Origin of the sequence: Dyadobacter alkalitolerans DSM 23607, assembly GCF_000428845.1 — a bacterium.
Lineage (GTDB): Bacteria > Bacteroidota > Bacteroidia > Cytophagales > Spirosomataceae > Dyadobacter > Dyadobacter alkalitolerans.
Genome location: NZ_AUAS01000004.1, coordinates 57,672 through 288,357, shown reverse-complemented (window position 1 = coordinate 288,357; position 230,686 = coordinate 57,672). Strand labels below are relative to the sequence as shown.

Sequence of the window (230,686 nt, the reverse complement as noted above, 5' to 3'; positions counted from 1 at the left end):
TCATTTCAGCCAGTTCAATCTCAAAATGGACGCAAAATTATTTCCTCCGAAGACATTGAACCTCATGGAAAATAAGTATCTGAAAAAACCTGCCAAAAACCCTGTTGCCACGCATTACACATACTTACTGAATGGTTCCGGCTATCCGACTAGCGGCAGTGTCACCGGAGCTGATCCTTATAACTGGACAAGCAACTGGCAGTAATGTTGCCATGGACCAGTCAGCGAACGAGCAATTTTTGCGTGTACAATCGATATCCTTGCTGGTTTTTGATTTGTAAAATATAAATATCTGCTGGAAGATCGAATGTGTCGAAATGCGTGGTTATCCCTGGATTCATATCGAATCGCTTCCTGGGAACCCCACGTTTGTTAACGATTTCACCTTTGAGCAGATCCGTATTTTCTGTCGACTCGGTTTGTATTTCATAAATGTTTTGCTGCTTTTGCAAAACATTTATTTTCATTCCATTGCACACATTCGGGGCATAAAGGATACGCGTAAGTTGATATCGTCCATCAACATCGACTTGTTTGAGCCTGTAATAGTTACGCGGATTAGGGAGGGAGTCTGTGAAACGATATTGCTGAGATATGCTGCTTGATCCCACTGCGCTTACCCGGCCGATATCCTCGAACGTTTTCGCATCGGCACTGCGCTGAATAACGAAATAATCCGCATTGACTTCCTCGCTGGTTGTCCAGTGCAGGTTTACATGACATTGTTCGGCCTGTGCTTCAAAGCTTGCAAATTTAACTGGCAGTTCGTCATTGATGGCGGTGCTGAAAAATGCAAACGGAGCGATTGTGACAGCGATTTCCTGGATCGTGAATTCCGACATTTCAACAGCCTCACGCGCGTCCGTATAGCGACGGAGCACAGGATAAGGGCCTTCTTTTTTGAAACCATAGGGATATCGGTTTGCCGTGTCCTGAATTGCAAAGCTGGACGGCCTGTTCATAACCAGCGAGGCAGCAGGGCCAAATACCGGGATGCCGGGAACTGGCTCCGTGAACTTGTTTTGAACCGTTGACCAATGCAGAGGAAATTTCGGGGCATTTTTGCCAACACCGGTGATCATGCTTTTAGACAATGGATTGTTGCCCAAAGGAATATCTAGCTGAATTTTTGCCAGATCCAGCAGTTCGGGCTTGGACAGCAGATAACTGAACATAATGTAGTCAAACGCATAGCTCTGGGCCATACCAAAAGTTCCGTAGCCGATGTAACCCTTAAAAGGATGATATGCACCGTGATACGCATGAATGTCCATTGTCCTCTGGTTGTAATTGACCAGCACTTCGGTAATCAGCTTGGACTTAAACTCCGCGACAGGAGCTTTACTGACTGGAAATTTGGTTGTAGAATAAGCCCACGCCGCTTTGAAAGTATGGTGTGCCCAGCTCATGGTAGCATGGAACTCGTGAGGGATCTTGGCATAATAATCCAGGAAAGCATTGTTATACATGACTTCGCCCGTCGTCTTATAGAGCTCGGCAGCCGCCCAGGCGCGGTTATCCAGGTCAATAGGATCCGGATAAGGTCCGGCCGAAATGCCGGGAACATTCACAGGAGCTGATGCTTGCGGATGCAGTTGCAAGAAACCCCAGGCTTTTTTTGCCATATCAAGACAATTCTGGGCGTAATTGGGGAAATAGGCTTTCAGATTTCGAGCCGCCATGGCCATCGTTGCTGCAAAAAGTGCTGTGGACTGCGTTGTTTTTTCAGAAACGAAAAGTGTACTGACCTCATCTTCCGGCAATCCGGTCGACCAGGTGGCAGGTGTAACCCGGAAATATACGCCACCATCTGGTGCCTGCATTTGTTTCAGCCAATCGGTTTCATATTTGATCTCATCCAGCAGGTCAGGAATGCGGTTGCCACTTTCGGGAATGTTGTAATAATTGTCCGGAAACTTTTGCGGATACAGCTCAAATGCTGTAAAAAGAATAAATAAAGCACTCGCCGCCGTGGGAACATACCGGCCGTAGTCACCGGCATCCAGCCAGCCTTGTGTCATCGGAATTTTACTGCCAACAGCCGGATCGGACGCACTATGCAGCAAGGACGACGCGTGAGAAGAATGAATTTCCGCCACCGACGCCGGCAAACCGCCGCGAAGCCAGTTTCCTGCCTGCGGCACATCCAGTTTTCCCGATCTCTGGTAATACAAAGCCCTGGCCGTGTGTTTATGTAATTCATCGTACACTTCATCAGCAATGGTGAATGTTTCAGAACGGCCGTAACCTTCTACATACAAATAATATGTGCCTGGAATGGTCACTTCCGAAAAATCCAGGTCGAAAACTAACTCGCCGCTGAATGATGAATCGGCTTTCAAAAACTTACTTATGCCGCTAAAAACAACTTGATTTGCCTCGTTTCGTACCTCAAAACCAGGTGTGTTGACCGAATCAATGGGCATAAACCACGCATCACCTAGATAGTTCCCCAGCTTGCCCAGCTTCGGACTGTCGGGCAAATACCCAACCTGGTTGGCCTTTAAATTTCCATAAATTGCAAAGTCACTGAAAGTGAACGTGGTATCTAGCGAAGCCGCATTACCAGATAAGTCTTTTATTTCGTTGACTGTCAAATGGTATAAGCCAGCATTCATCAGTGGTTTATCAAAAATTAAATACAACTCGTACTCGACAATCGGCGCCCCGGATGAAGGTAATAATCCTTTGACGTAATGGTGACGGCCGATATTAACAGGATGTTGTTGCTGCTGGTAAGCCGGATCCGTCTGGCTTGTCAGACTATAATTGGCCGTCTTATAACACCCGGTCGTATCAAACCGCTCATTAACACTGATCTTTAAAACTCGGCTGGAAACCGGCTGCAACGAGAGCTTGGGCGATTCTAAGTCGACAACCTGAATGTCATCGATAAAGTAGAAAAGCTGGTTTAAGTTGGTGGTTGCAAATTCAAGATATTCAATAGAACTGAGGTCATAACCTTGCTTTTTTAACAATTTCAGCGGAAACCTGACTTCTTTGTAATCACTTGTGATCCCGGCCCCACCCTGTATATACGGGCCAATATCAACCCAATTGCTTTGCGCGAAGTAAGTGGTAAGCCGTATGGAAGTGGTTTGCGAGTTTTGATTTGACTTAATAAAAAACCGAAGTTCATCGAACCCCGAAATATCCGCCCGCCAGGCATTGCTGCAATTAAACCCAATTTTCGGCATATGAAACTTATCCGGCTCCGCCCGGAAACAAGCATCGCCAGCATAAGCATCGGATCCCGCAACCACAGACCCGTAGGCCTTATTACAACTAGCCGAATTTGCTTCACCGTCCCAGAGTGTTTTTGTTTGAGAAAAGCATGGCACAGTAATGACGGCCATGAAAAGAAAGAAAATTTTGCACATAATAGCACTTGAATGATTGACATATGCAAGCGCTAAATCGGTGCCATACGGGCAGATTTTGGGTAGGGAGTTTCCGGGTGGTCGGTTTGGGTGATTGATCGGTAAATAACCCTTCGGAGCAGTTGGGGGAAGGTGGGGGAAGGAAAGAGTGGGAAATGTGAGAAACTCAATAATTCTTAGAAATCAAGTTATCACTCAAGGTTAAAAAGACTTCTTTGATTTGATCGTGAAGAACATGATCATCCCGAAGAATTAGGGACACGTGTCCATAGAATGTCTCAACGCCATGCAAATCTAGGTCATACTTCCTGATTGCAGTAAGCCTGAATCTGACAGATTGTTGATACCAATCGCTAAACAATTTTTGGCGGCATCGTTCTCTTGAATCTTTATTGTCGCAAATGAAAACAATGGCCTTAGACGGATAATTACTGAGGAATTGATTGATGATGGCAAAAATTGTGTTTCGAACCATCGAATCTACTCTGGCTACACGTTTCAAACTACAATTGTCATCCAAAATAAAAGCTTTGGTTCCCCTCTCGTTCAGAGAAAAGCCAAAGCTTACTATATGTTCATTTGTATTTAAGGAATTCTCAAAATAATTTGTCGCTGTAAAAAACGCTGAATACTGCTTTCCGGAACTAGTCGTAAAATTGTAAGACAGTCTGGCTTCGAAGAATCTATCATGGTTTGATAAATTTAATTCCTCTGGCATTCAGTTCCTCGATTGAAATATCCCCCTGAAAATAACCGTGAATTGCCCGCTTGTCATCCAGCATTCTAAGAATAGCAGGTTGCTTAGCATCCCTTTCGACTTCTGACACAACTTTTGCATCCGATGTTTTTGTTGTTTGTATCATTGTAAGTTGAGTTTCGTTTCTTAAAGATATTAAATGTTACGCGCCTGCCCTAGCAGCAATGCAGACCGTTACCCTTCGGTTGAAATGAGCAAGCGATCGGCTAAATATATTGTATACAAGGTTTCTCAACCCTAAAAATCCAAAATCCAAATCTCAATTACGCGCCTGCAAAACGCCAATACATTTATCAAATCGCTGCAACTGCATTAAAAAGCTTGATATTCTTAAACCTTCCGCGTTAGAAAAGCTGTTTTTCATCAGGTCATTCAGAAAACAAACCGGCTCGCAGGCATCACCTTCATCGAAGAAATTCCGGATACAGACAACGAGCTGTTCCATTTGCACATCAAGCATCTCTTCTCTTAACGAACCCATTTTACGGTTTGTTAATGTTGGATCGTAGTTTGTTTTTGATTCTTGGTTCGTTGTCATACATTTACAATGTTTAATTGTTTAAGGTTAAACTTCCCGGTTGTCAAAATTTCGAAGTGGCGATAACCGGGTTTTTTAATATTGTGTTGGTTTGGAAAACTCAAACTTTATTTGACATGAAAAATTATTCGGGAGTGAATGTTACCAAAGTTTTTACATCCACTTTTCCGAACTCGGAAAGGATTTGTTTCATGCGTTTCTCAGATATTCCTAAACTATAGGTATAGTCTCTCCAAGCATTTTTTAAATGTCCAGTCTTTCTATTTGCTGGCAATGTTGGATAAATTTCAGTAATCCACCATTTGAAAGCCTCCTCCATAGAGCTAAAATGTTTCATTGACCAAAGATGGAGAAAAGTTTGGATAACTCAAACTGGTAAAAGGTATTTTTTGTTTCTTGAAAAAGAAGGACAGTTCTTATTATGAGTTTTCATTTAGAATCATGTAATTCATTTTCATAATTGGTTAATTACATATCTATGATGAGAATTCTAGCTTTTCTAGTGCTCCTGACAATAAGCAAGTTGAGCGCACAAGATCCACCTAAAAACGCGAAAGTTATCATTGTCTCTACTGACACGACTCAGCTCACGGATGTCTATAGAGCGTTGGCACGACACCTCATAGATCAAGGATACGCCTTAGCTAAAACAGATAAAGAACTTGGGCTTATAAACACGGAGCGTAAGGCAGTAAAGGGATCAATCGAACTAAGAATATTGACTTCAATACGCAGAAAAGAAGTTCACTTCACAGGCAAGCATTTTTTATCGCGTTTCGACAAATCAGAATCCGATATAGTTAATTTTGGAATGAGAGGCTCACTGAACAAGATTACTTTCAATGAACTTGACAAGGTTGCAAAGTCGCTGCCTAACGTTTCAGTACGCTATGAGCAGTAAATTGACTCTTAAGTATTATAATCAGTCTAAGTGGCAAGCTGTTTGTCAATTTGTCTCAATCCAATCATAAAGATCCTCCAACGATTTCCCCATTGTGGCAAGATTGGTTTTCAAATGAAGTGTGGGAATATCTTTATACGCAGGTCTATGGGTGATGGTTCGAAGACATCTTGGGCATTTCCAATGTTAATGAGATGCTTTTATACGTAAATAATGGCATCCGTGCGCTTCGAGGAAACGTATCCAGTCTTTAAGCTTAACAGGCCGATTATTTCCCAACTATGCAGCTTGTAAGATGGAGGTTTTTACTTGCTCAGGAAAATCGAAATTTTGTAATATTTCTTTTTCGTCAAAGTGGAGCCAGGCAAGCGGCTGGTTCGACGATGGCTGTGGATTCCATCCCATCTTGGACAGTTCATCTTTCCGCTCGGACTCGCTGACACCGAACAGATCCTCAAAAAGCGTCTCTAAATTTTCCTTTAACGCGTTTACGGAATCCTCCTCATCAATGCCATAACCGGAAACATTCAGGGACGGTATGATACTTAATGTATGGTCGCCTTGCTGGCCCGTGTAGACAATAAGAATGCCTTCGATTTCGTCTTCGGCCAACATGAGAATCTCTGACTGAATTTTTTCAGCTTCATCCCAGTGGCTAACTTCTCGCAGTTCAAAGGTCGTCATGTCCGACAGTTTTGTTTTCATGAGTTTGCTGGGAGATGTTTGATGTTATTTCACAAAGAAATACCCAGGCCTCAACTAGACACAATTTACAAATTTTCCGGTCAGTATGAATTATTTGTCGGCGCATAAAAAAAGCACCTAACAAATGTTAAGTGCTTGCGTGATCCGGATGTGATTCGAACACATGACCTACTGCTTAGAAGGCAGTTGCTCTATCCAGCTGAGCTACCGGACCAAAATTCTAACTTACTTTTTCAAAGAAAAAGGCAGTAAACAGTATCTGCATACGGCTTACTGCCTTTTTTTCGATGTCGGGGAGACAGGATTCGAACGCCAGCGGGCGCCGCCTGCGACACTCTGGTCTCAAACCAGATGCGCTACCTATCATTCCTTATTTTATTATGTCGGGGAGACAGGATTCGAACCTGCGACCCTCTGGTCCCAAACCAGATGCGCTACCGGGCTGCGCCACTCCCCGAATTATTTTTACTTGCTAGGCCGATTCTTGATTTCGTCAAAGGTCAGCCCCTCTTTTTACTTTATTTTAGATCGGTGTAGAGGAAGCGGGATTCGAACCCGCGGTACCCTTGCGAGTACGGCAGTTTAGCAAACTACTGGTTTCAGCCACTCACCCATCCCTCCTTCTTTCCGTTCTGGGTTGCAAATATAGAAGGTTGCCGTTCAGAAAAACAAACATTTCCCTAAAAAAACTTTATCAGAAGCCACAATTCCCTATTTTTGAAAAATTTTAAATTACCCAAAGCGTTCATTATGAACTGGAATTACCCCTTTGACACCACTGAATTTTTTTTCATATTTTTTTTCATCCTAATCTACACAGCCTACATTATCCGCACCGTCCGCATCGCCCGGCAGCTGCAAACCACCGCAAGGACCCTTATCCTGAAACTCTTTTTAAGATCCATCACATTCGCATTATTGATTATCAGCTTGCTCGGACCGTCGTTTGGAGAGGCCGACCGGCAGATTCAGTCAAAGGGCAAGGACATTTTTCTGATCGTAGACCTTTCCAAATCCATGGACGCAGCGGATGTTACGCCGTCGCGGTTGGAAAAAGTGAAATTTGAGATGAACAGATTTGTGCAGAATGAGCGGGCGAATCGGATCGGGATCATTATTTTTTCCAATGAAGCATTTATTCACGTGCCGCTGACTTACGATGGCGCTGCTTTGGAATTGTTTATTCAATCTTTACAAACGGATCTACTGGCGACGGGCGGGACGAACATTTGCAGTGCAACCGAGCTGGCTTACAACAAATTAATGAATGCTGCCGATCCCGGCGGGCGTTCTAAAATGATGATCCTTTTTACAGATGGCGAGAATAATTCGTCTTGCAGCGGGGCGTTGTATAACAATTTACGTCGGTTTGGAATAGGCGTTTACACGGTGGCGGTGGGGACGAAAGTGGGCATCAGCATCCAGCAAGACGGCAAGCCGCTGATGGATAAAAACGACAAACTGGTGATCAGCAAACTGGATGAAAATTTCCTGAGAACGATGGCAACCGCGGCCAGAGGCACTTATTATGAGCTGAATAATTCAAAAAATGAAATGTTGAAACTCATTAATGATGTAAACCAGGCGGAGGGAACATTGGTCGATTCGCGGACGATTACGGTGGTGAGTAACAAATACTATTATTTCCTGGGTGCAGCGCTGATCCTGATCCTGCTGGACGTTTTAATTACCATCGGAACGTTCCGACTGTAAGGATTCATGCTTATTTTTGCGACACAAATCGACCGCCTATGACCGCCATTATTCTTTATATTCTGCTTTGGCTCTGGGATAATCGGACATTTGACTCCATTACCAAGGCCAATGAGCGGAAACTGGGCGCAGAGGAGGCATATAACAACAAACAATTCAAGCAGTCGGCCGATTTGTATTACCAAATTACGTACGGCTCCCTTTTTTCAGACCCAGCGGCGCGCCTGAATCTGGCCCACTCCTACTATCAGATGGGCAATTACAAATTGGCGCTGAAACATTACGAACTGCTGGATCACATTGATGATAACACCATTGCATCCATTGCGAACAGCCAAATCGCATTAATTCGAGTGAATGAAAAGGATACGGTAAGCGCGCTCGATCATTTGAAAACAGCACTACGGCTGGAACCAGGAAACAGCCTGGCAAGGAGCAATTACATTGTTTTGAAAAAAGCATTTTCAGGCGTCGACAAGCCTTCTGACCAGAATAATAAGAAACAAAAATCGGAGCGTGATGCCATTGCGGAGTGCAACCAGCCTGCGCCGCCGGAGCCGAAACCGGAAACGCGGGAAGTGGCCGAAGATGTGCAGAAAGAGGAGCTGCTGCGAAGTTTGCGGGAAATGAATATGTCTGAGGAACAGGCCCGTGCGATATTGGATGCCATGAAATCAAACGAATCGCAATATATTTACCAGCTCAGAAGGAAGCAATACAAGTCTAAAACAGCAAAACAAGACGAAATAGAGTGGTAATTTTTACTATAAAAAGATGAATAGCATTCCAGAAACCAATTTCCAATTTCCTGGCCAGACGGGTTTTTATAAAGGCAAAGTCCGCGACGTGTATTCCTTTGAAAAAAAGCTTGTGATGGTTGCCAGCGACCGCATTTCGGCTTTCGACGTGATTTTGCCCCGTGCCATTCCTTATAAGGGACAGGTTTTGAACCAGATCGCAGCGCATTTCCTGAATGCAACGTCGGGCATTGTGCCTAACTGGCTCCAAGAAGTGCCCGATCCGAATGTCAGCATTGGTTTGAAATGCCAGGCTTATCCTGTGGAAATGGTTGTGCGCGGCTATCTGGCCGGGCATGCGTGGCGCGAATACTCGCTTGGAAAACGTTCGGTTTGCGGTGTTGCTTTGCCCGATGGATTGAAGGAAAATGATAAACTTCCTCAGCCAATTATTACGCCAACCACAAAGGCGCACGAAGGACACGACGAGGACATTTCACGTGAAGAAATACTTGCGCAGGGTCTGGTAAGCGAAGATGATTACGAGCATTTGGAAAAATATACGCTTGCGCTTTTTGCCAAAGGAACCGAAATGGCTGCCGATCAGGGGCTGATCCTGGTGGATACAAAATATGAGTTTGGCCAACTGGATGGCGTAATTTACCTCATCGATGAAATCCACACGCCGGATTCATCACGCTATTTCTACGCCGACGTATATGCGGAAAACCAGCGGGCGGGACTTCCCCAGAAACAGCTTAGCAAGGAATTTGTAAGGGAATGGCTCATACAGAACGGGTTCCAGGGAAAAGACGGTCAAAATGTGCCGGAAATGGACGACGAACGCGTGCAGCTGATCTCGGATCGCTACATTGAATTATTTGAAAAAGTAACAGGTAACAAGTTTCAGAAAAACAACCTGGACAACCCTTTGAAACGCATTGAAAAAGCGATTCTGAGCGCACTATAATCCCATTCTGTTGATATTTTATTAAAAATCTTGTTTGAACAAAACAGAAAATTGAAATGAACTATAAACTGGAAAAGAAAGAACAATTTGTATATATAGAGCTGGAAGAGCCAGCATTTGCGGGTGACGTCCCGGCGGCATTTGAGGAAACGGCGCGCGAAATTTTCCGTGAAGGTTACCACAACCTGATCGTCAATATGCAGCCTGTGAAATCGGTTGATGCGGCGGGGACTGCGATTTTGAAAAAAATAAACTGGCTCTGCGCCAATGACCTTGGCCTGCTCGTGATCGTGACGCGCGACGATGATTTTATGGATTTGCTGGAAGACCTGAAAATTCCGGATATGGAAGTTTTGCCATCCAAAGAGGAAGCCATTGACGCCGTTTTCATGCATAGTCTGGAAAATGAATTCGGTGCCGGCGACGATGGTTACGATGATGAAGATTACGATAATGTAAGCGAATCCAAAGAGCCATAACCAGCACAAAAATTTCACAAACACAATTGCCCAGCCTTTCAAGGCTGGGCTTTTTTTGGTCATAACAGAAAGATTTATTATTTTAACAAGACATTATTTGGATTTAGTTAAGACGGTTTTATAGTGGTTTTTGATTATGAATTTAATAACTAATCACCAAAAGCACTAGTCCATTTATCAATATTTCTATATTAATTGTGATAAAAAAATCAAATTCCTATACAGATAGAAAATTTTGCCAATTCGGTATTCGGCCAAATATCTTTTATGGTTATCTTGCGTGGCTTTACCCAATTCATAACGGGATGGCCCTTTCTTAAAAATTTTTAATTGCTTATTTAAACAAATTCTATTTACGAATTTGTCAACTCTAGAATCTTCGATTAATGTCGCAAATGTCTGAACCAATGGTAGAAAATCAGGGACTGTACCGTCCGGAATTTGAGCATGATGCATGTGGTATAGGTTTCCGGGCTAACATCAAGGGCCGCAAGTCACACCAGATCGTGGCTGACGCCATTCACATGCTTGAACGCATGGAACACAGGGGTGCAACGGGCTTTGATCCGAACACTGGTGATGGCGCAGGCATTTTGATTCAGATTCCACACGAGTTCTTTGTTGAAGAATGTTCCAAGCTTGGTTTTCAGCTCCCGCCCGCCGGTGAATATGGCGTGGGGATGATTTTTTTCCCGGGCAATGAAATTATGCGCGAGGAGTGCCGCGACATTCTGAGCCGCAAGGCGAAGAAGCTGGGCCTTCATATACTAGGTTACAGGAAAGTGCCTACGCTGAACAACACATTGGGCGAAGGGTCGCTGTCTGTGGAGCCGCATGTGGAGCAAATGTTTATCAAGCGTCCGGACGATGTAACGGATGATCTTGGCTTTGAAAGAAAACTTTACATTCTGCGTCAGGTTTCTGCGCGCATTATCCGGGATACGGTTATCGGCGTGGGCAGAAGCTTCTATTACTCTTCGCTTTCCTGCCGCACAATCTCATACAAAGGTCAGCTTACGACTGCCCAACTTAAATATTACTTCCCGGATCTGGAAAACGAATCGGTGGTTTCGGCCCTTGCGGTTGTTCACTCGCGTTTTTCAACGAACACATTCCCTTCCTGGGAGCTTGCTCAGCCGTTCCGCTACATTGCGCATAACGGTGAGATCAACACGGTAAAAGGAAATGTGAACTGGATCCGCGCCGGAGAAAAATCATTTGCTTCTGAGTTTTTTACAAAAGAAGAAATGGACATGATCGTCCCGATTTGCGACAGAAACCAGTCTGACTCCGCAAACCTGGACAATGCCATTGAGTTGCTGCACCTTTCGGGCCGCTCATTGCCACACGTAATGATGATGCTTATTCCCGAAGCATGGGACGGAAACGAGCAAATGGATCCCGAACGCAAAGCATTTTATGAATACAATGCTGCAATGATGGAGCCTTGGGACGGTCCGGCTTCCATTTCGTTCACAGATGGTAAAATGGTGGGCGCAACGCTTGACCGAAATGGCCTTCGCCCTTCCCGTTATTGGGTTTTGGACGACGACACGATCATTATGGCGTCTGAGGCTGGTGTTTTGGAAGTGGATCAGTCAAGAGTTGTGACAAAAGGTCGCTTGCAGCCGGGACGGATGTTCGTTGTGGATATGGAACAAGGCCGCATTATTCCTGATGAAGAAATTAAAGCAGCCGTTTGTTCAGGCCAACCTTATCAGAAGTGGCTGGATGAGAACAAGTTGCACGTGGATCAATTGGATCACCCGATCAGAACTTACCGTGCTTATGACGACAATGCATTGCTAAAACGTCAGGTTGCATTTGGTTACACTTCGGAAGATTTGCGCATGATCCTGGCTCCTATGGGCCAGACTGGTCAGGAAGCAATTGGTTCGATGGGAACGGATGTGCCTTTGGCGGTGCTTTCGGAGCAAAGCCAGCATTTGTCTAATTATTTCAAACAGCTTTTTGCACAGGTTACCAACCCACCAATTGACTCGATCCGCGAACGTTCGATTATGTCGCTGATCTCTTTTGTGGGTGGAACTGAAAATATATTAACAGAGACGCCGAAACATTGCCGCCAGATCGCGCTTCCGCATCCGATCTTGTCGGTGCAGGAATTTGACAAACTGCGTTTTGTGGATAAAGACGGCTTCCAGGCAAAAACAATCAACACCTATTTCCGCGCTGACGAAGGCGGAAAGGCGCTGGAAAGAGCATTGGAGCGCATTTGCCGCTACGCAACGGACGCGATTGAAGATGGGTTTGAAATCTTGATCCTTTCCGACCGTGCCATTGACTCGGATCACGCGCCCATTCCTTCATTACTGGCCTGTGCAACCATTCACCACCACTTGATCCGCGAAGGATTGAGAGGAAAAGTGGGACTTTTGGTTGAAGCGGGTGATGTTTGGGAAACGCACCATGTGGCCGCATTGATCGGTTATGGTGCTGCGGGAATTTGCCCTTATATGGCATTTGAAACGCTTTCGTTCATGAATCGCAAGAAGATGATTGAAGGTGAGTTTACGGACGAAAAACTGCATTATAACTACATTAAGGCCGTTAATAAGGAGCTTTTGAAGATTTTCTCCAAAATGGGGATTTCAACATTGCAGTCTTACCAGGGCGCTCAGATCTTCGAATGCGTTGGTTTGAACAAAGATGTGGTCGACAAATATTTCACAGGAACCATTTCCCGCATCAGCGGAATGGGTATTTCCGAGATAGCGCGTGAAATCCTGGTGCGTCACAAAGTGGCTTACCACGAAACGCCGGATTCGAAACCGAAGCTGGAAGTGGGTGGATTTTACCAATGGAAACAACGCGGCGAGGCGCACATTTTCAACCCGGCATCGGTGCATTTGTTGCAGCAGTCTACCAAAACAAACAGCTACGAAACATTTAAGAAATACTCAAAACTGATTGACGATCAAAGCCATAAGGCGCTTACGCTTCGCGGATTGCTTCGTTTCAAAAAAGGAACAAGCATTCCAATTGAAGAAGTGGAGCCGGTGGAAGCGATCTTCAAACGTTTTGCTACGGGAGCCATGTCATTTGGTTCTATTTCGTGGGAAGCGCATACAACATTGGCCATTGCCATGAACCGGATCGGTGGAAAATCCAATTCCGGCGAAGGCGGCGAGGATGAATTACGATACAATCTTTTGCCAAATGGCGACAGCATGAATTCGCAGATCAAGCAGGTTGCTTCCGGACGTTTCGGGGTTACCAGCCATTATCTGAGCAATGCGGGCGAGTTGCAGATCAAAACAGCACAAGGCGCAAAACCGGGTGAAGGCGGACAGCTTCCGGGCTTCAAGGTGGATGACTGGATCGGCCGCACGCGTCACTCGACGCCGGGCGTAGGTTTGATCTCTCCCCCGCCCCACCACGATATTTATTCGATTGAGGATTTAGCTCAATTGATTTTTGACCTTAAAAATGCAAATCGTCAGGCTAGGATCAGTGTGAAACTGGTTTCGGAAGCTGGTGTTGGAACGGTTGCTTCGGGTGTGGCGAAAGCACACGCGGACCACATTCTGATCTCCGGTTATGATGGCGGAACGGGAGCCTCACCATTGAGCTCGATCCGTCACGCAGGTTTGCCCTGGGAACTTGGTCTTGCGGAAACGCACCAGACTTTGGTTAAAAACAAATTGCGCGGGCGTGTTACCGTTCAGGCTGACGGTCAGCTTCGTACAGGTCGTGACCTTGCGATTGCGGCCATGCTGGGAGCAGAAGAATGGGGCGTGGCGACGGCTGCATTGGTTGCGGCAGGTTGCATTATGATGCGCAAATGCCATTTAAACACTTGCCCTGTCGGCGTTGCAACGCAAAACAAAGAATTGCGTGCATTGTTCTCGGGTAAGCCCGAGCACGTGGTGAACATGTTCCATTTTATGGCCGAAGAGTTGCGCGAGATTATGGCACAACTTGGTTTCCGAACTGTAAATGAGATGGTTGGGCAGGCACAATATCTTGAACTGCGCAATGATATCAAGCATTGGAAATACAAAAACCTGAATTTCGACGCCATCCTATACAAAGAAGGCGACCTTTCTGTGGCGCAATTCAAGCAGGAAGAGCAGGATCACGGCATGGACAGCATTATCGACTGGGATCTGATCAAAGCGGCGCAGCCTACTTTGGACAGCCAGGACGAAATTTACGCTGAATTCCCATTGAACAACCTGAACCGTTCGGTTGGAACAATGCTTTCGAATGAAATTTCTAAAAAATACGGCGGTGCTGGCCTTGCAAAAGGCAACATTCATTTCAAATTCCGCGGAACAGCCGGACAAAGCTTTGGTGCATTTAACACGGCCGGGCTTCGTCTGGAACTGGAAGGCGACGCCAATGACTATTTCGGAAAAGGACTTTGCGGCGCTGAACTGATCGTTTACCCAGACCGCGACTCGAAATTCAAACCGGAAGAGAACATTATCATTGGTAATGTTGCTTTCTATGGCGCGACTTCGGGCGATGCTTACATCAGAGGAACAGCCGGAGAACGTTTCTGCGTGCGTAACTCAGGTGCAAAAGTGGTTGTAGAAGGTGTGGGTGACCACGGTTTGGAATACATGACAGGCGGTTTGGCAGTAATTTTGGGTGAAACCGGAAGGAACTTTGCAGCGGGAATGTCTGGCGGTGTGGCTTATGTTTTGGATAAAGACGGCACATTTAAAGAGAAAGTGAACATGGAAATGGTTTCGCTTGACCCGCTGAATGAGGAAGATAAAGGCATCTTGCGCGAATATCTGGACAAACATTTCCAGTATACGACCAGCAACATTGCATTCCAGCTGATCCAGAACTGGGAGCAATCGGTGAAGCAATTTGTGAAAGTGTTGCCTGCCGATTTCAAGAAAGCATTGGAAGGACGCGGCATTACATTGGCGCAGCAGATTGCCGATAAGAATGTGGTTTACAAAGACATCGTTGTGGATGTGGTTCACCAGTAAGCGGTTACCACATTTAGCAAAGCCATTTTTTCAAATAGAATAACGATTTAATAAGCATATAAGAATGGGAAAACCAACCGGATTTTTAGAGTTTGATAGGGAGTTGCCAAAGAAGAGAAGCGTCGACGAGCGCCTTGGAGATTATCGTGAGATTGAAACTGCCCCTACCGACTCTCATTCCAAACAGCAGGCAGCCCGTTGCATGGACTGCGGAATCCCTTTTTGCCACAATGGCTGCCCGCTAGGTAACATTATCCCCGAGTTCAACGACGCGGTGTATGATGAAAACTGGGCGCTGGCTTACGAAATTTTATCGTCGACCAACAATTTCCCTGAATTCACAGGCCGCATTTGCCCAGCTCCTTGCGAAGCATCCTGCGTGTTGGGCATCAATAAACCGCCCGTGGCGATTGAATACATTGAAAAAGCGATCATAGAAAAAGCATTTGAACTGAATCTTGTAAAACCACGAATCCCGAAAATCCGCACAGGCAGAAAAATAGCCGTTGTAGGATCGGGCCCTGCCGGAATGGCGGCTGCTTACCAGCTCAACCAGGCCGGACACTGGGTGGTTTTGATGGAACGAGCGGATAAAATCGGCGGACTGGTTCGTTACGGAATTCCTGATTTCAAGCTTGAAAAAAGCATTATAGACCGCCGTTTAGCGGTGATGGAAGCAGAAGGCGTTGAATTCCGCACCAACGTGAATGTGGGCGTGACGGTGAAAGCCAATGAACTTCTGGATGAATTTGACGCGGTATTACTGACGATGGGTTCAACCGTGCCAAGAGATGTAAAGATCGATGGGCGTAACCTGAAAGGCGTTCATTTCGCGATGGAATTCCTTAGCCAGCAAAACAAACGCGTGGCTGGCATTGAACCACAAGTGGATCACCGCGGCGCGCCTTATACAAACGGACAGATCATTGCAAAAGATAAGCATGTGGTTGTAATTGGTGGCGGCGACACGGGTTCTGACTGTGTGGGAACATCCGGCCGTCATGGTGCTGCTTCTATTACACAAATTGAACTAATGCCGATTCCGCCAAAAGACCGCGATTCCAGCACGCCTTGGCCGAACTGGCCAATGATGCTGCGGACTTCAACTTCGCATGAGGAAGGCTGCGACAGACATTGGTCTATCAATACAAAAGAATTTGTAGGCGACGAAAACGGCAATTTGAAAGAATTGAAAATCGTTGACCTTGATTGGCAAAAAGATCCTGAAACGGGCCGTATGCAAATGAAAGAGGTTCCGGGAAGCGAAAGAAACATTCCTTGCGACCTCGCATTTCTGGCAGCCGGATTCCTGCATCCGCAACAAGAAGGCCTTTTGAACGATCTAGAAGTGGAATTTGACGAACGCGGCAACATTAAAACGAATGGTTATCAATCCACTTCCAACGAAAAAGTGTTCGCAGCCGGTGACTGCCGCCGCGGACAATCATTGGTGGTGTGGGCGATTAGCGAAGGACGTGAAGCGGCTCGTGCGGTGGATGAATATCTGATGGGACAGTCGTTCCTGGAAGCCAAAGCGGTTTCGATGTTCAACCCGGCGTTTGCGCATGCCTGATTTGGGATTTTGTAAAAGCTACATTATATATAATGCAAGAAGCTGCTCCACAAGGGCGGCTTCTTACTTTATATCCCTTTATATTTGACCCCAAATATTGACCGACACCATTCCAAATAATGTTTTTACACCATTCGCCTTTCTGGCTGAAAGCATTTTTCCCAGGCTTTATCTGGCGCGTTCCGACGCAGGAAAAAAAGATTTTCCTGACCTTTGACGACGGCCCTATTCCCGACATTACCGAGTCTGTTCTGGAAACATTGGCACGTTACAAGGCGAAGGCGACCTTTTTTTGCATTGGAAATAATGTGGAGAAACATCCGGATATTTACAAACAACTACTTGATAATCAACACGCCATAGGCAATCACACATTTAATCACATGAATGGCTGGAAGACTGAGGATGCAGTGTATCTCGACAACATTAAGCAATGTGAGAAGCAGCTGAATTTACCGACGAATCTTTTCAGGCCACCTTATGGGCGGATCAAAAAAAGCCAGTCGCGTGTTGTTAAAAGGGAGCGTAACATTATCATGTGGGATGTTTTGAGCGGGGATTTTTCCAAAGAAATTACACAAGAAATTTGTCTGCGGAAATCGATTCAATATACACGGCCTGGCTCAATTGTTTTGTTCCACGACAGCGTCAAAGCCGCACCTAACATGCAATACGCGCTTCCAAGGTTTTTGGAGCATTTCAGTAACAAGGGATTTACATTCGAAGCAATGGCGATGAAGTGAGGCTATGACATTACTAATGAACACTTTATGATCGCAAAATTTATATTATTACATGCTTCAAACCGGCAATCGCATTAAAGTGAGCGTGCTCGTCGCGGCACGTAACGAAGAAAATAATATCGAAAGATGTCTCAAATCGCTGCATGAACTCGATTTTCCGAAAGAAAATATTGAAATCATTATCGGCGATGACGATTCCGAAGACCTTACCGAAGAGCTTATAGCCGGATTTATTTGGGACAAACACCAGTTTAAATGCCTTAAAATCACGAAGCAAGTTGTCGGCTTAAAGGGAAAAGCCAATGTACTGGCACAGCTTGCGCACGAAGCCAAAGGTGATTATCTGTTCTATTGTGACGCCGACATTACCGTTGCGCCGACATGGATAAAGGGAATGCTAAGGCATTTTAAAGAAAAAACCGGCGTCGTTGTCGGCCTTACGCGCATGAAAAAAAGCCATTTACGCGCAGATCTTTTGTCGACCGAATGGCTGTTTGCACTTAGTGTCGCACGCTTTTTTTCTTTGTTCAAAATTCCAATGACCGGCATGGGTAACAACATGGCCGTGGCCCGGGAAGCGTATTTCGCCGTTGGCGGCTATGAAAAGCTAGGGTTTTCCATTGTGGAGGATTACACGTTATTTATGGGCATCGCAAAAGGCGGTTATGATTTTAAAATGGCGTATCACAGGGACATTCTGAATGTTTCCGAACCCGTTACCAGCTTTGCGGAGTTGTTGAAACAGCGGAAACGTTGGATGCAGGGCGTTATGCAGTCGTTTTGGGTGACCAAATGGAGCCTGATCCTGTCATCTTTGATCGTTCCCATATTTCTGATTCTCTCGATATGGTTTCCCATCGAGCCGTGGATCGGTATAGGGCGTTATTATCTGCTGATCACGGTCATATCGCTGATTTCCATTGTATTGCTGCGGCAATTTGACCTTTGGAAAGCCGCGCTGCTGTTCTGGTTTCACATGACGCTGATCGGGTGGATTATGCTGGCCAATTACTTTTTACCTGGAAAAACGGTCTGGAAAGGACGTGAATATTAATACAAATGATTGAAACCCACGCACATATATACAGTGACGATTATGCTGAGGACCGCGATGCCATGCTTGACCGCGCCTGGAATGCAGGCATAGAGCAGATTTGGATGCCCAATTGCGACCACGCCACCATTCCCGGCATGATGGAACTGGCCAAACGCTTCCCCGGCAAATGCCTTCCAATGATCGGCTTGCATCCGACGTATGTAAAAGATGATTTTGAGACAGAGCTTACCATCATCGAAGAATGGCTTGAAAAAGCCAGCTTTATAGCCATCGGTGAAATCGGGATGGATTTATTTTGGGATAGAACATTCCAGGAACAGCAGGAAAAGGCATTTTTATATCAATGCAAACTGGCAAGAAAACACAATCTCTGGATCGACATTCACAGCAGAAGTGCTTTTTGGGAAACTGTGAAGCTGATCGAAGAATTTGGAGATCCGAATCTTAAAGGCATTTTTCACTGCTTTACCGGAACATTAGATGAAGCCAACAAAGCCATTGAACTGGGTTTCAAACTCGGCATAGGCGGCGTCGCGACATTTAAAAACGGAGGCTTGGACAAAGTCATTCCTTTTGTTGACATTGAACATTTAGTTTTGGAAACGGATGCGCCCTACCTAGCGCCCGTTCCCTATCGCGGCAAAAGAAATGAGGTTGCTTACATTGATCTCGTCGCCCAGCGCGTGGCCGATTTGAAACAAATCACCAAGCAGGAAGCCATTATTGCCACCAGTGAAAATGCTAGAAAAATGCTTTTAAAAGCATCCTAGCCCTCTCACTCGTATAAGCATCTCAGCATTTCCAAAAGCATAGTTGCATGTCATACAGCAAAATCCACATCAACCCGATTTCCCCCGAGCCAACCGTCGGCACCGTGCTTGTCATTTACACCGGAGGAACATTGGGAATGGTCTACGACACCAAAGGAAAGCAACTCGTCCCCTTCAATTTTGACCAGATTATCGACCGCGTTCCTGAGATCAGCAGGCTCAATTTCGCTATTACATTCCTGTCCCTGTCCGAGCCCATCGACTCATCGAACATGAACCCGGAAATCTGGATCGAGCTGGCAACGATCATCGAACAGGAATATGCGCGGTACGACAGCTTTGTCATCCTGCACGGCACAGACACAATGGCCTATACGGCCTCCGCGCTGAGTTTTTTACTCGATAATCTCAACAAACCCGTCATTCTCACCGGCGCGCAGTTGCCTATCGGCGTCGCTCGTTCGGACGCCCGGGAGAACGTGATCACCGCATTGGAACTTGCCGCAGCCAAGAACGAAAGCGGCCAGCCCATAATCTCGGAAGTCTGTATTTATTTCAATTCAATGTTACTCCGTGGCAATCGCAGCAAAAAGCGCGAAAGCTCCGATTTCAATGCATTCCACTCCGAAAACTATCCCGCACTAGCCAATGCTGGCGTTCGCATCGAATACAACTGGCCTTATATCAAACCATACGAGCAGGAACTTCAGCTACGCGTCCATACGAACATGGATAACCGCGTAGCGTTTCTTAAAATGTTTCCCGGAATAAGCCCGTTAGTCGTCAATTCGCTACTTAATATCAACGGATTAAGAGGCGTCGTGCTGGAAACTTACGGAGCAGGCAATGCCACCACAGCCCAATGGTTCCTGGACGCCATCAGCAATGCAATTGAAAGAAACATCATCATTTTCAACGTCTCCCAATGCGACGGCGGCCGCGTCGCGCAAGGCCACTACGAAACCAGTCGCTTCCTCAAACAAGCAGGCGTAGTAAGCGGCTCCGACATCACCGCCGAAGCGGCAATAACGAAAATGATGTATGTATTTGGAAAAGAGCAGAATGTCGAAAAATGCAAAGAAATGCTGGCAAGGCCGCTAAGCGGCGAGATGAGTATTTGAAAATGATTTTCGTTGCACCTTCATTTAACCCACATTTTGATTTGCATTTAATGTCATAAAACGTATCTTTGCACCCCTTACCACAACACAGAGAGGTGTCCGAGTGGTTGAAGGAGCTACCCTGGAAAGGTAGTATATGGGTAACTGTATCGAGAGTTCGAATCTCTTCCTCTCTGCAAGCAAGAATACCAAAAGCATTAAAGCCTGTAAATCATATATTTACAGGCTTTTTTGTTTTTCAGATTTTGTCAAAATATGCAAATATTCGCAATATTTAGGTGAGCATCGGGTGAGCAGTTCGAAATTATAAAAAAAGTGCCCACCTAAACTGCTGTAACGATCTGACTTACAACCTGTTCATAAGATAAACATCTTGATTTTTTGGAAGCATCGGTAGTAATTTTGTTTCACTAAAAATCGAATGTTATGTTATCAAGAAATTCGACTATGTTCTTTTATTTGAAAAAACGTAGCAACTACAAAACCGGTAGACTGCCAATTTACATCCGCATAACCGTAGAAGGAGAGCGAATGGAAATATCAACCAAGAGGGAGTGTGAACCAGAAAAGTGGAATTCTCAAACTGGGCGGAAAAACGGAATAAAGGATGATACGCGCACATTGATGCCTACCTGGATGCTCTTCAATTTAAAATTCATGAAATCCAAAGGCAAATTGTTGAATCAAATTTGGCTCTAACTTCAGAGTTAGTCAGAAACAGGATAAATGGAGTAGCAGACAAGTCAAAGGGGATTTTGGAAGTTTTTCTCGATCACAACAAAAAACTAGAACAACTTGTAGGAAGCGACTATGCGCTCGGTACGTTAACACGGTACAAGACCACTTACGACCACACAATGGCATTCATACTCTGGAAATACAAAACGTCTGATGTCGACATACTGAAACTAAACTACGACTTCATCTCAAGTTTTGAGTTCTGGATTCCAGTGGAGAAAATTTTGTCTTTGCTTTAAACAATTTTATAAAACTAAGGGGCTTGTGTTTAGTCAAGTGCCAGTACGTTGATAGCAATCAGTCAATCAACCGCAGCACCATTACAGAGCGGCTTTATACTTTGACAGCATCACCCGGAACGTGGTCAAAAGATTACGCTTTTGTTTATTCCTTAGCGCAATAATCTCGCGATCGTTCGTGGGCCCTTCCACCCCACAATTCCAGCTGTTGTTATTATTGGCCCCGTCATTATTGTCTTCACCATTGGATTCGTTATGTTTTTCATTATAGCTAACCAGGTCATTGAGCGTGAAGCCATCGTGAGCTGTGATCAGGTTAATGCTTGCCGTCGGCTGATGGTAACCCCCTTTGTAAAGATCAGCACTGCCAGTAAAGCGCTGTGAAAACTCAGCAAGCTTGCCAGCATAAGTGCCTCGGATTTCCTCAGGAACGTCTTTATGCAGCTTGGTAAGCCCTTTGACGTGCGCTTCATCAATAATGCTGTCATGGTAAGGGATCTTGGGTGGCTGGCTAGTCATCTTGGGTAAGTTGCAGTTCAAAATTGAGGTTTGTTAGCCGAGTATGAACTCTTCCAGCTCTTGGTTGAACTTTTCTGCCTCTTCAATGAATAATGCGTGGCCGCTATGTTCGAATGGCACCAGCTCGGAATCTTTTAGGCTTTCGTGCATCTGTTCCGCTAGTTGAAAATCGCAGATCTTATCGTAGCGGCCATGAAAAATAACGGTCGGGATGGCGATCTCTGCGAGCTGGGGACGCAAGTCGGTATCCTTCAAGGCAATGAGGCATTGCGTGGCAGCATAAGGCGAGGCCGCCCAGTTGATGGTGTCCAGCCAAGTCCCCATACCTGGCGATACAGAGTCTTCGCTAGCCATGAAGATCTTGCCAAAATCCTCATAAAGTTTAGGGCGGTCAATGCGGCTCAGGTCGATTAGTTGCTGGGCAGCTTCCTGTGTCACGTTAAATGGGGAGTCAGGGCGTCGTGTCCAGATAGGTGCTGCCGCGCCGAACAAGGCTAATTTGCTGATGTGCTCACCTCTATAACGGCTTGTAAAATAGATGGAGACGTAATTGTACTGGCCATAAGGTTTGCTCGACTTGCCGAAACCGCGTAGCGTGATCCCGATCACCCGGATTCCCCGGTCAACAAAATATTGATATTGGTATTCATACATAGCGTCGCTCAATGGCCAGCCGTGTATCAGCACAAGCGGTAGACCTTCGCCAATGTCGGTTATATGCAGGCGCACGTTGGGCGCCACTTTGATAAATTCTTTTCTGGCCCCAGGCTGTGCGTTTAAATTCTTTTTTTTGTCTTTCATTTTATTGAGATATACGGTTTGGTAATAGACCGATCAGGAAATTTAATTGAAGTCACAGCGGAATTGTGCGTTCCAATACGGGCAAGGCGAAATAATCTTCCGATTTTTTCCTTGGCGTTGCGTATCCGGCAGCCGACGTCATAGCGGGCACGATTTTGGAAAAACACCTGAACCAGGTCTGCGAATGCCGGAATTTGGGATGACCCTCGAGACGATAGCAAATCTTAACTAAACACTAACCGCAGCTTTGTCTTCTTAATCTACTTAATGATTCTTTGGTTATCCCCAAATATGACGCGATGAAATGTTGTGGGAACCGTTGTAGAAAATGCGGATTTTTCCTTTCGAATTCCTGGTACCGCATCTCTGCTGTGGTGCATATCATTGAATTTATTCTTTTGTTCAAAGCAATAACGTGCCTATCATCCATTACTCTTAGCATTTGTGCTATTGCAGGGATATTATCTTTAAGCTCATAGATATCTTTGAGTGAGATAATCAACATTTCAGTGTCTTCCCACGCTTGAATATTGTACTCCGATGGTTCAAGTGAAGTTAAGCTTGCGCGGTCGTCTGCCCAGTAATTTTCAATAAAAAGCTGAACGATTTTCTCGTTTCCTTTTTCATCAATGCAAAACTGGCGCATCGCTCCCTTTGTGATGAACGCAGAGTACTTTGATACATCACCTGCTCTTAATAAGTATTGCCTTTTGCGTAGGGTTTTTGCTTGAAATTTACTTTTAATCAATTCTAGTTCTGAGCAATTCACTTGTAAGCCTGAATATCCCTCAACGTATCTAATAAGTTTCTCAAACATCTAATCACTGTTAAAAATTACGGTCATATATATACGCTTTTAATCTGATCGCATTATTGCAGGCTAACTTCTAGCAAGTGTATCCAAACTTTATACACTGCCGCCTAATTTCAGAAATCGTTAATCAAAGAATGGTAAAGCCCAGTGTTGCCTGGAACAGGTTGCTCTTTTTACCAAATTGCGCGGCGGTTGTAGCATTACTGAACTGAAGTTTCATAATGTCAGTGAAATTGCCCTCATAACGCACATCCAGACTAAGTCTTCCAAGGTCGAGGCCAACGCCTGCCTGGTAACCGAATGCTAATCGGTTTTTAAATTCCGCTCCTGAATTCGTGCCTGTTACATCATCAAATGAATCACTGATTTTACCATTCTTATTTAATCTGAGCGATGCCATTGGACCAACATTTATACGAACTAATTTTGCGATACGCCCCCCAAAAAGCAAAGGAAGATCAAAGTTGGAAAAACGCACATCCACTTTCCCATCGTTCAGCACACCGTCCTTATATACATTGAACTTGCCGCCTTTTTGCGATAATAAAATCTCTGGCTGGATATAGAACGTTTTACCAAAACGAAAGAAAACACCACCTGCGAACCCAAGTGAACGGTTATCGTTGTCCCTGAAATTGAATGCATTACCGCCTGGTGAAAGGCTTAAATCGTTACTGCCATTGATATTGGATAAATTAGCGCCTGCTTTGATTCCGAATCTAAAAGCTGGGTCGTATTGTGCATTTGCCGTGTAGCTGATCGTGAGCATACACAGCGCAATCATCATGTTTTTCATGTGGATATTGATTTAATGTAAATTGTAATTGAAAAAAAAATAGCAATCGTGCGCCGGGATTAATTTTTTACAATATCTTTTAAGTTTGCATCAAATAGGCCCGCAAATTCGCGGCTGCTTATGATATGGTCTTTTGGGTCTGCTTTATTAGCCAGGTTATACCCCCACTCGGTCGCAGCCTTTCTCTGAACAGGAGTGCCATGGTGCAGCTCACTTTCAAAATCACAATCGCCAAGATACGAAAACACTTCCGCGACTCTTTGCATGCTTTTCCACTCCATAGCTGCTCCCCGAGAGTGCGAGAGGAAGTAAGCTGCGTATGCATCGGCCATTAATTCGGTGCGGCGATTACCTGCCGAGGTTAGTGGGATACCATAATCTTTTATTCCCAAATCATACTGGATATGATGCGCGTATTCATGGGCCAGAATAGCCTGCGGCGCAATATCTCCGTAGCCAAGCGCATCAAAAGGCTGCAAAAGCGCATCTCCAAAAACGATTTTATCCTTTACCTGACCAGCGACTGGATAATTTTTCTGCTGGTGGGCGTATGCATTAAAAGTGAAAAAAGGATGATTTCCGTTCAGATATTCCGGATAAGTCTTGAACAACGTAGCCAGCGAATCAGCATATTTATTAGCCTTCTCAACGCTATATCCATATTCAGCTTGATACACTTTGATAACTTTATCCCGGTCCTGCAACATGGAGCCATGGGCTGCGGCCATAATGATGTTGTCTGAATTAATGTCCCAGAAACCTTGCAGATCTTTAAATGTCCTTTTTAGCTGAGCAGTATACTCACCTTTCACACCATAATATTGATTTTCAGAATCTTCCTCAGTAAATATTGCAACAAAAATGGCCATCTTCGCCGCCTCTTCATTACTGAGTATGCTTATGGCCCCTTTACTCCAACCGCTGATTTGCTTTAAAAGCCACAGATTTGAAGGGCTAATGCCTTCACAAGGCGTAGGAATCACTTCTGGTAAATCCGGATTAACCGGATGATCCATGATCTCTTTGCAGCTAAAAAGCAGCACAAATGAGACGGTAAAAATTACCGCGAAAAGATTAATACGTTTCATAAAACTATTTGTTAATTAAATTATTCTATTGAATTATTGGGAGGCATAGAAAGCAACTTGGAATTGATCATATCAAAAAAATCCTTGCGATAGGCTTCGCCGATTGTAATAGGTTGCTCTTCATCGACGATCCTCACCATATTGCCCTCAACTGCGGTTAGGTGGCTCAGCGAAATGATAAAAGACTTGTGGATGCGCACAAAACCCATCGAGGATAGATGTTCGGCCAACTCCTTCAATTTTAAATAGGCGGTAATCTTGCGCTGATCATTCATGTGGATTGTCGCGTAATTACCTTGTCCTTCAATGTAAGTTATTCTGCGAGAATCAATTTTTAATAGCTTGCCCTTTTGTTCTGTTTTTACAAAAACATAATGATCCTGATCGTTAACCGGACGAACATTATTTTGAATGGTCCATAAACGGTTAACGGCTTTCAGGAACCTTAAAAACGGGATCGGTTTTAACAAATAATCTACCACGGCATGCTCAAATCCGTCCAGCGCATATTCCTTGTAAGCCGTAGTCAAAATTACATGGCAATCATTGCTGATCAGCTTCAATATTTCTATTCCGGTCAGATTAGGCATTTGAACATCCAGAAACACAAGCCCGGGTTTGAGATCACCGATCATGGCCAAACCTTTTATGGGATTCGTCTCTGAGCCAACCAATTTCAAGAAATGCACCTGACTTATATGTTCTTTCAATAAATCGATGGCATGCTGCTCATCGTCAATGATAATGCAATCAATCATGCTGGAAATGTTATTTTCAATGATACTTTAAAATGGGTTTCATCTTCATCTACAAGGAACGCTGACCGGTTGCCGTATGTTAAATTCAGCTGCTGCCTGATGTTATGAAGACCGATTCCATTTGAAAGTTCTTTCAATCCTTTTCCCTTTTTGTTACTGATATCAAATGTTAATTCATCCACGCATGTATTAATTCTGATCATTAACGGATGAGCAGGGTCATGCAGGTCACCGTGCTTGAAAGCATTCTCAACGAGTGTGATCAATACCAGTGGGACGATGCTGGTAGACTGATCATCAATCTGTTCGTCGTAGCGGATATTTAATTGATAATTATGGCGACGCTGGTTAATCTCAATCACATTTTTAAGATGCTCCAATTCATCCATAATATTGACGGTGCCGTCAATGCGGGTGTTTTTTCCCAAAGCATACCGCATAATGTTGGCCAGCATTAGTATGGAATCCGCAGTTTCTTTATCTTGTTTGATGACCTTTCCATAAATAAAGCTCAATGAGTTAAATAAGAAATGAGGGTTAATCTGGTGCTTTAAGGCTTTCAGTTCTGCTTCGGTCTTATCCTTTTCAAGCATGATGCGCTCTCTGCCTTTTTGGACCCGTTCAACCAAAAGTGCTACTGAAAAGCCTGTGACGAGGACAAATACATAAGAGATAATCAACACCCATCTCATACTATGTTCAGGCAGACCCGCTGGGGAAGAATCAGTCATGTCGCGTGCTTGCTGTGCTCTCTCCATCAAAAAGAAAATGTAGTCGTACGCAAACTTGACGATGAACAACAGTAACCCAATAATGACAGCGCTGCGAACACTGACTTCCTTACGCATCGCAGGAAGTATCACCACAAAAATTAGAATATAATAAGTGATTACTGACTCAATAATGAAAATCAGTGTATTAAAGAGCAACCCAGTCCGGCCAGCAAAGTTTTGTACGGTCTGTGCCGGGTTAACCACGTACGAAAGCAAAAAAAACGAACCGTAAACCAGCAAAGAGAACAAGGCTAATAATACCAACCGCTTATAGTTTACTCTAAAAAAGTTCAGGACCGCTTTTAACATCCTATTCGTACTTAATGAATGTGGCTACAATGCTTTTTTGCTTAATATCCGTTGTTGATGAGGAATTGGTAGCAACAACTTTCTCTTTTTTCGTTTTGGACGCTACTGCTGTGCCGTTCTGCTGGGTAGATACCACCTCTTCCGTAAGATTCAAAATTACGCCGTCTGCACCTTTGCTCTTACCCAACTCTATCACTTTTTGCTGCGCAGCGTCTATTGAACCGAATCCTTTTGCAAGTTTGGTGGAACCCATCGTAATGTAATTTCTTTTTACATCTGCCTTTTCGAGATAAATATCTACATTCTGAGTAGGTGAATAGGTCTTCCCAAAATATGATGGCTTAGAGCATGCTGCTAATAAAGTAATGAACAGGATGACCAGTAAGTGAATTAATACTTTCATTTTAAATGATTATTATTTTTAACAAAGGTACCTTGGCAAGCAAATGCGAAAAAAAAAATTATTCAAACAGGGGTTTTGTAAATGCCAACAGTGAAAATGTATACCTTTTCAATTACGAGGGGAAGGCGTCGATACCGGGGTAACCCAAACCAATTAGCTATTGTGCTGTAATGAGCGTGTGTAGCGAGCACACTTTGAGGGAGAAAAGGGCACAAAAGACCAGCACTGGAGATTCGTTTCTCTGCATGAGTGCTGGACTACGAAGTAATACATTTTTTTAAAATATGTCTATGGGATTTCGATGACGAATGCTCTCAGCTGGGCCATCTTGCCATCCTGAAAACGCCAGACATCGCAGTAGGAGTAGTTGATCTTTTTTCCGCTATCGTCCTTCAAGCTGATTTCTCCAATTGCTGAAACGAAATCACCTTCGGCGATTAAATGTTCAACATTAAACTCCGGCGGCTCCATATATGCCATTTTCATATATGCCCGAACGGCATCCTTCCCTTGGAGAGTCTTATCACCGACGAATTCAAACTGGATATCCTCGGTACAAAACGACAGAAATCCTTCATTATCTCCTTTGGCCACCGCATCATTTGCTTTTAATAATGTTGCCTTGTTATCTAAATTCATATTGAAATAAGGATTATATCAAGTTTGTTATGATGATTTTACATCGGGAGGCCTCCATAAATTCAAGTATCCACGCCAGTCTCTGCAGGGTTGATTTCAATTGCCATGCTTTCTCAGATCACAAACGAAGTTACTTGACTTATCATTCCAGCCTTAAAATTCCAAACGTCGCAATAGGAACTCCTTTTTGACTCGCCGTTTTTTTCGAACACTATCTGACCAAGCTCAACTACAAAATCATCTTCTTTGATGTGATTTTCTGTTGTAAATGTTATCCCATCATAGGCCGAACTTATGTACTTATAAAGTTCGGCCTTTCCATTGAAGGTTTTTCCGCCGACGTTTTCCCATTTAATATCTTCGGTGCAGTATGTTATGAATTCGACGTAGTTTCCTTCCGCCAAAGCCTTGTTCGCCTTTATAAAAATATCTTGATTGTTCATACCTGATATTTGTTTAAATGACTGTTTTAATTACCTATCTCTACACCGATCTTTCCATAGAAATCTTCATCACTGTCCCTAAATTCCAGCAGACTATGGGCCTTACCTATTTCTGACAAAGGGAAAACCTTGTTCAACACCGGCTTTAGCTTCCCGGCCTCTATCAGCTTTGTAAGTTCGTCCAATTTGTTTCTGCTCTGCCTGGTAAATACAAAATGATAAGTCGCATTTTTCCCCCAGGCGTGTATCAGGTTTTGCGGCTGTTCAATGTCAACTAATGTTACGACCTGTCCCATTTGACTTAAAATCTTACCGCTGTCCGAAAGCGTGTCACCGCCAATAGTATCGATCACAACGTCCACGCCTTTGTTATCTGTCAGATCTAGCACCGTATCTATATAACTTACCTTTTCATAGTCAATGGTATGATCCGCTCCAAGTCCCTTGAGAAAGTTATGGTGCACTGTTCTTGCTGTCGTGTAAACGGTCGCGCCCATAACCTTGGCTATTTGAACGGTGGGTATCCCGACGCCGCCTGCACCACCATGTATCAAGATCGTTTGATTGATCTTAAGTTGCGCCCTGGTATAAAGCATTTCCCAGGCAGTACCGGCTGCTAAGGGAAATGTTGCGGCTTCTAAATGGCTCACGTTTCTCGGTTTGATACCTATTATGGACTCCTTGGCAACATGATATTCTGTATAACTTCCATGTCCGTTAAAAATTTCGGGAGTATAATACACCTCATCACCGACCTTAAAATTTTTAACACCTGCTCCGATCTCAGTGATCACCCCGGACACATCATGCCCGGTAATGACCGGAAGCTGCAATTCATTTTTATAATCCCCCCGGCGGACCTGAAAATCCAGCGGATTCACTGATGTTGCCAGCACTTTTACAAGTACTTCATCAGATGCTGGTTTTGGGGTTGGGACATCTAATATTTCAAACTTATCAACCGAGCCGAACTCGTTTAGCACTGCTGCTTTCATAATGTAGTTACTTAAATTTGCGAGTTGAAATTAAAAATTTGAATTACTTTCCTGTTTTGCTGATATGGCTTGTACCAATATATCCGACCGTCCCCAAGTGAATGCTTTATTCATTTACAATGTAAAAATGCTACAGCAAGACGTTTCAAGGCGATGAGATATGGTAAAAAATGACGTCGACAATTGTCTATCCTGACAACTTTACCTTGTCGCGATAAAAAAGGCCACGATCGAGACGGCAAGGCCGCCAATGAATACCATATAAGCGTAGGAAAGAACGTTGTGGCCGGCTGGCCAGGATGCTCAGCAGGATGGTAACGAAGGCCACGCCAAGGATGCGCATCCCAGAACACTTTCTCTAATAGACTAACCGGTACCGCATTCTCACAATTTCGGGCGATGAGCCCGCGTACGATCTCCGTTTGTTCGTCCGGATAGTCAGCTTGCCCGGCGATATCATTTAGCAGTCTGGTCCCAATATCCTCTTGCACCAGAATGTTGGTCACACCGGCGCGGCCAGCCAACTGTACCGCACGCAGTTAGAACATTAAGTTTATTAGTTGAAAATTATCAGTCAAAGCGGACTTTCAGATACGCGCAGGTCGTTGATGTCCAGCATTTGTTCCGCCTTGCGTATCGCTTCGTCTGTATAGACTTTTTCGTTTTTCATTTTAGATAGTTCTTTCCGCTGATGATCGTGGATATCGGCCATTACCTGCTGAAATTCCTCCCTTTCAGCGTTCCTGTTGATACATGTTTCGGCAGACCTCAGGTACTCTTGTTGCCCTTCAATTTCGCGTTCAAGTTTCTTGGCATAACCCTTCAATAGGCTATTGCCGCTGGCCAAGGTGTGTCGCGCATTCAGCCGCTGCAGCGCCGCGGTATCCAGCCTGAGCTTGATGCCAGCATGTTGTTCATGGTCAGGAAGTATCGGGTCAAGTTCACCAATGCCGGTTAATTTGATAACTGCTGGAAGGGTTAATCCCTGGAAAACAAGGGTGATAAAGATCACCACGAAGGTGATGAAGATGATCAGATCGCGGTGGGCGAAGGCTTTTCCATCATTCATGTACAACGGTATGGATAAGGCCGTTGCCAGTGATACCACACCGCGCATGCCTGCCCAGCCAATGATGAGTGGATTTTTCCAGCCTGGCGATGGCTTTAATTTTTCCTTTTTGCTGAACCAGCGCAGAATATGCACGCTAGAGAATACCCATAAAAGCCTGATCCCAACTGCAATGAAACTGATAAAAATGCCGTATTTGATAGCCTCTGCCATGGATACATCGCCAAGGCCACGCACGATCTCCGGCAAATTCAGCCCAATCAAGATAAATACCAGGGTATTCAGTACAAAAATAAGCGTGTGCCATACCCCCGTCATATTCACCCTTGTCCTACCAGTCTTAAACATTTCATGCGCACGGAAAGACATGAACAAGCCTCCGCTCACGACGGCCATCACGCCCGAAAAATGAAAATGCTCTGCCGATAGAAACAGGATGTATGGCGTCATTACTGTTAACGTGGCATCAATGGCAGGCGACGTGGGCATAAAACGATGGATTACATACATTACATGCGCACCGGCCAGGCCCACAACGATCCCCATGCCCGCAACCAAAAAGAATTGCCCGGTTGCCTGTTGCATGGAGAAGGCTCCGGTAAGTATGGCCGCCAGTGCAAATCGGAAAACAATGAGGGAGGATGCGTCATTCACCAGACTTTCGCCTTCCAGTATTGTAATGGTTCGGCGCGGTACTTTAAGCCCCTTTAAGACAGTAGTAGCGGCTACCGCATCCGGCGGGGAAATGATGCCGCCGAGCAAAAACCCCAAGGCCAATGTAAATCCGGGAATAAAGGAATGGGCGGCATACGCGACGACGAACGAAGTGATGAATACCAACCCAAAAGCCAGCATGGCAATGCCGCCGCTCCACTTTTTAAATTCTTTCCAAGAGGTATACCACGCAGCTTCATACAGCAATGGGGGCAAAAAAACGAGAAAAATCAGTTCGGGCTCCAACTTTAACAACGGTATGCCGGGAATAAAGCCAATGCCTAATCCGGCCAACACCAAAAAGATCGGATAAGCTATACGTAACTTTTGTGCGAGCATGACGAGCAGCATAGCTGCAAAAAGAAGTCCCAGGATAAAAAGCAGGTTCTCATGCATTTCTGGTCAAAATTTATATGCTAAAAGTGAACTGATAAAAAACCCATCCCGGTGCTGCGGTATCACGTCGTTAATAAAGCCCCCGGTCCTAAAATATTGCACGCCGGCGTTATAGCTCAGGAACTTGTTGATCTGCCAAGATACCGTAGAAACGTAAGCTGTGGCAATGTAACGGCTGTCTGAATCTGACGAACCCAGGCTGAGAGAACCATCCGGACGGTAAATACCATCCCGCAGGGATTGCCGCCAGTAAAATACCGCCTCTGCGGAAATCAGCACTTTCCTGGCCGGGTTCCAGCTGACGTTGGGATGAATAGAAAGCAGGTTCGCGGGACCGGCCTGCGGGTTCATGCCGAAATAACCGCCGTTCGGAAATAAGGCGTTAAAAGTGCCCAGCTTGCCGTCGCCCGTCACATCGTCGCCTGAAATAAAATCACTTCTGAGCTTCACTGTCGGTGCTCCGCGCAGGTTAGCGAAGCGATAACCAATTTCCATGGAACCACCCCAGGCGCGAATATCTGACACTCCAAACTTGCCCAGCTGATAACCGATCTCAAAATTATAGCGCAGTTCCTTGCCATTCCCCCATAACCTGGAACCTACTGTATGTCGCAATTCAGCCGCAACACCATCATCGAACCGAGCCTCGGCGCGGTCGATTCCCAAATAATAAAGGTCGATATTGAGCATTTTAGCCGCAGCAAATGTGCTGTAAACACCCCAAAGGCTCGATCTTCGGTTAATGCGATTGTCAAATACACCGGTCCTTACACGGCCAGCCGCCATGACGAAAGCATCTAAGTTCCATTTTGATGAAGCATACGCTACCTTGGCTCCGTCGAAATACAAGCGAAGATTGGGGCCCTCGCGAACATCAAGCAGCCGGCCACTGCCGTATTGCAGTTCCTGGCGTCCCAACCGGATGGTCATTCTGCGATCCATTCCCTCGTAAGGGATCAGGTCTATGAAAAGGTTCTGAACATTTAGTTGATCTTCATCGATGGGACGTGGTCCTGTTTTTCGCCAGTTCTCCAGACCGCTTCGTAACTGCCCGAAGATCCTGACCCTGTCGCCTAAATGCAGGTCTGCATGCAGTTGATAACGCTGCAGCAAGAAAATATTTCTGCCAACGTTCATTGCGCCCCAGTCTTCGTTAACTGCCCGGTCCAGTTCGCCACGCAGCTCGCCACCGAAAGAAATATAGGTCTTTCCATTTTCCGAGAGCGGCATGTATTTCAGCCTATTGTAAAAGGTACATGCACTGTCCTTTAATGCCGAATAGTCCTCATCAAAACGCATCAGCCTGAAATTTTGGGCATGAGAAAATTTTGCCAGTATTAACAGACTTGCACATAGCACAATTTTCATTTTCATCAGCCGTGTGTTTATTACTTGATCTCCGGATCTGTATTTCATTGATGCCAGTCTTTACTCCACACGTCTTCATATTCTATGGGATGGCGATGAAACTGCGCATTCACATACGGGCAAAGCGGAATGATCTTCACTCCTTTTTCCCTGGCATAACCGACCAGCTCGGCCAGTAGCAGTTTCGCAAAACCTCGGCCCTCGAACCCCTTGTCAACCTCGGTATGAAACACCGTCAGCCTACCTCCCATCATGGCAAGATCCATTTTACCTATCTGAGCTTCATCCGAAAATAGCTGCACCTCGCCACGGACATGCCCTGTAAAAACAATTTTTGTACTTTCCATTTTCTTGCTAATAGATTATTTAAGATTCTCCTTTGATACTTAGCGCACCCGAAGGGCATTTAGCGATCTGCGCTAACAATTCATCGCCAGTAGCATTCTGCGGCCTTATCCAGGGACGCGCCTTCGGGTCATAAACATTCGGAAGTGTCCGAACGCAAATGCCCGAGTGGGTACATAGTTGGGGTTTCCAGAGGAGGGTTACTTCTCTGTTCGCATATTCGTGGGTTTCCATATTTTTGATCGTTTATACAGACTTACCAAACGAACAGGCAAGGCGTGACCGGCCAGATTCGCGTGTAACTCATACTAATAGTTGACACACAAATCTCATCACCTGGGATCAATCAAAAAGATGACAATTGTGAAAAAAAGAAGTAGATAAAAGTCTATTTTATCTGAAAGGCGAGCAGTGAAGCGGTGTTATTTGAGCTTATTATTGCGAATAACACGGCTTAACGTATCCTTACTAATACCAAGATAGGAAGCAATAATATGTTGCGGAAAACGGATGGCAAAGGCCGGGTAACGTTCTATAAGGTTGGCATAGCGCTTGCCAGCCGTGTCGGTTAAGGCCGAAGTGAGGCGCCGGTTATTGGCAGCTTCCGCGGCATCATCCAGCTTCATTTTCATTTCAGTATACGCAGGAATGTTATTTACCAGTTCAGCATCCCCTTCCCTTTTGATAACAAGCAACTCGCAGGGCTCCAAGGCATCGATATGATAGCGGCTCGGGGTACGGTTAAAAAAACTCTCCCGGTCACCCATCCACCAATCCTCAAGTCCCAGTCTGATGATATGTTCTAATCCTTTGTCATCTACCGAGTACATACGCATAGCTCCTTTGACAACAAAGCCATAATCCATACAAATATCGCCGGCTTGCAAAAAGTATTCTTTTCTTCTTAATCGTAACGGCGTAAAGTTTTGCCTGATCATTGCCTTATCCTCACCCGAAAGTGGTGTAGAGCTGTATTTCTTTAGGTAGTCAAAAAATGCATTATACATAGGTATTCCCCGATTTCATCGCGAATTAATATTATGGATGGTCTTGTAAATATAAATCAAAATGAATTTTTAAATCAATCTGAACTATTGAAATAGTTCTAAATATCTGGAAAATAGGATTTTATGAATTAAAGGTTCTTTAAAATCGAAGATGTATGAAAATTTAGTAGACGAATGTCTACGAGTTTATTAAACAAATATCATCGTCTCAATAAAACGAGTTTGTGACATTTGCTTTACATATATCGAGCAAGCCAGGATGGAGAAAAGGGCTAGGCATATTAACACGCAATGCCCTACACGTCAGTGAATTCCAGCTATACATCAATTCAAAACAGTTGGGAGTGATCTGCTATTGGTCAAGCTTCTAACAAAAAGCTGGTTGTCTCCAACTGCTGTAACGCATTTCAGATTATTAAGTATAAACTATCAAATTATGTCAAACATTCAGAAAAAAGGTCTTGATGCACTTTTGCGTCCAGAGGACAGTATCGTTGTGCTGATCGATCACCAGCCATTCCAATTCGCTAACCTGCACAGCCACGAGCCTACTATGATCATTAACGCTGTTGCAGGCCTTTCGAAAGCCGCAAAGGTCTTTAACGTGCCAACCATTCTGACCACAGTTGTCGAAGAACGCGGCGGGTTCCTGATCAAGCAGATCCAGGATGTTTTTCCGGAGCAAAAACCCATCAACCGTACCTGGATTAATACCTGGCAGGACCCAGCCGTAACGGACCTTGTGGCAAAAAGCGGCCGCAAGCAGCTCATCATTGCCGGTTTATGGACCGAAGTGTGCGTGGCTATGCCCGCCATCCAGGCTGCTGCCGAAGGCTATGATGTATTTGTGGTAACAGATGCCTGCGGATCGGTTACAGCGGAAGCGCACGATATGGCAGTCCGCCGTATGGTACAGCATGGCATTACACCCATTAACTGGATAGCGGTCACATCTGAATGGCAGCGGGATTGGGCGCGCCTGGATACAGCTGCCCAGCTGGCTGGTTTGATGATCGAACACACAGGAGCAACCGGCGTAGCTTATGCTTGGGAACAGCAATTACTAAATACCCCTGTACCGGCGCAATAATCCCAAATACCAGCAAGGCGACATCCCGATTTTCAGATGTCGCCAGCGGTAGGCCTTCATTAAGTGTAGGTTATATCAATCAAGAAAATATCTATGAAAAAAGCTATTTCATTACTCACATCAGTATTTATCAGTTTAGGATCACATGCACAAACTAGAAATCCATCAGCCGGTGCGGACCTGATCGTTTATCATGCGAAGATCACTACTCTGACGGCAGCACAGCCGCAGGCCACTGCGCTTGCCGTCAGTGCTGGCAGGATCTATGCCGTAGGCAACGATGACGAGATCCTTGCCCTTAAAGATGGCCACACCCGCCTGATCGACGCAGACGGCAGACGCCTGATACCCGGCCTGGAGGATTCCCATATGCATCCGCTGAACGAGAGGAACTTTAACCAAAAGGTAAGATGGGACGGTGTCCCTACACTAAAACGAGCACTGGAAATGCTGACCGAACAAGCGGCGAGAACACCGGAAGGTCAATGGGTAAAAGTGACCGGTGCATGGTCCCCTTATCAATTCAAGGAACTACGTCAGCCGACGATTGAAGAACTGAACAAAGCGGTGCCAAACAAGCTTCTTTGGGTTCAGTATGCTTACAACAGGATATGGCTTAACCAACTGGCTATGAAATTTTTTGGGATCGGGACGCCAAAATTCCAGATCTCACCTGGTATGGAACTTCAAAAAGACAGTAAAGGCAATTATACGGGGGTGATCGACGGAGATACTTTCGCATTTGTGGCAATGGATGCCATGATGCCGACACCGACGCCGGAGGAGCAGGTCAGCTCCCTTGAATATGTGATCAAAGACCTCAACCGTTTCGGTCTCACTACGGTCATCGAAAACTCCAGCGTCATTGGTTACCCTGAAGGTCACGCACCCATTGAAACCCTCATTAAAGAAAACAGGCTGAATATCCGTTTTCCTTTCGTCGACCTCGGGTTCAATTACGATCCTAATAAAAGTTGGGTAGATACCGAGATAGAAAGGATCACAAAAATATCACCTTTGAGCCCGGGACAAAATCTGCACCCGACTCTGGAGCATGGCCATGAATATGAGGGGACCGGCGAGGTGCTGAATCCTGAGGTCCATGACCATGAGAATTTTGATAAACCTGCTATCATCATTCCGAAAGAGAAGATGAGGCAGTATGCTGAAGAATATGTTCGGAAACTCATACAAAAGAGGATACCGTTCCGTATGCACATGACCTACAATGAAAATTTGACGCCTTTCCTGGATGCAATGGAAGAAGTGGTCAAGACTACACCTCTGGACGGTATGCGCTGGGCCATAGAACATGCAGAGACAATCAGTGATGAAAATATCACAAGGATCAAAAGGTTAGGCGGCGGTATCGCACTTGACAATAAAATGGCGCTGCACGGGGAAGCTTTTGCAAAAACCCATGGAAGAGAAAAAGCTTTGTATACACCAAGGTTCAGGGATCTGATGAAAAGCGGCATTCCATTATCATTGACCACAGACGCTTTCCGTGTATCTCCGGCTAACCCATGGATAGGGATCAGCTGGGCAGTCACGGGCAAAGCTGTTTCGGGTAACGTAATCTTGGCAGAGGACAACCGTTTGACCCGGGAAGAGGCTTTAAGACTCTATACCATTGGCGCGGCCTGGTTCGAAAACCATGAAAATGAAAAAGGACGCATCGCACCGGGTAACCTTGCAGACTTCGTGCTGCTAAGCGATGATTACTTTTCTGTGCCTGATAATCAAATCAGGGACCTGCAATCTGTACTGACCGTCGTAGGTGGCAGAGTGGTATACGGCGCCGATAAATTCAGTGGCCTTTCGCCCAAAATAGCCGATCCGTTGCCCTCATGGTCACCAGTGAAATATTTCGGCGGTTACCACTTTCAAAAGTAGATATGACCCGCCCACAGTTTAGGTTGACCATGTTGGCGATAAAGATCAATCAATACAAAGTCGGCTTGCATTAAAGGATAAATCGAATAAAAACACAAAAAACTAACGAACATGGAAGATCAAGCAAAAATGGAAAATCAAGACAAAGCAGCAGTCGAAAGAGCATTAAACAATTATTTCAATGCTTTAAATGAATCTGATGTAAAAACTGCTGTCGGTTCATATACAACAGACGGTGTATTTATAGCTGCGGGTGCACCAACCGCTATTGGCACAGCACAATTGATCACAGCATATGAATATCTTTTCAAGGCTATTCGGTTAACTGTCAAAGTAACCGTTGACGAGGTGATAATAAAAGATGACATTTCATTTGTCCGGACACATTCAAATGGAACTACACGCATCCATGCGACAGGAGAAAATATTCCTGCAGAAAACAGGGAGTTCTTTTTATTAAGGAAGGAACAAGGAGAGTGGAAAATTGCACGGTATCTGTTTAATCAACCTAAGTAGTTTGACAGATCTGCCAAAAACCACCATTGAAAGCAGATACATGAAAAAGTTCATACAAATAAATAGGTTTGTTAATTATCAAGGATGATAAGGTTCACGTATCATTTAGGCCACAGTAAAACAACTTAAAAGAGGATAGAAATATAATACCCATGATCGTACCTGGGTATTATGACGCTATGGATTTCGGTCAATATATTTTATTTTAAAGCAGTGAATGAAAAAATACCGTATTGAATTGATAGGCTTGTTTATATAGCAGGGTTTGTACCTGCACACGGAGAAATTGCATTGGACGCCGTCGACTAATAGCCTATCGTTGCTAAGACAATTTACAAAGAGAACGGTAGCTGCGGCTGACATTAAGACAACCTATTCCTTATATGTCGCTAATAGCCCCCTTCTAACCAAGCCAGATGCCGTTATCAATAATTTGTAGAGGTAATGGAGCAGTACAGTTGTAATCAAAATAGCATCTCGGATTCTGGGATGCTATTTTCCCACGCTTGAAAAGTGCCCACTAACCAAATTTTTTTCGAAGCCTGCTAAAATACAATGCTGCAAAGCTTCAAGAATTCAGATTACCCATAATTTCTCACTTCGAAAGGTAACGTATATGTATATTCGTTTTAACACTTCTTAGAATACAATTAGGTATTATGTTGTGACCATTCCAAAAACGCTAAGAAAAATGCTATGATAACACTACATGAAAGACTGCTTATTTTAAAGACCGGAAGGTCTGTGAAAGTAGTCGCCAGCCAGAATGAGAGCACGGATTTGACTAATGCTCAGATCAAGTGGGATGTATTGATTAGAGATCCAAAGGAAATTCATTTTCACCCATTGATCGAAAGCAGTCACCCGATCTACTGGAAACTCAAAAAGCTTGCTCCTCTGCAAAGAAAACTGCTGGAACTTCAATATTCGGGGACGACGCAAACGTTTTACGGCAAAAGCGCCCTCTGGCATAACACCGATCTGCGCATCAAATTTGGCACGAGCTACAACCGTACATTGCCTTTCACCTTTGGCGTGCTCGGGGCGTTTGACTATGGAAGGGTTTGGGAGGCAAATGAGAAGTCCAAGCAGTGGCATTACAACTACGGCGGCGGTTTTTATTTCGCTCCCATAGACATCCTGGTTTTCTCAGTAGCAGCCTACATTCCCAAAGAGAAAAATGAACAATCGCCCAGGGTGACGCTGCGGCTTGGGTTTGATTCTAAGGCTGCAAATATCTAGTCATGAAAAAAGCCATAATTTTCGATATGATGCTTAACAAATCCGTTATGAAAGACTTAAAAGAATGTCAGAAACCTTTGAATGAAAAAGCTGATGAGTTCCCAGCCGTCACAGAAAATAGTTGTCCCAAAGGGAATGCGGCAGAGAAATGTCAACATTCGGAAATAAAGAATTTGAGTTCAATAGATGTGCAGCAATCTATTAAGGACTATAATAACAGCTCATTTGGGAATTTAAAACAATAACTGCGCTTCTTAACCATTATTGAAAGCGAATACATGAAAAACTTCAGACACATTATTGTCCTACTGGCTGTATCTATCAAATTAGCGGCACAGCCGCAAACCGCTAACTATCAGTATAAAATAGATTTGTTAAATGTCAAGGATGATAAGGTTCTTGTAACATTTACGCCCCCTCAGAACAACTTAAAAGAGGGTAAATACATAATACCCAGGATGGTTCCCGGGTATTATGATGCCATGGATTTCGGTCAATATATATCAGATTTTAAAGCAGTTGATCATAAAGGAAAACCAATTGAGGTTAAAAAGCTGGATGTGAACACTTGGATGGTTGCAGACCTGAAAAACGCTGCTGAGATAAGTTACTTGGTATCCGATGGATGGGAACACCTTACGCAGCAAACCGGAGGCGCGAAATCTCCTGCCAGCATGTTTAAAAAGGACAGTTTGTTTATCATCAATTATAACTCGCTTGTCGGGTATTTTGATGAAGTTACAACTGCTGGCTATGATATCACAGTCAAGAAAAACACCGAATTCTACCCTTCATCCGCTCTGAAATATATTCCTAAAAATGACACAATCGATGTTACGTCGGCAAAAGATTATCGGCATCTTGTCGACTCCCCGGTCTTTTACTGTGTCCCGGATACCACCTGGTTAAAAGTCGGTAACACGAATGTCCTGGTTTCTTTTTATTCTGAGCAGAATAAGTCATTTTCAAAAAGCCTGGCCGTCAAGCTGGAAACGATTTTAAGTAAACAGCAGGCATATCTTGGTGGAAAGCTACCCGTAAATGAATATGCATTTCTAATTTATCATGAAGAAATGCCAAGAGGACTCATGGGTGACGCCCTCGAACACAGCAATTCAACAGTCTGTTTGTACGCTTCACAGACCTTGGATGGACTACCCGATGCATTGATGGGCGTAGCCTTACATGAATTTTTTCATATTTTAACCCCACTCAACATCCACTCCAGAGAAATACAGGAATTCGACTTCCTTAATCCCGTGCTATCCAAACATCTGTGGCTCTATGAAGGAATGACCGAATATGGTACCATCCATATGCCTGTCAAACAAAGGATGATCAACCTGACGGAATTTACTAAGGTGATTGAGGGGAAAATAAGGGGAATGCAGCAGTTCGACAATAGTCTTTCCATGACTCAGATGAGTACCAAAGCGATCGAACGGCAGGATCAATATATGAATTTTTACCAAAAGGGAGCCTTGGTCGGTTTATGCCTTGATATACGGCTAAGAGAACTTTCCGGGGGTAAGATAGGCACGCAAGATTTAATGCAAAAGCTTATGAAGAAATTCGGGTCAGAAAAGGCTTTTAAAGACGAAGAATTATTTGATGAAATTACGGCGATGACGTTTCCAGAGATCCGTCAGTTTTTTAAAGATTACGTGGAGCAAGGTGAGCCGATCCCTCTTAAAGAAAGTTTACAGAAGGCCGGACTTGCTTACGACCAGACATCAAAAGTGATTACTGCTATTGATAACCCTTCAAAAAGTCAACTTTCCTTGCGAAAAGCGTGGATTAATCAATAGAGTTTCATTTCAGATGATGTTCAGGCATCAACGACCGGTGCTTTGGTAAGCTTAGTCCGTTTACATGACCATTACAATAAACAGTTTCAATTCCATCGTCGCCATAAGGGTGTTTTATAGACAAATATCTACGAGTTTATAAAACATATATCATCTTTTCAGTCTAATAGTATCATTAAAATTGCACCATTTACATCAAGTGTGCAATTATGAATACTGGGCCTGATTCATAGACGAAATTCACTAAGCCGGTGGGATCATTTATATCATCTAATTCTACAGTCATTACTTATCAAGATCAAAATATGCTGGATATCGTAATTTCATCACGTCAGGCGGAAATCATCCCCGGTTTCGTCGTTAAGCGTCTCTTACCCTACCAGCTCAGGCGAATGGTCGGGCCTTTTATTTTTATGGACCATGGTGGACCAGTAAGTATACCAACCGCTATTCATAGTGATCTGGATGTGCTGCCGCATCCTCATATTGGTTTATCTACTGTCAGTTATTTGTTTAGCGGAGAGATCATGCACCGATTTAGTAACGGGGTCGATCCCGTGATCGTCGCTGCCGAGCATACCACATTGATGATGCTCGGCGGTGAGCATCTGGGAGAACGATACATCTGGTGGAACTTTGTATCGAGTCGCAGGGAAAGGATAGAACAGGCCAAAGAAGACTGGAAGCAGGGTCGCATTCTGTTACCGCCTGCCGATAAAGCCGAATTCATCCCCTTACCAGCAACAAACTCACGGCCAGCCGGCGGGCCACCACCGAATACCTTGTCTTGATAATGACTTTGTACCGGATACTGAGAACAATAATACAAACTGAAAAACAGAACAAGAAAAATGGAAATAGGGATAGATAGTTTCGCATCGGCCATGTACGGAAGTAATGAACTGAATAGCGTTGATGCAATGGAGCAACTGCTAGACAGGATCGTCGCGGCAGACGAGGCTGGGCTCGATGTTTTCGGGATTGGAGAACATCATAAAAAAGAATTTCTAGATTCAGTTCCGGCGGTGATACTTGCCGCTGCTGCTGCCCGCACAAAAAGGATCAGGCTTATGAGCGCGGTAACCGTGCTGAGCACTTCAGATCCCGTGCGGGTGTTTCAGCAATTCGCAACACTGGATATCATTTCCAAGGGACGTGCAGAGATCATTGCTGGCCGGGGTTCCGCCACAGAAGCGTTTCCGTTGTTTGGTTATAATCTTGATGATTATGACGCCCTGTTCAGTGAAAAACTAAAATTGTTGCTACAGCTCAGGGATGAGGAATTCGTTACCTGGTCGGGTAAGTTCAGACCCGCTCTGCATAATCAGCCGGTCTATCCTCGCCCTGTACAGCAGAAATTACCTGTGTGGGTGGGCGTAGGCGGTACAGCGCAATCGTTTGTGCGTGCCGGTAAGCTGGGGCTTCCGCTGATGGTGGCCGTCATCGGCGGACAAACAGAGAGCTTCAGGCCGCTGGTCGATCTTTACAGAAAGTCTGGTAAAGAAGCTGGTTTCAAGCCAGAGGAGCTTAAAGTCGGACTGCATTCCCCGGGATACGTGGGCGATACGGATCAGTCAGCGAGCGCGGATTATGCACCCGGGTACATAGAGTCATGGTCCAAAATAGGCCGGGAACGTGGCTGGGGGCCGGTTACCAAAGCGCAATTCGATGCTGGTGCCTCTGAAAAAGGTGTCCTCGTGGTCGGCGGACCGGAAACGGTCGCCGAAAAGCTGAAAAGGCATAGCGAAGCACTCGGCGGCATCGACCTGTTCACATTCCAAATGGACATTGCCGGCCTGACACACCAGCAGTTAATGCGGTCTATCGAGTTGATCGGCAGCCAGGTCATCCCTTTGGTTAAATAGAGCCATAGGGCTATCACCATCCCAACCTTTACCTACATTCTATTCGTTCACGGTAAGTTTTTTATGAAGAAGAAAAGCAGCTTTTCAACCCAGGGGCAAAGGGCAGATATTGGCTACCTGGAAATATCCCGAGTGCTACCTAACCGATATGCCGACGCGGTGGGGCCATTCGTATTTCTTGACCATATCGCGCCAAGGATCCAGAGTAAGATTAATAAAGAGGGTACCGGTGCACACCCGCACCGGGGCATTGCCACGTTGAGCTACATATTGAATGGCGAAGACGAACATTTTGACAGCGCGGGGAACTATGCCAAGGTTCATTCCGGAGGGGTCCAATGGATGAATGCCGGTAATGGGATCATTCATGATGAAACGTTGAATTATGATTCGCAAAGTGATTCCAAACTTGTACATGCTTTCCAGTTCTGGATCAATCTGCCCTCAGAAATCAAGGCTGAAAAACCAGCTTATTTATCCATTGAAGGAAGTGAAGTCCCACGCAAAGACCTGCCGGATGGCAAAAGTTGGGTCAAAGTTATCGTGGGGACATTTGAGGATATTAGTTCCGTGATACCCAATTATTCAGAACAATTCCTTTATCATATCCATTTAGAGGCAGGTGCCCTTTTTGCGATCGAATTTGCAGACGAAATAGAGGTCGCCGCCTACCTTCCCGAAGTGCCAGCCGTCATCAATGATGAAATATTCAATGTCGGCGATTTTGTCGAGTTTGACAGAAAACAAGGTAGTATCGAGCTGAAAAACGAATGCCAGAAAGCATGCGATTTCATATTATTCGGCGGAGAAGCGTATCAGGAGCCGATCTTCGCTGAGGGGCCGTTCGTGATGAACTCAAAGCTCGACATAGCCATTGCCTACCGGGATTTTTATAACGGTGAATACGGCAAGATCGATTATGAGAAACAAAGATCGAAAGGCCAGTAATAGCAGTTTAATTATCATTACGAACACTACCAAATCATATCTTATGGACAATTATATGATACCTGCTCAGACCCGCATAGGTCACGTACATTTAAAAGTAAGCGATTTGCAACGCTCACTTGATTTTTACTGCGATTTACTGGGCTTTCAACTGATGAATACCTATGGTGATCAGGCCGCATTCCTATCTGCAGGCGGGTATCACCATCATATAGGTTTGAACACATGGCACAGTAAAGATAGTGGTCCGGCCCCTGAACGTGCCCCCGGTCTATATCACACGGCCATTCTATATCCGGAAAGAAAAGATCTTGCTGCAGCTTTGCGAAGGCTGATACAGGCAAAATATCCAATAACAGGTGCATCAGACCACGGCGTATCGGAAGCGATATATCTTGATGACCCTGACAAAAACGGCGTTGAACTTTATTGGGACCGACCACAAGAGGAATGGATTGTTGAAAATGGAAGAATAACCATGTTCAACAAGCACTTGGATCTGCAAGGTTTACTTGCACTTTGAAATGGCTAACGAACATTATTTTCTTAACGCCCACATAAAAATGATCTTATGAGTCTGCCAATTATATTTTGTATAGATGACGATGCCCAGGTGCTACGAGCGATCACCCGTGACTTGAAAAGCCATTATCGCGACCGTTACCGGATTCTGAGCACAACAATTGTGCAGGAAGCGCTCGATAGCTTGCGGGAACTAAACAATAAGGGCGAGGCTGTTGCTTTATTTTTGTCAGACCAGCGAATGCCCGAGATGCAGGGTGTGGAGTTCCTGATCAAAGCAATGCAGTATTATCCGGAAGCAAAACGTGCGTTGCTGACCGCTTACTCCGATAAAGATTCGGCAATTAAGGCGATCAATGAAGCGAAACTGGACTACTATCTGGTAAAACCCTGGGACCCGCCGGAAGAAAAATTGTTCCCGGTGATAGATGACCTCCTACATGATTGGCAATGCGATTATCATCCGGTTTTCAAAGGCATCAAGGTGATCGGTTATCAATATTCTCAAAGTTCTCACGAGATCAAGGATTTCCTGGCCGGTAACCTAGTACCATACCAGTGGCTGGACATTCAGACGGATCGGGAAGGAAAAAAACTATTGGAAAATAATGGCCTGAACGAAGCCGATCTGCCGGTTGTATTCCTAGAAGAAGGCAGTTTGCTGACCAAGCCCGGCTTATCGGAAATTGCCAGAAATATTGGTTTGAACCCGCAGGCCAAACGTCAGGATGTATATGATGTAGTGATAATTGGCGCTGGCCCTGCGGGACTGGCGGCTGGTGTTTACGGTGCCTCGGAAGGATTAAAGACCCTGGTAATCGAGCGCCGTGCTCCGGGTGGACAAGCGGGTACCAGTTCACGCATAGAGAACTACCTGGGCTTTCCGACAGGTTTAAGCGGTGCTGAACTAACCCGCCGAGCGATGACGCAGGCAACTCGGCTAGGAACCGAATTCTTGTCGCCTCAGGCAGTGCAGTCTATTGAGCAAAAGGATGGGTATAAAAAGATCATTTTTGATAACGCCGAAGAAATCATTACCCGCAGCGTGGTCATAACCACAGGAGTCAATTACCGGAAACTTGACACAGCCGGTATTGCTGAATTTACCGGAGCTGGGATTTATTACGGGGCCGCCATGACCGAGGCTACGGCTTGTAAAGACAAAGAAGTTTATATTGTTGGTGGGGGGAACTCTGCCGGGCAAGCGGCTATGTACCTGTCCAAATTTGCTAAGAACGTTTATATCCTGATCCGCAAAGATGATCTGACCGCAACCATGTCAGCTTACCTGATCGATCAGATTGGGTCACAGGATAACATACGTATAATGCCAAGGGTGGAAATTGCCGCTGCCTGTGGTTCAGACAAATTGGAAGGCCTTGATATCCTGTCCCTTGATACGCAGAAAGTTAATACTTACCCGGCGAATGCGCTTTATATCTTCATTGGTGCCAAGCCATTTACCGATTGGCTCGAGCTGGGCATCATCAAAAATGACAAAGGATTTCTGGAAACCGGCCGCGACCTGACGTCCCGTACCGACTACCCTAAGATCTGGAAACAGAAACGCGATCCGTACCTGCTCGAGACAAGTTGCCCGGGCGTTTTTGCCGCAGGCGACGTCAGGGCCGGCGCCATGAATCGCGTAGCCTCAGCCGTAGGTGAAGGATCTATGGCGATAAGTTTTGTGCATAAGTATTTGGCGGAAGTGAAGTAGTAGTTATCAGCGCTTTCTCTACTAGGACATCGTTTAAAATCTATTCATATAATTTAAATAACTACAAATGGAAACAGCAAACAAGACTAAATGGGTAATCGATCCAACACACAGCGAAGTAGGCTTTAAGCTAAAACACCTTATGGTATCGACTGTACGAGGAGTCTTCAAAGAATATGATGCCAGTATCTATACGACAAATGAAGATTTTCTGACTGCTGAGGTTGATTTTTGGATCAATCCTGCCTCAATAGATACGGGCAATGCACAAAGGGATGACCACCTGAGGAATTCCGATTTCTTTGATATTGAGAATTTCAGAGAAATTAATTTTACTGGAAATACTTATGAGGTTGTTGACAATAGCGGCAACTATAATATTTACGGCGAGCTTACAATAAAAGGTGTTAGCAAGCAAGTGAAACTTGCGGTTGAGTTTGGAGGCATCGTTAAAGATCCGTGGGGTAATGAAAAAGCAATCTTCTCGGTAACGGGTACGATTAATCGTAAAGATTGGGGATTGAATTGGAATATGGCTTTGGAAACCGGAGGGCTACTAGTAAGCGATAATATATCTATCAATGTTGAATTGCAGTTGGTGAGGCAATCCTAGCATGTAATAGTTACTTCCAAGTTAAAGAAGTATGGTTTATTATTACAGCAAATCAGCCCGGGAATAAGTGATCCCCCGGGCTGATTTTAACAACAATGAAAGTTTAAGCTAAGAGGTCTTCCATCCCAAATGCTGTCAAAGCTTTTGAATATTCAACACGGACAGCTTCGTTGGCTTTTCTTATAAATTCTCCTGTCGTGGGATCAACCACTGTTCTTAATGGTCGTTCTCCTTTTGGCAAATTGATCAGATCCACTATTGCATCTGCCACATCTTGCGGCTTCGGTTTGAAAGTTTCAAATAGCTGACCAACAGCGGCGACCATTTTATTGGGGTAAACGGCTAATAATTCTTCGTAGCCATTGGTGGTTTCTACATCCGAAGCAAGTCTGGCTTTTTGGCTCATCTCGGTAGGAAATGCGCCCGGTTCTAAAATTGCTACATCAATTCCCAACGGCCTTACTTCATAATGCAAACCTTCGCTCAATCCCTCCAAGCCAAATTTTGAAGCACCATAAACTACTGAGAAAGGAAAACTAACTCTCCCAAAACCACTTGTGATATTGATGATCAGTCCTTCTGATTTTTTGCGCATGAATGGCAATGCCAGTTTTATTAATCTAAAAGGGGCAATTACGTTTACATCAAACATTTCCTGTACATCTGCCACCGAATAACTTTCTGCCACGCCCATCATTCCAATGCCAGCATTGTTTACCAATACATCAATAGTCCCTTCTTTGGTCATGATGGTGTCAATAGCAGTTTTTACGCTGGTTTCGTCTGTTAAAGTTACATCTAAAACGGTGACATTTTCCACCTGTGACAATGCTCTTGCTTTATCAGCATTCTTTCCGTTGGTATCTCTCATGGTGGCGTAAACTTTATGCCCCAAAGCGGCTACACTAGTGGCAGTAAGCCATCCAAAACCACTATTTGTCCCTGTTATTAATACGACTTTTTTGCTCATTGTTTTATACTTTAAATTAATGATACAAATGTCGGTATCTAAAAAAGTAAAGCATTTAACAAATGGTAAAAAGCACTTTCAACGAATGTTTTTTCGTATCCTGCTTAACGATTGCTGTGTAATTCCCAGGTATGAAGCGATATGAGAAAGCGGAATACGATTAACAAGACCAGGGAAATTTTCGATGAACGATAAATATCGGGTGGTTGCATCTTCTGCAACCAACGGACTCCTTCTTTCAATCGTCTTTAATAGACAATTTTTTAATATCAGACCTGTAATAGCATCCCAGCCAACAATGGTATTTCCAATCTCGTCCCAATCCTTCTTTGAAAAAACAAGCAGCTTACAATCGGTAACTGCCTGTATATACTCGGATGCTACCACTTGTGCCTCAAACCTTTGTTGGTCTGAAACAAAATTATTCTCGTCAATGAAGTATTGAGTGATCTCTTCGCCTTTGTTATTGTAATAGCAGAACCGAACGACACCTTCAAGAATAAAGCCAACCAGCCTGGGAATCTTTCCGGCTTCCGAAAAATAATCCTCCTTATGAAGTTCCAGCGTCTTTGCTTTGCTAACAATGAAATCTGTTTGCTGCTTATTCAAATTTCCAAACTGTAATATGTAATTAATGAACTCTTCCATAAATTTAAATTTCGAATTTGTTGCGGACAGTTCATTTACCATCCAAAAATTCAAGTATATCCACTCCGATCTCCGCCGCGTGTGTTTCAAGAGCAAAATGGCCTGTATCGTAAAATTTCAAAGTTGCATCAGGTAAGCCCTTCGTATATGCGATTCCTGAACATATGGGAAGACGTAGGGTACCCGTGCAGTAAAAGGACAGTTGGCGCATCATGCGTGCCTGCTTCCCTGTAAAATATGTTCAAACCGTTTACCTTAACTTTAATAAAACGAACAGATGTGTTTTCCATGAGTGATTTGGTTTTAGAATGCCCGAATTTTCTTACAATGCTCTAAAAACTGCATTCAATTAAATGATTGTCTAAACGCTAACGGCGACATGTCGGTTTTGTTTTTAAACAGTTTATTGAACGATTGCGGACGCTCGAAGCCCAAGTTATAGGCGATTTCGGAAACCGATAAATTACTTGAAGCGAGATACTCTTTTGCTTTTTCTATCAATTTTTCTTGGATGTGTTGCTGTGCGCCTTGTCCGGTGAGAGAACGTAGCGCGTCGCTCAGATAATTGGGAGATAGGTTGAGTTGGCCCGCTAAATATTCGACTTTAAGAACACCATTTTTTAAACCTAACTCAGCATTGAAATACGCATTAATGAGGCTTTCTGTTCTTATTAGCAAATCGTCGTTTACCGCTTTTCGGGTAATAAACTGTCTTTCGTAAAAGCGGTTGCTGTATTGAAGCAACAGGTCAATTTGCGCTATGATAACGCCCTGTGTATGATGGTCGATATGCTGATATTCTTCTTCAATTTTTTTGAAAATTGCAATATAGGTTGCCCGCGACATCCCACGTTCTGTTTTTGAAACTTACTTTCTGCATAATTTTCTATTTTAATATTGACAATACAAAAACCAGAAGATATAAAAAGAGGGATGTTCCCAGATTACGGTTAGTTGTGTCCAAATTGGCGGGAACGCTTATCAATATTGAATTCACTGTCGTAGGAAGTCAAACGCACATTCTCAAACAATTTCTTTGGGAGCGTAACCGAACTCCTTTTTAAATGCATAAGAGAAATGCGAAAGGTTTTCAAAACCTACTTCTCGATACACGTCGACCGGTTTTTGTTTACTTTTTGAAAGAAGGTAATGGGCTAGTTTAAGGCGTTCCTTTGTGAGCCAGCGCTGTGGAGTGGCTCCATAAATCTTATTAAAATCACGTTTGAATGTAGTCAGGCTTCTTCCTGTGAGATAGCTGAATTTGTCCAGAGGCATATTGAACATATAGTTTTGTTCCATAAAACCGGCCAAATCAATTTTGCCAGGGTCTGAAAAATCTGCTAAAAATGCGTCAACACTTTCGTCGATAGCCCTTAAAATAGTAAGCGCCTCTTCGATCTTGATCGTTAAAAGCCTTTCAGGTAATTCGTCCTGTAAATCAAAGTAAGGCAACAGCGATGCAAAGTAGCTTTCTAAAAGCGGATGCTTGTCGTAGGATTTTACCTCAGGTGAACGTCTTGTGGATTTGGAAGCAGGATTACAGGAATAGTAATCCTTTAAGCGGTCATTTTTGAACATAATCAAAACACACTTGTATGGCTGGTCGTCCTTGGGATATTGAATGACGGTCGACAACTGGCGCCGTGGAAAAAGAATTGTATCTCCTGGGCCGAATAACCTGATCGTGTTCGATTGTATGATTTTCACCTGTCCGGAAATTATTCTTACGAAGCAATGGTCATCAAGCATGACTTCGTTTCTTAAATATCATTCTGATAAGCAAGACAATACAACCTCGGCAGAAGTATTCCGCAATTCTTTTTCCATTCGCCGGTCAGATTTTTACCACCACTTTGCCCACGGTGTGGCCACTTTCAACCTGTGAGTGCGCCGCTGCCATTTGTTCGAACGGGAAAACGGCTGATACATGAGACCTGATGATCTCTTTTTTAAACAAGTCTGCGATCTGCTGCATATCTGCTCCATCTGACTGAACCAGTATAAAATAACCATTCACACCTTGCAATTTTGCCTTTTCAGTCACCGCTTCATTCAAGCCGGTCGGTATGCTTATCAGGGTACCACCAGGCTTGGTCATCAATAGTGAATGATCGATGGCGCTGCCTCCAACACCGTCCAATACAAAATCAAATTTTTCCGGGTGGTTTGCCCAGTCATAATTGGTGTAATCAATGTGTGCATCAGCGCCCAACTGCCTGATAAAGGCTTCGTTTTTCGCGGAAGATGTGCCGGTCACCTGCGCACCGAGGTGTTTAGCAATTTGAACGGCAAAATGACCTACACCACCTACGGCAGCCTGGATTAATACCTTTTGCCCTGGTTTTATTTGGGCATGCTTAACCAAAGCTTGCCAGGCTGTTAAGGCGGCCAGGCTAGCGGCAGCAGCTTCTTCATGTGAAATGTTACTAGGCTTTAAGGCCAGCTGCGATACCGGTGCGGCCACATATTCAGCATAAGCTTGTCCATGTCCTGGGAAATTTACCATGCCGAAGACCTCGTCGCCAATGCTGAAGGCTGTTGTTTTGGATTGCATGACCACACCCGAAATATCCCAACCAAGGATTAACGGGTTTTGGCCTTTGATACGACCATAAATACCTTTACCTAACCGGGTTTTTACGTCTACCGGGTTAATGCCAATGGCTTTTACTTGCACCAGTATCTCTGTCGGTTGGATTTCGGGTATGGCCGCATTGTAGATTTGCAACTGACTTACATCGCCTGGGCTATTTAAAAAATATGCTTTCATGAATTATTGTTTTTGTAGCAAATTATACCTTACAAGCTTGAATATCTTCGGATGCCCATTGTGGATCAAACGGAAATCAACTTTTCCTTACGAAAATCGCTAAGCATATAGTACAAAAATAGCTACGCAGAATCGCACAAGCGATGATATAAATCAATAAAACAAGTAGTTGTATATCTATTTGCGGCGGGTGACACAGCAGTCTAACAAATCTCTATTCATTAAAAACAGCTTTGTCTTCTCAATCTGCTTAACGATTCTTTGGTTATCCCCAAATAAGACGCAATGAAATGCTGTGGGAACCGTTGTAGAAAATGCGGATATTTCCTTTCGAATTCCTGGTACCGCGTCTCTGCTGTGGTGCCAATCATTGAATCTATTCTTTTGTGCAAAGCAATAGCGTGCCTATCATCCATTACTCTTAGCATTTGTGCTATTGCAGGAATTTTATCTTTGAGCTCATAGATATCTTTGGGTGAGATAATTAGCATTTCAGTGTCTTCCCACGCTTGAATATTGTACTCCGATGGTTCAAGTGAAGTTAAACTTGCACGGTCGTCCGCCCAGTAATTTTCAATATAAAGCTGTACGATTTTCTCGTTTCCTTTTTCATCAATGCAAAACTGGCGCATCGCTCCCTTTGTGATGAACGCAGAGTACTGTGACACATCACCTGCTCTTAAAAAGTATTGCCTTTTGCGTAGGCTTTTTGCTTGAAATTTACTTTGAATCAATTCCAGTTCCGAGCAATTTACTTGTAAGCCTGAATACGCTTCAACGTAACTAATTAGTTTCTCAAACATTTAATCACTGTTATGTCATATAAATATAATAAAAAAACATGTTGTCTAAAGAATCTCCTAGCTTACCGCACGTTCACTTTTCCATCGTTTAGCACACAGTGCTTCGATGCAAATACGCATTAGGAAAATTGCTTTTTGTATGATACTCTGATTTTTAATTTACATTGCAAAAGTCAGGGGAATATTGAAAGAGGATGTTTCTGGATTACGGTTTGTTGTTTCTGAATTGGCGGAATCGCGACCTCAAATCAGTGTTTCTACACTGTGTGTGTTGTTCAAAAATTTATACACTTGTGCATTTAAGATGTAGAGAAGACAACATGAGTATTGAGACCTTCACTTTTGACGAAGATCGAAAAAGGCAGCTTTACTAGAAATCAGTTTTGCCCGTGGTGATCTATCGCTGGAAGACTTCGAAAAGCAGTTAACAACATTGAATTCGATGTCGTCGTAGTGCAAAAGCACATTTTTAAACTATTTGTTTGGGAGCATAACCGAACTCCTTTTTAAAAGCATAAGAAAAATGCGAAAGATTCTTGAACACGAACTTGTAAGCCTGGTTATCCTTAGGACATTGAATCACGGTCGACAATTGATGCCAGAAAAAAATAACCAGGTTACTATCCCAATGTTAATTTTTGACTTTTGCTAAATGAGCCATTTGAAAAGCCTCGTATAGTTTTTCATTAGCCGTCGCCAGTTGCTGATTCAAGGGCGCAACCAGGTCTCCCATAAACATCCGATCAACTTCAGTACGCATCGGACGAGTTCCGTGCGGCATTTTGATAAGCGCCATGATGGCTTTGGAAACAAGCTCTGGCTTCTGATCGGGATTGGCTTCAAATACACTTTCTATTGACGCTAACAAGGCAGCCGGCAGTTCCTTTATTGCGCCATAATCCAGCGACCGCTCCTTTTCGCTTGGTTGGAGTAGAGAGCCAATAAAATGCGTCGGAAACGCTCCCGGTTCAACAATGCAACTTTCAATGCCGAGATTGGATACTTCCATCCGATAGCTTTCAGCTAATGCTTCCGCTGCCCATTTGGAAGGGCTATAAGGTCCTTGAAAAGGTACTGAAAGCCTTGCACTAAGGCTTGATATGAGCATGAGGAGCCCATGCTCCTGTTTTTTCATGAAAGGCAAAACCGCTCGGGTCATACGTTGCACGCCGAAAACATTGACCTCAAATACTTTCTTCCAGTCATCAGCAGTAAATCCTTCCTGTATTCCTCCAGCCCCTAATCCAGCATTATTGATTAGAATATCGATGCTACCCATTTGCGCGGCAGCTTCACTAACGCCGGTTATCACGCTTGAATCATTGGTGACATCTATTTCAATAACAAATACACCCTTCTTTTTTAAGTTTTCAGCCGCCTGCTTGTTTCTACCCGTTGCATCGCGCATTGCACCCGTCACAGTATAACCCTCCGTCAATAAATCTTCGATAATAACAGTTCCAAAACCACCCGCTGCTCCGGTAATTAATACATTTTTTAATTTGTACATCTTTTTATTGTTTAAAAGTATGTTACAAATTTACCCAGCATATGAATGCCAGACTTTGTTCAAAAGCCGTAAATTACTTTGTTCAAACGGCCATCTCGTTTGGCAAATCCAAGACTTGAGGCAATTAAGGTGATTACTAATCGTATACGGTTAAGGCGATGTTCCCTTAGGAAGAATGGCTGAACCCTCGGACACTGCCGAGCTGGTTAAATTTCCTTATCTCGTCACGGACTCCTATTTAACCAGAGCAAACTATGCATTCGATGATAGGAACTTTCATGTCGTCTAGATTCCCACGATTTGGATCGGATTCTTGAACATTATTCTGATGATATTGTAATAACTACACCGATGATTAAATTGGCAGCGGGTGGACAAGCCGATTCCCTTGAAGGCAAGGAGGCGGTCGGGGCCTATTCTTTATAGACAAGCACATTGCCCAAACACCATCGGTCTTGTTGATCGGGTACGATAGCTTCTATGCAGGACTTTTATGTTAAGCATGAGGTGAAATAGGTGCCCTCAGTTGTAAAGGTGGTACCCGGTAGCCTTACTTTGGTGGCGAAAGTAAGGCAAGCAATATTTAGCCGCCGTGCCTGCGAGCAAACAAATTGGCTGGATATGAATGCTTATAAATTACACTATATAAGAAATTCGCTATTGAGCATTTTTGATATAGTTAGGTGATTCACATTCTTGCCAGTACTCTACAATTTTTACTATCATTTTTTTCAATTTATCGTAATTACTTGGCTTGATAAAGAATCCTTGAATAAGCATTGATCACATGCTCTTGTTCTGCACTTGTAGAAAAGAAAAGATATGGGATGGATTTCAACCTCAAATCTTCGTTGTTATGAATTTTTTCATATAATTCCATCCCATTTAATTTTGGCATGTTTATGTCAGAAAGGACAAGAAAAGGTTCAATATCTATGTGTGTCAAGTACTCCAAAGCTTGTACTCCGTCCCCAAAGAAAACCAGTTCATTCTTATAATTCAGTTCTTTGAAGATCTCAGACAGGATATCCTGATCATCCATGTCATCTTCTATAATTACAATAGGTCCTTTTTTATTCATAACTGTTTCTTGCTCTGATCTTATATTAAGTACTGAAAAACGTGCATTAAGTGGGTGTATCCTGAGCAGTCCCCTTGTCATCGGCAAGCAGGATTGCTTTAATCCGATCAATGTGTACCTGGGACAGTTCTGCTCTTTCGAGCGCCGATCTTTTGATTGCCCCACTCTGTTCTTTGGCAAAAGTGGTTAAAAGATTTCTCCTTTCCTCAAACATGCGAAGGGCTGTCCACATCGTCTCTTCAATTTTCAAAGTTTGCTCGGCGATTAAGGCTTGCGCAGTATAAGCGTGGCCTGTGTGGCAGCGGTAACGCGTTAAGGGGCCTCTATCCACTTTCCATAAAACACCACCACACCCCGGACAATTGAAGGGCACCTGGTCTCCGAGGGAATTAACAGCCGGTAAATCGCTTAACACGCGTTTGGCAATCTTTGCTTCGATCATTATATCCTGGGGAACAGGCTTACTTTTTCCCGGTTTTGCCGCCAGGAGCTGATACAGTAAACCGCCCATTTCCATAAGGGGCAAGCAAAAATCAACATCAACCTGTTTGATGGCATTGGCAGGCATATCAGGATATTCTGCATCTGCCGGATCTTGAACTATGCACGTCCCGCCGCACCGCTTGATAGCGATCATCCCGGCTGTGCCATCATCCAGATAGCCTGTTAACAAGATCCCAATTACGTTGCTGCCAAAAACAACAGCAGCCGAGCGGAACAATGGATCAATCGCTGGACGCGAGCGGTTTTCCTGCGCGCCTTTGGTGACAAGGATCTCTTGGTCGTCACCGATCATCAAATGGTGATCAGAAGGTGCCAGGTACAAATGTCCGTTTTTAAGGATTTCCCCATTTACGGCATGCTCACAGTGGATATTAGTCTGCTTGTTAAGCACATCCAAAAGAACGCTCCCCGTCGCGTCAGCTGAAATATGCTGGACAACCAGTATCGGCGCTGGAAAATCTTCTTGCAGTTGATTGATTAGTGTTTTTAATGCACTAAGGCCGCCGGCAGACGTACCGATGACTACAACTTTTCCTAACAGGGCAAGTTTGTTTTTTGCCATAGTAATTTGGTGATAAAGCGTAAATGATCTTGGTAAACCGTAGCACTCATTAGCTGACTATCATTGCAGCCCCGCTACCGGGAAATAGATCACAAACTTGCTTCCCTTACCCGGAGTACTTTCCACCCGGATACTGCCACCGGCAGCATCGATTATCTTTTTAGCCAGGTAAAGCCCGATGCCCTGCCCTTCATGGTCAGTTTGGAGCCTGTGGTACTTATGGAAGATTTTATCAATGTCGCCTTCGGCCATCCCAGTCCCGTTATCCTGGACAGTCAGGGCAGTGAATTCACGTACACTCGAAGTTTGGATCGTGACCACAGGCGTTTCTTCTGATCGGTACTTGATCGCGTTGGAAACCAGGTTAAACAAGATGCTTCTCAGGTTCTTTTTAGAAAAAAGGATTTGGCCGACTTTTAAATCGCTTGTGATTACGGCGCCGGTCTGCTTGATCTTATCGCCCAGGCTCCACAGGATGCTTTCCAGAATTTCATTCATATCAACCATCTCAGTCAAAAGGGCCTGGTCTTCAATTTTAGCTACTGTACCAATGTCCTTAATCAGGGCTCCGAACTTATTTACTGAATTGCCAATGATGTTTAGAATCGGCCTCAGCTCTTCGTCGTCTGCACGCATTTCAGTCAATAGGCCGATACTTACACCTATATTACTCAGCGGCCCTAGCAGGTCATGAGATGCCGTATGTACAAAATTGTCCAGGTCGCCGTTGATGCGGGTCAGGATTTCATTCTTTTTGTCCAGCTGGTGTTGTATCTCTTTCAGACTAGTAATATCATTGAAGGTAATGATGGCACCAGTCCTTTTATTGCCAAGCTGCTGGATATAGGGCATGGTCATAACCTGGTACCATTTTCCATCATTAGACTGTACTTCCCGGGTAATAGGATAACCGTTGTCCAGGACGTGTGTTATGTCATCAGAAAGGGTTTCAAACCTGAAATTAGTCGAGATATTACTGATAGGACGTCCAATATCGCTTTCAAGCAAGTTAATATGCCGGACGGTCCCAGGTGAAAACCGCATCAGCCGAAGATCCGAGCTGACAAAGAGCTGACCATTGATATTGCTCTTAAAATAATTGTTCAGATCATCGTTAAGCTCTAATAGCTCCCGGTTCTTCAACTGGTAATCGGCATTGATCGTGTGCAGCTCTTCATTAATCGATTGCATTTCCTCATTGGTGCTCTGCATCTCCTCGTTAGCCGAAAGCAGCTCTTCATTAAAAGACTGCATGTTCTCGTTGAGTGCAAACAGCTTTTCGCTGGCAGCGGTCAGTTGCTCTTTCAGATCTTTGTTTTCTTGCTCCAAAAAATTGGTATAATCGTCCAGATAAAGCTTCTCGTCAAACTGCATTGCCCCTGCTGGGAGGCCGGAACCCTCGTCCTGGGTGAACTGTACAACTAAAAACCCGTTGGGCCGGCCTTTAAAGACCATCGGGCTAACCGACAGATTTACTTTGATCGTTTCCTGTCCTTGCTGGACATGCACCCCTGTGATCACTGCTTTTTTAAGGGTTTCGCTGACTTTTTTGCAGGCTGTTTTGAAGGCAATGTTTAAGGGGCCGGGCAGAAGCTCGGTCAGATCCGATGTTAAGATCTTCTGAACCAGGAACCTGCCGGTGGCGCCATAGGATTTAAGCACCCTGTTGTTTTCATCAACGCAAATAAGCAAGCGCTGCTCTTCGATAAGGATCGTTTCATGGATTGCCCCATCCAGCGTGCGGTCGGGGATCTTATTTGTTTCCGGCTGAGAAACCCCTAAGCTGGTCGGCTTATGGTAGGTATATTCAGGCAGGGTAAATGTCTCAAAGTTTACTGATGGGATAGCATCTAGTTTCTTATAGATCTTAGCATTTTTATCAATGACTTTCAGACTCTTTAATATCGGCGACGGGTTCTCACTGGACCCCAGAAACAGGTAACCGTCTGGTTTAAGTCCGAAAAGAAGCATGTGATAAATTTTCTGCTGCAGGGTCGGGGTCATATAGATCAGCAAATTGCGGCAGCTGATCAGGTGCATATTGCAGTAGGGAGGATTTTTCACCAAATCATGCCTGGAGAAAATGACCATTTTCCGTAGAGCAGCAGTTACCTTGTAATCTTCCCCTTCCTGCACAAAGTACTTTTCCAGGTAGGATTGCGGCATTTGGGCCACCACAGCAGCAGTGTAAATGCCTTTGCCAGCATGCGCCAGGGCAGCAGTGTCAATATCGGTAGCAAAGATTTTTACATCATGAGCTTGAATCTTTTCCCCCAAAAGCTCCCGCACCAGGATAGCCATCGAGTAAGCTTCTTCGCCGGTTGCGCAGCCAGTAACCCATATCCTCATTTCCTGACCAGTGGAAAGACCTTTAATGATAGAAGGAACCACCCGTTTTTCCAGCGCCTCAAATGCTTCGGTGTCCCTAAAAAAAGCAGTCACGCTAATCAGGAAATCTTTGGCAAGCGCATCTATTTCGTCAGGGGAACCTTTGGCGAATTCCAGGTAAGCTTCCAGGTGTTCAAAATTGTTATAGGCCGCCCTTCTTTTAATCCGGCGCAGTATAGTAGACTGCTTGTAATCTGAGAAATCCAGTGGAAGCTGCTGGCTGATAAGCTCGATCAAACCAGCCATGTTTTCTCCATCAGAGATGCTGGAAGCCAGTAATTCAATTTCCCGCTTAACATATTCTTCAATGGCGCCAGGCATCGCCGCGGGCTCCACAATAGAGTCCACCATTCCCGTGGCGATTGCATTGGAAGGCATGCTGTTGAATTCGGTGGTTTCCGGGTTTCGCGCAATCACCATCCCGCCTGCCTTCTTAATTGCTTTAACGCCATCGCTGCCATCAGAGCCCAGGCCCGACAGGATGACGCCAATCGCCTTGGAGCCGTAGTCAGCGGCAAGGGAAGATAAGAAGGTATTAATGGTCATGTGCGGGCCACGCACGTTGGTTTTATCACTTAAATGTAAGTGTCCCCTTTTAATGGTCATAAACTTATCTCCGGGGATCACGTAAACAAAGTTAGACACAATGCCCGTCCCTTCTACTGCCTGAACCATGGTCAGCTTGCTGTACCGGGACAAGACTTCTGCCAATCTGCTTTCGTAATCAGCGGATAAATGCTGGACTACAATGTAGGCAACACCATCAAGGGGTGTATTCTCAAAAAAAGAAATCAGCTCATCCAGTCCTCCGGCTGATGCGCCGATGGCAACGATGTGATTTGGTTCAATTGGATTCATTAAGAAGTTAAGGTAAGGTGCAGGATGCTGACTGCGAAGACCACATCATCAAATAAATATTGCTTTAAGGTACAGAAAGTTATTGGAGGTGGCACAATGTTTTTCTCAATCAAGCAACCAGGCGTTAACTAATTACCTACCTGTCTGAAGGTAATCTTATGTGTAATTGACTTAAAAAGACAAGCTGCGTAAGTAGGTATTTAATCTACACTAAACTTATTAACAAATGGATAAAAATGGCCCAATTGTCATTATAGAAGATGACCCTGACGACAAATTCGTATTGGAAGAAGTTTTCGGTGAATTAGGATACCCTAATCAACGAATGTATTTTACGGATGGCCAGTCGGCATTGGATTATCTTTATACCAGCAAAGACCTGCCTTTTATTATTATTTCAGATATCAACCTGCCACAGTTAAATGGATTGGAGCTTAGAAGAAAGGTCCAAACCGATGCAGAACTTAGCCTTAAGTGCATTCCCTACGTTTACTTTACCACAGCGATCAACCGGCAGGTCGTTATCGACGCATATAGTACATCTGCACAGGGATTTTTTGTCAAGCCAGGCGAATACGATGAAATTAAGGCAACGATTAAAGTGATGATTGACTATTGGAAAAGGTGCGCGGCCCCAAATAATTTTTAGTTGCAACGCCCAAAATCCGGGACCTCTCAAACAGGGATTTCCAGCCTGGATGATTTCTTTTCTATAACAAAAGCTTTCAATTCCGCAATTTTCCCACTTTCGAAGCGCCAGATGTCGCAATAATCATAATGGTTATAGGTCCCATTTGCAGCCTTCAAAGTGATTTCACCTGTCACAGTTAAATAGCCACCATCTTCAATGGTATTGTCGACGGTAAATACGGGCGGTTCTAAATAGAATTCTTTCATATAAGGGTTAATATTCCAGCCTGCCAATGTCCTGCATAAACAACAGGCGTAAAGATTGTTTCGTGAAGGCCAGTTTCTCTCTCTATATATTACTGTGATCATCCACAGCCAATATTATCAGGTCAATTCTTCCAACCATTCCATAACCGCGCGCAATTAGATTCGTTTCTTTCTGTGATTCCATACTAAGATTTTCAATTATATAATTTACATTTTGCAATGCAACGAAGCGCTGTTCGGGCGAAACTTCTATATCCCTATTCCAATGATTCGTCGATTTAAAGCAAAGTTACGGCCGTACATAAACTTTTGTATATTGCCAGCTAATTGTTAGGTACTATATATAATGTAAGTAATGAGCTAGATCAAGCAAACCATCACCACAAAGGCCGACCTGGAACGCATTACCAAGCAGTTATGACCGAAAAACCGTCCTACCTTCATTTCGATAAGCAAGCCTACGAGTGGAAGCCTGATATTGACTACAAAAAGCATCCTGAACTTTACCGCATTGGTAAAGGCGAACAGGGCGTGCTGATCTGCGAACCTTACAAATTTGAAATCGGGCAGTTCTGGCGCTTCAAAACGAAGGCGATTGCCGAAGAAAGCAGCAGCAAGATTTATGATCTTTTTCTGGCCTATCTGGATGATCAGGATTTTGTAGGAGCCGATATGGCCCGCAAATATTTACAGATGGGATTTACCAGGGCCCGGCGCTACGCCAATTACAAAGGCGGCAAAAAATACGACAAAGAAAAAGACTACGAACCCCTCGAAAAAGGCACCGGACAACAGGAAAAAGCAGAAGCCGCCGCCGTATTTTACGCTAAATGGAAGCAGGCAGAATGTAACGAGGAGTATGCACAGATGAAGAAGCAATGGAAAAAACGGCTTGGCTGATCCAAGAATGAAATATCCCGGCGGATTTAAATAGGGATCACTGGTCTTCATTCACACTTACCTAACCGACCCTACCCACGATTCCATCGCATCTAAAAACGCCTCCTGCTGATCAATAAACAATGTATGCGAGCAATTATCGAGATATCTAACATGATCAGCTCCGATCATAACGCTAAGTTCAGAAATCTGATCAGTTGAATAGAGTCCGTCTTGTTTTCCGTATAATGCAAATATTGGGAGTCCTTTTAGGTGTAAATATTTCAGTTGCGGCGTAACGTCGATGTTGTGCTTAGGTTCGTGCTCCCAGAATGTTGATACGGCGCGCTCGTTTTTTATGTATCCGGTGATCAGTGGGTTAGTTTTGTAAGTGTCGTAAATGGTCTTTGCACGTTCGTTTGGCTCTTTCAGGTTGAAGAATCCGTTCGCTGAGGCGTGTTTGAAAACCAATGTTCGATAGGCTAGCGAGTTTGTATCCATCTTAGCAATGGAGGCGAGCTCGTTTAAGTTTGAGAAGTCTTTTTTGTTCTCATAAATGGCTCCCGCAGCGCGAAGAATTGTATCATAGGATTTTTGCTGTGACACCAATGCGCTGCATAATGTCAGTGATTTCACCATGTCGGGATGCTTTTGAGCAAATTGCGCAGCAACTAAACCGCCAAAGCTGAAAGCAAGCAAAGAAGCCTTTTTCAAATTATAATGCTTGTAAATCCATTTCAGGTCATCAAAAGCTTCATTAAAATTCATTTTCGCATTTGCATCAGCAGACCGACCTTCTCCCCGGCGGTCATACACTATGACGTAAAATCCTCTGTCAGCAAGTAACTGAGCCGTAGTGGCTTCAAAAAAGACGCTGCTGCTGCCTGGGCCGCCATGCAGAAATAGGACAGGATGCGCTTTTCTGTCACCAAATGAACGGCTATACAAATCCTGTGACAGACTCACCGATGGAAATGCAAAAATGAAAATGATGAACAACCGGATGAAGGCCAACATACCTGATGGTGTCTTTTATAACATTATACTTTTGGTGTTTATAAGCCGTGCGGGCCCAATATACGCCATAGCGAACCATTCTTGGTGACCACCTCATCTAATTTTCCGGACTTGACCAATGTTTGGAGGAACTGCCCGGTCTGCTCCCGCGGCATTTCAGATAGTTCAGAAAACTCTCTTGCAGTCAGCGTGTTGTATTTGACGAAAAGCTTTTGCCAGTCCGAATCAATGGTCTTTTTGGATGCGGCGGGGAATTGTTTTAGCAACGCATCTTCGTATACAGCGTAAGGTTTGGTGCCATAGACTTTTTCCTGGTTACCCTCGCTGTCAACGAAGAACATGGTCGGGAAACCTCTGACGCCCAGTTGGACTGCTAATTGTAAATCCTCTTCAAACAAACCTTTGGCTTCACCATTGTAATCAATCTCAAACTGTTCAACATTGAGACCGGCCTTTTCTGCTGCCGCTGCCATATGTTCCCATTTTGCAATATTTTTCTTTTCCAAAAAAAGCATTTCTCTCGACAACCGGAGGAAGTGAATGGCCTTGTCGTGACCTTGCAATTGGGCTGCCTTAAATGCAATGGATGGCGGATAGGACGAATTGAGTGGGTCTTCCAGCCACACGTCCCCATCGATAGGCATGTCATAATGCCGGCTTACCTCATCCCAATGATGGGCCACGTCGGAAGGTTTACTGATCCCGCCGCTGTTGTAACTCCAATCTGGCAGCAGGCCGCCCATGCGGTAATCGATCTCAAAATAATCCCCATACTCCAATTTCAGCTTACGCAGCTGAGGCTCAATGCCCCAGCAGGAAGAGCAAATCGGGTCGGTAAAATAAATGACTTTAACTGGTTTATGAGTAGCAACTTCCGTTTGCACGGCTGTTTCTGAAGAAGAATCAGGCATTTCACAAACGCCTGATTCTATATCGCATAAAAGCGGATTACTATTTGTCGTTTCCATGATACTACGCTTGCACCTCCTCCACTTCTTTGAAACAGGTGAAAACTTCGCGATAAAAATCCGGGTGCGATTGCCAGGTTTGGCCCGTTACAATGTTGCCGTCGCGCACAGCTTCCAGCGTTGAGTAAGTGCCGCCACCCATTTCAATTTCAGTCCGCACGTGTTCATAAGCGGTGAGGGTCCGGTCCTTGGCTAATCCGGCCGTAACCAGGATTTGTATGCCGTGGCAGATGGCGAAGACCCATTTTCCCTGTCTGTCAAACTCGCGAACCACTTCCAGCAACGCCGCATGGTTGCGCAGGTATTCCGGGGCACGGCCTCCCAGCAGCAGAATGGCATCGTAGTCGTTCACTACAACATCCTCAATCGTCAGGTCCGAAGCCAGACAGTAACCAGGGCGCTCCACATATGTATCCCAACCGATCTCAAAATCGTGCATTACCAGATTGAGCCTTCGCTTGCTTGGGGCGGCGATCACGGCAATGTCACCTTCTTCCTGAAAGCGGTGAAGAGCATAGAGGGTTTCATAACTTTCGCCACCATCACCGGTAACGATCAATATTTTGCGATTCATAATAAAAGGATTTTAAGACAATTCAATGTGAGCTTTACCTACTTTCATCGCCATCCCAACCCTGGTGCGACGTGCGCCAGAATCGATGACAGCACATGCACATTATAATCCACTCCAAGTGTATTCGGAATGGTTAAAAGGATTGTGTCGGCTTCCTGAAGCGCTTCGTCCTGTGCCAGTTCTTTGATGAGCTTATCCGGCTCCGCGGCGTAACTTCTGCCGAAAATGGCGCGTTTGTCTTGCTCAATCATTCCAATCTTATCACGGTCGCGATTTTCCTGCCCGAAGTACATGCGGTCCTGATCGTTCATCAATGCAAAAATCGACCGGCTCACAGAAACCCTGGGTTCCCGTTTGTGACCCGCTTTTTTCCAGGCTTCTTTGTATAACCTGATCTGCTCCGCTTGCTGTACGTGAAACGGCTTGCCGCCTTCATCGTATTTCAATGTTGAACTTTGCAGATACATCCCGTTTTCCGCAGCCCATACGGCAGTCGCATTAGAAGCCGCACCCCACCAGATACGCTCGCGCAAACCTTCGGAGTAAGGTTCCAGACGCAGTAAGCCCGGCGGGTTCGGGAACATCGGGTAAGGATTAGGCTGTGCGAATCCCACACCATTCAGCCTTTCCAGAAATTCAAGTGCTTTGCGACGTCCCATTTCTGCGTCGGTTTCTCCGTCAGCGGGTTCATATCCGAAATAGCGCCAGCCGTCGATCACCTGCTCCGGCGATCCTCTGCTGATGCCCAGTTGCAATCGCCCTTCGGAAATGAGATCCGCAGCGCCTGCATCTTCAACCATATAGAGCGGGTTTTCATAACGCATGTCAATAACGCCTGTTCCGATTTCGATCTTGCTTGTTTTGGCACCAATGGCCGAAAGCAAGGGGAAAGGCGATGCTAACTGAGATGCAAAATGATGTACCCGAAAATAAGCACCGTCTAAACCGATCTCCTCGGCCGCAACAGCCAGATCAATGGATTGAAGCAATGTATCGCTCGCAGTTCGGGCGTTATATGCCGGATGGTTAGACCAATGCCCGAATGATAAAAATCCTATTTTTTTCATAAGTTTCTTTCAGAGTCATTTTCATCTTAGACAGATTATCCGGCTTTAAAAGTTCCTGCTGCCGTAAGACAAACGCGTTATCTTTGGGTTAACAACAATACCTTTGCTACGCTTTCAAACATAAGTTAAATAAAATGGAAATTGGAATTGATAGTTTCGCATCCGCCATGTACGGCAGCGATGCCCTCGAAGGCGTGGACGCAATGGAGCAGTTACTGGATAGGATCTCAATGGCAGATCAGTCCGGACTGGACGTCTTCGGCATTGGTGAACATCATAAAAAAGAATTTCTGGATTCGGCCCCTGCCGTAATCCTGGCCGCAGCTGCCGCCAGAACGAAAAATATTCGCCTTACCAGCGCTGTAACCGTTCTAAGCACGTCCGACCCTGTCCGGGTTTATCAGAGTTTCGCCACGCTGGACCTCATTTCAAAAGGGCGGGCAGAGCTCGTGGTAGGTCGTGGCTCAGCAATTGATGCCTATCCGCTTTTTGGATTCAACCTCAATGATTACGATGCACTGTTTAAAGAAAAACTGGATCTCTTGCTGAAAATTCGGGACAACGAATTCGTCACATGGTCAGGCAAGTTCAGGCCGGCTTTAAATAATCAACCTGTTTATCCAAGATCGCTTCAAGAAAAATTGCCTGTATGGCTGGGTGTAGGCGGCACGCCCGAATCATTCGCCAGAGCGGGGAGATTGGGTTTGCCGTTAATGGTTGCTATCATTGGCGGCGAAACGGAGCGCTTCCGTCCGTTGATCGATCTGTATCGTGAAGAAGGTCACAGGGCAGGTTTCAGGCCGGATCAATTGAGAGTTGGGTTACATTCACCGGGCTATGTGGCCGCTACGGACGAGCAAGCCATCGATGAATATTATCCGGGTTATGCCGAACTCTGGACCAAGCTAGGCCGAGAAAGAGGCTGGCCACCTGTTACCAGACGGCAATTCGACGCACTGATCGCGCCCCGGGGCGTTCTGGTTGTTGGCGGACCGGAAAAAGTGGCGGAAAAGTTGCTTAACCATAGCAAGGCACTGGGTGGTGTCGACCGGTTTACGTTTCAAATGGATAACGCAGGACTTACGCACCAGCAGCTAATGCGTTCCATTGAACTGATCGGCACCAAGGTTATCCCGCTGCTAAAAAGGAATGTTGACTGATCCATATTAACTGGCGCCGCAGGTGGGCATCGCGCTGTGTCAGCCTGCTTGCGGCGCGCTTGATGACTTGTCATTCTTTGAACAGCCGGGAATTTACCTTATCAGGTACACATTTACGGACTTTTTTACATCCTCCAACGTTTGTTTTGGCGGTTCAAAACCTGCGGGAACAGGTTGTTTGGTAAATGCTTGTAAATACAAAACCCACGCATCACGCCACCAGATCGCTTCCCTACGCTGCACCTTCAACCGTTCTGCAACATCCGTATAAATTTGTGGATCAAGGCTCGTTTTGGCCAGGTCCCATTGCTGCTGCATCCATACAACAGAATCCGCGCCGGTGTAGAAACGCATGCAAAGTTCCTCCCACAATGTCCTGCCCGTGCTCAATTTTTTATCCCAGCGAACGTGATGGAACCACAGCAGGTAAGGAAGTGGTGTTTGATCTGGATTGTTCCATTGTTTCTGAACTTCCGGCCGGTACTGCGCCAATGCGTTGCTTCCGGAAGCTGTCCGGTCGAAACCCAGCCCGATTGAGTCAGCACGATGATAGTAAACGGCGGTCCAGTCCGGGCGCGAGCCCTTGTTTTGCCAGGGTTCGGGGGCGAAATGGACGCCCATCCAGGGACGGGAAAGGCCGAGCGGTGTGTTGTAATCGACGTAAATTTCGCGGGAACGAAGCATTAAGGCGGAGATGTGCTCACTGGCTTTTTGATTTTGGGTCAAAGTCAATGCAATCCATTCCCTGGCGATCTGTTCAGAGGTTAATTGATGGTCCCAGCTTAGTCTTCCGAATGCATACCAGTTGGCCTGGGCCAGCGGATGACCCGTCCAGTTTCGACTGTTGCCCGTGTTGGCCACGCCAGCCATCAGTGTGCGCTCATACCCGTGCAGGCTGCCATCAACAACCTTTGCAACCGTCGATCCGGCCCCATTCACATAAGTGTCCGAATCCAGGCATTCTTTAAAAATGGGCGCTTCATAAACTGCGTGCGTTGCAAAGCCCAGATACTCCTGCGTGATCTGAAATTCAATTCCCAGCGGCGTTTTGGGCATATTGCCGAACAGCGGCGAGAATGGTTCGCGCGGCTGGAAATCAATGGGACCATTCTTGACCTGAACAATAACTTTCGGATCAAATTTTCCATCCAAAGGCACAAATTCTTCATAAGCCGCTTTGAAGCGATCCGCATTGGGATCGGCTTTGTAAACAAATGCCCGCCAGATCAAAATGCCGTCATAGGGCTTGAATGCTTCGGCCAGCATGTTGGCCCCGTCGGCGTGGGTGCGGCCGTAATCCTGCGGGCCCGGTTCTCCTTCTGAATTGGCTTTAACCAAAAACCCGCCGAAATCAGGGATTTCCTTGTAAATCTGGGCAACCTTTTCTTTCCACCACGCGCGCACCTGCGGGTCGAGCGGATCAGATGTTTTAAGTCCGCCTAATGTTTTGGGCGCAGCAAAATACACGGACAGATAAGTTTTGATCCCATATTTCCGCATCACATTCGCCACCGCCGCCACCTTCACAATGTATTCCTGTGACATGAACCTCGCGCTTGCATTCACATTGTTAAGTACAGTTCCATTAATGCCCAAAGAAGCATTGGCACGCGCATAATCCGCATAACGCGGGTCTGCGCGCTCGGGCAGTTCATACCATTTCCAGAGTGATTGGCCCGCATAGCCACGCTCAATAGTGCCATCCGGATTATCCCAATGATTCAGCATCCGGTAACGCACTTTCGGGCTGCTGGCAAGGTTTAATCCCTTGATCGGCAACTGCATTTGCATATGCCGCAGCAGGGCAAATGTTCCATACAAAATCCCCTGCTCTGATTTTGAACTAACGATCACGTTACCGCCCGACAATTGAATCCGGTAACCTTCGACCGGCTGTGCAGTATCAGCGCTCGTTTCTATTTTGAAAACTATTCCACCCGACTTTCCGGCAGATGAGTTTGTGATGTTTACAGATTTAGCCAAAAGTTTACCTAATCCCAATTGCAGCTCCTAAGATGCACTCTGCATGATTTCACCATTCGCGGGCCTACCAATGAATGCTGCATATTTCAGATATTCCGATTTCACCGAAGCATTCCTGACCGGCTCATAGTTAAGCCATAACCGATAACCGTCATCCCCGTCAAAAGCTAACGCTTCGGCGTCCGACGCTTCGGCGCCCGACGCTTCGACGCCCGACGGATCAGCTGCAAGCAATGTGAAGCCAATCAACAGGCAGCTAAAAAGCATTAAGAAAGGGCTCTTGGTCATGATTGGTGTTTTACAGAATTATTTTTTCAAACTTTGAATATGCTCTGCGACATTGCGCATCGTATCCACGTAAATTTCTTTTTCATTCTCTTTCAGATAATGCAGCAACTCACTGTGCGCCTGGTTTGACACATTCAAAGCATGCTCCCCGCCCACGCCGTGAAACAGGAAAACAAGCAACTTCCCGCTCTCCTGCGCCTGCTTTACCAGCTCGATCATATCCTTGCCCGATTGTTCCACCATCGAATAGCAGTCAATGTCCATCAGTTTTTGTTCCTCAAATGTGTGCATTTCATGTCTGACCGCTCTGGCGGCTATAAATTCGCTGGAAAGCGTTTGTATAAATTCGCCCTCTGCCACCTTTTTATGTCCGCAGGTGAAGGCGAATGTGCGTTTGTCAAGTCCGTCAATTGATTTCAAAAATGCATTGCACATCCAGACCTCATCCTGGATGCGGCCCATGCTATACTTGCTGAGATCATATTCCGGCTTCACCCAGCTCATGCCCGGTCCGGTTGCATCGCAGGGGTGATAAAGCGTATGGTTGCCAAGTTCGTGCCCGGAGGTTGCCGCGGCGCGCCAGTCTTTGATGCGGTTTCGGGCGGCGTCCGAGGAAGCGGTTAAATAAAATGATCCTTTTAAGCTCAGCGAATCAAGGGCCGGAATTACGTTATCCAGATGGACATTCAAGGCATCATCATAAGTCAATACGACTGCACATTTTTTCCCTTTCCACGGCTTGCTTTCATCCGGCTGTTCACCGTCCGTGCGGAATGGCGAAGCGGGAAGGTTGGCTGAGTTATAAAAATTGATTCCCTCAGGATTATCCTGCCAGGCATAGCGGATGTATTTGGGCGTTCTCACCATTTCACTGCTCAGCTCAATCTGATCTTTCCCCAAAATCTTTGCATTCGCCCAAACGAATTTCTTGTCGTCACCCGCAATGGCAAACCAGCGCAATGTTTCTCCGTCAATGGACTTTATTCCATCGGCAATATTGTCAAAAGTGAGAACAATTTTTTCGCCTGCTATGCTTTGCGATTTCAATGTCGGGCCGCTGTGAACGACTTTGTTGTCGCCATATGCCAGATTTCTGGCAGACAATGCTAACCTCTTTCCAATTTCTTTTTTGTTCAACGGGTGAATGTCATTCCACTCTCCCAGGTCCAGCGTTACCGTGACAGCCGTGTTTTTCAGTGTCAATGCGCGGTTTTGCGCTTCCCTTAGCAGCGCCATGTTGCTTTCGGCAGGCAAGAAGTCAATGTCCTGAAAATTAGGCAGCTGCACCACCAGAAAAGGCAAATTCTCATCATTCCAAAGCTTGCGTCGATCATGAATCAGTGCGGGCAAAAGCACATTGTAAGGCTCCGGATCATGCACATTGGTCTCGCCCTGATACCAGAGAAAACCTTTCAACTTCATCGGCAGCACGGGCGCAATCATCGCATTGTATAATGCAGCAGGTTGGTTTTGCGCAATAAAGGGAGCTGGCTCGTCATTTAACCTTTTTGCCGGCTCAAAAACCTGCCCGACCTTGTATTGCCACGTTCCTTTCAAGTCAACCTCCTGATCATTGGCGGTCATGAAGTAAGGCTTGTCCGGCACAAAACCGCCTTTTCCAGCCGTATTGATAACACGTATCACAAATGTATTTTTGCCTGCCTTCAACAAACCGGCAGGAATTTCATAGCGTCTTGGCGGATACTGGTAGGTTACGCGACCTATACTTCTTCCATTCACAAACATTTCATCAGCATCCACAATGCGGCCCATATACAGCTTCACCGGCTTGCCGATCCAGCTTTCGGGCACTTCAAATTCCCTGCGGAACCACACGACACCATTCAAATCTTTCAATCCCTGATCTTCCCAATAACCAGGAATGTTGAAGTTCCGCCACCCTTTGGGCTGATAAGAATCGCTTTCCCAATGTTCGGTTAGTCCGCTATCGGTTGGCTTAGGCGGTTTCGGCGCATTAGTCAGCGTGCTCTGCTTCCTTTCCAGGACGTAGGAAGTGTCTTTATTTTGATTGATAACCTTTCGAAGGTCAGCAAAATCCTTAAAGCCGCCTTCACTGATCCAGGCTTCAATGGGCGTGCCGCCTACCGAGCTGTTAATGATGCCGATGGGTACTTTGTATTGGTCGTAAAGATCTCTGGCAAAAAAGTAAGATACAGCACCAAAGCCTAACACGTCTTTGGGATTGGCTGTCTTCCATTCGGCATTTGGAAAATCCTCCTGCGGGCCTTTCAGATCGGTTAATGTGGGAATGAAAAAATTGCGGATGTCGGGATAAGTGGCGGTGGCAATATCGTTGGGATAGCGTTCTTTTACACGCTCCATGTTGATCACCATATTGCTCTGTCCGTTGCAAAGCCACACATCTCCGAAGGCGATATTCCTGATCGTGACCTGGTTTGTGCCTCTTATGACCATTTCAAAACCAGTTCCCGCAGGTTGTGCAGGCAGCTGGATTTTCCATTTGCCATCCGCACCGGTCAATGTGCTTTGCTTCTTGTTTTTGAACGTTACCGTCACCTTTTCCTTAGGCGTTGCCCAACCCCAAACCGTGATCGGCTGGTCGCGCTGTAACACCATGTTGTCCGAGATCAGCTTAGGCAGGCGGACCTTGGCAACCGAGCTTGTTGAAAGAAAGATCAGGAAAAGTAAAAACCGGGTAAAGCGCATTGGATATATTTATAAATAGCTTTTTAAAAATTCACAACGCCGTCAAATGCCTTCTTGGGTTTAAAATTCTGATCAAAAAGCAACGGATAATCCTTACGGCCCGGAACCGGAAAGTTATCCAGCCACGTCGTCTTGTCCGAAACATTCCAGAAAGTGACGCCCGTAATGGTGCCTTTGTGTTTACGGAATGTGTCGAAAATCATCTTGTAATGTACGGCTTGCTTCTGCTCCATTTCGGGTGTGAAGACACTGTTTTCATCACCCGCTCTCCTTTGCCTGCGTTCATGCTCTTTGGGATGAACCGAAACGTCCAGCTCCGTGATCTGGACAGCCAGTCCCAGGCTTGCAAACTGCGTGATCGACTTTTCCAGCTCGGCCTGCGTGGGCTCATAAATAGACCAATGTGCCTGCAAGCCAACGCCGTGGATCGGGACGTTCTTCTCTTTCAGTCTTTTGACCAGCTGATAGATTTTCTCTCTTTTTACAGCGTTTTCGGTATTATAGTCATTATAAAAAAGCTTGGCATCCGGGTCCACAGCATGCGCATATTCGAATGCTTTTTGTATATAATCTTCTCCTATGATCTGGTAAAATTTGGATTCCCTGTAAATGCCCTTGCCCGTGTCCGGAACGGCTTCGTTGACAACGTCCCAGGCGTAAATCTTGCCTTTATAATGCGTCATTACATCGGTAATGTGCTGTTTCAAACGCGACAATAATTCTTCCCGCGAAACCTGCGCACCAAGTGAATCCGTGAAGAACCATTTAGGCGTCTGGTTGTGCCAACAAAGCGTATGGCCGCGCACCTTAATGCCATTGGCTTCCCCGAATGCAACAATGGCATCAGCATCCTTCCAGTTGTAAACATTTTTTTCAGGATGGATCGGCCCCATTTTCATTGCATTTTCAGGCGTTATGCTGCTGAACTGCTGCTTGATCAATTCCGCCTCAGGGCCAGCCACGCTTCTTGGTGAAACCGCGACGCCGATGGGGAAATAATCCTTATATGCTTCTTTAAGCGACTTTTGCGCCAGGAGACTTTGGGAGGTTAGGAATGCTGTTGAGACGACTGCGTATTGAACCCAGCTTTTTAAGGGAGACGAGTTTGGCATGTTGATGAATTTTGAATGAGCCGTCGTGGAATGGGAATGGGTGACTATTTGAATAATAACTGTGAGAATCCATGCAGATCATGACGCCAGACTGGCCAGGTGTGTCCGCCGGGATATTCGCTGTACTGGTATTTGATGCCCAGCTCGTCATACTTACCCAGCATGATCTTGCAGTTTTTATAGGCAATATCCGCTTCGCCGCCCATGGAGATCCAGAAGTTTTTCAGGTTGCTGTTGATCGTCTTTGCATTGTCTTTGGCAAATGCATAATGCGGGCCGGATAATGCGTCGTTGTTGGCAAACCACCCGGAACTGAAAACGCCCAGGGACGAGAACATATCTGTGTTTTTGACGCCTGCATATAATGTCTGTATGCCACCCATGGACAAGCCTGCAAGTGCGCGGTGTGCGGCATCAGCCTGCACCCGGAATGTGCTTTCGACGAATGGAACGGCTCCTTGTTTCAGCTCATTTTCAAATAATTTGAGAAAGCCATCACCGGCGGTGGCCATGCTGCCCGGCCCCATCGGACTGCCAAGGTTTCCATCCATCATGACCACGATCATAGGTTTGGCTTTTCCTTCTGCAATGAGGTTATCAAGAATCAGATTGGTTTTCCCTTGCGTAGCCCAGCCGCGCTGGTCCTCACCGCCGCCGTGTAGCAGATAGAGTACAGGATATTTTTCGGTAGACTGGTCATAGCCGGGAGGCGTGTAAACATACATTTCGCGCCAGGTGTTGCTGGCTTTGGATAGATATTTTTTGACGCGAATATCGCCGTGCGGCACGTCGCGCATAGCATAGTAACCGCCATTCCGGAATGGAATTTCAATGCCGCTCGCCATGCGGCCCATTCCATAAAACGTCTCGCTGGCAGGGTCGGCTAATGCAACGCCGTCGATCATTAGCGAGTAATAATGAAAGCCTTCACCAATAGAATCCGTTGTTACCGACCAGACGCCGGCGGTGTCCTTGACCATATCATACTTTTTGCCCAAATCGACCTGCACTTTTTGCGCATTAGGTGCCTTGGTGCGGAACACAACCCGGTTGTCCGGCAGGATCTGCGGGTATTTTGCATTCCGGATGTTCGTTGCCGCGGGCGATCCCAGAATGGTGTATTTGGTCAAAGAAGGAACATCGACCGGTTTGAACAAAAACTGCGAAAACATGTATAAACCATTTTTCCAAACCTTGAAATCATGTACGCCCGGCTCAATGTAAAAAACGTGGGGAACATTGTTTTCAAAGAGATAATCATGCGTGCGCTTGCTGAATGTAATCAGCCGGTCCTCGTCGCCGCAAGAGAGGAAAAGCAGTTTCAGCTTCTTTTTGGCTTCCTCCGGATTGGGCATCAGCTCGGCAGGCGCCTTCGTATTGGGTGCCGAAGAAAACCCTCCTACCCATGCAAACTGATCCAGATTCCCCAACCCAAAGTTCAGCGACTGCCCGCCGCCCATCGAAAGTCCGGCTATCGCACGGTGTTCGCGATCTTTTAGAACGGGATATTTATTTTCAACAAAAGGGATCAGATCTTTGAGCAGATCCTGTTCGAATGTAGCAAATGCAGCAACCTTATCGGGCGCCATAATGTTGCCCGTTGCGCGGTCGCCCTTCATCGCACGGCCATTCGGCATAACGACGATCATGGGCTCAATTTTCTTTTCGGCATACAGATTGTCCAGGATCAGCTGCGGATTACCGCCTTTCAACCATTCCTTCTCATCGCCGCCAATGCCGTGCAACAGATATAAAACCGGATATTTCTTCTTTTTGCTAAAACCAGGCGGCGTGTAAACGAGCATCTTACGCTTGTTCCCTACCGTTTTGGACTCATACTGAACCGTATCAATCTTCCCGGCAGCAACGCCCGACCTGGCCATATCATAACCCTTCGGCATCTCTTTCAAAATCTCCTGCGCATGAACGAAACCGCCAATAAGCAGCGCAGTAATGGTCAAGAGATTCTTAAAAGTGGACATATTCATTCGTTATTTACTTGTTTTGAAAATGGGATCATTGCCGCTGTATTTCAGGTATTTGAATGAAGCGGAGTTGGTTGTGGGCTCGCCGGACGAGGTTGCGTACATGCCGAACAAACAGCCGATAAAGCCGCCGGCGACTTCGGTGCTCAGGAATTTGGCGTCAACCTTGTCTTTGAGCAATTCCCAGGAACTGCCTTTGGAAAAATAGAAGCTGTAAGTATCGCCTGCTGCGACAATGCACAGCTTAACCGGCTTGGAAGCGTCCGAAACGGGCATTTCGGACATTAATTCCATTTCTTTTCCCGTTGCAGCACTTTTGAAAAGCTGCACCATGGGCTTCCCGCCTTTTATTGATTTACTTAAAAAATAGAAATGTGCTTCATCCTGAAAAATGGTGAGGCCTGCTTTTTCTTTTTCTGATTTGGGAGAAAAATCGAGTTCTACTTCGGTTGTGCAGAATAAATGCTGCTGGCGTTTTCCGATGAACGAAGGGTTGCCCAGTTCCATGATGGTTTCGGGTTTCAGCTTCATCGTCAATCCTTTTTGCTTCGATAAAGCGAAGGAGCTGCTGTCGATGGTCCGCATGAAAAGCAGCGCAGGATCAAGCCTGTTTTCAAATGTTAATGTGTAAGCGAAGTTTCCAGCCTGGGGAAGCGCGTCTTTTTGTTTTACTTCTTTGTAATTGACTTTATATTCGTAATCCACATTTTTTGTCGGCGGGTTGATCACCGGCCAGTCGTTTTTCCATTCAACCGGGGCGATGAATGTTTCGCGGCCGGTGTTGTAATAATTGCCTTGATAAGGGCGTACAGCCAGGAAAATGGCGTAGGTTTTTCCATCCGGGCCGTCTACAAACTGCGCGTGACCGGCTGACGTGATCGGATCTTTGCGGTCTTCGGACAGGCCTTTTTGGGTTAAGATCGGGTTGTTTTCATAAGGCACAAATGGCCCCCAAGCCGACTTGCTGCGAAATACAACTTCGGTATGGTTTACCGACGTGCCGCCTTCGGCTGCGTACAGATAATACCAGCCATTCCGCTTCATAATATGCGGCGCTTCGATCCAAACGGGCTTTTTGCTCAGATCCACACCACCATTTACAAGCTGCTTTTCCTCGCCGACAACCTTCATTGTGGCAGGATCCAGCTCATAGATCCGGATAGTTCTGTGGCCGGAATACAAGGGTTTCCGGTCCGGCGCGTCGCTGTTGTAAATGATATAGGCTTTGTTATCGTCATCAAAAAACAACGAAGGATCGATGCCGCGGGCTTGCGGAACGCGGATCGGGTTGCTCCACGGGCCAGCCGGATTTTTTGCCGTAACTACAAAATTCCCGTCATGGTCAATGTCCGTGCAGGTCACGTAAAATGTGCCGTTGTGATAGCTGATCGCGGGTGCAAAAAGTCCTCTGGTTAGCTTCTCTCCCATGAAATCCATTTGTGAAGACCGGTCGATCACATTGCCGATCTGCTTCCAGTTTTTCAAATCCTTGCTATGAAAAACCGGGATGCCTGGGAAGTAGGAGAATGTAGAGTTTACCAAATAGTAATCCGCCCCAACCTGCACGACGCTCGGATCGGGATAAAAACCGGTCAGGATAGGGTTAACCAATGTCGTTTGGGCCGACACAAGCTGTCCCATGCAAAGCCACGCAACACAGGCGGCAGAAATAAATCGTTTGATCATTATAATTTGATCTTAATCATTGATACTAATAACTTATTGAGCGACAAAGACATAAGACTTGCCAGCCTGTGTCGGAATGTTGTAAAGGAATGTTTCCTTGATCGTCGGCGCGGATAGACTGGCCTTAGGAGACAACACGGCGCTGGCAGCCGGCTCAACCTGGTAAAAGGCATTGGCATTCTGTCCCGAGGCTTCACTTAGCGACTTGCCGCTGGCCATTTTCAATGTGTTTGGCGTCCGCAACCGGAGGTTTCCGCCGAGCTTCGATTTCACTTCCACCTTCGTGAGCTTACCTGCTTTCCATTCCATATTTACCACTTCAAAACCGCCCTGCGCGAGTAATCCGCCAATGTTTCCGGCTTGCCAGACGTCGGGTAATGCAGGAAGTAAATGCACCGAGCCATCTGCGCTTTGCATGAGCATTTCGGTGATTCCCGAGGTGCAGCCAAAGTTGCCGTCGATCTGGAATGGCGGGTGGGCGTCGAAGAGGTTGTTATAAGTGCCTCCCCCTTCTTTGGACGTGCCTAATGGTGAAAGCTGGCTTTTAATTAATGTAAATGCGTGGTTACCATCCTGCAAACGGGCCCACCAGTTTACTTTCCAGCCCATGCTCCAACCCGTCGAAACGTCGCCGCGGTGCAGCAATGTGGTGCGGGCAGCAGAGAACAATTCGGGTGTGCGGTAAGCTGAGATTTGGTCAGAAGGGAACAGGCCGTACAAATGGGAAACGTGGCGGTGGTGGTCGTTGGGATCATCCACGTCATCGAGCCATTCCTGCAATTGTCCGTGCTGGCCTACGTGCATGGGCGGCAGGCGTTTGCGCATCTGGCGCAGCGAATCGGTGAATGCGGCGTCTTTTTTCAGGATTTCCGCGGCGCGGATCGTGTTGCTGAAAACGTCAAATGCGATCTGGTTGTCCATCGTCGTTCCGGCATCCAGCGACGAGCCTTCGTGCGCGGCCGGGGCATTTTCCGGAGAGCTTCCCGGGTTTACGACGAGCCATTTGTATTTGGGATGTTCGATCAAAAAGTCGGCATAGAATATGGCTGCGCCTTTCAGGATCGGATAAATTTTGGCGAGATACGCTTTGTCGCCCTGATACAAATAATGTTGCCACAAATGCTGGCTCGTCCAGCCGCCGCCTGCGATCCACATGCCCCAGAAGGCGCCGTCGATCGCGCCGGCTGCACGCCAGATATCCGTGTTGTGATGCGCCATCCAGCCTCTGGCGCCGTACATGGTCCTGGCCGTTTCTTTTCCGGTTTGCGAAAGTTCTTCAACCATTTTCAAAAATGGCTCATGCAGCTCGCTCAGGTTGGTACGCTCCGCAGGCCAATAATTCATCTGCGCATTGATGTTAATGGTGTATTTGCTATCCCAAGGCGGCATCATTTTGTTGTTCCAAATCCCTTGCAAATTCGCAGGCTGACCACCGGGTTGCGAGCTGGAAATCAGGAGGTAACGACCATATTGATAGTAAAGCGTAACCAATTCGGGATCATTGACATTGCGGAAGTTTTTCAGTCTTTCATCCGTTGGTAAGTTATCCAGTTCTGTTGTGCCAAGATCGAATTTGACGCGTTTGAAATATTTCTGATATGCTGCAATGTGCGGGTTCAGCATGCTCGCGAACGATTTGGAAGCAGCTTTATCGAGGTAAGCGGCAGCCAGCGCGTTTTCGTCTCCGCTGATATCATTGTAGTTTTTGAAATTGGTCGCGATGGAAATGTAAATGGTCGCTGCATTGGCGCCTGCGACATTGAGTGCGGTGTCATTCGCGGTCACATTGCCGCCTTCGGTTTTGATCCTGGTAATCCCTTTGAAACGAACCTGACCTTTCACTCCCTCGTGATCCTGCGTCGTGCCGGCAATGGTAAGGTCTTTTGCGGTGTTTGTTTTAATGGATTTCGTTTTGTGTAAAGAGGCATAGGAAGCATTGAATGCCAGCTTACCCGGCTTGTCGGCGGTCAGGCGGATGACGATCACGCGGTCGGGGAATGAAGCCAGGACTTCACGGGTATAGTTAACACCATCGACCTGGTAAGTGGTTTTGGCTACCGCGCGTTCAATGTCGAGCTCTCTGTAATAATTGGTAAAATTATCGTGACCCGGAAATGTCAGCCGCAAGTCACCCAGCGGCTGAAACATTTGTCCGTGTGATTTTGTAGTAATGATGGCTTTGTTGGCCAGCTTCTCGGCTTCTTTTTGTTTATTTTCAAAAATCAGCTTCCGGATTTCCGGCAATGCAGCCAGCGCCTCGGGATTATCATTCCGGTTCGGTCCGCCCGACCATAATGTATGTTCATTGAGCTGAATCGTTTCATTCACCACATTGCCATACACCATAGCGCCCTGCCTGCCGTTTCCGACAGGCAATGCATTTTCCCATGTTTTGCCCGAAGGCTGTTTATACCAAAGCTTTTGCACGCGGGGCGTTTGTGGATAACCGGTCAACGTTACTGCCATTAACGAAAGGCAAAAGACTTCCTTCAAAAAATCCCGCATCAGATTTTCACCATTTTGCCGCTCGCAGCAGATTTATAGATCGCTTCTACCACACGAATGTCCCGCAGCCCCTCTTCGCCGGGTGCGATAAGGTCCGCGTTGGTCATCAGGGCAGTGCAGTCTTCATCCATTTGTTTGGCCTGCTGACTTTTTATAGGAAAATTGATGATTGTCCCATCCGACAAGCTGCCTTTATTGCCATTATAACCCGACTGCGGTTCCAGCTTGGCCCAGCCTTTTTCATAGTTCACTTGCAGGTAATTCATATTTATGCCAAAACTCGTCTGGCAGGACGCTTTGGCGCCGCTTGGGAAGTCGAGCATAAACATCATCGTTTCTTCCACTTCTTTATAAATGTCGGGACGGGTTGTGGAAGCCTGGGCGAAAACGCTGATCGGTTCCTCTCCTGTTGCGAGCCTGGCGCCTTGCAATGCATACACACCCATATCGCCCATTACGCCGCCGCCTAATGCCTTCTTTTGTTTCCAATGATCGGTCCGCGCATCAAAATAACCCGCCGCGCTGCTGACCATTTTCACTTTCCCGAATTTAGGGTCTTTGGCAATCTTCATGATGGCCTGAATGTTCGGATCGTGCTGGCAACGATAACCGATGGCAAGCTTTACTTTATTGGCTTTGCAAGCCTGGATCATTGCTTCACAGTCTGCAACCGATGGCGCCATTGGTTTTTCGCAAAATACATGCTTACCCGCTTTGGCAGCGCGCACCACAAATTCCCTGTGCATCGATGGCGGCAAAACCACATACACAATGTCGATATCCGGGTTGTTGGCGATATCGTCGAAGTTTTTATAGTTGTAAATGTTCTTGTCGGGAATGTTGTACTTGGCTTTCCAGGTCTCGGCTTTGGATGGGGTGCCTGTAACGATGCCGGCCAGGTAACATTTCTCCGTCATTTGCAGCGCAGGCGCAAGCAAGTCTGTGCTGTAATAGCCAAGGCCGACCAGCGCAATGCCCAGTTTATCCTTTTTGGGATTTGTGGATGCCAGGAGGGAATTTCCTGTGAATAATGTGGCCGCGCCGGCCAGTGTCAATGTTGATATGAAATCACGCCTCTCGATATGCATAGGATGTTTTTTTATTTAATAAGCCAAAGGGAATGTTCACCTACTTTGTTAAGGATTGATGGTTTGAATGTTCCCGCTGGCATCCCTGAGCAATTCCCTGACCTTCACATTGCGCAAATGCGTTTTGCCCGAAAGCGCCGCATCGTGATAGAAAATATACCATTTGCCTTCGACTTCAACAATCGAATGATGTGTCGTCCAGCCTTCTACGGGATTCATAATCACACCTTTGTATTTGAATGGCCCATAAGGAGAGTCGCCCTCTGCATAGCATAGCAGATGTGTATCGCCGGTAGAATAGGAGAAATAATATTTACCATTGAATTTATGCATCCAGGCGCCTTCAAAAAAGCGGCGTTTGGTGTCAGACGCTAAAATCGGCTTTCCGTTTTCATTCAGGATCTGAACGTCTTTCAAAGGCTCGGCGAAGGATAGCATATCATTGCTCATGGCGGCTACTTTGGCGCTTAGCGCGGGCTCATTTTCGTGGCCTTTACCCAGGTCCGTCATCAAGCTTTTGTTATAGGTGCCTGTATGCCAGCGCTGCAACTGACCACCCCAGATCCCTCCCAGATACATGTAACTTTTGCCGTCCGTGTCCGTATAAACGGCCGGATCAATGCTGTAACTTCCTTTGATCGGCTGAGGCTCAGCCTTGAACGGACCAGTCGGAGATTTACTGGTGGCTACACCCATGCGGAAGACGCCTTGCTTGTCTTTTACAGGAAAATAAAGGTAATAGGTGCCATTTTTGAATGCAGCGTCTGGCGCCCACATTTGCTTATCGGCCCAGGGGACATCTTTTACATCCAGCGCCACGCCGTGGTCGGTCACTTTGCCACCGATTTTATCCATCGAATAAACGTGGTAGTCGCGCATTTGAAAGTGCCCGCCCTCATCGTCCTGCGGCACATCGGCTTCAATGTCGTGGGATGGATAAATGTAGATCTTACCGTTGAAAACGTGGGCCGAGGGATCGGCGGTGTAGAGGTCGGTAACCAGCGGTTTAATGCTGGTTCCCTGACCGAAAGTGGTTTGAATTCCGAGGCCACCAAAGGCCAGCAACGACGCAGATATTACTGCTAATGCATTACGATTTATCATCATTTGAATTTTTTTTATCAATATCCGGAATTTTGCGGAAACTTCGGACCTTCTACGACCCGGTCAATCTGCGACTGCGGAATCGGGCGCAGCATATTGAAATCTTTCACATATTGTGCTGCTTCCTGGTTCCACTCCTGCACCCGGCGCACGAGCGAGCGGGTCCGCACAAGATCATGCCAGCGCTGCCACTCGCCGAAAAATTCACGGCTGCGTTCGTCAAGGATAAAGTCCAGCGTAACCTGTGCTGCAGTGATCGTCATGGCGGTTGCGGCGGCGGCATTTTCGGCCGTTGTATTTGCTTTGCGGAATGCGGCGCGCTGTCTTACCACATTGATCAATGCGGCTGCTTTGGCATTGTTGCCTGCCTTGAAATAGGCCTCAGCGCCGGTCATATACACATCTGAAAAGCGGTATAGAACAGCCGGACGTGTGGAAGGATCATTAAAATTGGCACCCCGGCTTGGATCCATGAATTTTTTCAAAGCAGGGAAAATACCATTGTTCCAAAGACTTGGCGGCACCACAATGCCCTTGAATGGCCTGGTTCCTACAAACTGCGGTGCTCCCGGCACTTCATAATCGGGCAGCCAAACGGCCGTGTCCACACCTGGAACCGTCGTATAGGAGATCCCGCGGAGGTTGTTGGCTGCATTTGCCTCATTTTTTACTGCCGTATTTGAAATATAGACCGTGTAAAAGGAATTGGCATAACGCGAATCCACCTTGCGGTTGGTAAATGCCTGGTCCAGAAAATAGTTCTTGCCAGCACGAGGCCCGTTGGCGATTTTATCCGAATTCGGACGCATCCGAACATACGGACGGCCATAATAAGAATCCCGGATCATGCCTGACGTGCCATTATTTACAAATGCGCCTGCTGCATTTTTAACCGAATTGATCCCGCTGTTATTTGGGTAATTCCAGTTGGTAAACCATGGGCTCAAATTTTGCGCTGCTCCGCCCCCAGCCTGTCCGCCGACCTGGTAATAGCCGTATTTCGGATCCAGCACGTGGTCACTGACAAACATCGTTTCTTTGCCATAATCATTGGCAGGCACGAATGCATCGCCGTAATCCTGCCAGAGATCCAGCCCATAATCTGCTTTTTTGGCAATAATGTCGTCGCAGATCGTTGCGGCTTGTGTAAAATCAGAAGCCGTGTTGTTCAGCCAGCCGCGGGTCAGATATGCTTTTGCGAGCAAGAGTTGCGCTACGGGTTTGGTGGCCGCTTTGCCCAGGAAAGGAGCTGTTGGCTGGTTAGGCAAATCGGCTGCTGCTTCTGTCAAGTCCTGGATGATGAGCGCATACACGTCCGCTGCGGGCTGGCGTGATGCGGCTTGCGAAGGCACGGTGATAAACTCGGTATGCAAGGGAACATCGCCCCAGGTCTGTACAAGATAGAAATACCAGAATGCCCGCAAAAACTTCGCCTGCGCCAGATATTGCTTGCGCGTGGCTTCCGGCAGATCAATGGTCGCGCCGTATTGCAATACGCCATTCAATGTATTAATATCCTGAAAAGCAACGCCCCAGGCAGATCCGAAGTTGCTGCTGTTGAGACCATTGTAAGTGTAAGCAGGACCGCCGCCCCCATTCACGCCCTGGATAAATTCGTCGGTCCCGGCCTGCATTTCAACCGTGAAACCTTCGGTTCCCCACTGACCGCGGATGTCATTGTAAACCCCGGCGATGCCGCCCAGCACACCCGCCGGGCTGTTGAAATAGGTGGGAACGATCTGGGATTGCGGATGTTCTTCGAGCACCTTTTCGCAACCCATGCTCAATGAGGCGATTAGGGCTGCTGTTATTAAGTTTTTTATTGATTTCATAGTCGGATTAGAATTTAAGGTTTACGCCCACAGTGAATTGTCTTACCGGCGGAGAATTCAGGTTGACCGAGATCTGGCGTTCCGGTGCGCCACGGTCGCTGGCGCCTTGCGGGTTCAGCGTAGACTGGCCCGTTGCATAGCTGTTTCCTTCGGGATCAATCGCCAGGTCGTCTTTCACCAATGGTGCGTAAATGATGAACGGGTTGGTGAGGTTGACGTAAATTCTCGCCGAAGTCGCGCCGATCTTTTTGATAACATTGCTCTCAAATGTGTAACCGAGGTTGATGCTGCGGCATTTGATGAATGAGCCGTCATAATAACCCAATGTCGAGCCGAAGTTGGCCACAGCGCCGCTGGCATCGGGAGCCGGGAATGCGTTGGTGGGGTTAGTTTCGGCCCAGTAATCGGTTTTTACCTGATTTACACGGCTTTGGTTAAAGAATGCGAAACCGCCTGAACCTGTGGAGTTACCCGTTAAGTAAGGCACAAGCACTTTCATGCCCATTCTTGCATAGGTTACCACCGACGCATCAAAGTTTTTGAAGCTGAAACGGCTGGTCAGCCCACCCCCCCATTTAGGCTGGAAATTACCCAGGATCTGGCGGTCATTTGCATCGATCTTGTTATCACCGTTTAAATCTTCCACCCTGATCTGTCCGGCGAACTGAACGGGCGAAGTTTGCTGCGCCAATGTGCCGTTTTCTGCATCCGCGGTCTGCCATATCCCTAATTTTTTGTAATCAAAAATCACGGAAAGCGGCTGTCCTACAAACCATCCCGCACCCAGATTGGACTTTTCGTCGGGCGTGGTCAGCTGCGTGATTTTTTCCCGGTTGAAGAAATAAGTTGCGTCAATGCTCCAATTGAACCCTTTTGGTTTTCTGACAATTTCAAAAGTGGCAGCCACTTCCAAGCCTTTGCCTTCTGTTTTACCCAAATTTTTCAATGTTGAGCCTGCACCATTGCTTGGCGGCAGCGGCACGGAGAGCAGAATGTCTTTGGTTTTCTGGTGATACCAGTCCACAGAACCCGTAATGCGGTTGTTGAACAAACCAAAATCAACACCAATGTCCAGCTGCGAGGTCGACTGCCAGCTCAGGTCGCTCGAAGGCAAACTTGTCACGGTGTAAGCAAGCTGCTGACCAGCCGTACCCAATCCAAAGTTGTAATAACCGGCAGATAATGCACCCAATGTCGAGTAAGCGCCCACATTCCGGTTGCCGGAAATCCCCCAGCCGCCGCGTAATTTAAGATTGGAAATGAACGGAGCCGATTTCATAAAACCTTCTTCCACCACATTCCAGCCTAAACCGATGGCGGGATAATTGAAATATTGATTTGCCGGGGATAATGTTGAAGAACCATCTCGGCGCAGCGTCAATGTCAGCAAATATTTGTCTGCATAGCTGTAATTAAGCCTTCCCATGTAAGACAGCAACCCAGTCTCGGAAAATGAGTTTCCGAAATCCGACGGCGCGACCGGCTGGCCCGCAGCGAGCGAGAAGTTGGACGTTTTGATATAATCGGCAGGCACACCGGTTACCGTGAAGCGGCTTCCCAGCGAGTGGTTTTTGGTGTATTCGTAAAGTGCAGTGAAACCCAGCTTATGCTTGTCTGCGAATGTTTTATCAAAATAAAGCAAATGCTGCAAGTTCACGTCCCAATATTCGGTGTTGCTGATCTCGGCGGTGGATCCGGCTTGCGTAGTTGCCGTGTTGAAATAGGTCAGCGGGCCGTTGTAATTATTCAGGTTTGACTGACTGAAATTCAGACCTGCATTGAAACGGTATTTCAATCCCGGTAAAATATTGACTTCCGCATAAAGGCTGTTGAATGTCCGCAATGATCGTGTGCGGCCCAAAGCCGATTCCTTTTTGGACATAATGGTCAGCGGACTCACGATAGCGGCATCAATGGAACCTTCGGCCGGAAAATTATTTACAGTTCCGTCTGCATTGTAGGGCGATGCCAATGGAGTCAGTCGCACCAGGCCGCCCGGCACGCCCCCGCCGCCCGGCGTGTTCGTGTAAGTGAGCGTATTCAATGTATTCAGACCGATTTTGACGTTTTTACCAATCTTCTGGTCAATGGTTGCGCGAATGTTGAAACGCTGGAAACTCTGGTTTGGGATGATACCGGTTTCATTGAAATAGCCCAATCCGAGTGAATACTGCGTGTTTTCGACGCCGCCCTGCACGCCCAACTGATGGTTGGTCATGAAGCCGGGTTTGTAAATTAAATCCTGCCAATCCGTAGAAACGCCATTGTCTAGTGCTTCCTGCTCTTTCTGCGTGAGCAAATAACCCGATGTGCCCGGTGCTGTGCGGTTGTATTTAGCTGCATCGGCTTTGAATTGTGCATATTCCTGTCCATTCATGACATTGAATTTGCCCATCACCTGCGTTTGTCCGTGGTAACCATCGTAGCTGAATACGGGCTTGCCGACTTTTCCTCTTTTAGTCGTTACCAGGATTACGCCACCCGCTCCGCGCGAGCCATAAATCGCTGTTGCTGACGCATCTTTCAAAACTTCCAGACTTAGAATATCATCCGGGTTAATGTCATTCAAGCCACCGAATGGGATCCCATCCACGACCACCAACGGACCATCCAGGCCATCGCTGGAACCTGAGCTGGTGGTTAATGTCCGGTTTCCGCGGATCCGGATCTGGCCCTGAGAGCCTGGTGTGCTTCCGTTGCTAATAATGGAGACTCCCGCCGCACGGCCCTTCAACTGGCTTACGAGGTTGGGCGCAGGCACTTCTTTCAATGTGCTTTCGCTCACTGAAACCACCGACCCCGTCACGTCCCGCTTGCGCTGAACGCCATAACCCACGACAACTACTTCTTCGAGCGTCTTATTGTCGACCGCCAAAGTCACGTTAATGATCTGCTGCGTTCCTACAACCACTTCCTTGGGCGCGTAACCCACGAGCGAAAAAACCAGGACCGCATTCGCATCCGGGACGCTGAGCCGGAAATTTCCGTCCTGATCGGCGCTGGTGCCTCTTGTTGTGGACTTGATGAGCACATTGGCGCCAGGCAGCGCTTTCCCGTCGGGGCCGGTTACTTTTCCGGTAACTTCAATGTCCGCTGCCGGAGCCGAACGGTGCCGGTTGCCGTAATCTGCCCATGCTGCATTACCAGCAACTGCATCCATGGAAATGCCGCCGAGCAGCAGAATAGGTAGGCCAGAAAAACCCAGTATCCTGGCGAGCATGTTATTGCTTAATAAACGTTCATGCATTTTGTGTATGATTTGATGTTTAAATTAGATTGAATCATGTGGTCGTCTTGGTGTTGTTATGGAAGTGTCAATTTGACAATATTTAATTTGGGTGTAACTTTGGCTTTGTCGCCATTTCCAGTGCATCACTTTTTCCAGATATTATTTGATTTATTGTCGACAAAAGTAGCGCAGCAAGGCAGCCTGCTGTGAGCACATTTGTTCATATTAAGGATACAATTGTTCAAAAGGGCCTAAAAAATGCCCGATTCTGGGACAAACTTGCATTTTTGGGATAACTTTCGACTCGGGCTCTGTTTTTAACCCTATCATATCAATGCGTTCAGAGATTCTTCTCACATTCCGTTTTATCTGCCTGATAATCGCATGCTGTGCAGCGACATTTGCAGCATGGGCGCAGCCTGCTGAGCCCAAGTTTACGTCGCTGACATCAACAGACGGGTTGTCATCAAACACTGTGACGGCCATTCTGAAAGATCAGTATGGACTGATGTGGTTCGGAACGGACGATGGTTTGAGCAGGTTCGACGGCACGGATGTGCTCGTTTACCGGCATGATAAAAAGGATTCCTCCTCACTAAGATCCAATGATATTTCCTGCCTGCACCAGGATCGCAAAGGCCGGATCTGGGTTGGCACTATCGAAGGCGGATTGCACCTTTATAACAGAAGAAAAGATTCATTTGAAATCATTCCGTCTCCGCATAGCGTAACGAGCATCACCAGCGATGCCACGGGAAAACTTTGGGTCGGCACCACGGCAGGGCTGATCAATGTGGACCCGGAAAGCCATCAGATCAGCACATTCGCATCCAGGCCCAACATGCCTGACCAGATTTCCAAAGGAATGATCCTCGGCATTGCGATAGACAGCAAAAAAAGGGTGTGGATCGGATCCAGGAATGGATTGTTCAAAATGGATCCGGCTGATAAAAGTGAGGAATATATCAATTATCTGCAATCGCTGCCCGACGAAGCCGGTGCGCGCACGGTGAAGTCTATTGTTGAAGACCGCGAGGGGAACATTTGGGCCGCCACATTCAGCGGTGTGTTCAAACTCAACGCTAACGGGCAGATTATCAAGCAGTTTAAATATGACCCCAATAACAGGAATTCCCTGAGCACCAATATGGTGTTTGCAGTTACCTGGGAAAACGCCTATCAACTATGGATATGCACGGATGCCGGCCTGAATATACTGGATACGCGAAGCGGCAACATTACGCGCTATGGCCCGGATGCAAGGACGCAGTTTAGTTTAAGCAACAAATCAATACGAAGCATACTCATTGATAATGAGGGCATTTGCTGGCTTGGCACATATAAGGGAGGTGTCAATAAATATGATAAAAACCTGGCGATCTTTGGCTTGAAGCGGTCGGATGTGAATGACCCGTACGGATTGAGCGCGCCATTTGTCACATCCTTTGCCGAGACCGGATCGGGTGAGCTCTTTGTAGGCACCGACGGCGGCGGGTTAAATCTTTATAACCGGCAAACCAATCTGTTCAGGAAATTTCCCATTAATCCAAAAAACAAGAATGCAGCGTCCGGGCTTGCTATTCTGACTCTGGAACTGGTTGCGGACGACGAGCTTTGGATCGGGACCTTTCAGGACGGGCTTTTTCAGTTTAACCCCAAAACGGGCGCTTATACCCAGTATATGAGGGGAAAAGATTCGTCCAGCCTGAGTAACAACGAGATTTTCTGCCTGGAAAAAGATAAGTCCGGCCAGTTGTGGGTGGGCACGAATGGTGGCGGTGTGCATTTGTTTGATCCTGCAACGAAACGGTTTACCAGATTTCACGATGCGGGGGTTCCCGTTTTGCAGCGCAGCATTCCGTTGAATGGCTATATCCGTGATCTCATGCTGGACAGTAAAGGCAAACTCTGGGTGGCATCGCACGGCACCGGCATTGCTGTGTATGATCCGGTGACGAAGAAAACGCTGTTGCTGGACAAGCAAAGCAGCGAACTTCCCAGCAACATTGTTTTTTCTCTTCTGGAAGACAGCAGAGGGAATATCTGGGCGGGCACATCGGGTGAAGGGCTGGCGTTATACAACCTGCGTACCAGGAAGTTTTCAACTTATGGGTCAAAGGAAGGGCTCGCCAGTAACATTGTCAACAAAGTGCTGGAAGATGCGCAGGGGCGGATCTGGGTCAGTACCAACCAGGGAATTAGCTATTTTGATTTGAAAAACAGAAAATTCATCAATTACACCTCTTATAACGGCATTCAGGACCGGACATTCGTGCTTGGATCGGGTATTCGCGCGGCTGATAACACGCTTTTTTTCGGCGGCATTGCAGGGTTCAACTACATCGACACACGGAGTTTGCCTGACAGCAAACGGATTCCGCCGATCATTTTAAAAGACCTGAAAATTGGTAATCGCAGCATTACACCCGCCGATTCGAACTTTATTGATGCTGATATTGCCGTTGCCAGGACCATCAGCCTGGATTACAAACAGAATTTTTCGATCGGTTTTGCCGCGCTCGATTATACTAATCCAAAACAAATGCATTACCGGCACCGGCTGGTGGGCATGCAGTCGGAATGGAACGAAACAGGGCTTACCAACTTTGCCAGTTATACGAATCTGAGTCCGGGCAAATACGTTTTTGAAGTGCAGGCCAGCGGTGACGGCATTAACTGGAGTCCGCAGACCAAGTCGGTGGCCGTGATTGTGAAACCACCTTTTTACCTGACCATTTACGCATACATTTTTTACATTCTCGCGCCATTCGCGATTGTATACTATATGCGGCGGCGCGGCATTCAAAAGCTGCAACGGCAATTTAAAGAGCAGCAACAGCGTGCGGAAGTGGAGCGTGCGCAGGAACTGGACCGGATGAAAATCAAGTTTCTGACCAATCTGAGCCACGAGTTCAGGACACCAATCTCGCTTATCCTTGCTCCTGTTGACAACCTGCTCGTCAAGACCAGATCCACCGAGCTGCATCCGCCGGTCAATGCCATTAAGCGCAATGCGAAAAGGCTGCTGAACCTCGTGGACCAGTTGCTGGATTTCAAAAATATGCAGGAACAGGAAGTGATGCTCGACCTGAAACGCCGGGACATTATTCTGTTTATCAAAGACACCTGCGACCAGTTCAGTGATCTTTCCATCCGTAAGGGGATTCAGTTTAAAATTGAAAGTGCGCCGGATCAGCTAGCGATGGATTTCGATGCAGATAAGCTCGAACGGGTTTTGTTTAACCTGCTTTCCAATGCATTTAAATTCACGCCAAAAGGCGGCGAAGTGGCTTTGAATGTTCAGCAGCAAACGGATGTTGAAGGAAAGCACTGGCTTCAAATCAACATTTCGGATAACGGAATAGGCATTGCGGAGGATCAGCACGAAAAGATCTTTGACCGGTTTTTCCAGAGCGATACGGACCTGACGGTTCTGAACCAGGGCAGCGGCATTGGCTTGTCCATTGTGCGCGAGTTTGTGCAGTTGCACCAGGGAAAAATAAATGTTGTAAGTCAGCCTGGCGCAGGCAGCACGTTTACAGTAGAGTTGCCGATTGCAGAACAACTTATTCCCCTGACCGAACAGCCTGCCTCAACGCCCAAAACGCTGAATGAAACGGAAAGTGGCTTTGCTAAATCAGAGAAGGCCAATCTGGAAGATCCGTCCAATGTGCTGATTATTGAGGACAATGACGAATTCAGACATTATCTGAAAGAAAGCCTGATGCCCTTCTATCATGTTATAGAAGCGAGCAATGGCAAAGAAGGCTGGCAAAAAACGCTGAGCCACCATCCCGAACTGATTGTAAGCGACGTGGCCATGCCCGAAATGGACGGCATTGCTTTGAGCCAGAAAATCAAGTCCGACAAGCGCACCAAACACATCCCTATCATTCTTCTGACGGCTTCCACAGGTGAGCAGCAGCAGCTGGAAGGCCTCAATTCCGGAGCGAATGATTATCTGACCAAACCCTTTAATTTTGAGATATTAAATGCCAAGATCAACAATCTGATCCTGCTTAACCGGCTTCTCAAAGGCGTTTACTCGCGGCACATCCAGGTGTCGGGTGAAGCGCCGCAAATGGAATCGAGCCAGGAAAAGCTGCTGAAAGATATGCTGTCTTACATTGAGGACAACCTGCACACTGCCCAGCTTAGCGTGGAAAATCTCAGCAAGCACGTCGGCATGAGCCGGGGAACATTATACAGCAAAGTCCTTGAAATGAGCGGACAAACGCCCATCGAGTTCATCCGCTCTATCAAGCTTGAAAAGGCAGCATTACTATTGGAAAACAGTGATTTGAGCATTTCACAGATCTCCTACATGACGGGATTTACCGCGCCGAATTATTTTGCCAAATCATTCAAAGCCAAGTTCAACATGCTGCCGACGGAATACAAGGCTAAAAAACGAAGGCATTATGAAGTAACAATGTCGGGACGGTAGGAAGAGGCAGGGGTATGTGTCACATGTAGCAACTGTGTAGGTGCAATACCGTATTTCTTTTTGAATGCAAAAGAAAAATGGGAGAGATCCTCAAAACCAACTTCGAGATACACTTCTGTGGGTTTTTTCTTTTTTTCTGCCAATTGATAATGTGCCAGTTCGAGCCTTTTATCCGTCAGCCACTTTTGCGGAGTTACCTGAAATAACTTCCTGAAATCCCGGTTGAATGTCGACAAGCTCCGGCCCGTCAGATAACCCCATTTTTCCATCGGCATATTGAACATAAAATTGCGCTGCATAAAATCAATCAGGTCGATTTTTCCGGGGTCATCGAAGTTTGCCAGCACAATGTCAACCGTTTTGTCAATTTCCCTCAGAATGGTAATGGCTTCAGTAATTTTTAAAGTGGCGATACTTTCAGGAAATTGGCCGGTCACATCAAAGTAAGGAATTAAAGAGGCCAGACAACTTTCCAGAAACGGGTGATTGGTAAAGCTGTAAATCTTCCGTTGCGGTCTGCTCGTTTTATTAATCTCAATTTTTTCGTAAAACCGTTTGAGCCGCTCTTTAGACAAATGCATAACCACTGTTTTGTGCGGTTGTCCGTTTTTGGGATAATTTACAATGGTCGCCAGCTCATTTCTGGGAATCAGAAAAATGTCCCCCGTTTTAAAATAATAGGTTGTGTCCGCCTGTATGATTTTGGTTTCACCTGAAATAAACCAAATCAGCATATGATCCTCGAACATAAGGTCCGATTTGAAAAGCTTGTCGTCATAACTGGAAAGCTTGATCTCCCTGGTCAGGTATTTTGAAATGTGATCCATATAAGCGAGCCTCCGATGCCTGGGCGGCATGTATGAGATTTTGAATGTAATAATAATCAACTAAAAACAATAGTTGCGGGTAGCTTCCGCTCCCCGCCCTGACAAGCTTTACGATTGCACAAGCGAAGCCTGCGCGCCGAATGTGATGCCGGTTACCTGTTCGCTCCACACCCACAATTTCCCGGCACTTTCCATATCCAACGAATAGGCCTTGACACCACTTTGCCCTGAATCTCTTTCCGGGCTGAGATTGGCTATATCGGCGTCTTCGCAATACACGCCGCCCATGTCTTCGAGCATTGGACTGGTAGCGCACCAAACGGTGGTTGCTGCACCTTGCGGGATCGTTTTCAATGTTGCTAAAACTTCCGGTAACAAATTACCTGCTGAATCCATAAAACCCATTTGCTGAAATAATTCCATAGAGGCTTCCCTGCCCAGTTCCGTGCCGTGTATAGAGCCGGGATGTAACGAGTACGCACGCACATTAAACTGCTCACCCAGGCTATTGAGCGCCAGCGTAAATAAGTTACTGGCAGTTTTCGATTGCCCGTAAGCCTGCAGGGTTTGATATTCGCGATGGAGGAAATTAGGATCTTCAAAATTGAACGGTGCCATCTGATGCCCAAGCGATGATACGTTAACGACCCGTGCGCCGTTGGCCCCTTTGAGCGCTGGCCACAACCGCCCGGTGAGTTGGTATTGACCTAAATAGTTGGTTGCCAGCTGTGATTCTATTCCCCGGATATCCCGGCGTAAAGGCACCCACATAATGCCCGCATTGTTGATCAATATATGGAGCGGCCGGTTTGTTGCCATAAAACTTTCGGCAAATGCATCAATCGAAGCCGGATCCATAAAATCGATTTTCCCCAACTCCACATTCGGAATGCCTTCGAGATTTTTCCGGGCCTTCTCTATGTCCCTGGCCGGAACGATCACCGTAGCACCTGCTGCGGCCAGAACCCGGGTGGTTTCCAGGCCTATACCCGTGTTGCCGCCAGTTACAATGGCGATTTTTCCTCTTAGGTCGATTCCTTTGATTACGTCGTTTGCAGTTGATGTTGCATGAAAGCCCGAGCCGATTGGCTGTTGCAAAGCTCCCTGATCATTGTTTTGTCCCATGTCATTTCTATTTAAAAGTGATAGGACAAAATTACCCGGTTCGGTGCGCGCTCATTTTGTTCAAAACTTCAAATTACTTTGCTTAGAATGTCATACTAAATAAAAAACAGCTATTCTTAAAACAATCCTTGAACAGGTACGGGTTTTGCTATAATAGTGGCTCAACTAACGACAATAACATATGGACGCTAGCACAGGCTCTGAGCCAAAATTTAAAACAAAAACTTCCGCAGGCGCTGAGCCGGCGTTGATGGAGCTGTTTCTGGACAGTCTTCGGGATATTTACTGGGCTGAAAATCATTTAGTTAAGACACTTCCAAAAATGATCAAGTCTGCCACCTCGCCAAAATTGGCTTCTACAATTGAGCAGCATCTTGAACAAACTGTTGAGCATGTAAGCCGGTTAGTCGTGATTTTCGACTTGCTGGGTGTGGATGCGATTGCCAAAAAATGTGATGCCATGGAAGGTCTTTCGAAAGAAGGGGAAGGAATTATTGAAAGCACCGATGAAGGAACCGCTACCCGCGACGTTGGGATTATCCTGGCTTCTCAGAAAGTGGAACATTATGAAATTGCTACTTATGGCGGCCTGGTGCAGCTGGCAAGCACTTTGAACCTGACAGATGTGGCAGAAATTCTTGCCAAAACACTGGAAGAGGAGAAACTGGCCGATCAACTTTTGACCGAGGTTGCTGAAAATGATGTCAATTACAAGGCCTCCGAGGAAGCTTAATTAAAACCTTCAACGAATATTTATGATAGATAATAAAGAATCTGAGGGCTCTAATGCCAACCAGGAAAACGATAAAAAGGCAAGCCTGGCGCCCCATACAACCGATAGTACCGGAGAGTTCATGACCACCAACACCGGGCTTCGGGTCAACGATGACCAGAATTCCCTTAAAGCGGGAGACCGGGGTGCAACGTTGCTGGAAGACTTTATCTTTCGCGAAAAGATGACGCATTTTGACCACGAACGTATACCTGAAAGGGTTGTTCACGCGCGTGGATCTGGTGCGCATGGTGTATTTAAAGTTTATGAGCCGATGTCCGCCGTGACCAAGGCTGGTTTCCTGAATGATACATCCATCGAGACACCGGTATTTGTCCGGTTTTCAACCGTTGCCGGTTCCAAAGGCTCTACGGACCTTGCCCGTGATGTTCGGGGATTTGCTGTAAAGTTTTATACACAGGAAGGTAATTTTGACCTCGTAGGCAATAATATACCTGTGTTTTTTATCCAGGATGCCATCAAATTCCCGGACCTTGTCCATGCTGTTAAGCCTGAGCCAGACAACGAAATACCGCAAGCTGCGTCAGCTCATGATACATTCTGGGATTTTATTTCTCTGATGCCCGAGTCTGCACACATGATTATGTGGCTGATGAGCGACCGTGCTATACCGCGCAGTTACCGGATGATGGAGGGTTTTGGCGTCCATACTTTCCGTTTTGTCAATGAGGAAGGCGTTTCACATTTTGTAAAATTCCACTGGAAGCCGCTATTGGGTGTGCATTCCGTTGCATGGGACGAAGCGCAAAAGATCTCAGGGAAAGATCCTGATTTCCACAGAAGGGATTTATGGGATGCGATTGAATCCGGCAATTTCCCCGAGTGGGAACTTGGCGTGCAGATTGTTCCGGAAGAAGATGAGTTTAAGTTTGATTTCGACTTGCTGGACCCAACCAAGATAATTCCCGAGGAACTCGTTCCGGTGCAACGCATTGGTAAAATGACCCTAAACCGCAATCCTGACAACTTCTTTGCCGAAACAGAGCAGGTTGCATACCATTTGGGACACATTGTACCGGGGATTGATTTCACCAACGACCCGCTTTTGCAAGGCAGGTTGTTCTCATATACAGATACGCAGCTGCTGCGTCTGGGCGGTCCTAATTTCCAGGAGATCCCCATTAACCGGCCGATCGTTCGTGTTGAAAATAATCAGCGTGACGGGTTTATGCGCCAGACGATCAACAGAGGTAAATCCAGCTACAATCCGAACACAATTGGCGGCGGTTTCCCTGCTCAGGCTAAGGCGTCGGAAGGTGGTTTTACTTCTTATCCCGAAAGGATTGATGCTAAAAAAATACGGGCAAGAAGCAAAAGCTTCTTCGACCATTTCAGCCAGGCTAAATTGTTTTTCGACAGCCAGTCTGATCCCGAAAAAAACCACATGGTGGACGCACTTAGCTTTGAATTGGGAAAAGTGAAGACTGTTGAGATCCGTCAGCGGATGGTAGGCATTCTTTCGCTGATCGACAAAGGTCTTGCAGCAGAAGTTGCATTTGCGCTTCGTGTGCATGTACCTCAGGATCCGGAACTTCCGATTAACCATAGCATACCCGCAGACGGTGATCCGGCCGACTACGATTCAGTAATGAAGGAATCGGTGGTTACGATTTCGGATGCATTGAGTATGGTTAATACGCCGAAAGACAGCATTCAAACGCGTAAAATAGCGTTTCTTGCTGCTGATGGTGTGGACGAGAAGTCGATAACGACCGTGAGAGATGCACTCGTGTCCGCCGGGGCAGTTGTGGAAATCATTTCAACACGTCACAATTATATTGTGACCGAAAGTGATACAAAACTTCCTGTCGACCATACATTCTTGACAGCAGCATCTGTACTTTACGATGCCGTATATGTGCCCGGCGGAACGAACAGCGTCGCCAGCATTGAGGCAGAAGCAGACGCAGTCCATTTCCTGAATGAGGCGTTTAAACATTGTAAGCCAATTGCTTCCGATCTTTCAGCGATCCAGGTTTTGGAAGCGACTTATTTCAGCAAAAAACTTCCGCCTGATTATGATGATGCAACTATCCTGAAAGAAGGGTTAGTTGTTTTGGATGACGTTGATCAGCTAGCGGATAAATTTATTCTGGCTATTTCCCAGCACAGGTTCTGGGAACGTGAAAAGCCAAGAAAAATCCCGGCTTAATCGTCGAACATTAAAAGAGCCGCCGGTTTTAAAACCGGCGGCTCACTTTTTTTGATACTAAACCAAAGTAGCATCCGTTAGCTTAATGCTAGGCTTTAACCGCCAGCGAAGCCAGAAAATCGCTGAAATGAATTTTGCCCAGATTTGCAGTCCCTTCCGGAACCAATGCAGATTTAGGAATCACCACTCCAAAATATTCATTTCGATCATTCACCGCAACGGTTTTCTCTTCTCCGGATTTATCCAAATATTTTGCAACAAAATCGCTCATGAAAGCGCGGTCGGGACCAGCGATTTCCACGATGGTATTGGCTGGCTCGGACAGGGCGAATTGCGTAACAAATGCTGCAACGTCCTCAGCAGCAATGGGCTGAAAATCGACGGTTGAAATATGGACCTCGTCACCGGAAGTAGAGCCGGCTGTAATGGTAGGCACAAATTCCTGAAACTGCGTGCTTCGAATGATGGTATAAGGAACACCTGACTTTTGAACCAGGTCCTCCTGGATTTTCTTCGCTCGCATATAACCCATACTGCCCATTACGTGCGTGCCTACAATAGAAAGTATCAAGTGATGTTTTACACCTGCACTGGTTTCTGCGGCAAGGATATTGCGACCCACGGTTTCAAAGAACTGTATCGCAGGGCCTTCTTCGAAAGAAGTTGAATTGGACAAGTCTATAACTATATCTGTATTTTCAAGCGCATCAGAAAGGCCCTCCCCCGTTAATGCATTGATGCCGGTTGAAGGAGATCCCGCTATAACTGTGTGGCCGAGCTGGCGAAGTTTTTTGGCAACATTTGAACCGATTAACCCTGTTCCGCCAATAATTACAATTTTCATAACTTGAAATTTTAGTGTTTAAAAGTCTTGCAAACACTATGTAAGTATCATATATAATGCCAAAAACTTAATCATCTGTATTTCAGCCTATTAAAGGAAATTAGTATTTTTTATTTTCACTAAATAAAGTGAAAACACGATGTAACTCACTAAATAAAGTGCAGCTGACTACGCCACAAATCAGGCAGCACTCATTCGCCGTAGTATTCGGCTTTGGAAATGCCCAGTTTCTTCATTTTGGAATGCAGCGTGTTTCCAGGGATCTTCAATATTTCTGCGGCGCCTCCTAGTCCTGAGATTTTCCCTTTGCAGCGTTTGAGGACCTGGATTATGTAAGCACGTTCCATCTCCTCCAACGAACGGACGGCAAGCGCTTCGGCCAACTCGCTGTTGTCATTGGAGCTTGGTGACAAAAACACCTCGCTGATCACATTACCGTTTGCAAGCAGCACACTGCGTTCGATAAGGTGTTCGAGTTCACGGACGTTTCCCGGCCATAGATAGCTTTGCAATTGCCGTAATGCATTCGCCGAAATACGCATGCTTTTTTTGCCTGCGTTTTTACTGTATTTGGATAGAAAAAAACCGGTCAGGTTTTCAATGTCTTCTACGCGGTCACGTAATGGCGGCAGGTTGATGGGAAAAACATTGAGGCGGTAATATAAGTCGGAACGGAAACGACCTGCCTTCACTTCTGCTTCCAGATCCCGATTGGTTGCGGCAATGACGCGAACATCGAGCTTGATGGTGCTTTTGCCCCCTACCCGCTCCATTTCCTTTTCCTGCAACACCCGCAGTAATTTCACCTGGGCTTCGAGCGGCATTTCACCAATTTCGTCCAGAAATAGCGTACTGTGATCGGCCAGCTCGAATTTCCCAATTCGCCGTTCCACAGCACCTGTAAAGGCGCCGCGTTCATGCCCGAACAGCTCGCTTTCGATCAGACTGGCAGGCATTGCGGCGCAGTTAACCTTGATCATCAACTTCTTACTTCGCGGCGACGCATTGTGTATTGCCCTGGCTATCAACTCCTTGCCTGTTCCTGTTTCACCAAGGAGCAATACGGTGGAGTTGGTGTTCGATACCAGCGAAATCAACCGGTACACTTCCTGCATGGCTTTGCCGCTGCCCACGATTTCCGCAAAACTACTGGTAAGCTGCTCTTTGAGATAATCATTCTCTTCCTCCAACTGCCGCTTGTAATGCAATATCTGTTCATTGGCTATGATATTGGAAATGGCTGTGGAAATCTGCGCGCATATCCCTTGCAGAATTGGGATATTTATCTCATCAATGCTTAGCCAAAGCAACCCTATGTTGCTGTTATGGTTGCGCAGCGCAATGCCGACCATCGTTTTGAAATTCATATTTTTCCAAAGCTTGAGATACGATAGCCTGTTTCCCCGGCGCAGCTCCCGCTCGACATTGAACAACAAAGGAATGCTGCTTTCCAAGATGCGGTTCTGCAGCCCATCCTCGATGGGGTGCTTTTCCGCCAGCACGCTTTCCATTAAAGCCGGATCAAATGTTGATGATCCGGGATCGTGTAAGTAAGCAGACATCGTTTTCCCGTCCGGATTCTTGCACCGGATCACGTAACCACCGTGCGGGTCCAGCTTTCGCAATGCTGTTTTGATCACCGCTGCAAGCTCTTCTTTCGTGCGGACGGCAGTCATATCATTGCTAAAATCCAGTAAAAACGACTTTTCTCTTTCGCTTTTCTGGATTTCCTGCAGCACTTTCCGCTCCCGTTCCAGGATCAGATGATCGTTATTTTCGAATGGTTTTTCAGAAGGGTGGTCCATAATCAGCAAGTCGTATTCTGATGCAAGAAATGCGTTTTTCGGGACATCGCATTTTATCTTTAGTAAAAAAAGGAAACATAGCTGTCCCGAATAATGTTCTTAAAGCAATACAATGCAAAAAGTCAATCCCTTTACAACATATGGAATTCATTAAGCCTATAAAAAAATGGCTTACTTCTGCCTTCTTTAACTCACTGCTCACCATAGCGGGAGCATTATCAGCTATGGTTTACTTTATTGTTTTCCATGTACTTAAATACAGGTATGACGTAATCCGGAAAAACCTGTCGAGCTCTTTCCCCGTGCGCGGAGAGCAGCAGATAAAAGTGTTTATTAAGCATTATTACCGGCATCTGAGCGACCTTGTCGTCGAACCGTTCCTGCATATGATTATAGGTGCAAAAAGGCGAAAAGAGCTCGCTAACTACACAAATCCGGAGCTGTTGGAAAATTTTTACAGCGATAACAGGAATGTTGTTTTGCTGGCTTCACATTACGGCAACTGGGAATATCTGATCAATCTGCCTAAGGTCGTAAAATTTAAAGTTTTTACTGCTTTCACGCCTGTATCCAATCACTGGCTCAATGCCAAACTGCTTAAAATGCGGTCATTCTTTGGTGTCAACCTGATTGCCAAACAATACTTTTACCGCGGTGCATTGTCGGCTCTGAAACAGCTCAAACGGCCATCGCTGGTCGTTGTGATCGCAGACCAGCGTCCGGCGCCTGCCAGCGGGAAGCACTTCGTTAGTTTCCTGGGCCAGAAAACTTCTGCCCAGATCGGCGCCGAGCGGCTGGCCGTCGTATCCGATGCCGTTGTAGTATATCTTGAATGCATTAAGAAGGCGCGTTTTCATTACGATTACACCTTCCACCTCGTTTCCGACCATTCTTCACAGAGCCAGCCCCTGAACATTACGGCCAGCTACTATAACTTACTGGAAAAGAACATCATCCGCGCACCTGCACATTGGCTCTGGTCGCATGACCGCTGGAAACATATTCCGGCCGACGAAAAATAGTCGCCCCTTGCACGTTGCAATGCATCCTGCTGGCATGATGGTATAATATTTTAAATTACATTAGCCTGTTATTAGCATCAAAAAGGTGATCTAACAAATCCTGACGGTGAAGACCGGTCTTGAATAAATCTTGTAATTTAAATATCAATATGGCGTCCGGTTTCTTTGCAATTTTAGATGATATCGCTTTTCTGATGGATGACGTTGCGCTGGCAACGAAAGTAGCAACAAGGAAAACAGCGGGGATCCTGGGGGACGACCTAGCGGTAAATGCAGAAAAAGCTACCGGTTTTTTGTCTGACAGGGAATTGCCGGTTTTATGGGCGATCACAAAAGGCTCGCTGATCAACAAGCTCATCATTGTCCCCATAGCATTGCTGCTCAATGTGTTTCTGCCAGCGGCGATCAGTTACGTCCTTATTTTGGGCGGGCTATACCTGGCTTACGAAGGTGTTGAAAAGATAATCGAATACTTTTTCCATCATCCCAAAAAAGAACATTCGGTTATCAAAGAAACGGAACAGGGAGAAACAATCGCGAGAACTGATGTAGAGAAGACGAAAGTTAAATCTGCAATCACTACTGACTTTATTTTATCAGTGGAGATCGTCATCATTGCCCTGGGCAGTGTTTTGGAGCAAAACCTGACGATCCAGATCTTGACGGTTGCCGCGGTGGCCCTGGTAGCAACAGTTGGCGTGTACGGAATTGTAGCGCTGATTGTCCGCATGGACGACGCCGGTCATAAACTCATTAAAAGATCAGGAGGTAAGGGCCTCTTTAATGCACTGGGCAATTTGCTTGTGCAGGCGCTTCCGGTGATTATCAAGATCTTAGGCGCTGTTGGAACGGTTGCATTGCTTTTGGTTTCCGGAGGAATTTTCGCGCACAATATTGAATATTTCCATCATATTTTCCCAGGAATTCCGGCTACTGTTAAAGAACTTGGAATTGGGCTGGTCATGGGGCTCGCTGCTTTCCTGGTCTTTACAGGATTTAAGAAAGTTGTTTCCCTGGTAAAATCGAAGTCCTGATGAGCAGCAAATGCCCGGCTTCTCATGGAAGTTGGGCAATAAGCGCCTTATATTTATCGACCTGGCTTTCAAATTTTCTGATGCCGGTTTCATAAATAAATTTCAGTGACTCCAAATCATCGATATCTTTTTCATAGGTCTCGTCAGCTTCCGACTCGCGGTCCAGTTCTGAGAGCAATTGAAGGAGCTTTTTAAGTGATCCTGAATTTTCTTCTGCCCGATACTGGTTCCATTCTAGCATTTTCTGGTAGCTGGCTTTTAGGTTTTTCTTTGCCATATGAGTGATAAAGGTTTGAGATTCACGGATTTGTTAGTACACAAAAAGAGCTGCTTCTTTCGAAGCAGCTCTTTTAATAATCAGCTAATTAAGCTTTTGCAATATCGCGCAAAGCTTTAATTTTATCGTGGGCAGCATTGATGCCCTGAGCCTGGATCCTGATAATTTCAGCAGATTGCAATGGAACACTTCCGTTCAATGCGTCCTGATAAGCTTTTTTGATTGCGTCCTCGCCACGCTCTGCTTCGGAAAGAATGCTAGCGCGGTCGCTGCCGCCGAACAATGCTTTCACATCGATCCATGCGCGGTGCAATGTTCCGCTTACGCTCATATCATCTTCCAGGTGTGGAGCTGAACCAGCGATAGCGGACAATTCCTGAACATTTTTGCGGCTCTGCTGAGCATACTCTTCAAAAAGGTGTTTCAGGTCGATATTTTCATCATTAATATCTGCGATTGCTTTTTCAAAACCAGCAACGCGGTCATTGTTAATTTCAATTAGATCACTAATTACGCCAGATGCATTTTCTGTAAGTGCCATATTTTTGTTTAGTTTGTTTGATTAGTTCCCTACGAATACCGTGCCATATAGCCTGCGAAGTGAAATTTTTCACCCAAATCCACAACTTCGCACGTCCGGAATCCCTCGCTTTGACATTATTTTATAATTTCGTTTATGCTAGATATCGTCATTGACTCACGAAGTGCTGAAATTGTCCCGGGTTTTGAAGTAAAGCGCATCCTGCCTTATCAGTTGCGGCGAATGGTGGGGCCGTTCATCTTTATGGACCACGGCGGGCCGGTTAACCTGCCCACACCCACTGCAACAAACCTGGATGTCCTGCCACATCCACACATTGGCCTTTCCACGGTGAGCTATCTGTTCAGCGGCAATGTTACGCACAGGGATAGCCTGGGTGTAGAACAGGTTATCAAACCTGGTGAAGTTAACTGGATGACTGCGGGCAAAGGCATTGCGCATAGTGAGCGCTTTGAGGATCCCGCCATGCTGGCTGGCGGCGAACTTGAAATGATCCAGACGTGGGTGGCGCTTCCCGAAAAAGACGAAGAGTCGGAACCTGCATTTAAAAATTACACGGCCGATCAGCTGCCGGTATTTACGGAAAAAGGGATCTGGATGCGCTTGATAGCAGGCGATGCCTATGGTTTAAAAAGCAATGTCAGTGCCAGTTCTCCATTGTTTTATCTCCATGTGGTTTTAGACCAGGGCGCAAGGTTTGGCTTGCCGGTCGGCCATAGCGAGCGGGGCATATACATTGTAAGGGGCAGTGTGGAAGTGAATGGTGTCGCTTACGCTGCCGGTAAGATGATTGTATTTACAAAAGGCGTGGACCCGTTGATCATTGCCAAGGAAAGCAGCACACTCATGATGCTGGGCGGCGAACATTTGGGTGATCGCTACATATGGTGGAATTTCGTTTCCAGCCGGAAAGAACGGATTGAACAGGCAAAAGAGGATTGGAAACAGGGCCGGATTATTCTACCCCCGGCCGACAATCACGAATTCGTACCGCTTCCCAAAGACAATTCCAGGCCCGCAGGAGGCCCGCCCCCAGGCGCTCTATCCTGAACTGGTAAGCGATTGGATCTCCGTAATAGTATTTATTTAAAGATCATCCGTAAAATGGCGGACGGACTTTTCATTAGTAAACTTGCGTGCATTGTAATCATTGGATTTATTCCGTGGAATTGAAAGAGCTTCCCACTTTTCACCGGCAGCCATTTTAGCAATGAATACAATTTGTCCGATATGATAGGGATAATGTGCGAGCTGGCGGTTGATGGCTTCCACAACGCTATGCCCGTCATTGCGGATATACACAATTTTTTCCAGGTCTGCTTCCGTGAGTTCGCCTAATGCATTCAGCAAGCAATCCCACCCTTTGTTCCAGTAAGTCAACAGCTCTTCGCGGTTCGCGAACATATCCTCAAATTCTGCGTCCCGGTTGCGCCAGGGTTTTTCGCCATCACTTGTCAGGAAATCGGTGAAGCGCGACAGCATATTTCCAACAATATGATTAACGATCAATGCAATGCTATTACTCTCCGCATTATATCGCCAGAAAAGCGCTTCGTCGGGCAGCTGCATCATCGCCTTCTCACCCAGCATTTTGTAGTATTCAAATTGCTTTACTACACTTGATAGGTATGTCGATTCCATAATCTGTTTTTTAAAACAATATTTAAAAAGGCCTATTCACTGCGCAGGCTTTTTACAGGATCCATTAGTGCCGCCTTAATGCTTTGGAAAGAGATTGTCAGCAGGGCGATAACCAATGCCAGCAGACCGGCGAAACCGAAGACCCACCAGGGCATTTCCATCCGATAAGCAAAATCTTTCAACCATTTATCCATAGCATACCAGGCAATTGGCGTAGCAATAATGATCCCCACGAAGACCAGCTTGACAAAATCCTTTGCCAAAAGCTGAACGATCCCGGCCAGACTTGATCCTAAAACTTTGCGGACCCCGATCTCCTTCCTGCGGACCTGTGCGGTGTAAGTGGCCAGTCCAAACAATCCCAGGCAGGAAATAAGAATCGCAATGGAAGCGAAAATGTTGAATAACAGGCCTGTCTGCTCTTCGGATTTGTAGAGACTGTTGAATGCTTCGTCCAGAAAAGCATATTGGAACGGGGAATCTGCATTGAATTTTACCCAAACCTGCTCTGCGGCTGCAATCGCCTTCTGGGCATCATTACCCGTCGTTTTTATATAAATACGACTCATATTACCCGGGTCATAAACAAAAACGGCCGGCTCAATCTTTTGCTTCATCGACGCAAAATGAAAGTCCTTAACCACACCGATAATAGTCCCTTCGTTGTCCCAAAGCTTGAAACGTTTGCCGATGGGGTCCTTGATCCGTGCCGTTTTTACGGCCGTTTCGTTCAGGATATAATGCTTGGTGTCGGATGGCTTGTCTGTAAAGTTGGCGCCCTCTTTCAACTGCATTTTAAAGAATGGAATAAACGATTTATCCGCACTCATAAACCGGATCATCATGGTTTCGCCGGGCTCTTTTCCATCCCAGTTGCTGCTTCCCGTTTGCCCGCCGATCTGGACCACATTGAAATTAGACCTGCTGACGTCCGTTATGCCCGGCTGGCTGAGTAATTCACTTTTAACCACGTCATAATGCCTTGGCAAGTCCCGCATATAGAACGAGAGAACGTGCGTTTTGTCGTAACCTAAGCTCTTGGAACGGATATATTTAAGCTGCTTGCTGATGATCAATGTGCCTGCAATAAGCACAACGGAAACTGTAAACTGTATCACCACCAGCGTTTTGCGGAACATTGATTCGCTGAGTCCGGTAGAGACCTTGCCTTTCAGCGATTTAAGCGGCTCGAAAGAAGATAACAGTAATGCTGGATAAATGCTGGAAGCGACCAGCGTGCCTGTGATGGTTACGCCTAAAACCTGCCAGATATGCGGTTTAACGAAATCGAGCACCAATTTTTTGCCAGAAATCTGGTTGAAAAATGGCATGAGGACATACATTAAAACGATGGCCACCAATGTCGATAGCGAAAACAGCAGAATTGTTTCTATCAGGAACTGCACAAAAAGCTGCGTACGCGCCGCGCCGATAATTTTCCGCATGCTCACCTCGCGGGAACGCAGCAGCGAGCGGGCTGTGGAAAGATTGACGTAATTGATGCATGCAATGATCAGAATAAGTGATGCCACGATCAGGAACATCCTGACCGTTTCAATGCCCTGCTCGCTGCCGTCGGACTTATATAAATGAACGTCGGGCAATGCCTGTAAAAGATAGGTAAGGTCTGTATCGTCGGGCTTGTTGCGCAAGTGAATGTTGCGGAGCGTGTTCGCTATATTTTGGACATCTTTTCCCGGCTGAATCAAAAAGTAGGTGGTGTAATCAAATTCATGAAAATCGTTGTCCTGCGTTTTGCCGTCTGTGACCGCCGGGTAACGGTCTTTGAACCTGAGCGAAATGGGAAAGATCATGTCTCCCTTAATGCTTGAATTCTCGGGAAAATCCGCCACAACGCCCGTCACTGTAAATTGGGTCGTATCGGAAGCTATTGATTTGCCAACAACATTTGTATTCCCAAAATAGCGCTTGGCAGTGGTTTCAGTCAGGATTACAGAATGGTTATCAAGAAAAGGCTTGCGTTGGTTCCCCTGAATAAGGCGGAAATCGAATATCGAGAATAAGGTCGGGTCAGCGAAGAAGGTGTTTTCTTCATTGAAGACCTTATCCTGGTATCTGAACAATGTATACGCACCATTATAAGTCATCCTTACTGCATCCTTGATGCCGGGAACTTCTCTTTTGGCAAATTCAGAAATAGGTGCAACCGTCCCGGTCCAAATTTGCTGGCTGGCGCCGGTGCCCACGCGGTTTTCAAGCTTATAAATGCTTTCCGACTGTTTGTTAAAACTGTCATAAGTAAGCTCATCCTGCACCCAAAGCAAAATCAAAATCCCGACCGCAAGTCCTACCGACAAACCAATGCAGTTAATAAGCGAATAAAAGCTGTTCTTCAACAGGTTCCGCCAGGCGATTTTTACGTAGGTTATAATCATGGTTTTTTGCTTAAAGGTTTTGATGCCGGGCAGAGAAAAACAGGGAAATATGTCTTCCTGAGACCAATGTTACCGGTAAAAAACACTGCCAGCCAGCGACACTCACAATAAGTAACTGTAAGTTAAATAGTTATACATAAAACTTTTGCAAACGATGTCCGATAGTGAACAGCATTTGTACGGTTATGCCAACCTAAGATCACTATTCAGCGAATCTTTGGTGGTATACAGGAAGGTTTAATTCGGAAGCGTTGAATGGAGATGTCAGTTGCTGGCGGCAAGCTTCAAGGTGACTTTCTGGAAGTAGGAAGCGGCCTGAGCACCGCTTTTCTTTTGGGATTTAAGCGTTGATTCGTTGATGAAAAGCTGTGTTTGTTTAAAAATGCTGTCATCATCACGCCAGTCTGCAACATTAACCAGCAACGGCTTCAATGGCCGGAAGAAATATTCAAACAGCACCCAATTCACATAAAAATCGTGGTTGTAGCGCATGTAATACATGGGTTCGAATTTCTCTAATTTTTCCAAAACGATCTGCATCGGCGTTTTCCCCGACTTAGGACTCTTCCTGAGCTGTGGCATGGCAGGGTGCAATACTTTCGCTTCCAGGAGAAGGTTAATGTAATCATTCAGATTGTACAGAACTGTTTCATTGTGAACAGTGTAACGGATCATTTGCATAGTGAGCGCAAGGGTGTTTTTGAATCGTTCAAAAATCAAAAATATCAGAACCAATTCATTTCAACCAGCGCTGACGCTAATTTAGAGCGGTTAAAAACACGGCGCAAAAAAAGGGAATGAGTCAAAACTCATTCCCTGTCAAATTCTTTTCAGAAGGTAAGATGTCTTATTTCACCAACGGAATAGCCCAGAAGATGCTGGCCTGGATTACGCTGTTCTTGAAGTCAGGATCAATGTTCTGGCCGGAGAAATTACCAACCTTGGAAAGTCCTGCAATATAACGAACGCCCACACCCAGTCCGATCGGTGAATGATAGCCAATGCCACCCGCTGCTGCCAGATCAAGGTTTTTAGCGAAGTTATTAATCGTCTGATCAGGAATGTTAGTAGATGTTCGGAAACCCGCTTGTGGGCCAAATTCCACATAAAACCCGCCGTTTGTTTTAAATTTAAACATTACAGGCACGGTAACATAGCTAATTTTGAAGTCTGATTTATTTCCCGCGTTGTCAACTTTCGCTCCTTGTGTAGAGAATAAAACCTCTGGCTGCAATGAAAATACTTTTCCGAAACCATAGTTAATAATCCCACCCAGGTGATATCCTACCAATGCATCCGATTCAATGTCACCGCCAGTATAGTTGCTGATGTTCAGACCGGCTTTTGGTCCAATGCTAAATTTTTGGGCAAATGCTGACTGTACTGAGATAAGCAGCGCGGCAGCCAATAATAATTTTTTCATAGTTAAAAATGTTTAATGATTTACAAATCCGTTGACGATTTGCCTTTGCAGTCCCGGCACCAACCGGGCCTCATTAAACATCAGTCCAAATCTCATGCCATTCGAATCAACCCACCACAAGCATTCATCTGCCCCCCATTTTCCCCACTTCCCTCAGGGATAGCACTTCCTGATCCGCGCGCATTTACGCTCGCAACATTCCGTTAGATGCAATATTTCCGGAACCAGTTGGATGTATCATTTATATTGGTGGGATACGAACTCTCAATCCAGTCAAAAGGCACATTATGGCCGTTCTTTCTCACCCGAGCGCAATACAGTTTAAAACCAAAAATCCCCGCCAACTTCCGGTTTGCGGGGATTTTACTATTCAGTAGGATTACTTGATGGTAACAGGCACTTCGGTGTTTTCCCAGCGGAGGAGGAAGCCGGTTGGGGTTACTTCGTAGGCTAATGTTTCAGCCATGGAAGCGCTTTTGGCTGGCTTGGCTTTTACGGTCAGGACGTCTTTGGAAGCGTCTTTAGATGTTTCGCCGCCGCGTTTGATGCCCCACTGGCCGGTTTGTGAGTTGAAAATAAAGGACCATTCATTGGCTCCGGGAAGCGCGTAAAGGCTGTATTTGCCAGCAGGGAGTTTCTGGCCTTCAATCATAATGTCTTTGTCGGTTTCAAATATCGTGGCCTCATTTGCGCCGGCACGCCATACTTTGTCGAACGGAACCAGTTCGCCGAACACTTTCCGGCCTTTCGCCGAAGGCGCAGAATAGCTGATGGTAATGTTGGCACCGCCTGCTTTTCCGGTTGCCGTCTTAGCCGGACTCGCTTTCGGTTTGTCCTGCGCATGGCTTGCAAAGGCAATCAGCATGCAGGTAAACATTACAAAACCCTTTAAGATGAATTTGTTTTTCATGTCAATGCATTTTTCAGTTTTCAGATCAATCAATTTTTATTAAATATCGACATTTTGTCCTATAAATTGACTTGCATTTTGCAGGCGCCCGGCATTCCTATGTGAAAGGGCACATCGCGCAAACTATTCCAACTTTCTTGGCAACTTTACTGTCATGGTAAAACCCAAACAATTCGTGACATACACCTTTTCATCCGGCAAGATTCGGCCATTTGCGGAGATCGGACCGACCCTTCGACTGCGTCAACCCCTCACCCTGAAAACTGATGGTTATGGCTGCGGCGTTTTCGGATGCTCTGGTAAGGAAACTGATCAGGATATGCAGTCAATAACGTTTGGTATAAAATTGGTAGCAGGTTTTGCTTCAACAAATAATTTAGCCATGTATCCCATATAAGGTGCGACTGGATATGTGGGTTCGGCGGTTTCAAATCCGGCTTTATGACTGATATGCCCTATTTCCCATTCTATGCAGGCACCAGCGGCTTAATGCTGCCGGTGCCTAACAAGCAGTTTTATCCGGAAGAATTCAAAGATAAGAGCCGCCTTACTTACTATGCCTCCATGTTTAACAGCATAGAGATCAATAGTTCATTCTATAAGGTTCCGCTGGCATCAACAGTCAGGAATTGGGCGTTACAAGTGCCAGATGACTTCAAATTTACCTTCAAACTCTGGCGTGAGATTTCGCACAACAAGGGGCTTGTTTTTAACCCGGATGATGTAAGAAGATTTGTTGAGGTGATCGACAACATTGGGGACAAAAAAGGTGCGCTGCTGGTGCAGTTCCCTCCCAGCCTGAAAGCGATCATGCTGCCGCAATTAGAAAGTCTGCTGGTTGCGATTGCTGCGGCCGATCCTGACAAGCATTGGAATCTTGCCTTGGAGTTTCGGCATGACTCATGGTATGAGGATGCGCTTTTTGAGCTGACAGAACAATTTGGTTGTGAAATCGTCATGCATGACAAACCCGGCTCAGCACCAGGCATTCCAGAATCGGACTCGACATTCAAATATCTGCGCTTTCACGGCCCGCAGGGCAACTACCGGGGCACCTATGAAGATGATTTTTTATACGAATCGGGCGAGCAGGTCCAGGATTGGATAGCGGAAGGAAAGACGGTTTATGCCTATTTCAACAACACAATGGGAGAAGCGATCAAGAATTTGAACTTGCTTAATGCTGCGGCTAACCCTGTGTAATGTTGCGCTGACGCTATATTATAAGCAATTTCAATGTCAGCGAGCGTCCAGCCCTGCTATTTCCATTTTATATTTTGCGGGCAGGATCAAATCTTTGACAAACTGGTGCAGGTGAAAACTGCGGGCAATTTTATAGGCTGGTAGGACCATTTTAAGGACAGACCAGCTTCCCAGGGAAAGCAGTTGGTTTATGTGCTGCGGTACAAGCCGGACCTGCACTTCTTTGAGCATGATATAACGCGGCAAGCCAAGATGCTTTTTGTATTGTTTATATAAATCAATGGAAAATGCGCTCTTGACAAAGTTTTCGGTCAGCTGCTGTTTTCTCATGATGAGCCATGCTTTATAATCGGTCGGCAAGCCGCCAATACCCATTCTTGAACCGACCTGGTAAAAGACTTCAAAAACCTCGGCCTTTTCTCCCTGTGTCAGCTTTCTTTCCAAAAGTTCGAATGAGCGTATTGAATAGTCGATCAGCATGAACAGCACATCACGGTAGGCCCAATCCGGGATTTGTGCGCCCCGCTCCTTTTCTACTTTTTGGTGAATGGCCGTGATTTGGTCAATCGCTTGCAATGCTGCGTGATATTCGGAAAACACGATCCGGCGGGAGTAAGTAACCGTCGAAAACAGCCGCGCCAGCGGATCGGCCGGGAGTTTTCCTGTGAAATACAGCCAGTCCACGGATTTGTTAACTGCGAACTCAGCCGAGGCTCCGGCGAAAATGAAAAGGATCGTATCTGCATTTCCCCAAATCTCACGTACAACAGAATCTTCTTTCACAAACCATTTCATCCCGGTAGTCATTTCGATTAAAAATAAAAAGTACTTTGCATAACAAAGTTAAATAGAAGAGCGAAGAGTTCCAAGGTGAAATCGAATAAGTTGCGCTAAGTATAAGTTTATTTTTTCCCCAGAAATCGGGTGAGGATGCTCTTTGCCACATCCAGCAAGGCTTTGAATGTGTTGGGCTTTACGATAAAATCATTTGCTCCTGCGGCGAGCGCTTTCTTTTTGAGCTCGGGATTGCTGGAAGTGGACATCATTACGGCGGGCAGCTCGCTCAATCCCGGCTCTGCCCTGATTTCCTGAATTGCCTCAATACCATTCATTTTGGGCATATTCATATCCAGAAGCACGACGGTTTCAGACAGGTCGCCGGACTCCTTAACATTCTCAATCAATTCCTTGCCGTTTTCTGCTTCGATAACCGTCAGATTGGGATTGGCTTCCTGTAAAGCGTCCTTAATCAGCATTCTGTCATCCTCGTCATCATCGGCGAGGTGAACTGTCTGTCCTTCTCCCATATTCTTTCAATACTTGAAGAACAAATATATTAATCATTACCGTCTAAGACAATACGTTACCTGCTATCTGGAATTCGTCCACAAAAGCATCGACCTGGTCTGGGGTAATAATGATATTTTTTCCTTTCACTGTCTTAATCAGAACAGCATTGTTTCTTCTGGTCGCATACCAGGTCATGTTTCCGATTTTATGATGATAATATTTGCCGAAATAGCCAAAAAGCCCACCTACGCCGAACGTACGAAGGCTCCACCGCAACCTGTCGCTATCCAGCGCTTCCACTTTCGCAATGTTGCTGCGCGCTATCACGACTTTATCGAATGATCTCCGGATGATTAGCTCGTTGGGTGTGACCTTGTAATCCACCGGCCGGAATGCAAAGGCCAGGCCGTAACTAAGGATAAGTATGACTCCGATCACGTAGGTTGAGCCCTGTGAAATCTCGTCTTCGCCCAGGAAGACTTGTAAAAAAATTCCGATATACAAGGCAGTCACAGCAGCGGTCACGATTTTGGCGAGCGTATCCCAGGAGGTTTTATGAGTCATAGCTAAAAGGCTTGGTTACCCTAATATATGCTTTCTTCCACAATTGTCCCAACCTCCCCCTGCGATTGTCCTTATTACGGACGATGCAGTTTCTGGCAACGCACTAATTTTGGTTTGTTAATACGAATTTCTATCAACCTTCAATTTTTTCGTCATGCCAAAACTAAACACCTATCTTAACTTCGACGGCAAAGCCGAAGAGGCCTTCAACTTTTACAAATCCGTTTTCGGAGGTGAATTTCTGATGGTTCAACGCATGTCGGACATGCCCGGAGCCGAGCAGCTTCCTGAGAATGAAAAAGGCCGTATGATGCATATTTCGCTTCCTATCGGCAAAGACGATGTGCTGATGGCCTCCGACATAGTCCCTTCCATGGGACATAAATTAGAGTTAGGCAACTATGCATATATTTCCGTTTTCACCGATGGCCGTGAGGAAGCAGACCGTCTTTTTGCGGGACTTTCTGAGGGCGGTGAAATTGAAATGGCTCTGGAAGATACTTTCTGGGGCGATTACTTCGGCAGTTTCCGGGACAAATTCGGGATCAACTGGATGATCAATTACCCGCAACAGGGTCATTGACATCAACGCAGCATATACGAAGGTCGCTGATTTCCTCAGCGACCTTGCCGCCATTAGGAAGCCTATTGTTTTTGTGCAAAAAGCCAGCTCATCAAGCCAGGTTCGGCCTGCACATACCGCCAGATATCATGCCCTGAATTTCCAAATTCCGTATATTTAGGTTTGCCCCCTGCTTTTTCAATCGCGTGAATCATATCCCGTGTGGCATCAACCGAAACAAGAGGATCTTTGGCACCGTGAAACGCCCAGATTGGCTTCTTCGTCAGGCGGTTTGCTAATTCCGGATTACCGGCCCCGCAAATGGGAATGGCCGCTGCGAACATATCCGGACGCGTGCTGACGAAATGCCACGAGCCATAACCGCCTCCGGAAATACCCATTACATAGCGCCGGGTTGTATCAATGGAGTATTCTTTTTCTAATGTTGTGATGGTCTCAAAAACAAGTGTATCAATGTCAGGGTATTCTGAAATGCCACCAAAACCAGCGCCTTCGGGACAATGTGGTATGAGAATAAAAGCCGGGTATTTCCATCTGATCGAGTCGCTTAGCAGAAATGGTGCAGGATCAGCGGAGAGCTGGCGTACATTGTCTTTGCCATGCGCTCCTCCGTGGTGCAGACACACAACAAGTGGATATTTTTTTGTTGAGTCATAGGCAACCGGCGGGACCAGTCGATAGCGCAATGTATCGCCCTTCTTGTCAACATAATGTCTCGGCCTGAATTCTGCCGTTTGTTTAAGCACTTGCATTGACGGGATATAAGCCCGGCCCGTCCCGGAACGATAACTTTCACCGACGAAACTCATTCCAAAGAACAAAATGCTAATGATCGCCGCCACTTTCAGAGCTTCCCTTAAAATCACCGGCTTTCTTTCACGCTCGTTGTTCAAGCTTTTGCTCTCCATTAATAAATCCAGCAAAAATGTAACCGGAACCAAGATGCCGAAAAAAGCGATAACCCTGTAAGTCTTATCCAGCAACAATCGCAACGCAATATCCTGGGAATTCATGGACCACAAAGCAATCACACACACAGGGATCCCCGTCAGAATAGCCAGCCAGCCGCCCCGTTTTAACCATAGTCTTTGTCCTGTATTGGAAAATACCAAACTTGTTCCGTAAAGCACATTCAGGACCAGTCCGACAACCGTCAAATTCATGTAAAACGATTGCAGATCGCGGTGCATCAGCAAAAAATAAACCATTGTCATCTGCGCGAATAAAACCAAAGCGCTTGCCAACGCTGTGGCAAAAACAACTTTGTAACCCTTAGACCAATAATATTTAAGCAGCGCAAAAGATGAGATAGCAAAAACAGACTGCAATACGGCAAGCCACGAGTGAAACGATTGAAAAGTTATAAACCTACTGCCCAGTAATAAGCTTATAACGGTCTGGATCAGGATGGCAACAAGGTAACTTGCTACGAAAAAGATAGCGAAGGAATAGAAATCCCGGGATAAAGGGCGGTTTTGCATAGGCTGGAAAGTGATTTAGCTGGTGCTGTTCCTTTTGTTTCTGCATTTATAAATAAAACAAACAATCTCTCAAACTACTTTCCCAGCTAACACACTTTACATAAGCGGTTTACAATCAGCACGAACGGTTCACCCTTACGAGCCGAACCCTAATCCCAAAAATCAGAATTCTATCTCTGCATTTGACTCTTTTCCTGATAGAATGTCCTGGATGGTGCGGGCAATAGCGGCCGGGATTGTCCATTGGGAGAAATCCGCGTTGGGCATTGCTTCGCGGTTTGTTACTGTGTCAATGGTTCCAGGAAGAAGTATGTGCGAAGTGATCCCGGCATTTGCTTCACTTTGATTAATGAGATCCGAGAAGTTATAGAGCAGCTGTTTAGACAATGAGTAGGCGAAATTGCTGCCTGCGTTTTTGAAATCCATGGCCGCTTTCGACCCGACAAAAATAAGCTTGCCGCCGCCGACTGTTTTGAAATGGGCAATGAGCTTATGGGCAACATTAAATGCGGTCGCGAAATTGAGGTTCACCATCTTCGTAATGTCATCCATGGAAGTTTCAGCAAGATTCCCGGGCTGAAACCCGCCTGCGAGGAAAACCCCTGCTTTTATTTTTGTGTTTTCAGCCAAAACCTTTTGCACGAATGCGTCAGCCTGCTCACTATCAGCTAAATCCGTTGGATAAAATGACACATTTCCAGCGCTATTCTCAACATCTTTTCTGACCGCAAGATGCAAGTGATAGCCACCTTCTGCTAATGTTTGTACAACCGTTTTACCTAAATTCCCTATGCCGCCAGTAATCAGAATGTTTTCCATACGCCAAATTTACAATTCGATTCTCCATCATCAAAAGCTATACTGCGCTTAACCTGCATGCCTGGCTCAGTTTTTTTATATCAGCTTAAAAAAACGATATAATCATGGCTGATATAAATAAAAACGAGTCTGAAGAAAATGACCAGATAAAAGGATCCAATACTGTAAAAGATCCTAACGAGTGGACAACCGGCGACGAACCGATGACGGGTGCGCAACAATCCTATCTCAAAACGCTTTCCGACGAAGCTGGTGAAGAATTTGATGAAACATTAAGCAAAGCAGAAGCATCCAAGAGAATCGACGAGTTACAGCACAAAACGGGCCGTGGCTTGAAATAATTGGCATTCAAAGCATTAATGAACGAAGGCCGCTTGCAAGTTTGCAAGCGGCCTTCGTAGTATTCTCTACTTCTATTTTTCACTCCCATTTTTCTATTTGGATAACGTAGCGAGCCGTTAACGCAGCTCGTCCAGTTCTACAATCTTAGGCGTTTTTGTTAACAAATGAATGATCAGCCACGCTATCAGATAAGTGCATCCGCAGATTGTAAAGATAATGTTATAGCCGCCTTCCAGGTTACCAGCAGCTTTGTAACTGTCCAGCAGACTGCCAATCAGGATAGGAAACAAAATCCCGCCGACAGCGCCGGCCATGCCGCCGATGCCCACCACTGAGCTTACTGCTTGCTTAGGAAAAAGATCGGACGGCAATGTGAACACATTTGTTGCCCAGGCCTGATGCAAGGCAACTGCAAAACTGATCAGCCCGACTGCGAGCCAAACATTTCCGGCAAACTGGATCATTATAACCGACAGTTCCAACACAGCAAAAGCAAGCAGCACGGTTTTTCGGGCTTCCAATGTAGGCCATCCCTTCTTAATAAGCCAGGAAGACAAATAACCGCCTCCTATGCTGCCGATGGTCGTTGCCGTGTAGATCAGCATCAGCTCCACACTGAATTTTTTAAGATCCAGATTGAATGTGGAGGCAAAATAGGATGGTAACCAAAATAGAAAAAACCAGTAAATGGGATCTATAAGGCCCTTTCCAGTAATGTAAGCCCAGGTTTGCGGAAAAGTAAAGAGCTTGATCCACTGAACAGGCTGCTTTTCCGCCTCGCTTTCATCCTGATCTTGCCCACTGGTAATGTAATGCAATTCAGCTGCGCTCAGGCGTTTCTGCTGTGCGGGAATGTCATAGTATATCAACCAGAAAACCAGCCATACAAAACCCAGTGCCCCAGTAATCCAAAACACTTCCTGCCAGCCAAAATGACTTAATATCCAGGGCACAAGCAGCAATGCTACAACCACACCCACGCTGGTTCCGGCATTGAAAAGGCCTGTTGCCAATGCACGTTCCTTCTTCGGAAACCATTCCGCAACTGTTTTCACTGCTGCCGGGTAATTTCCTGCTTCGCCCAAACCAAGACCCACGCGCGCCACACCAAACCCAAACGCACTCCGCGCCACCGCATGCAACATGCCCGCAATGCTCCAAAAGACAATGGTGATCGAGTAACCTATCTTTGTCCCGATCCTGTCGATAAGCCAGCCAAAAATCAGCAAACCTAATGCATAAGCGGCCGTGAACGCCATAACGATCCGGGCAAAATCAGTCTCGGTCCAGGCGAATTCTTTTTCGAGAATGGGTTTCAGCAGACCAATGATCTGCCGGTCGAGATAGTTGATGGTTGTGGCGGTAAAGAGGAGCACGACGATGAACCACCGGTAACTCCCGGTCTTGCTGTTCGCCATTACAAAGCGAGTTTGCTGTGGAATTGACGGAAATGTGCTCTCAGGCCTTCCCAGTCCTGTTCCTGAATCAGTTTTTTATCAAACAGCTGCCCTCCTACCCCCAGACCATTGGCACCGGCTTTCAGGAAAGCGCTCATATTTTCGAGACTTACGCCACCGGTCGGCAGCAGTTTCAGCTGGTTCATCGGCGCTTTGAGATCCTTGATATATTCGGGGCCAAGTGAAGTTGCAGGATAGATTTTCACCATCGTCGCGCCTAACGTCCATGCGTTGTAAATCTCTGTCGGCGTGAATGCACCAGGGAAAATAGGCACCTTCCTTTTTACGCACCATTTGATCACTTTTTTATTGATGATTGGCGTCACAATAAACTGAGCACCAGCTTCCAACGCCATTTCCAGATCATCTTTTGTGCATACGGTCCCTGCACCAATATTCAGCCCTTCGCCTTCGGTTTCCAGAGCCAACCTGATCATATCGGCAGCACCAGGTGTGTTCATGGTAATCTCAATGGTCGTCAGTCCGGCTTCCTTATAAAGAGGAAGGATCTTCTGGACATTATCGGGTGAAATATTGCGGATAATGCCCACTAAAGGCGCTTTGTTAAACAGTTCCCAGGAAAATGTACGATCATTCATAACTTGTGTTTTTACTAATTATTCAGCCATCCATGTGGATTTGGCCATAGAGGAATCTCTTGCAATCAGCTTGGCTTCCATCAAAGTCTGCCTCATTCCCTCTTCGGGATTCTTCATTTTTTTCAGGAGATATTCTACGGATGTTTTACCCAATAATTCCAATGGCTGACGCAGGTAAGTGATGGGGCAATAATAAAGATCAAAAACCTCGGCCTGGCCAAAACTAACGATTGCCAGATCCGAAGGCACTTTCAGGCGCAGCTCATTGATATACTTTAATCCGTTAATTGCCAGGCCATAAGTTGCAAAAATCAGCGCTTCGATTTTATAATCAGCCGCCAGATACGCGTCAATAGCGGTTTTTACTTCCTGCTCCATGTTTTCGAATGTAACCTCCTTTAACCAATTGCCGTCAAAAGCAATGTTGTTATCGCTCAGCGCATGTCTGTATCCCCTAATCCTCTCGACCATATGATACATTTGTGACTTATAAGCAATTAACCCAATGCGTTCGTAACCCGACTGAATCAAATGAATTCCCGCATCATAGGAAGCTTTGTAATTGTTGGTCGCAACAAAATCTGTCTCAATGCTAGGAAAGTGCCTGTCCAGCAGCACGAAAGGAAGATTGCGTTCTTTTAAATATCGAATTTGGTTTTCCGAACCTTCGCAGGAGACGATGATAAAACCATCAACCTGCCTGTTAATGAGGACATTGAGCAAGTCCCAGGACTTCTCTGCATTTTCATCACAGCTGCCAATGATTACCGTGTAACCGTTTCGTTTGGCTTCGTCTTCTACGACCCTGGCAATGTTGGCAAAAAATGGATTGGAAATATCGGCGATAATCAGCCCTATGGTGTGCGTTTTCCCACTTCTGAGGCTTTTGGCAAGATGATTGGGCTGGTAATTGAGCTCTTTGGCGATCTCTCTCACTTTTTTGGCAATCGCCTCGCCCACTCTGGTTTCCTTTTCTTTGCCGTTAAGGACATAGGAAACCAGGGCAGTAGAGACGCCCGCTTTTTGTGCTATGTCTTTAAGGGAAATTTTCTTCATTCGGGGAAATAATGCTGTCAAATGTATGTTTAAACGATTAAACAGCAAAATGTTGTCCCGAAATTTTTATATAAAATAATAAAAAAGGCACATCAACCTGGCAATGCCGGTTAATGTGCCTTTTGAAATACGCTATTACATCACCTTGATGTCATTGGCCTTAAAGCGGATCAAGATCTGCTCTAAAACATAGCTTTTGTAAGTGGTTTCTGAGTAAACGCTATTCAGCCAAACCAGGATTTTCAGTTCAATACTGTCACCTGTAATGGCATTGAACAACACTTGCCGGGGCGCTTTTTTAACGACACCCTCTGCCTTGTCAACAATGTCGTTGATTATTTTTTTAACCTGCTCCAAATCTGCGTCCGTGCTGATCTTGAAAGTAATCTCAGCTTTCAAACGCGCATTGCTGGTTGTATAATTGACAAGCCTGCCTGAAAGCAGATCGCCATTTGGAATAATCACTTTTGAACCCTGAGGCGTAAGCATCCTGCTCGACCGGATGCCGATATCAAGCACCTTCCCTTTTTTGTCGGCCAGTTCAATGTAGTCACCGATTGTAAAGGGTTTTTCAAAAATCAGGATAATCCCGGACACGAAGTTGTTGACAATGTTCTGCATACCGAGTCCGATACCCACACCCAATGCTCCCAGCAGCACAGTGATTTTGCTAAGCGGGACCCCGGAAACGGTGATGGCAACCAGGAAACCAACCACAATGATAACCAGCCGGACGAGCGCCAGTTTGGAGCCCTTGTGAACAGAATCTGCCGTAAAATTAACATCCGGACCCGAAAACAGCAGATCGATGTGTTTTTGTAACTTATTAGCAAGCCAGATGATTACCGAAAAGAACAGCACATTTTCCAGTGTAAATGTCACGGAACCAAACGTGCGCTCTTTTTCAAGGATATCCAGGAGAAAACCAAATATGGGTTCAATGATGCTGAGGTTGATGCAGAAAACCAGGATCCATAAAAGCACGGAAACGAACGACATCAGCTTAGTGAAAGTAGCGCGGCTTTTTTCGATGTTAATACGCGAAAAAAGCCTTTTTGAAGCCACACTCACCTTCATATGCAAGTCCAGGGCTTCCAAAACAATGTGCACAAAAATTCCAAGGCTTAAAACCTGAATGAGGCCGCTGATGGCTGTAATGTTGAACGTTTTTGCGAGTGATATGCGTCCCAGTGCATTGAGGACTACTGCGAGAATGTTTAAAACAATGTAAATGATCAAGACCGGCTTGATGAATTTTTCCTCCATTTTCACTTCCCGCAACTTCCTGAAAAACCAGACTCCGAATGCAATAGAGCCAACGTTAAGTGACATCAGGGCCAGACGGGATAAAAGAGATTCGCCTACAATGATGTTACTGATGATGGTTAGCACGTAGATAATCAGCACTGAAAACCACCATACCAACTGTTTACCGGAAAGCCTCTTCATAAAGAAGATGCTCATCGTTATCAGCAGCAAAAACTGGTTCAGCTCAATGTAAATCGATGGCGACCGCGGCTCAAACAGCGGCGTAATATTGAAAAGGATGATAAACGTGGCAAGAATTGGCTTCGGATTGATGTATTTAAAATCGAGCTGCCCGATTTCCCTGCTGATCGCAGCAGAGGCAGCCAGCCGGAAATTGACGAAAATCCAGACAAAAAATCCTATACAAAACAGAAATAGAAGCACGCGATTATCCCAGGTCGACTGCAAAAAATAGCGCAGGATCTTGTTCTGGCCTGTATATGAAACTTTAATAATGTCATTCGCGCTCCGGTTCATATTTCCCGGCGGCGCTTTCCAAATGTAACTCGACTCCTTCCCCAGCAGATTTCGTCCGGACTCTTTAATATAATCGTTGATAGTGGTTTCCAGGTCGTTTGCGCGAAAGAAAACCTCAGAGACCTCGGCCAGCAAGCTGCTTACTGTGTCCAGGTTTGCAGTGGTAGTTTTTCCTGCATCCTGCAATTTCACTTTCAAATCGGCGATTTGCCCGGAGTAAAGCTTCTTTTGTGTGCTGTCGCCCGCCTTGATATCCAGCAGTGAATCCCTGCTAAATTCAATAACCTGTTCGGAAAGTAGTTGCAGGTCGTTATTATGCTTGCTCAGCGTCTTGCGCCATTGACCTGTGCGCTGCTGCACATCGGTGAGCATCAGTTTGTAATTCTGTAAATCTTTACTGCTTGGTATGGCATTTTCGGCGCTTACTGCTGCCTGTATCTGGTCTACATTGCGCTTAACGCCGACTAGTTCTTCTCTAATCAAACCGCTGTCGTAGCCCTTCTTATTGGCGCCATTAATTTGAGTAATGACTGCTTGTGCTTTCTCAATTCTAAATAAAAGCGTATCAGGAATAGCAACTGTGCGTGTGGATTTTTTTGTGGTGTCTTGCGCTGCAATCCGGAGCGAAAGCAGCATTATGATAAAAATTGTTGAAAAGAAATTGCTTTTGGTCATATAAATTCTAGCTGTGCAGGAACATTAAATCCCTTCTTTCAAACTAAAAATCATACCAGCGATCCGCTTTTACAGCAACCGTGCCAAGTTATATGCAATGCAAGGACCTAACCCAATTGGCCTCAGTCCTTGTCAACCAGCACAATGCAGTCGGGACAATCGTCTTTTCCCGCCGGCACCGCGGAGGCTTGCAATTGTAATTTTTTGCCTGTTGCATCGGCTTCTTCCAAGAGTTCGAAAACGCGACGCTCCCCTACCATCAGAAGCGCCTGGAACAGCACGCCCGCGTAAGCGCTCTCCTCGCTTTGCGGACCTTTCGTCTTGGCCAAATCGTTATAATATCCAAAAAGATCTTTGCCTTTTCCCATTGCTATATGTTGGTTTTGGTTAAAAGTAAAGGTGCATGTCGACTTACTCAATAAGTGTGCCTGCAAACAGCATTGCGACTGGCATTAATTTTTGAGAAGGCCACGCGAGCTATTCATCAACCACTTATATCATGCCCGAGGGACCGTCCATTGTTATTTTAAGAGAAGCAATCGATGCGTTGCATCTGGAAAATCCGGTTATCAGACTTGCAGAAGGCAATTCCAAGATTGACAAGGACCGGCTAACCGACCAGAAAGTGCTTGCTTTCCGATCCTGGGGAAAGCATTTCCTGGTGTGCTTCGAGGACTTTACCTTACGGATCCATTTCATGCTGTTTGGTTCCTATCTTATCAACGAGCGTAAGAAAACACCACCGCGTCTCACGCTCGTTTTCGACGACGCAGAACTGAATTTCTACGCCTGCTCGGTGGCAATCCTGGACCAGCCTGCCGATGCGATTTATGATTGGAGCAGCGATATCATGTCGGATCAATGGAGCCCTGAAAAGGCAATCGACAAATTACAAGACAAATTAAAATTGCTCACTTGCGACGCACTGCTGGACCAGAACATTTTCTCCGGAAGCGGCAATATTATCAAAAACGAAGTGCTGTTCCGCATCCAGGTGCACCCGCTCAGCAGCATTGGGGCATTGCCAAAAGCAAAACTCGAAGAGTTGGTCCAGGAAACCAGCCATTACAGTTTCGATTTTTTGCACTGGAAAAAAGAATTTACCCTAAAAAAACACTGGCTTGCACACACCAAAAAAACATGTCCCCGCTGCCTTATTCCGTTTCACAAGGAATATCTGGGTAAAACAAAACGACGAAGTTACTTCTGCGAGCGTTGTCAGGTGCTATATGGGGAGTGATGTAGTGGTGCAGCGGATACTCATTTCTTCCGCTTAGCCCGAGCCAGCTGCACGCGTTTGAAAATAAAGCTGTTAATGTAAATAAAAAGCACCAAGCCGATCAGGATGAAAATGGCATTGAGCTTGTAGGAGAAACCTATGAATTTTTCTTCCCCCTTCATAGAGAGTTCGAAGCGTAGCCACAGGCGCTCTACTACGGTTGTTTCTTTGTCAAATGGGAGTGCTTCGTCGTAAATGGGCTCGATAATGTAGCGATCGTTGATGTCGATATAACCGTATTTATCATTGATGCGGACCATAGAAATGCCGCGGTTATAATAGGATGCGAAGTCGTATTTGAGCGGCGTCCGGATTTTTCCTTTTTTGTCAATATGACCAAATTTTCCGTTGATCGCTACGGCCGAGCGATCTTCGCTGGTGAAGCCGGTTGCTTCGTCGTATAGAAATGGAATGCGCGTTTTACCGGTTTTGTCTATACAGCCCCATTTGTTATTTTTCTTAACCCAAAATAGCCCGGAAGTCGGTTTGCGCGTATCAGTATATAAAAAATCCGTGATAAGCTCACCGGTGAAGACATTGATATAACCAAACTTATCCCCATACTTAACCCGCTCCATACCCTGTCCCGAAAACTTGTATTCCGGATCAATGTCGTCCAGCGAAACGGGCACGCGCAGGATCATTTTGTTGTCAATAATCCCGTATTTCCCTTCATAAAGAAAATGATAGATATACTTTGAGCTCTTCACCTCCTTCTCAATGAATGGACTGAAATTCCAATTCAGGATGAAATAGTTGCGGCCTTTCCACCAGAGAATGTCTTCCCGCGTGTCCTGGTTGCAAATCATATCCATCTTTGCCGCAGAGATTAAAAAGTCCTTTCTGAAATACTGGATGGGAACTTTGTAAATTTCCTTTCCGGTGGAATCGATATAGGAAAGACCGTACTGCTTTCCCGCGCGATAAATTACCCAAGTTTTTCCTTCGTAAAATTTATCCGTTGAAACATAAACAGGCTGGATAACCACCTCGCCTCTCCTATTGATAAAACCGTGACGGCCAAGCTTTTCCTCATCCAGTTTCATTGGCACAAACTCTGCCAGATCGCCTGAAAACTCACCGATATCCCGGTAAGCGGGCGTCAGCTTTTTGCCATTATTATCAATCAAGAAAGTCTCGTAAGCCCGGCAGGGAATGGTTATCTTCTTGACAACATATACACCTTTGTACTCCTTATAAACATTGTATTCTGAAAGCCACGGCTTCCCGGGAACCGAAACGGACTGGCCAAATGCTCCCTGAAAAAATGCGGCAAAACATATAAAAAATACCCAGCTAACAGCCTTCTGAAACATCCCAGCAAAAAATTTATCCAACATCCATTATGTCACCAGCGACTAATATACCCATTATGCACATTGATTGGATAGTTACCGGCATTTTTATGTTGTAAATCAGGGCTGAAAAAGATCCAGCTGTGCAAGTGGTTCAGGAGATCCCAATAAAGGAAGCACATCAACCACATCATACTGGCGACGTTTTTCATTAAATTTCCGAATAACAAACGAGTCGCACCAAAAACTTGCTTCATACGTCGGCAACATTGCATATGCTAACTCAACCCACTCCCGCGTAAGCCTGCGACCAACCGACATATGCGGATTTTTCGACTCATCGGCCCATTTCCGGGTGTATTGCTTTTTAAGCTTTTTATCAAATGCTTTCACCACAGCATCGCTACGCTGCCTGATCGCGTCGGAAGAATCAATTGTCGGCTTAATGTAAAACGCAGAATAATTAGCCCTGTCAAAATCATCAAATCCTGAAAAGTGGATTTCAAAAGGGTCCAACTCAGCGACGATACGGCGATATTCGGCCAGGATATACGGATAATCGTTTTCATCCGCCTCAAATCCATCCAAAGAAATATGTGCCTCCGCATTGGCACTGCCATAACTTTTGCCAAAAGCACTTCTCAACTGCTGCTTCATCTCTGCAACATCAAGCGAAATCGCCGCGCTGGGCATGATGGCTAGGGAATATTGCTCCACGTGTCTTGTATTAATTGTAAATTTTCATGTTAAAACAGCCGCATCTGCTGCCCCACCATATATTCGTGGCCTAACAAAGGAATGGTGTTGATAATTTCGTATCGGCGTTTCCCTTCGTTGAACTTGCGCATTACAAACGAGTTGCATGTGAACTGCTCGGTAAATGTCTCGGCGAAAAATTCGCGAGAGACTTTTATTTCTTCAAGGGTGAGTTCACGTGCAATGGTCATATGGGGCTTTTTCCGACCTACCGTATCCCAACGGTCTGTGCACCTTTGCCTCAAAAGTTTGTTAAAGTTTGTTCCAATGCTTTTGCAGTATCGGGCGATTTGCTGTGCGGATTCATCACCTAGCTTTATGTAGAAAGTGCATTCAGGTCTGTCCGAAAAATCACCGAAACCCGAGAGTTCCATTTCCAATGGTGCCAATCCGGCCAGCACCCTTTCAAATTCAGCAAGAATAATGTGATAGTCATCATCGCTGGCCATAAACACTATCAATGTTACATGCGCCAGGGAATTTACGCTCCCGTAACTGCGGCCGAGGTGCGTTGTCAGGCGTCTTTTAAGCGTCTTGACAAGCTCAATGGTGCGCGCATCAGGATTTATAGCGAGGTTGTAAACAGAGAATGTTTTACTTTTCATCAATTGATAGGCCACATCGTAAATATCGGCAGGAATAAAATACCAATCAATGTTGGAATGAAAACAAATGCATATGGCTCTCTGCACGAAATGTCTATAATTAAGGGAAATCAAATTGCCTTTGGGGCGCCTTTAAATCTCTTATCCAGTCCGCGCATCTTTCCGATAAAAAGTACAATTGGAAAAATTACTTTCTTTACAAATGCGGGAATGCCTAGCATGTCAAATTCAGTTTTATATTTCCAGAGCAAATAGGCTGCGTCGAATGTGGCAGGGATGCCCTTTTCGTTTTGACGGCTGGAACGGTAGATTTCAGAGAGAAAATACTCAATATTGTGAGGGGGCCAAATTTCGCCGGTGCAGTGTAATGTTGTTTCCCCTGCATTCCAAAACCGGTGAGCAATTCCGCTTTCAAATGTTGCCTGATCTCCCCTTCCGAGGAAATACGGTTCCTGGCCCAGAATCTGGACGCCCATTTTACCTTCCTTAATGTACAGGCTCTCGTACTGATGGTGATGCACATGCATAGGCGGACCGGCCCCTGGACTTACCTGATTCTCAACTTGTAAATACTCAACGCCATCCCGGATTTCACGCCCGAGAAATGTGAGCTGCTCACCATGACCGTTATCGATCGTAACGGGATAAACTGGGTGGATGGTAGAAATTACTTTTGCCATACGATTTAATATTATAATTTTGGACAACGACCTAAAATTAAGCGGTATTAGGACATTGACCAAATTAAAAATAAAAAAGTGAACGCAACGCAAGAGAAAATTATTAACCGGGCACTAGAGCTTTTCAACCAGAAGGGGATTGAGTATGTGGGCATGCGGGAGCTCGCCACTGACTTAGGGATGCGGATAGGAAACCTCACTTATTATTTTCCTACAAAAGATGACCTTGTTTACACCCTTAGTCAAACCTACACTGAATCGAATACGCAGATCCACAATCAGTTACCAATAAAAAGTTTATATGATTTCCTAAAAAAGAATATGCTATTATTTGAAAACAGCTTAAAGTACCAGTGTTTGATGCTTAGCATGGTACATTTGATGGAGCAAAATACACGTATTGCTACTAATTACCAGAACGTTATACTCGACCGTACCTCTGGGTTGGAGCGTGATGTTGCGCTTTTGGAAGAAACAAGATATCTCAGGTTCAGCTCAGCAAATGACAAGCTATTGATCGTTTCCAGTAACAGTCTTCAAAACAGATTTTGGCTTTCCGAAGCTGTTCTGGCACAGTCGCGGCAGCATATTGCCAGTCAGATGACACATTATTTACGGATGAAAGCACATTTATTTCGGTCTTATGCGACAACAAAAGGCCTCAGTGATATTAACCGTTTTCTGGAAGAACTGGTTTAACATTTCTTCAACAAATATCCATTTAATAAGCAAGCAACCGACCGCAGGCAATGGCAGCAATCCAAACTACAATAGAAACACAGGCAGTAATCTTGGCCTGAAACAAGAATTTAGCATTTGGATTCGCCCCCGGTTTGAAAATAAAACGGTGAAAAACGAAGACATTAATTGCCCCAATGACAATAAGGCTCATTTTTGTCCAGAACGTCGGATCAACACCCAGCGCATTGGCGTTCGTGATGAACAGCAATACGCCGGATGGGATTATCAACAGCAGCGATCTGCGCGACCACGGCAGTAAATGTTCAGCTAAACTGGCTAAGGGAATCTTTTTGGAGAGTCCCAATAACCTCAAATCAAACATAAAGGCTGGTCCAACCAGCATGACTATCCCCACTATATGGACGATTTCCAATATCGGATAAAGCCACAAAGATTGACGAATGCCTACTGCCCACGAAGTTTTTTCCAGCCAGTCAAGAAAGTCCAGCACTATCAGCGAAGTTCGAATTTCCTACCATCCACGAAGATCCTCTCAGCGCGCATTTCGCCTTTTTCGGTCTTATGCGGATAAGCGACAAGCCTTACAGATGTGCCCTTTTTGATCATATCACCTGTAAGTCCCCGATCGGTCATACGGCTGGTGGGCGCCAGAAATACCGTATACATTTCTTTGTTGTACTTAACCTTAGCGAGCACATGCGGATTTTCGTAAATCGATTCTTCAATTTTTGTTTCAAAATCCTGTGGCTTGGTTTGGTCATAGTCGGCCCAGCCGTGATGCAACATGGTGAAGGAGGCGCAAAGCAAAACCACCAGCGCCATTGTCAAGTTTTTTAAGCCTTTCATAAAATGTTGAGTTTAGTGTATTTAAAGTTAAAAAAATAATCCATTAACTTGAAAGCCAAATCCAACTCTTATTTCTGTAACCTTAATGAAATCAAAATTTTACACCCTTGCTTTTCTGACAATTTGCGCTGCCTGCGGCGAAAAAAAGAACGATCCTGACACAACTTCTCCCTCCATTATTGGCACATGGGCACTTTCATCCAGCAAAGTGATCACCAAAAACGACACGCTTGTCACGTTTCCGATCAAAAACCAGGAAATGATCAAAATGTTTACAGCATCGCATTTCACTTTCATGAAACACGATATCAATCAGGGCAAAGGCGATACGGCCGTTTTCGACGCTGGCGGCGGCACCTACACATTAAAGGGCGAAGAATATTCGGAACATCTGCAATACTGTAACTACCGCGACTGGGAAAATCGAGATTTCCACTTCAAACTCCGTTTGAAAGGCGATACCCTCATTCAAACCGGCATCGAGAAGATTGACCGCTTGGGGGTTGATCAGGAGATTTTGGAGGTTTATGTGAGGAAGTGATTGAGGCTGAACCGGAAAATTAGTAAGATTAGATCAACCCCTTAAAGACATATTGCTCATCGTAATCAACTCCGTATCTAATCAGCATTTCAATATACTCGTTCCGGAATGTCGCCTTGCTATGGTGTTGTTCTTGATTTTGAATGTATTTGATAACGTTGTCGATATGTGACTGACTGTATGAGAACGTCCCGAAACCTCGCTGCCACTCAAATCTTTCTACGAGCAATCGGTTGTCATTAATCCATTTTGAGGATTTTGCCTTGACATTCTTCATCACTTCTGAAACAGAAATGGAAGGCTTCAAGGCAAAGAAACAATGTACATGATCTTCAACGCCGTTAACTATTATTGTTTTGCAACCAGTTTCATTGATCAAATTGCCAATGACCGCCATTAACTCCGCCCTCCATTCCTTATCAAGAACTGCCCGGCGATATTTTACCGCAAATACAGCTTGAATGTACATCTGAGAGTAGGTGTTTGCCATGTGTGTCAAATTAGATATCTGGCAGGCAAACTAAGCATCAATTTCCACAGAGAACATTATCACTTTTCCTAAGGAGACTTTGGTATATCGAAAGGTTTAAGCAAAGCCTTGAGATTGCGCAAAGGCCAGGATAAATCCTGACCCGCAATATAAACCGTGCCTGACGGCACTAACATCCGACAAGGAAGTGCCGTCAGGCACAACCAATCCATAACCCGGGATTTTAATCCCGGCGAAAAAACAAAGGCCAGGATAAATCCTGACCCGAAATATGAACCGTGCCTGACGGCACTAACATCCGACAAGAAAGTGCCGTCAGGCACAATAAATCCATAACCCGGGATTTCAATCCCGATGAAAAAAACAAAGGCCAGGATAAATCCTGACCCGAAATATGAACCGTGCCTGACGGCACTAACATCCAACAAGAAAGTGCCGTCAGGCACAACCAATCCATAACCCGGGATTTCAATCCCGGCGAAAAAACAAAGGCCAGGATAAATCCTGACCCATAAATCTGAACCGTGCCTGACGGCACTAACATCCGACAAGAAAAAGTGCCGTCAGGCACAACCAATCCATAACCCGGGATTTCAATCCCGGCGAAAAAACAAAGGCCAGGATAAATCCTGACCCGAAATATGAACCGTGCCTGACGGCATTAACATCCAACAAGAAAGTGCCGTCAGGCACAACCAATCCATAACCCGGGATTTCAATCCCGGCGAAAAAACAAAGGCCAGGATAAATCCTGACCCAAATATATGACCCGTGCCTACCGGCACTAACATCCAACAAGAAAAGTGCCGTCAGGCACAACCAATCCCGAAACCCGGGATTTCAATCCCGAGTAACCCCCTCAACCCACTTCCGGGCGTTCACGAACGCCTCCAACCAAGGACTCACCTCGTCTTTCCTGCCTTCCGGATAGTTAGCCCAGTGCCATTGGAAAAGTGACCTTTCGATATGCGGCATCATCACCAAATGGCGGCCTGTTTCGTCGCATAGCATCGCAGTGTTGAAACCCGACCCGTTTGGACTGGCTGGATAAGTTTCATAAGCATATTTGGCAACAATCTTGTATTGATCTTCCAAATACGGGAAGTCGAACCGGCCCTCTCCGTGGGAAACCCAGACGCCCAATGTGCTGCCTTCCAGTGTGGAAAGCATGACGGATTTGTTGGACTGAATGGTCAGCGAGGTAAAAATGCTTTCGTGCTTACCACTCGCGTTGTGGAGCATTTTTGGCTTTTGCTCGTGGTTTTCATTGATTAGCCCAAGCTCAACAAAAAGTTGGCAGCCGTTGCAAACCCCGACGGACAATGTATCCTCACGTGCAAAGAATTTTTCCAGCGCAATCTTGGCTTTTTCATTATAAAGAAATGCTCCGGCCCAACCTTTCGCGGAACCCAGAACATCCGAATTCGAAAACCCTCCTACCGCACCTATAAATTGAATGTCTTCCAAAGTTTCCCGACCGGAAATAAGGTCGGTCATATGGACGTCTTTCACATCAAAGCCAGCCAGATACATTGCATTGGCCAATTCTCTTTCCGAATTACTCCCTTTTTCACGAAGCACCGCTGCTTTCGGTCTCGGCTTGGACTCATCGATAACTGGCTTTTTACCATCAAAATGAGCGGGGAATTTGTAGCGCAGCAAATGGTTTTTGTAATGATCAAAACGCTCCTTCGCAAGCTCCGGTTTGGTTTGCTTCTTATCCAATAAATAGGATGTTTTAAACCAAACATCACGCAAAGTTTCAATATCAAAATCCCACTTGCCAGCAGCATCTTTCACCGTCAGGGTGGAAGCCATATTAACGGCCCCGATCTTATGGAAATCAACGCCCTGCGCTTCCAGTAACGATTCCGCAGACTCGTCGGCCTGGAAAACGATGCCAATATTTTCAGCAAACAGCTTTTCAATAATATCCTGATCCCCAAGTGCTGAAAGATCAATGGAAGCGCCCAGATCACGGTCTGCAAAGCACATTTCAAGCAATGTTGTGATCAAGCCTCCGCTGCCAATGTCGTGACCAGCCTGGATCTTACCTTCTTTGATCAATTGCTGAATGGTATCAAATGCAGTTTTGAACTTGCCTGCATCCTGAATGTCAGGCGTTTGATCACCAATTTTATTCAATATCTGAGCAAATGACGAACCGCCCAGCTTGTATGTATCTCCCGAAAGATTGATATAGTAAATAGAACCACCCGTTTTCTTCAAAACAGGCTCAATCACCGCAGTAATGTCGTCACAATGTCCGGCCGCTGAGATAATGACCGTTCCCGGCGCGATCACTTCGTCATTTTTATATTTCTGCTTCATTGAAAGCGAATCCTTGCCCGTTGGAATGTTGATTCCCAGACTGATCGCAAATTCCGAGCAGGCCTTGACAGCCTTGTACAAACGCGCATCCTCGCCTTCGTTTTTGCAAGCCCACATCCAGTTTGCAGACAGCGAAACGCTCGTCAGATTATCTTTCAATGGTGCCCAAACAATGTTGGAAAGCGCTTCGGCAATGGCATTACGGCTTCCGGCAGCAGGATCAATCAGTGCCGAAAGCGGCGCGTGACCGATTGATGTTGCGATTCCATCTTTTCCCTGAAAATCCAGCGCCATAACGCCGACATTGTTCAACGGCAGCTGCAAAGGTCCCGCGCACTGCTGCTTGGCCACATGCCCACCTACGCAGCGGTCCACTTTGTTCGTCAGCCAGTCTTTGCTTGCGACCGCTTCCAGTTGCAGCATTTGCTCTAAATATTCATGCAACTTGCCAATTTCATAAGTGACAGGCTCGTAGTTTCTTTCAATAGTTTTATCAGCCATCACCGTTTTAGGCGAACTGCCAAACATATCTTCCATTTCCAGGTCCATCGGCTTCGCACCGGTTTTCTCAGACTCGAATGTAAAACGATGCGTGCCGGTCACTTCACCCACCTGATAAAGTGGTGCGCGTTCACGGTCGGCAATGCGTTTCAATGTTTCAAGATTTTCCTTGCTGATCACCAGCCCCATACGCTCCTGCGACTCATTACCAATGATCTCTTTGGCCGAAAGTGTCGGATCGCCCACAGGCAATTTATCCAGGTTAATGTGCCCGCCTGTTTCTTCAACAAGCTCGGAAAGGCAGTTCAAATGTCCGCCAGCGCCGTGATCGTGGATAGAAACGATTGAATTACTACCACTTTCCACCATCCCGCGAACTGCGTTGGCAACACGCTTCTGCATTTCCGGATTGGAACGCTGGATCGCATTAAGCTCGATGCCGGAACCAAATGCGCCCGTGTCAGCCGATGAAACAGCTGCACCGCCCATGCCGATCCGGTAGTTTTCGCCACCCATCACCACGATCTGATCGCCGGTTTCAGGTTTGGATTTTTTGGCCTGATCTGCGATGCCATAACCAACGCCACCTGCCTGCATGATCACTTTATCATAACCCAACTTCCGGCCCAGCTCCTCATGCTCAAATGTTAGCACGGAGCCCACGATCAGCGGTTGCCCGAATTTATTTCCAAAATCAGTTGCCCCATTAGAAGCCTTGATCAGGATATCCATAGGCGTCTGGTAAAGCCATTCGCGCTCCTCAACGCCTTTTTCCCAAGGCCGGTTTTCCTCCAATCGAGACAAAGCCGTCATATAAACCGCCGTGCCTGCCAGAGGCAAAGAACCTTGTCCGCCTGCAAGTCGATCACGGATTTCTCCACCAGAACCCGTTGCGGCACCGTTGAATGGCTCAACGGTTGTAGGGAAATTATGCGTTTCCGCTTTCAGTGAAAGAACGGATTCAAAATCTTTAATCTCGTAATATTCAGGAACATCTGGTCTTTTTGGCGCAAATTGCTGCACAACCGGCCCCTTCACAAACGCCACATTGTCCTTATATGCAGAAACGATCGAATTCGGGTTTGTTTCCGAAGTCTTACGGATCAGCTTGAACAATGAAACCGGCTGCTCCTCACCGTCAATCACAAACGTTCCGTTGAAGATCTTGTGACGGCAATGCTCGGAGTTGACCTGAGAAAAACCGAAAACCTCTGAATCCGTTAACTTGCGGTTCAGTTTTTCGGCCAGTTCATTCAAATAATCAACCTCCTCATCGCTCAGCGAAAGGCCTTCCTGCTTGTTATAAGCCGCAATATCAGCCACTTCCAGGATAGATTCCGGTTGAATGCTGATTGCATAAATGTCCTGGTTCAGCTCGCTGTATTTCTGCGAAAGCATCGGATCGAAATCCGTAAAATCGGCTGACACTTTTTTAAATTCCTCAATGCGTATGATGCCCTGAATGTCCATATTCTGGGTAATCTCAACGGCATTGGTGCTCCACGGCGTAATCATCGCTGCACGGGGACCAACAAAAAACTCCGTGATGACGGTTTCATCCCGGAGTTCCGTGCCGCCAAAAAGCCAGCTTAATTTGGAAGTATCTGATTCTGTTAGCGTTCGCTCTATCTGGACCGCAAAAACAGTGTTCTGTTCGTCTGCAAAAAAGTAGATCATGGTATCGAATTATGGCGCAAAGGTAAGCTAATTTTTACCTCACCGCAAACCCTTCCACTTCTTTTCAACCATCTCCGCAATGATCTTGTAGCCTTTGTCGGACGGGTGCAGGCCATCGTAGGTCATGTTTATGGATTCGGGAGGATAGGGATATTCGTCTTTTTCGGGATCAAAAGGGATGGTGGTGTAGTCTGGGTATGTAAAGTTCTTGTAGCTGCCCGTGGCTGGGTCTTTCAGTTTTTTAAAATTGACCATATTATCAACCGTCATGCCGCTGTCGTGATAAAGGTCCACAACCGGAATTTTTTCAAGTTTGCCAATGGTCGAAATGGCGTTGGCAAATTCTTCCAGGCTTTGGCCATTTTTAGGCTTATAGGAGCCGAATGCGTTGTTTTTCTGGTTGTTTATATATACGAAATCCCCTCTTTGCATGGGCGTTATCAGAATGATTTTCGCCTTTTTGTTCAACTGCTTTAATTTATCCGTAATCACGCGAAATGCGCCATACACGGTTTTTGTCCCCGTTCTCTGTTTGTAATCAGAAATAGTCCCAAGATCCTTGCCCTGCCACCATTCATTTGTCCCTAAAAAAACACTGTAAACTTCCGCCTCAGGCAATTCCAACGTCTCGATCTTATCTGCAATGTTGATCGACGTCCAGCCGTTATAACCCTTATTCACGTAGCTGACGCGCGGAAATTTTTCGCTAATTAACGTCATATATCCTTTGGTAATCCGGTTGCCGGTTTCGTCTTGATGATCATTCAGATAAGTGATCGAATCGCCGATGGCGACCCAGGAAATCCGTCGGGGAGCCGCGGCAAGGCATGTCAAAAATATAACCAGGAACAATAAATACTTTCTCATATGGGTTCAGGATAAGTGGCAGCCCGAATATATTAATTCCGGGGGAACCGGCAGCCGATCGCGCTGCCAAAACTTTTGTTATTACCTTTATCACCCAAAACATCCGCAATCATTTTGAAAAAATCACTTCTGATCCTGCTTCTTTTTATTGGCCAAAAAGGCTTTTCCCAATCCGGCTTACTCCCGCTCGACGTGCAGAAAAACGTGTTCTATTCCGATTCCGGACAGCCCAAGAAATCGAAATCGGAAATATTCAAAGAAGCCCAGAACTGGATCAGTAAGACCTTCGGCAACTACGAAAACGCAGTCACGTTTGAAGACCTGCAGCTGGGTAAGCTCATTTTAACCAGCTATGCGCCAGTGTCCAGCATCACTTATGAATATGTCCGTTTTGACCTCACCATTGAATGCAAAGACCAGCAGTACAATGTCCGGATTGACAAGCTGGACGGCATTTCTACCACGCACAGCCCCGTCAGGCTGGGGGTAAAGGACAATGATGCCGTGATGGAGAAGGAAGTGGCCGTCAAAACCGAGCAAAGCAAGAAAAAACGCACAGAAGCGGAAAACAACCTGAAAAATGCGAAAGCCGACCTTGACGGAATCAATAATGCCATGTTCAAACTCATGTCAGATCTCAAATTGTCGCTGACAGCATCAGCGGATTAATGGAATGATAAAAAACAGCTTCCGGAGCAGGTTTGCATCGCCATATATTCCAGGAAGTTAACTGGCAATTATTCTTTTTCGGAGAATAAAAATGCTTTTGTGTGCAACGTTTGATACGGTTCCTTACTCCTTGTGTCAGGCTATTGCCCTTAAAAAGCATTATTACTCAATGGACTTCGAACGTGAAATTACCTTGAAAACCGGGAGATGTGTCAAGGTCTTTGCCAATACTGTACAGAACCATTCACGGGTGGCCTTTGAGCTGATCGTACTCGTGAAGGATCCTGATAAAAACACTTTTTATCCGCCCATCGGCCCTAATCATTCCAAATACTGGCAATTAAAAAGGCTTAATGCACAGCTGGCTGGCATCTTACAGCTTCGCCATAGCGGCCTTCCCGACAGGGAGGTAAACCAGATACTAATGGAGCTGAACGAGATGGTGGCGGCTTAAATCATTAAGCGGTAACGAACACTCCTGCCGCCGCCTTCGGCTTGCAACACGTTCGTTTCGAGCAATGTTTGCAAATCGCGGGTAGCTGTGGCTTTTGAGGTTTTGGCAATGCTCATGTATTTTTTTGCTGACATTCCTCCATCAAAACCGACTGGACCTGCTTCGAGCATGCGTTGAACCACTTTCAGCTGACGTTCATTTAGCCGCTCTTTATGCTGGTCAAAAAACTGTGTTTTCTTTAATGCAAAATCAATCAGTTCACGGCTTTCGCGCTGCGCTTGTAATGTGATGTTTACAAAATAGTTGATCCATTCTGTAATGTGATTGCTCCGTTGCGCCTTTTTCAAAGCAGCATAATAACCCTTTCTGTCGGCTTCAATGGTCCGCGACAAGCTCATCATAATGGGCCGTTCCAGCGTTTGGGATAATGTTTTTTCGGCAATTGCACGGCCAATCCGACCATTCCCATCTTCAAAAGGGTGAATGGTTTCAAAATACAAATGCGCAATGGCAGCCCGAACCGGTGCGCTGCTAATGACACGGTTTCCGCCCGGTGCTGTTTCGTTAAACCAAACAAGAAAACGCTCCATTTCTGCCGGAACAATAGCTGATGGCGGCGCTTCAAAATGCACTTCTTCTTTTCCTATACTGCCCGAAATCACTTGCATAAGCTCAGCGCCCGCTCGCCAACACCCCACCTGAATGCGGGTTTCCGATGTAAAAAGGAGCTTATGCCAATGGAATAATGCTTTATCAGTAAGCGGTTCAGAGAATGTTTTACGCACATCCACCATGAGTGCGCCTATGCCACGTGCCTTCGGATCGCGGACTTGCTCGTGCTTTTCGTTAAGGCCAAGATTATTCCTTATCGACGACATTACGTCGAGCCGACTCAAAAACTCTCCTTCAATCTCCGATGTTTTGATGGCTTCGGAAAGCATGAGTTCTAAGAGTGATTCCTGCTGAATATCCGCTGGCAGGGATTTGAGAACACCAGTGATCTCGCCGGTCTCCATAGCAAAATCATAGAGTGTAGCCTCTACATCGTTGCTTGAAAATGTAAAGTCGGGCCAGTCTAAGAGTTCCCAATTATATGCCATGAGCCGATTAACTTTTCTATTCGGCTCAAATATAAGGAGATTTTGAGCCGAATAAATAATTTATTCGGCTCAAAGCTATAACTAAATAACTAGCAACCACCTGCTAAGCAGAGGCATTACGTAGGTTTGGTTACTCATTTCCATTTCCCAATTAATGATGGCAAAAAAATTCACAGCTTACAAGCTAGAAAATGACAAGCGAATTGCCAACTTAGTTACATTAAAACGAAAATAAGAAAATCCGCCTTCAACCTCTTGTAATGAATAGGAAAACGCTGTTCCTCTGCCTTTTTATACTTGTAAAATTTGCCCTCCATTATCTGATCATTGCGCCCGGTTATGATCTGCACCGGGACGAATATTTGCATCTGGATCAGGGTAAACATCTGGCCTGGGGATATTTGTCGGTGCCGCCGTTCACTTCCTGGATTTCCTATATCATCCTGCTGCTGGGAAACAATGAATTCTGCGTGAGATTTTTCCCGGCGCTTTTTGGTGTGTTAACATTGGTTGCGGTTTGGAAGGCCATTGAGGCGCTGGGCGGCAGTTTGTATGCATTGCTGTTAGGTGGTACAGCCATTACTTTTTCCGTGCTATTGCGGATGAACATGCTTTATCAGCCCAATTCCGTGGATATCCTCGGCTGGACGCTGCTCTATTTCACAATGCTTTATTATCTCAAAACCGAAAACAAAAAGTGGCTATATATGGCCGGCGTTGTGTTTGGTTTTAGTTTTTTAAATAAATACAATATTGTGTTCCTGGTCGCTGGCCTGGCTCCCGCGCTGTTGGTTACAGGAAACTTTAAAATATTCAAAAACAAGGCATTATACATTGCAGCACTCATTACGCTGATTATCATCTTGCCGAATTTACTTTGGCAGTATCAGAACAATTTTCCAGTTATCCATCACATGAAACTGCTCGCCGAATCGCAGCTGGTGAACGTGAACAGAATTGATTTTCTCAAAGAGCAACTCCTTTATTTTATAGGCTCAATCTTCGTTATCCTGGCTGCATTTGTTTCTTTTTTTGCCTATCCTGCATTCAGAAAATACCAGGCATTTTTCTGGTCGCTTGTGTTTACGCTGGCGCTGTTTACCTATCTGAGGGCCAAGGGATATTATGCCATCGGGCTCTATCCGATCTTCATTTCGTTCGGAGCGGTTTATCTTGAATATTTATTTCAAAATCGCCTGATATGGCTCCGGCCCGTGTCCATAGTGATCAGTTTGGCATTATTTATCCCCATTTTCCGAGTGGCGTTCCCAACAAAAAGTCCGTCCGAGATTGCCCGCAATTCGAAGCCGTATCAAAAACTCGGCTTGCTTCGCTGGGAAGATGGAAAAGATCATGAGCTGCCCCAGGATTTTGCGGATATGCTTGGCTGGAAGGAACTTGCACAAAAAGTGGATACCGAATACGCGAAGATCAGCGACAAAAAACATACAGTTGTGCTTTGCGATAATTACGGACAAGCAGGCGCCATTAATTATTATTCCAAATTCAAAAATATCCAGGCAGTGACCATGAATGCCGATTACATCAACTGGGTGCCTCTGGATGAAGAAATTAAACATTTGATCCTGGTTCAGAATGCAGACGATGACGATCCGGAACGAAACAAGGAAAAACCGCTTTTCAAGACAATCCGCCGCATTGGAAAGATTGAAAATCCCTACGCAAGGGAACATGGAACGAGCATTTATGTGCTGCTTGACGCAAAAGTTTCCATCAATAACATCCTGAAAAGCGATATTGAAGAAAACAAGTGGGACTAACTCTTGACAAACTCAAAAAACGCCCCTACCTTTGCTAACACCGTTAGGTATTTTTAAGAAAATGGGCATCGTTGAACGAAGAATAAGGCAGAAAGAAAACATGCGGACCAATATCTTGTCTGTGGCCTTGCAGCTGGTCAAAGACGAAGGTTGGCAGTCACTGTCGATACGGAAAATCGCCGATGCCATCGAGTACAGCGTTCCGGTCATTTACGATCACTTTGAAAATAAAGAAGCCATCCTTTTTGAACTTTCTATGGATGGTTTTCGGTTGCTGGAAAGAACGCTCGAAAAGAACAAGAAAAAGTACCAAGACCCAAAGCAACTACTCAAAGCACACGCCGAGGCCTATTGGAGCTTCGCATTCAAGAATCCTGAATATTACCAACTGATGTACGGACTGGGTATGCCCTGCTCGGGGATTGGAAAAGTGAAACCCCAGCTAAATTGTTTCCGTGATTACATCGGGCAAGCCATTGAGGGAATAGTAAAGGAAAAAAAATCAAGCGATGATGAAACCTGCTTTAAAATTTATGCGTTCTGGTCGGTACTTCATGGTTTGATTTCAATCGTAATGATGCGCTGCTCCGATATCGACGATTCTACAATGAACAAAAAAGTAATGGATGACACAGTGGAAGCATTCATAAAAAATTTATAATTTTTTTGAAAATAAGCTAACACCGTTAGTTATAATAACCACACTATCTCTGAAAAAAGTCTATTTCCACCACAAAAAACAACCTTCATAGCCGTGAAAAAGGACCAACTAACCAAAACAAGAAAGCTTGTCTCAATTCTATTCTTAACTACAATGGCCGGCGCATTTTACGGCTGCGGATCTTCCACAGCCAACGCACCGGCCGAAATGCCAGCCCAGTCGCTGCCCGTACTTACCGTAAGTGACCAGCAGGTTACAGCTTACAGGGAATTCACCGCATCCATAGAAGGAAGCCGCGATATCGAAATCCGTCCGCAAGTGGACGGTTACCTCGATAAAATCTCGGTCGACGAAGGTGCGTATGTACGAAAGGGTCAGACACTTTTCCACATTGATGCACGCCCGTATACCGAGCAGCTGAACACCGCCAACGCAAGCCTGCAGTCTGCAAAAGCTGCACTGGAAAGTGCAGCCATTAACGTGGATAAACTTACGCCGCTCGTGGCCAACAATGTGATTTCTGATGTGCAGTTAAAATCTGCAAAAGCCGCTTACGACGCAGCCAGGGGCAATGTTGCACAGGCGCAAGCTGCCGTGGATGCTGCCAAAATCAACATCGGGTACACGTCTATCAAAGCACCTGCCGATGGCTATATTGGAACAATTCCTTTCAAAACCGGAAGTCTGGTGGGCAAAGGGACTATGGAAGCACTTACGGTGCTGTCTGAAACGAAGGACATTCACGTTTACTTCTCGATGAGCGAGCTCGACTTCCTTGAATTCAAAAACCAGTTCCCGGGCAACACTGTGGAGCAGAAAATCAAGCAAATCCCTGCTGTTGAGCTGCTTCTGGCCGATAACAGCGTGTATCCGCAGAAAGGAAAAGTTGAAGTTGTAGAAGGCCAGTTTGACAAAACCATGGGCGCTATCAATTTCAGAGCAACGTTCCCGAATGTTAACGGGCTCTTGCGTTCAGGCAACACCGGACGCGTGCGGATTCCCAGGGAGCTTACCAGATCTGTCCTGATTCCGCAGGAAGCCACATTTGAACTGCAAGACAAGGTGTTTGTTTACACACTTCTGGATAGCAATAAAGTGGAAGGCCGACCGGTAACGGTTTCGGACAGAAGCGGTCGTTACTATCTGATTTCCAAAGGCTTGAAACCCGGCGAAAAGATCGTGTACAACGGCTTGGACAGGCTCAGGGACGGGATGGCCATTGCGCCTCAGAATATGTCAATGGACAGCCTGCTGCTAGCCAATCCTATATAAGCTGATTTAACAAAAAAGTGGTCCCACCCGACGAATAGCGCCATAGCGAGTCGATTGCTATGGACCGCTATCCGTGTGCAAAACAAAATTCACTCAACCATGCTCTGACACTCCGGAGCACAACAGCATACTTATGTTTCAGAAATTTATAGAAAGGCCTGTCCTTTCGACGGTTATCTCCATTCTTATATTACTATTGGGAGGTATCGCGCTGACGACATTGCCAATTACCAAGTTCCCCGACATTGCCCCGCCAACTGTACAAGTAACTGCGGTTTACCCCGGCGCCAACGCCGAAGTGGTTGCCCGTGCGGTGGCCACGCCGATTGAAGAAGCCGTGAATGGTGTTGAAAACATGACCTATATGACGTCGTCGTCCAATAATGATGGCACGATGGCACTCAATGTGTATTTCAAACAAGGCACAGATCCTGATATTGCTGCAGTTAACGTGCAGAACCGCGTATCCAAAGCGGTAAGCCAGATTCCCCAGGAAGTAGTGCAGGCCGGGATCTCAACGCAGAAGCAACAGAACAGCATCATTATGTTTGTGGCTTTGTCCAGTGAAGACAGCACGTATGATGAGACGTTTTTATTAAATTATATCAAGATAAATTTGGTGCCTCAGCTGCAACGTATACCCGGTGTCGGACAGGCCCAGCCTTTTGGAACGCGGGATTATTCGATGCGGATATGGCTGAAACCAGACCGCCTTGCAGCCTACAAATTATCCCCTCAGGAAGTGACGAATGCCATTCGGGAGCAAAGCCTGGAAGCGGCCCCGGGCCGTTTGGGTGAGAGTAGCAAGGAGGTTTTTGAATATGTATTGAAATACAAAGGAAAACTAACGCAGAATGCTGAATACGAGAACATTATCATCAAAGCCAATAGTGATGGCTCGGTGATCCGTTTGAAAGACCTGGCGCGGGTCGAATTTGGTTCCTACACCTATTCATCCAATGGCAAGCTGAACGGCGATCCCTCATCCGGCGTAGCCGTTTTCCAGACAGCGGGAACAAACGCGAATGAGATCCTGATCCAGGCCGAAGCATTGCTGGCAGATTTCGAAAAAACACTTCCTAAGGGGATGAAGACGACCATTATGTATAACTCCAAAGACTTTTTGGATGAGTCCATCGGTCAGGTACGCACGACACTAATTGAAGCCTTTATCCTGGTTTTCATCGTCGTGTATATATTCCTGCAAGATTTCCGTTCGACCTTGATCCCGGCCATTGCGGTGCCTGTGGCCATTGTAGGAACATTTTTCTTCATGCAGATTTTTGGTTTTACCATTAACTTCCTGACGCTGTTTGCATTGGTTCTTGCCATCGGAATTGTGGTCGATGATGCCATTGTCGTCGTCGAGGCAGTCCATTCCAAGATGGAGCTTACGCATCTTGCTGCCCGGCCTGCTACAAAAGAGTCGATGAATGAGATCTCGGGCGCAATCATTTCCATTACATTGGTGATGGCGGCGGTTTTCGTTCCCGTTGGTTTTATGCAAGGTCCGGCAGGGGTCTTCTACCGGCAATTTGCCTTTACGCTGGCCATAGCCATCTTGATATCAGCACTTAACGCCTTGACATTAAGCCCTGCATTATGCGCATTGTTCTTGAAAAACCCGCATGCGGATCAGTCACAAAATGGACATTTAGTTCAAAAAGGCTTTTCCGCGAGATTTTTCTCTGCTTTCAATACAGGTTTCCAGACAATGACGGACAAGTATATCCGCAGCCTTCAATTCCTGGTAAAACGCAAATGGATCACCATCGTAGGCCTGCTCGTCATCACGGGTTCAACACTTTGGTTGACACAAACAACACCCACAGGTTTTATCCCCACAGAGGATCAGGGCTTCCTGCTATATGCGCTTAACACCCCTCCGGGAAGCTCGCTGGACCGGACGCAACGCGCAATGGCCCAGGTGGATAGCATAGTAAAAGGCTCTCCGATTGCCGAGAACCGTTACATTGTGGAAGGGATGAACATTATCTCCAATTCTAATGCATCGCCATATGGTGTTGGTTTTATCAAGATGAAGCCTCAGGCGGAACGCGGTGACGTGAAGAATTTTGATCAGATCGTGGCTATGATGTCCCAAAAAGTAAGGGCTGTAAATGATGCCAACGCGTTTTTCTTTACATTTCCGACCGTGGATGGTTTCGGTAATGTGAGTGGTTTTGAATTTATGCTGCAAGACCGCGGTAATGGTTCGCTGGAAAAACTTAGTGTTACAACGAACAAGTTTCTGGCGGCTTTAATGCAGAAAAAAGAGATCGCTTATGCCTTCACAACATTTGCAACGGCAAACCCGCAGTACATGCTGGAAATTGATAATGCCAAAGCAAAGCAGCTAAATGTGCCCGTAAATGAGCTTTTGCAAACATTGCAGATCTATTATGGCAGCAGCTTTGTCTCGGATTTCAACCGATTTGGGAAATATTACAGGGTAATGGCGCAGGCAGATGCCTCTTATCGGGCCAATCCGGCTTCTTTAAACAATATCCATGTTAAAAATACAGAGGGTGAAATGGTGCCTGCCAACCAGCTCGTAACATTGAAACGTGTTTTCGGACCAGAAACGGTTACCCGGAACAACCTGTACAATGCAGTGGCAATCAACGGAACGCCGAAACCCGGGTATAGCACGGGTGATGCCATCCGCGCCGTGCAGGAAACTGCAGCGGAGGTTTTACCAAACAATTACCGCACGGAATGGACGGGTATGACAAGGGAAGAAATTAATGCCGGTTCACAGATCCTCCTGATCTTTGTTTTGAGCCTTGTGTTCGTTTACTTCTTGCTGGCAGCTCAGTATGAGAGCTATATCCTGCCTTTTGCAGTGATTTTTACAATTCCGCTGGGTGTTTTCGGAGTCATGCTTTTCATTAATTTATCGGGCATTGAAAACAACATTTATGTGCAAGTCGGCTTGATCATGCTCATCGGTTTGCTTGCCAAAAACGCGATTCTGATCATTGAATATGCCGTCCAGCGCCGTAAAGCGGGCATGACGATCGTTGAGTCGGCGATGGAAGCTTCGCGGTTGCGGTTAAGGCCTATTTTGATGACATCATTTGCCTTTATCGTCGGTTTGATTCCCTTGATGAGAGCAACCGGCGGTTCCGCCTTGGGTAACCGTTCTATCGGAACAGGCGCGGTTGGCGGGATGTTGACGGGCGTGATATTCGGGATTTTTGTGATCCCGGTTCTGTATGTCATTTTTCAATATTTACAGGAGAAATTCGTCGGTAAGCCCAAAGAACTGGGCAGTGAAAGTGCAGCACATTGATCTGCCTTTTTGAAATACAAAACCGACTACCACAACAAAGAACCACAATGATGAAACCGAAATTTAAACACTTGTATATCCCGCTTTCCCTGCTGGCAACGGTACTGATCGCTTCCTGCAAAGTGAGCAAAGACTATCAGCGGCCGGAAGTCGCCCTGCCCACGCAATATCGCAACGTCACTTTTGCCGACACGGCGACCATTGCGGATATGGAATGGAGAAAATTCTTCCCGGACACCACATTGCAAGGGCTTATCCAGCGCGGATTGTCGTATAACTACGATCTGCAACTGGCTTTGAAACGCATTGACATGGCTGAGCAGCAGGTTAAACAGGCGAAATTTTTACAGATCCCAACACTCGATTTACAGATTACAGGCACCTACAACCGTCCTTCCAGCAACAGTTTGAACGGGCTTAGTGCCAGCAATTTTTTGAAATCAAAGCACATTGAAAACTATCTTGGCGCGGTGAACCTGACCTGGGAAGCAGACATCTGGGGCAAGATCCGCAGACAGCAGCAGGCTACATTAGGACAGTATCTGCAAACCTATGAAGCAACAAAAGCGGTTCAAACCAAGCTTGTTGCGGACATTGCCAAGGGTTTCTTCAATCTTTTAATGCTGGACAAACAACTGGCAATTGCCAAAAGCAACCTGGAATTGAGCGATAATACTTTGCGCCTGACCCGTCTTTTGAAAGATGCAGGAGAGGTTACTTCGTTATCTATCCAACAATCAGAAGCCCAGCGCGAGTCCATCGCCTTGCTTCTTCCGCAGCTGGAACAGGACATTGCGATTCAGGAAAATGCCTTGCAAATATTGACCGGCCAAATGCCTGACAGCATTGCGCGCAACGTGCAGCTCTCCGATTTCAATGCGAGCGACAGCCTGGCAACCGGTGTGCCGGCAGGTGTTTTGAGCCGCCGTCCCGATGTCAGGGCTGCTGAAATGTCCGTTTTGGTGGCCAATGCCCAATTGGGTGTTGCGCAGGCAAGTATGTATCCGTCGCTGATCATTACGGCAGCTGGTGGGATCGAATCGTTCAAATCCAGCAACTGGTTCAACATTCCTGGGTCATTGTTTGGCCTGGCGGCTGGCACCATTGCGCGTCCTATTCTTGCAAGAAGGGAGTTGAAGACCAATCTGGAAGTTGCCAAAATACAGCGCGAACAGTCGGTGATCCAGTTCCGTCAGTCCGTGCTGAATGCGGTTGGCGAGGTTTCTAATTCTTTGGTTCAAACCCAGAAATTGAAAGAGCAGGAAACGATCGCCAACAACCAGGTGACCATTTTACAGGCAGCCATTACCAATGCGCAATTACTTTACAAAAGTGATATGGCCAATTACCTGGAAGTGATCACTGCGCAGGGCAATGCTTTGCAAGCTGAACTCAACCTCGCATTTATCCGCAGCCAGTCTCTCATTGCCCGGGTGGATCTTTACCGGAGCTTAGGCGGCGGTTGGAAATGAGTTTTTTATGATAATTTATTAGCCATGATTTAGTTGAATGCAGAAGCAAAAAGCCGGGGACCTTGATTGGTCTCCGGTTTTTTGCATTATATCGGTTTGATCTGCAACAAGCTGAATGTTGTCCGGACTATAACCCATCACCTGGTATACCATCTAGGCCAGCTGACTTTATTAAACAGCAAAAACAGAAGCCTGGAAAACAAAAATCACAACTTGCAACATTGTTGCATATAACATGAATTTTACTAACTTTGCTATATCGCCGCACTATTCAAAAATAACGTTGCGGAGCAAATTTTCTAAACATTTAGCAGCATGGAAAACAGTGATTTTGAAATAATTATAGTAGGTGGAAGTTACGCCGGGCTGTCGGCGGCAATGAGCCTGGGCAGGTCATTAAGAAGAACATTGGTTATCGACAGCGGCAAACCCTGTAATGCCCAAACGCCACATTCACACAACTTCCTCACACAAGACGGGCGGACGCCAAAAGACATCGCGCTATTGGGCAAAGAACAAGTTGAGAATTACCCGACCGTGCAATTTCACAAAGGTCTGGCCGCAAACGGCCGCAAAACAGAAAATGGATTTGAAATATCAACTGCAACCGGCGCCACATTCACTGCCAAAAAACTGATTTTTGCCACAGGATTAAAAGATCAGATGCCAGACATTGCAGGTTATGCCGCATGTTGGGGAATATCGGTCATACATTGCCCCTACTGCCATGGTTATGAGGTTAAAAACGAAAAAACCGGCATCCTGGCCAATGGCGATGCAGGTTTTGAATATGCCAAACTAATCTCGAACTGGACCAAAGACCTTACCATTTTCACAAATGGCCCATCCGAACTGACATCTGAGCAAACCGAAAAAATTTCCACCCGCAACATCCGCATCGTCGACAAACCCATTGCGTCACTAATCCATAAAAATGGGCTCCTCGAAAAGATCGTTTTCAAAGACCAATCCGAGGAACCGATCACAGCAATTTATTCACGCCCCGCATTCAAACAGCATTCCGCAATTCCCGAACAACTGGGCTGCGCATTAACAGAAACCGGGCTCATAAAGCTGGAAATGTTCCAGCAAACCACCGTCCCAGGCATCTACGCAGCAGGAGACAATTCACACATGGCCCGGTCCGTAGCCCTGGCAGTATCCTCCGGCTCTATGGCCGGCGCACTGATCAATCGGGAGCTGATTGAAGAGGCGTTTTAAAGCGTCATCAGACCAGCCTGTCATGCTGAGCGGAGTCGAAGCACGCTGCTCCTTGGTAACGTGCTTCGACTCCGCTCAGCATGACAGGGGTGGTACGCTCAGCATGACAGGGGTGGTACGCTCAGCATGGCAGGGCTGGGAGCTCAGCATGACAGAGCTGGCAACAACCTACTTCAACATCACCTTCTGCGGCATGCCGAACAGCATCTCGCCGACTCCGGACGTTTTCACTCCTACTCTTGCATACACATAATCCCTTCCGGCGAGCGCGGCTGGAAGCGTTGCGGTAAGTGTGATCGGTTTTGAGAGGTCTTTAATGTTGGCAGCGACTTCCTGGGCGTTCCCTGCGTTGTTGTTCGGATCTACGATGCTGGTGGTGCCGATATACAAATTCACCCTTTCCAATGTCCGTGAGGTGTTGATTTGTTTCAGGTTGAATGTTACAGAAACCTTTCCCTCGCCTTTTGCATAATTTTCATTTTGAAAAACAAAATAAGGCTGCACCGGAACATCCAGCTCGGCACTCCCATTCAGAGCAACCTCAATGGTATCCGTGTTATCCACCCACGGCCCATTGCCGCGTAGCCGGACGAGTTTGTAATTGCCATCAAACAGTGAGGCAGAGAACGTGCCGTCCTGCCTTACATGCACAGGGATTTTGGTAAATAATTGATATCCCCGTTGCCAAAGTTCCAGCTGTACACCATTGGAACGCAGCCCTATCGGTTGTCCTTCGTACACAACCCGGCCCGTAAGCACGGATTTTGGCTCCACGCGATTGTCTTTTTCGCAGGCACTAAGCAGCGCGCTGAGCGCCAGCATGGCCAGGGATTTAAAATGAATGTGATTCGCTTTCATATAATGGATCAATGAAATGGGTTCCTGACAATTTTAGGGTTATTATCGATCACGATCTGTTCAATGGACGAATAGTAATTGCCCATCTGGAAGAAGCGTGGCGCGCGGAAACGGGGCGCAACAAGTTTGTCGAACACATATTTTCCGTGCGTGGCATGCCCTGGGCGCACAATGCGGTAAGGATATAAGGCATACATCACAGCATCGGGATTGGAAGCGTTCCCGTTCCAAAGCTCATGTGCAATGCGCCATCTTTTCAAGTCCCACACGCGATGGTCTTCAAAAGCCAGCTCGACGCGCCTTTCATTTTGCAAACGGGTTATGGTAAGTGCTTTCAGGCTATTTGCTCCAAATCCCGCACGCTCACGAACCAGGTTTACATATTTCAATGCACTGGCTGTTTTGCCTGTTTCCAGAGCCGCCTCTGCCGCATTCAGGTAAATTTCACCCAGGCGATAGCGCACCCACCACATGTCACTGCGGATTCCGCGCGTGCTGGACATGGCCGTTTGATCCACATATTTTCTCAGATAAAAACCAGAGTTGGTCACCTCGGTCTGAGAGCGTTGCGGGCCCGATGAACCGGTTAGCAAGCCGCCATCTTCATAGGTCGATCCCAATGTGTTCGATTCTACATTTTGAAAGCTGTTGGTCGTAGCGCTCCAAACTTTTACCCCAGCCTGGATCTGCACCGGCGTGCCGCGGAAAGATGTTCCGGGATAAACCACTGTGCCGTACAAACGGGCATCTTTGTTGGCAAACACGTCTGCCACATTATTGTAATAAATGTAATCTGTATTCCCTGCGTTACGCGTTTTTAGCTCGCCGGAAGTGCCGTCCAGATATTCAAAGTCCTCAACCAGGTTCAGCGAAGGCGTTATAGATGAAGAAGACAGGTTGTCTTCGCGCACATTGCGGGCAATGTTATCATACGTGAAACCATGTCGTTTGTCTTTGCTTACCAAAAAATCCTGCGCAAGAATGACCTCCGGATTGGCGGATTTCTTGGTTACCGCATCGTAAAAGTTCTCCCCCAGGTTTGGGTTTGTTTTGTAAAGCGAATACACGCCGCTGTTGATGATCTCCTCCGAAGCAGCCAGTGATTTGGCATAATAATCGGCCGCACGTGACGCCGGGATCCCTACTTCCCCGCCCGGCGTGGAAATGGGTGAAGCCATCAGGTTATTGTATTTGGCAATCGAACCGGCGTAGAGCATGGCGCGGCTTTTCAATGCCATAGCCGTGTATTTATTAGCACGCGTGTTGCTGCCGCCATTGCCCAGCTGGTCTTTGATCGCATCGAGTTCGGAAGCAATGAAGTCGTACACTTCCTCTTCTTTGGCGCGGGGCTGTTGCAGGTAAGAAGGATCACCATTGTAGTCGTAAATCAACTGCTTGGTAACCAGCGGCACACCGCCCATTCTTTTTACCAGGTCAAAATAAACCTGTGCTCTCAGGAAACGAAGTTCGGCTGAAAACTGGATTTTCTGCTCTTCCGTGAGCGAAGTGCCGAATTTTTCAATGTTTTCAAGGGCGAGATTAATGTCCCTTACCAGCACATAGTCCCAAAGCCTCCATCGCTCGAATGCGTAAGTGACAATGTTGTTCCGTGCGTCATCATTGTTGGACCACATGGCCTCATCATATGCTGCAAAATCCTGCCAACCTTCCTTATTGGGAATAGTAGCATCCGTTGTGGAACCGTGGTTAAGGTCCGTGTGGTAAGGCAAACGGTCGTAATAGTTGGCCAGCAGGCCGGTTATCAGCTTAGGATCGTTCCATATCTGGTCTTCCAGGATAATGTTTTGCGGCTTTCTGTCCAGCCATTCCTCTGCACATCCCGACATAATCAGGACGAAGAAAGCGAGGATATATTTTGAAAATCGTTGCATAGCGGATTTGAATTAAAAATTGATACTAAAACCGGCATTAAACAATCGCTGCTGCGGATACACGAGCGCATTACCGGACGAAATCTCAGGATCGATCTCGTATTCCTTTACATTATCTATCGAGAACAGATTGCTGGCATTCACATAAATGCGAAGGCCGCTGCTTCCCAGTTTTTTGAAAACTTTTTGATCAAAACTATAACCCAACTCAATGTTCCTGAGTCGGATATAGCGCACATTGGTGATCCAGAAATCACTTTTGCGGAAATTCACATGGCTGGAATTGTCCTTTCTGATCGCAGGATAAGTTCCGGGGATCCATTTGCTGTTGGGATCGAAAGGATCTTCGCGGTGCCAGCGGTCTTCAAGCATAAAATGCGGCGAGGTTCCGTTGTTTTGATAAGGAATTTTCAATTCCCAAGCACGCTGAAAACTTTGTAACGAGGCTCCGGCAAAATCAGCAAACAAGGAGAAACCCTTGTAGGAAACGCTGCCATTGAGCGCAAAGCTCAGGTAAGGATTGGCGCCTTCTGCATAACCGATCGGGCGCTCGTCAAGCGTGTTAATGATCCCGTCACTATTCACGTCTTTGTAAATAAAATCGCCTGGAAGATGTGTGCGGTTGCCTTGTCCGTCATTGTCAATCAGGTGACTCTCAATTTGTTCCTGCGACTGAAACTGTCCTTCAACCTGGTAACCCCAGTTAATGTTGCCCCAGCGATCGACGTACGAGTCGCGGTATTCATTGTAGGAATTTCCGAAACGCGGTTTATAGAAATCCAGGTCGCGGCGGCGGGATAATGTTGCGTTGGCACTAACGGTGTAATCAATTTGGCCCACTGAGCTTTTGTATGTTAATACCCCTTCGATTCCCCGGTGCGTATCACTGTTCAGGTTTTCGTTGGGCAATGTATAACCTACTTCTGATGGCAGCAGCACGTCGTAACGGGCAGCAGGAAGTCCGTCTCTTTTTCTCTGGAAAATATCAACCTGACCATTCAATTTCCCGCCCAGCAAACCGAAGTCAATTCCGAGGTTGGTAGAAATGTTGGTAATCCAGGAAAGCGTCGTGATCGGCAATCCGCGTGGCCTGACGCCAATGTTGTATTGTCCATTAAAAATGGCGCTTCCCTGCAAGAAGTTATAGCCGGGCAAATAACTGAACGGCGATACAATGAACGGTTCATTAACAACAGTTGCATTCCTGTCACTTCCCGTGCGACCGTAAGATGCGCGGATTTTCAAGCTGCTGAACACATTTTCAAGCTTTCCCTTGAAGAAATTCTCCTCCGAGATCCGCCATCCCGCCGAAACGCCGGGAAAGAAACCGAACCTTTTGCCAGGCGCGTAAAGGAAAGAGCCATCGTAACGGCCCACCGCTTCAACCAGATATTTTTGCTTGAAATTGTAATTTACACGACCAATGTATCCTGCGCGGGCTTCGGTGCTCCATTCATCAATCAGCAAATCCTGATTCGCAAATGACATCAACGGAATGTAGTTGTTTGGCGGAACGGTGTGCACAACCAGGTAAGTGTTCACATTGTCCGATTGCTCGTAAGCCGCAACAGCGGAAAGCTCGTGATCGCCGAAGGTTTTGCCGTAATTCAGCTGCAACTGTGCGAAGCGGTCGACAATGTTGCGTTTGCGACGCTCACGCCATGGATTTTGGTTCCCTCCTCCCGCTACGACATTGTATTTGTCGGTTGCCTCATCATATTTGTAAGCATCATAAGTGTATTCAAAACCATCAAAATCAAAATTGTGGTATTGATATGAATACGTTCCCTTCACTTTCAGGCCGAATGCAAAATCGTATTCTGCATAAAAGTTGCCCTTCACCACGCGTGTGATCTCGTCAATATAACCCGTAATATCCCGCTTATAGGTAGCAGGGTTTACATTTACATTGTGAGTCTGGTTGATGTATTTCGGATTATCATTGGCATAAGGGCGTTCGGTTGGCCACATGGTAAATATGCTCAGGAAAGGGTTGAAATAATCATCCAATCCCGGCACACCCACCTGAAAACGGTCTTCGATACGGGCACTGATCTGCGCGCCGACTTTCAGCCTCTTGGTAATGCTCGACTCCACATTCGCCTGCACATTGGTACGCTTGAAACTGTAATCTTTGATAAGGGCATCCTGGCTCAAATGACCCACAGAAAGGAAGTAGCTGATCTTTTCCGTGCCGCCGGATACATTGGCGTTCAATGAATATTGCGGCACATTGGGACGCATCACCATTTTATAATAATCAAAACTCTGATAACCCTTTTCAGTCCCCGCTTTCCATTTGGCAAGCTCCTCAGGCGTAATAGAAGGCGTACGTCCCTGGTTCACGTCCGATTCCACAAGGCCCCGCATATGCTGGTAAGCACTCGCCGGCTTGGGATAACGCGTAAAATTCTGCAAACCATAGTAACCCGAAATGTTGATCCGGGCCGGACCATCCCCTGCTTTTCCTCTTTTTGTCGTAACCAAAACAACCCCGTTCGCTGCACGGAGTCCATATACTGCGGCAGAAGCATCTTTGAGGATCGAAACACTTTCAATATCGTTCTGACCGAGGTTATTGAAGTTGGTCGCATCGGAGGGAATTCCGTCAATGACAAAAAGCGGAGTTCCCAGGTTCCGGATCTGAATAGTGGTCGCAGCACCCGGACGGGCATCTGCTTTTCGGGCAGTAATCCCCTGAACCCGGCCTACTAATGCATCAGAAGTTCCAACGGACGGCGTACGGATGAGGTCTTTTGCCTGAATGTTGCTCACCGCACCCGTAACAGCTGCTGACGATTGCGTGCCATAGCCTACCACCACAACTTCTGTAAGCTCCTCGCTGCTAGGCAGTAATGTAACATTAAATGCAGATTGATTACCAATGGCTACATCTTGCGATGTGTATCCGATGAAAGAAAAAGTCAGCGTCTGAGCCGCATCTTCAACGACCAGTGTAAAGCTTCCGTCGGTGCCAGTGGTCGTTCCCCGGCTGGTTCCTTTGATAATGACGCTTACGCCAGGCAAAGGCGTATTTTTTTCATCAATAACCTTCCCGGTCAGGGTTTTATCAATGTGCCTGTGCGGACTGTTTGCTGCCACTCCCGATGCAGGTGCAGCCTGTAAAATGCCCGGCGAATGCATTATCCCTGCCACCGTCACGGCACAAAGAAGCCTGCAAAGTCCCGGGAGGGGATTTTGTCTAAATGGGTTCATAAAATTGAGTTTAACTTAAAGGTGAGTAATGAGAATCAGGATGAATGCTTCATAGGGGGATATCAGTTCGTGATGATGCTACAAGTATCAATCGATTTCTACAATACAATTTTAACATAATATAATACCAAATACATTTCCGGATTTGATTAGTATTGACTGTATTTTGATGTATTTTATAAACAATCCAGCATTTAATTGAAAAATAATGCCATATATAAGTTTTGATGGTTGGGTTGGGTAAAACGATGTATTTGACCTTACATGGTCGTTGCACCACACATTTACCGCTCTATGATCTGCCTCTCAGCCCGTAAGTAGAATTCATTTTACAAATTAAGTTTCATTTCGTACGATGTTGATTTTATTATGGTTACTTTTCTTGCCGGGTCGTGAGAGCGCTGCCGACAAATAGACAAAACCATAGATCGCAAATTTGAATGAAACTCTACATTAAGTATATGGTCAGCTTGCGGTGCAAAATGATGGTTGAAGAGGAACTGCGTAAGTTGGAGATAGGCTACTCGCTCATTGACCTGGGCATGGTGGAAATTGCTGGCGAAATGTATCCGCAGCAGCGTGAAATGCTAAAAAACAACCTGCTCAAATCCGGGCTGGAATTGATGGATGATAAAAAAAGTATTCTGATTGAGAAAATTAAAAATCTCATTATTCAGATGATCCACCATTCGGATGAATTGCCCAAAATCAATCATTCAGACTACATCAGCAAGCAATTGGGTTACGATTACACCTATCTGGCAAATGTATTTTCCGAGGTAAAGGGCATTACCATCCAGCAATTTATCATTATACATAAAATTGAAAGGGTAAAAGAACTGATCCTCTACGACGAGCTGAACCTGACACAGATATCCTACAAAATGAATTACAGCAGCGTTGCCTATTTATCGCACCAGTTTAAGCAGATCACGGGTCTTACGCCGTCCTTTTATAAACAATTAAAAGGTAAAAGAAGCGGGAATTTGGAAAACGTGTGAATATTGTAACTAATACTACATATGCTATAACATTACTTGAAGGAGTTTGAGTCATATTTGTGCGGTGAAAATATTTTCACAATTTATTCCAAGCATATGAAAACATCTTTCTTCTTCAACATTCTTACAGTTTCCCTTTCTGTACTTTGCCATTTCAGTATGGCCCAAACCGTGCCGACTTTCGGCGGGGCTGAGACATTTGCACTTTATACGTCGGCTGGGGAGTTTGCCAATACAGGATTAACATCAGTTACCGGCGACATCGGAAACGGTACAGGCGCTGTGACCGGCAATGCAGTTACGCTGGTCGGGCAGAGTCACTTTGGCGATACGCAGGGTGTTGCGGCTGCCGCAGATGTTGCTACGGCTTATAGCGTGCTGACCAGTGGAACACTTAATCCATGCGGATTTCCACTGGCGGCCACACTGGACGGTGTGACGCTGCTTGCCCCAGGCGTACATTGCAGCACAGAGGCCACTTCGTTATCAGGCAGCCTTGTTTTAAACGGAGGTGGTGATCCTGATGCTGTTTTTATCATCAAGATAGGAGGAGCACTTTCGGTGAACGCACCTGCAAATATCGTTTTGACCGGCGGGACATTGTCTAAGAACGTATACTGGGTTGTCAACGGTGCTTTCAACCTGGCAGCCGACATTGATTTTATCGGAACCGTTGTTAATGAAGGCGCCATCTCACTGGGCGCAGGTGCATCACTTACGGGAAGAGCGCTTTCGACCGCTGGAAAAATATCGCTGAACGGTAATGTTGTTTCGAATACAGAAGTTTCCCTTCCTGTGACGCTTTTGAGCTTCGACGTGAAAAAAGGCGAGCAATCCTCGGTTACGTTAGATTGGGCAACAACAGCGGAGACAAACAGTGATCGTTTTGAAATACAACGCAGCCAAAACGGAAAACAGTGGATTGCAGTAGGAAGCGTAATTTCAAACGGTGAAAGCACTAAGCTTCTCTCCTACTCTTTCTCTGATATTGCGCCAAAGACAGGCAACAACTTGTACAGACTGAAAATGATCGATAAGGACGGGACTTTTGCATTCAGCCGGATCAGAAGTATTAATTTCCAGTCTGCCAACAGAACAGCCCTTTATCCAAACCCAACCATTGACCGCCTTTCCGTTCTTTCGAAAGATCTGGATAAGATCGCACGCGTGCAATTCATGGATGTTTCCGGGAAATTGATACTGGACCAGAAAAACAATGATTCGTCGAATGCGATATCAGAATTCAATATCAACCATTTCCCGGCCGGGCTGTATATAGTTAAGGTAATATTCGCCGACGGATCCGTTGATCGCGCCAAAGTCTTGAAGAAATAATCATAGGCATTTTTAGATAGATGTAAGCAGCTATATGCACACTACTTTTACTATAAAACTTCATCTGTGACAACTATCATTTAATTTCTATTTTTTTCGATTACTTTCTTTTTACCTTTGTAATAGGAAATGAAATGTGCCGGATGTTCGGTGCCGACTGATCGGAAAAACGATGAAATTACCATTTTTAAGAAGGAAAAAGACTCGGATTTATATCCTATTGCTCATGGCCATTTGTTTGGTTATGGGCTTTTTTTCGGCCCATGCGCAGCAGAAACCCCGCATTTTCATCAGCACCGATATTGGCGGAACCGATCCGGATGATTTCCAATCGATGATTCATTTGCTGATGTATGCAGACCGTTTTCAAATTGAAGGATTGGTTTCCACTTCGTTCCAGACCGGTCGCAAAAAAGACATCCTGGATATGATTGATTTGTATGAAAAGGATCTTCCCAAACTAAAAAAGCATCAAAAGGGCTTTCCCGAGCCGGCTACATTGCGCAATGTGTGCAAACAGGGAGCAACAGCGTGGGCGCCTTATAAGGGTTTCGCGGGAAAAACGGAGGGTTCGGAATGGCTGATTTCTTGTGCTAAAAAGTCTTCCGACCAGCCGCTCTGGGTGCTGGTATGGGGTGGTATGGAAGATGTAGCACAGGCATTGCATGATGCGCCGGAGATCAAGAAAAATATACGGGTGTACTGGATCGGAGGCCCAAATAAAAAATGGGGCGTGAATGCCTATGGCTATATCGCCGCCAACCACCCCGATGTTTGGATGATCGAATGCAACGCCACTTACCGCGGCTGGTTTATGGATGCCGAATCGCCCGCAGACATGACGGCAGAAGCCTATTATCCGAATTACATTAAAGGCCGCGGAGCAATGGGAAAGGATTTTATAAAGTATTACAAAGGCAACATTAAAATGGGCGACACACCTTCGCTGGCCTACGTCATGCACGGCAATCCGGATCAGCCGACGGGCGCAAGCTGGGGCGGCTCTTTCACGCCGATCACAAGGAGTTCGAGAACCATTTTCGATCGCAACACCACTACTGCCGACACCGTAGCCACTTACGGCGTCATTGAATGGCGGTTTCAAGGACCAAACATGAATGTTCCTTTGGACTCGGCTGTGTTCACGCTCAGCATCAGCGGTCAGCAATGGCCTGGGTATTACATTGGCGACGGGAAATACGCCGTTCGCTACTCTCCCAAGCAAGTCGAAGTGGGTGAATATACCACCATCAGCAGCATTGGGGAGCTCAATGGTCATACCGGAAAATACGTCAGCACCGCACCCTGGCCCGGAAAGCCCGAACCGCACGACTACAAGCTGGGCAAAAACTGGTACGGCGACCTCCCCGACCCCAATCTTTTCATAGACCAGCAACAAGGCGCAAAAACCATCTCAAAACACCGAAAAACATTCCTGAAAGACTGGGCAAAAAGATGGGCCTGGCTGGAATGATACCGCGTGAGCCTTTCTAATTTATGTTGTATATTTGTGTACCAATTCCGTACATACATCTACTCAATCATGCTGGTAATTAGTTCAAGAGAATTCAGGGACAATCAAAAAAAATACATGGATCTTGCTGATAAAAACGAACAGATCATTATTCAGCGTGGTAAGGAGAAGGCTTATGCACTGACCCCGGTTGGCGAGAAGGACAAATATTTCATGGATCCGCAAACAATGGCTGATATTCAGGAAGGAATCGATCAGTACAGGAAAGGCAATACCACGAAAGTGGACAAAGCAGATTTCGACAAGTTGCTTGGTTTATGAGTTATTCCATTGAATTCACCCCAAAAGCGCTTGAAGGAATCGAAAAACTCAGGAAGTCTGGGAATAAGCAGCTGCTCAGAAAAGTCAGGAAACTCCTCGACGAACTGACTGAGCATCCATACATTGGAACAGGCCAGCCAGAACAATTAAAGCACAACCTGGCTGGATTTTGGTCGAGAAGAATAAATCAGGAGCACAGGATCATCTATGCTGTTGACGAGTCGAGGGTTACGGTTACAGTCGTTTCGGCCAAAGGACATTATACTCCTTCCTGATTCAACCGCTCATAACACTTTCAAAATACTTCTTTTCTAAAATGATAAATTGATCCTGGCTTCGGTTGGCTTTGGGGCTGGCGCTTTTGCACTTACAATTTATCTTATAGAAATGTCTTCGAAAACCTCCTCGGATAAGGACCATGTTGCCCGAATTAAAAAGGGATTCTTCAATTTTGGTCAGATCGAAAAGTATTTTGTTAACGACCAGCGGGATGGGGTTTTTCAGGTAATTTCCGACAGGACATTTCAGGATCTGGACCTGGAAGATGTTTTCAAGTTTATTGACAGGACTGTTTCCTGCGTCGGTCAGCAGCATTTGTATTACTTCATGCGGGTTATTCCCCTGGGTGATGCCCGCAAGGAGCGATTGGAAAACGTTATCTCCATTTTCCAGGCCGATCCTGCATTAAGGACCGCAACCACCACCGAGATTTCAAAACTCAATAAAACCGACGCTTACTATATCACGTCGCTTTTTCACGGCAAGTATACACCCCGGCCAAGCTGGTACTGGCTCATAAAAATACTTTCCGCGGCCAGCGTGCTTGGCGTTATAATGGCTTTCTTCTTGCCGCAGATTCTGATTTTCCTGATCGTCCTGCTGCCTGTGAATCTGGGCATCCACTATTGGAACAAGAACAATCTCTACCAATACGGAAGCTCCATTCCACAGCTTTTGATATTAACCCAAACAGCCCGCAGCATCTTGAAAAACCCTGAATTCGCAGCGCAAAACAACGCATTGCAAGCGCAGGTCAGTTTGCTGGATCAATTGGGGTTGCCTATGTCCATTTTCAAGATTGAGGCCAAGCTGCAAGGAGAGATCGGCATGTTTGTTGATTATGTTTTTGAATTGTTCAAAGCACTGTTTCTGATTGAGCCTGTTTTGCTCTTTACAATCTTAAAAATTCTGGATTCCAAAAGACAGCACATCGAGGATGTTTTCCGGTTCGTTGCGGAAACTGACATTGCCCTATCTACACTCGCACTCAGAGAAAGTGTCCCCTACGCTTGTCAGCCTGACATTCATTCACAACCAAAGCATCTGCAAATCAGGGATGTATACCACCCGCTGATATTTGACGGCGTGGCCAATGACTTAACATTACAAGTTAAATCTGCATTGCTGACAGGTTCCAACATGTCGGGAAAGACCACTTTCATCCGGACCGTGGGCATTAATGCGCTGCTTGGACAAACCATCAATACATGCTTTGCCCATGCATTTGCTATGACTGCCATGAAAATACATTCCTCTATCCGCATCTCGGATGATTTGCTGGGGGACAAAAGTTATTATTTTGAAGAGGTGCTTACCATTAAAAATCTGTTGGAAGAAAGCAGGTCAGGCCATTCCAACCTGTTTCTGCTCGACGAACTTTTCAAGGGCACCAATTCGGTTGAGCGCATTGCCATCGGCAAATCAGTGCTCAGTTACCTCACACAAGGCAACAATCTGGCACTCGCCTCAACGCACGACCGGGAGCTTTCCGACTTCCTGGCGGACACTTTTGACCTTTATCACTTTACGGAAGTCATTCACCAGGATGCCGTCATCTTCGATTACAAGCTGAAACCCGGCAAACTGGTGACAACCAATGCCATCCGGATTCTGGAACTGAACGATTATCCCAGCGAAGTTGTGCAAGAGGCGCTCATCTTAGCGGCGGGAAATCGCTGAGCGGTCCGGTTCAAACTTCCCTGCCCGCCGCCACCAAAGCAGGAAACCCGTCACGGCCAGCAACCCGGGCGTCAACCCGATGATCACATAAAATATCCTGACGGGCAGCCCGCCAAAGTTGCCAACATGCAAAGGATGAAACGTTGCTTCGATGCGTTCCCCGACAGATTTATCTGCTAATGTGCTGATTTTAAAAATCTTACCCGTGTATTGATCAATCCTCACCGAATTTAAAGCGCCCCAGAGTTTCCACTGTCCCCGCACATAGCCCTTGACTTCAAATTTACGTTCAGGCTGTGTAGGCAGATACACATAGGTTGGGTCCAGATCCGGCAGCGCCTTTTTGGCAGCGCGTAGCATTTCATCGGCGGAAACCGTCATTGCATTGTTCCGTTTGCCTGGCAGGAGTTCTTTCTCCCAGGTTTTGGGTTCAAAAGCGAAGAGGTTCATCCAAAAGCCGGTGAAGAAAATAACAGCATTGAACAACAATGACCATACCCCCACAATCCGGTGCAAATCGGAACTGATCGTACGCCAGTTTTTCCGGTTGATGGAAATTTGAAAAGACAGGACGCGCCAGATATTTTTCCTATAAACAATAGCGCCGGTCAGCACGGACAACAGCATTGTTATACCAAAAATAGCCGTGAGTGCCGCGCCTGGTATGCCCAGCTGGAAGCTGAAATGAAATTGGAACAACCATTCAATGAAACTCGGCACAAACTGGCTAGCAGGCCCTTCCCGGAGAATAGCGCCAGTGTAAGGATTGAACGAGATCAGCGCCAGGTCATAAGTGAGCAGGCTCGCATCATTGAAATAGATCCTGAAATCATAAGCATCACCCGGCGCGGCGTTGGGATTGAGCCAGGCGATGCCGTCCAGGTTTGGATAACGGGCGGTAATAGTTTCGTAGCATTGCATTAAAGCGTCTTCCGGCACGTGGGTCGACGCCGGAGATACACGGAGCAGGTTACGGTTGGTCAGATGGTCGATCTCAGTTTTGAAAACAAGAACGGAACCACTTAACCCCAACAAAACCAGGAATATGCCGGTTACCAGCCCAAGCCAGCTATGTAGCTTGAACAGGCCACGTGTGAATTTTGTCTTTTTCATAAACCCCTCAACTTACCAGAGCTGATAACTAACGCCGACCCGTACATTTAAGGGATCGCCCAGGCCTGCTAATGTTACGCCCGACCTGCTTCCTGTGAAGTAATGCTTGTTAGTCAGATTATAAGCATTAACCTGAACCTGATATCGGTTGCGCGAATACGAAATGGCGGCATCCAGCACCGTGTAGGACGGAAAAACGAAGTTCTGATTGCTTAGCAAACCCACCTGATCACTCACATAACGTACGCCCGCAGCAATTCCCAACCCTTTGAGCGCCTGGGATGGAAGCGCATATTTGGCCCAGAAGTTGATCTGATGCTTAGGCGCATTGGCAAAACGATCCCCTTTTTTACCATAACTCGTGGTGCTTACCAACTCGTGCTCATTGAAAGCATATCCGGCAATCAGGCTCAATCGGTTCAGGTTTCCGATAACTGAAAATTCTCCGCCCCTGCTGCGCGTGCCGTCAATGGCAGCTTGCCGATGCGAGTTTTCTTCCGTGGGGGCCGCCGTCAGGATATTGGCATAGTTGATCTGGTAAAGGGATAATGTGGCCGACAACCGGTTGCCTATCAGGTCCGCTTTGGAACATACTTCAAATTGGGTCGCCTGCCGGGTGGGGAATGGTCCGCCTGAGAGCACGTTGTTTGAGGTTTGCGGATTGAACGATTTGAGATAGGTTCCGTAAAGAGATACGTTCTTTACCGGCAGATATACCAGGGCCACCCGCGGGATCCAGCCTGAGGTTTTCAGCTCGTCGCCCTGCTTATTGTCACGATCCGACAAAGGCGTTTCCTTACCATTGTAGTTGTCATAACGAAGCGAAACCAACACTCTCAATTTGTCGCCCACAATGATTTGATCCTGAATGTAAGCTCCGATCAGGTTGGTAATGCGCTTATTATCATCCGATTCGTCGGCCGGGACGGAGGCATCGGGAATACTGCCCGCATAATCCGGGTGCAGGATAGAAATGCGGGTCGAAGGCTTGTAACGATAATCGTTTTGCGTCCAGCCGTAGCGATTGTAATCCGAGCCCGCGATTATTTGGTGCCCCAGCGGTCCTGTGTTAATGGTATAGGTTGCAAAAGCAGTGGTTTGCAGGCTGAACCTGTCCGTTTCCCAGTCCTGAAATCCCCGGCTGATGGAATCATTACGGATCCTTCCTACGGGAATATGGTCTGTATAATCCAGTACATTCCGCACTGCGCGTTCCACAACGGTGAGTTTCAGATTCTGGCTGATTTGATGGTTAAAACTCAGCGTAGCCGATGCATTGTGTGTTTTTCCATAATCGGTCGGGCTCTGGATTGTCAGGTTGTTGGGATAGTGGTTGAAATCAAATGTTCCATCAGGGCGGGAGTAAACATAACTGCCATTGTCATACTGCTGAACGGCTTTGGAGTAAGTATAATTGAGTTCAAGGTTGAGCGAGGTCCGGTCACTGGCAAGGTAAGTCAGCGACGGGGCTATGAGCAGGTTTTGTTTCTTTTGATAATCCCGGAAACTTTCGGAGCGATCATAACCGATTATAGCGCGGTACAACAGTTTTTTGTTACTTGAAACATGCCCGGTAAAGTCAGCAGAAGCCCTTCCGAATCCCCAGCTACCCAGCGAAAGATCCACACTTGCCCGCTTTTCCAATAAAGGTTTTTTTGTAATAAAATTAACAACACCACCGGGAGAACCCTCACTGAATAAAGCCCCGGAAGGCCCTCGCAGCAACTCCACGGATTCAATGTTGTATAACAGCGGCTGCTGGCTCCATAAATACAAGTTGCCCCGGACGCCGTTAAAAAGTAAAAAACTGGCATCATTCGGGGAGTAAGCCGTGAAGCCGCGTATTTGAAATGAACCATTGCCATTGTTGGCTTTCATGCCCGTGAATGTGCCCGCGATCTCATTGAGCGTAAATGCCTGTCGGTCACGCAGAACGGCAGAGGAAACGACCTGCACCGATTGAGGCGTTTCCAGCAAAGGCACGTCCAGGCGGGTGGAACTGTTGGAGGAGGAAACCTGGTAACTGTTTTTGGCAGCACTAACAATGACCTCTTTCAGCTCCTGGTTGCTTTCGGACAGTTGAAGATTAAGAAACGCGTTTCTCCCTTTCGAAATACGCATACTTTGGGTGTATGCAATATAACCAACATTGGAAACGGTCAGGATGTAAGAGCCTGGTATAATGCCGGTGAGGCTGAATTGGCCCTTTTCATCTGTAATTGTGCCTAATGTTGTGTTTTGAAATGCGATGGACGCGCCTGCAACAGGCTTGTCTCCGGCGTTGACGATACGCCCGTGAAGTGTTCCTTGCTCGCTTTGAGCGTAGGAACGGGTAACATTGCTGAACATGGCCAGCAATAGAAACACATATTGAAATTTCATTCGGATATACAAGGATAGATTCACCCACTTTCAAAAAGCAGGAATGATGCTGTTAGGTTAGCTGTTGAATTTGAATAAAAGCGCAGCGCAGACGCGCGCCAAGGATAAACTATGTTACCCTTTCATTTTGGCCCAAAATTGACAAAAACGGCAGCTAAGCGCAGGGCGGTGGGGAAACCACTGTAAGCGGAGCCAGATAAGCGGCTAAATGATACTGGAAAGCGGCTTGGGAATGGATTATAAATGGCGATGCCAGAAATTCGAAGGCGACCAGCGGGGATGAAAACAGATGCAACGTAGGCAAATTACGCACCTGCTCGCTGGTTTGCTGGTCTTTTTTCTCCTCCTGGGCTTTTAGTTTTTTGGCCAGATAGCATTGCCCGTCGCAGTGCAGCTGTGGCTTATCGCGGTTTTCGCAAAGGACGCGCGCTATGTAATCCTTGTTGATATGGTAATAAGCGATCGTTCCCCACTGACTGAAAGTCGGTAGGATCGTTACAAAGAGCCATATGTAAAGCAGCGCAACTCGCATCGTATGATGGGGCAAATATAACCACGGAGTTACTTTTCCAAAGGCATTACCATGAAATTTGATGATAACCAGCTACGCTTTACTCGTCTCTTCGCGCCTCATCGGAGCCTACACGATTGATTTTAAGCATATTATTCAATGAAGAATGCCAGTTGATCAGCACATCAATCACAAAATAATCCCGCAAGTTACTTTTCAGGCTTGTACGCATGATTCTCTTCACCACGCTCTTATGCACCTCCCCTGCCTCACGCACACGCGGCAGGAATTGCAACGCCACCACAGTCAGTGCGGCCCCGATCAGAAAGAGGAAATTCCATTCATGCAGCAACAGCAACCGAAAGGATTTTTGCAGCGATGGCCCGCTCCACTCGGCAATAACGCGGAGTTGTCTTAATGTATAATAATCAGCCAGATAACCGCCTATCAGCGGCGCCAGGGACGAAAAAACGGACGTGACAATATTTTTAACGGATAAATAAACAATCGCTTCACGGGATGGAGCGAGCTTAAGGCCTATGTTCGTCAGTGCAAGGTTGGTGCCGGCATTGCTCGATCCGCTGACGATATGGATTACCGCCAGCAAGGCAAGGTTGGATATCAAATTAGTATAAATCCCTACAAAACACCATGCAATCACACAAGCCACATACAGCGGCGCGCATATGGAGATGATCGTTTTGTTGCTGTACCGGTCTGCAAATTTGCCCCAGTATCCAATCGTGAAAATACTCGACAACTGGCTTAAAATGGTGAGTGGAATAATATACGCCAGGGTAAGCCCAAGCGTTTTCAGCATATAAACTGTAAAAAACGGTGTGGCAATGTTGACGGCAAAAAGCCAGAGAGAGTTAAAGACAAGCAATCGCTGGAAGTTATTGTCGCGCAGCGGCTTAATGAACATTTTCAGGATATTCTCATTGGGTAAATAAGATCTTGGCTCGGGCACCCTGGCCAGCAATGCTACTGCCGCCAGACCGGCCACGCCCGCTATCATAAACATGGTTGCATACACATACAGCTCGTATTGCGGTGCATGCCTGCGCAGATAATCGATCGAAATGGCCAGAATAATGCTGAGTACAACATTGAGCGTCTGCGCATAGCGGCTGCGCTTCGAGAAAAAAGCGCCTAGCATATCGCCCGGCACCAGATCTTTCATCCATGCGTTCCAGCTTGGACCGGCAATGGAACCAAACAAATAATAGAAGAACAGAAAAAACAGCAATAAGCTTACCGGCGCATCCGCTCCGAGAAAAAATGGCATTGCGCCCAACAAAACCATCGGGATACGGGCCAGAATGCAGCAAATCACCGAAACGGCCCTCCGGTTGTTATATCTGCGGATCAGAAAAACGGACGCCAGCTGGAAAATGTTAGTGAATGTAGGTAAAGAAGCAAGCAGCCCGATCTGAAAATTGCTGGCGCCAAGCAAAATGGCGAAGGCAACCATAAATGTCCCCCCGGCAAGCGTTACCATGGCTTCGGTGGTCATTCCTTCTTTGAGAACGGTGTTCAACCCGTTCTTCACTTCTTCCTCGGTGAGTGTTTCTTTTGGTGTAAAGATCACAATGCTTCAAATTTGATAACGCTGGTGCAGCCTAAAATCCATACCAGCCGTAAAAACAGCGTATCAGGCACCGGCACGGTTTTCTAAGACGCCACAACGCAGCCTAAGCTGTACTAGTATCGAAAAACACTTTATCAACAAACATTCATCATCAAAACTTTACCTAAAGCGACATGAAAATAGGGATCATTGCACACTTGAAATATCCAATTAGTAAACCCTTCATGGGAGGGTTGGAAGCCTTTACCTATGATATTTGTCAACGATTACTAGCGCGTGGCCATGACGTATTGCTATATGCCTGCGCCGGCTCGGATCCCATTTTAAATGTCAGGCCGATCCTTTGCGAGGAGGATTACCGTCCCATTACATCCTCGCAGTTTACCTCCCGCCAGCTCAGCACTGAATATATTTCTACACATCACGCCTATGTTGAAATGATGCAGGAGATAGACAAAGACGAGCTGGACGTAATTTTTAATAACAGCTTGAATTATGTTCCCATTATGATGTCGGTGCTGGTTAAAGCGCCGATGGTAACTGTGCTGCATACGCCTCCGATTTTTGAGCTGAAGAACGCGATCCGCCGCGAACAGAATTATGGCCGGGTCAAATATGTATCTGTTTCTGAGACCAATGCTGAGAATTGGAAAGCGTACGCACCTGAATGTGACATCATTCACAACGGCATCGATTTGGCCACCTGGGCGTTTTATCCTGAAAATGATCGCGGATATATCATGTGGTTTGGGCGGATACATCCTGATAAGGGCTTGCACCTGGCCATAGATGCAGCCAAGATTGCCGGCAGGAAAATGAAAGTTGCTGGGGCCATCAGCGATCAGCATTATTACGAAACTGAGATTATGCCACGTCTGGACGATTCGATAGAATTGCTCGGATCTTGCAATCATCAACAGCTTAATGACCTGATAGGAAACGCAACTGTATCACTGATCACGCCGTGCTGGGATGAACCGTTCGGACTGGTGGTTGCTGAGTCGCTTGCTTGCGGAACGCCGGTTGCAGGCATTGCCAAAGGTGCCTTACCAAAATTGCTTGACGAGCACACGGGCACATTATGCAGCGGAGATAATGTTCAGGAACTGGCGGATTGCATCCTGGCAGCAGAGCAATTGAACCGCTCGGCTTGCAGGCAGCGCGCCGAAGATCTCTTTGATGTGGAAAGAATGGTGGATGCCTACGAAACATTGTTCGAATTGATAGCGCTTGAAACTGCAAACACGAAGATGAAGACCAATGTCCGCTAATTTCGCCTTCTACATTCACCACCACGGCTCGGGACATTTGATGCGCGCATTGTCAATTGCATCACAGCTTAAAGATGCACAGGTGACGTTTCTTGGAAGTGATCTAACACGGTTTGCAGCCATTATTCCGCCCACAATTCAATGTATCGACCTGCCGCAGGATGTTGCAGGTCCCGAAGACCCTTTTGCTTCACGCATGCAATTGGGTTTTCTGCATTATGCGCCCGTTAATGTTGAAAAAGTTGCCAAACGCGCCGCAGTAATCTCGGCGGCGCAGCATGCATTATTTCCGGTGATAATGATTGTCGATGTGTCTGTGGAGGTTACATTACTGGCCACTTTATGCGGGACACCAACCGTAGTGATCCGTCAAAACGGGGACCGTGATGATCTGGCGCATTTACATGCATATGAATGTGCCCAGCTGCTGATCGCACCGTCGCCGGAAGAGTTGATGAATCCTTCACCCCAGGATTGGGTAAATCAAAAAACCTTCTTTTCAGGGGGATTTTCAAAATATTCAGGAAAAGAAAAATATGCGGAGAAACTTGAAAATCCTGCAATTGGCGTTCTTGTAGGCTCCGGAGGGACTTCGATTAATGGAAAGGTTATCAATGCTTTGGCAGCGCAATGCGCGGAAAGACCTATCCTGGTGATTGGTAATGTTGCTGATCCTGAACATGTTGTCGCATCCAATGTAATTTTTCACGGGCAAATTAATGATCCTGCATCCGTACTGGCCCAATGCAACGTCGTGATAGGCAATGCCGGACATAACTCGGTGATGGAAATGGCCGATCTGGGGAAAAAGTTCGTCTGCATACCTGAGGACCGTCCGTTTCAGGAACAATTGCGCAAAGCCGAATTATTAGCACAAAATGGAATGGCTGTGCTAGTCCAGCCAGAAGAGCTGGATCACACCGACTGGAAAACAATCATTCAAAAGGCAGATAGCCTGCCTGATGACTGCTGGAAACATGTGATCAAGGACTCAGCGCTGGCAGATGTTGCGGCACGGTTGCATGAACTTTGGGACACTAACTTTCCTGAAAGATTGGCGTGATTTAAGGTCTGATTATCCTGACTTCAACGCCTGGTTAACCTCTGTTTCCGTCGGTCTGCGCAAAATTGTGATCTCATCATTTTCCCATTTGATCAATCCTGCACGCTCAAATTTTCGCAGCCAGCCTTCCATAGGCCAGATCTGCCATTTGTTAAAAAAGGTTTTAGCATTGATGAGAATGTCTTCAAAATGATTGAGCGGCGGGTTGAAGCTGGGATGATATTGATGAAATGCAACGGCATCCGCAACACTCAGCTCGACACCTTGCTTACGGGCTGCAAAACCGAAATCGGTATCTTCTGCACCGTAACCGGTAAATCGGGTATCAAAACCACCAATGCGCTCATACGTTTCCTGACTGCAAGCGAAGTTAAGCGACCAGAAAAGCGCATGATTCACCTCCCGCAAATCGGCCCTAACGGGATCTGGCGTGCTCATTTCCCACATTTTCGAAAGAAAACCCTTTTCCGCTGTGGCACCCTGACGAAGATACCGGACCGGTCCTATCCATAAATGCGCACCGGACCGGCACGCATTGAAATATTTTTCTAATAAATCCGGTGAAGGAATGCAGTCCACATCCAGAAAAATCATGAAAGGATGCGTTGCTTGTTTCGCCGCAAAGTTCCGCGCCGCAGCAAGAGGAAGTCTTTCGGCATCATCAAACCGAACGGAGCGGATCGGGAAATTTTCAGAAACCAGCTCACTTGCTGGCTCATTCATATTGACTATAATCAGCTCAGCCGGATAAGAGTCAGCATTGTCAAGGCCCAGAACAAGGTTGCGAAGCGCCTCATGCCTGGATTTTACTATGGTAAGGACGGAAATGGGTATAATGTTCATTGACTAAAAGTAAAGATCTTGATCAGCGCTTCTTTCATTAATTGTTTTGATTAACTCAGCATTCGCTTGAAGATGCAAAAGTATCATCAAATTTGAACGCAGAGTAATACATTTACCGGATGAAAATATTTCAGCAAAGTTTAACATTCCGTGAAAAGCGCCGGGGCTTTCACCTCATCACCGGCGACATTCTCAATGCGATGCCGCAAATTTCGTTGCTCGCCACAGGCATGTGCCAGGTTTTCATCCAGCACACCTCCGCCTCGCTCACGATCAACGAAAACGCCGACCCCACCGTGCGAAAAGATTTCGAAATGTATTTCAATAAAACCGTCAAAGAAAACGACCCCGACTACGAGCACGACTACGAGGGTTCCGACGACATGCCTGCACATCTGAAAGCCTCACTACTAGGCAGCTCCGTAATGATCCCCATCAAAAACGGTCGACTAGCCCTAGGAACCTGGCAAGGCATCTATCTCTGCGAACACAGAGACCACGGCGGCACCAGAGCGGTTGTGGTGACGGTTTGGGGGGAGTAGAGGCGAGCTAGTCCTAAGATGAAATGCTTTCGATAAATGCCGCCTACCGTTCGTTGGATCTTGCGTTTCTCACAGTTCAATTTTTCTAATCTTTGGAATAAATGAAGTCGGAATGGAAAATCAGATAGAGATATACGTAGGTGCGGACGGCAATAGCCAGATAGAAGTGACACTCCAGGAGGAAAATATCTGGTTAAGTCAGAAGCAGATTGCTGCATTGTTTGGCACCGAGGTTCCGGGCATCAATAAGCATATCCGGAATATTCTGCATGAAGGAGAGCTAACGAGGGAGTCAACTATTTCCAAAATGGAAATAGTTCAAAAGGAAGGCAAACGCCATGTAGTCAGACAAGTAGACGTTTTCAACCTGGATATGATCTTGTCTGTCGGTTACAGGGTAAATTCCGGCAAGGCTACGCAATTCAGGATTTGGGCTACCCAGCGTCTAAAAAATTACCTGATTGAGGGATTCGCTATTAACGAGAAACGGCTTGCACAGAAAAACCACCAGGTGCAAACCTTAAAGGATGGCATCCGGATCCTAAGCAGGGCTATTGAGAGTAGAATCGGAGATGCACAAAATAGCTGGCTGGAACAATTTGCGACGGGTTTAGAATTGCTGGATGATTACGACCATGATCAGTTGGATCAAAGAGGCATTAATGTCCGCAGCGCAACATATCCTGAATTATCAGACTATCAAAAGATTATAAATATCATGAAAGGCGATTTCGAATCCGTCATCTTCGGAAAGGAAAAAGATGAAACTTTCCAAAGTTCAATTGCACAGATCGGCAAGGGCTTCGGTGACTTTGATTTTTATCCCTCTATCGAGGAAAAAGCCGCTGTCCTCCTTTATTTAATCATCAAGAATCATTCATTTATTGACGGCAACAAACGAATTGCCGCCGCTTGTTTCTTGCTTTTTTTAGACGTGAACGAATTGCTGACAACAAGCGACGGAAAATTATTGATTAGTAATGAGGCACTTGCGAGCCTTACACTTTTTGCTGCCGCCAGTAAGCCGGAAGAGATGGAGACAGTTAAAAAGCTTATCATCAGCGTACTGAACAGAAATCAGTAACAAATTTCAATCCTTCACAAACCGCGTTCGCTGCTTATTTCCATTCCTATCCTCAACTGCAATTAGATAGGTGCCTTTTTCTAACTGTGCTATGCCGATTGTCAGACCTTTTTCGGTGTATTTGCTGAATTTTCTGGCTACGAGTTCCTTGCCGTTCATGCCGATGATTTTCACATTGAGCTCGCCGGAGAAGTTTTTGGGTATTTTCAGGTTCAGTTGTGTATTGCCTGGATTTGGGAATAATGTTACGGAATCTTCATTTGCGTATTTTACAGCAACAATGCGCGAATGTTCGTACTTCCCGTCAAAATCGATCTGTCTGAGACGATAGTAATTGGTGGAATCTGAAACCGGGGCGGAATCGATAAATTTGTAATAAAGCGTCTTGGCAGCATTCCCGTGACCTGCCACGTCCCCGATCGCTGCAAATGTCCTTGCATCCAGGCTTCTTTCAATCACAAATTCCCTGTTATTGGTTTCAGAGGTCGTTTTCCAGGTCAGTAACGTTCCGGCGGATGACCTTTTGCCATCAAATGAAGCCACCGTTACGGGTAATGTAGTGTCCGTTAATTTCAAAATGAGAGCATCGGAAGCTGGAACGCTCAGGGTTAATGTTCCTTGCGCAGTTGCTGCTGCTTTCCTGGCAGACGGATCCCCACCGCTGAACAGTTCTTTGGTGGCATAGGAGGCAGATCCATCCAAGCCGGCCCTTGCGAGCTCAATGTTGAATGTCTTTGTTTCGTTGCCATAATTAAAAATGGCCAGATAGTGAATTCCCTCAATGGTTTTTACAAAAAGCGCATTCGGGTCCCAACCTGTATTTCCTTCAATAAGCCGGAAAGCCTTTCCGTCTTTTGCCAGGTTCAGCAGATCGGTGTTTTGCAGCAATGTTTGTGAGGTCGCTTTCCAGGCGCCGTCCGTTGCGTAATCGTCGCCCGTAATGATGGTGCCCGTTACAATTGATGAAGCGAGCCTCGCCCGGTTTTCGCCAGCCGTCTCCGTCCCGAAAACAATGTGATCGGCGTCAATGTATTGATAAATCTGATTTTGCCACCAGCCATATGTGGTGCTATTGAGCGTATATGCAGTTTCGCTGATATCCTTGTACGCATCGCAGGCAATCCGTCGCATGTGCGCGTAACGCCCGGTTGCCAGATTGGGAGAAATGGCTGCATAAACCAGCATTGTGCCGTCCAGCTGATCCGTAAGATATTCCATACCCACCTTATAAGCTTCCATACCCGTGTGAATTCCGGTTTCATAAAAACTGTCCGCTTCAAGCGAAGCATGCGCCAGGAAATCAATTTTAATCATTTCGAAACCACATGCTTTGAACTTCCCGACCAGATAGGCGATCCTTGCTTTTGTGCCGGGATGCGTCGGGTCCAGGGCATAGGCCCCGTCCAGGTCGAGCGGTGCGCCGTTCACTTTTGTCCAGACGTCCTCATAGTTGTAAATGCTGCCTTCCATTTGGCGGCTGGACTTGCCCCAATCCACGAACGGCGCCCAGTAAATGCCCGGCTTCAAGCCCTTGGATCTACAATAATTCGCAAACTCGGTAAGCTGACTAAAATCACCTGTAATGCCACCCGGAGCCAGATTATCCCAATACGAATCCAGGTCCACAAAAAGCGTATTATCACCATTGCGAAATGCCGGAACATCATTCGCAAAGAAATCCACGACGGATTTGGCTTTTGGCAGATTCAGATTCGACTGAATGGCTCCCCAGCTGTTCCAACCAAAAGGTGTGCCGCCGGTCCAGTTGGCAATGTAGCGAGGCTCGGCAAGTGCGTTGGCTTGTCCGTATTGTTCAAAACCCTCGCGCCAGTCGCTGTAATAGCCTACCATAATGCGTGGCGACTTGCAGCTTTGCTGTCCCACATTCACCCAGCCGTGGCCGCGTTTGTCGCGCGTTAAGTTTTCATTTGTCCAGCCTGCAATCACCGATAAGAAAGAAGTTTCCGTCCGCCCTTCTCCTGCCAGGTTCACACCCGTTTTCCAGACTTCATGCTCCACGGAACCCACGATGAGCCCTTTCCGGCTTGTATTGTCATAAAGAGCACCCGCTTCCGAAGAAGTAAAATTGGCATAACCGATTTCTTTGGCCTCATAACGCACCCATTTATCATTATCAAAAGGCACAAGCAATGCCCGGCGGTCGCCCTGGGAATGAATGTGCACCGCATTTGAAGTCAGCGGCGTCATTTTGTAGGAGTTCGAGCCGGAACCATTCAGGATCAGCTCTGTATAAAAATGATTTTTTCCAGGATAAGTGTAAAAAACCTGTTGCATTTCCAGCTGGCCAGCACCCGTTGACGTGATAACATGCCGCGTCCCTGCCCCAAAATTGTCTGTAATGGGAGCCGAAGTGTGAACACGGCTGGTATACCCGGTCATACTGTTCAAAACGGCGTCTGAATTGGCCGTAGCGAACACTTCGCCTATCGTTTTCACGTTGTCAAAATACACATTATAAGTCCCGTTATGCAGGTCGTAATCAATGCGGTTGTTCGTCCCGAAAGTAATGGTTTCAATGTTCGGCGCATTCAGCGGCGTGAAGGTTATCTTGTCCACATTAGGCCCGTAGCCATACGCATTATCAAGCTTAACGGCATTATTACCCGCATTCAGCGGCACATTTGCCGCAATGCTGGCGACGGCAGACCAGCCTCCCGATGCAGGACAAGTAACCGCAATGAAATCCTGTGCGTTAGGCGTTACATTGATCGTCCGCTGGTCGCCTGTGGCATAGGAAAGCGTCATTTTGTAAGTTCCCGACGTTGCCACATTCACCGGAATGGTCACAGAGCCGCCCCCGAGGTTACCTACCATTTTTTGACCCGAACACAAAGCGCAATCCTGCATATCTGCACCGCCAGCCATTGTCCCCGACTCTGCTTCAAAGCTCTGTGAAAAAGATTTGATTGAGACCAAAGCCATTAGTCCGGCCATGCATCCAATTTTGAATAAATTACTTTTTGTACCAAAAACAATATGCATACCAAGTTTTTTTAGTGCGTTGATGTTATTTCTTTTTTCTCTCCATTCACCTTCACCATCACCTTCTGAGGCGATTGGGAAATGATCCGGTAATCCGTCACTTTACCATTCTTCCATTTGAAATCGACTGTAAAATTGCCTCTCGCTTTCAAACCCGTCACTTCACCCGAAGCTTTCCAGGCGTCCGGAAGGGCGGGCAAAATGTCTATATAACCGTCGTGGCTCTGAATCAGCATTTCAGCGATCCCGGCCGTGCCGCCGAAGTTGCCGTCAATCTGGAAAGGCGGCCCTGCAACGAGCAAATTGGGGTAGACGCCTCCGCCAGCACCGTAGTTCATATTGGTGTCCAATGTGGGCACGAGCAGTTCCTTTAATAATTTATTAGCCCGGTTACCATCGTGCAATCTGGCCCAGAAAAGCAGTTTATATGCTTTCGACCATCCCGGACTGTCATCTCCGCGCGCTTCCAGCGTTTTGGCAGCAGCAGCAGCAAGATCAGGCGTTTTCGATGGCGTGATGAGCGGAGCCGGGAAAAGTCCGTACAAATGCGCAATGTGCCGGTGCTTGGGCTCTACTTCTTTGTATTCTTCCAGCCATTCCATCAGCCTGCCATCGCTTCCTACCACGCCGGGAGGAGGCAGATTTTTCAGCTTATTTTCCAAAGAGGTTTTCAATGCTGCATCCACGCCTAATTCCTCGCAGGCTGTAATTACATTGGTGAAAAGCTCGCGCGTCATCTGGTTATCAATGGTCGGGCCCATGCAAATGGCAGCCGTTTTACCGTTGGGCAGATAAAATGAGTTTTCCGGGGAGATGGACGGCGCAGTCACAAGCCACCCCGTTTTCGGATCTTTCACCAATGCGCTGTTGTAAAACTCCGCGGCGCCTTTCAGGATCGGATAGATTTCTTTAAGGTAATTTTTGTCTTTGGTAAAAGCATAATGTTCCCAGAGGTTGTTGCAAATCCAGCCCGAACCCGCATTGCTCGCGCCCCAGGAAGCCTCCTCGCCCGGCTCTGTGAAACCCCAGACATTGGTAATTACGTGCGCCACCCAGCCGTCTGCATTATAGTAAGCTTTTGCTGTTTTTTCACCCGGCTTCACCATCCCTCTCACCAGATCGGCCAGCGGCAGGTTCAGCTCCGACAGATTCACAACCTCCACGGGCCACTGGTTCATCTGAATGTTCACATCCAGGTGATAGTCACCATTCCAGGGTGTCTGAATTTGATTGGCCCAAAGTCCCTGCAAATTCGGCGGCAATAGTCCTACCCGTGTGCTGCTGATACTCAGGTAACGACCATATTGGAAAAACAGAACGGGCAGTTCATTATCCAAAGCAGGGTTTTTCTGGAAGGCAGAAAGCCGCTGATCCGTTGGTAAATCGTCACCCTTTGATCCGCCCAGATGCAAAGTCGCTCTGTTATAGAGTTTTTGATAATTTGCAATGTGAGCCTGTTTCTGAACAGTGTAAGATTTTTTCACTGCGGCATCAACAAGCCTCTGTGTCTCAGATTCAAAGTTTTTGGTTTTAAAATCGGTTCCGGCAGAGAAGTAGAGAATGATCTCATCGGCATCCGTAATAACAATTTCCTTACCCAAAACAGTCAGTTTTCCGCCTTTTACCTGCGGCTTGATCTTGGTGAGGTATTTCATTCCCATCCCATCCGTCCCATTGTTCAACTGCCCGGACATTTCCAGCGCATTGTTTTTAACCACAGTCTGAAACCGCTCGGGACGATCCAGGCCCAGAAGTAAATTCAACTGGCCCGGTTTGTCGGCAGAAATTCTGATAATGCCCACATCGTCGCCAAAACTCGTAAAGTATTCCCGGCGATACGTCACGCCCTTCACCTGGTAAACCAGGCTCGCAACCGCGTCATTCAGCGCTAGTTCCCTTTTGTAATTCTGGTACTGAATGTTCGAAGTATCGGCACCCTTGTAGGCAAACTGCATCCGCAGGTTGCCCAAGACCTGGTAGCAGCCAAATGGCACATTGGCCCCATCACCATGCCCGGAACCCGCCCCTTTCGCTACAAAATTCCGGTTCACCAATTGCTGCGCCTCATCATTTTTACCTTCTAAAAGCAGCCTGCGGATCTCGGGAAGACTTTTGTGCGCCTCGTAATTGTTTGCATCCTGCGGTCCTCCCGACCAGAGCGTAATGTCATTCAGCACAACATTCTCCCGCAACACCCCCCCATCACTCATCATCCCCAACCGCCCGTTCCCAACAGGAATAGTCTCCTCCCACTGAGTAGCCGGCTTATTAAACCAAAGGCGAAGGGGTTTAACCTGAGCAATGGAAGATGTTGTTATTGAGAGGGTTAGTATAGAGGTAAGTATGAGCTTAAAAGTCATGTTAATTTTATTAATGTCTAATTATAATATTAATCCCCCCTGTCACCCTGAGCGGAGCCGAAGGGGCGTTATTCTCTCAGGTGAACGCCCTTCGGCTCCGCTCAGGGTGACAGGGGCAGGCTACGCTCAGGGTGACAGGGGCAGGTCGCGCTCAGGGTGACAGGCGCGAGTCACGTTAAGGGTGACAGGCGACCGGGCTGGCCCTGTCACCAACCTCCTACAAGTAATCCCCATTCTGCACCAGCACCCCGCCGCTCTTATCAATCTCGGGTTGTGGGATTGGCCATTTGTAAAATTTCTTTTCAAACTTATAGGGCACGAAGCTGTCTTTTACATTGTTCAAAACCTGCTCTGCGATGTGCCACCGCTTTAAATCGTAATAGCGGAGACCTTCGAAACCGAGCTCGATGCGGCGCTCGTGGCGGATTCTTTCGCGCATCGCCGCTTTGGTCAAACCGGCTGGTAAGGCTGGCATTTGGGAACGCAGGCGAATGTCGTTGATGGCTTTGTAAACGGTTGCATCCGGGCCTGCTATTTCATTTTGTGCTTCGGCATACATCAGTAAAACCTCCGCCAGGCGCAGCACTACTGCATTTTGCTGGCTTAATGTCGAAAATCCGAACGGAATGTTCTCAGGCGCCAGGAATTTCATTACTCCATAACCCGACGGACGGCTGTTAGACGGGATATGAACCCGGCCACCGCCAAAATCGGGATGGTCAACGAAGACGGTTTTCGCCAGGCGTGAGTCCCGGTTTTTGAACGGCTCCTTTTTATCTGTCAGCGGCGACACGCCGTAAGGCAGCCCATCAGTGCATTCAAATGCATCCACAAAATTCTGTAATGGGCTTGCTACCAGCCAGTCACCATAATACATATCCCAGGGACGGGTGTTGTTAGGAGCCAGGAAGTTGGTCGAGTAAATGATTTCCGGGTTGTTTTTCTGCCCGCCATCACGGAATATATCTTCGAATTTCGGGCTCAGGCTGTATTTCGGCATCACTGCGCTGGTCAGCGTTTTCACTTGTGCCAACAAGGCCGGATCAGGCGTTCCGTTTTCTCCATATGCAGCAAAAATGAGCACACGCGCTTTCAATGCCTGCGCGGAAGTTACGGCCGCGTGGCCACCGTTTTGCGGATAAGCATTTGCGTTGAGGTTTGCGATGGCAAAGTCCAGGTCAGCAAGGATCTGCGCCAGGATTTGCGCAGCCGGGACTTTGGGCTGGTTCTGCGTTTCCAATGTAAGCGGTTCCAGAACCAGGGGCACATCGCCATACAAATGATAAAGCTGGAAATAATAGAACGCTCGCAAAAACCGCGATTCGGCCTCGTAAAGCTTCCGGTTGGTGTCGGTTATGTCTGCATTGGTGTACGCTTTCAATTGAGCCAGGAAAATATTTACGCGGGCAATGGCCTTGTAACTTTCGCTATAAACTCCTGAAACATAACCACCTGTGGAAGGGCTGATGCTCCCGGATGTGATTTCTTTTGCACTTCCTGAATTATGTTGTGCAAAGCCATCGTCCGTCAGGCAGTTCCAGACAGGCAGCTCAACCGCCCAGGGATCGGCCTGCATGGAAGCGTAATTGGCCGTTAATGCTTTGTCGAAATCACCCTTTGTTTTCCAGAATGTCGATGCCGAAATCTGGTCGAGGGGATTCAGGTCGAGGGAATCATTGCACGCACTGAACGCCAAAGTCAGCAGTACGAACAGTTTTAGTTTCTGACTTTTCATTATAATTTGATATTTAGTCCGAATGATAAAATCTTGTTTTGAGGATATTGCACAAAGCTTCCGCTGCCGCCGCGCTCTGGGTCGAGGCCCGGATATTTGGTAGCCGTCAGCAGGTTATCACCTGAGAAAAACACCCGCAGGTTATCAATGCCGATCTTTTTCACCACGGTTTGCGGCAGTGTATAACCGAATGTGAGGTTTTTCAATCGCAGATAAGAAGCATCCTGGAGGAAGTAGGAAGACGATCTGCGGATTCGGTCGGGTGCGCCCCAGCCCCAGTAAATGCGTGGCATTGTGGTGGAAGGATTTTCAGGCGTCCAGCGATTGCGCCAGTCCGTTGTAGGCGGTGAACCTTGTACAAAAGGAACCGTTCCCCAATTGTCAACAAAAAATTTAACATTGTTAACCCCTTGAAACAGAACCGATAAATCAAAACCTTTAAAGTTGACTGACCCATTGAATGAATAATTTAACCCCGGATAATTGCCCGTCATGGCCACGCGGTCGTCGTCATTGATCTTGCCGTCACCGTTGGCATCGCGGAAGCGGATATCGCCCGGCACAGTCGCATCATTGTATTGTTTTGGCGCAGCAGCAATTTCATCGGCCGACTGAAAGATGCCATCCATCTGAAGCATGTAATAAGTGTCATATTCCTTGCCTTCTTCACGGATGCGATAACCGTCAATTTCACGCTGCCCGAACTTCACAAGCTTGTTTTTGTAATGTTCCAGATTCACACCTACATTATAGCTCAGTCCCGAAAACAGGCCGCTACTGACCTGGCGATTATAAGAAAGCCCCAGTTCTACACCCGTGTTCTGCATGGTTCCGTTGTTAACCATTGGTGCGCCAAGTCCTACCACACCCGTCACTTGTGATTTTCTGAGTATGTCTGTTGTCGTTTTGCGATACCAGTCTGCACTCAGGTTCAGGCCGCGGAAGACGGTCATATCGAGGCCGAAGTCGGCGATGGTTGTAGTTTCCCATTTGATGGCCGCATTGGAAAGATTGGTCTGCACCACACCCGAAGACAGATTGGAGTCATCAAAAGAATAATTTCCGGTAAAGCTCAGGATCGCCTGGTAAGGATAATTTCCAATGTTCTGGTTGCCAAGCTGGCCCCACGATCCGCGGAATTTCATGCTGTTAAGCCAGTTTAGGTTCAGGTTTTTGATAAAATCCTCTTCTGTAACCCGCCAGCCCGCAGAGAACGAAGGGAAAACGCCCCAGCGGGAATCGGCCGCAAGCCGTGAGGTGCCGTCATAACGCATGTTGGCTTCGAGCAGGTAACGCTCCTTGAAATTGTAATTCAGCCTTCCGAAAAACGAGCGGATCGCCCATTGATTTTGCGACCCATTGGCATACTGAATAGAAGGACTACCCGCATTGATCTCGCGCAAAACATCCGTCGGGAAGTTTCTTCTGATCGCTTCAAGGTCCTGGAAAGAATTCTTCTCAGTGCTGTAGCCTACCTGCGCTTTGAATGCATGATTTTGCCCGAAGGGGTGTTCGTAATCGAGGTAGGAGAACAAATTGGTATAAACATTCTGCTCATCTTTCACTTCCAGTCCGCCACCAAGATCCAGTGTGGCCATAAATTCGTTTGTGCGGAAGTTATAAAGCTGCAAGGGCGGTTTGAAAGATTTCGTTTTGTAAAAATCCGCATTAACTGCGCCCTTTGCGTACCACGTAAGCCCTTTTAATAAATTCACCTCAAACCAGCCCTGCGTATTGGCCGAGTAATCCAGTTTGTCCCTGTTAATGTGTCCGTCGAGCAGCGCAATCGGGTTTTTGTTATTGTATTCCAAATCATAGGCCTTGTAGGTAAAGCGCCCGCTGCCGTCCGCTAGTTTCGGTCCGTAAGTAGGAGCCTGTGACATAGCCGACAAAAACATATCTTCCGAGCCAAAAACGGGCGATTGCGTGTTGCCGGATTTCAGGGCAATGTTCGCACCGAATTTGATCTTCTTGTTGATCTGTGAGGCAATGTTCAGCCGTGCATTGTATTTTTCAAAATCAAACCCTTTCATCACGCCTTTTTGGTTTACATAACCGATAGAAGCATTGAAATGCGTTCCGCCGCGCCCGCCGTCGAAGGTCAGGTTGTGCATGTGCGTGGGGGCTGTTTGGAAAATGAGCCCGAGCCAGTCTGTGTTGGGATACAGGTTGCGGTCCGTTGCGTTGCGGTAATCGTCGATCTGCTGCTGAGAGTACAATCCTGAGGTTAGCCCGGAATTCACGCGTGCTTCATTATACAACTCCATATATTCGGCTGAGTTTGTAATCAGGTCAAACAGCTTGGTAGGCTTATTAATGCTGTAATTTCCGCTATACTGCACGCTCAGCTTGCCTTCACTTCCTTTTTTGGTTGTGACCAGGATCACCCCGTTTGCAGCGCGCGCGCCGTAAATGGATGCCGATGCAGCATCTTTCAAAACCGACACACTTTCAATGTTATTGGGATTGAGATCGGACATATTGCCTTGTACACCGTCGATAAGCACAAGCGGTTCCGAACCGGCAGCGCTGAATGTTCCCGAGCCCCGGATACGCACCGAAACGCCTTCATTACCAGGCTCTCCCCTGCCCTGCGTCACCTGCACCCCGGGCATCGTGCCTTGCAACATGGCCGCTGGATTGGTCACGGGCCGTTTGATCATTTCATCGCCGCTCACTGTTGCCACTGCGCCCGTGAGGTTGACTTTCTTCTGTGTTCCGTAGCCGACCACAACCACTTCACTGAGTTGTTTCAGATCTTCTTTCATCACCACATCGATGACATTGCGGCTTCCAACTGGCTGCTCCACAGCTTCATAACCTATAAAGGAAAATACAAGCACGGCGTTTTGATCCGCTACATTTACCACATACTTGCCATTCAGATCGGTTACTGTGCCCGAAGTTGTCCCCTTTACCGTAATGGATACGCCCGGCAAACCTGAGTTATCGCCTGCGGAAGTGACTGTCCCGGTAATGTCAACGGTTTGGGCCGATGCTGAAAAAACACTGACGGCACATAGCAAAAACGCCAGAAGCAGCCCAGGAAGCTGCCATCGGTTTGAAGTAAATTTTTCCATATTCTTTCATTAATTTATACTATTTGATGGGGTAAAATTAGACAGGCAAAAATCACATTGAAATGGACTAACCTGATAAAAACATGGATAATACGATTATTAAAATACACCGGTCATCCCTGAATTTTACGTATAAATAGACTTAAAACACATTCAGCTAAGAAGTGAACAACATCAATTGTTAAAATCCACTTATTTCAAAATGCAGTTACTTACCTGAAAAACCAGAAGAGAAAGCACATGATCCCGGCAAGCAGGACGGATAGCATTTTGTAATTGCCCAGGCCTGGCCAGCCGGGTGTTTGAAGTGATTCGAGGGGAGATTTCCAGAAAAGTTGCAGGCTTACAGCAGTGTGGCGAACCGGGAAGAAAAAGGAGAAGACAACCTGGATTAAAACACAAAAGCAAAACAGGTAAAACGCCATTATCATAAACGGCACTTGCCCGACCAGCGTTTCGGGATATAATTTATTGACAGTAAAAACAATAACACCAACCGCGGATCCGATCCATAAGGTAAATTTCGCAGATTCCGCAGACGCTTTTTTCCAGAAGATCCCTAGTAAAAATACGCAGGTGATCGGCGGTGCAATGTGTGCGATAATGTCGTTGAGGCCATTGAAAATACTTTCATAACTGTTCAGCAGCGGCAATGTGGCCAGCGAGACGATCAATGCAATGCCCGCAGCGATTTTACCAACGCGGATCAGTTGCTTGTCCGAAGCTCCCGGTTTGCGTCGTTGGTACAAATCATAGCTTACCAATGTAGATATGGAATTAAGCGCACCGGAAATCTGGCTCATCAGCCCAGAAAGCAATGCAGCGACCAATATTCCAACCAGTCCTTTGGGCAAAAGCTGGGTGATCATTAATGTGTAAATTCCTTTGCTGTTGACCACCGTTTTGCCATCGGAAACGGTTTGCAAAGCTGAAATATCAAGCCCGCCGGACTGCGATAATGTATAGGCAAAAAGTCCGGGCAGCACGAAAATGAAAACGGGCAGGATTTTGATAAAACCACAAAACAGCGGCCCTATGCGCGCATGGTTCTCATCTTTTGCACCCAATACCCGCTGGACAATCGTCTGGTCGGCACACCAATACCAGATCCCGAGCACGGGATAACCTAAGAACACGGCATACCAAGGCATTCCGCTGCTATCGCCGTGGGGACGCATCATAGAAAGCTTTTCAAGCTGGCCCGTCGTTTGGAGAACGTCCACCATCGGCTCCCAGCCGCCCATTTTATTATATGCGGCAATGCTGATGATCACCGCGCCGAAAAGCAGCACAATCGTCTGGATCGACTCCGTGATGACAACGGCAGTTAACCCGCCTACAATAGTGTAAATGGCCGTAATGATAGAAATGGCAATGATGCTGGTGTACATATCCACGCCAAACAATGTCTGCAAAACAATGCCGCCGGCCAGTAAGGAAAAGGAAATGTGCACAATCACGGCCGACACCACGGAAATTACAGCCAGCCAGTCGCGGCTTGCGCGGTCGTAGCGTTTTTCCAAAAAATCGGGCAACGTGGAAACGCCGGACCTGATGTAGAACGGAGCGAAAAACAGTGCGAGCAGGACTAGGATGAAAGCGGCCATCCACTCGAAATTCCCGTTGAGAAGCCCGGTGTCGAAACCGCTCTGTGCGAGGCTCACCAAGTGAACGCAGGAAATGTTGGTAGCAAACAATGCAAGGCCGATCGTGGGCCAGCGCAATGTTTTGCCTGCCAGGAAATATGCTCCCGCTTCACCAGAGCCGTTTTTCGACCTGTTATGTTTTAATCCAGCCCACAAACCAATGACAAATATCGCCGTAATGTACAGCGCGCTGATCGTGATATCGAGGGAGTGGATCATTGGAGTAAATGGACTAGTTACGCAAAGCCATCAGGTCACAGCTGCTGCCCGGCTCCTGCGGTGTTTCATAAACGCCGTTTTGAATGCGGGCGGGATGCACAAAGTGTTTTTGCAAATGCGGAATATGCTCCAAAAATAACGCTTCATGCCCCATAGCAATGTGATTATACAAAACTAAGTGCTGGTGCAGCTGCCCCATATCACCCACATGCGGCACGACCGGAATGCCAAATTTTTTACACAACAAACTGATCGTCAGGAACTCGCTGACGCCGCCGACGCGCACGGCATCCACCTGTACAAATGCTGCTGCTTGCGCTTGCAGATAATTTTTAAAAATCACTTTATTAGGAACGTGCTCGCCCAGGGCAAGCTTCACAGGCGCAATTTCCTTCGCCAGCGCCCGATGCGCCAGAATGTCGTCGGGGTGCGTGGGTTCCTCAATCCAGTAAGGATTCATTGTTGCCAGGTTTTTGCAAATCGCGATCGCGTCCGGCAGGTTCCATTGCTGGTTGGCGTCGAGCATTACTTTCACTTGATCTCCGGCAACTTCACGTACAATGTGGGCGCGCCGGATGTCGCGCGCGGGATCGGCGGATCCTACTTTCAGCTTCATGGCTGTAAAACCATCGGCTAAGGCCTTTTTGCAGTTTTCACGCACCTTTTCATCGGAATAGTTGAACCAGCCAATCGAAGTGTCGTAACCGGGATATCCTGTTTTCAGAATGCTTTCCCGGTCGGCTTTACTTGCCTGCTCCATTGTCAAGAGGCTGATTGCCTGCTCCCTGGTGAGCTCGTCTTCCAGATACGAAAAGTCCAGCGTGTTTACGATAGCTTCGGGCGAAAGACTGGTGAGCAGTTTCCATAGCGGCACACCGCGTCTTTTTGCCCAAAGATCGTAACAAGCATTGGTAACAGAAGCCAGCGCCAGGTGCACGACGCCCTTGTGCGGCCCAAGCCAGCGAAACTGCTGATCATCAGACGATTGCCTGAATAAAACTCCAAAGTCGGCCATTATTTCTTCAATGTCCTTCCCAACCAGCTTCTGTGTGTAATATTGTGCGGCCTGGCAAACGAGCTGGTTTCCTTCCCCTAATGTGAATGCAAAGCCGGTCCCCGTAACGCCGCTGTCGTCGACTAGCTCGGTAACGGCATAGGAATAAACAGGATCGCGGTGAATGGCGTCGCTTCCTGCGCTGCCGTCGAGCGGGTAACGGGCGTCTTTTACTGCTATTTTATAGATCATGAAAATGGTTCTGTTTGCTGGAAAGCTTCTTATAACCCAGTTCCGCACCGCCGCTTACAGGCAGAATGCAACCCGTGATAAACCTGGCCATATCTGAGATCAGGAAAAGGCAGGCGTCTGCAATCACGTCGCCGTCAGGACAATAGCCCAGCGCGTGGATGTTGTTGAGATATTCCTCTGCCGATTCCGGATCGGGCTGCTGCTGGCTCCAACTCCGCAAAAGCGGCGTGATGACACCCGCAGGCGCAACTGCATTGACCCGGATCCCGAAAGGTGCATAGTCCAGCGCCATAGACTTTGTAAGCGCATTTACCGCGCCTTTTGTAGCCGTGTATGCCGCATGGATCTCCTGCCCTATCTCTCCCACAAGACTCCCCGTGTTCAGGATGCTCCCACCGGATTTTTTCAGGGCTTCGATGCCATGTAATGTGGTATGATGAATGCCGCCTACATTCACCTCAAACAGTTTTTTCCACTCCTGCTCAGTAGTCTCATGCAACGCTTTGGAAGGACTCGAAATGCCTGCATTATTGTGAATAACATCTATTTTACCAAACACTGCAAGGCAATGCGCGATGGCTTTCTGCACCTGTGCAGCATTGGCAACGTCTGCCAGGAAAAACACGGTTGCATTGCTTTCCAACTGCGTTTTTGCACGGTGAATGCTTTCTGAATCGTTGCTGATGATGCATAAGCGGGCGCCTGCCTGTTGGTATGCTTTGGCACATTCAAACCCGATCCCTTCGGTCCCTCCCGTTAAAAAAACGACTTTATCGGCTAATAGCAACATAATTTATGGAATGTAAATGCATAGGATCAAAAGTTTGCAGCGCATTTCGGTCGCCGTTTGATGTGCCAAAAGTAGTGGACCATTCAGGTGTTACATATAGAGCATCCGTTTATTTTCATGGACAATTCTACGATCATGGAATTTTGCTAGCCATTGTTAATTACAATCTAATCCGGATTTATTTTTAATTCTGATATAAATTTGCCTATTATCGCACTTTGTCTAAATGTATAATGGAAAATACGATTACAAATCAACAGAAGTTATGAGCAGCAGTTTCAGAAGGCGGGATGGATTTGACGGGGAAAAGCTGATCAGCCTGCCACCGGGAATTCTGCGCGATGTGGTCCACAAGAACCCTGCCCTTTTTCACCTGTACATTACGCATATCGGTTATTTTCCCAAAGCCCTTTTTCATTACCGTGAGCGGCGGAAAGGCTGCGAGGATAATATCCTGATCTACTGCATTCAGGGAAAGGGACATTATGTGATCGCCGATAAGAAATTTGAGGTCACGGCCAATCAATACATCATGCTGCCGGCGACCGATCAATATATACGTTACTGGGCCGATCACGAGGACCCGTGGACGATTTACTGGATACATTTTACCGGCAGCGCCATTGATCATTTTAACGAAACCTTGCAGATCCTGCCTCAAAAAGGGCCTGTCAACCTGATCTTCAATGAAAAAGTGCCCGACACCTGGCACCGGATCTATCAGAGCCTGGAAATGGGTTACAGCCTGGAAAACTTGGCCAATGCCACCATGTGCCTGCAATATTTTATGGCCATGTTCCTTTTTCCCGAAAAACACCTCGCTGCCGAGCATACCGAAAAGGGCGACATGATTACGGACACGATCACCCATATGCGCCTGCATCTGGACAAGAAACTGTCGGTTGAAGATATGGCAAACAAGCACCAGCTCTCCTGCTCACATTTTTCAATGCTCTTTCGCAAGGGCACGGGCATGGCGCCGGTGGATTATTTTATTCATTTGAAAATGCAGAAAGCCTGTCAGCTGATCTATGCCAATGAAGCAAAGATCAAAGAAATCGCCCTGCACCTCGGCTACGACGACCCCTTCTATTTTTCAAGGGTATTCAAAAAAAACATGGGCCAAAGCCCCGAACAATACAGGCTGACCGCCCGGAAAGTAGGCTGATGGGCCTTCTACACCCGATTCAACCGATCCGCCAATTGAACTTGCGGTGGTGACTTCTTCTTTTTCTTCTTGTTCCACCAAATGTAAAAGCCGGTGACGGGTAATGTGGAGCAGGCCAGGGCGGCGAAGAATGATAGGATTTTACCGAATAAACCCATGTATGCGCCGGTATGCAAGTCAAAATTGAGCTGATAGGCCTTGTCGCCGTTGTTCAGATCCTGAAAGGAGGTGTTGGAAAGCATTTTGCCGGAATAACGGTCGTATACGATCAGCAGGCGGTCGAAGCGATTCCAGTCTTTCTTGTAAACCAATGTATTAATTGTGGACGTGGCTTTGGCAGGTAATAATACCAAATACGCGTATGCATCCGGGTAGCCAGCGGCGGTTACTGTGAATGCTTTATCCAACCCGGAAACAGCTTGTGGTTGCAATGTGTCCGAAACCAGAAGGGCGGGTTTTTCTATATTTTTCCCGCCATTCGCTACAAAACGTACAGAATCCTGCATCCAGTCAAATGCCCAGACGAGGCCCGTCAGGGATGTTAGTAACAGAATTAAAAACGCATAGAGTCCAAGGATCTGGTGGAGGTCATAGTTGAGTCTTTTCCATTTTGCGCTCCATTTGACAGTGAAATGGTTCTTAATGCTTTTGGCTGTCCATTTCTTGGGAAACCAGAGAATAAAGCCGGAAATCAATATAATTAAAAAGCTCAGCACCGAATATCCGACCACGTAATGCCCTACTTTTTCACCAAATAGCATTCGCATGTGCAATGCCAGTACGAGCTGAAAAAATTCGTTTTTTGAGTCTTCCACGTAAATGACTTTCCCTGAATAAGGGTTGATATATACCCGGTAATAATATTCGAAATAGTCCCAGTGCGTCAATCCTTCGGGGTTGTTCTTTTGTGACCGGAATGTTACCGACCGGTCCGGCGCATTGGCCATTTCGATCCTCGTGATGATTTTGTCCTGCCCGAGTGTATTTTGGGCAATGCTCAGCAGTTGGGTCAAAGGGAGCTTTTCCTTATTTTCCGGGGTGACGAAAAGACGCTCACGGTAAACGATGGGTTTGAGCTCATCGACAAAAACATAGAGGCAGCCGCTGACAGCAATCAAAAACACAAAAAGCCCGGACACAAGTCCGAGCCAAAGGTGTAAAAAGCTGACCACTTTTTTAAATTTCATATTCGCTAAAACCGGTATCCTATTGTAAGGTTAAATCTGCGTCCGTTTCCTCGCCGGTAATCAATGGCTGTGCCGTAAAACTGGGCAATAGCCGGGTAATAAACGGAATTAAGCAAGTTTTCAATACCCAAATCAGCTTTCAGGTTTTCCGTAATTTTGTATCCCAAAGACAAATTAAATGTATTATAAGATTCGATAGGCCCCTCGCCGATTGGATAAACGCCTTTTTCGTTGGGAGCAAACCGGTCCCGCTTACCTACATACAACCAGTTCAGATCTGCATTGAAACGGGCTTTGTTGTACCTGGCGTAAGCCGCGATTTTCACGGGCGTAATGCGGTTTGAGTTCAGATATTTATCGGTCGGGCCGTTGAAATTGCCGTCGCCGTCCTTATCCCCTTTACCCTCCACGAAAGCATAGTTGCCTCCCAGAACGAAGTTGTTGGTTACCTGATAATCCACCTGGAATTCGTAACCCCAAACGCGCTCTGGCAATCGCTCCGCTACGTATTTACCATCAACCAGCAATAAATTGGAACCCAGTTTCGATGTGCTGTAATAATAGGCAGCCGACACATTCAATGGCCCCAATGCACTGCTGAAACCGACTTCATAATTGTTCACAATGATCGGCTCCGTTTGCAGACCAGCCACGGTATTTTCGTTCGCAGCCCTTAATATCCTGCCCAGATCAAAAATCGAGAACGATTGTGAATAGCTGACGAATGGGTTGAAGCGCTTATCCTTTGAATACCGAAGCCCTGCATTGAATACAAACGCATTGTAATCCAGCTTTCCGCCTGTTACATTAGTGCTTCCTGCGCCATTAGGACCCGTGGCCAGCGTGGCGTAATCGGCAATGTCCATTTTGATATTTTCAGCACGCAAGCCCGTTTTCAGGTTCAGGTAATCAAACCATTGCGTCGTAAGCTGGGCGTAGGGCGCCAGGTTGTTCATATTGATGCGCGGCACCCAGGAGCGGCCGTCAACCAGGTTTTGCTCAGTTTTATCATTCAATATATCCACACCGTAAGTGACGTCTCCCGACAGTCTGGACGAAATGGTGAAGGGTGTGTTCAGGTTAAGCCTGAAACCTTTCTTGGTGGAAATGATGGCAGATTGACCGCTGCCAAAAAATGATTCTGAATTGGAATAAACCGTCCAGAAATCCTGCAAATACACATTGGCAGTCAGAGAAGTCCGGCCAATAATATTTTTATTGGTATACTGAATATTGGCATTGTGGTTGTAACGGGTTCCCTCGTCAATTCCTTTCCGCATTCCCCACACGCCGATCGCAGGAGACTCTCCGTAAACACCGGCTTTGGCAACATAAGCCGAATGCTGATTGGAGCTGTAATAATTATACATTGCCTCAATGCGCTGGGAAGCATTGAAATTGTAACCAACCTTCGCGAATGCATTGTATATTTTGGTTTCGCCCAGTCCGTAGTCAGGAGATATCACCAACCCTTTCGGATCCCGGTAAACGCCGGTTTTTTCGTACATTCCGCTTATGACGTAATCGAACTTGGCCACACGCCCGTACAGTTGCTGTGAAGCACGGAATCCCAGCGTGCTGTCTCCACGGGTGTTTCCGGTAAGGCTCAACTGGCTGTATCCGCCGATTTTCCGGTCCGTTTTTGGGGTTTTTGTAATGTAGTTCATCAGTCCGCCATCAGCACCGTTTCCGTAAATTGCCGTAGCACCTTTAATCACCTCTACCCGCTCGATCACCGAAGGGTCAATGGAGCGGATATCCCTCCCTCCGGCCCTGAGAGGAGTCGATTGCGGTATGCCGTCAATAAGCACCAGCAGGTTACGACCGCGCAATGTTTGTCCCGAGTTACCAGTTTGATTTGTAGAAGCTCCTAAACCGGGAACCGAAAATGCCAGAATGTTGGCAATGTTGGGGCTTATGGTAGAAAGTGCTCCGATCTCCTTTGCGTTCACGACCGTTACAGATGACGGCGTTTCCGCGAGCGATTCTACCCGGCGTCCTGCGGATACAATGACTTCATCAAGCTGGGAAGAACTTTCTTTTAGCTCAAAATCGAGGCTTTGATCCGAGCCCGAGTCAAGTGTAATATCTTTATCCTGAATCGTATATCCGATAAAAGAAGCTCTGATCGAAACGTTTCCTTTGGGCAAATTACCAAGCCGGTAACTTCCGTCACCGTTTGCAGTGGTGCCTATGTTAGTCCCTTTCACAACGACAGAAGCGAACGGAATAGGCTGGTTATTATTATCCATCACTGTCCCCCGGATCACTCCCGAATCAGATTGGGCGTAAGCATGCTGGAAGGAACAAATAGATGCGAAAAAGAATAGTATGGCGTGTAATCTTACTTTCATCAAGCGAACGTTTAATTTTCGCAAAAGTAAAATTATTTATACTAATTAAAAATAAACTTGGCATTTGTCTTTGGATCACTGAATGATGAGAAAGTTGGCAGGAACTTAAAAAAGCGGCGACAAGCCGCTTTTTTAACTCATAATGAAAGATATAGCTGAATTATTTCAATGCATAGCTATGATAACCGCCATCCACCGTGATTTCTGTTCCGGTAATGAAACTTGCTGCATCAGATGCCAGAAACAGCACCGTGCGGGCGATCTCATCGGGCGTGCCGAGTCTTTGCAATGCGGTAGCACCAGCCAGAAAACCCTGTGCTTCTTCCGGCACTACGCTGGTTAACCCCGGGGTTGCAATAGGTCCCGGACTAACGATGTTTACACGTATTTTCCGTCCTGCCAGCTCATTAGCCGCAGTTTGAGCGATTTTATTGAGCGCGCCTTTGGTGGCTGCATATACACTGCTTCCAATATTCGCAGCAGATGCGGCCGACGAAGACGTGAACAATACCGACGCTCCATCCGCCAGATGGGGAAGTAATTTTTGCAATGTAAAAAAATGCCCTTTCACATTCGTGTTGAACTGTGCATCAAAGTTTGCTTCGCTGACCTCTGCAATCGGCTCAAATGTTCCGATTCCAGCATTCAGGAAGAGGACATCCAGCTTGCCGCCGTTCTCTGCGAATGTTCGTTCCAAAACCGAAATGCCGTCGAGATTCGATGTATCCGCTACAACCGTGGTCAGTTTGGGGCTCTGTATTTCTGCGCTGGCTCTTTGCAGATTACCGGCACTTCTTCCCGTGATCCACACGTTTGCACCTGCGCTGATGAATGCTTTTGCTGTTGCCAGTCCGATTCCTGTTGTTCCGCCGGTGATAATGACGTTTTTACTTGTGAAGTCCATAATTAAATTTTGCTAAATTTGTAGTCTGTTTTACGAACTACAAATTTAGATAAAAGTAGTTTTAAAAACAAACTACTTTTGATGATAGTATTATGAAAAGCACAGAGAGAAGATCAAGCTGCCCCATCAATTATTCGGTGGAAATCTTTGGTGATAAATGGATGCTCTTAATCCTGAGGGACATTATGTTCAACGGCAAAAATTCTTTCCTGGAATTCCGGGCATCGGCCGAGAAAATATCTTCGGCCGTACTTACCGAAAAGTTGAATCTGCTATTGGAAGAAGGAATAGTTTCCAAAGTAACATCACCCAAAAACGCGTCCAAATTCCTTTACCTGATCACCGACAAAGGAATCGAGCTCGTGCCGATTATGGTAGAATTCCTCGCCTGGGGATCTCGTCACAACCCCAACGGCGGCCCGAAACCATTACTCGACCGGATCAAGCAAAGTAAAAAGCAAGCCATCGCAGAACTGCAAGAAAAATTAAGAAGCGAGCGGCTATTGTATGGGTTGGATTAGAGGGGCTGGGAAAAAGTGATTCTATGAAGGTGTATTAAAGCCTCTTATCCATGCATTTGCGACTGCAACGTCAGTGAAGAAGTGCTCGCTATTACTGCTGAACAACAATTCGTATTTCTCCATTTTTGTCGCATCATGGTGGCAATGTGCTGCTGCGACGCATTGGATATTCCTGTTCCTGGTGATGACTATCTTTTCAGCTTCATCCGGAAACATTGCCACGTAGCCGACTTTCCAGCCATAGCGGGCGAGCGTAAGTGGAACAATGTTGCGGAAATGTTTGTGCACATCCACGTCCACCGCATTAAAGCCATGCAGGTTTATGAAGATCTTGAAAAGGCTCGAGTCCCCCACCCGATCCAGCGCCGCATGTAAGGTTTGCTCCCAGTGTATGACTTCCTGTTTGTCTATATCACCGCTGATTTGTGTGATAATAAGCTGTTCGTCAGCGTACCAGTCGCTGCTAATGATCGTTTTGCCCGGCATTTTGCTATCGTGATTATGAACCATTTGGGATGATAATCCAGGCAATGGCCTTTTTGTTCTAACCGTCGACAGAAAGCATTGAAATGTCGACGAAGCAACAAAAAAGGACTGTCACCAACAGTCCCCGGACTTCTAAGCGCTCAATGAAATCTTTGATGGAGGAATATGTCAAAGCTGGTTCCAATAAGAAATGAACATTAAATAGACTCTACACGCATCATTCGCTACATCTGCGAAATCTTTAACAAACATTCAGTAGATATATGATAGTGGGCGGCACCGCCGTGGCGCTTCCATGCCGGTTCTAGTGTGGTGAGTTTGCGGTAAATAGGTCATTTTGCTTTTTCAGCCGCAGGACTTCCGATTCCAGTTCATTTATACGTTCCTGCATCGGCGCCACCATCTGATTAATTTCTTCCATAGCATAACGGGGCGTGATATACTTTGGACAGTTCCAATCAAACGCGATGATATGCAGCAGCACAATCCGTTCGGCAATGTTTTCATAGCCTTCCGGAATAACCAGGTCGGCCAGATCCTGGCGGTCGTTAATTGCTACGATTTCGACTTCGGCATATACCTTCAATCGCGCCCGCCGCGCGTAATCCATTAATATCAGGGAAACTTTGGGATTAGTGGCCGCATTGCCTACTGTAATGAACTGCCTGTTGCCACGTAAGTCGGCATACGCAAGTGTTTGCGGATCGATTGTGTGAAGAAATCCTTTCGTGCCTCCACGGTGCTGGATGTAAGGAAACCCATTTTCGCCAATGCTCGCTATGTAAAAACTGTCCCTTTCCTGAATAAAGTTGCTCTCGCTGTCGGCAAGCCGGGTTCCGGTCGCTTTTTGTTCCATGTGCGCATAAGCCTGACGGCTTCCGTAGCGTTCCTGCAGGGCTTTCACTTCCGGAGTGAAAGCCACTGATGCATAGTTTCTTGCCATGTCTGATTTGTTTTAATTTAATCCCAATCCTATCAAAATCAATCAATGGATTTATCCTCAGAGGGCTCATGAATGTGCTTGTTTTCTGTTTTTATATTTTCCACAGAAACATCCTTTTTAGCACTGCTTTTTGGTGGGTTCAAATTTTCTTCATTCCACATCGTATCGCCACATTCTTCATTCACGAATGGGGTATATTCAAAGACATCTGTTGTTTCCATTGTAGTAAAAGTTTAAGTAATTTTATTTCAAAACTGCTGACGATATTACCGAAAGAAGGGTTATCAAATGGCAGTCTAACTTGTCGGCTATAACGCTATCTAATAAAATCTCTTCTAATGTCATTAAGTGCTTCCTGGAAATATACCGGTTTCTGTAAGGTCTGAGCTACAATGAGCGAGCCCTGTATTTTAATGAGGGCAGACTTGCCTAGCTTTTCAGCAGCACTGGAGTCATGGCCCAAGTCCGACGCAAGGTGCTCAAATGCATCTATCCACTGCTGCATCATATCAGCAACCCGATCTTTAAAAATATCCACGGCGGTTCCCTGTGACATCGCCCGGAGAATGCACGCTGACTGACCACCATTATAAAGACGGGAAATAGCATCCAGCACAGCATCCAGGCGTTCCGTGGCCGGTTCGGATGCGTGCAGGACGCTGAATATATGTTCATCCGTCCACTCGGACCCATAATCAAGCACAGCATTTGCCATCCCTACCTTGCCATCCGGAAACCGATGATACAAGCTTGCCTTTTTCAGGCCCGTTGCAGAAGCCAACTCGGTCAAGCTCGCCCCATCAAAGCCTATTGACCGGAATACTTGCATCAGCTTTTCAACAACAATATCAGCCTTAACTTTTGAATGTGCCATTATCTACTCTTTATTATACCGAACGATCGGTAAACAAAATAAGTTTCAATGTTGGCACAAATTCCTACGTGGCTTAACCTCCAAAACGCTTCTGTTTAAGCAATTCTATGGGAACCCCGCAAGCCTTAAAAATAAAATAAACCGCTCCCAATAATGCGAAGCCGATCAAGTGATTGTAGGTTAATTGCGTATTTTTAAAAAATGTTACCGAGAATATCATAAAAACGATCAGGGTAATCACCTCCTCTATGACCACCGTCCTTATTGAAGAATTTGAGGTGCCCATACCAGGCCAGTGTCATGAAGACATTAGAAAGGACCAAAAGTCCGATTGTTGAAATGTACTTGCTCATTTGGAAAGTGGAAAGGACAAGCAGCGTCCTTGCTGCCGGTTTTTGTTAACAAATTATTGAACCAGATATGGTCAATGCGGTGATGCTTATCGTTCTCATAACAAAATATAGTCGCAGCACATTGTGAAGTGTGTCATACGCTACAAATTTGCAATTTTCGTCTTACCATATCAATAACGGATAAAAATGCAATTAACAATTCAGGGCAGCTCAATTCATGGGATTGCGTCGTTTTACAGGGAGATCAACCGGCTTTTTATGGCCGACGAAGAATGGCAAATTGCAGAAAGCCTGGATGCCCTGGACGATCTTTTATACGGAGGATTTGGAGCTGCCAAGGGCGCCACAGCATTAGAGATCACCTGGCTGGATATGGAAATTAGTCGGCTTTCGCTGGGTTATGAAGAAACCAGGCGGTATTACCTGGAAAAATTACGCCCTGGCTCACCTTTCAACAAAGCGCTATTTTCAGAAAAATTAAAAGCGCTGGAAAGCTCGGAAGGAAAGACTTATTTTGATCTGGTCATGGATGTATTTGCTAGCCATCCGGCGATTAGTGTTGTATCGGGTTAAATTGTAAGTATAAGAGTATGAGAGCTTGACACGAGTCTCCTTGAAAAATTTGAGACAAACTCGAACAAATTACAAGGCTCTTCTCTTCTCCTAATGCCCGAATTTACGCTCCATTGACCCTCACATTTTCAAAAAAAACCATCCCTATTCGATCAATGTGACCAACAAGATCCTCATTTTCAATTTGATGATAAAGTGCCAAATCTATCATATAAGGAAGCAATAAATCATCCAGTTCTGTTTCAATTCTGAATTGATCTGACAAAGTGAGTTTGTCTCCTACTAGCACTAAATCAATGTCGGAGCCGTTGCGGAAGTTTCCTTTTGCGCGCGATCCGTAGAGGATTACTTTTTCTACGTTCGGATACTTTCGGAAAACATTTTGAACTGCGATAATTGTTTTTTCTGAGAGGCCGTACATTATTCTTTTTTGGCTAGTATGGATTCCATCTTTTCTTGAAATGCGATAAAGAGTGGGTAAAAATCACGGACGATATTCTTATAAATCCGTTCAGAAATTTCTTCGTTATAAGTATGGCTGGTAAGATTTCTATTCTTAATCATTTCCATCCAGTTATCGCCGTCCGTGATCAGATCAACACTAAATGCCTGGCGTATTGCATCCCTCGAACCTTTTATCTCCGAGTTGCCCTGATAAATAAAAAAATCCTGCATCACCTTCCAGGCCAATTCATGCGTAAATTCAAACGCCTGTATAACGCCTTGCCTTTCAAGTTCACTTAACGCACGTTGCGTATCCAGATGAACAGCTTCACCTAATTTCGCAAGTGCTTTTTTATAATTTTCAAACCGCTGTTTCCAACGAATATCCTGCTCGTCCATATCTTGTTGTTTGATAGAAGATTGCTTACTTTATTTAGCCCGCTTACTTCCCGATACAGAACCGGGAAAATATATTTTCTAATAGGTCATCCGTAACAATAGTCCCGGTAATCTCCCCAAGATGAAAAAGCGACAACCGAATATCCTGCGCCAGAAAATCCCCAGTAACCCCCGTCTCCAACCCATTCAAAACATCCTTCAAAGCGTCGTGTGTCTTCACTAAATGCTCGTAATGTCTGAGGTTGGTCACGACCGTGTCGCTTGCCGATTGACCATAAACCATCGAAACCAGCTTATTGGTCAGCTGAGATAATCCGGTTTGCGATTTTGCGGAAATGGGAATAATGTTGTCTTGCAGCGGGCTTAGATTTTCAGCTGCTATTTGTCCAATGTCGATCTTATTCAATACATATAAAACCTGTTTTCCAGCGGGCAGCAATGCTCCCAACTGCTGATTTTCCTGCAAGGTTTCCAAACTGTCGAAAAGGAAAATGACGATATCCGCCTTTTCCATCGCCGCTTTCGATCTTTCAATGCCGATGGATTCCACAAGATCCGTCGTTTCCCGGATGCCGGCGGTGTCGATGAAGCGGAATTTCAGGCCTTCCAGGACGATGGTGTCTTCGATAACGTCGCGGGTTGTGCCTGCAATGCTGGTGACGATGGCTTTTTCTTCGTTTAGCAGCGCATTCAATAAGGTGGATTTTCCAACATTGGGCGAGCCGATAATGGCGACCGGGACGCCTTCTTTCAATGCATTACCGAAATCGAACGACTCAATCAGCGGGGAGATGGCTTCCAGCAATGCATTGATTAATCTGCGTAAATCCTCGCGTTCGGCGAATTCAACGTCTTCTTCGCCAAAATCCAGTTCAAGCTCGATGAGGGATGCGAAGTGGATGAGTTCGGTGCGTAATGCGGTAAGTTTTTTGGAAAAACCACCCCTTAGCTGGTTTAATGCGGTTCTATGGCTGGCTTGCGAATCTGCTGCGATGAGGTCGGCTACGGCTTCAGCCTGAACGAGGTCAAACTGGCCGTTAAGGAATGCGCGCTGTGTGAACTCGCCGGGCTTGGCAATTCTTGCCCCTTTTTTAATGAGCAGCTTTAATATCTGCCTGATAATGTAGTCGGATCCGTGGCAGGAAATTTCTATCGAATCCTCTTTGGTAAAAGATCTGGGCGTTTTGAAAACCGTTACCAGCACTTCGTCGATGATTTCCCCGGCTGACTGAATTGTTCCGAAATGTACGGTGTGGGTTTCGGCTTCTTCCAGATTTTTACCTTTAAAAATGGATTTTACCATGGAAATGGACCCAAGCCCGGAGACACGGATCACGGCAATAGCGCCTACTCCTGAGGGAGTTGCGAGCGCACAAATAACTTCTTGCTGGTGGATTGGCATTGCATTCATACTGCAAATATGCGACTAATTGATCTGGTTTGATAGACTATTAGCACTTTGAATTTCGTACCTTCGGGCATTTTTCGACCGGATCGGTTGTTATATTTTTTTGAACATCTACCTTTTTTTGAATTGTGCTGACTGAAACATTGCCTATCGTTACCCACCAGCTCCCGGTTATGGAGGCCTTTTACACCTTGCAGGGTGAAGGCCAGCACAGCGGTCGGGCTGCTTACTTTATCCGCCTAGGCGGCTGTGAAGTAGGCTGTCACTGGTGCGACGTGAAAGAATCATGGAATGCGGACCTGCATCCGAAATATAACATTAACAACATTATAGACGGCGCACTGAAATATCCAGGCCGCCTGGCGGTAATCACAGGTGGTGAACCTTTAATGTATAACCTCGACGAGCTGACGGGCCAGCTGCAGGACGCAGGTTTTACAACCAACATCGAAACATCCGGCGTATATCCGTTTACAGGACATTGGGATTGGGTGTGTTTTTCTCCCAAAAAATTCAAAACGCCGCACCCCGACATTTATAAAAACGCCAACGAGCTTAAAGCGATCATTTACAACAAAAGTGATTTTGAATTTGCGGAATCACATGCTGCACTCGTCTCCGACGAATGTACGCTGCTCTTACAGCCCGAATGGAGTAAGCATGAGGTGATGCTGCCTTTGATAATTGAATATATCAAAGGCAATCCCAAATGGAAAATGTCGTTACAAACCCACAAGTATATGAACATTCCATAATGCACCGTGCCGCTATATTTTTGCTCTTTTCCTGTCTGTTTATTTCAAATTACACGCACGCACAGGATGCAACATTGTCCCGGAAAGCCCGGGAAACCTATGAAAAAGCGCAGCAAGCCTGGCAGGCACGTAAGCTGCCCGATGCCATTGCGCTTTTCGAGAAAGTCCTGGAACAGGAACCCAACAGTTACGACACGAACCTGAGGCTTGCGCAGATCTATGAGCTGCAACGCAACCCGGATCTTACCAAAAAATATTACGCAAAAGCCATTCAGCTGAGACCAACCGCGCCGCAGACGGCGGCAGCGCTTCAATGGTTTGGACGCTATCATTTTGAAGCGCAGCGTTATGATTCGGCCCAGGTCTACTACGAAAGAGCATTGCCATTGTTTCCCGCGAAGTCGAGCCTGGCCCGGCTTGCCGAAAAATCAATAGCATCTTCCAAGTTCGCCCGGGAAGCGATCAAAAACCCTTTAAGCATTCAGAAACGGTCCCTGGGCGACACGGTCAACTTCCTGAACACGCAGTATTTCCCTGTTATGACGGCGGATGATGAAACATTGATCTTCACCGGCCTGACCGACAACCGCGACGAAAACATTTACACCACGCATCGTATCAATGGTAAATGGGACGTGCCGGAGGAAATTTCCAAGTCCATTAACACAACCAATAACGAAGGCACTTGCACTGTTTCTGCAGACGGACGGACATTGGTTTTCACGGCCTGCAACCGACCGGATGGTTACGGAAGCTGCGATCTATACATTTCACGCAAAGAAGGCAAGGATTGGAGTGCGCCGCTAAACCTGGGTCAGGAAATCAATACACGCGACTGGGAATCGCAGCCATCTTTGTCGGCAGACGGCCACCTGTTGTACTTTGCTTCGGACCGCAAGGGCGGACAGGGTAAGCGTGATATCTGGGTTACCAAACTTGATGATAAAGGCAGATGGGAGTCGCCAAAAAACCTTGGGTCACACATTAATACGCCCGATGAAGAAAATGCACCATTCATTCACGCCAACGGCAGAACGCTTTTTTATGCCTCAAACGGCTTTCCGGGCATGGGCGGTTTTGACATTTTTATCTCGCAACGCACGGACACGGTCTGGTCGCAATCCAGGAACATTGGTTATCCTATTAACACCATAGCCGATCAGGTAGGGCTTTTTATCGCTTCAGACGGGCAGAAAGCTTATTATACAGACGACGGTTCGGAAGGAAAAGGCCGCTCGCTGCTTTATACATTCAATTTGCCGCAAGAGGTGAAGGATATGATCGTGCCAACGCGCTATGCGAAGGGAAAAGTGTTTGATAAAAATACAAACACGCCGCTGGCTTCTGCTATCGACCTTTTTGATCTGAAAACACAACAAAAAGTCGGCGAATTCTCGTCGGATAGCAAAACGGGTTCTTTTCTGGCCGTGCTCAACAGCGGAGGGGAATATGCTTTTTATGTATCCAAACAGGGTTATCTTTTTAAAAGCCTGTCATTTACAGTGAATGATTCCACATCCTTTGTTGACCTGGACATTCCTTTGGAGGCCATTGAAAAAGACCGGGCGGAAGTGCTTAATAATATATTTTTCAAAACAGGTGAATACAGCCTCGATGAAAAATCGAAAGTCGAGCTTGGGAAAATGGTTGACTTTTTGAATAAAAACAAAACTGTAAAAATTGAAATTTCAGGTCATACCGACGATGTAGGTTCCGACACGGAAAATATGGAATTATCAAGGCGAAGGGCGCAATCCGTGCAGCAATATCTGCAACAGTCGGGCATTGTTGCCGACCGGATCACATTCAAAGGTTATGGGGAGACGCAGCCTGTTGCCGCAAATGACTCCCAGGAAAACCGCCAGAAGAACCGCAGAATCGAGTGGAGGATCCTCTAATTGAATTTGCATAAAGAATCGAAATTTTGCACTTTTGTCGATCTGCCAATGTTGTAATAGACGAGTACAACTTAGTTCGTAAACATTCGTCGTTAACATTTAGTATCCATATAATATGACACCTGAGAAAGTATCCTGCTTAATCATTGGCTCCGGTCCTGCCGGATATACTGCCGCTATATATGCATCCAGAGCAGGTTTGAATCCTGTACTTTACCAAGGCGCGCAACCAGGCGGCCAGCTGACCATTACCACGGAAGTTGATAACTATCCGGGCTATCCGGATGGAATTACCGGCCCTGAAATGATGGTCAATTTCGAAAAACAAGCCAAACGCTTCGGAACAGATATCCGTTACGGATTGGCTACAGCAGTTGATTTTACAACACATCCCCTTAAAGTGACCATTGACAACAGGCACGAGATCGAAGCCGATTCAGTGATTGTTTCAACCGGTGCTTCTGCCAAATGGCTGGGGCTTCCTGACGAAGAGCGCCTGAACGGCCGCGGCGTTTCGGCCTGTGCGGTTTGTGATGGTTTCTTTTTCCGCGGACAGGATGTGGTAGTTGTGGGCGCTGGTGATACAGCGGCCGAAGAAGCAAGTTATCTTGCCAAATTGGCCCGCAAAGTGTATCTGCTGGTTCGCCGCGATGAAATGCGTGCTTCCAAGATCATGCAGAAACGTGTAGAAATGTTGCCAAACATTGAAATTCTCTGGAATACAGAAACGGTTAAGCTGAACGGAGAAGAAGGACTTGAATCTGTTTTGGTAAAAAATAATAAAACGGGCGAAGAGCAACTATTGCAGGCAACCGGTTTCTTTGTAGCGATCGGACATAAGCCTAATACGGATATTTTCAAAGGATATCTGAACATGGACGAAACCGGCTACATTCAGACTATAAAAGGAAGTGCTTGCACCAACGTTAGAGGTGTATTTGCTTGTGGTGATGCGCAGGATAATGTTTACAGACAGGCCATCACTGCTGCCGGAACAGGCTGTATGGCCGCGTTGGACGCCGAGAAATTTCTAATGGAACTGGAAGTAGAAACCATCATTGAGGAAACAGCAGCATAAATAATTTGCCCAACCCCTAATTCGAATCAGGCTACATTGTCATGTTTTAGCAAGCAATGTAGTCTGATCTGATTTTTTATACCTATGAAAGTAAAGCTTATTGTAAGTTTGCTAATGACCGTGTGTTTGATCTCCTGGAACACGCAAGCGCAAGAGCGAGGAAAATTCAAAAGAAATCCCAAAATCAATCAGTCCGGAAACAATGCCAACGAAGGACCTACAAGGATAAGCACACCGCAGCCCGAAGACGAATATCAGGTAGAAACCTCCAATCTCAGATTCCAAAGCCAGTTCGAGCCTGTAAAACCGCTCAACCCCGTCGTAAGTGAGGATACAACCACCCTTGACGAAGGTGAAACCGAAGTGGTAGAAGTTGTTGATTCCCTGCTGGTTGCAGATGAATGGGTAAAATCCGCTGAATATTACGTAATCTGGGATGCACGCACCATTAACCCCTACGGACTCAGCCCGCTGGAATTCGACGAACCCGTTGACATTACACTATACGATCCCGCAGTAAACAGAATGTGGGCCACACCCATGACCGAAACCAAGCCCACTTCCAACTTCGGCTACCGCTGGGGAAGATGGCATAACGGGAGCGATCTGGACCTGGAAACGGGCGATACAGTGCGCTCGACCTATGACGGAATGGTCCGCATTGTGGCCTTCGATGGCAGCGGATACGGGCGTTTTGTTGTTGTAAGACATTATAACGGTCTCGAAACGCTTTACGGGCATTTATCCAAACAACTTGTTGAATCGGGGCAAATCGTAAAGGCCGGTGAAGTGATCGGCTTGGGAGGAAATACCGGCCGCAGTACGGGATCTCATTTACATTACGAAAACCGCTACGAAGGAAATCCGTTCGATCCCAGAAACATTTTTGACTGGGAAAACAAAGCCATCAAATCTGATCATTTTTTGCTGACCAGCAATGTATGGAGCCATTTAAGGGGCAAATCCAACAAAAGCGAGTTTGCATCTGGTGATGCTCCCGTAGCTTACACCCGCTCTATTTTGCATAAAGTGCGCTCAGGTGAGACATTGTCATCCATAGCAGGTCGGTATGGTGTCAGCATTTCATCCGTTGCCAAAAAAAACCGCATTTCTACCCGCTCTACTTTGAGAATCGGGCAGAAACTTCGCATCAAATAACATCCATATTATGAAACTAGATATCCTTGCCATCACAGCTCACCCTGACGATGTCGAACTTTGTTGTGCCGGAACATTGCTGTCACAGATTGCACTGGGAAAAAAAGTCGGGATTGTAGACCTCACACGCGGCGAGCTCGGCACGCGCGGGACGCCCGAAGGCAGGATTCAGGAAGCCAAAAATGCGGCGGCCATCATGAACATTGCCGTACGTGATAATGTAGGTTTAGCCGATGGATTTTTTGCCAATAATGAAGCACATCAGAAAGCGATCATCCCATACATCCGTAAGTATCAGCCGGATATCGTCATTACCAATGCGGTTACGGACAGGCATCCAGATCACAGCCGGGCCGGACAGCTCGTTTCGGACAGTTGCTTTTACTCCGGTTTGCGGATGGTGAAGACATTTGATGAACAAGGCAATGAGCAGGAAGCATGGCGGCCCAGACAGGTTTTCCACACCGTGCAAGACCGCTACATTACGCCCGATTTTATCGTTGACATAACCCATGTCCATGACAAAAAGGTGGAAGCGATCCGTGCATTCGAGAGCCAGTTTTTCGTGCCCTCCTACAACAGCGACGAGCCGCAGAGCTACATTTCCTCCCCTGATTTCCTTGAATTTGTGATCGCCCGCGCCCGGGAAATGGGTCACGCGATCGGTGTGACGTTCGGAGAAGGGTTTACGACTTCCAGAAAGCTTGGCGTGCGGGATCTGTCTGCGTTTATTTAAATCTTTTCTTGCCCGATATTGTTAGTTTAAATAGTCCCGCATCCAACTATTTGCGCCGGCATATCGTATATTAAGAAAACATCAAAATGATAAACAGCATGAAGAAGCCAATCGCATTCCTGCTCGCAGGCGTGTTCGCATTAATGCTGCAAAGCTGTTACGGACAGTCTTCCCCGGCACAGAAAGAGCAGAAAAAAACGCCCGCATATTCCCGGAAAGATTCCGTTGCGGTTAATAAAAGCAACGAAGAGTGGAAAAAGGTCCTTTCGCCGGAAGTTTACGAGGTAGCGCGCCTGAAAGGAACCGAGCGACCATTTACCAGTGAATACGAACATTCCAAAGAGGTAGGCACATTCTATTGCGCCGTTTGCGGCAACGCACTTTTTAAAAGTAATGCCAAATACGAAAGCGGATGCGGCTGGCCGAGCTTCTTTGAACCAATCAGCAAAACCTCGATTCTGGAAGCGGCAGACAACTCCCACGGCATGCGTCGCACAGAGGTAATGTGTGGCAAATGCAAATCGCATTTAGGACACGTTTTCGAGGATGGCCCGCCTCCTACCGGACTTCGTTATTGTATCAACGGCGTAGTGCTGGATTTTGAAAAAGCTAAAACTGCCGAGAAGAAATTCAACAGCAAAAAGAAAGAAGACAGCGGAAGCTAAGCAGGCAACAATTCGCTGTTAACATTAAAAATTGAATTAAGACACTTACCGCTGATCTCAGGCTAACCAGCTTGACATCAGCGGTAAGTGTCTTTTTTTTGTTTAGCCAAAAGTGAATTAGTATATAATCTCTTTAAAGTAATTTGTTCTGATTCTAAATAATGCATATGTTTGTCCCCGCTTATGATTAGTCTAAATAAGCAGCTTCTCACATTTCCTGACAAAACAACTATTTGAAAAGAATGCTACAACATTTCAACTTACGCAATGTATTGTTTGCGTCCATGCTGGTCGCGGGCTTGTCCTCCTGTTCAGACGATGAAGAAACGCCGGTTAGTCCAAACCCGGGAACCGAACTTCGCGCTAAAATCGATTATGCGAAAGTAACACCTACTACACCTTATAAAAGCCTGTTTATTGATGCCAAAGGCGATACTACGGCGGATCTGACGACGGGTAATATGCGCTTTAAGATGTTCCAGGCGCTGAACTATTACATGGGTTCGGCTGTACGCGATACGACGCAGGTAACTGCAACCGTGATGAAAAATATGTATGCAAATACAGGTAACCCGTTCACAGATATCAGCACTTCCACCATCAACATTAAAGGCGCCGACCTGAATGCTTCCGGTGTACAGCTGAGAGATGTAACTGCATCCTCAAAACCTACTGCCGAAGCTGATGCAGCCCGTGCGCACCTGGAAGCGAGTTTTGCTGCCTTGGAAGCCGCCAGCAAATCAGTAAAAGCAACTGCTGCAAAAGGTGCTGCCGGCAAATTGGGCACTTACCTGGTTGATGCAAAAGGAATTGAGCACGCACAAATCATCCAGAAAGGCCTGATCGGTGCATTACAGCTGGATTACATCGGCAATGTACTGCTCGATAAAGGTCTGGAGGCTGACAATTCGGCGCTGGTTTCAGGCAAAAAATATACGGCTTTGGAGCATAACTGGGACGATGCCTACGGCTTGCTAACGCTTAACCCGGTTTATCTGGCAGGGGCAACAGACGCTGCAAGAACTTCCAATGAGTCTTTCATCGGTTCATATATTTGGGAATACAACAAAGCAAGTTATGCTAAAATCCATCCTGCATTCGTAAAAGGCCGTGCGGCCATTGTCAACAACGATAAGGCTGAGGTGAACACGCAGGCAACATTTATCAGAACGGAAATGGAAAAAGCAATCGCTTCTGCTGCACTAGGTTACCTGGGCAAATGGAAAAGCGGAACAACGGACGCAGCCCGTGCACATGCCATCGGCGAAGGACTTGGTTTCATTTACTCCCTGCGTTACTGCAAGATCAATGGTGCGGACGCTGCTTTTTCTGACGCATTGTTGCTAGGCTTGATGGGCTCTCCGAATGGTTTCTGGGATCTTACCAACGACAAGATCAATGCTGCTTCGGATGCGATAACGGCAAAGTTCAAGTTATAAAATTCAGGTCTTAACCTGTTTTCAGGGTGGATTGACGGCTTTGCTGTCGATCCACCATTTGTTGTTTAAAACCTGACTACTCAAAACGATGAAAAAATATCTGCCCATTTTGCTGACCGTGTTCTTCCTGGGCTGTTCCGATTCAAAGGAAAAAACCGAGCCGGAACCAGTTGAGGATGGCAAGGACCGCAAAGCCATGCTGACGCATCTTGCCGACAACATTATCATCCCTTCATACGACAATTTCCAGGGCAAGTTTGATGCCATGGTAACCAAGTCCAATGCATTCATCGCTAAACCGGACGCCACCACGCTTACAGATTTCCGCGCAGGCTGGGCCGACGCCTACACAGAATGGCAAAAGGTCGAGCTTTTTGATTTCGGGCCGGGAGAAAAACACACGATCCGTAATTTCTTCAACATTTATCCAGCCAGCGAACAAGGCATCGCCGCAAACATCGCCAATCCGGCTGCCAGCCTGGAAACGCCGGACTCCTACCCCCGTCAGGGATTTCCTGCGCTGGATTATCTGATCAACGGCATCGGCGCAACCGACGCAGCCATTGTTGCCCAATACACAACAGCGCCCGATGCCGCCGCCAAACTTGCTTATATCAAACGCGTTACCGATCGCATGGACAGCATTCTTGATAAAGTTACCAGTGAATGGAAAGGTGCGTATAAAGAAACATTCGCTACCAAAACAGGACTCGATATCGGGTCTTCAACTTCCTTGCTGGTCAATGGTTATGTACTTCATTACGAGCGTTATATTCGTTCCGGGAAGTTTGGAATTCCTTCGGGAGCCATGCTCAATGGCATTGCCGCGCCTGAAAAGGTGGAAGCGTTTTATAAAAAAGATATTTCCTTGGCACTTGCTAAAACAGCGCACCAGGCTTATGTCGATTTCTTCAATGGAAAAAGTGTAAAAGCGGACGGAACCGGGCCGTCTCTGAAAACCTATCTGGATGCATTGGGCGCCAAAGACAGCGGCACAGGCAAACCCCTTACCGAGCTGCTTAATGCACAATTTGATGCAAGCAAATCCAAGCTAAATGCCTTGAAACCGAACTTATACGAAGAGGTTAAAACCAATAATCAGGTAATGAAGGACACTTATACCGAAATGCAAAAGGCAGTTCGTATGCTGAAAGTGGACATGACCTCGGCAATGAGCATTACCATCACCTACACCGATAACGACGGCGACTAAACGCATCAGTCATGCGGGCATATTTCAACCGATATTCTCCGGCTGCAACGCTGGCCTTATTCCGGGTCATTTTCGGCATCATGCTCTTTTTGAGCATTTGCCGTTTCTGGGCAAAAGGCTGGATCAGCGACCTGTATATTTTACCAAAATTCCATTTTCCCTTTTTCGGCTTCGAATTCATCCGGCCGCTGGGAGAATGGACTTATGCTTTATTCGGGGTTTGCGGTGTGGCCTCCCTGCTGGTTGCTGCCGGGTTATTTTACAGGTTATCGGCCATTATGCTCTTCCTATCCTTTACATACATTGAGCTAATGGACAAAAGCACTTACCTGAACCACTACTATTTCGTGAGTATGGTAAGCTTTATGTTGATTTTCCTGCCTGCCCACGCATCATTTTCCTTCGACGCTTTCCGAAACAAAAAGTTACTGGCCGACCAGCTCCCCAGCTGGTGCATCGACAGCATCCGGCTGCTGGTATGCATCATTTATTTTTACGCCGGCCTGGCAAAGCTGAACAGCGACTGGCTTTTACACGCATTACCATTGAAAATCTGGCTTCCTGCGCAGAATGATCTGCCCGTGATCGGTGGTTTATTTAATTACAAATGGACGCCCTACCTGTTCAGCTGGGCCGGCTGCGTTTACGATCTGAGCATTGGATTTTTGCTTTGGAACAAAAAAACGCGTCCCTATGCATTCATTTCCGTAATCATTTTTCATTTATTAACGGCTGTCCTCTTTCCAATCGGCATGTTTCCATACATTATGATCGTGACTGCGTTCATTTTTTTTCCGGGAGAACTGCACCAGAAAATCATCGACGCTATTAGTTTTGCTTTAAATCTGCCGATCCAATTTATCAGACCAAAGCGCTCGTACATTGTTTTAGGCATTGCCAAACCCTTATTACTGACCGTTTTTGCACTGTTTTTTACATTCCAAATCACCTTCCCATTCCGTTATCTGATGTATTCCGATGAGCTTTTCTGGACGGAGGAAGGTTACCGGTTTTCCTGGCGGGTTATGCTGATGGAAAAAGCCGGTTACACGCAATTCACGGTTACCGACGCCTCAGGCAAGAAACAAATCGTAAATAATAACGACTTCCTGACGCGCTTGCAGGAAAAAATGATGTCCACCCAGCCCGATATGATCCTGCAATACGCACACATGCTCCGCGACCATTACGCGGCGGCGGGTTTCAAAACGCCACAGGTTTATGTCGATTCCTATGTGGCGCTCAATGGCAGAATAGGCAAGCCCATAATCGATCCGGCGGTGGACCTGGCCAAACAAACTGATTCTTTCCAACACAAATCCTGGATTATTCCTTTCAATGATGAGATCAAAGGGCTTTAACATTATCATTTTTTTACTGGCCCTTTCAAGTGTCGCCCATGCACAATCGCGAACAACCGAAAAAAAAACGCCAAAACCGGATAGCACTGCCACCACTTCCGGCATTCCCAGCGACCAGAATTTAAAGGAGCTCACCGTCACCGAAAAAGCAACGGATTTCGGTTTCTCGCGCCTTCGCGGGGTTGAAAATATGGGCATTTATGAAGGCAAAAAATCCGAAGTCGTTACGCCCGATCAGCTCGTTGCCAACCTATCTACCAACAATGCGCGGCAGGTTTATTCACGGGTTGCAGGTCTTAATATCTGGGAAAATGACGGCGGCGGATTACAGCTGAGCATTGGTGGCCGCGGCCTGGATCCAAACCGGACTTCCAACTTCAATGTGCGCCAGAATGGCCACGACATCAGCGCCGATGCGCTGGGTTACCCTGAAAGTTACTACACCCCTCCTATCGAAGCCGTGGGCCGCATTCAAATCGTTCGCGGAGCGGCATCGCTGCAATATGGCACGCAGTTCGGCGGGTTGATCAATTTTGTGATGCGCAAGCCCGTAGCGGGCAAAAAACTGGAAATCACTGCCCGGCAAAGCGTCGGGTCTTTTGGCTTTTATAACACATTCACCAGCGCCAGCGGCACGGTGGGAAAGCTGAGTTACTACACTTTTTTTCAATACAAAAAAGGCGACGGCTGGCGGGAGAATTCGCATTTTCAGAACAAAACGGCATACGCAGATATCGACTATAAAATTTCGGATAAAACCAGCATTGGCATTGATGTCACGCACATGGATTATCTTGCAAATCAGCCGGGCGGCCTTTCTGATGCGATGTTTCTGCAAGATCCAAGACAGACCAACCGTGAAAGAAACTGGTTTCAGGTTGGCTGGAACATGCTCGCCCTGCATTTTGACCAGAAATTAAGTGAAACCAGTGATTTCAATGTAAGGTTTTTCGGACTTTCGGCACACCGCTATTCATTGGGTTTCAGGCCAAACCGCGTCGCGACAATCGATGACAATAGCGAGCGCGATTTGATCAAGGGTAATTTTACGAACTGGGGCGCTGAGGCGCGTTATCTGAAAAGGTATTTTGTAGCCAAAAAACTATCCGTACTGCTTGTTGGCGGGCGTTTTTACCATGGCTATAATCACAGTTTGCAAGGGGTCGGAACCAGTGCTAAGGATGCCGATTTCAATTTCGTCGAGCCAGAGCGCTTCATTACTTACGATTACCGCTTTCCAAACAGGAACGTTTCGCTATTTGCAGAGAGCATTTTTTATCTCTCCGACCGGCTCTCCATTACGCCGGGTGTAAGATTTGAGTATATCAAAACGACCGCAGATGGCTTTTATGGTAACATCTCACGCGATCTGGCGGGCAACATTATCAACATTACGCGCACCGAGGAAAATCGTAAAAACGGGCGCCAGTTTGTCCTGGCAGGTGTCGGTGTCAGCTATAAGCCACATTTAAATGTGGAGATTTACGGAAATATTTCGCAAAACTACCGCTCGATCACATTCAGTGACATGCGCATTTCAAATCCTTCCTCTGTGATCGATCCGAACCTGAAAGACGAAAAAGGTTACAGCATTGACCTCGGTTTCCGAAGCCATCAGACTGCATTTTTCAATTACGACGTCAGCCTTTTTTACCTCAACTATAACAACCGGATCGGAGAAGTGCAGTTTTATGACGAAAGCAACCGGGTTCTCAGGCTGCGCAGCAATGTTGGCCAGGCCATTATTACGGGTGTTGAGTCGTATGCAGAAGCTGATTTTTTCAAACTGGCAAACCCGGAAGAAAAGGATTGGAGCACTGTGCTCTTTGCCAACATTGCTTTCATAAAATCGGAATATAAAAACAGCGAAATCCCTGGTGTTCAGGGCAATGAAGTTGAATTTGTTCCAAAGGTAAATTTAAAAACCGGTCTGAGAGTTGGATACAAAAAGCTGAAAGGTTCCTTCCAGCTAACGCATCTGACCGACCAGTTTTCGGAAGCGACTAATGCCGTTGAAGGAGGCGTTTCGTCCGTAGTAGGCATCATCCCGGCCTACAAGATCATGGATCTCAGCCTCTCCTATGAATGGAAGCGCCTGAAACTAGAAACGAGCATCAACAACCTCACCAACGAAATGTACTTCACCCGCCGCGCCACCGGCTACCCCGGCCCCGGCATCCTCCCCTCAGACGGAAGAGGTTATTATGTGACATTGCAGGTTAAGATTTAATCATCAAACTTCCCCAGAATAATCCCGAAATGAAAGCCCATGGCCAGGCTGGGCAGGAACTCACTTTCGTTGGGTGTGTCGTATTCGAACCAGCGGTCGGTGCGGGGGATTCTTGTGTTTGTGGGGAGGTCGGTGATGGTCCGCACGCGGATGTTGCGGAAGCCAATTCCTGCGAAAAGATCAAGCGCTATCCGGCTGCTGAAATAGAACTGCATGCCGGCTTTGGCATGACCGGCATGCACCATGCGCCTGGTTTTGATAAGCGTATTCTCAATATAACCGCAATTCCCCCAGGGCTGGTCACAATCCATTTCAACCCATTTATTATCCCTGTAAATCACTTTTTTTAATAGCAATTCACCAGCTATGTAGGGTTTCATGCGGCGCCTTGTGAGGTAATAATAACGAAGCTGCGTCCTGCTTTTGAACACCTCCTTATTCGGCCGGTCGACTCCCGGGCTGTACCAGGTGTTCATTGCGGCAGGGCCATAGCCCAAATCCTGCTGCAAGGACATCCCCGTGCTACCCAACGGAACTTCGACGCCGAATTGAACTGCATTATCCAAATCAACAAGCGATAAGGGCGCAAACTTTACGATCACATGCTTTTGGGCCGTTTCAGCGTCTATCTGACCAAAAGAGGCGAGTCCCGACAAGCAGCAACCCAAAAAAACAGCGAGAAATAACTTCATAGGACCGGGATTTTACTTAAAAATTCAATGTTGTCCGCGTTGTCGTGCTTGTACTGAAAAAGGCCTTTTTCGCCTGTAACAATCAGATGCTTATCCCTGACAATGATATCATAAGCGGGCAGATCACCCATTGTTTCTTTGAAGACTGGCTTGGTAGGATCGGTGATATCCAGCACGGTCAGCCCGACGCTTCCCTCGCACACAAACAATCTGTTTCCCGAGACACCCAGGCCGTAAGGCGAGGTCATTCGCTGTGTGTGGACCATTTTCGGCGCGGCCGGGTCACTCACATCCACGACGTCAAGCGAGCTGGTTGAATTTTGTGGCCGGCAGGTAACACCGCTACGCAATGTTACATACGCATATTTTCCCTGCACCACCACCGGATCGCATGATTGGATATGCTGAAATTTGCTCTCTAATTTGGGGTTCCGCGGATCGGTGTTATTGAAAATATACATGCCGTCCATGGCTCCTATATAAAGGTTATCACGGTAGGGAAATATGGTTTCTATCCCAACGCCCATTTCCTTTTTTACCGCTTTGACAGGATTCGCCCCGTTCTCAATGTCATACACTTCGAGTGATTGCTTGGTAACGATGTACAGCGTATTGCCTGTTATCGCGAAGCGCGCCATCGAACCGCCGGAGCCTGTTTGCGGGTTCAATGCTGAATCGTTCCCGCCATCCTCGCAGCCTGTCAGGATCAGCACTAATCCAAGAATAGCCAGTCCTACAAATATAAATGGAGCAATTTTTTTCATGGTTACCTTGCGTTTTCTGCCTTTCACGTGAATATTCGGATATTTCAATGTTGCTTACCGGAAGCAATTGGGTCGCTTTGCCATGGGCACTTTCTCCCAACCTGTCACAATGCCTTTTTTACTTTCTACGCATTCAAAATACACATTGTTGACAGGCGGATATTCAGTCCCGGGAACAGCGTTGGGAATTGTCTTGGTAAGCTTGGGAGACTTTGGATTGCTAATGTCGAAAACGACCAGATTTGTGAGATTATCTGCATATAGAAACGTCCCTTTCGCTGCCATGTCGTAATTTCCGGCAATGGAAATGAAGGAGATGTTTTTCGGGTTTTTAGGATCCGAATTATCGACGATGTGAATTCCATGGCCGGATTCATTAATGAAAAGATAATTGTCGAGCACATATATCTTCCCTGGTTTTGACAAAGGCTGCGCTGCGACAACCTCTATCCGGGCTGCATCTTCGGCGGAGCTGTACGTGGGCCGGTAACCTGTGCCGTCGAAGGGAAATCGCTCAGAAGGATCATTGCTATCTGTGATGCACGAGGCGACGATGATAACAAGAAGGCATAGACGTAAAAGATTTTTCATAGTGCAGCCATTGGGTTTGCCGTTTTTCTTTCAGACACAATGTTGCATAAGATAGTTGCAAGTAAAATACTGAATATTCAAACTTATCAAGCCATGAAACCAACCATTGCCGTATTACCGTTTACAAACCTTAGCTACGATCCCGAAGAGGAGTATTTCAGCGACGGGGTTACCGAAGAGATCATCAATGTATTAAGCCGCGTTCCGGGCTTACAGGTTGCGGGAAGGACTTCATCTTTCATTTTCAAGGGTCAGAATCAGGATCTGAAACACATTGGCGAGCAGCTCAACGTGGAGAACATTCTGGAAGGAAGCATCCGGAATTCGGGCGAGAAATTGCTGATCGATGTGCAGCTGATCCGTGCTGCGGACGGGGCAAACATTTGGTCTGAGCATTATGACCGTGACTTGGACGACATTTTCGATGTTCAGGACGAAATCACACTGGCCATCATGAATGCGATCAAAGTCCAGCTGCTGGGTGATGAACCTATCAGCACATTCAAACGATACACCAACAATAAAGCGGCTTACCAGCTCTATCTGCGCGGCCGGTTTTACCATAACAAGTTTGCCGGGCCGGACACATACCAGAAAGCCATCGGCTATTTTGAGTCAGCCATTGCCCTGGACCCCACCTACTCGATCGCTTATGCCGGCATTGCGTCGTGTTATCTTAATATGTGGTTTTACCGGCATCTTCCCGCGGCTAAGGCGCTGCCGCTGATGAAGCATGCCGCCGAGCAGGCCCTTGCACTCGACGACGGCATTGGGGAAAGTTATCTTGCCATAGCACGGATGCAAATGCTGCATGAGTGGGATTTCAAAAACGCATCCGCCTCTTTTGCTAAAGCATTGGAACTGAACTGGAATGCAGCCGACCTTATCGGACAATATGCGCTCTATCTGGCGCTGAGCGATCGCTATGACGACGCGCTGGAAAAAACTGCGCAGGCATTATCCCTCGAACCCTTTTCGCTGATCAATAATTTTTACGCAGCGTATGTTTACTGGATTGCAGGGAATTTCGAAAAAGCCGTTGAACAGGGACAGAAGCTGGTAGCTCTGGAACCTTCATTCTGGGGTGGCCACCTGATCATTGGCCTCAACCTGATCACCCTTAGAAACTATCCCGAGGCACAGGAAGCGCTGGAAACGGCTTTGGAAATCAATTATAATGGCATTACGCTCAGTGCATGCGGTGTTTTGTTCGGATTGTCTGATGAAACCGAAAGTGCCCGTGATATCCTCACCCAAATGACCTCGCTGAGCAAAACACAGGTGGTTTCCAATTATGATATGGGCATTGTAAATGCTTCCATTGGCGATGTAAGCGAGGCCACGGTCTATTTCCAGGCGGCTATTGACCATCATGAGCCGCCTATGCTGTTTTTCAAATTCATCGTCCGCGACTGGCTTTCCGACTCCGGTCAGCAAGCACATTATCAGCCGCTTATTGATCAGATTATCAAATAATTGATTTCTTTATAGTGCAACGAATGCACGGATGGGCACGAATGCGATTCGTGCTCATTCGTTCATTCGTTGCATCCCCACCTCGCCCATCCCCACACACACCGACCGTTTAATAAGTTCCGCCGAAAAGAACTCAGAGTGAAGCTCTTAGCTGGTTGTAAAGTGTCCGGTTTTTTTACTTTTGCAATTTGTAAAAACCCTGATCGGACCCTATGAAAAAACTTTTCAAAGTTATCGGAATCATCATTCTCCTTTTTGTTGTGGTGGCTGTTGCGGCTGCTTCTTATGTTACACTAGCCCTTCCCAATGTCGGCGATGCACCGGAGCTTACGGTTGAAAGAACGCCTGCCAGAGTGGAACGCGGCAAGTATCTGGCCAATCATGTCACTGTCTGTATGGATTGCCACAGCACACGCGATTGGAGCCTGTTTGCTGGTCCGGTTACGGGCGTGGATATGGGTAGCGGCGGCGAGATCTTCGACCAGAAACTAGGTTTCCCCGGCAAATTTATTTCCAAAAACATCACACCCTACGGCATAGGAAGCTGGACCGACGGCGAACTTTTCCGTGCAATTACAACGGGCGTTAATAAAGATGGGAAAGCATTGTTTCCGGTTATGCCTTATCACGCTTATGGCAAAATGGACCCCGAAGATGTACACAGCATTATCGCATATTTGCGGACGCTGAGCCCGGTTAAAAAGGATATTCCGGCTTCTGAGCCCGATTTTCCGGTTTCAATTTTACTCAATACAATGCCAGCAAAGGCAGCGCCTGGCAAACGGCCTTCCGAAGATAATATTCTGGCAACAGGCAAATATCTGGTAACATCTGCATCCTGCGTGGATTGCCATAGCAAGCGGGAAAAAGGCGACATTGTGCCGGGCAGTGAATTCGGAGGAGGCCAGGAATTTAAACTTCCATCCGGAACCGTCACTTCCCAAAATATCTCGCCGGACGTTAAAACCGGGATTGGTTCGTGGAGTGAGGAAGCCTTTGTGAAACGCTTCAAAATTTACAAGGACTCCAATTACGTAACCCCCAAAGTAGGCCCGAAAGATATGAACACCGTGATGCCCTGGGCAATGTATTCGGGCATAGAAGAAAAAGATTTGAGGGCGATGTATGCCTATCTGAGAACCCTCGAACCAAAAAATAACATGGTCCCTAAGTTCATTCCGAACTGATCCGAATCTGATTTCCCTCGTTTTTGTAACCCCTCCGTTACCGCAAAATAAATTGCATATTGTTATAATAAGAAAAGATTGACGTCTGCTTAGGACGAAACATCCTGTTTATAAACAATGCTTATAATTGGATGTTTATACTCAACGTTAAGAAAATGGGTCAGTCCTTCGGGATTGGCCCTTTTCGCTTATAATAGAGTCTCTTTATGCATCTAAGATTCGCTTTTTGTCATTCATTTTTTCAAAAAAAATTCTCCAATTAATTCTTTATTAATTCATAGTTAAGCAAAAATTATAGGTCGGGATCTAGATTTGGATTTTTCACCTATAAATCCTTACTATGAAAAAGCACTATTTACTGCTGTTACTGCTCAGCCTCTATGTCATTCCCGGCTATGCGCAGGTTACGCCTGTGGATGATTGCGAGGCGCTCAGCGGCTGGGGCGGTGGCGGCAATGCGCTCAGCCTGGATAATGATGCCCCTGTTCAAGGCAACTTTTCCATTAAATCCGAAGGCGGCAACACCGAACGTTTCAGGAAAAATTTTGCAACGCCTATCAACACCGGCATCGCAGCCAGCGACCTGAACATTGCTTATCTGCAATTCTCACTTTTCGTGTCTGACATTACCAAATTCAGCTCCTCCGAAGGACAGTTCGAGATCACCAGCTCAGGCAATCCCGACACGGACGAATACAGCTGGGGAACGGGCGGCGTAAACCTGCGAAATGGCTGGAACAATGTCGTGCTGCGGTTGAGTGCGGCAGGGAAATCGGGCAATCCGGATCTATCGGCAATTAATTTTTTCAGGTATTACAAATTTATCAATGCCGGAGAATCTGTTGTTATCAAGATCGATAACATTCGTTTTACCAAGGGCTACGAAGGCAGTCAGTTGATCGGTGCAAAGATTTTCAGCGCTGCCGACAACCAGGCCGGGTGGTCGGGCACCAATTCCGTCACGGTCGACAATGCGAACAAAATCCTGGGAAGTGGCTCCCTCACCCGCACCGGATCGGGCCCGGACTGGTTTATTTTCAATGCTTCACCATTCAATACGGCTGTAAGCGAAACCGGCGGGATTGTTAAATTCTGGCTCTACGTCTCGGATGTAAGTCCGCTCAGCGGGGCCGGCGACATTGTCTTCTCCTCGTCAGGGCAGGCGTCCGGCGACGCCTATCGCTGGAACCTTGCTGCCCAGAAGATCCAGAATGGCTGGAACCACATTATTTTGCACCTGGCCGACGCCACGAAGCAAGGAAATCCGAACCTGGCCGCCATTAATTATTTCCGCATTAACCAACCCTTAACAGGCAGCATCACGGCAAAGATCGATGAAATCGAGTTTTACGAACCTGCTTCGGCAACCACCGCCGACCCGGCAGACAATACGCTGAATGGTAAAGTAATGTTTGGCTATCAGGGCTGGTTTGGTGTGCCTACCGACGGATCTCCAACGCATAACTGGTGGCTGCACTGGTTTGGCGGAGCGCCGGAGCATGCAAATGCTACGGTGGATATGTGGCCATACATGGGTGATTATCCGCAAAATGAGCTGGTAGCAACAAATATGGTTTATGCCAACGGCTCTCCGGCCAAGCTGTTTACAAGCTATAACTACAATACGGTCGACGAGCATTTCAAATGGATGCAGGAACATGAGATCGATGGCGTGTTTCAGCAGCGCTTCCTGGACTACTTCCGCACGACTGATACGCGCGTACACAGGCATTTTGACAAAGTGCTGGAAAATGTGCAGACTGCCAGCAACAAATACGGGCGGGTATATGCGATCATGTACGATTTGTCCGGAGGTGACGCTACTTCTACAGAGCAGGTTATAGCAGACTGGAAACGACTGGTGGATGAAATGGGCGTAACCTCTGAAAGCAACTATCTCTGGCATAAGGGCAGACCGCTCGTTGCATTATGGGGGATAGGCCTGGCGTCCAACCCCGAAGCAACCGCCGAACGATCGGAAAAGCTTGTGAAATGGTTCAAAGAAGGCGACCCGAATGATCCGACCGACGACCCGAAATACCGCGCAAATATCATGGGCGGGCTCAATAACAACTGGCGCGAGCATTCGGCGGCCTGGCTTGCTGTGTATGACAAGCTGGATGTGATCAGTCCGTGGTCGGTGGGAAGATACAGCAGCGAAAGTGGTGCCAATGAATTCGCCAACAACACAATACGGCCGGACATGGCCTATCTGGCGCCTAAGAGCATTGATTATATGCCCGTGATATTTCCTGGATTCTCGTGGTTCAATCTGCAAACTTTCCGCAATAATCCCGCCGGAGCCGTGAAGAATTCTATTCCGCGCAATGGCGGCAGTTTCCTATGGCAGCAGTCACAAAATGTAATCAATGAAGGTGCCAGCATGGTTTATCTGGCCATGTTTGACGAAGTGGATGAAGCAACTTCCTTTTTTAAAATGGAAAAATTTGCAGACCACACACCAAAAGGTGGCGCCACTTGGTTCCTTTCACTGGATGCGGACGGTTATGACCTTACGCCCGACTGGTTTATGGCGCTGGGCGGCTATACCAAAAAAGTGCTGGCCGGAAAAGCCACCAACAGCCTGTCCGTTCCACTGTATCCCAATGCGTTAACTACAAGTGCCGGCAGCCCGCTGCCCGTAACATTGATCAGTCTGAGCGCAAATGCAGAAGGGAACCTTACCAATCTCAAATGGCAGACTTCCCAGGAATCCAACAGCGCTTATTTTGAAATACAAAGAAGTGCAGATGCCAAAAATTTCAGCGAAGCCGGCCGCGTGAATGCGCAGGGCGATGCGGCCAAAAACACGGATTACCAGTTCCAAGACCCGAATTTATCGGCCGGACGCTATTATTACCGTCTAAAAATGACGGACCGCGACGGCACTTATGCATTCAGCAGCATTGTCACTTCCGAGATTGCAAGTCAGGAAACGATCCGTATATTCCCAAACCCTACTGCTTCGTCGATGCGCATCGAGTCTGAAAGTAGAATACGGGAGGTTGAAATTATCGATTCTGCCGGTCGAAAAATGCAGTCGTATAAACCAGATACGCTGACTTTCGAATTGGATATTAGCAACTGGACGCCCGGCATTTACGTGATCCGGGTGAATGGTGCCGACCGGAAAATTGTAAAGATGTAAACAGGTTTGGCCTTGTTTAACAATACATCTTTAAACGATCGCCTCATCAAACTTAGGCGCGCCGAAGCGCTTCAGGCTTTCAATGTGTGAGCTCACGGCTGTAAAAAAGGACTCATTTTCCAGATAGGTAAGTCCAAATTCGCTGGCCGTTTGTTTGACGATGGGTGCAAGTTTTGGATAATGCACATGGCAAACTTTCGGAAACAAATGGTGTTAAATCTGAAAGTTCAGCCCGCCGATATACCAGCTCAGCAGCTTGTTCCTCGGTGAGAAATTAACTGTTGTTTCGTCTACATTAGGAACATAGGTGTATGTATGGTGCAGAATATTATGTTGCAATTTCCAGTTCAGCACGCCCGCTCCTGCAAGATCAATGGTGTAACCCATCCACTTGTTAATTGCTGGGTTCTTGGAAAAAGCGCCATGGTTCGCACCATGCATGACACTCATGCCGATTCCGGAAATGCCCATGACAAGCCATAGCAGCATCGCGACCCAAACTGGCGGGTTGAATGCAATAAGTGCAATAAAAGGAAGGATGTAACCCGACAGCAGCACAACAGTTTTGATAACCATCGTTTTATTAGCATAACGCGACTTGTGGTTTTGCTCAAAATATTGGTCAACCCGTTTTTTCAGGGTCGGAAAGAACAGGCTTTTATCAAGCGCAGCAAATTTGATTTTTTCAGGATGATTCATTGATGATAAAGTTAAACTCGTTTTCGGCTATTTGCTAGACAATTATAAAACCTCCAAAAAGCGCGACCTGCTCACGCCCCGGCAAAACGAAATTGCCCGATATCTGATCCAGGGCCTTTGCACCAGCTTCATAGCCGAGAAAACCGGACTGCATATCTCCACCATCAGCACATTCAAAAGCGCTATTTTCCAAAAGTTGGGAATTGACAATGTTTTGAAGCTCAAACAGATCTTAGAAGCGGATGAAAACTGAGGTTGTTTACCAACTCACTAACATCCAGACTTTACCAAAGCTGCCCTCATAAAGATATCTTACATCATAACTTGCGCAATGCGATCATACACGAACGCATCCAGGGATTTGTTTTTGAGCAAGTTATGTATCCGGAACTCCGCCGGAAGAGTAAATTCGGCGGTCCAATTGATTATCTTAGTAAAGAAATAAAACATTTTGTCCAAAAATACAATGTTGACCGGGTAGCTAAGGCAAAAGACTATGTTTTACCTCGGAAGGTGAAAGAGTTGCTGAGGAACCTGAATGTGAAGCAGAATGCGACCTGGCAGTAGTCAAAGGCGTGTGATTTTTTCAACAAAAAGATTGAAGGATGCTGAGTAACAGAATATTTATCGGCGCGGGGATTCTCATCATTGCCGTATCTTCCTTTTTCTGGCTTTCAGGCTCGCTAGGCCCTTCCTCGGTGGATTACAACGCCGAGGTGAAGCCTATTTTGAATAAACATTGCATGGGCTGTCACGGGGGCGTGAAAAAAGCAGGCGATGTAAGCTTCCTGTTTGAACACGAAATGCTTGAACCGGGCAAATCAGGCAAAATTCCCGTGGTGCGCGGCGACGCGGACGCCAGTGAAATGATACGCCGCATATTAAGCGATGATCCTGATGAAAAAATGCCGAAAAATGGCACGCCATTAAAGGAAGAAGAAATCGATATTCTGAAAAAATGGATCAACCAGGGTGCCAAGTGGGAAACACATTGGTCTTATAAAAAAATTGAAAAACCCGATGTGCCTTCGCTGAATGGTTTCAGTAACCTGTTTGGCTTGGTTGATAATGAAGAGAAAAAGTGGGCTAAGAACGAAATTGACCATTTTGTTCTGGATAAATTAAAGGATAAGGGACTCCATGTGTCTGCCGAAGCCGACCGGGCAACATTGATCCGCCGTGTCAGTCTGGACTTAACCGGGCTTCCGCCTACCGAGAAGCAAGTCGCTGATTTTATCAATGATAAATCTGAAAACGCCTACGAGAAAGTGGTCGATCGACTGCTCAAATCACCCGCATATGGAGAGCGCTGGACGTCTATGTGGATGGATCTGGCGCGTTATGCGGATACAAAAGGCTATGAAAGTGATGGCGGCAGGACCATGTGGCGTTACCGCGATTATGTGGTCAAATCTTTTAATGAGGACAAGCCATTTGACCAGTTTACCATTGAGCAGCTGGCGGGTGATCTGTTACAAAAAGACAAAGACGGCTTCCCGCTGGAAGAGAACATGATCGCTACGGGCTATCACCGCAACACTATGACGAACAACGAAGGCGGCACCGACGATGAAGAGTTCCGGACCGCCGCCCAGATCGACCGCGTGAACACAACCTGGGAGGTTTGGCAGGGAACCACATTTGCCTGTATACAATGTCACAGCCACCCATACGATCCCATTCCCCATGAGGATTATTACAAGTACATGGCGTTTTTCAACAACACGCGCGACGAAGATGTGTGGGACGAATGGCCTAAGATGCGTTTTTATAAGGGTGAAGATTCTGTCCGCGTAGAGCGTGTCAAAAGCTGGATCAGGCAAAATAAACCGGAGCAGCTGCCTCAGGTTACGCAGTTTATGAAAGTGATGGAGCCTAAAATCAATGCACATAATTTCGTGAAAGGTGACCAGTCCACGGTCCTGCTGATTTCTTATTATGGTGTAAAAAACAATGGGAATGCAAGGATTGCCCAGGTGGACCTTTCCGAGGCCGACAATGTGGTTATGAACGTGTCAACCAAAGCCCAGAACGCCGTTCTTTCCCTGCATCTGGACAAACTGGACGGACCCGTAATCTCTCAGATCAAGGTGCCTGCCAGAGACTCGGTGATCATTGCACCGCTGAAAAAAACGGCGGGTAAGCATGACATTTACTTATCCCTGAAAAGCCCTGTGAATCCCGACGAATGGGTGCGCATCACCTGGATGTCGTTTCAGAAAGCCCTACCCGGCTCGGACAAACCTGAATACAACAACATTGTAGCCGACTATGCCACCGTGTTGACCCGCCAAACCGAGAGTATGCCTGTAATCTGGGAAGGAAAGGGTGATTTTGCACGAAAAACAAATGTCTTTGTGCGAGGGAACTGGATGGTAAAAGGCGCAGAAGTAAAACCTGACGTACCCAAGCTCCTGGCTCCTATGCCCAAAAACGCACCAAAAGACCGTGTAGGCCTGGCCAAATGGATCGTAAGCCGTGACAATGCGCTCACATCCCGCGTAATTGTAAACCGGTTTTGGGAGCAGTTATTTGGAAAAGGAATTGTGGAAACAGTCGAAGATTTCGGTTCCCAGGGAGCGGAGCCCACACATCCCAAGCTGCTGGATTGGCTGGCTGTCAAGTTTATGGAGGAAGACAAATGGAGCATTAAAAAGATGCTAACAACGATCGTAATGTCGTCCACTTACCGCCAGAGCTCCAAAACGGATGAGAACAAACTTGAAAAAGACCCCTATAACATCTGGATATCGCGAGGCCCGCGCGTAAGGCTAAGCGCTGAGCAGGTTCGCGACCAGGCGCTGGCATGCAGCGGTTTGATTTCTGATAAAATGTATGGGCCGGGCGTCATGCCACCTCAGCCGGATAAGATCTGGCAATCGCCTTACAGTGGTGAAAAGTGGGTGTTGAGTGAAGGAGAAGACCGTTACCGCCGGGGAGTATACACCTATTGGAAGCGGACGGCCCCCTACCCTTCGATGGTCACATTCGATGCGCCGAGCCGGGAATTCTGTCAGTCGAGGAGGATTTTGACCAATACACCTTTGCAGGCACTGGTTACATTGAATGATCCGGTTTATCTGGAAGCAGCCGAAAAGCTGGCAACCCGGATGCAGCAGCGTGGGAAAACGCCTGAACAGCAATTAAAAGAAGGTTACCGCATGCTCACATTCCACAACATTGAACAAAAAAACCTGAATGTGCTCGTAAAAGTGTACAAACAGGCCTTGGACGCCTACAAGAAAAAACCAGTAGAAGCAGACAGCATCCTGGCCTACGGAAAAGAGCGCACCCCCGAACTGGCCGCGCTCACCATCTCAGCCAATGTCATGCTGAATCTTGATAATGTCCTTACAAAGGAATAGCTTTTCTTCTAAGCGCAGGGTTGAAACCCTGAGCAAGGGAATGTTCGAGCCGATGGCTCTTTTTGATATAACGAGGCATTGGCTGGAACAAGTCAGCTAATCTTTTTTCATCTAAGCGCAGGGTTGAAACCCTGGGCAAGGGAATGTTCGAGCCGATGGCTCTTTTTGATATAACGAGGCATTGGCTGGAACAAGTCAGCTAAGCACTTTTCATCAAAGCCCAGGGTTGAAACCCTGGGCAAGGGAATATTCGAGCCGATGGCTCTTTTTTAGATAACGAGGCATTGGCTGGAAGAAGATAGTTAAGCAGCAAAAGCCCCGTCAGGGGCGAACGATATTCCAGACCCGGGATTCATCCCTGGTTAAAAAGGTCAACAAGCAAAAGAAGCCCCCGTCAGGGGCGCCAGATATTTTACCCCGGGATTCATCCCGGGGATTACCAAAGATCGAAAACATGCAAAACCTACGAAAAGAACTCCAACATACAGCATTGCTTCATCAGACGCGGCGGCACTTTTTGCAGTCTGTTGGGTTTGGGCTGGGTGCCCTGGGACTCGGGACAATGCTGGATTCCTGCGGACCTTCGACGGCTGCCGACAATGCGGGCGGTGAGATTGCTAAATCGCGTATTCCGCAGTTTGCGCCAAAAGCTAAGCGCGTCATTTACATTCACATGGCTGGCGCCCCGTCGCAGCTAGAACTGTTTGATTACAAGCCTGAACTGCTGAAATATCACGGCAAGGACTGCCCGGCGGAATTTTTGGAAGGCAAAAAATTCGCATTTATACAAGGCGTGCCCAAAATGCTGGGACCTCAGGGACATTTCGCCCAATACGGGCAATCCGGTGCGTGGATGTCGGATTATGTGCCTTACCTGCAAACGGTTGCGGATGAGATCACATTTCTGAAAGCCATGCATACGGATCAGTTCAACCACGCGCCTGCACAATTGCTTATGCATACGGGAAGCCCGCGGCTGGGCAGGCCTAGTCTGGGCGCCTGGTCGGTTTATGGACTGGGCTCTGAAAATCAGAATCTACCGGGATTTATCGTGCTTGCTTCCGGCGGACAGCAGCCCGATGCAGGCAAAAGCGTTTTCGGCAGCGGGTTCTTGCCTTCGGTTTACCAGGGCGTGCAGTGCCGTACGGGCGGCGATCCGGTTTTGTATGTGAGCGATCCCACAGGCATGAACCGCGATATGCGCAAGCAGACCATTGAAGCCATTAACGAGATCAATAAACAAACTTATGAGGACGTAAAAGATCCCGAAATCCTGACGCGCATCAGTCAGTACGAAATGGCTTTCCGCATGCAAATGTCCGTTCCAGAGGTGATGGATGTTTCCAAGGAGCCGCAATTTATCCTGGATATGTACGGCGTCAAGCCGGGGGAAGGCACATTTGCGATGAACTGCCTGCTGGCGCGCAAACTGGTTGAAAACGACGTGCGTTTTGTGCAGCTTTTTGACTGGGGCTGGGACGGCCATGGTACATCCAAAGACCATAATGTGGAAGGCGGGCTTCGTCAGAAATGCCGCGAATCTGATCAGCCCGTTGCAGCATTGATCAAGGACTTGAAAATGCGCGGGTTACTGGAAGAAACGCTCGTGATCTGGGGTGCAGAATTTGGAAGGACGCCCATGCAGGAGAACCGTAACGGATTGGTAATGCCATTCATGGGCCGTGACCACCATCTGGATGCATTCACGATGTGGATGGCCGGAGGCGGCGTTAAACAAGGCTTTTCACACGGGGAAACCGACGAACTGGGTTACTATGGCACCAAAGGCAGAACACATGTGCATGATTTACAGGCAACTATACTCCATTTAATGGGCTTTGACCACGAAAAATTCACCTACCCTTTCCAAGGACGCAATTTCCGGCTTACCGACACTGAAGGAAAGGTTGTAAAAGAAATTATTGCCTAGTACTAAACCCTTAAACATGTATTCTATTCTATTGCAGGACTCATCCTGGGCAACATTCATTGGCAGGTTTCACCCGGCTATCGTGCATTTCCCTATTGGCTTTTTATTGATAGCAGCATTGCTCGAACTGGGAAGGCGTTGGGGGAAAATTGCTGTCAGCGAGAACGTCGTTGTTTTTATTCTGCTATGGTCTGCCATCAGCGCAACATTTGCCTGCGGGGCCGGTTATCTGCTCTCATCAAGCGGTGGATATGATGTCAACCTGCTTGATAATCACATGTGGAAGGGAATTGGCGTAGCCGTTTTCGCTTGGGCAGCCTGGCTTGTCAAATCTGATAAAATGCAAAAGGCCTTGCCGGCAGGTAAGCTGATTTACCTTCCCGCCATCCTGGTCGCCACCGCGCTTACATTAAGCGCCGGCCATGACGGCGGCTCGCTTACGCATGGCGAGGGTTACTTAACGCAGTACACACCCGAACCTTTCCGCAGCCTGGCCGGCATGCCACCTTTCAAAGCAAAACCAACTGATATTAAGCCCATTGCGGATGTGCAGCAGGCCGTAGTTTATGCCGACATTGTGCAGCCTATCCTGCAAACCAAATGCACCCAATGCCACAGCGCCAGTAAAAGCAAAGGCGACCTGCGCATGGACCAACTGGCGTTACTGGCAAAAGGCGGAGAAAATGGCCCTGCATTCATTGCCGGAAAAAGTGCGGAAAGCGATATGATCAAAAGATGCCTTTTGCCCGAAAATGATGACGAGCATATGCCGCCAAAAGGCAAGCCGCAATTAACAACGGACCAGATCGTGCTGCTTTCGTGGTGGATCGATCAGGGCGCTCCGGCTGATAAAAAAATCTCGCAATTGACGGTGTCAGAAGCCGTTAAACCTGCACTGGCTTCGCTAACAAAGGGCGCTCCAGCTGGCTCCGACAAGGTCGCCGAACCCGGCGTGCTTAGCCTGAAAGTGCCAAAGGCGGATGAGCGGGTTATTGAAGATTTAAGAAAAACAGGGCTTATAGTCAACACATTATCTCAGGATCAAAACCTTTTAGAAATCAGTGCAGTGAATCTGCCCGGTTTCAATGATAAGCAAATGGAGCTCTTAAAACCCGTTGCGCAGCAAATTACCTGGCTCAAACTGGGCGGAACGGCCATAACCGACGCTGCATTCGAGCAAATCGCGAAGTTCCCCAACCTCAGCAAGCTGCATGTAGAACACACCGCCATAACAGATAAGGGCATCGCATTGTTGAAACCCCTTCCCTATCTGGGCTATATCAATGTTGTTGACACCAAAGTGGGAGATGCAGGATTGAAAGCAGTTGCGGGCATGAAAGCACTTCGCTCGATTTATGTGTGGCAATCAGCGGTGACAGACAGCGCCGTAAGCCAGGTTGCAACGAAATTTCCTGATCTTTTGGTCATGAACGGTTTCAATGAGGCCACCGCAGCAGAATTTGTCAAGGCGGGCGATAAAAGCGATCCCAAAGAAGTCAAAAATAAATAATAGAAGCTACCGAATGTTATTGGCAGCGCCTTGGCCTTACTACCCATACAGACTGTTTTTAAAGCTTAATCCAGCTCCGTATAGCCATCGTCGCCCAGAATATCATGGCCGTCATTGTTTCGGAATTCCCTGACAATGGCGTCCCTTTCTGCCCGGTTTTTGGGATCCACACTGATGATAATTCCGCCTTCCCTGACGCCCGTTTCGTAAGTATCGCAATGTTCTTCGGGGATATGCGTTGCGATCACTCCGCTTATGGTTTTGGTTTCCGGTTTCTCTGCCACTTTTCCGATCAGCCTCCGGGAAATGGAAATGCCCAGCTCCGGCAGAGAGATCATAGAAGTAATTGAAATAATCGCATCTGCAAGCAAATGTTTCGCTCCCGCCTTGGACTCCTCATCTTCCAGCGCAATCTGCTCGTCGGCACCATAACCCGCCTTCTCATTCGTAGGATTGGCATGCTTGTTCAATGTCTCATCAGACATCAGTATAGAAATGTCATCTTCGGTGTGCCCTAGTCGGAGCAAGGCCTGGTACGCACTTTCAGCATGCTGTTTGGTAAAAAAAACAGCCGAAACGGTTCCTGGCAGATCGTAGGCGTAACTTGTTGATCCCATAATTACAAAGTTCAAGTCGATTGGTGCTGTGACCTACCAATATAATGCCAGCCGTACAAATTTGGAAAAATAGGGCTTGCTAATTTTTTAAAAACCTGACCAAAGTCATTTTCCCCGCCAACCTCCGTCAAATTTACCGACATAATCTTTCTCCAATTTTGAAGAAGCATTAAGAAGTCAATAGCATGGAGCAAGAAACCATTACAATCGGACCGGCGGCAGCAAAAACGACCGAAAACACCTGTTACCATTGCGGCGAAACCTGCCGTGAAGAAACGATCAACGCCGATCAGCATTCGTTTTGCTGCGAGGGGTGCTATCATGTCTACGACCTTTTAAAAGTCACCGAACTGTGCGATTATTATAACATCGACGGCTCGGCCGGAATTTCACCCGACAAATCCTTTTTCAAAGGAAAATTCGACTATCTGGACCTGCCCGATGTCCATGCCAAAATGCTGGAATTTACCGACGGCCACCTTTCGCAGGTAAGCTGGTACATTCCAAAAATGCATTGCAGCTCTTGTATCTGGCTGCTGGAACAGCTTTATAAATTCAATCCGGGTATCCGAAGCTCGGTCGTAAATTTCCCTGAAAAGAAAGTCAGGATTACCTTTGAAGCCGAGAATGTAAAGCTTAGCGAGCTGGCAACATTGATATCGAGCATTGGCTATGAGCCTTATATTAGCCTGAACGACATTGCAGGTGAGCAGGTTAAGAAGTGGAACCGCAAAAGGCTCTATAAGATCGGCGTTGCCGGCTTTTGCTTTGGCAATGTAATGATGCTCAGCTTTCCCGAATATTTTCATTTAGGCAAAGATGCATTTGATGAAAGCCTCCGGGCTACATTTGGCTGGCTGAACCTGGCTTTGGCCATTCCAGTGCTGCTTTATTGCGGCAGTGATTTTTTCAAATCGGCCTGGGCAGCTCTTAAAGGAAAATACCTGAACATTGATGCCCCGATCGTTATTGCGCTGGTTTCTATTTTCAGTCTGAGCCTTTACCAGATCGTATCAGGCACCGGCCCGGGCTATTTTGATTCCCTCACCGGCGCAGTCTTTTTTATGCTTACCGGCCGCTTTTTTCAAGACAAAACCTACGCTGGCATTTCCTTTGATCGCGATTACAGATCCTATTTCCCTGTTGCAGTTTCCGTATTGACCGGCAAAGCTGAGATCAGGACCCCTGTCACAGACCTGAATGCAGGAAACATTATACTCGTCAGAAATGCCGAGCTTATCCCGGCCGATTCCGTTCTGTTAAGCCCCGAGGCGCTGATCGATTACAGTTTTGTATCCGGTGAAGCCGAGCCGGTGAGGCGGAAAAAAGGCGATACGATTTACGCAGGCGGCAAGCAAACCGGACCTGCTATTGAGCTCGCAATCATGCGAAAAGTTTCGCAAAGCTACCTTACGCAGCTTTGGAACAATGAGAGTTTTACCAAACAGAAAGAGGACCAGAACCAAATGCTGGCCGCCCGGATCAACCGGTATTTTTCTGTGATTGTGCTCATCATTGCCACGCTGACTTTTGCGGCCTGGTATTTTATATTCAAAAACCCTGAAACGGCCTTCCGTGCATTTACCACGTGCCTTTTGGTAGCATGCCCCTGCGGACTGCTATTCTCGTCCACCTTTACAAACGGTAACCTGATGGCGCTTTTGGGTAAAAACCAGTGCTATCCCAAAAATGCGGATGCCATCGAACGCCTCTCGAAGATCGACACCGTCGTATTTGATAAAACAGGCACCATAACCCGCTCTGATGATGCGGAAGTGACATTTATCGGCACGCAGATAAGCGGCCAGCAAATGGCTATGGTGAAAAAAATAGCCATGCAATCCTCCCATCCGCTGAGCAGGTTGGTCGTGAAAAGTCTGGCTAGTGTTCATACAGAAACGCAAAAGCTCTTACATTATATAGAGGCCAGCGGCTCAGGCATTAAAGGATCATTCGGACACCACACCATTAAGCTGGGTTCGGCGGCGTGGGTCGGAGAGCAAATGATCGAAAATGACCATCGCTTTTCCAGGGTGTATGTCAGCATTGATGGCGTTTGCAAGGGTTATTTTTTGGTTAAAATAAAATACCGGGAGAATCTGTCTCAAACCATTGATAAGCTGCATGATCACGGCTTTAACACATATCTGCTCTCGGGCGACAAGCCCACGGATCAGGATTACCTGGCGCATATTTTCGGAAATCCTGCCCATTTGTACTTCAAACAAAAACCCGAAGACAAGCTGGCATTCATCGCAGCATTGCAGCAAAAAATGTATCAGAATGTGCTCATGGTGGGCGACGGGCTGAATGATGCCGGCGCTTTGCAGCAAAGTAATGTGGGCGTAGCCGTTTCCGATGACATTAACAATTTCACACCATCCTGCGACATGATCATTGACGGCAAACAGCTTTCGCGCCTGCCCGCTTTCATCAATCTGGCGCGCCGCGGCCAGCACATCATTAAGGCCAGCTTTGGTATATCACTGATATACAATATCGGAGGACTTTTCTTTGCCATAGGCGGGCAACTCTCGCCTGTGCTTGCCGCCATTCTGATGCCCGTCAGTTTGATTTCAATTGTCGGCTTCACCACCATCGCCAGCAACCTGGCTGCCAAACGTATTCTGAAAAACTGACGAAGGTCAGTTGTGAACCATGCTGTCATCATCTTTCTGCTCGGGGCGATCCGGTAGTTTTGGACTTACAAACAGTAAAAGATTCCTTCAAAATGAGTGCAATGTTCGTCATGATTATCGCCAGCCTTTCCATCGCCCTGGGATTCTTAGGTGCCTTCATCTGGTCGGTGCGAAAAGGGCATTACGATGATGACTATACGCCTTCGGTCCGCATCCTTTTCGATGATACCAGCAGCGATGCATCCAAAAACAACACCAAAGATATTCACTAAATTTTACCTGAGTTATGTCAAACGTTCCCCATCCTGCTCTGGCAACCGTTGAACTGGATGAGTTCCAATACGATAACCGCATTGTGCGGGATTTCGCGATTGCAACAATACTTTTCGGTCTTATCGGTATGCTCGTCGGGCTGCTGGCTGCACTACAGCTGGTTTTTCCTGATCTGAATATGGATCTGCCGTATCTTACTTTCAGCCGCATCCGGCCGCTGCATACCAATGCGGTCATTTTTGCATTTGTCGGCAACGGTTTTTTTACGGGACTATATTATTCGGCACCACGTGTTTTGCGGACGCCGATGTGGAGCCCGTTGCTGAGCCGGATGCATTTCTGGGCCTGGCAGTTCATCATTCTGGCCGCCGCCGTCACATTGCCTATGGGCCTTACCAGCTCCAAAGAATACGCAGAGCTGGAATGGCCGCTTGACATTGCCATTGCCGTGGTTTGGGTTGCAGCGCTCATTAATCTGGTAATGACCACCATTAAGCGCCGTACGGAGCACATTTACGCTGCGATCTGGTTTTACATTGCTTCATTTGTGACCGTTGCTATGCTGCACTTGGTCAACAGTATGGCGCTGCCGATTTCTTTATTCAAAAGCTATTCAGTGTACGCAGGTGTGCAGGATGCACTCGTACAATGGTGGTATGGACATAATGCCGTGGCGTTCTTTCTTACGACTCCTTATCTGGGACTGATGTATTATTTTCTTCCCAAAGCGGCTAACCGTCCTATCTATTCCTACCGGCTTTCGATCGTCCATTTCTGGGCGCTGATATTTCTTTATATCTGGGCAGGGCCGCACCACTTGCTTTACACTTCCCTACCCGAATGGGCACAAACGCTGGGAACCGTGTTTTCGGTCATGCTCCTTGCGCCTTCCTGGGGCGGTATGATCAACGGGTTAATGACCCTGCGCGGCGCCTGGGACAAAGTGCGTGAAGATGTGGTTTTGAAATTTATGGTTGTAGCCATCACCGCTTATGGTATGGCCACATTCGAAGGCCCGATGCTTTCTTTCAAAAACGTAAATGCAATCGCGCATTACACCGACTGGATCGTGGCACACGTTCACGTGGGCGCGCTGGGCTGGAATGGCTTTCTGACCTTCGGGATTTTGTACTGGCTATTCCCACGCATATACGGACGTCCGTTATATTCTCAGAAGGCTGCCAACTTCCACTTCTGGATCGGAACGCTCGGCATCTTGTTTTACACCATTCCCATGTACTGGGCTGGCTGGGTGCAAAGTTCTATGTGGAAGGAATTCACGCAGGAAGGACTTTTGAAATACCCCAACTTCCTGGAAACCGTAACACAGCTCAAACCTCTGTATTTTCTGCGCAGCGTAGGCGGCACGCTTTACATTGTCGGCTTCATTGTGATGATTTATAACTTGTGGATGACGGCGCTGAAAGGCAAGCTCATCGCCACCGAAACGGCAAAAGCAATGCCTTTGAGCGCGATCTGGCATGCTGAGAAAAGTGAATACTGGCACCGCAGGTTGTTTGAACGCAAACCGCTGGCGCTGACTGTTTTCGCGCTGATCGCCGTAGCCATTGGCGGGATGATCGAAATGATCCCGACCTTTATGATCAAGTCTAATGTGCCTACCATTGCATCAGTGAAACCTTACACGCCGCTGGAATTGCAGGGACGCGATATTTATGTCCGCGAAGGCTGTTACGTATGCCACACGCAGATGATTCGTCCGTTCCGTTCCGAGATCGAACGTTATGGCGAGTATTCCAAATCCGGTGAATTTGTTTACGATTACCCTCACCAATGGGGCTCAAAACGCACCGGTCCCGACTTGCACCGAATAGGCGGAAAATATCCTGATTCATGGCACTACAACCACATGGAAGATCCCACCACAATGTCGCCCGGCTCCATTATGCCAAGATATGGCTGGCTGCTGGAAGACGATCTGGATACGAGCACAACAGCTGCCAAGATCCGGGCTATGCAAACATTGGGCGTGCCTTATGAAGAAGGTTATGATAAAATGGCCAACGCCGAGTTGAGCAAACAAGCCAAAGAAATCCAGGCCCGGCTAAAACAAAGCGGCATCAAGGCTAATGAGGATAAGGAGATCATTGCACTCATTGCTTACCTGCAAAGATTAGGAACTGATATTAAAAAATGATTGAATTATGAAATTACGAACATATCTTGAAACCATTGCCGGCATAGGCATTTACCCGCTGATCTCGCTTATTATATTTTTTGTCTTCTTCGTGTCGCTGATCGTTTTTGTGATTGGGATTGATAAAAAATCGCTGCAAAAAATGGAAAGTATGCCATTGAATGATGGTGTGATCAAAAAAGGGTTGTTGTCCGTACTTTTCTTTTTCGTAATGAGCGGCTCGGCCTTTGCGCAGGAAACGGCAGAACCCATCCGTGCGATCAGCGGCAACGAGCTTATCCTGCTCGTTTTGCTGGCTATCCTGTTTTTTGCGGGGTTAATGGTTGTAATCGCATTGGTTAAAACCGTAACATTACTTCGTAAAATCTCGGCGCCAGCCAAGGCGGAAACCCAGGATGCTCCGGTTATTTCCTGGTGGAAAAAATTTGCGGGCATGAGCATTCTGCCCAGCCAGGAACATCAGCTGATCATCCAGGGTCATGATTATGACGGCATCCAGGAGCTCGACAACCGCATGCCGCCGTGGCTGCAATCGCTTTTCCTGGCCACTGTTGTTATCGGGATTGGTTACGGCGCTTATTATTTCAGCGGCATAGGCGATTACCAGCTTGCCGAACTCGAAAAAGAGGTGGCACAAGCAGAAATTGACAAAAAGGCTTATATGGCAAAAGTAGGCGCATCCATGGATGAAAATACGGTGACGCTGATCGGCGAAGAAGCGGCAATCGGACAGGGAAAAGCGATTTTCCAGGAAAAATGCACCGCTTGCCACGGAGCGGACGGCGGAGGAAGTGTGGGCCCCAACCTGACAGATGCGTATTGGCTGCATGGCGCGGGAATCAAAAACCTTTTCAAAGTCATCAAATACGGCGTTCCTGAAAAAGGGATGATCTCCTGGGAAAAACAGCTCTCGCCTACCGACATTCAAAAAGTGGCCAGCTATGTACATTCTTTGCAAGGCACCAAACCTGCCAGCCCGAAAGAGCCTCAGGGTGAGCTCGTAAGCAGCGATCAGGTCGCAGAAAACTAAGTTAAGTCAACTTTCACACTACGAACATGAATACGACCCAGCACGTCATCAACGATTCCGACGAATCATTCCGCGACCATTTCAATGCGGTAAATGAGGATGGAAAACGAAATTGGTTTTACCCGCAAAAACCAACCGGCAAATGGCATACACGAAGGGTTTGGTTCACCGTGCTGATACTGAGCCTTTTATTTGCGACACCATTTATCAAATTCAACCGCCAGCCTTTGCTGCTTTTCAATGTGCTGGAACGCAAATTCATCATTTTCGGCATCTTCATAGGCCCGCAGGATTATTGGCTTTTCGGCCTTACAATGCTGTCGTTTATGGTTTTCATTGTGCTTTTTACAACCGTTTTCGGACGGTTATGGTGTGGCTGGGCATGTCCGCAAACGGTGTTTATGGAAATGGTTTTCCGCAAGATCGAGTATGCCATTGAAGGCAATGCAACCAAGCAGAAACTGCTCAACAAAGCACCCTGGAACACAGACAAGATCCTGAAAAAAACGGCTAAATACATGGCCTTTATGATCGTGTCCTTCCTGATTGCCAACCTGTTGCTGTCGTATGTGCTGGGCGTGGACGAGCTTTCTAAAATTATCCGTGAACCCATTGCAGACCATATGCCGCTTTTTGGCGGGATCATTGCTTTCACAGCCATTTTCTACTTCAATTTTGCATGGCTGCGCGACCAGGCATGCACTGTGGTGTGCCCCTACGGCCGCTTGCAAGGCGTGTTAATGGACCATAACACCATTAATGTTGCCTATGATTACGAGCGGGGCGAGCCTCGCGGAAAAATCCATAAAAACCAGGAACGCACCGAAGGCGATTGCGTTAATTGCCATCAATGTGTTGCCGTATGCCCGACAGGTATCGACATCAGAAACGGCCTGCAAATGGAATGCGTGAACTGCACGGCCTGCATTGATGCCTGCGATAACATTATGGAAAAAGTAGGATTTGAAAAAGGACTGATCCGCTACACTTCCGAAAATGCAATTGTCAAGAAAACCAATAAACTCATTACGCCGCGTGTCGTAGGTGCAATGGTGATGCTGGTTCTACTATGGTCGGTGCTGGGATTTATGGTGGTGTCGAGAACGGATACGCAAACCATGCTGCTGCGCGCGCCGGGCAGCCAGTACATTGAAAACAAGGATAAGACCATTACAAACCTTTATACTTTCAAGATCTTCAATAAGACCAACCATGCTATTGCACCGGAGATCAGGCTGGAAGGCATTCAGGGCAAGCTTATTTTCGCCGGGGCATCCGCCGGAACACCCGGGACCGGAGCACAAGGTGCTGCGGCACCTTATCTGTCGCTGGAACCCGCCGGAATGGTGGAAGGCACCGTATTTATCATTATTCCGGCAAAGGAGTTAAAAAAGCGTAAGACACCTTTAAACCTGTCTGTATATCAAGGCAATGAGAAGCTTGAAGCGTTTGAAACAACATTCATAGCACCAGAAAATTAATTAAAATAACGATCATGAAAATCAACTGGGGAGTCGGCATAACAGCGCTGTATCTGGGCTTTGTAGCCATGATATTGTTGCTGGTCAGTATGAGCATCGGCCAGAAAATCGATCTGGTAACGGAGCATTATTACGAAGAAGAAGTCGGTTTTCAGGATAAGATCGACAAGAAAGAACGTTCCGCAGCGCTTACCGAGCCCGTGAAATGGGAAGTAACCAGCAAGCATATCAGCATTGTTTTTCCCGGTAATGTCCAGCAAGCCGATTTGACGGGTGAGATCAAGTTATATTGCCCGTCAAATGATAAAAATGACCGGAAATTCAAGATCACTCCGCACGAGCATGCGCAGATCATTCCTGTCGGCAACATTCCCGAAGGCACCTATCACCTGCAAATCGATTGGAAAAATAAAGAACAGTCATACTGGACTGAGGATGTAATAGTGATCAGTCACCAATAACAAAACATTGAACAATGCCCTCCCCTATCTGGCCCTGACGATGGGACTGCTCAGCAGTTTCCATTGCATGGGCATGTGCGGGCCTATTGCGCTGGCGCTTCCCGTGCAAAAAGGCAACGCCTGGCAGCGCACTTCAGGTTTGTTTGTCTATAATTTCGGCAGGGCTTGCTCCTATGCCCTGCTGGGGGCCGCAACCGGCATTTTTGGCAATGCGCTGGCATTGATGGGCTATCTTAAATACGTTTCTGTGCTGGCCGGGCTTTTTATGCTGGCTTACGTTTTTTGGCCAAAAGCATTTGCTGGATTGCTGATCGCACCAGGATTTTTGCGCAAGCCTGTTAATTTCATTAAAAAACGAATGGCTGTATTGCTGCACAGCCGCAAGCTGCACGGGTGGTTTTTGCTCGGCTCGCTGAACGGGCTGCTTCCATGCGGGCTGGTATATCTGGCATTAATGAGCTCATTAGCAACAGGAAGCAGCAGCGCCGCGAGCATTTTCATGTTTGTTTTCGGTATGGGAACATGGCCGGCGATGATGGCGGTCGGATTCTTTAAAAATTGGGTAACGCCCGCCGTCCGGAGCAGATTTCGTCAGGGAACACCCGTTTTTATAGCCATTGCCGGAATGTGGCTCCTTTACCGGAGCACCCTATTTGAATATCCCCACGCACCCCATCCAACGGCCAACCCCATCACGGAATGTCACGGCAAATAATGATGCACGGCCTCGGATCAAACAAAGGTTAGTTTTAATCCTGATTAAAGTCATGTTTTTCGGGGCGCCATAAGCCTAGTTTTGATTCATAGTAACCAATCAAAATACGATTACCATGGATAAGGACCTGCTATTTAAATACAATACACCCGGACCACGTTACACGAGCTATCCAACCGTTCCATACTGGCAGAAAACGCCTCCTACCCAGCAAAAATGGAAGGAACTGGTCATGAATGCTTTTAAAGTTTCTAACCAGAAAGAAGGCATAAGCCTTTACGTTCACCTGCCGTTCTGCGAAAGTTTGTGCACTTACTGCGGCTGCAATACACGCATTACCGTCAATCATCTCGTTGAGTTGAAATACATTCGGGCTGTACTCAAAGAGTGGCAGATGTACATAGCGGGTTTCGGCGAAACCAAACCTGTAATCCGGGAAATTCACCTGGGCGGCGGAACACCCACTTTTTTTGGTCCCGAAAACCTGAAAATGCTTATTCTGGGTTTGTTAAAAGACTCTATTGTCCATCCCCAGGCGCAATTTGGTTTTGAAGCGCACCCTGGTAATACGACCGACGAGCACCTGCAAACACTTTTTGAAGTGGGTTTCCGGCGGATCAGCATTGGCGTTCAGGATTTCAACCCGATCGTACTGGCCATTATCAACCGCGTGCAGACTTATGAGCAGGTAAAGCACCTGACGTTAAAGGCCAGGGGGATCGGCTACACATCCGTGAATTATGACATTGTATATGGCTTACCATTCCAAAAAGCGTGTTACATGATGGAAACCATGCAGCGCGTGATCCAGCTCAAACCCGACCGCATTGCCTTTTACAGCTACGCACACGTCCCCTGGATTAAACCCGGACAAAGAAATTTCACAGAAAAAGACCTGCCTGATGCCGATAAAAAAATGGCCATCTATGAAACGGGCAGAGGTGCGTTGGAGCTGGCTGGTTACCAGGACATTGGCATGGACCATTTTGCATTGCCGGGCGATACGCTCTACAAAGCACAGCAGGAACAGCGCCTGCACCGCAACTTCATGGGCTACACCGACACCCATACCCAACTGCTGATCGGACTCGGCGCATCTGCTATCAGCGACAGTTGGACGGGTTATGTACAGAACGAAAAAAAGGTGGAAGATTATTACCAGCGCATTGCGGCAGACATGCTCCCCATAGCCCGCGGTCACGAGCTTACACGTGAAGATCTCATCTTGCGCCGGCATATTTTAAGGTTAATGACACAGTTTGAAACCTCATGGTCCAAAACCAATGAATATTGCGAAGAAGTGTTCCAGTCCATTGAGCGCCTGGACGAAATGGAATTTGATGAACTTGTTGAATTACAGCCATTCAGCCTCCATGTTACCGAGAAAGGAAAGCCGTTTATCCGTAACATCTGTATGGCTTTCGATGCGCGTTTATGGGAATCCCAGCCCGAGGCGCAGTTATTCAGCCAAACCGTCTGATCCAGTTAAAATCTTGTCCCTTTCACCATTGTAGTGTACCTTTCTGATGTTTGATAGTGATATATTAATTCATACGAAAGTGATGACACGGCATATTGAAATGCTAGATGCCCTCTTTAAGCATGCCACAGAGGGGATTGTAGTAGTGGACAAATCAGGTGCAATTGTAATGCTCAACCCCAAAGCCAAAGAACTTTTCGGCTATACGGACCCTGATCTGATCGGTAAAAAAATAGAAGCGCTGATCCCGCAGAGATATGCCGCCAACCATGTGCATTACCGCGACCATTATCTGGAAGCGCCGCGCGCGCGCGGGATGGGACATTTGATGGACTTGTTTGCCAGAAGATCCGACGGCAGTGAGTTTCCCGTAGAAGTGAGCCTTAGCCCCTTTCAAACAAGTGACGGAGAGTTCGTGGTGAGTTTTGTAATCGATATAACAGAGCGAAAAAAGCAGGAAAACCGCATCAGGGAGGCCAATCTTGAAATACAAAAACTGAATGCAGAGCTGGAAGAAAGGGTGGAACAACGCACGAGAGAACTGGCGGAAGCCGTAAAAAAAGTGGAGGAATCACAAGAAGAGGTGATACGGGCCCTGAAAAAGGAAAAGGAGCTTAATAATATGAAAAGCCAGTTCGTCACCATTGCATCTCACGAATTCCGGACGCCGCTGGCCACTATTCTGTCATCCGCCTCACTGATAGGACGTTACAGCACCACAGAGGAAGAAGAAAAACGTCAAAAGCATGTTCGAAGGATCAAATCGGCTGTAACCAACCTGACCGAGATCCTGAACGATTTTCTGTCCATCGGCAAGCTGGAAGAAGGCCGCGTACACAGCATTCCCGTTCAGGTAGACCTGGATGCCTATTGCAAAAACCTGATCGACGAGATCTACGGCCTTTGCAAGGAAAGACAACAGATCCGGTTTGAATATAATGGCAATACGGAGGTTTGGCTCGACAAGCAGTTGCTGCGCAACATCCTTTTCAACCTGCTTTCAAATGGCATCAAATATTCCGATCCCGGTAAAAATATTTTACTAAAAATCAATGCAAACGACGTTCAGGTCGATATTGAAGTACACGATGAGGGAATTGGCATTCCTGTAAAGGACCAGCCCAACATTTTCGACCGGTTTTTCCGTGCGCATAATGCAGGGGCAACACAGGGAACCGGCCTGGGCCTGAACATTGTCAAT

Annotated in this window: 198 protein-coding genes, 4 tRNA genes and 3 pseudogenes (2 of these 205 only partly in view); 90 read left to right on the top strand and 115 right to left on the bottom strand. The window is 46.7% G+C overall.

The genetic code is table 11. The features are described 5' to 3' along the window. Positions 1–205: the final stretch of a hypothetical protein gene (locus tag G395_RS0109775; protein ID WP_157486637.1), read on the top strand. 599 nt of this gene lie to the left of the window's left edge; the window shows 205 of its 804 coding nt (coding positions 600–804); the start codon falls outside the window, past its left edge; its stop codon occupies positions 203–205. Between the two features lie 16 nt (positions 206–221). Here G395_RS0109775 and G395_RS29105 read toward each other — a convergent pair whose 3' ends face one another. From G395_RS29105 to G395_RS0109750, 5 genes are all read right to left on the bottom strand, one after another. Further along, complete coding sequence (locus tag G395_RS29105; protein ID WP_229204119.1) at positions 222–3,356, bottom strand: glycoside hydrolase family 9 protein; 3,135 nt, start codon at positions 3,354–3,356, stop codon at positions 222–224. A 190-nt stretch (positions 3,357–3,546) separates the two neighbouring features. Next, the gene (locus G395_RS33080) at positions 3,547–3,855 is read right to left on the bottom strand and encodes a DUF6169 family protein (RefSeq protein WP_374754379.1); all 309 of its coding nucleotides are present in this window, start codon (positions 3,853–3,855) and stop codon (positions 3,547–3,549) included. Positions 3,856–4,066: 211 nt separating this feature from the next. Next, the gene (locus G395_RS32035) at positions 4,067–4,243 is read right to left on the bottom strand and encodes a hypothetical protein (protein ID WP_157486635.1); all 177 of its coding nucleotides are present in this window, start codon (positions 4,241–4,243) and stop codon (positions 4,067–4,069) included. A gap of 153 nt (positions 4,244–4,396) precedes the next feature. Then, positions 4,397–4,675 carry a hypothetical protein gene (locus tag G395_RS0109755; RefSeq protein ID WP_026629872.1) on the bottom strand — a complete coding sequence of 93 codons (279 nt, stop codon included), beginning with the start codon at positions 4,673–4,675 and terminating at the stop codon, positions 4,397–4,399. Between the two features lie 124 nt (positions 4,676–4,799). Beyond that, positions 4,800–4,994: a hypothetical protein gene (locus G395_RS0109750; RefSeq protein ID WP_229204117.1), complete on the bottom strand. Its 195-nt coding sequence runs from the start codon at positions 4,992–4,994 to the stop codon at positions 4,800–4,802. A 159-nt stretch (positions 4,995–5,153) separates the two neighbouring features. On the opposite strand from G395_RS0109750, the gene G395_RS0109745 reads away from it, so the two are divergent. After that, positions 5,154–5,576 carry a hypothetical protein gene (locus G395_RS0109745; protein ID WP_026629870.1) on the top strand — a complete coding sequence of 141 codons (423 nt, stop codon included), beginning with the start codon at positions 5,154–5,156 and terminating at the stop codon, positions 5,574–5,576. A gap of 279 nt (positions 5,577–5,855) precedes the next feature. On the opposite strand, the gene G395_RS0109740 is transcribed toward G395_RS0109745, so the two are convergent. The 4 genes from G395_RS0109740 to G395_RS0109725 all read right to left on the bottom strand — a co-directional run bounded on the left by G395_RS0109740 (position 5,856) and on the right by G395_RS0109725 (position 6,902). Then, on the bottom strand, positions 5,856–6,281 hold the full coding sequence (locus G395_RS0109740; protein ID WP_026629869.1) for a hypothetical protein: 426 nt from the start codon (positions 6,279–6,281) through the stop codon (positions 5,856–5,858). 140 nt (positions 6,282–6,421) lie between these two features. Next, positions 6,422–6,495, bottom strand: a tRNA-Arg gene (locus tag G395_RS0109735). 169 nt (positions 6,496–6,664) lie between these two features. After that, positions 6,665–6,738 (bottom strand) — tRNA-Pro (locus tag G395_RS0109730). 77 nt (positions 6,739–6,815) lie between these two features. Then, positions 6,816–6,902: transfer RNA gene (locus G395_RS0109725), tRNA-Ser, on the bottom strand. A 129-nt stretch (positions 6,903–7,031) separates the two neighbouring features. Between G395_RS0109725 and G395_RS0109720 the strand changes: the two genes are divergently transcribed. The 13 genes from G395_RS0109720 to G395_RS33070 all read left to right on the top strand — a co-directional run bounded on the left by G395_RS0109720 (position 7,032) and on the right by G395_RS33070 (position 21,391). Next, positions 7,032–7,994: a vWA domain-containing protein gene (locus G395_RS0109720; protein WP_026629868.1), complete on the top strand. Its 963-nt coding sequence runs from the start codon at positions 7,032–7,034 to the stop codon at positions 7,992–7,994. Between the two features lie 38 nt (positions 7,995–8,032). After that, positions 8,033–8,752: a hypothetical protein gene (locus G395_RS0109715; RefSeq protein ID WP_026629867.1), complete on the top strand. Its 720-nt coding sequence runs from the start codon at positions 8,033–8,035 to the stop codon at positions 8,750–8,752. A 16-nt stretch (positions 8,753–8,768) separates the two neighbouring features. Beyond that, entirely contained in the window at positions 8,769–9,701 is a 933-nt protein-coding gene (locus G395_RS0109710; protein WP_026629866.1) for a phosphoribosylaminoimidazolesuccinocarboxamide synthase, read from the top strand. Positions 9,702–9,757: 56 nt separating this feature from the next. After that, a complete protein-coding gene (locus G395_RS0109705) occupies positions 9,758–10,180 on the top strand; it encodes an STAS domain-containing protein (protein WP_026629865.1) in 423 nt (140 codons plus the stop codon). Positions 10,181–10,566: 386 nt separating this feature from the next. Continuing rightward, positions 10,567–15,150 carry a glutamate synthase large subunit gene (gltB, locus tag G395_RS0109695; RefSeq protein WP_084439535.1) on the top strand — a complete coding sequence of 1,528 codons (4,584 nt, stop codon included), beginning with the start codon at positions 10,567–10,569 and terminating at the stop codon, positions 15,148–15,150. Between the two features lie 64 nt (positions 15,151–15,214). Continuing rightward, on the top strand, positions 15,215–16,723 hold the full coding sequence (locus G395_RS0109690; RefSeq protein ID WP_026629862.1) for a glutamate synthase subunit beta: 1,509 nt from the start codon (positions 15,215–15,217) through the stop codon (positions 16,721–16,723). A gap of 119 nt (positions 16,724–16,842) precedes the next feature. After that, positions 16,843–17,466, top strand: a complete 624-nt coding sequence (locus G395_RS0109685) for a polysaccharide deacetylase family protein (RefSeq protein ID WP_026629861.1) — start codon at positions 16,843–16,845, stop codon at positions 17,464–17,466. A 52-nt stretch (positions 17,467–17,518) separates the two neighbouring features. Next, positions 17,519–18,520 carry a glycosyltransferase gene (locus tag G395_RS0109680; RefSeq protein WP_026629860.1) on the top strand — a complete coding sequence of 334 codons (1,002 nt, stop codon included), beginning with the start codon at positions 17,519–17,521 and terminating at the stop codon, positions 18,518–18,520. A 5-nt stretch (positions 18,521–18,525) separates the two neighbouring features. After that, positions 18,526–19,293, top strand: coding sequence for a TatD family hydrolase (locus G395_RS0109675; RefSeq protein ID WP_211237762.1), 768 nt, complete (start codon positions 18,526–18,528; stop codon positions 19,291–19,293). A gap of 47 nt (positions 19,294–19,340) precedes the next feature. Beyond that, positions 19,341–20,414: an asparaginase gene (locus G395_RS0109670; RefSeq protein ID WP_026629858.1), complete on the top strand. Its 1,074-nt coding sequence runs from the start codon at positions 19,341–19,343 to the stop codon at positions 20,412–20,414. Between the two features lie 89 nt (positions 20,415–20,503). Beyond that, positions 20,504–20,590, top strand: a tRNA-Ser gene (locus G395_RS0109665). A gap of 250 nt (positions 20,591–20,840) precedes the next feature. Then, on the top strand, positions 20,841–21,113 hold the full coding sequence (locus G395_RS33075) for an Arm DNA-binding domain-containing protein (RefSeq protein WP_026629857.1): 273 nt from the start codon (positions 20,841–20,843) through the stop codon (positions 21,111–21,113). Then, positions 21,104–21,391 carry a phage integrase SAM-like domain-containing protein gene (locus tag G395_RS33070; RefSeq protein ID WP_026629856.1) on the top strand — a complete coding sequence of 96 codons (288 nt, stop codon included), beginning with the start codon at positions 21,104–21,106 and terminating at the stop codon, positions 21,389–21,391. Before G395_RS33075 ends, G395_RS33070 begins: the two co-directional genes overlap by 10 nt. A 120-nt stretch (positions 21,392–21,511) precedes the next feature. Here the strand turns inward: G395_RS33070 and G395_RS31635 are convergent. The 16 genes and pseudogenes from G395_RS31635 to G395_RS0109570 all read right to left on the bottom strand — a co-directional run. Further along, positions 21,512–21,787, bottom strand: a pseudogene (locus tag G395_RS31635) (glycogen debranching protein GlgX); the annotation flags it as partial. Positions 21,788–21,943: 156 nt separating this feature from the next. After that, positions 21,944–22,711 carry an alpha/beta fold hydrolase gene (locus G395_RS29095; protein ID WP_051350095.1) on the bottom strand — a complete coding sequence of 256 codons (768 nt, stop codon included), beginning with the start codon at positions 22,709–22,711 and terminating at the stop codon, positions 21,944–21,946. 235 nt (positions 22,712–22,946) lie between these two features. Continuing rightward, positions 22,947–23,528, bottom strand: a complete 582-nt coding sequence (locus G395_RS0109635) for a Crp/Fnr family transcriptional regulator (RefSeq protein WP_026629854.1) — start codon at positions 23,526–23,528, stop codon at positions 22,947–22,949. 124 nt (positions 23,529–23,652) lie between these two features. After that, positions 23,653–24,321 carry a porin family protein gene (locus G395_RS29090; protein WP_051350094.1) on the bottom strand — a complete coding sequence of 223 codons (669 nt, stop codon included), beginning with the start codon at positions 24,319–24,321 and terminating at the stop codon, positions 23,653–23,655. 59 nt (positions 24,322–24,380) lie between these two features. Further along, positions 24,381–25,409: a hypothetical protein gene (locus tag G395_RS0109625; RefSeq protein ID WP_026629853.1), complete on the bottom strand. Its 1,029-nt coding sequence runs from the start codon at positions 25,407–25,409 to the stop codon at positions 24,381–24,383. A 20-nt stretch (positions 25,410–25,429) separates the two neighbouring features. Further along, complete coding sequence (locus tag G395_RS29085; RefSeq protein WP_035360866.1) at positions 25,430–26,167, bottom strand: LytR/AlgR family response regulator transcription factor; 738 nt, start codon at positions 26,165–26,167, stop codon at positions 25,430–25,432. Further along, entirely contained in the window at positions 26,164–27,204 is a 1,041-nt protein-coding gene (locus tag G395_RS31070; protein ID WP_169720022.1) for a sensor histidine kinase, read from the bottom strand. The genes G395_RS29085 and G395_RS31070 overlap by 4 nt, the downstream gene beginning before the upstream one ends. 46 nt (positions 27,205–27,250) lie before the next feature. Then, complete coding sequence (locus G395_RS0109610) at positions 27,251–27,652, bottom strand: hypothetical protein (RefSeq protein ID WP_051350092.1); 402 nt, start codon at positions 27,650–27,652, stop codon at positions 27,251–27,253. 288 nt (positions 27,653–27,940) lie between these two features. Continuing rightward, a complete protein-coding gene (locus G395_RS0109600) occupies positions 27,941–28,291 on the bottom strand; it encodes a nuclear transport factor 2 family protein (RefSeq protein ID WP_026629851.1) in 351 nt (116 codons plus the stop codon). A gap of 113 nt (positions 28,292–28,404) precedes the next feature. Then, entirely contained in the window at positions 28,405–28,734 is a 330-nt protein-coding gene (locus G395_RS0109595) for a nuclear transport factor 2 family protein (RefSeq protein ID WP_026629850.1), read from the bottom strand. A gap of 26 nt (positions 28,735–28,760) precedes the next feature. Continuing rightward, positions 28,761–29,729, bottom strand: a complete 969-nt coding sequence (locus G395_RS0109590; RefSeq protein ID WP_026629849.1) for a zinc-dependent alcohol dehydrogenase family protein — start codon at positions 29,727–29,729, stop codon at positions 28,761–28,763. Positions 29,730–30,303: 574 nt separating this feature from the next. Beyond that, entirely contained in the window at positions 30,304–31,908 is a 1,605-nt protein-coding gene (locus G395_RS0109585) for a Na+/H+ antiporter (protein ID WP_026629848.1), read from the bottom strand. A 6-nt stretch (positions 31,909–31,914) separates the two neighbouring features. Further along, the gene (locus tag G395_RS0109580; RefSeq protein ID WP_035360990.1) at positions 31,915–33,282 is read right to left on the bottom strand and encodes an alginate export family protein; all 1,368 of its coding nucleotides are present in this window, start codon (positions 33,280–33,282) and stop codon (positions 31,915–31,917) included. A gap of 38 nt (positions 33,283–33,320) precedes the next feature. Continuing rightward, a complete protein-coding gene (locus G395_RS0109575) occupies positions 33,321–33,623 on the bottom strand; it encodes a GNAT family N-acetyltransferase (protein ID WP_026629846.1) in 303 nt (100 codons plus the stop codon). A 19-nt stretch (positions 33,624–33,642) separates the two neighbouring features. Further along, positions 33,643–33,855 (bottom strand): (4Fe-4S)-binding protein, encoded by a 213-nt coding sequence (locus G395_RS31630; RefSeq protein WP_084439531.1) that lies wholly within the window; start codon positions 33,853–33,855, stop codon positions 33,643–33,645. A gap of 188 nt (positions 33,856–34,043) precedes the next feature. Further along, positions 34,044–34,628, bottom strand: coding sequence for a Crp/Fnr family transcriptional regulator (locus G395_RS0109570; RefSeq protein ID WP_026629845.1), 585 nt, complete (start codon positions 34,626–34,628; stop codon positions 34,044–34,046). Positions 34,629–35,064: 436 nt separating this feature from the next. On the opposite strand from G395_RS0109570, the gene G395_RS0109565 reads away from it, so the two are divergent. From G395_RS0109565 to G395_RS0109510, 12 genes are all read left to right on the top strand, one after another. Next, positions 35,065–35,718: a hydrolase gene (locus G395_RS0109565; protein WP_026629844.1), complete on the top strand. Its 654-nt coding sequence runs from the start codon at positions 35,065–35,067 to the stop codon at positions 35,716–35,718. 93 nt (positions 35,719–35,811) lie between these two features. Further along, positions 35,812–37,614 carry an amidohydrolase gene (locus G395_RS0109560; RefSeq protein WP_026629843.1) on the top strand — a complete coding sequence of 601 codons (1,803 nt, stop codon included), beginning with the start codon at positions 35,812–35,814 and terminating at the stop codon, positions 37,612–37,614. Positions 37,615–37,725: 111 nt separating this feature from the next. Further along, positions 37,726–38,130: a YybH family protein gene (locus tag G395_RS0109555; RefSeq protein ID WP_026629842.1), complete on the top strand. Its 405-nt coding sequence runs from the start codon at positions 37,726–37,728 to the stop codon at positions 38,128–38,130. A gap of 696 nt (positions 38,131–38,826) precedes the next feature. Then, positions 38,827–39,372, top strand: a complete 546-nt coding sequence (locus G395_RS31065; protein WP_051350091.1) for a hypothetical protein — start codon at positions 38,827–38,829, stop codon at positions 39,370–39,372. A 2-nt stretch (positions 39,373–39,374) separates the two neighbouring features. After that, on the top strand, positions 39,375–39,617 hold the full coding sequence (locus tag G395_RS0109545; RefSeq protein ID WP_026629841.1) for a hypothetical protein: 243 nt from the start codon (positions 39,375–39,377) through the stop codon (positions 39,615–39,617). Positions 39,618–39,650: 33 nt separating this feature from the next. Then, on the top strand, positions 39,651–41,180 hold the full coding sequence (locus G395_RS29070; RefSeq protein WP_051350090.1) for a M61 family metallopeptidase: 1,530 nt from the start codon (positions 39,651–39,653) through the stop codon (positions 41,178–41,180). Between the two features lie 305 nt (positions 41,181–41,485). Next, positions 41,486–41,971 (top strand): pirin-like C-terminal cupin domain-containing protein, encoded by a 486-nt coding sequence (locus tag G395_RS0109535; RefSeq protein WP_026629840.1) that lies wholly within the window; start codon positions 41,486–41,488, stop codon positions 41,969–41,971. A 60-nt stretch (positions 41,972–42,031) separates the two neighbouring features. Beyond that, positions 42,032–43,045 (top strand): LLM class flavin-dependent oxidoreductase, encoded by a 1,014-nt coding sequence (locus G395_RS0109530; RefSeq protein WP_026629839.1) that lies wholly within the window; start codon positions 42,032–42,034, stop codon positions 43,043–43,045. A 63-nt stretch (positions 43,046–43,108) separates the two neighbouring features. Further along, the gene (locus G395_RS0109525; RefSeq protein WP_026629838.1) at positions 43,109–43,993 is read left to right on the top strand and encodes a pirin family protein; all 885 of its coding nucleotides are present in this window, start codon (positions 43,109–43,111) and stop codon (positions 43,991–43,993) included. Between the two features lie 43 nt (positions 43,994–44,036). After that, complete coding sequence (locus G395_RS0109520; protein WP_026629837.1) at positions 44,037–44,516, top strand: VOC family protein; 480 nt, start codon at positions 44,037–44,039, stop codon at positions 44,514–44,516. Between the two features lie 48 nt (positions 44,517–44,564). Next, positions 44,565–46,232, top strand: coding sequence for an NAD(P)/FAD-dependent oxidoreductase (locus tag G395_RS0109515; RefSeq protein ID WP_026629836.1), 1,668 nt, complete (start codon positions 44,565–44,567; stop codon positions 46,230–46,232). A 67-nt stretch (positions 46,233–46,299) separates the two neighbouring features. Beyond that, a complete protein-coding gene (locus tag G395_RS0109510) occupies positions 46,300–46,845 on the top strand; it encodes a YceI family protein (RefSeq protein ID WP_026629835.1) in 546 nt (181 codons plus the stop codon). Between the two features lie 103 nt (positions 46,846–46,948). Here the strand turns inward: G395_RS0109510 and G395_RS0109505 are convergent, their stop codons facing one another. From G395_RS0109505 to G395_RS0109455, 11 genes are all read right to left on the bottom strand, one after another. Next, a complete protein-coding gene (locus G395_RS0109505; protein WP_026629834.1) occupies positions 46,949–47,815 on the bottom strand; it encodes an SDR family oxidoreductase in 867 nt (288 codons plus the stop codon). A gap of 78 nt (positions 47,816–47,893) precedes the next feature. Beyond that, positions 47,894–48,463: a Crp/Fnr family transcriptional regulator gene (locus tag G395_RS0109500; RefSeq protein ID WP_026629833.1), complete on the bottom strand. Its 570-nt coding sequence runs from the start codon at positions 48,461–48,463 to the stop codon at positions 47,894–47,896. A 128-nt stretch (positions 48,464–48,591) separates the two neighbouring features. Continuing rightward, positions 48,592–48,753: an alpha/beta fold hydrolase gene (locus G395_RS32030; RefSeq protein ID WP_211237761.1), complete on the bottom strand. Its 162-nt coding sequence runs from the start codon at positions 48,751–48,753 to the stop codon at positions 48,592–48,594. Positions 48,754–48,808: 55 nt separating this feature from the next. Beyond that, positions 48,809–49,309 (bottom strand): helix-turn-helix domain-containing protein, encoded by a 501-nt coding sequence (locus G395_RS29065; RefSeq protein WP_084439527.1) that lies wholly within the window; start codon positions 49,307–49,309, stop codon positions 48,809–48,811. A 177-nt stretch (positions 49,310–49,486) separates the two neighbouring features. Next, the gene (locus G395_RS29060) at positions 49,487–50,212 is read right to left on the bottom strand and encodes a helix-turn-helix domain-containing protein (protein ID WP_211237760.1); all 726 of its coding nucleotides are present in this window, start codon (positions 50,210–50,212) and stop codon (positions 49,487–49,489) included. Positions 50,213–50,297: 85 nt separating this feature from the next. After that, entirely contained in the window at positions 50,298–51,233 is a 936-nt protein-coding gene (locus G395_RS0109480; RefSeq protein WP_026629831.1) for an NADP-dependent oxidoreductase, read from the bottom strand. 221 nt (positions 51,234–51,454) lie between these two features. Further along, the gene (locus G395_RS0109475; RefSeq protein ID WP_026629830.1) at positions 51,455–52,036 is read right to left on the bottom strand and encodes a Crp/Fnr family transcriptional regulator; all 582 of its coding nucleotides are present in this window, start codon (positions 52,034–52,036) and stop codon (positions 51,455–51,457) included. A gap of 631 nt (positions 52,037–52,667) precedes the next feature. Further along, positions 52,668–53,546 carry an SDR family NAD(P)-dependent oxidoreductase gene (locus G395_RS0109470; RefSeq protein ID WP_051350089.1) on the bottom strand — a complete coding sequence of 293 codons (879 nt, stop codon included), beginning with the start codon at positions 53,544–53,546 and terminating at the stop codon, positions 52,668–52,670. Positions 53,547–54,291: 745 nt separating this feature from the next. Next, a complete protein-coding gene (locus G395_RS29055) occupies positions 54,292–54,627 on the bottom strand; it encodes a response regulator (protein ID WP_229204113.1) in 336 nt (111 codons plus the stop codon). Positions 54,628–54,673: 46 nt separating this feature from the next. Beyond that, complete coding sequence (locus G395_RS0109460; protein WP_026629828.1) at positions 54,674–55,693, bottom strand: chemotaxis protein CheB; 1,020 nt, start codon at positions 55,691–55,693, stop codon at positions 54,674–54,676. A gap of 60 nt (positions 55,694–55,753) precedes the next feature. Further along, positions 55,754–58,939, bottom strand: coding sequence for a CheR family methyltransferase (locus tag G395_RS0109455; RefSeq protein ID WP_026629827.1), 3,186 nt, complete (start codon positions 58,937–58,939; stop codon positions 55,754–55,756). A 226-nt stretch (positions 58,940–59,165) separates the two neighbouring features. Here G395_RS0109455 and G395_RS0109450 point away from each other — a divergent pair, with 226 nt between their 5' ends. Further along, entirely contained in the window at positions 59,166–59,588 is a 423-nt protein-coding gene (locus tag G395_RS0109450; RefSeq protein ID WP_026629826.1) for a response regulator, read from the top strand. Positions 59,589–59,614: 26 nt separating this feature from the next. Here the strand turns inward: G395_RS0109450 and G395_RS29050 are convergent, their stop codons facing one another. Next, a complete protein-coding gene (locus G395_RS29050; RefSeq protein ID WP_211237759.1) occupies positions 59,615–59,836 on the bottom strand; it encodes a nuclear transport factor 2 family protein in 222 nt (73 codons plus the stop codon). A 417-nt stretch (positions 59,837–60,253) separates the two neighbouring features. Between G395_RS29050 and G395_RS0109440 the strand changes: the two genes are divergently transcribed. Further along, positions 60,254–60,736: a DUF4385 domain-containing protein gene (locus G395_RS0109440; protein ID WP_026629825.1), complete on the top strand. Its 483-nt coding sequence runs from the start codon at positions 60,254–60,256 to the stop codon at positions 60,734–60,736. 57 nt (positions 60,737–60,793) lie between these two features. Here G395_RS0109440 and G395_RS0109435 read toward each other — a convergent pair whose 3' ends face one another. The 4 genes from G395_RS0109435 to G395_RS0109420 are packed head-to-tail and all read right to left on the bottom strand — an operon-like array spanning position 60,794 to position 64,341. After that, complete coding sequence (locus G395_RS0109435) at positions 60,794–61,732, bottom strand: alpha/beta fold hydrolase (RefSeq protein ID WP_035360860.1); 939 nt, start codon at positions 61,730–61,732, stop codon at positions 60,794–60,796. Positions 61,733–61,770: 38 nt separating this feature from the next. After that, positions 61,771–62,700 carry a ClpXP adapter SpxH family protein gene (locus G395_RS0109430; RefSeq protein ID WP_035360856.1) on the bottom strand — a complete coding sequence of 310 codons (930 nt, stop codon included), beginning with the start codon at positions 62,698–62,700 and terminating at the stop codon, positions 61,771–61,773. A 4-nt stretch (positions 62,701–62,704) separates the two neighbouring features. Beyond that, positions 62,705–63,274, bottom strand: coding sequence for a DJ-1/PfpI family protein (locus G395_RS0109425; RefSeq protein ID WP_026629822.1), 570 nt, complete (start codon positions 63,272–63,274; stop codon positions 62,705–62,707). 44 nt (positions 63,275–63,318) lie between these two features. Then, positions 63,319–64,341, bottom strand: coding sequence for an LLM class flavin-dependent oxidoreductase (locus G395_RS0109420; RefSeq protein WP_026629821.1), 1,023 nt, complete (start codon positions 64,339–64,341; stop codon positions 63,319–63,321). 134 nt (positions 64,342–64,475) lie between these two features. On the opposite strand from G395_RS0109420, the gene G395_RS0109415 reads away from it, so the two are divergent. After that, a complete protein-coding gene (locus G395_RS0109415; RefSeq protein ID WP_026629820.1) occupies positions 64,476–65,501 on the top strand; it encodes an LLM class flavin-dependent oxidoreductase in 1,026 nt (341 codons plus the stop codon). A gap of 93 nt (positions 65,502–65,594) precedes the next feature. On the opposite strand, the pseudogene G395_RS29045 reads toward G395_RS0109415, so the two are convergent. From G395_RS29045 to G395_RS0109365, 10 genes and pseudogenes are all read right to left on the bottom strand, one after another. Further along, positions 65,595–67,751: pseudogene (locus G395_RS29045) on the bottom strand (alpha-glucuronidase family glycosyl hydrolase). Between the two features lie 39 nt (positions 67,752–67,790). Then, complete coding sequence (locus tag G395_RS0109405; protein WP_026629819.1) at positions 67,791–70,460, bottom strand: sialate O-acetylesterase; 2,670 nt, start codon at positions 70,458–70,460, stop codon at positions 67,791–67,793. Positions 70,461–70,483: 23 nt separating this feature from the next. Continuing rightward, entirely contained in the window at positions 70,484–71,572 is a 1,089-nt protein-coding gene (locus tag G395_RS0109400) for an endo-1,4-beta-xylanase (protein WP_035360853.1), read from the bottom strand. Between the two features lie 44 nt (positions 71,573–71,616). Continuing rightward, on the bottom strand, positions 71,617–73,554 hold the full coding sequence (locus G395_RS0109395; RefSeq protein WP_026629817.1) for an alpha/beta hydrolase-fold protein: 1,938 nt from the start codon (positions 73,552–73,554) through the stop codon (positions 71,617–71,619). A 9-nt stretch (positions 73,555–73,563) separates the two neighbouring features. Continuing rightward, on the bottom strand, positions 73,564–75,243 hold the full coding sequence (locus tag G395_RS0109390) for a glycoside hydrolase family 43 protein (RefSeq protein ID WP_026629816.1): 1,680 nt from the start codon (positions 75,241–75,243) through the stop codon (positions 73,564–73,566). Positions 75,244–75,276: 33 nt separating this feature from the next. Next, the gene (locus tag G395_RS0109385; protein WP_229204107.1) at positions 75,277–77,709 is read right to left on the bottom strand and encodes a glycoside hydrolase family 95 protein; all 2,433 of its coding nucleotides are present in this window, start codon (positions 77,707–77,709) and stop codon (positions 75,277–75,279) included. Between the two features lie 38 nt (positions 77,710–77,747). Beyond that, positions 77,748–78,836, bottom strand: a complete 1,089-nt coding sequence (locus tag G395_RS0109380) for a Gfo/Idh/MocA family protein (RefSeq protein WP_026629814.1) — start codon at positions 78,834–78,836, stop codon at positions 77,748–77,750. Between the two features lie 48 nt (positions 78,837–78,884). Beyond that, the gene (locus tag G395_RS0109375; protein WP_374754377.1) at positions 78,885–79,943 is read right to left on the bottom strand and encodes a glycoside hydrolase family 43 protein; all 1,059 of its coding nucleotides are present in this window, start codon (positions 79,941–79,943) and stop codon (positions 78,885–78,887) included. A 14-nt stretch (positions 79,944–79,957) separates the two neighbouring features. Then, positions 79,958–81,772 (bottom strand): RagB/SusD family nutrient uptake outer membrane protein, encoded by a 1,815-nt coding sequence (locus G395_RS0109370; RefSeq protein WP_026629812.1) that lies wholly within the window; start codon positions 81,770–81,772, stop codon positions 79,958–79,960. Positions 81,773–81,779: 7 nt separating this feature from the next. Next, positions 81,780–85,019 (bottom strand): SusC/RagA family TonB-linked outer membrane protein, encoded by a 3,240-nt coding sequence (locus tag G395_RS0109365; protein ID WP_026629811.1) that lies wholly within the window; start codon positions 85,017–85,019, stop codon positions 81,780–81,782. A 316-nt stretch (positions 85,020–85,335) separates the two neighbouring features. Between G395_RS0109365 and G395_RS0109360 the strand changes: the two genes are divergently transcribed. Further along, the gene (locus G395_RS0109360; protein WP_026629810.1) at positions 85,336–89,448 is read left to right on the top strand and encodes a hybrid sensor histidine kinase/response regulator transcription factor; all 4,113 of its coding nucleotides are present in this window, start codon (positions 85,336–85,338) and stop codon (positions 89,446–89,448) included. Here the strand turns inward: G395_RS0109360 and G395_RS29040 are convergent. After that, a complete protein-coding gene (locus G395_RS29040) occupies positions 89,421–90,305 on the bottom strand; it encodes a helix-turn-helix domain-containing protein (RefSeq protein WP_229204104.1) in 885 nt (294 codons plus the stop codon). The two genes, G395_RS0109360 and G395_RS29040, sit on opposite strands and share 28 nt — an antisense overlap. Before the next feature lie 78 nt (positions 90,306–90,383). Next, positions 90,384–91,400, bottom strand: coding sequence for an SDR family NAD(P)-dependent oxidoreductase (locus tag G395_RS0109350; protein WP_026629809.1), 1,017 nt, complete (start codon positions 91,398–91,400; stop codon positions 90,384–90,386). Positions 91,401–91,581: 181 nt separating this feature from the next. Between G395_RS0109350 and G395_RS0109345 the strand changes: the two genes are divergently transcribed. Both G395_RS0109345 and G395_RS0109340 read left to right on the top strand, forming a co-directional pair. After that, positions 91,582–92,133, top strand: coding sequence for a YciE/YciF ferroxidase family protein (locus G395_RS0109345; protein ID WP_026629808.1), 552 nt, complete (start codon positions 91,582–91,584; stop codon positions 92,131–92,133). A 22-nt stretch (positions 92,134–92,155) separates the two neighbouring features. After that, positions 92,156–94,345, top strand: a complete 2,190-nt coding sequence (locus G395_RS0109340; RefSeq protein ID WP_026629807.1) for a catalase — start codon at positions 92,156–92,158, stop codon at positions 94,343–94,345. A gap of 88 nt (positions 94,346–94,433) precedes the next feature. Here the strand turns inward: G395_RS0109340 and G395_RS0109335 are convergent, their stop codons facing one another. Together G395_RS0109335 and G395_RS0109330 are read right to left on the bottom strand one after the other, a co-directional pair. After that, entirely contained in the window at positions 94,434–95,189 is a 756-nt protein-coding gene (locus G395_RS0109335; protein ID WP_026629806.1) for an SDR family oxidoreductase, read from the bottom strand. A gap of 191 nt (positions 95,190–95,380) precedes the next feature. After that, entirely contained in the window at positions 95,381–96,994 is a 1,614-nt protein-coding gene (locus tag G395_RS0109330) for a sigma 54-interacting transcriptional regulator (protein ID WP_084439523.1), read from the bottom strand. 140 nt (positions 96,995–97,134) lie between these two features. On the opposite strand from G395_RS0109330, the gene G395_RS29035 reads away from it, so the two are divergent. Next, entirely contained in the window at positions 97,135–98,016 is an 882-nt protein-coding gene (locus G395_RS29035) for a lysophospholipid acyltransferase family protein (RefSeq protein WP_051350088.1), read from the top strand. 149 nt (positions 98,017–98,165) lie between these two features. After that, positions 98,166–99,050, top strand: a complete 885-nt coding sequence (locus tag G395_RS0109320; RefSeq protein ID WP_026629804.1) for a DUF808 domain-containing protein — start codon at positions 98,166–98,168, stop codon at positions 99,048–99,050. A gap of 22 nt (positions 99,051–99,072) precedes the next feature. On the opposite strand, the gene G395_RS0109315 is transcribed toward G395_RS0109320, so the two are convergent. Continuing rightward, positions 99,073–99,327 carry a hypothetical protein gene (locus G395_RS0109315; protein ID WP_026629803.1) on the bottom strand — a complete coding sequence of 85 codons (255 nt, stop codon included), beginning with the start codon at positions 99,325–99,327 and terminating at the stop codon, positions 99,073–99,075. An 88-nt stretch (positions 99,328–99,415) separates the two neighbouring features. Beyond that, the gene (locus G395_RS0109310; protein ID WP_026629802.1) at positions 99,416–99,868 is read right to left on the bottom strand and encodes a ferritin-like domain-containing protein; all 453 of its coding nucleotides are present in this window, start codon (positions 99,866–99,868) and stop codon (positions 99,416–99,418) included. A gap of 135 nt (positions 99,869–100,003) precedes the next feature. Between G395_RS0109310 and G395_RS0109305 the strand changes: the two genes are divergently transcribed. Next, entirely contained in the window at positions 100,004–100,918 is a 915-nt protein-coding gene (locus tag G395_RS0109305; protein ID WP_026629801.1) for a pirin family protein, read from the top strand. Between the two features lie 36 nt (positions 100,919–100,954). Here the strand turns inward: G395_RS0109305 and G395_RS0109300 are convergent, their stop codons facing one another. From G395_RS0109300 to G395_RS0109275, 5 genes are all read right to left on the bottom strand, one after another. Then, positions 100,955–101,509 (bottom strand): DUF1572 domain-containing protein, encoded by a 555-nt coding sequence (locus G395_RS0109300; RefSeq protein WP_026629800.1) that lies wholly within the window; start codon positions 101,507–101,509, stop codon positions 100,955–100,957. A gap of 32 nt (positions 101,510–101,541) precedes the next feature. Continuing rightward, a complete protein-coding gene (locus tag G395_RS0109295) occupies positions 101,542–103,905 on the bottom strand; it encodes an ABC transporter permease (RefSeq protein ID WP_026629799.1) in 2,364 nt (787 codons plus the stop codon). Between the two features lie 264 nt (positions 103,906–104,169). Beyond that, entirely contained in the window at positions 104,170–104,580 is a 411-nt protein-coding gene (locus G395_RS0109290) for a hypothetical protein (protein ID WP_157486631.1), read from the bottom strand. A 172-nt stretch (positions 104,581–104,752) separates the two neighbouring features. Continuing rightward, entirely contained in the window at positions 104,753–105,328 is a 576-nt protein-coding gene (locus tag G395_RS0109280) for a porin family protein (protein ID WP_026629797.1), read from the bottom strand. A gap of 379 nt (positions 105,329–105,707) precedes the next feature. Then, complete coding sequence (locus G395_RS0109275; RefSeq protein ID WP_026629796.1) at positions 105,708–106,238, bottom strand: DUF2911 domain-containing protein; 531 nt, start codon at positions 106,236–106,238, stop codon at positions 105,708–105,710. A 441-nt stretch (positions 106,239–106,679) separates the two neighbouring features. Between G395_RS0109275 and G395_RS0109265 the strand changes: the two genes are divergently transcribed. After that, on the top strand, positions 106,680–107,441 hold the full coding sequence (locus G395_RS0109265) for a DUF72 domain-containing protein (protein ID WP_051350087.1): 762 nt from the start codon (positions 106,680–106,682) through the stop codon (positions 107,439–107,441). 36 nt (positions 107,442–107,477) lie between these two features. Here G395_RS0109265 and G395_RS0109260 read toward each other — a convergent pair whose 3' ends face one another. The 3 genes from G395_RS0109260 to G395_RS31060 all read right to left on the bottom strand — a co-directional run bounded on the left by G395_RS0109260 (position 107,478) and on the right by G395_RS31060 (position 109,295). Further along, positions 107,478–108,248 (bottom strand): oxygenase MpaB family protein, encoded by a 771-nt coding sequence (locus G395_RS0109260; RefSeq protein ID WP_229204100.1) that lies wholly within the window; start codon positions 108,246–108,248, stop codon positions 107,478–107,480. Between the two features lie 95 nt (positions 108,249–108,343). Continuing rightward, the gene (locus tag G395_RS0109255) at positions 108,344–108,748 is read right to left on the bottom strand and encodes a response regulator (protein ID WP_026629792.1); all 405 of its coding nucleotides are present in this window, start codon (positions 108,746–108,748) and stop codon (positions 108,344–108,346) included. Positions 108,749–108,791: 43 nt separating this feature from the next. Further along, on the bottom strand, positions 108,792–109,295 hold the full coding sequence (locus G395_RS31060; protein WP_051350086.1) for a PH domain-containing protein: 504 nt from the start codon (positions 109,293–109,295) through the stop codon (positions 108,792–108,794). A 154-nt stretch (positions 109,296–109,449) separates the two neighbouring features. On the opposite strand from G395_RS31060, the gene G395_RS0109245 reads away from it, so the two are divergent. Next, positions 109,450–109,878, top strand: a complete 429-nt coding sequence (locus tag G395_RS0109245) for a VOC family protein (RefSeq protein ID WP_026629791.1) — start codon at positions 109,450–109,452, stop codon at positions 109,876–109,878. Between the two features lie 62 nt (positions 109,879–109,940). Here G395_RS0109245 and G395_RS0109240 read toward each other — a convergent pair whose 3' ends face one another. Both G395_RS0109240 and G395_RS0109235 read right to left on the bottom strand, forming a co-directional pair. Further along, complete coding sequence (locus tag G395_RS0109240; protein WP_026629790.1) at positions 109,941–111,359, bottom strand: carboxylesterase family protein; 1,419 nt, start codon at positions 111,357–111,359, stop codon at positions 109,941–109,943. Positions 111,360–111,521: 162 nt separating this feature from the next. Further along, positions 111,522–112,178 (bottom strand): SDR family NAD(P)-dependent oxidoreductase, encoded by a 657-nt coding sequence (locus G395_RS0109235; protein ID WP_035360844.1) that lies wholly within the window; start codon positions 112,176–112,178, stop codon positions 111,522–111,524. A gap of 104 nt (positions 112,179–112,282) precedes the next feature. On the opposite strand from G395_RS0109235, the gene G395_RS0109230 reads away from it, so the two are divergent. After that, positions 112,283–112,519, top strand: coding sequence for a DUF3072 domain-containing protein (locus tag G395_RS0109230; RefSeq protein ID WP_026629788.1), 237 nt, complete (start codon positions 112,283–112,285; stop codon positions 112,517–112,519). Between the two features lie 117 nt (positions 112,520–112,636). Here G395_RS0109230 and G395_RS0109225 read toward each other — a convergent pair whose 3' ends face one another. The 5 genes from G395_RS0109225 to G395_RS29015 form a co-directional block, all read right to left on the bottom strand. Further along, a complete protein-coding gene (locus G395_RS0109225) occupies positions 112,637–113,938 on the bottom strand; it encodes an MFS transporter (RefSeq protein ID WP_035360840.1) in 1,302 nt (433 codons plus the stop codon). After that, entirely contained in the window at positions 113,938–114,576 is a 639-nt protein-coding gene (locus G395_RS0109220; RefSeq protein WP_026629786.1) for a bifunctional 4-hydroxy-2-oxoglutarate aldolase/2-dehydro-3-deoxy-phosphogluconate aldolase, read from the bottom strand. The genes G395_RS0109225 and G395_RS0109220 overlap by 1 nt, the downstream gene beginning before the upstream one ends. 18 nt (positions 114,577–114,594) lie before the next feature. Continuing rightward, positions 114,595–115,632: a LacI family DNA-binding transcriptional regulator gene (locus tag G395_RS0109215; protein ID WP_026629785.1), complete on the bottom strand. Its 1,038-nt coding sequence runs from the start codon at positions 115,630–115,632 to the stop codon at positions 114,595–114,597. Between the two features lie 135 nt (positions 115,633–115,767). After that, the gene (locus tag G395_RS0109210) at positions 115,768–118,053 is read right to left on the bottom strand and encodes a mechanosensitive ion channel family protein (protein ID WP_169720021.1); all 2,286 of its coding nucleotides are present in this window, start codon (positions 118,051–118,053) and stop codon (positions 115,768–115,770) included. Positions 118,054–118,214: 161 nt separating this feature from the next. Next, the gene (locus G395_RS29015) at positions 118,215–118,460 is read right to left on the bottom strand and encodes a hypothetical protein (protein WP_035360832.1); all 246 of its coding nucleotides are present in this window, start codon (positions 118,458–118,460) and stop codon (positions 118,215–118,217) included. Between the two features lie 131 nt (positions 118,461–118,591). Between G395_RS29015 and G395_RS0109200 the strand changes: the two genes are divergently transcribed. Next, positions 118,592–119,332 carry a DNA-formamidopyrimidine glycosylase family protein gene (locus tag G395_RS0109200; RefSeq protein ID WP_026629783.1) on the top strand — a complete coding sequence of 247 codons (741 nt, stop codon included), beginning with the start codon at positions 118,592–118,594 and terminating at the stop codon, positions 119,330–119,332. A gap of 20 nt (positions 119,333–119,352) precedes the next feature. On the opposite strand, the gene G395_RS0109195 is transcribed toward G395_RS0109200, so the two are convergent. From G395_RS0109195 to G395_RS0109180, 4 genes are all read right to left on the bottom strand, one after another. Beyond that, positions 119,353–120,687, bottom strand: a complete 1,335-nt coding sequence (locus G395_RS0109195) for a WG repeat-containing protein (RefSeq protein WP_026629782.1) — start codon at positions 120,685–120,687, stop codon at positions 119,353–119,355. Between the two features lie 99 nt (positions 120,688–120,786). After that, positions 120,787–121,383, bottom strand: a complete 597-nt coding sequence (locus tag G395_RS29010) for a 2'-5' RNA ligase family protein (protein WP_229204099.1) — start codon at positions 121,381–121,383, stop codon at positions 120,787–120,789. 29 nt (positions 121,384–121,412) lie between these two features. Beyond that, positions 121,413–122,114 carry a 2'-5' RNA ligase family protein gene (locus tag G395_RS0109185; RefSeq protein ID WP_035360829.1) on the bottom strand — a complete coding sequence of 234 codons (702 nt, stop codon included), beginning with the start codon at positions 122,112–122,114 and terminating at the stop codon, positions 121,413–121,415. A gap of 23 nt (positions 122,115–122,137) precedes the next feature. Beyond that, positions 122,138–122,707 carry a cupin domain-containing protein gene (locus G395_RS0109180; protein WP_035360827.1) on the bottom strand — a complete coding sequence of 190 codons (570 nt, stop codon included), beginning with the start codon at positions 122,705–122,707 and terminating at the stop codon, positions 122,138–122,140. Positions 122,708–122,785: 78 nt separating this feature from the next. On the opposite strand from G395_RS0109180, the gene G395_RS0109175 reads away from it, so the two are divergent. Continuing rightward, complete coding sequence (locus G395_RS0109175) at positions 122,786–123,406, top strand: TetR/AcrR family transcriptional regulator (protein ID WP_026629779.1); 621 nt, start codon at positions 122,786–122,788, stop codon at positions 123,404–123,406. Positions 123,407–123,428: 22 nt separating this feature from the next. Here G395_RS0109175 and G395_RS0109170 read toward each other — a convergent pair whose 3' ends face one another. Together G395_RS0109170 and G395_RS0109165 are read right to left on the bottom strand one after the other, a co-directional pair. After that, positions 123,429–123,899, bottom strand: a complete 471-nt coding sequence (locus G395_RS0109170; RefSeq protein ID WP_026629778.1) for a DUF6644 family protein — start codon at positions 123,897–123,899, stop codon at positions 123,429–123,431. Positions 123,900–123,901: 2 nt separating this feature from the next. Further along, positions 123,902–124,255 (bottom strand): DUF6152 family protein, encoded by a 354-nt coding sequence (locus G395_RS0109165; RefSeq protein WP_026629777.1) that lies wholly within the window; start codon positions 124,253–124,255, stop codon positions 123,902–123,904. Positions 124,256–124,340: 85 nt separating this feature from the next. Here G395_RS0109165 and G395_RS0109160 point away from each other — a divergent pair, with 85 nt between their 5' ends. Beyond that, positions 124,341–124,796, top strand: coding sequence for a hypothetical protein (locus G395_RS0109160; protein WP_026629776.1), 456 nt, complete (start codon positions 124,341–124,343; stop codon positions 124,794–124,796). Positions 124,797–124,824: 28 nt separating this feature from the next. Here G395_RS0109160 and tnpA read toward each other — a convergent pair whose 3' ends face one another. The 4 genes from tnpA to G395_RS0109135 form a co-directional block, all read right to left on the bottom strand. Further along, positions 124,825–125,286: an IS200/IS605 family transposase gene (gene tnpA / locus G395_RS0109155; RefSeq protein ID WP_026629775.1), complete on the bottom strand. Its 462-nt coding sequence runs from the start codon at positions 125,284–125,286 to the stop codon at positions 124,825–124,827. A 68-nt stretch (positions 125,287–125,354) separates the two neighbouring features. After that, positions 125,355–125,837, bottom strand: coding sequence for a hypothetical protein (locus G395_RS0109150; protein WP_026629774.1), 483 nt, complete (start codon positions 125,835–125,837; stop codon positions 125,355–125,357). 289 nt (positions 125,838–126,126) lie between these two features. Further along, entirely contained in the window at positions 126,127–129,795 is a 3,669-nt protein-coding gene (purL, locus tag G395_RS0109140) for a phosphoribosylformylglycinamidine synthase (RefSeq protein ID WP_026629772.1), read from the bottom strand. A gap of 39 nt (positions 129,796–129,834) precedes the next feature. Next, positions 129,835–130,662: an SGNH/GDSL hydrolase family protein gene (locus G395_RS0109135; RefSeq protein WP_026629771.1), complete on the bottom strand. Its 828-nt coding sequence runs from the start codon at positions 130,660–130,662 to the stop codon at positions 129,835–129,837. Between the two features lie 114 nt (positions 130,663–130,776). Between G395_RS0109135 and G395_RS0109125 the strand changes: the two genes are divergently transcribed. Both G395_RS0109125 and G395_RS29005 read left to right on the top strand, forming a co-directional pair. Continuing rightward, positions 130,777–131,331 (top strand): DUF4468 domain-containing protein, encoded by a 555-nt coding sequence (locus tag G395_RS0109125; protein WP_026629770.1) that lies wholly within the window; start codon positions 130,777–130,779, stop codon positions 131,329–131,331. A gap of 169 nt (positions 131,332–131,500) precedes the next feature. After that, positions 131,501–131,785 carry a hypothetical protein gene (locus G395_RS29005; protein ID WP_026629769.1) on the top strand — a complete coding sequence of 95 codons (285 nt, stop codon included), beginning with the start codon at positions 131,501–131,503 and terminating at the stop codon, positions 131,783–131,785. Here the strand turns inward: G395_RS29005 and G395_RS0109115 are convergent. Continuing rightward, the gene (locus tag G395_RS0109115) at positions 131,782–132,885 is read right to left on the bottom strand and encodes a Fic family protein (protein WP_026629768.1); all 1,104 of its coding nucleotides are present in this window, start codon (positions 132,883–132,885) and stop codon (positions 131,782–131,784) included. The genes G395_RS29005 and G395_RS0109115 overlap by 4 nt on opposite strands. A gap of 260 nt (positions 132,886–133,145) precedes the next feature. Between G395_RS0109115 and G395_RS0109110 the strand changes: the two genes are divergently transcribed. The 6 genes from G395_RS0109110 (at position 133,146) to G395_RS0109085 (ending at position 142,587) form a co-directional block, all read left to right on the top strand. Next, on the top strand, positions 133,146–134,666 hold the full coding sequence (locus G395_RS0109110) for an ArnT family glycosyltransferase (RefSeq protein ID WP_026629767.1): 1,521 nt from the start codon (positions 133,146–133,148) through the stop codon (positions 134,664–134,666). A gap of 31 nt (positions 134,667–134,697) precedes the next feature. After that, positions 134,698–135,327 carry a TetR/AcrR family transcriptional regulator gene (locus tag G395_RS0109105; RefSeq protein WP_229204097.1) on the top strand — a complete coding sequence of 210 codons (630 nt, stop codon included), beginning with the start codon at positions 134,698–134,700 and terminating at the stop codon, positions 135,325–135,327. Between the two features lie 93 nt (positions 135,328–135,420). Continuing rightward, the gene (locus G395_RS0109100; protein ID WP_026629765.1) at positions 135,421–136,599 is read left to right on the top strand and encodes an efflux RND transporter periplasmic adaptor subunit; all 1,179 of its coding nucleotides are present in this window, start codon (positions 135,421–135,423) and stop codon (positions 136,597–136,599) included. Between the two features lie 133 nt (positions 136,600–136,732). Further along, on the top strand, positions 136,733–139,894 hold the full coding sequence (locus G395_RS0109095; RefSeq protein ID WP_026629764.1) for an efflux RND transporter permease subunit: 3,162 nt from the start codon (positions 136,733–136,735) through the stop codon (positions 139,892–139,894). 47 nt (positions 139,895–139,941) lie between these two features. Beyond that, positions 139,942–141,366, top strand: coding sequence for an efflux transporter outer membrane subunit (locus G395_RS0109090; protein ID WP_229204094.1), 1,425 nt, complete (start codon positions 139,942–139,944; stop codon positions 141,364–141,366). Between the two features lie 315 nt (positions 141,367–141,681). Then, positions 141,682–142,587, top strand: coding sequence for an NAD(P)/FAD-dependent oxidoreductase (locus G395_RS0109085; protein ID WP_026629762.1), 906 nt, complete (start codon positions 141,682–141,684; stop codon positions 142,585–142,587). A 168-nt stretch (positions 142,588–142,755) separates the two neighbouring features. Here the strand turns inward: G395_RS0109085 and G395_RS0109080 are convergent, their stop codons facing one another. Genes G395_RS0109080 through G395_RS0109070 form a run of 3 tightly spaced genes read right to left on the bottom strand, consistent with a single transcriptional unit; the run spans position 142,756 to position 148,553 of the window. After that, positions 142,756–143,445, bottom strand: coding sequence for a DUF3823 domain-containing protein (locus tag G395_RS0109080; RefSeq protein WP_026629761.1), 690 nt, complete (start codon positions 143,443–143,445; stop codon positions 142,756–142,758). 8 nt (positions 143,446–143,453) lie between these two features. Beyond that, positions 143,454–145,337, bottom strand: a complete 1,884-nt coding sequence (locus G395_RS0109075) for a RagB/SusD family nutrient uptake outer membrane protein (protein ID WP_026629760.1) — start codon at positions 145,335–145,337, stop codon at positions 143,454–143,456. Positions 145,338–145,349: 12 nt separating this feature from the next. Further along, positions 145,350–148,553, bottom strand: a complete 3,204-nt coding sequence (locus tag G395_RS0109070) for a SusC/RagA family TonB-linked outer membrane protein (protein WP_026629759.1) — start codon at positions 148,551–148,553, stop codon at positions 145,350–145,352. Between the two features lie 440 nt (positions 148,554–148,993). Between G395_RS0109070 and G395_RS0109065 the strand changes: the two genes are divergently transcribed. The 6 genes from G395_RS0109065 (at position 148,994) to G395_RS0109035 (ending at position 154,643) form a co-directional block, all read left to right on the top strand. After that, positions 148,994–149,554, top strand: coding sequence for a helix-turn-helix domain-containing protein (locus tag G395_RS0109065; RefSeq protein ID WP_051350082.1), 561 nt, complete (start codon positions 148,994–148,996; stop codon positions 149,552–149,554). A gap of 96 nt (positions 149,555–149,650) precedes the next feature. Further along, on the top strand, positions 149,651–150,889 hold the full coding sequence (locus tag G395_RS31055; RefSeq protein WP_157486627.1) for an ice-binding family protein: 1,239 nt from the start codon (positions 149,651–149,653) through the stop codon (positions 150,887–150,889). 172 nt (positions 150,890–151,061) lie between these two features. After that, positions 151,062–152,363: a nucleoside hydrolase-like domain-containing protein gene (locus tag G395_RS0109050; RefSeq protein ID WP_051350117.1), complete on the top strand. Its 1,302-nt coding sequence runs from the start codon at positions 151,062–151,064 to the stop codon at positions 152,361–152,363. A 69-nt stretch (positions 152,364–152,432) separates the two neighbouring features. After that, on the top strand, positions 152,433–152,684 hold the full coding sequence (locus G395_RS0109045) for a type II toxin-antitoxin system Phd/YefM family antitoxin (protein ID WP_035360818.1): 252 nt from the start codon (positions 152,433–152,435) through the stop codon (positions 152,682–152,684). Beyond that, positions 152,681–152,959, top strand: a complete 279-nt coding sequence (locus G395_RS0109040; protein ID WP_026629755.1) for a Txe/YoeB family addiction module toxin — start codon at positions 152,681–152,683, stop codon at positions 152,957–152,959. Before G395_RS0109045 ends, G395_RS0109040 begins: the two co-directional genes overlap by 4 nt. Positions 152,960–153,071: 112 nt before the next feature. Then, positions 153,072–154,643, top strand: a complete 1,572-nt coding sequence (locus G395_RS0109035) for a MutS-related protein (RefSeq protein ID WP_229204091.1) — start codon at positions 153,072–153,074, stop codon at positions 154,641–154,643. On the opposite strand, the gene G395_RS28995 is transcribed toward G395_RS0109035, so the two are convergent. The 4 genes from G395_RS28995 to G395_RS28990 form a co-directional block, all read right to left on the bottom strand. Beyond that, entirely contained in the window at positions 154,623–155,756 is a 1,134-nt protein-coding gene (locus G395_RS28995) for a PepSY-associated TM helix domain-containing protein (protein WP_035360815.1), read from the bottom strand. The genes G395_RS0109035 and G395_RS28995 overlap by 21 nt on opposite strands. Positions 155,757–155,768: 12 nt before the next feature. Then, positions 155,769–158,138, bottom strand: coding sequence for a TonB-dependent receptor (locus G395_RS0109025; protein ID WP_026629753.1), 2,370 nt, complete (start codon positions 158,136–158,138; stop codon positions 155,769–155,771). 154 nt (positions 158,139–158,292) lie between these two features. Beyond that, positions 158,293–158,670, bottom strand: coding sequence for a hypothetical protein (locus tag G395_RS0109020; RefSeq protein ID WP_026629752.1), 378 nt, complete (start codon positions 158,668–158,670; stop codon positions 158,293–158,295). A gap of 79 nt (positions 158,671–158,749) precedes the next feature. Then, positions 158,750–160,240: an MFS transporter gene (locus G395_RS28990; RefSeq protein WP_035360813.1), complete on the bottom strand. Its 1,491-nt coding sequence runs from the start codon at positions 160,238–160,240 to the stop codon at positions 158,750–158,752. Positions 160,241–160,413: 173 nt separating this feature from the next. Between G395_RS28990 and G395_RS0109010 the strand changes: the two genes are divergently transcribed. Then, on the top strand, positions 160,414–161,511 hold the full coding sequence (locus G395_RS0109010; RefSeq protein WP_026629751.1) for a glycosyltransferase family 4 protein: 1,098 nt from the start codon (positions 160,414–160,416) through the stop codon (positions 161,509–161,511). Further along, on the top strand, positions 161,501–162,574 hold the full coding sequence (locus G395_RS28985; RefSeq protein WP_084439517.1) for a glycosyltransferase: 1,074 nt from the start codon (positions 161,501–161,503) through the stop codon (positions 162,572–162,574). Before G395_RS0109010 ends, G395_RS28985 begins: the two co-directional genes overlap by 11 nt. A 12-nt stretch (positions 162,575–162,586) precedes the next feature. Here G395_RS28985 and G395_RS0109000 read toward each other — a convergent pair whose 3' ends face one another. Beyond that, a complete protein-coding gene (locus G395_RS0109000) occupies positions 162,587–163,417 on the bottom strand; it encodes a glycosyltransferase family 2 protein (RefSeq protein WP_051350079.1) in 831 nt (276 codons plus the stop codon). 119 nt (positions 163,418–163,536) lie between these two features. Here G395_RS0109000 and G395_RS0108995 point away from each other — a divergent pair, with 119 nt between their 5' ends. Next, entirely contained in the window at positions 163,537–163,959 is a 423-nt protein-coding gene (locus tag G395_RS0108995) for a secondary thiamine-phosphate synthase enzyme YjbQ (RefSeq protein ID WP_026629749.1), read from the top strand. A gap of 112 nt (positions 163,960–164,071) precedes the next feature. Beyond that, the gene (locus G395_RS0108990; protein WP_026629748.1) at positions 164,072–165,043 is read left to right on the top strand and encodes a virulence RhuM family protein/type II toxin-antitoxin system death-on-curing family toxin; all 972 of its coding nucleotides are present in this window, start codon (positions 164,072–164,074) and stop codon (positions 165,041–165,043) included. A gap of 6 nt (positions 165,044–165,049) precedes the next feature. Here G395_RS0108990 and G395_RS28980 read toward each other — a convergent pair whose 3' ends face one another. From G395_RS28980 to G395_RS0108955, 7 genes are all read right to left on the bottom strand, one after another. Further along, a complete protein-coding gene (locus tag G395_RS28980) occupies positions 165,050–167,998 on the bottom strand; it encodes a T9SS type A sorting domain-containing protein (protein WP_084439515.1) in 2,949 nt (982 codons plus the stop codon). Positions 167,999–168,057: 59 nt separating this feature from the next. Then, complete coding sequence (locus G395_RS0108980) at positions 168,058–170,406, bottom strand: glycoside hydrolase family 95 protein (protein WP_035360810.1); 2,349 nt, start codon at positions 170,404–170,406, stop codon at positions 168,058–168,060. Between the two features lie 217 nt (positions 170,407–170,623). Then, positions 170,624–172,141: a RagB/SusD family nutrient uptake outer membrane protein gene (locus G395_RS0108975; RefSeq protein ID WP_026629746.1), complete on the bottom strand. Its 1,518-nt coding sequence runs from the start codon at positions 172,139–172,141 to the stop codon at positions 170,624–170,626. Further along, complete coding sequence (locus G395_RS0108970; RefSeq protein ID WP_084439513.1) at positions 172,141–175,221, bottom strand: SusC/RagA family TonB-linked outer membrane protein; 3,081 nt, start codon at positions 175,219–175,221, stop codon at positions 172,141–172,143. Before G395_RS0108970 ends, G395_RS0108975 begins: the two co-directional genes overlap by 1 nt. A gap of 212 nt (positions 175,222–175,433) precedes the next feature. After that, positions 175,434–177,086 (bottom strand): sodium:solute symporter, encoded by a 1,653-nt coding sequence (locus G395_RS0108965; RefSeq protein WP_026629744.1) that lies wholly within the window; start codon positions 177,084–177,086, stop codon positions 175,434–175,436. 13 nt (positions 177,087–177,099) lie between these two features. Then, a complete protein-coding gene (locus tag G395_RS0108960) occupies positions 177,100–178,332 on the bottom strand; it encodes an enolase C-terminal domain-like protein (protein ID WP_026629743.1) in 1,233 nt (410 codons plus the stop codon). Then, positions 178,322–179,122 carry an SDR family NAD(P)-dependent oxidoreductase gene (locus tag G395_RS0108955; RefSeq protein ID WP_035360807.1) on the bottom strand — a complete coding sequence of 267 codons (801 nt, stop codon included), beginning with the start codon at positions 179,120–179,122 and terminating at the stop codon, positions 178,322–178,324. The genes G395_RS0108960 and G395_RS0108955 overlap by 11 nt, the downstream gene beginning before the upstream one ends. Positions 179,123–179,387: 265 nt before the next feature. Here G395_RS0108955 and G395_RS0108950 point away from each other — a divergent pair, with 265 nt between their 5' ends. Next, positions 179,388–180,290: an AraC family transcriptional regulator gene (locus G395_RS0108950; protein WP_026629741.1), complete on the top strand. Its 903-nt coding sequence runs from the start codon at positions 179,388–179,390 to the stop codon at positions 180,288–180,290. A gap of 8 nt (positions 180,291–180,298) precedes the next feature. Here G395_RS0108950 and G395_RS28975 read toward each other — a convergent pair whose 3' ends face one another. The 3 genes from G395_RS28975 to G395_RS0108935 form a co-directional block, all read right to left on the bottom strand. Continuing rightward, complete coding sequence (locus G395_RS28975) at positions 180,299–181,477, bottom strand: PepSY-associated TM helix domain-containing protein (protein WP_051350078.1); 1,179 nt, start codon at positions 181,475–181,477, stop codon at positions 180,299–180,301. A 5-nt stretch (positions 181,478–181,482) separates the two neighbouring features. Continuing rightward, the gene (locus G395_RS0108940; protein ID WP_026629740.1) at positions 181,483–183,831 is read right to left on the bottom strand and encodes a TonB-dependent receptor; all 2,349 of its coding nucleotides are present in this window, start codon (positions 183,829–183,831) and stop codon (positions 181,483–181,485) included. 160 nt (positions 183,832–183,991) lie between these two features. Beyond that, positions 183,992–184,735, bottom strand: a complete 744-nt coding sequence (locus tag G395_RS0108935) for an SDR family oxidoreductase (protein WP_026629739.1) — start codon at positions 184,733–184,735, stop codon at positions 183,992–183,994. A 92-nt stretch (positions 184,736–184,827) separates the two neighbouring features. Between G395_RS0108935 and G395_RS0108930 the strand changes: the two genes are divergently transcribed. Continuing rightward, on the top strand, positions 184,828–185,256 hold the full coding sequence (locus tag G395_RS0108930; protein ID WP_026629738.1) for a winged helix-turn-helix transcriptional regulator: 429 nt from the start codon (positions 184,828–184,830) through the stop codon (positions 185,254–185,256). A 21-nt stretch (positions 185,257–185,277) separates the two neighbouring features. On the opposite strand, the gene G395_RS0108925 is transcribed toward G395_RS0108930, so the two are convergent. The 5 genes and pseudogenes from G395_RS0108925 to G395_RS28970 form a co-directional block, all read right to left on the bottom strand. After that, entirely contained in the window at positions 185,278–185,766 is a 489-nt protein-coding gene (locus tag G395_RS0108925; RefSeq protein ID WP_051350077.1) for a hypothetical protein, read from the bottom strand. 280 nt (positions 185,767–186,046) lie between these two features. After that, entirely contained in the window at positions 186,047–186,685 is a 639-nt protein-coding gene (locus tag G395_RS0108920) for a pyridoxamine 5'-phosphate oxidase family protein (protein WP_026629736.1), read from the bottom strand. Positions 186,686–186,723: 38 nt separating this feature from the next. Further along, positions 186,724–186,906 carry a hypothetical protein gene (locus G395_RS0108915; protein ID WP_026629735.1) on the bottom strand — a complete coding sequence of 61 codons (183 nt, stop codon included), beginning with the start codon at positions 186,904–186,906 and terminating at the stop codon, positions 186,724–186,726. Between the two features lie 95 nt (positions 186,907–187,001). Further along, complete coding sequence (locus G395_RS0108910; protein ID WP_026629734.1) at positions 187,002–187,559, bottom strand: TetR/AcrR family transcriptional regulator; 558 nt, start codon at positions 187,557–187,559, stop codon at positions 187,002–187,004. Between the two features lie 73 nt (positions 187,560–187,632). After that, positions 187,633–187,912: pseudogene (locus G395_RS28970) on the bottom strand (DMT family protein). Between the two features lie 186 nt (positions 187,913–188,098). Here G395_RS28970 and G395_RS0108900 point away from each other — a divergent pair. Beyond that, complete coding sequence (locus G395_RS0108900) at positions 188,099–188,485, top strand: barstar family protein (protein ID WP_035360804.1); 387 nt, start codon at positions 188,099–188,101, stop codon at positions 188,483–188,485. A gap of 103 nt (positions 188,486–188,588) precedes the next feature. Here G395_RS0108900 and G395_RS0108895 read toward each other — a convergent pair whose 3' ends face one another. Genes G395_RS0108895 through mnmE form a run of 3 tightly spaced genes read right to left on the bottom strand, consistent with a single transcriptional unit; the run spans position 188,589 to position 190,739 of the window. Next, complete coding sequence (locus G395_RS0108895) at positions 188,589–188,906, bottom strand: nucleotidyltransferase domain-containing protein (RefSeq protein ID WP_026629732.1); 318 nt, start codon at positions 188,904–188,906, stop codon at positions 188,589–188,591. Further along, positions 188,906–189,328 (bottom strand): nucleotidyltransferase substrate binding protein, encoded by a 423-nt coding sequence (locus G395_RS0108890; RefSeq protein ID WP_026629731.1) that lies wholly within the window; start codon positions 189,326–189,328, stop codon positions 188,906–188,908. Before G395_RS0108890 ends, G395_RS0108895 begins: the two co-directional genes overlap by 1 nt. A gap of 43 nt (positions 189,329–189,371) precedes the next feature. Next, positions 189,372–190,739: a tRNA uridine-5-carboxymethylaminomethyl(34) synthesis GTPase MnmE gene (mnmE, locus tag G395_RS0108885; RefSeq protein ID WP_084439511.1), complete on the bottom strand. Its 1,368-nt coding sequence runs from the start codon at positions 190,737–190,739 to the stop codon at positions 189,372–189,374. Between the two features lie 170 nt (positions 190,740–190,909). On the opposite strand from mnmE, the gene G395_RS0108880 reads away from it, so the two are divergent. From G395_RS0108880 to G395_RS0108835, 10 genes are all read left to right on the top strand, one after another. Further along, positions 190,910–191,491 (top strand): 7-carboxy-7-deazaguanine synthase QueE, encoded by a 582-nt coding sequence (locus G395_RS0108880; RefSeq protein ID WP_157486668.1) that lies wholly within the window; start codon positions 190,910–190,912, stop codon positions 191,489–191,491. Then, positions 191,446–193,389: an OmpA family protein gene (locus G395_RS0108875; RefSeq protein WP_229204089.1), complete on the top strand. Its 1,944-nt coding sequence runs from the start codon at positions 191,446–191,448 to the stop codon at positions 193,387–193,389. The genes G395_RS0108880 and G395_RS0108875 overlap by 46 nt, the downstream gene beginning before the upstream one ends. 115 nt (positions 193,390–193,504) lie before the next feature. Beyond that, on the top strand, positions 193,505–194,467 hold the full coding sequence (gene trxB, locus G395_RS0108870; RefSeq protein ID WP_026629727.1) for a thioredoxin-disulfide reductase: 963 nt from the start codon (positions 193,505–193,507) through the stop codon (positions 194,465–194,467). A gap of 84 nt (positions 194,468–194,551) precedes the next feature. Beyond that, positions 194,552–195,625 (top strand): M23 family metallopeptidase, encoded by a 1,074-nt coding sequence (locus G395_RS0108865; protein ID WP_026629726.1) that lies wholly within the window; start codon positions 194,552–194,554, stop codon positions 195,623–195,625. Positions 195,626–195,635: 10 nt separating this feature from the next. Further along, a complete protein-coding gene (bshB1, locus tag G395_RS0108860; protein WP_026629725.1) occupies positions 195,636–196,361 on the top strand; it encodes a bacillithiol biosynthesis deacetylase BshB1 in 726 nt (241 codons plus the stop codon). 98 nt (positions 196,362–196,459) lie between these two features. Continuing rightward, complete coding sequence (gene msrB / locus G395_RS0108855) at positions 196,460–197,026, top strand: peptide-methionine (R)-S-oxide reductase MsrB (protein ID WP_026629724.1); 567 nt, start codon at positions 196,460–196,462, stop codon at positions 197,024–197,026. A gap of 242 nt (positions 197,027–197,268) precedes the next feature. Then, positions 197,269–198,465 carry a DUF4856 domain-containing protein gene (locus G395_RS0108850; protein WP_026629723.1) on the top strand — a complete coding sequence of 399 codons (1,197 nt, stop codon included), beginning with the start codon at positions 197,269–197,271 and terminating at the stop codon, positions 198,463–198,465. Positions 198,466–198,553: 88 nt separating this feature from the next. Continuing rightward, the gene (locus tag G395_RS0108845) at positions 198,554–199,678 is read left to right on the top strand and encodes an imelysin family protein (RefSeq protein ID WP_026629722.1); all 1,125 of its coding nucleotides are present in this window, start codon (positions 198,554–198,556) and stop codon (positions 199,676–199,678) included. A gap of 11 nt (positions 199,679–199,689) precedes the next feature. Then, the gene (locus G395_RS0108840; protein ID WP_026629721.1) at positions 199,690–201,039 is read left to right on the top strand and encodes an HTTM domain-containing protein; all 1,350 of its coding nucleotides are present in this window, start codon (positions 199,690–199,692) and stop codon (positions 201,037–201,039) included. Beyond that, positions 201,017–203,269: a TonB-dependent receptor family protein gene (locus tag G395_RS0108835; protein WP_229204087.1), complete on the top strand. Its 2,253-nt coding sequence runs from the start codon at positions 201,017–201,019 to the stop codon at positions 203,267–203,269. The genes G395_RS0108840 and G395_RS0108835 overlap by 23 nt, the downstream gene beginning before the upstream one ends. Here G395_RS0108835 and G395_RS0108830 read toward each other — a convergent pair. The 3 genes from G395_RS0108830 to G395_RS0108820 are packed head-to-tail and all read right to left on the bottom strand — an operon-like array spanning position 203,266 to position 205,316. After that, positions 203,266–203,961 (bottom strand): hypothetical protein, encoded by a 696-nt coding sequence (locus G395_RS0108830; RefSeq protein ID WP_026629719.1) that lies wholly within the window; start codon positions 203,959–203,961, stop codon positions 203,266–203,268. The two genes, G395_RS0108835 and G395_RS0108830, sit on opposite strands and share 4 nt — an antisense overlap. After that, a complete protein-coding gene (locus tag G395_RS0108825; RefSeq protein WP_026629718.1) occupies positions 203,958–204,725 on the bottom strand; it encodes an LVIVD repeat-containing protein in 768 nt (255 codons plus the stop codon). The genes G395_RS0108830 and G395_RS0108825 overlap by 4 nt, the downstream gene beginning before the upstream one ends. A gap of 54 nt (positions 204,726–204,779) precedes the next feature. Beyond that, the gene (locus tag G395_RS0108820) at positions 204,780–205,316 is read right to left on the bottom strand and encodes an LVIVD repeat-containing protein (protein ID WP_026629717.1); all 537 of its coding nucleotides are present in this window, start codon (positions 205,314–205,316) and stop codon (positions 204,780–204,782) included. 93 nt (positions 205,317–205,409) lie between these two features. On the opposite strand from G395_RS0108820, the gene G395_RS0108815 reads away from it, so the two are divergent. From G395_RS0108815 to G395_RS31050, 3 genes are all read left to right on the top strand, one after another. Next, positions 205,410–206,792, top strand: a complete 1,383-nt coding sequence (locus G395_RS0108815; RefSeq protein WP_035360942.1) for an AraC family transcriptional regulator — start codon at positions 205,410–205,412, stop codon at positions 206,790–206,792. Positions 206,793–207,004: 212 nt separating this feature from the next. Next, positions 207,005–207,979, top strand: a complete 975-nt coding sequence (locus tag G395_RS0108810) for a c-type cytochrome (RefSeq protein WP_026629715.1) — start codon at positions 207,005–207,007, stop codon at positions 207,977–207,979. Between the two features lie 340 nt (positions 207,980–208,319). Continuing rightward, on the top strand, positions 208,320–211,127 hold the full coding sequence (locus G395_RS31050; RefSeq protein ID WP_051350074.1) for a T9SS type A sorting domain-containing protein: 2,808 nt from the start codon (positions 208,320–208,322) through the stop codon (positions 211,125–211,127). A 30-nt stretch (positions 211,128–211,157) separates the two neighbouring features. Here the strand turns inward: G395_RS31050 and G395_RS32980 are convergent, their stop codons facing one another. Both G395_RS32980 and G395_RS0108795 read right to left on the bottom strand, forming a co-directional pair. Next, entirely contained in the window at positions 211,158–211,313 is a 156-nt protein-coding gene (locus tag G395_RS32980; protein ID WP_310588851.1) for a hypothetical protein, read from the bottom strand. Between the two features lie 27 nt (positions 211,314–211,340). Beyond that, the gene (locus tag G395_RS0108795; protein ID WP_026629714.1) at positions 211,341–211,826 is read right to left on the bottom strand and encodes a fatty acid desaturase family protein; all 486 of its coding nucleotides are present in this window, start codon (positions 211,824–211,826) and stop codon (positions 211,341–211,343) included. Positions 211,827–211,857: 31 nt separating this feature from the next. Here G395_RS0108795 and G395_RS0108790 point away from each other — a divergent pair, with 31 nt between their 5' ends. From G395_RS0108790 to G395_RS0108770, 5 genes are all read left to right on the top strand, one after another. Beyond that, complete coding sequence (locus G395_RS0108790) at positions 211,858–212,079, top strand: response regulator transcription factor (protein ID WP_026629713.1); 222 nt, start codon at positions 211,858–211,860, stop codon at positions 212,077–212,079. Between the two features lie 71 nt (positions 212,080–212,150). Further along, positions 212,151–212,393, top strand: coding sequence for a RagB/SusD family nutrient uptake outer membrane protein (locus G395_RS0108785; RefSeq protein ID WP_229204085.1), 243 nt, complete (start codon positions 212,151–212,153; stop codon positions 212,391–212,393). A gap of 38 nt (positions 212,394–212,431) precedes the next feature. After that, positions 212,432–215,191, top strand: coding sequence for a DUF1553 domain-containing protein (locus G395_RS0108780; RefSeq protein ID WP_026629711.1), 2,760 nt, complete (start codon positions 212,432–212,434; stop codon positions 215,189–215,191). Between the two features lie 454 nt (positions 215,192–215,645). Further along, complete coding sequence (locus G395_RS0108775) at positions 215,646–217,121, top strand: DUF1501 domain-containing protein (RefSeq protein WP_026629710.1); 1,476 nt, start codon at positions 215,646–215,648, stop codon at positions 217,119–217,121. A gap of 16 nt (positions 217,122–217,137) precedes the next feature. After that, positions 217,138–218,631, top strand: a complete 1,494-nt coding sequence (locus tag G395_RS0108770) for a c-type cytochrome domain-containing protein (protein ID WP_026629709.1) — start codon at positions 217,138–217,140, stop codon at positions 218,629–218,631. 65 nt (positions 218,632–218,696) lie between these two features. Here the strand turns inward: G395_RS0108770 and G395_RS0108765 are convergent, their stop codons facing one another. Further along, on the bottom strand, positions 218,697–219,248 hold the full coding sequence (locus tag G395_RS0108765; protein WP_026629708.1) for a hypothetical protein: 552 nt from the start codon (positions 219,246–219,248) through the stop codon (positions 218,697–218,699). 185 nt (positions 219,249–219,433) lie between these two features. On the opposite strand from G395_RS0108765, the gene G395_RS0108755 reads away from it, so the two are divergent. The 9 genes from G395_RS0108755 to G395_RS0108715 all read left to right on the top strand — a co-directional run. Continuing rightward, a complete protein-coding gene (locus G395_RS0108755) occupies positions 219,434–221,887 on the top strand; it encodes a heavy metal translocating P-type ATPase (protein ID WP_026629707.1) in 2,454 nt (817 codons plus the stop codon). Between the two features lie 92 nt (positions 221,888–221,979). Then, positions 221,980–222,159, top strand: a complete 180-nt coding sequence (gene ccoS / locus G395_RS0108750; protein WP_026629706.1) for a cbb3-type cytochrome oxidase assembly protein CcoS — start codon at positions 221,980–221,982, stop codon at positions 222,157–222,159. 14 nt (positions 222,160–222,173) lie between these two features. Further along, complete coding sequence (ccoN, locus tag G395_RS0108745) at positions 222,174–224,318, top strand: cytochrome-c oxidase, cbb3-type subunit I (RefSeq protein ID WP_026629705.1); 2,145 nt, start codon at positions 222,174–222,176, stop codon at positions 224,316–224,318. Positions 224,319–224,325: 7 nt separating this feature from the next. Next, positions 224,326–225,348 carry a c-type cytochrome gene (locus G395_RS0108740; RefSeq protein WP_026629704.1) on the top strand — a complete coding sequence of 341 codons (1,023 nt, stop codon included), beginning with the start codon at positions 224,326–224,328 and terminating at the stop codon, positions 225,346–225,348. Between the two features lie 26 nt (positions 225,349–225,374). After that, the gene (ccoG, locus tag G395_RS0108735; RefSeq protein WP_026629703.1) at positions 225,375–226,829 is read left to right on the top strand and encodes a cytochrome c oxidase accessory protein CcoG; all 1,455 of its coding nucleotides are present in this window, start codon (positions 225,375–225,377) and stop codon (positions 226,827–226,829) included. 14 nt (positions 226,830–226,843) lie between these two features. Continuing rightward, the gene (locus G395_RS0108730) at positions 226,844–227,290 is read left to right on the top strand and encodes a FixH family protein (RefSeq protein WP_026629702.1); all 447 of its coding nucleotides are present in this window, start codon (positions 226,844–226,846) and stop codon (positions 227,288–227,290) included. 7 nt (positions 227,291–227,297) lie between these two features. After that, positions 227,298–228,005 (top strand): sulfite exporter TauE/SafE family protein, encoded by a 708-nt coding sequence (locus G395_RS0108725; protein ID WP_157486625.1) that lies wholly within the window; start codon positions 227,298–227,300, stop codon positions 228,003–228,005. A gap of 115 nt (positions 228,006–228,120) precedes the next feature. Then, a complete protein-coding gene (gene hemN / locus G395_RS0108720; protein WP_026629700.1) occupies positions 228,121–229,485 on the top strand; it encodes an oxygen-independent coproporphyrinogen III oxidase in 1,365 nt (454 codons plus the stop codon). 82 nt (positions 229,486–229,567) lie between these two features. Continuing rightward, positions 229,568–230,686, top strand: the 5' portion of a protein-coding gene (locus tag G395_RS0108715; protein WP_229204084.1) for a PAS domain-containing sensor histidine kinase. 114 nt of this gene lie beyond the right edge of the window; the window shows 1,119 of its 1,233 coding nt (coding positions 1–1,119); it begins with the start codon at positions 229,568–229,570; the stop codon falls past the right edge of the window.

Coding starts and splice junctions, on each gene's coding strand:
- G395_RS29105 (WP_229204119.1), bottom strand. CDS start 3,356: ATGGCCGTCATTACTGTGCCATGCTTTTCTCAAACAAAAACACTCTGG.
- G395_RS33080 (WP_374754379.1), bottom strand. CDS start 3,855: ATGGTTCGAAACACAATTTTTGCCATCATCAATCAATTCCTCAGTAAT.
- G395_RS32035 (WP_157486635.1), bottom strand. CDS start 4,243: ATGATACAAACAACAAAAACATCGGATGCAAAAGTTGTGTCAGAAGTC.
- G395_RS0109755 (WP_026629872.1), bottom strand. CDS start 4,675: ATGACAACGAACCAAGAATCAAAAACAAACTACGATCCAACATTAACA.
- G395_RS0109750 (WP_229204117.1), bottom strand. CDS start 4,994: ATGGAGGAGGCTTTCAAATGGTGGATTACTGAAATTTATCCAACATTG.
- G395_RS0109745 (WP_026629870.1), top strand. CDS start 5,154: ATGATGAGAATTCTAGCTTTTCTAGTGCTCCTGACAATAAGCAAGTTG.
- G395_RS0109740 (WP_026629869.1), bottom strand. CDS start 6,281: ATGAAAACAAAACTGTCGGACATGACGACCTTTGAACTGCGAGAAGTT.
- G395_RS0109720 (WP_026629868.1), top strand. CDS start 7,032: ATGAACTGGAATTACCCCTTTGACACCACTGAATTTTTTTTCATATTT.
- G395_RS0109715 (WP_026629867.1), top strand. CDS start 8,033: ATGACCGCCATTATTCTTTATATTCTGCTTTGGCTCTGGGATAATCGG.
- G395_RS0109710 (WP_026629866.1), top strand. CDS start 8,769: ATGAATAGCATTCCAGAAACCAATTTCCAATTTCCTGGCCAGACGGGT.
- G395_RS0109705 (WP_026629865.1), top strand. CDS start 9,758: ATGAACTATAAACTGGAAAAGAAAGAACAATTTGTATATATAGAGCTG.
- gltB (WP_084439535.1), top strand. CDS start 10,567: ATGTCGCAAATGTCTGAACCAATGGTAGAAAATCAGGGACTGTACCGT.
- G395_RS0109690 (WP_026629862.1), top strand. CDS start 15,215: ATGGGAAAACCAACCGGATTTTTAGAGTTTGATAGGGAGTTGCCAAAG.
- G395_RS0109685 (WP_026629861.1), top strand. CDS start 16,843: ATGTTTTTACACCATTCGCCTTTCTGGCTGAAAGCATTTTTCCCAGGC.
- G395_RS0109680 (WP_026629860.1), top strand. CDS start 17,519: ATGCTTCAAACCGGCAATCGCATTAAAGTGAGCGTGCTCGTCGCGGCA.
- G395_RS0109675 (WP_211237762.1), top strand. CDS start 18,526: ATGATTGAAACCCACGCACATATATACAGTGACGATTATGCTGAGGAC.
- G395_RS0109670 (WP_026629858.1), top strand. CDS start 19,341: ATGTCATACAGCAAAATCCACATCAACCCGATTTCCCCCGAGCCAACC.
- G395_RS33075 (WP_026629857.1), top strand. CDS start 20,841: ATGTTATCAAGAAATTCGACTATGTTCTTTTATTTGAAAAAACGTAGC.
- G395_RS29095 (WP_051350095.1), bottom strand. CDS start 22,711: ATGAAAGACAAAAAAAAGAATTTAAACGCACAGCCTGGGGCCAGAAAA.
- G395_RS0109635 (WP_026629854.1), bottom strand. CDS start 23,528: ATGTTTGAGAAACTTATTAGATACGTTGAGGGATATTCAGGCTTACAA.
- G395_RS29090 (WP_051350094.1), bottom strand. CDS start 24,321: ATGAAAAACATGATGATTGCGCTGTGTATGCTCACGATCAGCTACACG.
- G395_RS0109625 (WP_026629853.1), bottom strand. CDS start 25,409: ATGAAACGTATTAATCTTTTCGCGGTAATTTTTACCGTCTCATTTGTG.
- G395_RS29085 (WP_035360866.1), bottom strand. CDS start 26,167: ATGATTGATTGCATTATCATTGACGATGAGCAGCATGCCATCGATTTA.
- G395_RS0109610 (WP_051350092.1), bottom strand. CDS start 27,652: ATGAAAGTATTAATTCACTTACTGGTCATCCTGTTCATTACTTTATTA.
- G395_RS0109600 (WP_026629851.1), bottom strand. CDS start 28,291: ATGAATTTAGATAACAAGGCAACATTATTAAAAGCAAATGATGCGGTG.
- G395_RS0109595 (WP_026629850.1), bottom strand. CDS start 28,734: ATGAACAATCAAGATATTTTTATAAAGGCGAACAAGGCTTTGGCGGAA.
- G395_RS0109590 (WP_026629849.1), bottom strand. CDS start 29,729: ATGAAAGCAGCAGTGCTAAACGAGTTCGGCTCGGTTGATAAGTTTGAA.
- G395_RS0109585 (WP_026629848.1), bottom strand. CDS start 31,908: ATGCATGAGAACCTGCTTTTTATCCTGGGACTTCTTTTTGCAGCTATG.
- G395_RS0109580 (WP_035360990.1), bottom strand. CDS start 33,282: ATGAAAATGAAAATTGTGCTATGTGCAAGTCTGTTAATACTGGCAAAA.
- G395_RS0109575 (WP_026629846.1), bottom strand. CDS start 33,623: ATGGAAAGTACAAAAATTGTTTTTACAGGGCATGTCCGTGGCGAGGTG.
- G395_RS31630 (WP_084439531.1), bottom strand. CDS start 33,855: ATGGAAACCCACGAATATGCGAACAGAGAAGTAACCCTCCTCTGGAAA.
- G395_RS0109570 (WP_026629845.1), bottom strand. CDS start 34,628: ATGTATAATGCATTTTTTGACTACCTAAAGAAATACAGCTCTACACCA.
- G395_RS0109565 (WP_026629844.1), top strand. CDS start 35,065: ATGTCAAACATTCAGAAAAAAGGTCTTGATGCACTTTTGCGTCCAGAG.
- G395_RS0109560 (WP_026629843.1), top strand. CDS start 35,812: ATGAAAAAAGCTATTTCATTACTCACATCAGTATTTATCAGTTTAGGA.
- G395_RS0109555 (WP_026629842.1), top strand. CDS start 37,726: ATGGAAGATCAAGCAAAAATGGAAAATCAAGACAAAGCAGCAGTCGAA.
- G395_RS31065 (WP_051350091.1), top strand. CDS start 38,827: ATGATAACACTACATGAAAGACTGCTTATTTTAAAGACCGGAAGGTCT.
- G395_RS0109545 (WP_026629841.1), top strand. CDS start 39,375: ATGAAAAAAGCCATAATTTTCGATATGATGCTTAACAAATCCGTTATG.
- G395_RS29070 (WP_051350090.1), top strand. CDS start 39,651: ATGAAAAACTTCAGACACATTATTGTCCTACTGGCTGTATCTATCAAA.
- G395_RS0109535 (WP_026629840.1), top strand. CDS start 41,486: ATGCTGGATATCGTAATTTCATCACGTCAGGCGGAAATCATCCCCGGT.
- G395_RS0109530 (WP_026629839.1), top strand. CDS start 42,032: ATGGAAATAGGGATAGATAGTTTCGCATCGGCCATGTACGGAAGTAAT.
- G395_RS0109525 (WP_026629838.1), top strand. CDS start 43,109: ATGAAGAAGAAAAGCAGCTTTTCAACCCAGGGGCAAAGGGCAGATATT.
- G395_RS0109520 (WP_026629837.1), top strand. CDS start 44,037: ATGGACAATTATATGATACCTGCTCAGACCCGCATAGGTCACGTACAT.
- G395_RS0109515 (WP_026629836.1), top strand. CDS start 44,565: ATGAGTCTGCCAATTATATTTTGTATAGATGACGATGCCCAGGTGCTA.
- G395_RS0109510 (WP_026629835.1), top strand. CDS start 46,300: ATGGAAACAGCAAACAAGACTAAATGGGTAATCGATCCAACACACAGC.
- G395_RS0109505 (WP_026629834.1), bottom strand. CDS start 47,815: ATGAGCAAAAAAGTCGTATTAATAACAGGGACAAATAGTGGTTTTGGA.
- G395_RS0109500 (WP_026629833.1), bottom strand. CDS start 48,463: ATGGAAGAGTTCATTAATTACATATTACAGTTTGGAAATTTGAATAAG.
- G395_RS32030 (WP_211237761.1), bottom strand. CDS start 48,753: ATGGAAAACACATCTGTTCGTTTTATTAAAGTTAAGGTAAACGGTTTG.
- G395_RS29065 (WP_084439527.1), bottom strand. CDS start 49,309: ATGTCGCGGGCAACCTATATTGCAATTTTCAAAAAAATTGAAGAAGAA.
- G395_RS29060 (WP_211237760.1), bottom strand. CDS start 50,212: ATGCTTGATGACCATTGCTTCGTAAGAATAATTTCCGGACAGGTGAAA.
- G395_RS0109480 (WP_026629831.1), bottom strand. CDS start 51,233: ATGAAAGCATATTTTTTAAATAGCCCAGGCGATGTAAGTCAGTTGCAA.
- G395_RS0109475 (WP_026629830.1), bottom strand. CDS start 52,036: ATGTTTGAGAAACTAATTAGTTACGTTGAAGCGTATTCAGGCTTACAA.
- G395_RS0109470 (WP_051350089.1), bottom strand. CDS start 53,546: ATGTACAAATTAAAAAATGTATTAATTACCGGAGCAGCGGGTGGTTTT.
- G395_RS29055 (WP_229204113.1), bottom strand. CDS start 54,627: ATGAATAAAAAAGGACCTATTGTAATTATAGAAGATGACATGGATGAT.
- G395_RS0109460 (WP_026629828.1), bottom strand. CDS start 55,693: ATGGCAAAAAACAAACTTGCCCTGTTAGGAAAAGTTGTAGTCATCGGT.
- G395_RS0109455 (WP_026629827.1), bottom strand. CDS start 58,939: ATGAATCCAATTGAACCAAATCACATCGTTGCCATCGGCGCATCAGCC.
- G395_RS0109450 (WP_026629826.1), top strand. CDS start 59,166: ATGGATAAAAATGGCCCAATTGTCATTATAGAAGATGACCCTGACGAC.
- G395_RS29050 (WP_211237759.1), bottom strand. CDS start 59,836: ATGAAAGAATTCTATTTAGAACCGCCCGTATTTACCGTCGACAATACC.
- G395_RS0109440 (WP_026629825.1), top strand. CDS start 60,254: ATGACCGAAAAACCGTCCTACCTTCATTTCGATAAGCAAGCCTACGAG.
- G395_RS0109435 (WP_035360860.1), bottom strand. CDS start 61,732: ATGTTGGCCTTCATCCGGTTGTTCATCATTTTCATTTTTGCATTTCCA.
- G395_RS0109430 (WP_035360856.1), bottom strand. CDS start 62,700: ATGGAAACGACAAATAGTAATCCGCTTTTATGCGATATAGAATCAGGC.
- G395_RS0109425 (WP_026629822.1), bottom strand. CDS start 63,274: ATGAATCGCAAAATATTGATCGTTACCGGTGATGGTGGCGAAAGTTAT.
- G395_RS0109420 (WP_026629821.1), bottom strand. CDS start 64,341: ATGAAAAAAATAGGATTTTTATCATTCGGGCATTGGTCTAACCATCCG.
- G395_RS0109415 (WP_026629820.1), top strand. CDS start 64,476: ATGGAAATTGGAATTGATAGTTTCGCATCCGCCATGTACGGCAGCGAT.
- G395_RS0109405 (WP_026629819.1), bottom strand. CDS start 70,460: ATGCGCTTTACCCGGTTTTTACTTTTCCTGATCTTTCTTTCAACAAGC.
- G395_RS0109400 (WP_035360853.1), bottom strand. CDS start 71,572: ATGCCAAACTCGTCTCCCTTAAAAAGCTGGGTTCAATACGCAGTCGTC.
- G395_RS0109395 (WP_026629817.1), bottom strand. CDS start 73,554: ATGTCCACTTTTAAGAATCTCTTGACCATTACTGCGCTGCTTATTGGC.
- G395_RS0109390 (WP_026629816.1), bottom strand. CDS start 75,243: ATGATCAAACGATTTATTTCTGCCGCCTGTGTTGCGTGGCTTTGCATG.
- G395_RS0109385 (WP_229204107.1), bottom strand. CDS start 77,709: ATGGCAGTAACGTTGACCGGTTATCCACAAACGCCCCGCGTGCAAAAG.
- G395_RS0109380 (WP_026629814.1), bottom strand. CDS start 78,836: ATGCATATCGAGAGGCGTGATTTCATATCAACATTGACACTGGCCGGC.
- G395_RS0109375 (WP_374754377.1), bottom strand. CDS start 79,943: ATGATGATAAATCGTAATGCATTAGCAGTAATATCTGCGTCGTTGCTG.
- G395_RS0109370 (WP_026629812.1), bottom strand. CDS start 81,772: ATGAAATCAATAAAAAACTTAATAACAGCAGCCCTAATCGCCTCATTG.
- G395_RS0109365 (WP_026629811.1), bottom strand. CDS start 85,019: ATGCATGAACGTTTATTAAGCAATAACATGCTCGCCAGGATACTGGGT.
- G395_RS0109360 (WP_026629810.1), top strand. CDS start 85,336: ATGCGTTCAGAGATTCTTCTCACATTCCGTTTTATCTGCCTGATAATC.
- G395_RS29040 (WP_229204104.1), bottom strand. CDS start 90,305: ATGCCGCCCAGGCATCGGAGGCTCGCTTATATGGATCACATTTCAAAA.
- G395_RS0109350 (WP_026629809.1), bottom strand. CDS start 91,400: ATGGGACAAAACAATGATCAGGGAGCTTTGCAACAGCCAATCGGCTCG.
- G395_RS0109345 (WP_026629808.1), top strand. CDS start 91,582: ATGGACGCTAGCACAGGCTCTGAGCCAAAATTTAAAACAAAAACTTCC.
- G395_RS0109340 (WP_026629807.1), top strand. CDS start 92,156: ATGATAGATAATAAAGAATCTGAGGGCTCTAATGCCAACCAGGAAAAC.
- G395_RS0109335 (WP_026629806.1), bottom strand. CDS start 95,189: ATGAAAATTGTAATTATTGGCGGAACAGGGTTAATCGGTTCAAATGTT.
- G395_RS0109330 (WP_084439523.1), bottom strand. CDS start 96,994: ATGGACCACCCTTCTGAAAAACCATTCGAAAATAACGATCATCTGATC.
- G395_RS29035 (WP_051350088.1), top strand. CDS start 97,135: ATGGAATTCATTAAGCCTATAAAAAAATGGCTTACTTCTGCCTTCTTT.
- G395_RS0109320 (WP_026629804.1), top strand. CDS start 98,166: ATGGCGTCCGGTTTCTTTGCAATTTTAGATGATATCGCTTTTCTGATG.
- G395_RS0109315 (WP_026629803.1), bottom strand. CDS start 99,327: ATGGCAAAGAAAAACCTAAAAGCCAGCTACCAGAAAATGCTAGAATGG.
- G395_RS0109310 (WP_026629802.1), bottom strand. CDS start 99,868: ATGGCACTTACAGAAAATGCATCTGGCGTAATTAGTGATCTAATTGAA.
- G395_RS0109305 (WP_026629801.1), top strand. CDS start 100,004: ATGCTAGATATCGTCATTGACTCACGAAGTGCTGAAATTGTCCCGGGT.
- G395_RS0109300 (WP_026629800.1), bottom strand. CDS start 101,509: ATGGAATCGACATACCTATCAAGTGTAGTAAAGCAATTTGAATACTAC.
- G395_RS0109295 (WP_026629799.1), bottom strand. CDS start 103,905: ATGATTATAACCTACGTAAAAATCGCCTGGCGGAACCTGTTGAAGAAC.
- G395_RS0109290 (WP_157486631.1), bottom strand. CDS start 104,580: ATGATCCGTTACACTGTTCACAATGAAACAGTTCTGTACAATCTGAAT.
- G395_RS0109280 (WP_026629797.1), bottom strand. CDS start 105,328: ATGAAAAAATTATTATTGGCTGCCGCGCTGCTTATCTCAGTACAGTCA.
- G395_RS0109275 (WP_026629796.1), bottom strand. CDS start 106,238: ATGAAAAACAAATTCATCTTAAAGGGTTTTGTAATGTTTACCTGCATG.
- G395_RS0109265 (WP_051350087.1), top strand. CDS start 106,680: ATGACTGATATGCCCTATTTCCCATTCTATGCAGGCACCAGCGGCTTA.
- G395_RS0109260 (WP_229204100.1), bottom strand. CDS start 108,248: ATGACTACCGGGATGAAATGGTTTGTGAAAGAAGATTCTGTTGTACGT.
- G395_RS0109255 (WP_026629792.1), bottom strand. CDS start 108,748: ATGGGAGAAGGACAGACAGTTCACCTCGCCGATGATGACGAGGATGAC.
- G395_RS31060 (WP_051350086.1), bottom strand. CDS start 109,295: ATGACTCATAAAACCTCCTGGGATACGCTCGCCAAAATCGTGACCGCT.
- G395_RS0109245 (WP_026629791.1), top strand. CDS start 109,450: ATGCCAAAACTAAACACCTATCTTAACTTCGACGGCAAAGCCGAAGAG.
- G395_RS0109240 (WP_026629790.1), bottom strand. CDS start 111,359: ATGCAAAACCGCCCTTTATCCCGGGATTTCTATTCCTTCGCTATCTTT.
- G395_RS0109235 (WP_035360844.1), bottom strand. CDS start 112,178: ATGGAAAACATTCTGATTACTGGCGGCATAGGGAATTTAGGTAAAACG.
- G395_RS0109230 (WP_026629788.1), top strand. CDS start 112,283: ATGGCTGATATAAATAAAAACGAGTCTGAAGAAAATGACCAGATAAAA.
- G395_RS0109225 (WP_035360840.1), bottom strand. CDS start 113,938: ATGGCGAACAGCAAGACCGGGAGTTACCGGTGGTTCATCGTCGTGCTC.
- G395_RS0109220 (WP_026629786.1), bottom strand. CDS start 114,576: ATGAATGATCGTACATTTTCCTGGGAACTGTTTAACAAAGCGCCTTTA.
- G395_RS0109215 (WP_026629785.1), bottom strand. CDS start 115,632: ATGAAGAAAATTTCCCTTAAAGACATAGCACAAAAAGCGGGCGTCTCT.
- G395_RS0109210 (WP_169720021.1), bottom strand. CDS start 118,053: ATGCTGCTTTCGCTCCGGATTGCAGCGCAAGACACCACAAAAAAATCC.
- G395_RS29015 (WP_035360832.1), bottom strand. CDS start 118,460: ATGGGAAAAGGCAAAGATCTTTTTGGATATTATAACGATTTGGCCAAG.
- G395_RS0109200 (WP_026629783.1), top strand. CDS start 118,592: ATGCCCGAGGGACCGTCCATTGTTATTTTAAGAGAAGCAATCGATGCG.
- G395_RS0109195 (WP_026629782.1), bottom strand. CDS start 120,687: ATGTTTCAGAAGGCTGTTAGCTGGGTATTTTTTATATGTTTTGCCGCA.
- G395_RS0109180 (WP_035360827.1), bottom strand. CDS start 122,707: ATGGCAAAAGTAATTTCTACCATCCACCCAGTTTATCCCGTTACGATC.
- G395_RS0109165 (WP_026629777.1), bottom strand. CDS start 124,255: ATGAAAGGCTTAAAAAACTTGACAATGGCGCTGGTGGTTTTGCTTTGC.
- G395_RS0109160 (WP_026629776.1), top strand. CDS start 124,341: ATGAAATCAAAATTTTACACCCTTGCTTTTCTGACAATTTGCGCTGCC.
- tnpA (WP_026629775.1), bottom strand. CDS start 125,286: ATGGCAAACACCTACTCTCAGATGTACATTCAAGCTGTATTTGCGGTA.
- purL (WP_026629772.1), bottom strand. CDS start 129,795: ATGATCTACTTTTTTGCAGACGAACAGAACACTGTTTTTGCGGTCCAG.
- G395_RS0109135 (WP_026629771.1), bottom strand. CDS start 130,662: ATGAGAAAGTATTTATTGTTCCTGGTTATATTTTTGACATGCCTTGCC.
- G395_RS29005 (WP_026629769.1), top strand. CDS start 131,501: ATGGACTTCGAACGTGAAATTACCTTGAAAACCGGGAGATGTGTCAAG.
- G395_RS0109115 (WP_026629768.1), bottom strand. CDS start 132,885: ATGGCATATAATTGGGAACTCTTAGACTGGCCCGACTTTACATTTTCA.
- G395_RS0109110 (WP_026629767.1), top strand. CDS start 133,146: ATGAATAGGAAAACGCTGTTCCTCTGCCTTTTTATACTTGTAAAATTT.
- G395_RS0109095 (WP_026629764.1), top strand. CDS start 136,733: ATGTTTCAGAAATTTATAGAAAGGCCTGTCCTTTCGACGGTTATCTCC.
- G395_RS0109090 (WP_229204094.1), top strand. CDS start 139,942: ATGATGAAACCGAAATTTAAACACTTGTATATCCCGCTTTCCCTGCTG.
- G395_RS0109085 (WP_026629762.1), top strand. CDS start 141,682: ATGGAAAACAGTGATTTTGAAATAATTATAGTAGGTGGAAGTTACGCC.
- G395_RS0109080 (WP_026629761.1), bottom strand. CDS start 143,445: ATGAAAGCGAATCACATTCATTTTAAATCCCTGGCCATGCTGGCGCTC.
- G395_RS0109075 (WP_026629760.1), bottom strand. CDS start 145,337: ATGCAACGATTTTCAAAATATATCCTCGCTTTCTTCGTCCTGATTATG.
- G395_RS0109070 (WP_026629759.1), bottom strand. CDS start 148,553: ATGAACCCATTTAGACAAAATCCCCTCCCGGGACTTTGCAGGCTTCTT.
- G395_RS0109065 (WP_051350082.1), top strand. CDS start 148,994: ATGAAACTCTACATTAAGTATATGGTCAGCTTGCGGTGCAAAATGATG.
- G395_RS31055 (WP_157486627.1), top strand. CDS start 149,651: ATGAAAACATCTTTCTTCTTCAACATTCTTACAGTTTCCCTTTCTGTA.
- G395_RS0109050 (WP_051350117.1), top strand. CDS start 151,062: ATGAAATTACCATTTTTAAGAAGGAAAAAGACTCGGATTTATATCCTA.
- G395_RS0109045 (WP_035360818.1), top strand. CDS start 152,433: ATGCTGGTAATTAGTTCAAGAGAATTCAGGGACAATCAAAAAAAATAC.
- G395_RS0109040 (WP_026629755.1), top strand. CDS start 152,681: ATGAGTTATTCCATTGAATTCACCCCAAAAGCGCTTGAAGGAATCGAA.
- G395_RS0109035 (WP_229204091.1), top strand. CDS start 153,072: ATGTCTTCGAAAACCTCCTCGGATAAGGACCATGTTGCCCGAATTAAA.
- G395_RS28995 (WP_035360815.1), bottom strand. CDS start 155,756: ATGAAAAAGACAAAATTCACACGTGGCCTGTTCAAGCTACATAGCTGG.
- G395_RS0109025 (WP_026629753.1), bottom strand. CDS start 158,138: ATGAAATTTCAATATGTGTTTCTATTGCTGGCCATGTTCAGCAATGTT.
- G395_RS0109020 (WP_026629752.1), bottom strand. CDS start 158,670: ATGCGAGTTGCGCTGCTTTACATATGGCTCTTTGTAACGATCCTACCG.
- G395_RS0109010 (WP_026629751.1), top strand. CDS start 160,414: ATGAAAATAGGGATCATTGCACACTTGAAATATCCAATTAGTAAACCC.
- G395_RS28985 (WP_084439517.1), top strand. CDS start 161,501: ATGTCCGCTAATTTCGCCTTCTACATTCACCACCACGGCTCGGGACAT.
- G395_RS0109000 (WP_051350079.1), bottom strand. CDS start 163,417: ATGAACATTATACCCATTTCCGTCCTTACCATAGTAAAATCCAGGCAT.
- G395_RS0108995 (WP_026629749.1), top strand. CDS start 163,537: ATGAAAATATTTCAGCAAAGTTTAACATTCCGTGAAAAGCGCCGGGGC.
- G395_RS0108990 (WP_026629748.1), top strand. CDS start 164,072: ATGGAAAATCAGATAGAGATATACGTAGGTGCGGACGGCAATAGCCAG.
- G395_RS28980 (WP_084439515.1), bottom strand. CDS start 167,998: ATGGCCGGACTAATGGCTTTGGTCTCAATCAAATCTTTTTCACAGAGC.
- G395_RS0108980 (WP_035360810.1), bottom strand. CDS start 170,406: ATGACTTTTAAGCTCATACTTACCTCTATACTAACCCTCTCAATAACA.
- G395_RS0108975 (WP_026629746.1), bottom strand. CDS start 172,141: ATGAAAAGTCAGAAACTAAAACTGTTCGTACTGCTGACTTTGGCGTTC.
- G395_RS0108970 (WP_084439513.1), bottom strand. CDS start 175,221: ATGGAAAAATTTACTTCAAACCGATGGCAGCTTCCTGGGCTGCTTCTG.
- G395_RS0108965 (WP_026629744.1), bottom strand. CDS start 177,086: ATGATCCACTCCCTCGATATCACGATCAGCGCGCTGTACATTACGGCG.
- G395_RS0108960 (WP_026629743.1), bottom strand. CDS start 178,332: ATGATCTATAAAATAGCAGTAAAAGACGCCCGTTACCCGCTCGACGGC.
- G395_RS0108955 (WP_035360807.1), bottom strand. CDS start 179,122: ATGTTGCTATTAGCCGATAAAGTCGTTTTTTTAACGGGAGGGACCGAA.
- G395_RS0108950 (WP_026629741.1), top strand. CDS start 179,388: ATGAGCAGCAGTTTCAGAAGGCGGGATGGATTTGACGGGGAAAAGCTG.
- G395_RS28975 (WP_051350078.1), bottom strand. CDS start 181,477: ATGAAATTTAAAAAAGTGGTCAGCTTTTTACACCTTTGGCTCGGACTT.
- G395_RS0108940 (WP_026629740.1), bottom strand. CDS start 183,831: ATGAAAGTAAGATTACACGCCATACTATTCTTTTTCGCATCTATTTGT.
- G395_RS0108935 (WP_026629739.1), bottom strand. CDS start 184,735: ATGGACTTCACAAGTAAAAACGTCATTATCACCGGCGGAACAACAGGA.
- G395_RS0108930 (WP_026629738.1), top strand. CDS start 184,828: ATGAAAAGCACAGAGAGAAGATCAAGCTGCCCCATCAATTATTCGGTG.
- G395_RS0108925 (WP_051350077.1), bottom strand. CDS start 185,766: ATGGTTCATAATCACGATAGCAAAATGCCGGGCAAAACGATCATTAGC.
- G395_RS0108920 (WP_026629736.1), bottom strand. CDS start 186,685: ATGGCAAGAAACTATGCATCAGTGGCTTTCACTCCGGAAGTGAAAGCC.
- G395_RS0108915 (WP_026629735.1), bottom strand. CDS start 186,906: ATGGAAACAACAGATGTCTTTGAATATACCCCATTCGTGAATGAAGAA.
- G395_RS0108910 (WP_026629734.1), bottom strand. CDS start 187,559: ATGGCACATTCAAAAGTTAAGGCTGATATTGTTGTTGAAAAGCTGATG.
- G395_RS0108900 (WP_035360804.1), top strand. CDS start 188,099: ATGCAATTAACAATTCAGGGCAGCTCAATTCATGGGATTGCGTCGTTT.
- G395_RS0108895 (WP_026629732.1), bottom strand. CDS start 188,906: ATGTACGGCCTCTCAGAAAAAACAATTATCGCAGTTCAAAATGTTTTC.
- G395_RS0108890 (WP_026629731.1), bottom strand. CDS start 189,328: ATGGACGAGCAGGATATTCGTTGGAAACAGCGGTTTGAAAATTATAAA.
- mnmE (WP_084439511.1), bottom strand. CDS start 190,739: ATGAATGCAATGCCAATCCACCAGCAAGAAGTTATTTGTGCGCTCGCA.
- G395_RS0108880 (WP_157486668.1), top strand. CDS start 190,910: ATGGAGGCCTTTTACACCTTGCAGGGTGAAGGCCAGCACAGCGGTCGG.
- G395_RS0108875 (WP_229204089.1), top strand. CDS start 191,446: ATGGAAAATGTCGTTACAAACCCACAAGTATATGAACATTCCATAATG.
- trxB (WP_026629727.1), top strand. CDS start 193,505: ATGACACCTGAGAAAGTATCCTGCTTAATCATTGGCTCCGGTCCTGCC.
- G395_RS0108865 (WP_026629726.1), top strand. CDS start 194,552: ATGAAAGTAAAGCTTATTGTAAGTTTGCTAATGACCGTGTGTTTGATC.
- bshB1 (WP_026629725.1), top strand. CDS start 195,636: ATGAAACTAGATATCCTTGCCATCACAGCTCACCCTGACGATGTCGAA.
- msrB (WP_026629724.1), top strand. CDS start 196,460: ATGAAGAAGCCAATCGCATTCCTGCTCGCAGGCGTGTTCGCATTAATG.
- G395_RS0108850 (WP_026629723.1), top strand. CDS start 197,269: ATGCTACAACATTTCAACTTACGCAATGTATTGTTTGCGTCCATGCTG.
- G395_RS0108845 (WP_026629722.1), top strand. CDS start 198,554: ATGAAAAAATATCTGCCCATTTTGCTGACCGTGTTCTTCCTGGGCTGT.
- G395_RS0108840 (WP_026629721.1), top strand. CDS start 199,690: ATGCGGGCATATTTCAACCGATATTCTCCGGCTGCAACGCTGGCCTTA.
- G395_RS0108835 (WP_229204087.1), top strand. CDS start 201,017: ATGATGAGATCAAAGGGCTTTAACATTATCATTTTTTTACTGGCCCTT.
- G395_RS0108830 (WP_026629719.1), bottom strand. CDS start 203,961: ATGAAGTTATTTCTCGCTGTTTTTTTGGGTTGCTGCTTGTCGGGACTC.
- G395_RS0108825 (WP_026629718.1), bottom strand. CDS start 204,725: ATGAAAAAAATTGCTCCATTTATATTTGTAGGACTGGCTATTCTTGGA.
- G395_RS0108820 (WP_026629717.1), bottom strand. CDS start 205,316: ATGAAAAATCTTTTACGTCTATGCCTTCTTGTTATCATCGTCGCCTCG.
- G395_RS0108815 (WP_035360942.1), top strand. CDS start 205,410: ATGAAACCAACCATTGCCGTATTACCGTTTACAAACCTTAGCTACGAT.
- G395_RS0108810 (WP_026629715.1), top strand. CDS start 207,005: ATGAAAAAACTTTTCAAAGTTATCGGAATCATCATTCTCCTTTTTGTT.
- G395_RS31050 (WP_051350074.1), top strand. CDS start 208,320: ATGAAAAAGCACTATTTACTGCTGTTACTGCTCAGCCTCTATGTCATT.
- G395_RS0108795 (WP_026629714.1), bottom strand. CDS start 211,826: ATGAATCATCCTGAAAAAATCAAATTTGCTGCGCTTGATAAAAGCCTG.
- G395_RS0108780 (WP_026629711.1), top strand. CDS start 212,432: ATGCTGAGTAACAGAATATTTATCGGCGCGGGGATTCTCATCATTGCC.
- G395_RS0108775 (WP_026629710.1), top strand. CDS start 215,646: ATGCAAAACCTACGAAAAGAACTCCAACATACAGCATTGCTTCATCAG.
- G395_RS0108770 (WP_026629709.1), top strand. CDS start 217,138: ATGTATTCTATTCTATTGCAGGACTCATCCTGGGCAACATTCATTGGC.
- G395_RS0108765 (WP_026629708.1), bottom strand. CDS start 219,248: ATGGGATCAACAAGTTACGCCTACGATCTGCCAGGAACCGTTTCGGCT.
- G395_RS0108755 (WP_026629707.1), top strand. CDS start 219,434: ATGGAGCAAGAAACCATTACAATCGGACCGGCGGCAGCAAAAACGACC.
- ccoS (WP_026629706.1), top strand. CDS start 221,980: ATGAGTGCAATGTTCGTCATGATTATCGCCAGCCTTTCCATCGCCCTG.
- ccoN (WP_026629705.1), top strand. CDS start 222,174: ATGTCAAACGTTCCCCATCCTGCTCTGGCAACCGTTGAACTGGATGAG.
- G395_RS0108740 (WP_026629704.1), top strand. CDS start 224,326: ATGAAATTACGAACATATCTTGAAACCATTGCCGGCATAGGCATTTAC.
- ccoG (WP_026629703.1), top strand. CDS start 225,375: ATGAATACGACCCAGCACGTCATCAACGATTCCGACGAATCATTCCGC.
- G395_RS0108730 (WP_026629702.1), top strand. CDS start 226,844: ATGAAAATCAACTGGGGAGTCGGCATAACAGCGCTGTATCTGGGCTTT.
- hemN (WP_026629700.1), top strand. CDS start 228,121: ATGGATAAGGACCTGCTATTTAAATACAATACACCCGGACCACGTTAC.